194 protein-coding genes and 5 pseudogenes (1 of these 199 only partly in view) are annotated in these 230686 nt (G+C 62.7%); 95 read left to right on the top strand and 104 right to left on the bottom strand.

All coding sequences use genetic code 11. From position 1 onward, the window contains the following. Positions 1–1072, top strand: partial view of a monovalent cation:proton antiporter-2 (CPA2) family protein gene (locus tag QU606_RS15980; RefSeq protein WP_024074834.1) — the 3' portion only. Its footprint begins 737 nt before the window's first position; 1072 of the gene's 1809 nt are visible here — the last part of the coding sequence; the start codon falls outside the window, past its left edge; the stop codon is at positions 1070–1072. A gap of 75 nt (positions 1073–1147) precedes the next feature. Next, entirely contained in the window at positions 1148–1702 is a 555-nt protein-coding gene (locus QU606_RS15975; protein WP_024074833.1) for a hypothetical protein, read from the top strand. Positions 1703–1958: 256 nt separating this feature from the next. Here the strand turns inward: QU606_RS15975 and QU606_RS15970 are convergent, their stop codons facing one another. From QU606_RS15970 to QU606_RS15955, 4 genes are read right to left on the bottom strand one after another with little or no spacing between them, the layout of a single operon-like run. Further along, the gene (locus QU606_RS15970; protein WP_304998574.1) at positions 1959–2678 is read right to left on the bottom strand and encodes an alpha/beta hydrolase; all 720 of its coding nucleotides are present in this window, start codon (positions 2676–2678) and stop codon (positions 1959–1961) included. An 11-nt stretch (positions 2679–2689) separates the two neighbouring features. After that, positions 2690–3445, bottom strand: coding sequence for a precorrin-6A synthase (deacetylating) (cobF, locus tag QU606_RS15965; protein ID WP_024074831.1), 756 nt, complete (start codon positions 3443–3445; stop codon positions 2690–2692). Between the two features lie 9 nt (positions 3446–3454). Next, positions 3455–4045, bottom strand: coding sequence for a histidine phosphatase family protein (locus QU606_RS15960; RefSeq protein WP_069075765.1), 591 nt, complete (start codon positions 4043–4045; stop codon positions 3455–3457). Between the two features lie 47 nt (positions 4046–4092). Then, positions 4093–4656, bottom strand: a complete 564-nt coding sequence (locus QU606_RS15955; RefSeq protein ID WP_304998573.1) for a DUF4865 family protein — start codon at positions 4654–4656, stop codon at positions 4093–4095. A gap of 93 nt (positions 4657–4749) precedes the next feature. On the opposite strand from QU606_RS15955, the gene QU606_RS15950 reads away from it, so the two are divergent. Next, positions 4750–5616 (top strand): LysR family transcriptional regulator, encoded by an 867-nt coding sequence (locus tag QU606_RS15950; RefSeq protein WP_304998572.1) that lies wholly within the window; start codon positions 4750–4752, stop codon positions 5614–5616. Here the strand turns inward: QU606_RS15950 and QU606_RS15945 are convergent. The 20 genes from QU606_RS15945 to gspG form a co-directional block, all read right to left on the bottom strand. Further along, positions 5613–6590 (bottom strand): LysR family transcriptional regulator, encoded by a 978-nt coding sequence (locus tag QU606_RS15945; protein WP_304998571.1) that lies wholly within the window; start codon positions 6588–6590, stop codon positions 5613–5615. The genes QU606_RS15950 and QU606_RS15945 overlap by 4 nt on opposite strands. A 51-nt stretch (positions 6591–6641) precedes the next feature. Then, on the bottom strand, positions 6642–7583 hold the full coding sequence (locus tag QU606_RS15940) for a peptidylprolyl isomerase (protein WP_024074826.1): 942 nt from the start codon (positions 7581–7583) through the stop codon (positions 6642–6644). Beyond that, complete coding sequence (locus tag QU606_RS15935) at positions 7580–8050, bottom strand: YbjN domain-containing protein (RefSeq protein WP_304998570.1); 471 nt, start codon at positions 8048–8050, stop codon at positions 7580–7582. Before QU606_RS15935 ends, QU606_RS15940 begins: the two co-directional genes overlap by 4 nt. A 20-nt stretch (positions 8051–8070) precedes the next feature. Continuing rightward, a complete protein-coding gene (locus QU606_RS15930; RefSeq protein WP_304998569.1) occupies positions 8071–8697 on the bottom strand; it encodes a DNA repair protein in 627 nt (208 codons plus the stop codon). An 18-nt stretch (positions 8698–8715) separates the two neighbouring features. Next, positions 8716–10416 (bottom strand): putative porin, encoded by a 1701-nt coding sequence (locus QU606_RS15925; RefSeq protein ID WP_024074823.1) that lies wholly within the window; start codon positions 10414–10416, stop codon positions 8716–8718. A gap of 43 nt (positions 10417–10459) precedes the next feature. Then, positions 10460–11164 (bottom strand): energy transducer TonB, encoded by a 705-nt coding sequence (locus QU606_RS15920; RefSeq protein ID WP_304998567.1) that lies wholly within the window; start codon positions 11162–11164, stop codon positions 10460–10462. A gap of 3 nt (positions 11165–11167) precedes the next feature. Beyond that, positions 11168–11593 carry a biopolymer transporter ExbD gene (locus tag QU606_RS15915; protein WP_304998566.1) on the bottom strand — a complete coding sequence of 142 codons (426 nt, stop codon included), beginning with the start codon at positions 11591–11593 and terminating at the stop codon, positions 11168–11170. 11 nt (positions 11594–11604) lie between these two features. Next, complete coding sequence (locus QU606_RS15910; RefSeq protein ID WP_024074821.1) at positions 11605–13404, bottom strand: DUF2341 domain-containing protein; 1800 nt, start codon at positions 13402–13404, stop codon at positions 11605–11607. Positions 13405–13428: 24 nt separating this feature from the next. Continuing rightward, the gene (locus QU606_RS15905; protein WP_024074820.1) at positions 13429–15015 is read right to left on the bottom strand and encodes a ShlB/FhaC/HecB family hemolysin secretion/activation protein; all 1587 of its coding nucleotides are present in this window, start codon (positions 15013–15015) and stop codon (positions 13429–13431) included. A gap of 59 nt (positions 15016–15074) precedes the next feature. Beyond that, positions 15075–15668: a transposase gene (locus QU606_RS15900; protein ID WP_150053729.1), complete on the bottom strand. Its 594-nt coding sequence runs from the start codon at positions 15666–15668 to the stop codon at positions 15075–15077. 965 nt (positions 15669–16633) lie between these two features. Further along, positions 16634–28681 (bottom strand): filamentous haemagglutinin family protein, encoded by a 12048-nt coding sequence (locus QU606_RS15895; RefSeq protein ID WP_304998565.1) that lies wholly within the window; start codon positions 28679–28681, stop codon positions 16634–16636. Between the two features lie 325 nt (positions 28682–29006). Further along, positions 29007–30209 carry a substrate-binding domain-containing protein gene (locus QU606_RS15890; RefSeq protein ID WP_304998564.1) on the bottom strand — a complete coding sequence of 401 codons (1203 nt, stop codon included), beginning with the start codon at positions 30207–30209 and terminating at the stop codon, positions 29007–29009. 377 nt (positions 30210–30586) lie between these two features. Continuing rightward, positions 30587–31798: a type II secretion system inner membrane protein GspF gene (gspF, locus tag QU606_RS15885; RefSeq protein ID WP_304998562.1), complete on the bottom strand. Its 1212-nt coding sequence runs from the start codon at positions 31796–31798 to the stop codon at positions 30587–30589. Beyond that, positions 31798–33216, bottom strand: coding sequence for a type II secretion system ATPase GspE (gene gspE, locus QU606_RS15880; RefSeq protein WP_024074814.1), 1419 nt, complete (start codon positions 33214–33216; stop codon positions 31798–31800). The genes gspF and gspE overlap by 1 nt, the downstream gene beginning before the upstream one ends. 753 nt (positions 33217–33969) lie before the next feature. Beyond that, complete coding sequence (locus QU606_RS15875) at positions 33970–35094, bottom strand: IS481 family transposase (protein ID WP_304997557.1); 1125 nt, start codon at positions 35092–35094, stop codon at positions 33970–33972. A gap of 293 nt (positions 35095–35387) precedes the next feature. After that, positions 35388–37733 carry a type II secretion system secretin GspD gene (gene gspD, locus QU606_RS15870; protein ID WP_193690499.1) on the bottom strand — a complete coding sequence of 782 codons (2346 nt, stop codon included), beginning with the start codon at positions 37731–37733 and terminating at the stop codon, positions 35388–35390. Further along, on the bottom strand, positions 37730–38242 hold the full coding sequence (gene gspM, locus QU606_RS15865) for a type II secretion system protein GspM (protein WP_102625737.1): 513 nt from the start codon (positions 38240–38242) through the stop codon (positions 37730–37732). The genes gspD and gspM overlap by 4 nt, the downstream gene beginning before the upstream one ends. Then, positions 38235–39305, bottom strand: coding sequence for a type II secretion system protein GspL (gene gspL, locus QU606_RS15860; RefSeq protein ID WP_304998561.1), 1071 nt, complete (start codon positions 39303–39305; stop codon positions 38235–38237). Before gspL ends, gspM begins: the two co-directional genes overlap by 8 nt. Next, a complete protein-coding gene (gspK, locus tag QU606_RS15855) occupies positions 39302–40180 on the bottom strand; it encodes a type II secretion system minor pseudopilin GspK (protein WP_304998560.1) in 879 nt (292 codons plus the stop codon). The genes gspL and gspK overlap by 4 nt, the downstream gene beginning before the upstream one ends. 8 nt (positions 40181–40188) lie before the next feature. Next, positions 40189–40638: a type II secretion system major pseudopilin GspG gene (gene gspG, locus QU606_RS15850; RefSeq protein WP_024074809.1), complete on the bottom strand. Its 450-nt coding sequence runs from the start codon at positions 40636–40638 to the stop codon at positions 40189–40191. 148 nt (positions 40639–40786) lie between these two features. On the opposite strand from gspG, the gene gspI reads away from it, so the two are divergent. Beyond that, positions 40787–41173: a type II secretion system minor pseudopilin GspI gene (gene gspI, locus QU606_RS15845; RefSeq protein WP_024074808.1), complete on the top strand. Its 387-nt coding sequence runs from the start codon at positions 40787–40789 to the stop codon at positions 41171–41173. Here the strand turns inward: gspI and QU606_RS15840 are convergent. After that, positions 41160–41591, bottom strand: coding sequence for a type II secretion system protein N (locus tag QU606_RS15840; protein WP_102625741.1), 432 nt, complete (start codon positions 41589–41591; stop codon positions 41160–41162). The genes gspI and QU606_RS15840 overlap by 14 nt on opposite strands. 93 nt (positions 41592–41684) lie before the next feature. On the opposite strand from QU606_RS15840, the gene gspH reads away from it, so the two are divergent. The 3 genes from gspH (at position 41685) to QU606_RS15825 (ending at position 44795) form a co-directional block, all read left to right on the top strand. After that, positions 41685–42137: a type II secretion system minor pseudopilin GspH gene (gene gspH, locus QU606_RS15835; RefSeq protein ID WP_024074806.1), complete on the top strand. Its 453-nt coding sequence runs from the start codon at positions 41685–41687 to the stop codon at positions 42135–42137. After that, positions 42134–42736: a type II secretion system protein GspJ gene (locus QU606_RS15830; RefSeq protein WP_150056142.1), complete on the top strand. Its 603-nt coding sequence runs from the start codon at positions 42134–42136 to the stop codon at positions 42734–42736. The genes gspH and QU606_RS15830 overlap by 4 nt, the downstream gene beginning before the upstream one ends. 934 nt (positions 42737–43670) lie before the next feature. Beyond that, entirely contained in the window at positions 43671–44795 is a 1125-nt protein-coding gene (locus QU606_RS15825; protein WP_102672951.1) for an IS481 family transposase, read from the top strand. A 161-nt stretch (positions 44796–44956) separates the two neighbouring features. Here QU606_RS15825 and QU606_RS15820 read toward each other — a convergent pair whose 3' ends face one another. The 3 genes from QU606_RS15820 to QU606_RS15810 are packed head-to-tail and all read right to left on the bottom strand — an operon-like array spanning position 44957 to position 47107. Continuing rightward, the gene (locus tag QU606_RS15820) at positions 44957–45883 is read right to left on the bottom strand and encodes a DUF4880 domain-containing protein (protein WP_024074803.1); all 927 of its coding nucleotides are present in this window, start codon (positions 45881–45883) and stop codon (positions 44957–44959) included. A gap of 37 nt (positions 45884–45920) precedes the next feature. Next, positions 45921–46466 (bottom strand): RNA polymerase sigma factor, encoded by a 546-nt coding sequence (locus QU606_RS15815; protein WP_024074802.1) that lies wholly within the window; start codon positions 46464–46466, stop codon positions 45921–45923. Further along, entirely contained in the window at positions 46463–47107 is a 645-nt protein-coding gene (locus QU606_RS15810) for a secretin and TonB N-terminal domain-containing protein (RefSeq protein WP_041161160.1), read from the bottom strand. The genes QU606_RS15815 and QU606_RS15810 overlap by 4 nt, the downstream gene beginning before the upstream one ends. A 217-nt stretch (positions 47108–47324) precedes the next feature. On the opposite strand from QU606_RS15810, the gene QU606_RS15805 reads away from it, so the two are divergent. Beyond that, the gene (locus QU606_RS15805) at positions 47325–47636 is read left to right on the top strand and encodes a hypothetical protein (protein ID WP_150055923.1); all 312 of its coding nucleotides are present in this window, start codon (positions 47325–47327) and stop codon (positions 47634–47636) included. Positions 47637–48679: 1043 nt separating this feature from the next. Here the strand turns inward: QU606_RS15805 and QU606_RS15800 are convergent. After that, complete coding sequence (locus QU606_RS15800; protein ID WP_024074799.1) at positions 48680–49747, bottom strand: NAD(P)-dependent alcohol dehydrogenase; 1068 nt, start codon at positions 49745–49747, stop codon at positions 48680–48682. Between the two features lie 147 nt (positions 49748–49894). Here QU606_RS15800 and QU606_RS15795 point away from each other — a divergent pair, with 147 nt between their 5' ends. From QU606_RS15795 to QU606_RS15785, 3 genes are all read left to right on the top strand, one after another. After that, positions 49895–50791 carry a VOC family protein gene (locus QU606_RS15795; protein ID WP_102625713.1) on the top strand — a complete coding sequence of 299 codons (897 nt, stop codon included), beginning with the start codon at positions 49895–49897 and terminating at the stop codon, positions 50789–50791. Continuing rightward, positions 50788–52179, top strand: coding sequence for an alginate export family protein (locus tag QU606_RS15790; protein WP_069075755.1), 1392 nt, complete (start codon positions 50788–50790; stop codon positions 52177–52179). The genes QU606_RS15795 and QU606_RS15790 overlap by 4 nt, the downstream gene beginning before the upstream one ends. Positions 52180–52268: 89 nt before the next feature. After that, positions 52269–53087 (top strand): alpha/beta fold hydrolase, encoded by an 819-nt coding sequence (locus QU606_RS15785; protein WP_024074796.1) that lies wholly within the window; start codon positions 52269–52271, stop codon positions 53085–53087. Positions 53088–53232: 145 nt separating this feature from the next. On the opposite strand, the gene QU606_RS15780 is transcribed toward QU606_RS15785, so the two are convergent. Beyond that, entirely contained in the window at positions 53233–53619 is a 387-nt protein-coding gene (locus QU606_RS15780) for a DoxX family protein (RefSeq protein ID WP_024074795.1), read from the bottom strand. Between the two features lie 81 nt (positions 53620–53700). Continuing rightward, positions 53701–54576 (bottom strand): LysR family transcriptional regulator, encoded by an 876-nt coding sequence (locus QU606_RS15775; protein WP_102625710.1) that lies wholly within the window; start codon positions 54574–54576, stop codon positions 53701–53703. 111 nt (positions 54577–54687) lie between these two features. Here QU606_RS15775 and QU606_RS15770 point away from each other — a divergent pair, with 111 nt between their 5' ends. Together QU606_RS15770 and QU606_RS15765 are read left to right on the top strand one after the other, a co-directional pair. Then, positions 54688–55920 (top strand): YbfB/YjiJ family MFS transporter, encoded by a 1233-nt coding sequence (locus tag QU606_RS15770; RefSeq protein ID WP_304998558.1) that lies wholly within the window; start codon positions 54688–54690, stop codon positions 55918–55920. Beyond that, positions 55917–56915 carry an NAD(P)H-quinone oxidoreductase gene (locus tag QU606_RS15765; protein ID WP_193690493.1) on the top strand — a complete coding sequence of 333 codons (999 nt, stop codon included), beginning with the start codon at positions 55917–55919 and terminating at the stop codon, positions 56913–56915. Before QU606_RS15770 ends, QU606_RS15765 begins: the two co-directional genes overlap by 4 nt. A gap of 960 nt (positions 56916–57875) precedes the next feature. Here QU606_RS15765 and QU606_RS15760 read toward each other — a convergent pair. The 3 genes from QU606_RS15760 to QU606_RS15750 form a co-directional block, all read right to left on the bottom strand. Then, positions 57876–59000 carry an alkene reductase gene (locus QU606_RS15760; protein ID WP_069075742.1) on the bottom strand — a complete coding sequence of 375 codons (1125 nt, stop codon included), beginning with the start codon at positions 58998–59000 and terminating at the stop codon, positions 57876–57878. A gap of 79 nt (positions 59001–59079) precedes the next feature. Next, a complete protein-coding gene (locus tag QU606_RS15755) occupies positions 59080–59757 on the bottom strand; it encodes a type 1 glutamine amidotransferase domain-containing protein (RefSeq protein WP_024074790.1) in 678 nt (225 codons plus the stop codon). Further along, positions 59754–60383 (bottom strand): TetR/AcrR family transcriptional regulator, encoded by a 630-nt coding sequence (locus tag QU606_RS15750; RefSeq protein ID WP_304998557.1) that lies wholly within the window; start codon positions 60381–60383, stop codon positions 59754–59756. The genes QU606_RS15755 and QU606_RS15750 overlap by 4 nt, the downstream gene beginning before the upstream one ends. Positions 60384–60555: 172 nt before the next feature. Here QU606_RS15750 and QU606_RS15745 point away from each other — a divergent pair, with 172 nt between their 5' ends. Then, positions 60556–61497 (top strand): GlxA family transcriptional regulator, encoded by a 942-nt coding sequence (locus tag QU606_RS15745; protein WP_024074788.1) that lies wholly within the window; start codon positions 60556–60558, stop codon positions 61495–61497. Here QU606_RS15745 and QU606_RS15740 read toward each other — a convergent pair. Together QU606_RS15740 and QU606_RS15735 are read right to left on the bottom strand one after the other, a co-directional pair. Next, positions 61494–61760 (bottom strand): hypothetical protein, encoded by a 267-nt coding sequence (locus tag QU606_RS15740; RefSeq protein ID WP_150054790.1) that lies wholly within the window; start codon positions 61758–61760, stop codon positions 61494–61496. The genes QU606_RS15745 and QU606_RS15740 overlap by 4 nt on opposite strands. Positions 61761–61840: 80 nt before the next feature. Beyond that, positions 61841–62385: pseudogene (locus QU606_RS15735) on the bottom strand (GNAT family N-acetyltransferase). Between the two features lie 140 nt (positions 62386–62525). On the opposite strand from QU606_RS15735, the gene QU606_RS15730 reads away from it, so the two are divergent. Beyond that, positions 62526–63398 carry an undecaprenyl-diphosphate phosphatase gene (locus tag QU606_RS15730; protein WP_024074786.1) on the top strand — a complete coding sequence of 291 codons (873 nt, stop codon included), beginning with the start codon at positions 62526–62528 and terminating at the stop codon, positions 63396–63398. A 60-nt stretch (positions 63399–63458) separates the two neighbouring features. Beyond that, positions 63459–65441, top strand: a complete 1983-nt coding sequence (locus QU606_RS15725) for a hypothetical protein (RefSeq protein ID WP_024074785.1) — start codon at positions 63459–63461, stop codon at positions 65439–65441. On the opposite strand, the gene QU606_RS15720 is transcribed toward QU606_RS15725, so the two are convergent. From QU606_RS15720 to QU606_RS15700, 5 genes are read right to left on the bottom strand one after another with little or no spacing between them, the layout of a single operon-like run. Continuing rightward, positions 65436–66398, bottom strand: coding sequence for a Dyp-type peroxidase (locus QU606_RS15720; RefSeq protein ID WP_069075747.1), 963 nt, complete (start codon positions 66396–66398; stop codon positions 65436–65438). The two genes, QU606_RS15725 and QU606_RS15720, sit on opposite strands and share 6 nt — an antisense overlap. Before the next feature lie 50 nt (positions 66399–66448). Continuing rightward, positions 66449–67267 (bottom strand): sugar phosphate isomerase/epimerase, encoded by an 819-nt coding sequence (locus QU606_RS15715; protein ID WP_304998556.1) that lies wholly within the window; start codon positions 67265–67267, stop codon positions 66449–66451. Between the two features lies 1 nt (position 67268). After that, positions 67269–68468 carry an NAD(P)/FAD-dependent oxidoreductase gene (locus QU606_RS15710; protein ID WP_304998555.1) on the bottom strand — a complete coding sequence of 400 codons (1200 nt, stop codon included), beginning with the start codon at positions 68466–68468 and terminating at the stop codon, positions 67269–67271. A gap of 2 nt (positions 68469–68470) precedes the next feature. Beyond that, positions 68471–68791: a MocE family 2Fe-2S type ferredoxin gene (locus tag QU606_RS15705; RefSeq protein ID WP_024074781.1), complete on the bottom strand. Its 321-nt coding sequence runs from the start codon at positions 68789–68791 to the stop codon at positions 68471–68473. A gap of 27 nt (positions 68792–68818) precedes the next feature. Continuing rightward, entirely contained in the window at positions 68819–69913 is a 1095-nt protein-coding gene (locus tag QU606_RS15700; protein WP_102625597.1) for a fatty acid desaturase family protein, read from the bottom strand. A gap of 162 nt (positions 69914–70075) precedes the next feature. On the opposite strand from QU606_RS15700, the gene QU606_RS15695 reads away from it, so the two are divergent. Next, positions 70076–71119, top strand: a complete 1044-nt coding sequence (locus QU606_RS15695) for a LacI family DNA-binding transcriptional regulator (protein WP_024074779.1) — start codon at positions 70076–70078, stop codon at positions 71117–71119. Positions 71120–71341: 222 nt separating this feature from the next. Here the strand turns inward: QU606_RS15695 and QU606_RS15690 are convergent, their stop codons facing one another. Next, a complete protein-coding gene (locus QU606_RS15690) occupies positions 71342–73315 on the bottom strand; it encodes a sigma-54-dependent Fis family transcriptional regulator (protein ID WP_304998554.1) in 1974 nt (657 codons plus the stop codon). 185 nt (positions 73316–73500) lie between these two features. On the opposite strand from QU606_RS15690, the gene QU606_RS15685 reads away from it, so the two are divergent. Genes QU606_RS15685 through QU606_RS15675 form a run of 3 tightly spaced genes read left to right on the top strand, consistent with a single transcriptional unit; the run spans position 73501 to position 76242 of the window. Then, positions 73501–74517 carry a Gfo/Idh/MocA family oxidoreductase gene (locus QU606_RS15685; protein WP_024074777.1) on the top strand — a complete coding sequence of 339 codons (1017 nt, stop codon included), beginning with the start codon at positions 73501–73503 and terminating at the stop codon, positions 74515–74517. Continuing rightward, on the top strand, positions 74517–75296 hold the full coding sequence (locus QU606_RS15680; RefSeq protein ID WP_024074776.1) for a TIM barrel protein: 780 nt from the start codon (positions 74517–74519) through the stop codon (positions 75294–75296). The genes QU606_RS15685 and QU606_RS15680 overlap by 1 nt, the downstream gene beginning before the upstream one ends. A 19-nt stretch (positions 75297–75315) precedes the next feature. Further along, positions 75316–76242 (top strand): sugar ABC transporter substrate-binding protein, encoded by a 927-nt coding sequence (locus tag QU606_RS15675; protein WP_304998553.1) that lies wholly within the window; start codon positions 75316–75318, stop codon positions 76240–76242. A gap of 76 nt (positions 76243–76318) precedes the next feature. Here QU606_RS15675 and yghU read toward each other — a convergent pair whose 3' ends face one another. Together yghU and QU606_RS15665 are read right to left on the bottom strand one after the other, a co-directional pair. Continuing rightward, on the bottom strand, positions 76319–77152 hold the full coding sequence (gene yghU, locus QU606_RS15670) for a glutathione-dependent disulfide-bond oxidoreductase (protein WP_277378328.1): 834 nt from the start codon (positions 77150–77152) through the stop codon (positions 76319–76321). Between the two features lie 44 nt (positions 77153–77196). After that, positions 77197–78432, bottom strand: coding sequence for an MFS transporter (locus QU606_RS15665; RefSeq protein WP_024074773.1), 1236 nt, complete (start codon positions 78430–78432; stop codon positions 77197–77199). A gap of 100 nt (positions 78433–78532) precedes the next feature. Here QU606_RS15665 and QU606_RS15660 point away from each other — a divergent pair, with 100 nt between their 5' ends. The 3 genes from QU606_RS15660 to QU606_RS15650 are packed head-to-tail and all read left to right on the top strand — an operon-like array spanning position 78533 to position 80639. Continuing rightward, positions 78533–79495: an AraC family transcriptional regulator gene (locus tag QU606_RS15660; protein WP_041161158.1), complete on the top strand. Its 963-nt coding sequence runs from the start codon at positions 78533–78535 to the stop codon at positions 79493–79495. Beyond that, positions 79492–80004 (top strand): G/U mismatch-specific DNA glycosylase, encoded by a 513-nt coding sequence (mug, locus tag QU606_RS15655; RefSeq protein ID WP_069075736.1) that lies wholly within the window; start codon positions 79492–79494, stop codon positions 80002–80004. Before QU606_RS15660 ends, mug begins: the two co-directional genes overlap by 4 nt. A gap of 38 nt (positions 80005–80042) precedes the next feature. Next, positions 80043–80639 (top strand): glutathione S-transferase family protein, encoded by a 597-nt coding sequence (locus tag QU606_RS15650; RefSeq protein ID WP_150055668.1) that lies wholly within the window; start codon positions 80043–80045, stop codon positions 80637–80639. Between the two features lie 933 nt (positions 80640–81572). On the opposite strand, the gene QU606_RS15645 is transcribed toward QU606_RS15650, so the two are convergent. Next, positions 81573–82340 carry an SDR family NAD(P)-dependent oxidoreductase gene (locus QU606_RS15645; protein WP_024074769.1) on the bottom strand — a complete coding sequence of 256 codons (768 nt, stop codon included), beginning with the start codon at positions 82338–82340 and terminating at the stop codon, positions 81573–81575. Between the two features lie 137 nt (positions 82341–82477). Between QU606_RS15645 and QU606_RS15640 the strand changes: the two genes are divergently transcribed. Further along, on the top strand, positions 82478–83626 hold the full coding sequence (locus QU606_RS15640; RefSeq protein ID WP_024074768.1) for an aldose epimerase family protein: 1149 nt from the start codon (positions 82478–82480) through the stop codon (positions 83624–83626). A 115-nt stretch (positions 83627–83741) separates the two neighbouring features. Here the strand turns inward: QU606_RS15640 and QU606_RS15635 are convergent, their stop codons facing one another. The 5 genes from QU606_RS15635 to QU606_RS15615 form a co-directional block, all read right to left on the bottom strand. Next, complete coding sequence (locus tag QU606_RS15635; RefSeq protein WP_024074767.1) at positions 83742–84746, bottom strand: substrate-binding domain-containing protein; 1005 nt, start codon at positions 84744–84746, stop codon at positions 83742–83744. 141 nt (positions 84747–84887) lie between these two features. Next, positions 84888–85751, bottom strand: coding sequence for an SMP-30/gluconolactonase/LRE family protein (locus tag QU606_RS15630; RefSeq protein WP_024074766.1), 864 nt, complete (start codon positions 85749–85751; stop codon positions 84888–84890). A 19-nt stretch (positions 85752–85770) separates the two neighbouring features. Beyond that, entirely contained in the window at positions 85771–87351 is a 1581-nt protein-coding gene (locus QU606_RS15625; protein WP_193690485.1) for an aldehyde dehydrogenase (NADP(+)), read from the bottom strand. Positions 87352–87361: 10 nt separating this feature from the next. Beyond that, positions 87362–88351 carry an AraD1 family protein gene (araD1, locus tag QU606_RS15620; RefSeq protein ID WP_102625368.1) on the bottom strand — a complete coding sequence of 330 codons (990 nt, stop codon included), beginning with the start codon at positions 88349–88351 and terminating at the stop codon, positions 87362–87364. Between the two features lie 15 nt (positions 88352–88366). Further along, positions 88367–89689, bottom strand: a complete 1323-nt coding sequence (locus QU606_RS15615; RefSeq protein ID WP_102625367.1) for an MFS transporter — start codon at positions 89687–89689, stop codon at positions 88367–88369. Positions 89690–89882: 193 nt separating this feature from the next. On the opposite strand from QU606_RS15615, the gene QU606_RS15610 reads away from it, so the two are divergent. After that, positions 89883–91619: an IlvD/Edd family dehydratase gene (locus tag QU606_RS15610; RefSeq protein ID WP_024074762.1), complete on the top strand. Its 1737-nt coding sequence runs from the start codon at positions 89883–89885 to the stop codon at positions 91617–91619. Positions 91620–91667: 48 nt separating this feature from the next. After that, on the top strand, positions 91668–92390 hold the full coding sequence (locus QU606_RS15605; RefSeq protein ID WP_024074761.1) for a FadR/GntR family transcriptional regulator: 723 nt from the start codon (positions 91668–91670) through the stop codon (positions 92388–92390). A gap of 28 nt (positions 92391–92418) precedes the next feature. Here QU606_RS15605 and QU606_RS15600 read toward each other — a convergent pair whose 3' ends face one another. Both QU606_RS15600 and QU606_RS15595 read right to left on the bottom strand, forming a co-directional pair. Next, positions 92419–93867, bottom strand: coding sequence for a hypothetical protein (locus tag QU606_RS15600; RefSeq protein ID WP_304998552.1), 1449 nt, complete (start codon positions 93865–93867; stop codon positions 92419–92421). A gap of 477 nt (positions 93868–94344) precedes the next feature. Then, on the bottom strand, positions 94345–96471 hold the full coding sequence (locus QU606_RS15595) for a TonB-dependent siderophore receptor (RefSeq protein ID WP_304998551.1): 2127 nt from the start codon (positions 96469–96471) through the stop codon (positions 94345–94347). 308 nt (positions 96472–96779) lie between these two features. On the opposite strand from QU606_RS15595, the gene QU606_RS15590 reads away from it, so the two are divergent. From QU606_RS15590 to QU606_RS15570, 6 genes and pseudogenes are all read left to right on the top strand, one after another. Further along, the gene (locus tag QU606_RS15590; protein WP_069075729.1) at positions 96780–97670 is read left to right on the top strand and encodes a bestrophin family protein; all 891 of its coding nucleotides are present in this window, start codon (positions 96780–96782) and stop codon (positions 97668–97670) included. Positions 97671–97812: 142 nt separating this feature from the next. Then, positions 97813–98892: pseudogene (locus tag QU606_RS33015) on the top strand (cache domain-containing protein); the annotation flags it as partial. Between the two features lie 327 nt (positions 98893–99219). Continuing rightward, positions 99220–99756, top strand: a pseudogene (locus QU606_RS33010) (methyl-accepting chemotaxis protein); the annotation flags it as partial. A gap of 234 nt (positions 99757–99990) precedes the next feature. Continuing rightward, positions 99991–100749: an autoinducer binding domain-containing protein gene (locus QU606_RS15580; protein WP_024074756.1), complete on the top strand. Its 759-nt coding sequence runs from the start codon at positions 99991–99993 to the stop codon at positions 100747–100749. Between the two features lie 81 nt (positions 100750–100830). Further along, entirely contained in the window at positions 100831–101718 is an 888-nt protein-coding gene (locus QU606_RS15575; protein ID WP_150055789.1) for a proline iminopeptidase-family hydrolase, read from the top strand. A gap of 209 nt (positions 101719–101927) precedes the next feature. After that, positions 101928–104336 carry a glucose/quinate/shikimate family membrane-bound PQQ-dependent dehydrogenase gene (locus QU606_RS15570; RefSeq protein WP_024074754.1) on the top strand — a complete coding sequence of 803 codons (2409 nt, stop codon included), beginning with the start codon at positions 101928–101930 and terminating at the stop codon, positions 104334–104336. A 141-nt stretch (positions 104337–104477) separates the two neighbouring features. Here QU606_RS15570 and fabI read toward each other — a convergent pair whose 3' ends face one another. The 12 genes from fabI to QU606_RS15510 form a co-directional block, all read right to left on the bottom strand. Next, the gene (gene fabI, locus QU606_RS15565) at positions 104478–105263 is read right to left on the bottom strand and encodes an enoyl-ACP reductase FabI (protein WP_277378337.1); all 786 of its coding nucleotides are present in this window, start codon (positions 105261–105263) and stop codon (positions 104478–104480) included. 36 nt (positions 105264–105299) lie between these two features. Beyond that, positions 105300–106004 (bottom strand): 1-acyl-sn-glycerol-3-phosphate acyltransferase, encoded by a 705-nt coding sequence (locus tag QU606_RS15560; RefSeq protein WP_024074752.1) that lies wholly within the window; start codon positions 106002–106004, stop codon positions 105300–105302. Beyond that, the gene (locus QU606_RS15555; RefSeq protein ID WP_304998548.1) at positions 106001–107035 is read right to left on the bottom strand and encodes a hypothetical protein; all 1035 of its coding nucleotides are present in this window, start codon (positions 107033–107035) and stop codon (positions 106001–106003) included. The genes QU606_RS15560 and QU606_RS15555 overlap by 4 nt, the downstream gene beginning before the upstream one ends. Further along, on the bottom strand, positions 107032–108240 hold the full coding sequence (locus QU606_RS15550) for a beta-ketoacyl synthase (protein WP_304998546.1): 1209 nt from the start codon (positions 108238–108240) through the stop codon (positions 107032–107034). Before QU606_RS15550 ends, QU606_RS15555 begins: the two co-directional genes overlap by 4 nt. Next, on the bottom strand, positions 108240–108494 hold the full coding sequence (locus tag QU606_RS15545) for an acyl carrier protein (protein WP_024074749.1): 255 nt from the start codon (positions 108492–108494) through the stop codon (positions 108240–108242). Before QU606_RS15545 ends, QU606_RS15550 begins: the two co-directional genes overlap by 1 nt. A gap of 24 nt (positions 108495–108518) precedes the next feature. Beyond that, entirely contained in the window at positions 108519–109133 is a 615-nt protein-coding gene (locus QU606_RS15540) for an isoprenylcysteine carboxylmethyltransferase family protein (protein WP_155766390.1), read from the bottom strand. Next, a complete protein-coding gene (locus QU606_RS15535) occupies positions 109114–110019 on the bottom strand; it encodes an NAD(P)-dependent oxidoreductase (RefSeq protein ID WP_304998544.1) in 906 nt (301 codons plus the stop codon). Before QU606_RS15535 ends, QU606_RS15540 begins: the two co-directional genes overlap by 20 nt. A gap of 16 nt (positions 110020–110035) precedes the next feature. Then, positions 110036–110608: a histidine phosphatase family protein gene (locus tag QU606_RS15530; RefSeq protein WP_304998543.1), complete on the bottom strand. Its 573-nt coding sequence runs from the start codon at positions 110606–110608 to the stop codon at positions 110036–110038. Beyond that, positions 110605–111333 carry a hypothetical protein gene (locus QU606_RS15525; RefSeq protein ID WP_144113499.1) on the bottom strand — a complete coding sequence of 243 codons (729 nt, stop codon included), beginning with the start codon at positions 111331–111333 and terminating at the stop codon, positions 110605–110607. Before QU606_RS15525 ends, QU606_RS15530 begins: the two co-directional genes overlap by 4 nt. 82 nt (positions 111334–111415) lie before the next feature. Continuing rightward, positions 111416–112570: a pyridoxal phosphate-dependent aminotransferase family protein gene (locus tag QU606_RS15520; protein ID WP_024074744.1), complete on the bottom strand. Its 1155-nt coding sequence runs from the start codon at positions 112568–112570 to the stop codon at positions 111416–111418. Positions 112571–112577: 7 nt separating this feature from the next. Beyond that, a complete protein-coding gene (locus QU606_RS15515; protein WP_304998542.1) occupies positions 112578–113624 on the bottom strand; it encodes a GNAT family N-acetyltransferase in 1047 nt (348 codons plus the stop codon). Between the two features lie 34 nt (positions 113625–113658). Further along, positions 113659–114243, bottom strand: a complete 585-nt coding sequence (locus tag QU606_RS15510; protein ID WP_069075719.1) for an acyl-homoserine-lactone synthase — start codon at positions 114241–114243, stop codon at positions 113659–113661. A gap of 339 nt (positions 114244–114582) precedes the next feature. Here QU606_RS15510 and QU606_RS15505 point away from each other — a divergent pair, with 339 nt between their 5' ends. Continuing rightward, positions 114583–115296, top strand: coding sequence for an autoinducer binding domain-containing protein (locus tag QU606_RS15505; protein ID WP_168233299.1), 714 nt, complete (start codon positions 114583–114585; stop codon positions 115294–115296). Here the strand turns inward: QU606_RS15505 and QU606_RS15500 are convergent. Continuing rightward, complete coding sequence (locus tag QU606_RS15500; RefSeq protein ID WP_024074740.1) at positions 115293–116462, bottom strand: XylR family transcriptional regulator; 1170 nt, start codon at positions 116460–116462, stop codon at positions 115293–115295. The genes QU606_RS15505 and QU606_RS15500 overlap by 4 nt on opposite strands. Positions 116463–116602: 140 nt before the next feature. Between QU606_RS15500 and xylA the strand changes: the two genes are divergently transcribed. From xylA to QU606_RS15465, 7 genes are all read left to right on the top strand, one after another. Then, positions 116603–117919: a xylose isomerase gene (gene xylA / locus QU606_RS15495; RefSeq protein ID WP_304998541.1), complete on the top strand. Its 1317-nt coding sequence runs from the start codon at positions 116603–116605 to the stop codon at positions 117917–117919. 101 nt (positions 117920–118020) lie between these two features. Then, on the top strand, positions 118021–119019 hold the full coding sequence (gene xylF, locus QU606_RS15490) for a D-xylose ABC transporter substrate-binding protein (protein WP_024074738.1): 999 nt from the start codon (positions 118021–118023) through the stop codon (positions 119017–119019). A 135-nt stretch (positions 119020–119154) separates the two neighbouring features. After that, positions 119155–120702 carry a D-xylose ABC transporter ATP-binding protein gene (gene xylG, locus QU606_RS15485; RefSeq protein WP_041161155.1) on the top strand — a complete coding sequence of 516 codons (1548 nt, stop codon included), beginning with the start codon at positions 119155–119157 and terminating at the stop codon, positions 120700–120702. Next, complete coding sequence (locus QU606_RS15480) at positions 120703–121839, top strand: sugar ABC transporter permease (RefSeq protein WP_024074736.1); 1137 nt, start codon at positions 120703–120705, stop codon at positions 121837–121839. It abuts the gene before it with no gap. A 442-nt stretch (positions 121840–122281) separates the two neighbouring features. Next, positions 122282–123298, top strand: coding sequence for an iron ABC transporter substrate-binding protein (locus QU606_RS15475; RefSeq protein ID WP_069075718.1), 1017 nt, complete (start codon positions 122282–122284; stop codon positions 123296–123298). Next, on the top strand, positions 123299–124891 hold the full coding sequence (locus QU606_RS15470; RefSeq protein ID WP_370531100.1) for an ABC transporter permease: 1593 nt from the start codon (positions 123299–123301) through the stop codon (positions 124889–124891). Further along, positions 124888–125955, top strand: coding sequence for an ABC transporter ATP-binding protein (locus QU606_RS15465; RefSeq protein ID WP_304998540.1), 1068 nt, complete (start codon positions 124888–124890; stop codon positions 125953–125955). Before QU606_RS15470 ends, QU606_RS15465 begins: the two co-directional genes overlap by 4 nt. 297 nt (positions 125956–126252) lie before the next feature. On the opposite strand, the gene QU606_RS15460 is transcribed toward QU606_RS15465, so the two are convergent. The 6 genes and pseudogenes from QU606_RS15460 to QU606_RS15440 form a co-directional block, all read right to left on the bottom strand. Then, positions 126253–127173 (bottom strand): substrate-binding domain-containing protein, encoded by a 921-nt coding sequence (locus QU606_RS15460; protein WP_069075670.1) that lies wholly within the window; start codon positions 127171–127173, stop codon positions 126253–126255. Between the two features lie 17 nt (positions 127174–127190). Beyond that, positions 127191–127946: a methyl-accepting chemotaxis protein gene (locus tag QU606_RS33005; protein ID WP_370531119.1), complete on the bottom strand. Its 756-nt coding sequence runs from the start codon at positions 127944–127946 to the stop codon at positions 127191–127193. Between the two features lie 102 nt (positions 127947–128048). Further along, a pseudogene (locus tag QU606_RS33000) lies at positions 128049–128468 on the bottom strand (HAMP domain-containing protein); the annotation flags it as partial. 981 nt (positions 128469–129449) lie between these two features. Beyond that, positions 129450–130700: a glycoside hydrolase family 68 protein gene (locus QU606_RS15450; protein WP_304998539.1), complete on the bottom strand. Its 1251-nt coding sequence runs from the start codon at positions 130698–130700 to the stop codon at positions 129450–129452. 251 nt (positions 130701–130951) lie between these two features. Next, positions 130952–131257, bottom strand: coding sequence for a hypothetical protein (locus QU606_RS15445; RefSeq protein ID WP_304998538.1), 306 nt, complete (start codon positions 131255–131257; stop codon positions 130952–130954). Between the two features lie 301 nt (positions 131258–131558). Next, positions 131559–133058, bottom strand: a complete 1500-nt coding sequence (locus QU606_RS15440; RefSeq protein WP_024074728.1) for a CoA-acylating methylmalonate-semialdehyde dehydrogenase — start codon at positions 133056–133058, stop codon at positions 131559–131561. A gap of 109 nt (positions 133059–133167) precedes the next feature. Here QU606_RS15440 and QU606_RS15435 point away from each other — a divergent pair, with 109 nt between their 5' ends. From QU606_RS15435 to QU606_RS15365, 15 genes are all read left to right on the top strand, one after another. Further along, positions 133168–134106 carry a LysR family transcriptional regulator gene (locus QU606_RS15435; protein ID WP_024074727.1) on the top strand — a complete coding sequence of 313 codons (939 nt, stop codon included), beginning with the start codon at positions 133168–133170 and terminating at the stop codon, positions 134104–134106. A 576-nt stretch (positions 134107–134682) separates the two neighbouring features. Further along, a complete protein-coding gene (locus QU606_RS15430; RefSeq protein ID WP_304998537.1) occupies positions 134683–136554 on the top strand; it encodes a 3-dehydroquinate synthase in 1872 nt (623 codons plus the stop codon). 5 nt (positions 136555–136559) lie between these two features. Continuing rightward, on the top strand, positions 136560–137429 hold the full coding sequence (locus tag QU606_RS15425) for a UbiA family prenyltransferase (RefSeq protein ID WP_304998623.1): 870 nt from the start codon (positions 136560–136562) through the stop codon (positions 137427–137429). Further along, the gene (locus QU606_RS15420; RefSeq protein ID WP_193690471.1) at positions 137426–138109 is read left to right on the top strand and encodes an EboA domain-containing protein; all 684 of its coding nucleotides are present in this window, start codon (positions 137426–137428) and stop codon (positions 138107–138109) included. The genes QU606_RS15425 and QU606_RS15420 overlap by 4 nt, the downstream gene beginning before the upstream one ends. A 39-nt stretch (positions 138110–138148) precedes the next feature. Then, positions 138149–139033: a TatD family hydrolase gene (locus QU606_RS15415; protein ID WP_024074723.1), complete on the top strand. Its 885-nt coding sequence runs from the start codon at positions 138149–138151 to the stop codon at positions 139031–139033. Continuing rightward, the gene (gene eboE, locus QU606_RS15410) at positions 139030–140250 is read left to right on the top strand and encodes a metabolite traffic protein EboE (protein WP_304998536.1); all 1221 of its coding nucleotides are present in this window, start codon (positions 139030–139032) and stop codon (positions 140248–140250) included. Before QU606_RS15415 ends, eboE begins: the two co-directional genes overlap by 4 nt. Then, on the top strand, positions 140240–141676 hold the full coding sequence (locus QU606_RS15405) for an alkaline phosphatase family protein (RefSeq protein ID WP_069075664.1): 1437 nt from the start codon (positions 140240–140242) through the stop codon (positions 141674–141676). The genes eboE and QU606_RS15405 overlap by 11 nt, the downstream gene beginning before the upstream one ends. After that, a complete protein-coding gene (locus tag QU606_RS15400; protein ID WP_150095151.1) occupies positions 141655–142794 on the top strand; it encodes a hypothetical protein in 1140 nt (379 codons plus the stop codon). Before QU606_RS15405 ends, QU606_RS15400 begins: the two co-directional genes overlap by 22 nt. A gap of 10 nt (positions 142795–142804) precedes the next feature. Beyond that, entirely contained in the window at positions 142805–145162 is a 2358-nt protein-coding gene (locus QU606_RS15395; protein ID WP_304998535.1) for a hypothetical protein, read from the top strand. 213 nt (positions 145163–145375) lie between these two features. After that, positions 145376–146632 carry a hypothetical protein gene (locus QU606_RS15390; protein ID WP_150293822.1) on the top strand — a complete coding sequence of 419 codons (1257 nt, stop codon included), beginning with the start codon at positions 145376–145378 and terminating at the stop codon, positions 146630–146632. Between the two features lie 3 nt (positions 146633–146635). Further along, on the top strand, positions 146636–148444 hold the full coding sequence (locus QU606_RS15385) for a hypothetical protein (RefSeq protein ID WP_102624899.1): 1809 nt from the start codon (positions 146636–146638) through the stop codon (positions 148442–148444). A gap of 12 nt (positions 148445–148456) precedes the next feature. After that, positions 148457–149509 (top strand): hypothetical protein, encoded by a 1053-nt coding sequence (locus QU606_RS15380; protein WP_304998534.1) that lies wholly within the window; start codon positions 148457–148459, stop codon positions 149507–149509. 79 nt (positions 149510–149588) lie between these two features. Further along, the gene (locus QU606_RS15375; protein ID WP_069075659.1) at positions 149589–150536 is read left to right on the top strand and encodes an ornithine cyclodeaminase family protein; all 948 of its coding nucleotides are present in this window, start codon (positions 149589–149591) and stop codon (positions 150534–150536) included. Positions 150537–150558: 22 nt separating this feature from the next. Continuing rightward, positions 150559–151692 (top strand): FAD-binding oxidoreductase, encoded by a 1134-nt coding sequence (locus QU606_RS15370; RefSeq protein WP_024074713.1) that lies wholly within the window; start codon positions 150559–150561, stop codon positions 151690–151692. Then, complete coding sequence (locus tag QU606_RS15365; protein ID WP_024074712.1) at positions 151692–152318, top strand: transcriptional regulator; 627 nt, start codon at positions 151692–151694, stop codon at positions 152316–152318. The genes QU606_RS15370 and QU606_RS15365 overlap by 1 nt, the downstream gene beginning before the upstream one ends. Before the next feature lie 300 nt (positions 152319–152618). On the opposite strand, the gene QU606_RS15360 is transcribed toward QU606_RS15365, so the two are convergent. After that, complete coding sequence (locus QU606_RS15360) at positions 152619–153395, bottom strand: ABC transporter substrate-binding protein (RefSeq protein ID WP_069075658.1); 777 nt, start codon at positions 153393–153395, stop codon at positions 152619–152621. A 432-nt stretch (positions 153396–153827) separates the two neighbouring features. On the opposite strand from QU606_RS15360, the gene QU606_RS15355 reads away from it, so the two are divergent. Further along, positions 153828–154697 (top strand): oxaloacetate decarboxylase, encoded by an 870-nt coding sequence (locus tag QU606_RS15355; RefSeq protein WP_024074710.1) that lies wholly within the window; start codon positions 153828–153830, stop codon positions 154695–154697. Here the strand turns inward: QU606_RS15355 and QU606_RS15350 are convergent. Next, the gene (locus tag QU606_RS15350; RefSeq protein WP_024074709.1) at positions 154687–155385 is read right to left on the bottom strand and encodes a glycosyltransferase family 2 protein; all 699 of its coding nucleotides are present in this window, start codon (positions 155383–155385) and stop codon (positions 154687–154689) included. The two genes, QU606_RS15355 and QU606_RS15350, sit on opposite strands and share 11 nt — an antisense overlap. Positions 155386–155747: 362 nt before the next feature. On the opposite strand from QU606_RS15350, the gene QU606_RS15345 reads away from it, so the two are divergent. Continuing rightward, on the top strand, positions 155748–155987 hold the full coding sequence (locus QU606_RS15345; protein WP_102624626.1) for a hypothetical protein: 240 nt from the start codon (positions 155748–155750) through the stop codon (positions 155985–155987). Positions 155988–156138: 151 nt separating this feature from the next. Here QU606_RS15345 and QU606_RS15340 read toward each other — a convergent pair whose 3' ends face one another. The 12 genes from QU606_RS15340 to nac form a co-directional block, all read right to left on the bottom strand. Then, positions 156139–156972 (bottom strand): ABC transporter substrate-binding protein, encoded by an 834-nt coding sequence (locus QU606_RS15340; protein WP_102624625.1) that lies wholly within the window; start codon positions 156970–156972, stop codon positions 156139–156141. Positions 156973–157029: 57 nt separating this feature from the next. Continuing rightward, the gene (locus QU606_RS15335; RefSeq protein ID WP_172831380.1) at positions 157030–157758 is read right to left on the bottom strand and encodes an amino acid ABC transporter ATP-binding protein; all 729 of its coding nucleotides are present in this window, start codon (positions 157756–157758) and stop codon (positions 157030–157032) included. 23 nt (positions 157759–157781) lie between these two features. Beyond that, a complete protein-coding gene (locus tag QU606_RS15330) occupies positions 157782–158525 on the bottom strand; it encodes an amino acid ABC transporter permease (RefSeq protein WP_304998533.1) in 744 nt (247 codons plus the stop codon). Between the two features lie 6 nt (positions 158526–158531). Then, on the bottom strand, positions 158532–159233 hold the full coding sequence (locus QU606_RS15325; RefSeq protein WP_069075711.1) for an amino acid ABC transporter permease: 702 nt from the start codon (positions 159231–159233) through the stop codon (positions 158532–158534). Positions 159234–159343: 110 nt separating this feature from the next. Beyond that, the gene (locus tag QU606_RS15320) at positions 159344–160096 is read right to left on the bottom strand and encodes an SDR family oxidoreductase (protein ID WP_102624624.1); all 753 of its coding nucleotides are present in this window, start codon (positions 160094–160096) and stop codon (positions 159344–159346) included. A 114-nt stretch (positions 160097–160210) separates the two neighbouring features. Beyond that, the gene (locus QU606_RS15315) at positions 160211–160984 is read right to left on the bottom strand and encodes a LamB/YcsF family protein (protein WP_102624623.1); all 774 of its coding nucleotides are present in this window, start codon (positions 160982–160984) and stop codon (positions 160211–160213) included. Positions 160985–161000: 16 nt separating this feature from the next. After that, a complete protein-coding gene (locus QU606_RS15310; protein WP_069075708.1) occupies positions 161001–161399 on the bottom strand; it encodes a biotin/lipoyl-containing protein in 399 nt (132 codons plus the stop codon). An 11-nt stretch (positions 161400–161410) separates the two neighbouring features. Continuing rightward, entirely contained in the window at positions 161411–162382 is a 972-nt protein-coding gene (locus QU606_RS15305) for a biotin-dependent carboxyltransferase family protein (RefSeq protein ID WP_102624622.1), read from the bottom strand. Beyond that, positions 162379–163041 (bottom strand): 5-oxoprolinase subunit PxpB, encoded by a 663-nt coding sequence (gene pxpB, locus QU606_RS15300; RefSeq protein WP_304998532.1) that lies wholly within the window; start codon positions 163039–163041, stop codon positions 162379–162381. Before pxpB ends, QU606_RS15305 begins: the two co-directional genes overlap by 4 nt. Then, positions 163038–164390, bottom strand: coding sequence for an acetyl-CoA carboxylase biotin carboxylase subunit (gene accC / locus QU606_RS15295; protein ID WP_102624621.1), 1353 nt, complete (start codon positions 164388–164390; stop codon positions 163038–163040). The genes pxpB and accC overlap by 4 nt, the downstream gene beginning before the upstream one ends. Positions 164391–164420: 30 nt before the next feature. After that, positions 164421–164846, bottom strand: a complete 426-nt coding sequence (locus QU606_RS15290; RefSeq protein ID WP_102624620.1) for an acetyl-CoA carboxylase biotin carboxyl carrier protein subunit — start codon at positions 164844–164846, stop codon at positions 164421–164423. 114 nt (positions 164847–164960) lie between these two features. Then, a complete protein-coding gene (nac, locus tag QU606_RS15285; protein ID WP_069075703.1) occupies positions 164961–165866 on the bottom strand; it encodes a nitrogen assimilation transcriptional regulator NAC in 906 nt (301 codons plus the stop codon). Between the two features lie 310 nt (positions 165867–166176). Between nac and QU606_RS15280 the strand changes: the two genes are divergently transcribed. The 3 genes from QU606_RS15280 (at position 166177) to QU606_RS15270 (ending at position 170335) form a co-directional block, all read left to right on the top strand. Then, entirely contained in the window at positions 166177–167385 is a 1209-nt protein-coding gene (locus QU606_RS15280) for an aspartate transaminase (RefSeq protein WP_069075702.1), read from the top strand. 10 nt (positions 167386–167395) lie between these two features. Beyond that, on the top strand, positions 167396–168940 hold the full coding sequence (locus QU606_RS15275; protein WP_102624619.1) for an MFS transporter: 1545 nt from the start codon (positions 167396–167398) through the stop codon (positions 168938–168940). 63 nt (positions 168941–169003) lie between these two features. Beyond that, positions 169004–170335 carry an OprD family porin gene (locus QU606_RS15270; RefSeq protein ID WP_069075700.1) on the top strand — a complete coding sequence of 444 codons (1332 nt, stop codon included), beginning with the start codon at positions 169004–169006 and terminating at the stop codon, positions 170333–170335. A 74-nt stretch (positions 170336–170409) separates the two neighbouring features. On the opposite strand, the gene QU606_RS15265 is transcribed toward QU606_RS15270, so the two are convergent. Continuing rightward, entirely contained in the window at positions 170410–171381 is a 972-nt protein-coding gene (locus QU606_RS15265; RefSeq protein WP_370531099.1) for an ABC transporter substrate-binding protein, read from the bottom strand. 87 nt (positions 171382–171468) lie between these two features. Beyond that, entirely contained in the window at positions 171469–172281 is an 813-nt protein-coding gene (locus tag QU606_RS15260; RefSeq protein WP_069075699.1) for a phytanoyl-CoA dioxygenase family protein, read from the bottom strand. Between the two features lie 110 nt (positions 172282–172391). Between QU606_RS15260 and QU606_RS15255 the strand changes: the two genes are divergently transcribed. Continuing rightward, positions 172392–173306 carry a LysR family transcriptional regulator gene (locus tag QU606_RS15255; protein ID WP_150293799.1) on the top strand — a complete coding sequence of 305 codons (915 nt, stop codon included), beginning with the start codon at positions 172392–172394 and terminating at the stop codon, positions 173304–173306. 55 nt (positions 173307–173361) lie between these two features. Here the strand turns inward: QU606_RS15255 and QU606_RS15250 are convergent, their stop codons facing one another. The 3 genes from QU606_RS15250 to QU606_RS15240 are packed head-to-tail and all read right to left on the bottom strand — an operon-like array spanning position 173362 to position 176415. Continuing rightward, positions 173362–175308: an FUSC family protein gene (locus tag QU606_RS15250; RefSeq protein WP_304998531.1), complete on the bottom strand. Its 1947-nt coding sequence runs from the start codon at positions 175306–175308 to the stop codon at positions 173362–173364. Then, entirely contained in the window at positions 175308–176216 is a 909-nt protein-coding gene (locus tag QU606_RS15245) for an HlyD family secretion protein (protein ID WP_150293795.1), read from the bottom strand. Before QU606_RS15245 ends, QU606_RS15250 begins: the two co-directional genes overlap by 1 nt. Before the next feature lie 10 nt (positions 176217–176226). Continuing rightward, positions 176227–176415 (bottom strand): DUF1656 domain-containing protein, encoded by a 189-nt coding sequence (locus QU606_RS15240; protein ID WP_041160899.1) that lies wholly within the window; start codon positions 176413–176415, stop codon positions 176227–176229. Positions 176416–176542: 127 nt separating this feature from the next. Between QU606_RS15240 and QU606_RS15235 the strand changes: the two genes are divergently transcribed. The 8 genes from QU606_RS15235 to QU606_RS15200 all read left to right on the top strand — a co-directional run bounded on the left by QU606_RS15235 (position 176543) and on the right by QU606_RS15200 (position 182837). Next, positions 176543–177355: a helix-turn-helix domain-containing protein gene (locus tag QU606_RS15235; RefSeq protein ID WP_069075695.1), complete on the top strand. Its 813-nt coding sequence runs from the start codon at positions 176543–176545 to the stop codon at positions 177353–177355. Between the two features lie 237 nt (positions 177356–177592). Beyond that, on the top strand, positions 177593–178183 hold the full coding sequence (locus tag QU606_RS15230; protein ID WP_150054297.1) for an amino acid synthesis family protein: 591 nt from the start codon (positions 177593–177595) through the stop codon (positions 178181–178183). A gap of 45 nt (positions 178184–178228) precedes the next feature. Continuing rightward, the gene (locus tag QU606_RS15225; RefSeq protein ID WP_304998530.1) at positions 178229–179062 is read left to right on the top strand and encodes an alpha/beta fold hydrolase; all 834 of its coding nucleotides are present in this window, start codon (positions 178229–178231) and stop codon (positions 179060–179062) included. Next, positions 179059–180540, top strand: a complete 1482-nt coding sequence (locus QU606_RS15220) for an aldehyde dehydrogenase (RefSeq protein ID WP_304998529.1) — start codon at positions 179059–179061, stop codon at positions 180538–180540. The genes QU606_RS15225 and QU606_RS15220 overlap by 4 nt, the downstream gene beginning before the upstream one ends. A gap of 12 nt (positions 180541–180552) precedes the next feature. Further along, a complete protein-coding gene (locus QU606_RS15215) occupies positions 180553–181038 on the top strand; it encodes a flavin reductase family protein (protein WP_024074702.1) in 486 nt (161 codons plus the stop codon). 13 nt (positions 181039–181051) lie between these two features. Then, entirely contained in the window at positions 181052–181441 is a 390-nt protein-coding gene (locus QU606_RS15210) for a carboxymuconolactone decarboxylase family protein (RefSeq protein ID WP_024074701.1), read from the top strand. A 77-nt stretch (positions 181442–181518) separates the two neighbouring features. Further along, positions 181519–182271 carry a GntR family transcriptional regulator gene (locus tag QU606_RS15205; protein WP_024074700.1) on the top strand — a complete coding sequence of 251 codons (753 nt, stop codon included), beginning with the start codon at positions 181519–181521 and terminating at the stop codon, positions 182269–182271. A gap of 2 nt (positions 182272–182273) precedes the next feature. Then, positions 182274–182837, top strand: coding sequence for an NUDIX hydrolase (locus tag QU606_RS15200; protein ID WP_024074699.1), 564 nt, complete (start codon positions 182274–182276; stop codon positions 182835–182837). 320 nt (positions 182838–183157) lie between these two features. Here QU606_RS15200 and QU606_RS15195 read toward each other — a convergent pair whose 3' ends face one another. Continuing rightward, positions 183158–183451, bottom strand: coding sequence for a DUF1330 domain-containing protein (locus tag QU606_RS15195; RefSeq protein WP_102624616.1), 294 nt, complete (start codon positions 183449–183451; stop codon positions 183158–183160). A gap of 70 nt (positions 183452–183521) precedes the next feature. Here QU606_RS15195 and ribBA point away from each other — a divergent pair, with 70 nt between their 5' ends. The 5 genes from ribBA (at position 183522) to QU606_RS15170 (ending at position 188784) form a co-directional block, all read left to right on the top strand. Beyond that, the gene (ribBA, locus tag QU606_RS15190; protein ID WP_024074697.1) at positions 183522–184631 is read left to right on the top strand and encodes a bifunctional 3,4-dihydroxy-2-butanone-4-phosphate synthase/GTP cyclohydrolase II; all 1110 of its coding nucleotides are present in this window, start codon (positions 183522–183524) and stop codon (positions 184629–184631) included. Between the two features lie 225 nt (positions 184632–184856). After that, positions 184857–185882, top strand: coding sequence for an ABC transporter substrate-binding protein (locus QU606_RS15185; RefSeq protein ID WP_024074696.1), 1026 nt, complete (start codon positions 184857–184859; stop codon positions 185880–185882). After that, positions 185879–186796, top strand: a complete 918-nt coding sequence (locus QU606_RS15180) for an ABC transporter permease (RefSeq protein ID WP_024074695.1) — start codon at positions 185879–185881, stop codon at positions 186794–186796. The genes QU606_RS15185 and QU606_RS15180 overlap by 4 nt, the downstream gene beginning before the upstream one ends. Before the next feature lie 6 nt (positions 186797–186802). Continuing rightward, a complete protein-coding gene (locus QU606_RS15175; protein WP_010567348.1) occupies positions 186803–187612 on the top strand; it encodes an ABC transporter permease in 810 nt (269 codons plus the stop codon). Positions 187613–187629: 17 nt separating this feature from the next. Then, positions 187630–188784 (top strand): ABC transporter ATP-binding protein, encoded by a 1155-nt coding sequence (locus QU606_RS15170; protein WP_024074694.1) that lies wholly within the window; start codon positions 187630–187632, stop codon positions 188782–188784. 353 nt (positions 188785–189137) lie between these two features. Here the strand turns inward: QU606_RS15170 and QU606_RS15165 are convergent, their stop codons facing one another. From QU606_RS15165 to QU606_RS15155, 3 genes are read right to left on the bottom strand one after another with little or no spacing between them, the layout of a single operon-like run. Further along, a complete protein-coding gene (locus QU606_RS15165) occupies positions 189138–189878 on the bottom strand; it encodes a PAS domain-containing protein (protein WP_024074693.1) in 741 nt (246 codons plus the stop codon). Then, on the bottom strand, positions 189879–190538 hold the full coding sequence (locus QU606_RS15160; protein ID WP_024074692.1) for a response regulator: 660 nt from the start codon (positions 190536–190538) through the stop codon (positions 189879–189881). It abuts the gene before it with no gap. Next, complete coding sequence (locus QU606_RS15155; RefSeq protein ID WP_223820647.1) at positions 190507–191577, bottom strand: ATP-binding protein; 1071 nt, start codon at positions 191575–191577, stop codon at positions 190507–190509. The genes QU606_RS15160 and QU606_RS15155 overlap by 32 nt, the downstream gene beginning before the upstream one ends. A 225-nt stretch (positions 191578–191802) precedes the next feature. Between QU606_RS15155 and QU606_RS15150 the strand changes: the two genes are divergently transcribed. The 9 genes from QU606_RS15150 (at position 191803) to folD (QU606_RS15110) (ending at position 202693) form a co-directional block, all read left to right on the top strand. Further along, entirely contained in the window at positions 191803–192249 is a 447-nt protein-coding gene (locus QU606_RS15150) for a dimethylamine monooxygenase subunit DmmA family protein (RefSeq protein ID WP_304998528.1), read from the top strand. Beyond that, positions 192246–193175 (top strand): PDR/VanB family oxidoreductase, encoded by a 930-nt coding sequence (locus tag QU606_RS15145; RefSeq protein ID WP_150055665.1) that lies wholly within the window; start codon positions 192246–192248, stop codon positions 193173–193175. Before QU606_RS15150 ends, QU606_RS15145 begins: the two co-directional genes overlap by 4 nt. Positions 193176–193186: 11 nt before the next feature. Continuing rightward, positions 193187–194203 (top strand): DUF3445 domain-containing protein, encoded by a 1017-nt coding sequence (locus QU606_RS15140; RefSeq protein WP_041160898.1) that lies wholly within the window; start codon positions 193187–193189, stop codon positions 194201–194203. 27 nt (positions 194204–194230) lie between these two features. After that, positions 194231–195361, top strand: a complete 1131-nt coding sequence (locus QU606_RS15135) for an aminomethyltransferase family protein (protein WP_069075689.1) — start codon at positions 194231–194233, stop codon at positions 195359–195361. 30 nt (positions 195362–195391) lie between these two features. After that, complete coding sequence (gene purU, locus QU606_RS15130; RefSeq protein WP_024074686.1) at positions 195392–196258, top strand: formyltetrahydrofolate deformylase; 867 nt, start codon at positions 195392–195394, stop codon at positions 196256–196258. Positions 196259–196278: 20 nt separating this feature from the next. Next, positions 196279–197646: an NAD(P)-binding domain-containing protein gene (locus QU606_RS15125; protein ID WP_069075688.1), complete on the top strand. Its 1368-nt coding sequence runs from the start codon at positions 196279–196281 to the stop codon at positions 197644–197646. Positions 197647–197648: 2 nt separating this feature from the next. Next, on the top strand, positions 197649–199958 hold the full coding sequence (locus QU606_RS15120; protein ID WP_304998622.1) for a DUF1989 domain-containing protein: 2310 nt from the start codon (positions 197649–197651) through the stop codon (positions 199956–199958). A 74-nt stretch (positions 199959–200032) separates the two neighbouring features. Then, a complete protein-coding gene (locus QU606_RS15115) occupies positions 200033–201712 on the top strand; it encodes an APC family permease (RefSeq protein WP_024074683.1) in 1680 nt (559 codons plus the stop codon). Between the two features lie 60 nt (positions 201713–201772). Next, positions 201773–202693, top strand: coding sequence for a bifunctional methylenetetrahydrofolate dehydrogenase/methenyltetrahydrofolate cyclohydrolase FolD (gene folD / locus QU606_RS15110; RefSeq protein WP_304998527.1), 921 nt, complete (start codon positions 201773–201775; stop codon positions 202691–202693). Positions 202694–202794: 101 nt separating this feature from the next. On the opposite strand, the gene QU606_RS15105 is transcribed toward folD (QU606_RS15110), so the two are convergent. The 5 genes from QU606_RS15105 to glnT form a co-directional block, all read right to left on the bottom strand. Then, on the bottom strand, positions 202795–204120 hold the full coding sequence (locus QU606_RS15105) for an ammonium transporter (RefSeq protein WP_041160897.1): 1326 nt from the start codon (positions 204118–204120) through the stop codon (positions 202795–202797). Positions 204121–204257: 137 nt separating this feature from the next. Continuing rightward, positions 204258–205580 carry an FMN-binding glutamate synthase family protein gene (locus QU606_RS15095; RefSeq protein WP_024074680.1) on the bottom strand — a complete coding sequence of 441 codons (1323 nt, stop codon included), beginning with the start codon at positions 205578–205580 and terminating at the stop codon, positions 204258–204260. A gap of 14 nt (positions 205581–205594) precedes the next feature. Further along, entirely contained in the window at positions 205595–206269 is a 675-nt protein-coding gene (locus QU606_RS15090; protein WP_024074679.1) for a protein glxC, read from the bottom strand. Between the two features lie 11 nt (positions 206270–206280). Continuing rightward, positions 206281–207186 carry a glutamine amidotransferase family protein gene (locus QU606_RS15085; RefSeq protein WP_069075686.1) on the bottom strand — a complete coding sequence of 302 codons (906 nt, stop codon included), beginning with the start codon at positions 207184–207186 and terminating at the stop codon, positions 206281–206283. A gap of 22 nt (positions 207187–207208) precedes the next feature. Then, on the bottom strand, positions 207209–208543 hold the full coding sequence (gene glnT, locus QU606_RS15080) for a type III glutamate--ammonia ligase (RefSeq protein WP_024074677.1): 1335 nt from the start codon (positions 208541–208543) through the stop codon (positions 207209–207211). A gap of 282 nt (positions 208544–208825) precedes the next feature. On the opposite strand from glnT, the gene QU606_RS15075 reads away from it, so the two are divergent. The 7 genes from QU606_RS15075 (at position 208826) to QU606_RS15045 (ending at position 217163) form a co-directional block, all read left to right on the top strand. Next, the gene (locus QU606_RS15075; RefSeq protein WP_041161149.1) at positions 208826–209425 is read left to right on the top strand and encodes a helix-turn-helix domain-containing protein; all 600 of its coding nucleotides are present in this window, start codon (positions 208826–208828) and stop codon (positions 209423–209425) included. Between the two features lie 969 nt (positions 209426–210394). Further along, positions 210395–211261 carry a formyltetrahydrofolate deformylase gene (gene purU / locus QU606_RS15070; protein ID WP_024074674.1) on the top strand — a complete coding sequence of 289 codons (867 nt, stop codon included), beginning with the start codon at positions 210395–210397 and terminating at the stop codon, positions 211259–211261. After that, positions 211258–212163 carry a bifunctional methylenetetrahydrofolate dehydrogenase/methenyltetrahydrofolate cyclohydrolase FolD gene (gene folD / locus QU606_RS15065; RefSeq protein ID WP_304998526.1) on the top strand — a complete coding sequence of 302 codons (906 nt, stop codon included), beginning with the start codon at positions 211258–211260 and terminating at the stop codon, positions 212161–212163. Before purU (QU606_RS15070) ends, folD (QU606_RS15065) begins: the two co-directional genes overlap by 4 nt. After that, positions 212145–213386, top strand: a complete 1242-nt coding sequence (locus QU606_RS15060; RefSeq protein ID WP_024074672.1) for an FAD-dependent oxidoreductase — start codon at positions 212145–212147, stop codon at positions 213384–213386. The genes folD (QU606_RS15065) and QU606_RS15060 overlap by 19 nt, the downstream gene beginning before the upstream one ends. 13 nt (positions 213387–213399) lie before the next feature. Then, a complete protein-coding gene (locus QU606_RS15055) occupies positions 213400–213699 on the top strand; it encodes a sarcosine oxidase subunit delta (RefSeq protein ID WP_024074671.1) in 300 nt (99 codons plus the stop codon). After that, positions 213696–216593, top strand: a complete 2898-nt coding sequence (locus QU606_RS15050; RefSeq protein WP_304998525.1) for a 2Fe-2S iron-sulfur cluster-binding protein — start codon at positions 213696–213698, stop codon at positions 216591–216593. Before QU606_RS15055 ends, QU606_RS15050 begins: the two co-directional genes overlap by 4 nt. A 3-nt stretch (positions 216594–216596) precedes the next feature. Beyond that, complete coding sequence (locus tag QU606_RS15045; RefSeq protein ID WP_168233164.1) at positions 216597–217163, top strand: sarcosine oxidase subunit gamma; 567 nt, start codon at positions 216597–216599, stop codon at positions 217161–217163. Here QU606_RS15045 and QU606_RS15040 read toward each other — a convergent pair. The 3 genes from QU606_RS15040 to QU606_RS15030 all read right to left on the bottom strand — a co-directional run bounded on the left by QU606_RS15040 (position 217155) and on the right by QU606_RS15030 (position 222087). After that, positions 217155–218255, bottom strand: a complete 1101-nt coding sequence (locus QU606_RS15040; RefSeq protein WP_024074668.1) for an HNH endonuclease — start codon at positions 218253–218255, stop codon at positions 217155–217157. The genes QU606_RS15045 and QU606_RS15040 overlap by 9 nt on opposite strands. 2 nt (positions 218256–218257) lie before the next feature. Then, on the bottom strand, positions 218258–220603 hold the full coding sequence (locus tag QU606_RS15035) for an AAA family ATPase (RefSeq protein ID WP_150054871.1): 2346 nt from the start codon (positions 220601–220603) through the stop codon (positions 218258–218260). A 77-nt stretch (positions 220604–220680) separates the two neighbouring features. Further along, the gene (locus tag QU606_RS15030; protein ID WP_304998524.1) at positions 220681–222087 is read right to left on the bottom strand and encodes a cytosine permease; all 1407 of its coding nucleotides are present in this window, start codon (positions 222085–222087) and stop codon (positions 220681–220683) included. A gap of 322 nt (positions 222088–222409) precedes the next feature. On the opposite strand from QU606_RS15030, the gene QU606_RS15025 reads away from it, so the two are divergent. Then, positions 222410–222895 carry a flavin reductase family protein gene (locus QU606_RS15025; protein ID WP_024074665.1) on the top strand — a complete coding sequence of 162 codons (486 nt, stop codon included), beginning with the start codon at positions 222410–222412 and terminating at the stop codon, positions 222893–222895. A 217-nt stretch (positions 222896–223112) separates the two neighbouring features. Here QU606_RS15025 and QU606_RS32995 read toward each other — a convergent pair whose 3' ends face one another. Together QU606_RS32995 and QU606_RS32990 are read right to left on the bottom strand one after the other, a co-directional pair. After that, a complete protein-coding gene (locus tag QU606_RS32995; RefSeq protein WP_370531118.1) occupies positions 223113–223841 on the bottom strand; it encodes a methyl-accepting chemotaxis protein in 729 nt (242 codons plus the stop codon). Between the two features lie 129 nt (positions 223842–223970). Next, a pseudogene (locus tag QU606_RS32990) lies at positions 223971–224903 on the bottom strand (cache domain-containing protein); the annotation flags it as partial. A gap of 344 nt (positions 224904–225247) precedes the next feature. Here QU606_RS32990 and QU606_RS15015 point away from each other — a divergent pair. The 4 genes from QU606_RS15015 to QU606_RS15000 all read left to right on the top strand — a co-directional run bounded on the left by QU606_RS15015 (position 225248) and on the right by QU606_RS15000 (position 230633). Further along, positions 225248–226291 carry an LLM class flavin-dependent oxidoreductase gene (locus QU606_RS15015; RefSeq protein WP_069075680.1) on the top strand — a complete coding sequence of 348 codons (1044 nt, stop codon included), beginning with the start codon at positions 225248–225250 and terminating at the stop codon, positions 226289–226291. 298 nt (positions 226292–226589) lie between these two features. Next, a complete protein-coding gene (locus tag QU606_RS15010; RefSeq protein WP_024074662.1) occupies positions 226590–227045 on the top strand; it encodes a (2Fe-2S)-binding protein in 456 nt (151 codons plus the stop codon). Further along, on the top strand, positions 227045–229276 hold the full coding sequence (locus tag QU606_RS15005) for a xanthine dehydrogenase family protein molybdopterin-binding subunit (RefSeq protein WP_102624677.1): 2232 nt from the start codon (positions 227045–227047) through the stop codon (positions 229274–229276). Before QU606_RS15010 ends, QU606_RS15005 begins: the two co-directional genes overlap by 1 nt. Positions 229277–229292: 16 nt before the next feature. Beyond that, positions 229293–230633, top strand: a complete 1341-nt coding sequence (locus QU606_RS15000) for a cytochrome c (RefSeq protein WP_304998522.1) — start codon at positions 229293–229295, stop codon at positions 230631–230633. Positions 230634–230686 lie beyond the last annotated feature (53 nt).

The raw sequence follows: 230686 nt of genomic DNA, 5'->3' as shown, positions 1-230686 counted from the left end.
CGGCGCGTTCCTCGCCGGCCTGCTGCTGGCGGACTCGGAATACCGCCATGAGCTGGAGTCCCAGATCGAACCGTTCAAGGGCCTGCTGCTGGGTCTGTTTTTTATCAGCGTAGGCATGGGCGCCAACCTCAGCCTGTTGCTCAGTTCGCCACTGGTGGTGATCGGCCTGACCCTGTTGCTGATCGGTCTCAAGCTGCCGCTGCTGTATGCCGTGGGCCGCCTGGTGGGCGACCTCAATCGCGAAAGTGCCCTGCGCCTGGGCGTGGTGCTGGCGGCCGGCGGTGAATTTGCCTTTGTGGTGTTCAAGATCGGCCGCGACCAGGGCCTGTTCGAACCGCACCTGTACGACATCCTGGTGTTGACCATCACCCTGTCCATGGCCGTTACGCCGCTGCTGTTGCTGGTGTGCCCGAAGCTGTTCAAGCCCAGGGTCAAACCGGTGGAAGTGCCCGAGGAGTACCGCGCCATCGAAAGCGATGCACCTCGCGTGGTGATCGCCGGGATGGGCCGCATGGGCCAGATCGTCGCGCGGATCCTGCGCGCGCAGAACATCTCGTTCATCGCCCTCGACACCTCGGTGGAAACCATCGAGCTGACCCGCAGTTTCGGCGGTATGCCGGTGTTCTACGGCGACCCGCAGCGCCCGGAAATCCTGCACGCGGCCAAGGTCGACCAGGCCGAGTTCTTCGTGATCGCCATGGACGACCCGGAGATCAATATCAAGACCGCCGAACTGGTGCGCAGCCTCTTCCCGCACATGAAAATCATCGCCCGCGCCCGTAACCGCCAGCACGTTCACCGCCTGGTGGACCTGGACGCGTCACCGGTGCGCGAGACCTTCTATTCCAGCCTGGAAATGAGCCGCCGCACCTTGGTGGGCCTCGGTTTGAGCCAGGCCCAGGCCGATGCGCGCATCAACCGCTTCAAGAACCACGACCTGCAAGTCCTCGCCGCCCAGCATGCGGTGTATGACGACGCGGCCAAGGTGATGCAAACCGCCCAGGAAGCCCGTGCGGAACTGGCGCGACTGTTTGAAATGGACCGACTTGAGGAAGAGTCCGACAAGGTGTAAGGCAGTGGACGAACGATCTTGCGAAATTTCTGACAGAATACCGCGCAATTTCGTTCACCACTGGAGCGCTTCCCCATGGCCACTTTCACCAAGACCGCCGTCCTGCTGGCCCTTGCGCTCAGCGCCGGCAGCGCCTTCGCCGCGGCCAAGCCGGCCACGCAGACCATCTCCACCTTGGGCGGCAAGTTCACCTTCAGCCTGCCCAAGGCCTATGCGGCCGATACCTTGCCGGCCGGCAAGGCCGAGGATGGCACCGCCGATACCCAAGGCACGATGTACGCGAACCAGACCACGAAAAGTGTGGTGATCGTTGCCGAAACCGTGCGTAACGATGGGGTGACCATCCAGGATAACGACCCGCAGTTCCTCGACGGCGCGGTCGCCGGTTTCGTCAAGGACCAAAGCGCGGCCCTGCCCGATTTCAAGAAGCAAAACGAAAAGAAACTGACCTTCAAGGGCCTGGGTCTGCGCCAGGTGGACAGCACCGCCACCCAGGGCGGCGGCAAGACCTTGAACTCCACCTTCCTCGGTGGTTCGGGCAACCACCTGCTGGTGATCCAGGCCATTTCGCGGGCGGATGATGTGAAGGGGCATGCGGAGTTGGTGAAGCAGATTACCGGCGGTAAGTAAGCCGAGCAGGCTGTTGTGGCGAGCGGGCTTGCCCTAATGCCGTTCAGTTAAGGCTTTTTTGTAGGAGCGAGCTTGCTCGCGAAGAACTCACAGGCGCCGCGTTGATTCAGGAAACACGCGTGATCGTTGACGTTTTTCGCGAGCAAGCTCGCTCCTACAGAAGGCGATGTACGCTTAACTGAACGGCATTAGGGCTTGCCACAACAAGCCTGCTCGCCACATTAAGGGGCCTTCCCTCCCACCCTTTTGACCGCGTTTACTTCAAACTTTTTTCCAACCAGGCTTTCAGGTCCTGGATTTCCGCTGCGCTGACGGTGTGGTTCATGCCCGGATAGGTATGGAACTCCGGCTTCAGCCCGATCTTCTCCAATACCTCATTCGCCCGCGTTGCCGACTCATACGGCAGTGCCTGGTCCAGGGTGCCGTGGCCAATAAAGATCGCCAGTTTGTTCAAGCGCTCATCCGGCTTGAGCTCAGCCTTGAGCACCGGCAGCACGCTGCCACTGAGCGCCGCGATGCCGCGCACCAGCTCCGGATCACGCAATGCCACCTCGTAAGACATGATCGCGCCCTGGCTGAACCCCACCAGGAACACCCGGTCAGGCTGGGTGTGATACTTGGCGGTGGCCTTGGCGACAAAGTCCTTGATCAGCCTGGCACTGCTCTGCAGATCCTCAGTCACCCCATCGTAATCGCCCTCACCGGGCGTCTTGGTAAACCAGCGAAACCCGTGGGGGTCCACGGGCATGGGCGCGCGGGCTGACAGGTAGGTCCAGGTCGACGGCAGCGCATCCTTGATGCCAAACAAGTCTTCCTCGTTGCTGCCGAACCCGTGCAGGAAAATCACCAACGGCTGGTTACGCGCATCGCCCTGGGTCTGTTCCAGGTAGGACAACGGCAAGTCGGTGTGCAGGGTAGCATCGGCCTGGGCGGCGCCGGCCACCAGGGTCAGCGCCAGGGCAAACAGTTTGAGCATGGGAAATGACCTCAGGGTTTGCGCAATAAATAAGTGTCCATGATCCAGCCGTTGTCCAGGCGCGCGGCCTTGCGCACCCGTTCGATCTGTTCAGCCACGTCACTGACTTTGCCACTGATCAGGATTTCATCCGGCGTGCCCAGGTAGGCGCCCCAGTAGATATCCAGGTCCTGGTCGGCCACCGTACGGTAGGAATCTTCCGCGTCGAGCATCACCACCAGGGTATCGGCATCACTCGCCTGCCCCGCCGCCAAGCGGCGCCCGGTGGTGATCTCGATGGACTTGCCGATGCGGTTCAGCGGGACTTTGTGTTGCGCGGCCAGGGCCTGCACGCTGGTGATGCCGGGGATCACCTCGAACTCAAAGGCACAGCGGCCGCTGGCCAGGATCGCCTGCAAGATACGAATGGTGCTGTCGTACAACGCCGGGTCGCCCCACGCCAGGAAAGCCCCCACCTCACCGTCCGCCAGGTGCTCGTTGATCATGCGCTCGAACGTCTGCTGCTTGTCGCGATTGAGGTCCTGCACGGCGGTGGTGTAGTCGATGTCACCGCGCACCCGCTCGGGGCAATCGGCCTCGACGAAGCGATAGCCAGGCTCGGTGATATAGGTCTCGCAGATCTCGCGGCGCAGGTCGATCAGCTTGTCTTTGCTCTGGCCCTTGTCCATCAGGAAAAACACATCCGTGCGATTCAGTGCTTTCACGGCCTGCATCGTGATGTAGTCAGGGTTGCCGGCGCCAATGCCGATGATCAGGATGCGTTTCATGGGTTGCTCTCATTGCGGGGCGGCGATTTTGCCATGTTCGGGGGGCCAGGCGTGAGTTTCCAGGCGCAGGCGCCAGACACCGTTGAAGCGCAGCTCGGTGGCGGACAACGGCTCGACATCAATGCGGTGGAACAGCGCGATGGGATAGCGCATGACGTACAGCATCGCCGCGCGGATAACAAACGGATGGGTGACGGCCAACACATGGCCAGGCTGGCTTTCCAGGGATTCCATCCACAGCGCCACCCGCGTGCAGATCTGGTCCACCGACTCGCCGCCATGGGGAGCGCTGGCACTGTCGGTGAGCCAGGTCGTCAAGGCATCGCTGTCCAGTTGACCGATGTCCTGGCCTTTCCACTGGCCGAAATCGCCATCGCGCAGCGCCGGCTCGATCACCGCGTCGGTGCCGAACAGACGCGCGGTCTCGCGGGTCCGGGCCTCAGGCCCACACAGCAGGCGCCGGCCTTTCTTGAAACCACCGGCCAGGGACAGCGTTGCACCTGGCCCATTCAGCGCCAGCGATTCATCATCGGGGAAGCGCCCGCGCTTTTGCAGCGGGGTGAGGGCATGGCAAATCAATGTCAAACGGGTGGCATGCATTGCAAGTCGCTGCGACAGGAAAGATCAAGCCACCAAGACTGGCGCACTTAGCCCTGTGACGCAACGCCTTGCGCCAGATAGAGCACCTGGTAGCCCGTGCCGGGATGCTCCGCCGCCACCGGCTGGGCCGATAAGGTGATGCGTACCAGGCGCCAGGCCTGCACATCCAGGGCCAGGAGCACCGCGAACGTGTCACGGCGGTCCGCCACCTGCTGGTTGCGCAGTGTCTCCTCGGCCAGCCTCGCGGCCCGGTCTGCGCCCGGCTCCAGCGCCCATTCCTCTCGATACAGGCTCAAGGCGCCCTGCGCCGGCCCGCGCTGCACGTCCAGCGGCAGCCAGCTTTCAATGTGCGGTCGACCAAAGCTGTCGAGCACTTTTTGAAAGCGTTCGCCCAGCAGAAAATCGGCGGCCTGCAACGGGTCCGACCACAGGTACACCGAGGCATACAGGTTGCCCACGCCCGCTCCCTGCCCGTGCTCCTGAGCAATGAAGGCCTTGAAAATCAAACCCTCGGTGCCGTCCCATAACGGCCCCAATTGCGTCGCGCGCTGGCGAATCACGCTCATGTCGTAGTCGGCAGGCAAGCGATGTGAATACTGTTTGGCAAACATGGAAAAGCTCCCGTGCAAATTGAGGGTCCAGCTTGCGCAGCGGCGATGATTTCAACAAGATATCACCCAATATAAGTGCGATAAGGATTCGATATGACCGATGCGCCCAAACCCCTGGATATCGACACCGTGCAGGCGTTTGTGCTGGTCGCCGATTTCGCCAGTTTCACCCGCGCCGCCGAAGCCCTCGACACCTCCCAGGCCGCCATCAGCCTCAAGCTCAAGCGCCTTGAAGAGCGCCTGGGTTATCGCCTGCTGGAGCGCACCCCCCGCCATGTGCGGCTGTCGCCCCAGGGCGAACGCTTTATCGTCGCGGCCCGCGCCCTGCTCAATGCCCATGAACGCGCCCTGGCCGACCTCGGCAGTCACGCCTCCCGGCGCCTGGTGATCGGCATCAGCGACCACGTGGCGGGGCCGGACTTGCCCACCTGGCTAAGCCGTCTCGCCGCCTACGACCCGCTGGTGATCCTGGAAGTGCGCATCGCCTCCTCCCGCGACCTGGTCGGCGCGTTCGACCGCAACGAACTGGACGCCGTGATCGTGCGCAACGAAGGCGATCGCCAGGACGGCGAAGTCTTGGCGGTGGAACGTTTTGGCTGGTTTGCCGCGCCCGGCTGGCAACACAGCCCGGGCACGCCGTTGCGCATGGCGACCATGGCCGCGCCCTGCGGTGTTCGCCAGTTGGCGACACAGGCACTGGATGCCGCGCGCATCGACTGGGCCGAAGTGTTTGTCGGCGGCGGCGTGATGGCGGTGGGGGCAGCGGTCAGCGCCGGGTTGGGCGTGGCCGCCCTCGCCCACCGCGTGGCACCGGCCGGCGCCGTGGAGGTGAGTGGGCAATACGGTTTGCCCGCCTTGCCCGTGAGTGAAGTGGTGCTCTACAGCCGCATCAGTGACACGCGCTCCCGTGAAACATTGCGGGCGCTGAGCGCGACGTTTCGTGGGGTGTTGCAGCGTTAATCAAACCACTCGCGCCGCCCGTCGAACGTACTGACGATCAACTCGACAATCATCTGCACAGCCTCGGCGTGCTGCACCTGTGCGTTCACCGCCAGCCACACCTGGCGCTGCATGCTCTCGGCGAGCAAGCCCGGCAAGGCCACCAGCCCACGGTCGAAGCTGCTCATGTAATGCGGCAACAAGCCGATGCACGCGCCGCAGCGAATCATCTCCAGCATCAGCGAATAGGCCTGCACCTGCACCACTGCCGCCAGGCGTTGTTCCACCACGCGGTTCCAGGGCTGCAAGGCGTCGACCTGCACGTCGGGTTGCCACTGCACCAGCATGTAGTCGGCGAGGTCGTCGACACTGTCGGGGCGCGTCGTCAGTCGCGAGTAGCGCTTGGCGATATGCGGCAAGTAGTGCAAGCGCGCCAGGCGCCTCGGCGGCTCGGTGGGGAAACTCGGGCCCGGCGCGGGGCCGTCCGCGTCGGAGAGCCACAGCACCACATCCACGTCCACCGCCTGCAGTGACAGTTGGCTGTCGAGGGAGATGATCTCCAGGCGCACGCTGGCGTTACGGCGCAGCAAGGCGATCAGGTCGCGGCCAAGGATGTCGTGCAGGATCGGTTCGGCCACCGCCAGGCGGATCAACGGCTGCTCCAGCACCGGCAGGCGCCGCTCATGGGCCAGGGCGACCAATTGCGCTTGCAGTTGCTGGCCGTCGCGACTGAGGACCAGGCCATTGCCCTGGTAGCTGAACAGCGAATGGTGCAGCTGTTCCTCCAGCTGCGCCAGGCGTTTGCGCAGCAGGGTCGCCTTGATATTCAGGCTGCGCGCGGCCTGCATGAAACAGCCGCAACGCGCACTGACCAGGAAGTAGCGCACCACCTCCGGCTCGATCTCGCTGGCTAATGCCAGCCAAGCGCCGCGCACCGGGTTCGGCTCGCGATAGGGTGCAGGCCCCTGGGGGCCGGACGGTTCTAGAAATGCCATGGGAGACTCCCTGTCTTGTGGGTCTTGTGCATCCAATGCGGTCGACGCGTATCACTCCAGCACGGTGTTCAGCTGTGCTCCGTCGATGCTCAAGGTGGCGGTGTTGAGCATGCCTTCGAGGTACGCCTTGGCAATCTGCTCCTGACGTTGGGCACGCAGGGCCTGGGTCAGGCGCTCGCGCAGTTCGTCGAGGGTGGCGGTACGCGCCGGTTGCTGCGCGGTGAGCTTGAGCACATGAAAACCCGCCGCGCTCTGCACCGCGTCCGACACCGCGCCGACCTTGAGCCGCGAGACCACCTCGCGCACCTGCGGTACCAGTTGCTGCAACGGCTGCAAGCCCGAATCGCCGCCCTGTTGCGCAGTGCCAGGGTCCTGGGAATATTGCGCGGCCAGGGCGGCAAAATCCGCCGGCGCCGCCTGGGCCTTGCGGCTCAGTTCCTGGGCCTGGCGCCGCACCGCGTCGACGCTTTGCGGGCCATCCACCGCCAGGAAAATCTGGCTGACCCGATACATCGGCGGCGTCACCCACTGCGCCTTGCCGCTGTCGTAGGCTTGTTGCAACTCGGCGGCGCTGGGGTAATCGGCCGGCACCTGGCTGACCGAGAGCATGTAGTCGCGGAACACGATCTGCTCGGTGGCGGCGCGGGTCTGTTGCTCCACCTCCGGGCGCTGGCGCCAGCCCTGGGCGTCGGCCTGTTCGAGCACGGCCTTCTGCGCCAGGCGCGAACGCAGCCAGGTCTCCAGGGCGCCGCGGTTACCGCGCAGTTGCTCGCGGGTTTCGGCCGGCAGGCTCGCCAGCACGCTTTTCAGTTCAGTCAGGTCAATGTGCTGGTTGCCCAGGCGCGCCACGGCTGGCCCGCTCTGTTCGGGGCTGACGGCGGGCGCCGGCTGCTGCGCGGCGACCGGGTCGCTGCCCGGGCGCAGGCTCAGCCCCACCGCCACCACCAGCAACGTCAGCGCACCGGCGCCGACAAGCAAGGTTGGCTTTTTCACAGGATCGGCGCCTCTTCAGCCACGGGTTCAGTCGCCTGGGCCTGCAACTGCGCAGCCTGTTGGCTGTATTCACGCAGGTAGACGATAAATTCCTGCAACAGGCGGTCCCACAGCTCCAGCTGGCTGCGCAGGTGCGTGGCGCCAACGCCGGCCACCACCACGTCCATTTCCATCAACAGGAACTCGCCCTGCAACGACAACCGCGCAAAGCGGCGCGAGGCATTCCACACCTGGGCCAGGCCCTCGGGCAATGCGCCCTGTACCCGCAGCGCGCAGCTGTAGGTGAAGTCCACATAGCTGCCCGGCTCTGCCGACGGGTTGCCAAAGCGCACGGCATAGCCGATGCCCTGGCTGGCGCTGAGCAGTTGCACGATGCCGTTCTGTTCGCTCTGGTTGACCCGGTAGCCGGCCTCTTGCAGCAGCTCGGTCAAACTCTGGACGGTCACGCCGGTGATCAATTCGCTCATGGGGATCTCTTCCTTGTCTATCAGTGAGTGGCAGCTGCCTGGGGCGCGTCAAAACGGGTCTTGTACAAATCGTCGCCAAAGCCCTGGGCCAGTTCCTCGAACTTGACCCGCGCACCACTGGCGAAGGGCTGGCGAATACTCATCACCTCGGCCACGTCGATTTTTTCGTAGGCCGCAAGCAACTGCTGGGCCACGCCGTACATTTGTTGATTCTTGGCTGAACATTGCTGCACTTGTGTGTCACGTTCACTCAATTGTGCTTGCAGCCGCGCGCGCTCGGCCTCTTTGCCCTTGGCGAGGGCCAGCAGTTCTTCATAGGCCTTCTTGAACTTGCCGATCTGCTCGTTGCTCGCCGCCACCTGGGCCTGCGCCTGGCTGTGCAGGCTCTGTTGCTGGCCGGCCAGTTGCTCAGCGGTACCACGGGCTTTTTCCAGCTCGGCGGTCAGTTGCTTGATCTGCGCCTGGGCCTGCTTGGCCTGGTTTTCAGCGGCCAGGCGTGCAGCGCTGGCCTGGGCCTGTTCGCTTTGCAACGCCTGCAACTGCTGGGTGGTGCTGCGCAGTTGCGTGCGCAGGCGCTCTTCCATGCCTTCGGCCGAGGCCCCGGTGGCGACCAGCGCCAACAGCAGCGCGCATATTCGCGTGTTCATGTGGCATCTCCCTGCGCATCAAAAGCGCGTGTTGAGTTCCAGTTGCATCACATCGACTTCAAACGGCGCGCCATACACTTCGGATGCGCTCAACCAACGCGCACTGGCGTAGATGTTCTTGTCGATACCGTAGTTGCCGCCAATGAAATACCCCTTGGCGTTGGTGCCGCCCAGGTGAAACGAGGAGTCGTTGAAGCCGTCGGGCAAGGCGTCCGGCTGGATGTACTTGTAGCCGGCCAAGACGTTCCAGTCGCCGCGCTTGCGCATCTCCAGCGCGCTGCCGAGGGTGAAGGAGACCATCAAGGCATTGCCGCCACTTTCAAACTGGCCATTGCTGTTGATGTTGTTGACGATCTCGCCTTCGCTGCGCTTGAGCATTTCGCCCTTGTCGTAGGCCAGGTTGTGGATGAAGTTACCCTGGGTGCGCAGCTTGAAGTCGCTCGGCAGTTCGCTGTCCCAGACGAGGTTGAGGTCCAGCACATCGAACTTGGATGCCAGGCCCACGTATTGTGGGTCCGGGGTGGTGGTTGGGGTGGCCGGGTTGGTGGTGTTGTTGCGCAGGTTGAACACGCTATTGCCTTTTTGCATAAAGGCCACGCGGGTGCCGTCAGTGTCGCAACCGGGTGCGCCCTTCCACGTCGAGCAAGGGCTGGAGCGTTCACCCTCGATATCCTGGAACTGGTAGTACGCCGCGGCCAGCTTGAGGCGGTTGCTGCGGTTGATCTTCCAGTCCGCGCCGATCTGCCCACCGAACAGCCACTTGGTCTCACTGTCTTGCTTGTCGATGCCGTTGGTAGTGGCCGCATCCGAGGTGTATTCGACCGGGAACGCACCCAGGGTGCCGAACAGGCCCCATTCGTTGCTGAGCGTGTGATTGAAGATCGCGGCCACGCCGTCGAAATTGAGGTCGGTGGAGTACATCATGTCGGTGGAGTAGAACGGGTTGGCGATACGCCCCGCGGTCAGGGTCATGGCATCGTTGGCTTTCCAGCTCAGGTAACCCTGGTCGAGCCAGATGTCCTTCTTGCCAAAGCCACCGCCCAGGGTCTGGGTGGTGGACACCGGGTTATTGTCAGAGCCGGTGCCCAGGCGAATACCCGCGGTCCACTCCGGCGAGATCACCGCTTTCATGCCCAGGCGCGCGCGCAGGCGGAACAGGTTCTCGCGGTCCTGGGTGGTGTTGATCAACGGCGGGAACTTGGTGTTCGAGTTCTTGTTGACGTCATACGGGCCGGTGTCATTGAGCTTGGCGAAGTCGGTGATTTCCGGGCTGTTGTTGCCTGAGAAGTAGCGCGACTCGTCACGCAGGCGGATATCGCCATCGAAGCTGATGCGCGAGACCCAATCCGGGAAGGTATTGGGCTGGGCCCAGTTTTCCTGCTTGGCGGTGGCCATCACCTCGGCTTTGACCTGGTCGCGGATCTGGTCGCGCACCGCCTGCGGCACGTACTGCACGCGCACATCCCCAGGCGCCGCCGCCGGGCCGCTGGCGACCACCGGGGCGGCATTGGCCTGGCGTGCCTGCTGGGCTTCTTTTTCCGCCTGGGCAATCAGCCCATTGGCGGTGTCCTGGGTCAGTACGCCTTGTTGCACCAGCAGGCGGATCAGGTTGATCGTGACGTTTTCCGAAGGCGCGACCGGGGCTGCAGCCGCCTGGCCGACCAGGGTCGCGATGACCATGCCGACCGCCAGGGTCAGTCGATTCACGGGGGAAATCATGTGTACGCAACTCCTGTAAAAAACTGCGAATAAGTAGGTTTGTTCAATCCGGGCGCCGACCCTTGAGGGACAGGCGTACCGGCAGGGTCACGGACGCAGGAACGCGTTGCGTGGCATGGGGTGTGCGCAAGGCCGCCAGCACCTGGGCATCGGTCTCGGCGTCGCCGCTGGACTTGGCCAGTTCAACCCGCGTGACCTGGCCCTCGGTGCTCAACCACACGTCCGCCTGTACCGCGTAGGCCTTCTTGCGTAACTCCGGGTCTTCCCTCAGCAGGCGCTGAAACACACCGGCCAGGTACTGCTTGTAGGTACCGGCACCGAGGCCACCGCCGCCACTGCCCGCCATGCCGCCGCCCTTGCCCGCGCCGATGTTGAAAGCGTCATTGCCCGATTGCGCGTCGCCGTCGATCTGCATCGGGTTGGCCAGATCATCAACCGGCGAAGGCGGTGCTTCTTCTGCCGGCTTGACCTCCTCGGGTTCAGGGGTGGGCACCGGCTCAGGGACTTTTTCCTCGACCTTGGGCTCGGGTTCCTTGGGTTTTTCCGGCGGCGGTGGCGGCGGTGGCGGCAACGGGATAATCGTCGGCACCTTCGGCGCTTCGCGGCGTACGCCACTCATGTCATTGGCCCATTGCCAGAGGAACCAGGCCGCCACGGCGCCCAGCAGCAGGCCGGCGCCCCACTTCAGCGGGCGCAGCGGCGGCTTGTTCTTTACCGGCAACGGCGGCATCGGGATCTGTGCAGTCATGGCTCAGCCCTGGCTCGGCTTGCCGGTGACCAGCCCGACCTGGGACAGCTCCAGCCGCCGCAGCAAATCGAGCACCTCGATCACCTTCTGGTACTGCACCATGGCGTCGCCGCGCACGATCACCGGGAAGTCCGGGTTCAGCGCTTTCTCGATGCGCAGGCGTTCTTCCAGCTCGACGAGGGTGACCGGGTAGGCATCGAGGAACACCTGGCCGCCATCGTTCACCGAGATGGCCTTGGTCTTGGCCTCGGACAACGACACCGAGGCGCTGGCCTTGGGCAAGTGAATCTGGATGCCCGAGACCTGGGCGGTGGCGGTGAGGATAAACATCACCAGCACCACCATCAGCACGTCCACCAAGGGCGTGATGTTGATGCTGTCGACAGCCGCGTCGTCATCATCGTCGTGGGAGGCATTTACGGAAGCCATGGCGATTCTCCTCAGGCCGAAACCGGCGCGTGGTGCGGAGCACGGTGCCCCGCTTCACTGAACTGGCTCTCGCCGTGCATCTCCGCCAGGCGGGTGATGAACTCGTCGACAAACACACGCATGTCGGCGCTGACTTCCTTGTTGCGCGTGATCAGGCGGTTGTAGCCAAACAGTGCGGGAATCGCGACGAACAGCCCCATGGCCGTGGCCAGCAAGGCGGCCGCCATGCCTGGGGCGATGGCGTTGATGTTCACGTCGCCGGCCATGGCCGTGCCGAGGAACACCACCATGATCCCCAGCACCGTACCGAGCAGGCCGATATACGGGCCGCCGGCGATGGCGTTGGACAAGGTCGAGAGTTTGGAACTGAGCGCCTGGTTTTCACGGGTGCGCACGCCGTCCATGGAGCAGCGGATGGCTTCGATGGTCGCCGCCGACACCGACGACGTGTCGGCGCCCTGGGCGCGACGGGTGCGGATCTCCTTGATCGCCACACGGTACAGGCGCCACAGCGAGGAATGCGTCAGGCGTTCGGCGAGCACGGCGTCGTCATAGAACATTTCCAGGCGCGTGCCGATCTGCGCGAACTGCTCGCGAAACACCTCGTTGGCACTGCTCACGCGGCTGACCATGCGGTTCTTGCGGATCATGATGAACCACGACTGGAACATCATCGCCACCAGCACCAGGATGATCACCCAGGCGTCCGCCGGCACGGCTTTGAGCAAAAAGCCCAGGCTGCCGAAACCGAAGCCCGACTGCTCTTCATCCACCCCGTAGGCCACCAGTTTCGACTCGGCGCCCTGGGCGCTCGCGTCGGCCAGCAACAACGCAGCCGGGCGGGCCACCTTGGACAGGCGCAACTCATCGATGGCCCCGGCGAATGGCAGGTGCGTGCTGCCGGCTTCGGGCAGGTCGGCGCCAATCGCCCATTGTGAATTCAACGCTGGCATGGCCACTGCCAGGCTCGCGGTTTCGCGGCCATTGACATACAGCGCGACTTTTTCACCCTCGGCGGTGAACGCCAGGTGCTGCCATTGGCCAGGGTTGAGCGGCTGGGTCGACGCCGCGCGCTGGCCGTCGATCTCGACAAACGGCATGCCCTGGTTCACGCCCAGCAACAGGCTGTGGGGCCCCTCACGGCGGGCCACGACGATTTGCTCGCCGCTGGCCTGGTCCAGGCGCAGCCAGGCGCTGAAGGTGAAGGCGCCACCCGCGGCGTGTTGCAGCGATGGGCTGGCCGGCAACAGCAGCGGCTGGCCGCCGAACTGCAAGGCGCGGCCGATCACACCGTCGATGCTGGTGCCGGTGGCGTTGAGCGCGGTGTTGGCATAGGCCGTGGTGTCACGCGGCGGCGTCGCATTGGCGCCGTCAAAGTGGTAGATCGCGGTGTAGTTCGGGTCGAAGGTCAACTGGCCGTTCGCCGTGGCCGGGGCCTTCTGGTTGCCGTAGTACATCCACAGGTCCTGGCGTTGGCCGCCCTCGACCTTGGGCACATCGACCCAGATCAGCGCCATGCCCATCAGCGGGTCGAAGCTTTCAATCTGGTGGTTGAACACCGTCTTGTCATCGGCACTGACAAAGCGCAGGTCGCTGCCGTCATCCTTGACCCCGTCAAAGGTGAAGTTGCCGGTGTGCAGGCGCACCAACAGCGCGGTACGGCCCAGGGCCTGGCTGATCGCCGCGCCTTGGGCGGTGGTGTCCACGCTGATCTGTTTGCGGTAATGCCAGTCGTCTTGCCACCAGGCATGGGCAGTGGCCGGGAGCGCGAAGCCCAGGCAGATCAACAGGCTCAGGATTAGGCGTTGCATGGGAAGAGTCTCCGGGGAAAAGGGTCAGAAAGTCGCCTGCACACTGAAGTGCAGTCGCGAGTCCTGTTTCTGGGTGTTCGGTCCGTCGAGCAGCGGGTAGCCCCAATCCAGGCTGCCGGACAACCATTTGCTCAAACTGGCGCGGGTGCCCAGGCCGACACTGGCCAGGCTGTATTCGTCTTCCTGCTCGGGCAGCGGGTCATGCAGGCGCAGGCGCGCACCTTCGGCGAACGCATAGAAGCGCCACTCCTGTACGTAGCTGCCGAGGAACTTGGCCAGGGACGGTGTGCGCAACTCCTGGGAGAGCAGGAAACCTTCATCCCCGGTGCGCTCGGCCGCCAGGTAGCCGCGCACCGAGGTGGCGCCGCCGGCGGAATACTGCTCGTTGGACACCAGCGGCCCCGAGGCCAACTGGAAGCCGGCCTTGCTCGCCGACTGCCAATCGTTGGCGAAGGTGTAGGTGTAATTCAGGTCGCCCTTGAGCACGGCGAAGCTGGCACTGGCCTTGTAGCGCTTGTTGTCGAACGCTTTAGCGTCGCTGCCATAACCAAAAAATGCGCGGGTGCCGACGATCAGGTTCAAGCCCAGCCCCAACTGGGATTGCTCGGTGTAGCGATAACCGTTGTAGCCAAAGGTCAACGGCGCGTACTTGAGCGGTACCTGGTCGCTGCTGTTGCCGAACTTCAGCTCCTCGTCGAAATCCTTGAAGTCGATCCCGAACGAAAACGAATTGGCCCAGTTGCCTGCCGCCGGCAGGTTGTAGATGGCCGATACCCCGTAGGAGTGGCCCTTGCCCAACACGTTGCTGCCGCCGATGGTGGCGATGTTGCTGTCGGACTGGTAGCCGGAGAACTGCAAGGTCCAGCGCTCATCCAGCGGGGCGCTGTAGGAACCCGACCAGACCTTGGCATTCGAGCTGTCCTCGGGGGCGGTGAAGTAGGTCAGGGAAATGCTGTGGCCCAGTTGCCAGAGGTTGTCGTAGCCCAGGGTCGCGACCGAGCGCAGCTTCTCGGTGTCGGCGCTGTAGTCGTTGTTCAGGCCGAGACTGGCGTGCCAGGGGTTCTGGTCTTCCACCTGCAAATCCACGTCCATGGTGCCGGGGCGCTGGCCTTCGCGAACCAGCGGCGTAACCTGCCGACCGGCGCTGCGGTTGAGCCCGGCCAGCTGGCTTTGCACCGAGGTGAAATCCGGCACGGCGCCCTCTTTCAGGCCCGGCACTTCTTCGCGAATTTCCACGGGTGAGTAATGCTTGGCCCCAACGACGCGCACGCGGCCGACCTTGGTTTCGCTGACTTGCAGGAACACGATGCCGTCATCGACCTTCTGCTCGGGCAGTTCCACAAACACCGACTGGTAACCCCGTGCCTGGTAGATCTTCTGCAACGCATCGCGGGCGCCTTCGATATCGCCCAGGGTCTTTTGCGGGCCGAGAAACGGGTACACCGCCTCCTCGATCGTTGCGGCATCGAGCACGGTATTGCCGCGCACGAAGTACTCGTTGACGTCCACCCGGCGCGCCGGGGCTTCGCCCTCTTCGGCCAGCACCGGCTGCGCAAAGGCGCCCAGCGTCAGGCAGCACAGCGCCAACGTTGACTTGAACAGATGCTCCACACAGCCCCCTAAGTGTCTAAAATATTGCGCCGTCGCCGTGTGTATGGCGTTTGGCCTGCTCAATTGCGGATGGTCGAAAGCTGGCTGTGCCGGGCCAGCCAGGTGTGCAGCAGCGCGAAGTTCAGGGAGAACTCCTGCATGTGCAGCAAGGCGCCGCCAAACACGTCACCGATGATGGTCTGGATCAGCTGCACCGCCCGAGGGTTGTTCAGCAAGGTGGCAATGTCGCGTTGCAGGACGTGGAGGCCCCACACCTTCTGGTGCAGGTCGAGGCCGACGAACCAGCGGAACAGCAGGTTGTAGTTGAGCTGCTCGTGCAGTTGCTGTTCGCTGGGCACCGAGTACAGCAGTTGCAACAACAGGATCTGCAGCACGGTGCGCGGTGCGATCAGCATCCCCGGGGCGGGCTGCAGCAGGTCGGGGTGCCGGTCGAACACCTCGTCGATCTGCGGGCGCAGCAACACCAGCGAATGGCTCGCCGGGATGTAGCTGGAGACTTCCTTCAAGGCGCCCTGCCAATCGTCCTGGGAGACGATCCACACCCACGGTGCGCCGTAGCGGTACACCGAGACCGGTTTCTTGCGCGCGGCTTCGACGATCTTCGACAGGCGCTGGTCGAGCTCCTGCATGCCGACTTTCGAGTAACGTTCCATAGTTCCCATTTGCCCCACTCCTGGCGTCCTGCTGACGGCTGGGGAGGTGATTTGTGGTCGCCTCCAGCGCGTTACATAGGCAAGACGGGGATGGGGGGGAGCTACCGAACTTTTGTCATGAAAGCTTCATTTGGGATTGGGTGGGGGGCAATTTTTTTGGGGGGGGGTTGGGGGGCGGGGGTTCCGTGTACATATCCGTTTCTGCGGTAACGGCGGCTGGCGGTTCCGCCCTTACGGCGGGTCACTTTTGGAAAAGAGCCCCAAAAGTAACCAAAAGGGCTCTTGCCCCACCACTCGGCACCTCGCTTAGGCTCGGTGTGCCCTCACTCCGGCTTGAATCCGTGGGCCGCCGTCATGGGCCATCCCTGGCCCAGGACGGCTAACCCGGCGTCCTGCCGGGTTACCCACGGATTCAAGCCTGCGTTCGGCCAGCGTGGTTTAACGGGGCGCCTAAGATCAAGATCAAAAGCCAGAGCAAAAGCAGAGTGAGGTCTACCTGACTTGCAGAGATATCTGATCTATGAAGATCCAATTGTGGGAGGGGGCTTGCCCCCGATGGCGCCGGGTCAGTTAACAAATAAGTGACTGACACACCCTCATCGGGGGCAAGCCCCCTCCCACATTTTTACCGAGTACACCAGCCACAACACCGGTCGGCTCCAAGGCTACAAAACCCACAGCAAAACCAGGCCGAGGTCTACCTGACCTATGGAGATCTCTGCCCTGTGGAGATCCAATTGTGGGAGGGGCGGTGCGACGATTCGACTTGCCCCCGATGGCGCCGGGTCAGTTAACAAATAAGTGACTGACACTCCCTCATCGGGGGCAAGCCCCCTTCCACATTTTTAACCGAGTCACCAGGCACAAATCCGGTCGGCTATCAGGCCGCCGCGCCAACAACCCCAAAAAAACGGGGCGATCATTGATCGCCCCAAACGGTACATCGAGAGGTCCTTTCTAAGTCCTTACAGGGTGATCTGCTTGCGCTCTTCATCCGTCAAGCGCGCACGCGCCTGTTCACTCAACGGTCCGGCGCCCAGTACCTGCACCGGGCTGTTGGGGTTATAGCCGGAGGTTTTCTGCTGTTCCTGCGGCTCGCGCTGTAACGGCTCGGAGCCAAAGCTCAGTACCTCCACCGTCACGATCGACGCCCTGCCCTGCTTGGCCGCCGCCTGCTGGCTGCGTGCGGCACCCTCCGCTGCCTGGGACGCCGCCGCCCCCGCCGCGCTGGCCGAGCTCATGGCGCCGGTGTTGACGGTGGCCGTCACCGGCACCCCGGACGATTTGCCCTGGGTCTGGATGTTGGCCGCGTTGACCACGCGCAAGGCGGCGATGTTGACGTTGCCCGACACCCGAATGCCCGCCTCGCCCGCGTCGATGGTGCCCAGCGGTGCGATCAGATCGATGTCCCCCGCCGGCACTTCCGGGATCGGGTTCAACGTGGCGATCCCCGCCCCGGTGCTCGGTACCGATGGCGACAGGCCCACGTTGCCCCAGTTGTCATAGACGCGCTTGGGCGGTGTGTACACCACGGTGGTCTTGGAACCGCGCCCGGCGTTGATGTCGCCCTGGGCGGTCCAGGCCATGATCGAACCGCCGAAGGTGGTCATGATGCGGCTCTGGCCGAGCAGGATACTGCCCAAGGAATACAGCTGGATATTGCCCGAGCCCTGAGTGATCACACCCGCCGTCGACGGAGGCGCCGCGCCTTCGATGCCGAAGGTCTGGTTGCCGCCTGGGGTGAGCATCTGGATCGAGCCACCGAAGTTGGTGTGTACACCCGCGCCGCCGAACATCGTGATATTGCCTTTGTAGGTGATCGGGTTACCGGCCACGTCGGTCTCGGGGAACAACCTGGCAATCGCCGCACGCCCACGGACATAGCTGCCCTGGCGTACGCTGCCGTCCTGGTTGTACTCGCGGCCGGCGGCCTTGAGTTCGGCGAAGTACACGTCACGGGCGAAAACCCGCTGTTGTTCGACCGGCAGTGCGGCGTAGTAGGTCCGCGCCTGTTCGCTATTGCCGACGAAACCGAAGCGTGCGGCCAGCCAGGAGACCAGTTCGTTTTCGTAGGTCTTGGCGATTTTGCCGCCCTGGATCGACTCCCCTGGCTGGGCCAGGTTAGCGGGGTTCAGGTAGGCCTCGACAAAGCGGCGGTAATCCGGGCCGTTGGGGCCTGCGCCGGCTTGCATCACGATGCTCGCGCCGGGCCGGGTGTCGCCAGGAGCCACGGCCCCCAGGCTGGTGATCGCCACTTGGTCGTCCATCAGGATATTGCGCCCAGCGGTCACTTCCAGGGTGCCGGGGCCGGCGACATTGAAGCTGCTGTAGAGGATGTCGCGACCGGCGCTGGCGATGGAAATGTCGCTGGCGCCGTTATGCACGAACAGGTTGCCCGCAAAGGTGTACTGACCGGTCGTCGGGTCCCCGCCCGTGGCGCCGCTCAGGAGAGTGCCGCTGCGGACAATATCTCGCCCGGCCAGCATCCGTACCGCGCCAGCGCCCTCGTAATAGGTCTGCCCGAAACGCGCGTCATCCGAGCCGGTAATGGTGATCGCACGCCCACTGTTGACCGCGAGCAGATCGCCGCTCAGCGCATAGAAACGTGCAGGCTCCAGAGCATCACCCCATGACGTACTGGCGGTGTTGGGACCGAAGGCAAACAACGGGTAGGAGATGCCCAGGCGGGCAATATTGCCGTCGATAGAGACATTCCCGCTGCCCACGTCCGGGCGCCTGCTAATAAAGCCCTGGAAAGCCGGATGCAGGATGCTCGCCAAACTATTCGGCGCCGCGCTGGAACGGCTGATCGTCAGGTCACCGCCGTAGATCGAATCCCCCGCCAGCAGCTGCAACTGGCCGTTGGTCGACGGTGCCAACACCAGCGCCTTGAGCTCCGGCCAAGGTGCTGTGTTGAAGGATGAAGCGCGGCCGTAGTACAGGCTGCCATTGGCGGCGACTGCACGTAATGTCGCGGGATACACTGCTGCCATGTCCGACTCTGCGGTATCGGTCAACGGCGTGAGATTGCCACCGGCCGAGAACAAGTCGATGGCTGTGCGGTTGGTCCACAGGCTGAACCAGCTCTGCCCCAGACCGCTGACCCCATTATTCTCGTAAGCCAGGATATTCATCTGCGGTGCACGGCCAGGGTCGGCCACGTCCTGCAGCACCAGGTCACCACGGGTGGCCAGGCTGAAGGTCGCATCCCCCGGAAACAGGCTCCAACCACCGGTCGCGGCCGCAGAAGTCGAGCGGGTCGGATCGTAGGCGCGGATTTCGCTGGGGCTCTGATCCTTAGGCTGGCTGCCATAACGCAACGTCAGGCTACCCAGGGCGCCACCCGTCAGTTGTACATGCCCACGCAGATCCACCACCGCGCCATTGAGATGCTCCAGCGCCGTCTGGCTGCCGGGGTTCACCGCCCCACCCACCCGCACGTTCAGATCGCCGCCGCCGGTGAGTTGCAGGCTGCCATCGGCCGCGACCCGCCCAGTACTGCCTACCGCCAGGACCAGGCCCGTGCTGCGCGGGCTTATGTTGCCAGCCAGGTTCGCCACAGGCTTGAGCATCCCCGCATCGCCACCGACCTCGACATTCAGATTGCCGCCGCCCAGGGTGCCGAACCCGGTAAAGCCCACCATCCGATCCGCTAGCCCCGCTAACGGCACCTTGGAGCCAAAGTTGATCCACCAGGCGGTGGGTTGCGCCTGGCTGCCGCTCAAACCATTGCCTTGACGCCAGAGCCAATTGCCGACGTTGACCGAATCCACCTCACCATCGGTAGTCACCGGCCGCCCGCCAGTGGACCTCGCCTTGCTGGTAATGTTGCCGGTCAGGTTGCCACCGACCTTCAACAACACATTACCTCCCCCATCCGGGAACCAGGCACCTTGCGGGCTACCGGCGGTGGCAGCGGTGGGACTGCCGGCGGTGTAGACGCCGAAGAGCGATTCCATGCTTAAATCACCCGCGGCCAGCAATTCCAGGTCCGCCGTACCGGTGCGGATTACGCTGAAACGCGCGCTGCTGCCCACTATCTTGCTCGGGCCGAAGACACCGTAATGGCTGTCGGCCAGGCGCAGATCACCGGCACCGGCCTGTGGATGCGCCAGCAGCATCCGGCTGTTGGCCGCCTGGGTATCGGCCCCACCCACTAGGCGCATCGACCACGACTGGGAGCCCTCAGGCAGCATGGGCGCTGCGGCCCATAGACGGTTCGGATAGTTTGGGTCCGGCACTCGCAACTGTATCGACTTTGCGGCCCCCGGAAATTTAAAGTTGACGCCCTCCGGCAACCGCGCACCACGAGGCAGTTCCTTGGTGCCAAAGAGGGTCACGGAGGCTACGCTGGGCAGCGGCACGCCAGCAGGCCAGGTCATCTGCTTGACTTCGGTCAGACTGACCAACACGTTCCCGGCATCCAGGATACTGTCAGCCGGGAAGGTCACCGCTGTGCTTAACAGGGTGCCTGCCGGGTACAGCACACTCCCTGTCGCATCGCGCACGGCGCCCGCCAGCACCGTGCCGGCCGGAAGCACCAGTTCCTCAGCGAGGGTCACTGCGACCGGCAGCCGGGTGCCAGCCGGCAGGCTCCGCGCTTTGATCGGCAGGTCAAAGTTAAGCGTCGTGCCACCTGGGAACGTCGTACCGTCCGCCAGAATCACACCGTTGCGCGGTATTACCACCGCGCCGCCGGTGTAATCGAGACCCGCACGCAGTACCCAGCCGTTGTCATCCGCCGTCGCTGCAGGCACTGCAAAGCCGTCATTGATGCTGCCGTAGATATTCAGGTTACCACCGGCGCGCAGCGTCAGGCTGCCCGCCTCGGTCACCGCACGGGTAGGCGATTTCAGGCTGGCGTAGCGATAGCCGGACAGGTCCAGGTCGCCTTGTACCACCAGGTCGCCATCGGCGGTTTTGCTGATGATTTCTACGCCGGGACGCAGGTGGAACGTATCGCCGTAGGTCGCATTGTTCAGACCGGCCAGCTTGTTCTGTACCAGGTTGGTGTTACTCAACGCCGCATTGATGAACGTGGTGTTGAGACCGTGTATGTCATCCAGGTATTTCTGGGTGATGACCTGATACGGCCTGCCGCTGGCGGTCGTACCGGTCCCGAGCGGCGCATTATCATAGGTGGCCATGCCATTGAGGGCGATCGAGCGCGCGCCCTGGATCGTCAAGCGTCCACTGGCGTCGATCGCGATGTCATCGGCACCCAGGCGCGGCGCATTCAGTTCCAACGTGCCACGGTTGCGCCCGTCATTGGCGGTGGCGGCTTCGGTACCATGGCGCAGGTCAATTCGCGCCCCATCGGCCAGGGTCAGTTGGCCGGTGCCGGAACCCAGGACCACGATGGCGCGGTTCGGCGAATCAATGATCTTGCCGTAGCTGTCCACGCGCAATTGCGTGCCATGGGCGTCGAGCACCGCAGTGCCGTCCAGGGTCAGGCCGTTCTTGCCAGCCAGGTTGATGCTGCCGACGCGCTCGCCACTGGCGTCCACCCGGCCGGTCACGCGCAACGTGCCGCTGTCCACCGAGACATCCACGGTGTTGGCCTTGACTCCGTCGCCGATGATCAGGTCGCCCTGCTTGAGCTGGAAGCTGCGCGCGCCAAAGACCTGGCCCTGGTTGAGACGCTGGTTGAGGGCGGCGAACTGGTCACTCAAGGTGCCGCTGCCACCCAGGTGCTGGGCCTGGACCTCCACCGCGCCGGCCAGGTACGGCACCAGGGTGCCGCCGGCATCGTAATAACCGCTGCTACCCGCAAGGATCTTGCCCGCCAGGTCGACGGTGCCGGCCGTGCCGCCCAACGCCACGGCGCGTAGCTTGCCCGCCTGGTTGTACTGCGCCGACAAGTCGATGGTCGAGCCCGCGGCCTGCTGCACATTGCCTGCGCGACTCTCCAGCACCACGTCGCCCCCCGCGCTGTATTTGGTCAGGTCGTTGAAAACGATCGAGCGACCGGACACATCAACCGATGCGTTGTCGGTCAGCACCACGTCGCCACGGGCGCCCAGGGTGACCTTGCCGCTGGGCAGTACCACCGCGCTGGCCAGGCGAAGGCTGTCGCCCTGCAGCGACAGCTCGCCGCCCAGGCCTTCCACTTTACCCACCGGGCCTGCCGATGCGCTGATGTCGATGGCGCCACCCGCGGTGATCTTATTCACCGAGCCGGCTTCGCCGGTCATCAGTGGCGTGAGGATATTCAGGTTGCCGCCACTGTAGGCAAAGCCCTTGAGCGCGTCATAGGCACCTTGGCTCTGGTACACCGAAAGGCTGCCCTTGTGGTTGGCGGTGATGCGGTCGCTGGCATTCAGGTTGACATTGGCAAAGCCCAGGGCGAGGCGCTTCAACGTTGCAGTGGTGCTGGCTTGGGCAAACTCGCCATAACCGAACACGATGCGTTCGGCGTTGATATCCAGGCGCCCGCTGCCGGTGCCCGCACCACCCGCCACCACCATGCCAGGGGCTGCCTCGGCGCCCTGCCAGATCAGGTTGGCGGTATGGATGGTCGCCACATCATTCGCGCCCCCGGAACCGTAGATCGCCGGGGTGGAGAGCATCAGGTTGTTCAACAGGGACTTGCCGGTCACCGCATCGTAGGTGTCGAGGGTGGCGGAGCCGTAGAAATTGAAGCTGTCCCGCGCCGACAGTTGCAGGGTCTCCAGGGCCGGAGCGCCAAACTGAGTGTCGCCGCGCAGCAGGCGGTCGAGCACTTGCTGGGTGAGGGTCAGGCCCGCTGGCAAGCGATTCCCCGCCGCGGCGTCGGCCAGCGCTTGCGGGCTGCCAACGTTGATGCTGGTCAGCCCCAGGTTGAGGTGACGGGTGCCATAACGCACCTGATCGCCCATCTGCAGGGTGCTGTCGGTCAAGGCGACAATGCTGCCTTCGGAGTACAGGGCGGTCTGCCCAGTGCACGGCGCGTTGTTGCATACCCCCAACTGGATGCCGCGGCCGACATCCGGTTGCGCCGCTGCGACCACATTGAGCAAACCGTTGGAAACCGCCAGTGTGTTGGCCAGGTTGTAGATGAAACCGTCACGCGCGTCATAACTGGCCTTGCCACGCCCGATAGTATTGATGGACGCCCCCTGCTCCACCACGATGGAACCGGTGGAAGCCACCAGGAACACTTCCGGCGCCGCCAGGCTCGCGCCCTCTCGCAAGACGAGAGCGCCAGTGGTGCCGTTGGCAAGGGTTATGTAGTTGCCCGCCTGGCCGTAGTTGACCACTGTCGTCCCCCCGATCATCAGGCGCGCGGCACCCAGCGAATTCAAGCTGTCGGCATCCACGGTGATACCGTTGAAACCACTGGTGGCGCCCCGGCCGGCAGCCACGATTTCGAGGTCGTTGCCTAGACCGCTGTGGTCTACGTTCATCAGCGCAACGGTACCCCCGTACCCCCCTTCAGCGGCCTCGAAGCGACCATTGCCCTGGAACGAAAAAGCATCCGCCCCGGCCCCCAGGCGCAAGGCCAGTTGTAAGGTCTTCGCATCCACCGGCAGCAATGCCCGTGGGACACCGAGCCGCGCGGCATCGGCTATGGCAAATTGCGCGTAGCTGGTTTCGTTGTACTGGGAGTAACGGCGCAAGGTATCGGCGGAGGTCAGGATCACTTGGCTCGCGATGCTGTCGCTGATGCCGGTGTTGGCGATGGACAGCTGCCCGGCAGTGGACCATGAGCCGTTGCCCATCAGTTGGGCTGCCCCTTGGCTGCCAAGGCCGGCCAGGCCGTTGATTTCCACCCTGAACGCCCCCGGCATCAGGGCATAGGTGGACGGCATCAGCGTATAAGTGCCCGCCGCCAGCCCCGGCACACCAGCACCGATCGTGATCTGCTGGCCCACAAGCGGCTCGACGGCCCCACCCTCCGGTGCTACCGGGGCGTAGCCCGGTTGCGCGCCGGGCACAATCGCATAGACCGGGTTAGTGCCCAGCCCCGGCAACACAAAGCCACCATTTGCGCCGAACTGCACCAACGGGTTGTAGCGCGCATCCGTGGAGCCGCCGCGCCCGGAAATGAACCCGGCCCCGAGCAGCTCGCCACCGCCGGACAGATCAACGGTAGCACCAGGCCGCACCAACACCGACTCACCGCCCAACGTCATGCCGACATTAAGGGTGCCGTTGAGGGCTGAGCCTCCTTGGCCGATGAACGTCACCGTCTTGCCGTTGTACTTATAAACCTGCCCATCCACCGTGCCGCCATAGGGCAGCACCAACCCCTTGCCACTCACCGAGGTAAGGCTGCCGGGCAGCAATTCGACACGACTGGAGCCCAGGCTGCCAATTTCGATCAGCCCCAGGGGCGCGCGTATCACCCCGCCCTGCTTGATGGTAGGGCCGCCCAATTGCAGGCGACCGAACGCCGAATACGGCGTGGCGCTCTGGCTGTCACCGGTGCGTGCAATGGTCAAGGTACGCGTCGGGTCGTAGTTGAAGCCGGTGCCATTGTTGCTGAGACCGTCCAGGTAACCGGCGATCACCCGCGCCCCGACTTCGGTCGCGGGGTACAGCTGTGCGGCACTCAGGGTCATGTCCCCCCGGGTCATCAGTTGTGTGCTGATGCCCTGGGCAATCACGTTTGCATCGGCACCGGCCAAGAAGCGCAGGTCGCCCTGGCTCGTCAGTTGTACATCGTCGAAACCGCGACGGTCGACAGTCACCAGGCTGCCATCGGCCAGCGTCAGATCACTCTTGTTGCCCATCAGCACATTGCCGCGCACATCGATCAGGTTGCCACCGGCGTTGAATACCGCCTGACTGGCGCGTCGCGACATGCCTGAGGTCAACACCGGATGCAGGTATTGGTCCTTTGTGGGATCCAGCGGCGCAAGGATGCCCGCCAACAACAGGTAAGGCGCCGACAGGTTGATACGGGCATTAGCGGCAGCGTTTTCAGTCAGGCCCATGGCGCCGCTGTACAGGCGCAGGCTCTGGCCCATGTTCAACGCCACGTCGCCGTCAAAACTCAACAGGCCGTTGCTGAGCAAAGCCAGGTTGTCAAAACCACCAGCGCTGACCTGATCCACCCCAAGGCGGCCATGACCGTATTCCAGGCTCGCAGCCGCGGCATCGGCGGTACCCGGTAAGAGGCTGTCTTGATGGACTTGACTGATCACCAGCTCGCGCACATTGAGCACCCTGTCGGTGACCGTACTCTTGGCGTAATACGGGCTTTCCAGCGCCAGCGACAAACTACCGCCCGCCGCCCCCGCACCACCGGCCCGGGCGACAACGCTGCCGTCCAGGTACAGGCCATTGTTGGAGGCCAAGCTGATGCTGCCGCCCTTGCTCGCGACCAACACCCGGCCCTGGCCTGGAATGTCCAGCGCCGCCTGGGCACCCGAAGCATCCAGGCGCGCGCCCTTGCGCACCACCACAAACAGGTCGCTGGCCTTGGCAATGCCGGTCGCCAGGTCGATATCGCCGCCGATGCTGATCTTGCCGCCACTGCGCACCTGACCGTAGACCCCCCCACGGTTGTTCACCGCCGTAACCGCCCGCGACGCCACGTCGATCAGCGCGTTCTCGCCCACCCAGATCGAGCGGCCATGGCCAACGGCATTCGTCGCTTCGGAGCTGCCCACCGTCAGGCCGCCGAGGCTGACGCTCCCGCCCCAGGCATTGAGAGTACCGTTCATCGTCAGCTGGCCGACGCTGCGCAGGTTGATGCCCTGGCCGGGGTCGACATTGATCACCGCGCCTTGGCCTACGGTCAGGGTCGTGGTGGCCAGGTCGGCCGCAGTGGAGTCCTGATGACCCGCGGTCAAGCTCAAGCTGGCACCCAGGCGCTGGTTCAATACGCCTTGGGTCGGGTTTTCCTGGTACAGCGCTGGCGTCCAGCGCTCAAGGGCAGCGGCCGGGTCGCTGCCGCTCGAAACGCCGGATGTCTGTTCGCCCAAACGGTAGACCGGCGTGGTGACATCCACCTGGGTGCCATCGGTGACCAGCAGCCCTTCATTGCCGGTAATGTCATAGGCCGAGAAGCCCTTATTGAAGAAGTCGCCGGCCAGTTGCAAGGTGTCGGCGGCCGGCGCCGTGGCGCTGTCGCCTATCTGCACCTGGCGCGCCTGCAACGCCAGGGTGCCGCCGCCGCTGACGCCATAGCCACGAATCTCGCCGTCCAGCGCCAAAGTGCCAAGGGCCGCCAGGGTCACGTCACCGCCCTTGCCGCCAGTGAGGGTGCCATTCACACCCAGCGTGCCACCGGAAGCCACGTCCACCACACTGCCCGTCGCCAGGTTGACATTCGCGGTGCTACGCAGCGACACCTTGCCGCCGTTCACATAGGCCACACCGGCGGTATTGGCTGGGTCCAGCAGCAGGTTGTTCCAGCGCCCGGTGGTGTCCAGCCTGACCCCGCCGGCGACGTCGACAATACCGCCCCCCGCCAGGATCGTGTCACCCACAGCCCCGGCTTTAAGCGGGTCGACCTGGCTGAGAATGTTACCGGCATTGATGCTGCCACCATGGGCCGTGAGGTTGGCGTTGAGGTTGACCCCTGGCCCGAACAAGGTGATATCGCCGCCATCCGCCACCGTGAGCGCACCGTTGACGGTGATCTGCTGAGTGGCACCGACTTTGATCGCGCTCAGTGAGTAGCCATTGAGCTGATCGCTGTCGAGCACCAGCTTGCCTTGGCGATCCGCCGGCAGTGCGGTGCTGAGGTCCAGGCCCTCGGCGATCTTTTGGGTGTTGCTGTCAATCAGCACTTCGGCGGCAGTGCCGTTCAGGGCATAGCGCAGGGTGCCGGTGGTCTTGTTATAGACCGGTGTGTACCCGCCAATGATCAACTGCGCGCGCTGGGCCATGGCCTTCTGTGACTGCTGGTAACCGTCGAGGTTGAGGTTTGGCGCCTGGGTCTGGCGATCGCCCTGGAAGACGTCACTGATCAGTTGCCCTTCCAGCACCGCGCTGGTGGTTCCGACCACCAGCTTGCCGGCATCGCGGCCCACGGTGTAACCCGACTCGTAACGGCGTTGCTTGGCGATCATGGGGTTGTAGTAATACTCGGTCTGGCCCCAGCGTTTACTGGTGTCTTCAAACCCCTTGTAGAAACCGGAATAGAGAATGTCGCCCGGCGCCCTGGACACTTCATACAAGCGCCCATCGGGGCCCTTGAGCCAGGTCTGTTGGATATAACCGGCCTGCACATCCACGGTGCCACCCGACAGGTTGATCTGCGCGCCCTTTTGGGTCACCACGTCCTTGCCGGTAAAGGTCACGGTACCGCCCTGGGCCATCCACTCACCCACCGAGTGGCCCTGGGTGCCGAGGTAGCCGCCGACTTCCAGCAAGCCGCCGGCGGTGTACCAGCGATCCGTCGCATAGCCGTTGGTGCCGGCGGGCACAAACACCAGCTCGCGCAGGTCGACCCACACATCGTTGTTGATCAACTGCCCGCTGTCACGGTTGACCGGCGCATCGCGCTGCTCGTTGCCCTGCACGTTGATCTTGATGTTGTTGGCTTCCATCGACACCTTGACGCCCACCGCGCCGGACACGTCGATCATCGCCCCATCGCGCACCAGGCTGCGCCCGGTCGCGCTGACCGCGACCTGGCCACCGGTGGCCAGGGTGATCGAGCCTTTCTGGAAGTCCACGGTGCCGCCGCTGACGATCTCGATACGCGATTGGTCGGTGCGATCGGCCACGGCGCTGAGGTTGTTGAACAGACCGGTGATCAGGTTGGCGGGGGTGCCGTCGAGCTTGGTCAGGCCATTGCTTTGCTGGCTGTTCAGCGCAGTGCTGCCACTGCTGTCCAACAGGATCGCGGTGGTGCTGCCCTCGCCCAGGGTCACACTGCCGGTGGTGTCGGTGGCGGAATTGAGCAGGTGAATCGTGCCACGGGTGTCCACCGAGGTGCTGGCCAGGGCCACGCCGTTTTGCTGCACCTGGTGCCCGGTCAGGGTGATGTCACCAGTGGAGGCCATGATCAGGCCGTTGTTGCTGACCTTGCCGGCGTTGCTGCCGGCCTTGAGGCTGGTCGCCACTTCATTGCCGCGCGTGGTGGAGCGGTCGTTGCCTGCGGTGCCGACGCCTTTACGGATATAGAAGCTGTCGCCGGCCGCCAGGGTGGTCTGGCCCTTTGCGGTGTTGATCGTACCGGCGTTGTCCACTTCCGAACCGAGCAGCAAGGCATAGCCGCCCGCATCCGTCGAGGTGGACGGGGTGTGGGTCTGGATCAGCGCACCGCGCTGTACCTGGACCTTGCCCGCTGCGTCGGTGAAGGTCGGCTGGGTGCCGGTGCCATCCACGTAAATACCGCGCTGGGTGAACTGCTCATCAGTGATGGTCGCAGCGGCGGCCACGAGATTGCGCACGTTGACCTGGCTGGTACCATTGAAGACCACACCGTTGCGGTTCACGATCATCACCGTGCCGGCGCCATTGATCTGGCCCTGGATCTCGCTGGGCCGCGCATCGGGGTCGTTGACGCGGTTGAGCACGGCCCAACTGGCCTGCTGCTGGAAATCCACGGTGGTGTTGCGCCCGACGTTGAAGGTCTCCCAATTGAGGATCGCCTTGTCAGCCGTCTGTTCGATGCTCACCGTGGTTTTGCCGCCAGATTGGCTCTGGGTCGGGCCCTTGGCGTTGGTCCAGCCCTGGGTCAGGCTGTTGTCAACTTGCAGGCCGCCCTTGCCCAGGCCATCGGGAATCGTCGACACCTGGCCAAACGCCGCCTGGCGCCCTGCCGCTTGCGCCGCCTGCTGCGCGGCAATCGCCGCGACACTGGTATTCAAGTTGCTGATCGAGCGCGCCATCTGCTGGTTGACCCGCGCTTGCTGGTTCAGCGTTGGAACCCCCGGCACCTGCCCGGCACTGATCCGCGCCGCCGTCGCGGCCTGGGACGCGCCTTTGTCGGCAAACCAACCGGAACTGAACGCCGTGGCCGCCTGGGCATTGCCTGCCACCATCAACAAGGCAATGGCGTGGGCCAAGGGCTTGAGCCGCAGGACCGTCTCTTGGGCTTTCAGGTTAACCGGCGATTTGCAGCGGACCATCGGGAATCTTCCTTCTTTATTGGCGCCCAGGGGCAAGACAGGCTTGTGTATGAGGGTTAGGCGGTTGGCGGGGGGCGCGACTGAACTTCTGTCATGCAAAGTTCATAAAGGACTGGTAACGGCCCGATAAAGACGACGCACAGTTTCTGTAGGAGCGAGCTTGCTCGCGAAAAACGTGAGGACGCCGCAGGCATTCAGCAAGCCCGCGTCATCGTTGACGACCTTCGCGAGCAAGCTCGCTCCTACAGAAGAAATCGCAACGCAAAAAATCAGCAACGGCACAGGCCGTTGCTGATCAGGTGTTGCAGGTCGGTGAAAGCTTGGGTTACAGCGGACGACCGATGCCGTTGCAAACGTTGGTTTTGCCGATGCTCAACGCGCTGCTTGCCGTCACGAAGTTATCGGTGATGGCGGTTTTCCAGTTAGCTGGCAGCGGTACGAAACGGTTGGCCGTGATGGCGTCGTCGTTGTTGTTGGTGTCGCCAAAGTGCTTGGTGAAGAAGGCACGCACTTGGCTGGTCTGGGTAGCGTCGGCGTAGCACTGGCTGAAGATCAGGTTGGTGAAGCCGAGGATTGGGTAGCCCGAATCCGGGTACGGCTGGACACCGGCCACGCCTGTTTTACCGAACACTGGAACCCAGTTGTCCGGGTTGGTGACATCGAGCGGAGCGCTCGGGTCGTTAGGTGGCAGAACCTGAGCAATGGCGTCGGAAACGTTGCTCGGGGCCGGCGAAACACCTTGGATGCCGTTGGCTACGTCCTTGCCAACACGAGCGACTTTGGTGGCGTCGTCCAGATCGGCCAGCGTAGACGCAGCGAAGTCAGGGCTCATGTAGGTGATGCGGCCTTCAGCGACAGAAGTATCGTTCAAGGCATCCATCACGCCCTGGCTGCCAGTGGCGGCAACAGCGCCGGCAGGCAGGCCACCGGTGTAGCTGGTGCCGAAGGTGGTGGTGATGTTGAAAGTGCCGGTCTCGGCGCACTTGGCGTTAAGGAAACGCGTGAACAGCTCGGTGGTACCGCTGCTCTCGCTGCGATAGACAACCGTGATCGGGCCAGTACGGCCAGCGCCCGAAATCCCGCTCCAGTTAGTGATACGGCCGGAGAACACACCACACAGCTCTCTGACGCTCAGGTCCACCGCGTTGGCACCGCTCTTGCGGAAAGGAATGGCAACCGAAGTAGCCACCGAAGGCACCTGGATCAATTTGCCCCAGGTAGGTTGTTTGTTGGTGGCGTAGGTCGACAGTTCAGTCGCAGTCAGCTTCGAATCGCTACCGGCCCAGTGCACGTTCTTGTTGCTCACGCCGGCCACGAACTTGGTGTAATCGTTGGTCAAGAAGGCTGCCTTGCCATTCCCGCTGCCCACACCAATGTAAGGGGCGAAACCGGCAGTCAGCACACCGGAGGTCTGGTACAGCTTCTGTGGCAGGGTCGCACCACCGCCGTTGATGTCAGCCATTGCAGCCTGTGCCGAGCACAGTGCAGCGAGGGTCATGGATACCGCGAGAACGTTGCGCTTAAACATGAAGAATCTCCTTTCATCGTGTTTGTACGTTTGGGGTAGATGGCTCTTGCATGACGCCATGGCTTCGGTCCCAAGCCGTGTGTCGGGGGTGGCGAGGGGTGAGGCCATGGGTTAGGAATTTGGCAGCTTCCGATGACAGCAAAACGAAAAAACCTCGGGAGGAAGGGCTTGATTTTTAAAAAGATTCTCGGGTGTTTTGGTCATGCTTTTGAGCGGTTTGGCGGCAGGTGACAGCGAGGTTTCAGCGTGGGTTTCGTCAAGGCGGCGCGGGCTGTGGCGAGGGGGGTGGATGTGACGGAATGAGGAACCCGAGGTTGAGGGCCGGCGATATCGGCCCGCCCCAAAATCGACTGAACAGACAGGGTCCAATGTGGGAGTCAGGTCACCAGTTGGTTGATCTCGATGATCGGCAACAGCACCGCCATCACGATCACCAGTACCACCGCGCCCATTACTACGATCATCAACGGCTCCAGCAACGCGGTCATGCCCATGGCACGCCGTTCGATGTCCCGCGACAGGGTCTGCGCGGCGCGTTCGAGCATCGGCGGCAACGAGCCGGTTTTTTCGCCGCTGGCGATCAGGTGGATCAGTACCGGCGGGAAGACTTTCTCCACCGCCAGCGCCGGGGCCAGGTTGACGCCTTCGCGCACCTTGGCCGTGGCATCGTTGACGCACTGGCTCAGGCGCTCGTTGGACAGGGTTTGCCGCGCCGCTTCCAACGCACGCAGCAACGGCACGCCGGCACCGCCGAGGATCGCCAGGGTCGAGGCAAACCGCGCGGTGTTCAGGCCCAACACGAAGCGCCCGATCAGCGGCAAGCGCAGCACCCGGCTGTGCCAGTTCAACCGCGCCACCGGGTTGCGCAGGTACAGGCGCCAACCCCAGAAGCTGCCGACGATGCCGCCGAAACACAGCCAGCCCCAGGCGCGGATAAAGTCGCTGGCGTTGAGCATCGCCAGGGTCAGCCCCGGCAGGTCCTGGCGCGCCTGGGAAAACGCGCTGACCACCTGCGGCACCACGTAGCTGAGCAGGAAAATCACGATGCCGATCGACACCAGCCCCACCACACCGGGGTAGATGAACGCAGTGAGGATCTTGCCGCGCAGGTTGTTGCGCTCTTCGATGTAGTCGGCCAGGCGTTCCATCACCTGGGCCAGGTCACCGGACTCCTCCCCCGCCGCGATCAGTGCGCGGTAGATCGACGGGAAGTCCCGTGGCCGTGCCGCCAAGGCATCCGCCAACCGCATGCCGCCGCGCACATCGGCACGCACAGCGGCCAGGGTCTGGGCGATGTGTTTTTTCTCGGCCTGCTCCACCGTGGCGCTCAGCGCCGCCTCCAACGGCAGGCTGGCGCCGAGCAGACTCGCCAGTTGCCGCGTGGCCCAGGCCAGGTCGTTGTCCGACAGCTTGGCGCTGAACAGGCTGCTGCCGGCGGCGCTTTGCTGACTGCCTTCGACCTGCACCCGCAGCGCGGTCAGGCCACGGCTGCGCAGCACGGCAAACGCCCCGCTCTGGCTGTCGGCCTCCAGGTGCCCGGCCTCGACTTTGCCGCTGGCATCGGCGGCTTCATAACGATAGCGATTCATCAGGCGTCCCGTGTCACGCGCAGGATTTCTTCCGGTGCGGTGGCGCCGCTGCGCACCCAGCGCTCGCCGTCTTCACGCATGCTGAACATCCCCGCACGGCGTGCGGCCACGCGCAAATCCTGCTCGCCGGCGCCTTGGTGGATCAGGCTGCGGATATCGTCGTCGACGCAAAACAACTCATGAATGCCGGTACGCCCGCTGTAGCCGATCTGGTTGCACTGCGCGCAGCCCACCGGGCGCCAGGTGCCAGGCGCGGCAGGGTCTTCCTGCTTGCAATGCGGGCACAGGCGCCGCACCAGGCGCTGGGCCAATACGCCCAGCAGTGACGAGGCCAGCAAAAACGGTTCGACGCCCATGTCGATCAGGCGGTTGACCGCCGACACCGCGTCGTTGGTGTGCAAGGTGGCGAGCACCAGGTGGCCGGTGAGCGAGGCCTGCACGGCGATTTGGGCGGTCTCCAGGTCGCGGATTTCGCCGATCATGATGATGTCCGGGTCCTGACGCAGGATCGCCCGCAGCGCGAGGCCGAAGGTCATGTCGATCTTGGCGTTGACCTGGATCTGGCTGATACCCGGCAGGTCGTACTCCACCGGGTCTTCGACGGTGAGGATATTGCTGGTGCTCGCATCCAGCCGCGCCAGGGCTGCGTAGAGGCTGGTGGTCTTGCCGCTGCCGGTGGGCCCGGTGACCAGCACGATGCCATGGGGCTGGCGAATCAAGGTGTCGAGGCGCGCGAGCAACTGCGGCTCCATGCCCAGGGTCTCCAATTGCAGACGCCCGGCCTGCTTGTCCAGCAAGCGCATCACAACGCGTTCGCCATGCCCGGTGGGCACGGTCGACACACGAATATCAATCGGCCGCCCGGCCACGCGCAGGGCAATACGGCCATCCTGGGGCAAGCGTTTTTCGGCGATGTCGAGCTGCGCCATGATCTTGATGCGCGACACCAGCGCGCCATGCAAAGCCTTGCGCGGCGACACCACGTCACGCAGGGTGCCGTCGACGCGGTAGCGCACCACGGAATGGGTTTCATACGGCTCGATATGAATATCACTGGCCTCGTCCCGCGCGGCCTGGGTCAGCAAGGCGTTGATCATGCGGATCACCGGCGCACCGTCCTGGGTATCGAGCAGGTCGGTGATCTCGGGCATGTCCTGCATCAGGCGGTCGAGGTCGACTTCGTTTTCGGCGGCGCCGACCACAGCGGCGGCGCTGCCTGTATCGGCATAGGCGCTGGCGAGCAGGCCGTCGAGTTCGTCATCGCGCACTTGCTCGAGGCGGGCCTGGCCGAACTGGCGATGGACTTCGCTGATGGACCAGCCGGGGGTTGAGGGGCAGACGGTCAGCAGCATGCCCTGCTCGCTGGGGCGCAGGAGGATGCGTTGGGATTTGGCCCAGGCGTAGGGCAGAAGGCTCATGGGGTGGGCCCTTTTTGGGGGTGGGCGTGGGCATATCCGTTGCTGCGGTAATGGCGGCTGGCGGGTTGGGGTACATATCCGTTGCTGCGGTAACGGCCACTGGCGGTTCCGCTCTTACAGCGGGTCACTTTTGGAAAAGAGCCCCAAAAGTAACCAAAAGGGCTCTTGCCCCACCACTCGGCACCTCGCTTAGGCTCGGTGTGCCCGAACCCAGGCTTGAATCCGTGGGCCGCCGTCATGGGCCATCCCTGGCCCAGGACGGCTAACCCGGCGTCCTGCCGGGTTACCCACGGATTCAAGCCTGCGTTCGGCCAGCGTGGTTTAACGGGGCGCCTAAGATCAAGATCAAGATCAAAAGCCAGAGCAAAGCCAGAGCAAAAGCCAAAGCCAGAGCAGATCAAAAGATTGCTGACTTCGTCAGCGGTTAAGGAAATAGAAGCCACACCGCGTACGCTTCAATGATCAGGTCGGCTCGAAGGCCGCCGCGCTTTGGCTTTTGATCTTCGGCGCCCCGTAAAACCACGCTGGCCGAACGCAGGCTTTGGAGCGTGGGTAACCCGGCAGGACGCCGGGTTAGCCGTCCTGGGCCAGGGATGGCCCATGACGGCGGCCCACGCTCCAAAGCCGGAGTGAGGGCACACCGAGCCTAAGCGAGGTGCCGAGTGGTGGGGCGAGGACCTTTTGGTTACTTTTGGGTCCTTCTGTATGGACCGGACACATGGTGGACACATGTGCGGGGACATGGTTGACACATTATGGACCATAGTCAGGTTTGCTCACGTCGATCGTTCGTAGGAAGTGATGGCAGAAAAACACGTCAAACAGTCCATCACCTTCAGTGTTGGGCCGTATTGCGATGTGATGCCCAGCCAAACCTTTGGCGATGCTGAAGTAGCGTTTCTGAAAACGAAAACGGCTGTGATAAGTCTTGGCTAATACGTCGTCCGGTCCGTACTCAAAGGTTGGTAACTGTTGCGGATAAGCCCATGGGCTGGCTCTATACCGGTCCATAGGCACCTTGTAGTCCAGCGCCTGATGGGGCCGTTGCAGGTTATAAACATCACGCCACCGATCAAATGCTGCTTGAGCTTCCTTGAGCGTGGAAAACTGACGCCCTTCAAGTACTTCGGCCTTGAGTGAGCGATGGAAACGCTCAATCTTTCCATTGGTTTGTGGGTGGTAAGGGCGGCTGAAACTGATCCGAATACCCAGACGAATCAACCAGATACTCAGCTCTGTGATTTCACCAGGGTTACGTGGAGAGCCCCAAGGCGGTCCGTTATCAACGTTGATGCGAGCCGGTAATCCGAAGCGCTGGAATACCTCGGTCAACCTTTCTTTCACCGTGGCTCCACGCTCGTTATCACAAGCTTGAATAGCCAAACTGAAACGTGAATGGTCGTCCAGTAAAGTCAGGGGATGGCATCTGCCTTCTTGCGTCGGGAAATGCCCTTTGAAATCCATCTGCCAAAGATTGTTGGGCGCCTCGTGTTCAAACCTCAGCTTTGCCTCTTGCTCCTTCGTAGTCGGCTGAATCAGCCCGTGCCGGTGCAGGACATTGGTAACGGTGCTGGGAGCAATCTGCTTTTTCAAGAGGCTGCTGATCGTGCGCCCACCCCATGCTGGATGGTCTTGTCTGAGCGCTATGACCTGCGCTTCCAGGGCCGGCGTGGTCAGCTTGGGGCTGGTAGCCGGTTTTCGGGATTTATCTTGCAGCCCTGAATGGCCGAGCGTCGCGTAGCGGTTAAGCCACTTGTAAGCCGTCTGCGGACTGATACCGAACCGTCGGCATAGTTCTCGTTTGTTGCTGCCGGGTTGCCCTGCTAAGGCAACAAACTCTTCTTTCAGGCTCATGGCATCTCTCGTGTCCCAGGGCATGATGGCTTTCCGGCGAAATTGGCTCGCCGAAAAGTGTCCACCATGTCCCCGCACACCCGTCAACCATGTGTCCGGTCCATACAGGTCCTTCCAAAAGTGACCCGCTGTAAGAGCGGAACCATAGGTGGCCGTTACCGCAGAAATGGATATGTACACCCCCCCGCCAGCCGCCGTTACCGCAGCAATGGATATGTACCCCCCCCCGCCAGCCACCGTTACCGCAGCAACGGATATGCACCCCAACCCGCCAGCCACCGCTCCCGCAGCAACGGATATGTACACCATCAAAACACTCACGGCCTCCCCCCAGAACCAGAAACCGGCACCGCCCGAATCACCGCCCGCGGCCCCTGCTGCTGTTGCTGCGCCCCAGGAATCGCCTTCTCCACCGAAGGCAACTGCGGCGCCTGCACATCCGGCATCGCCCAACTACGCTCCGGCTGCAACCCACCCTGCGCCCGGCGCATAAACTCATACCGATTCAACGTAATACTGCGCCCCGCCCCACCGTCACGAATAATGTAAGGCCGCAAAAACACCATCAAATTGGTCTTGCTCACACTGCGCTTTTCATTGCGAAACAACGCCCCCAACCCCGGAATATCCGAGAGCCAAGGCACCGCGTCATTGCTCTGGCTATAGCCATCCTGCAACAACCCGCCAAGCACCATGATCTGCCCGTCGTCCAGCAAGATGCTGGTATCGATCGCGCGCTTGTTGGTCACCGTGCCCGCCGCCACCGAAGCCCGGGAATCCACGCTGCTGACCTCCTGGTAAATATCCAGCTTCACCGTGCCGCCCTCGGAGATCTGCGGGCGCACATTCAGCTTGAGCCCCACTTCTTCACGCTGCACGGTCTGGAACGGGTTATTGCTGGTGCCACCGCCCCCGGTCACATAACTGCCGGTGACGAACGGAATGGTCTGCCCGACAAAAATGCTCGCGGCTTCGTTGTCCAGGGTCAGCAGGTTCGGCGTCGACAGCACATTGGTACCGCCCTTGCTCTTCAACGCACGGGCCAGCACCTTGAGGTCGAGCACTTTGCCAATGCCGGGGATGTCCACGGTGCCATTGACCAGGCCGATATTCAGGCCCTTGGGCAATACGTCGATGCTGGTCTTGCTGGTGGGCGTGCCATTGACCCCGCTGCCGCCCAGGTTGACGCCGCCGAAGCCGCCCTTGCCCGCCAGGTTGCCAGCCTGCCATTGCACGCCAAATTCACTGGCGTCGTCTTCGCCGACTTCGACGATCAGGCTTTCGATCACCACCTGGGCGCGGCGCTGGTCGAGCATGTCGATCACTTCGCGCAGGTTGCGGTACAGCGGGTCGGGCGCGGAGATCAGCAACGTGTTGGTGGTGGCATCAGCCTGGATGGTCGCGCCGCCGGCGCTGAACGCGGTGTTCTGATCGCTGGCGGTGCTGCCGTTGGCGCTGGTGCCGGTGGTGCCGGTCTGGCCATACGCGGACGGTACGCCGTTGCCGGTGGGCGTGCCGCTGCTGTTCTGCGTGGTGGTGTTGCCCTGGGTCGTCTGGCCAGTGCCGCCCATGGCGCTGAGCTTGCCCCGCGCTTCCTCGCTGACACCCGACTCGCTCTCGCCGGTGAGCAAGCCGCGCAGCGACTGCGCCAGCTTGCCCGCCTGGGCGTTGCGCAGGTACACCACGTGCATATTGCTCGGGTTGCTCTGGGCGTTGTCGAGCTTGTAGATCAGGTTGCGCGCCAGCTCGGTGCGCTCGGGGCTGCCGGCGCGAATGATGATCGAGTTGGAGCGTGGGTCGCCGACCACGTTGATCTTCTGGGTCTGGTCGGCGCCCTGGGTATCCAGCAGTTCGCTGACCATGGTGGCGATGTCCACGGCAATGCCGTTCTGCACCTTCACCACGTCGGTGTCGATGGCGCCGGGGGTATCGATGCCGTCGATGATCTGCGCCACCCGCGCGAGGTTTTCCGCGTAGTCGGTGATGACGATGCTGTTGTTGCCGGGATAGGCGTTGATCGGGTTGTTCGGCGACACGATGGGGCGCAGCACTGGGATCAGGTTCACCGCGTTTTCATATTGCAGGCGAAAGGTCCGCGTCTGCATGCCGCTGCTGCCGGCGCTGTAGATCGGCCCGCCGAGCAACTTGGCATCGGCCTCGGGCACCACCTGGGCCACACCGCCGACGTCGACCACGCTGAACCCCTGCATGCGCAACGCCGCCAACAGCATGTCATAGGCTTGATGCGCCGGCACCTGGCCTTCGCTGACCAGGGTCAGGTTGCCTTTAACCCGTGGGTCGACCAGGAATTGCTGACCGGTGGCACGGGACAGCGCACGCACCACGGCCTGGATATCGGCGTCGACGAAATTCAGTTGCACCGGCTGATCGCCCAGCGGGTTGCGCGCCTTGACGGTGGTCGGGGCATGAGCACGGGCACTGTTGGTCAGCGGGTGCTGGACGCGTGGCGTGGGCGCCGGTTCGCGCTGGCGATCGAGCATGGTTTCGCCGCTGCGCCGGGTGTCGGCCAAGGGCTGGCCAAGCTCGCTGTCCACCAGCAACGGCGTGTCGGGCGGCGGGTTATGGCTGCACGCGCTCAAGGCCAGTAACAGCAGCGGCGCGACCTTTCGAAAAGGCGCGGGGTTGGGGACTGACCACTTCATGAAGCTTCCTTAGCGCCAAGCGCCTGATCCATGCGAACGGTCCCGGACACAGTGCCGGCCGAGTTGTCGACGGCGTCCGCGCTACGCTGCAAGCGCGCCTCGGACACCTCTAGGGAAAATGCACGGGGGTTGCCCAGCAACCAGTCCACCACGGCATCGGCCGGGGCGTTGTCGAAGGTCAGGCGCCAGCCACCGGTTTCCAGGGCCTGCAACTGATAGCGGCCTTGCAGGCCGGCGCTGTCCAGGGCCTGGCGCAGTGCGCTTTCGTCGGCGTGCCGAGGCGCCGCGACGCCCTGTAACAGCACCTGCAAGGCGGCGGCTTGGGCGCGCAATTTCGGGGTTTCGGCCTGCCAGTAGTCGATCTTCTTCAACGCAGGCTGCACCAGCACCAGCCAGGTCAGCATGCCCGCCAGGACGAGGCTGGCGCCGCTGAGCAGGCGTTGTTCACGCAGAGCCAGGCCGCGCCAGAAGCCCTGGGCCTGGCTACGCAGACGGCGCCACTTATTCATCGCTGGCTCCCGCTTGCTCTGCCGGTTGCGCCAGGCCAAGGGTCCAGCCGTGGTCATCGCGGGTCGCGGTAAAACCGGCCTGGGCCAACGCGGTCTGCGCCTCGCCTGGCAGCGTCGGGCTGTGAGTGTCGGCCAGCAACCCAAGGTGCAAGCGCCCTTGTTCGAAAACCAGGCTGTCGACGCTGCCCACCATGAACGGCAAGTTGCTGCCGCCGATCTGCAACAGGCTGGTAAAGCGCTGGCCGGGGTCGGCCGCCGCGCCGGTTTGCCGCGCGGCCAGCTGTTGGCGGGCCTGCTGCAAAGGGTTGAGCACCACCGGCAATTCGGGGAATGCCTGTCGTACCTGCTGGCTCATCAGCGCCTTGAGCCGTTGGCCTTCGTCCACTTGGCGCGCCGCATAGAGGTTCAGGCCGAGGGTCCAGATGGCGGTGGCCAGGGCGACACAGGCCAGCGCCCTGCCCCAACCACCGCTGGCCGTTTGATTGAGGTGGCCGTGCAGGCCCCAACCGGGCAGCGCGCCATTCCAGCGTTGGGTGGCGTCCACCAGCGGCAGATCGAGCGCCTGCAATCCCAACGGATGAACCGTCCCTTGTTGCAGGCTATCGCGGGTCAACAGATACCCGTCGTCCAACGCCGCAGCGCCTACCGGCAAGGCATAGGGCGCCGGGTACAGGCCACGCAGCTTGAGCTGGACCTGCGCCAGTATCTGGGCCAACTGTTCCAGGCCGGCCTTGGGCACCCAGCCCACCTGGACACGCCCCTGGCTGTCGCGCGGGCCGTGGGCCACGTGCATCTGGTCCAACGCGCCGAGGATCAACGCCTGCGCCGCACAGGCCACCGCCGCATGGGTTTTTGCAGCAGGTAATGGCGGCAGCTCAAGGCTGGTGAGCAGGCTGTCACGCGGGTGCAGAAAACAGTCCACGGCCTGCCGGCTCTTGCCCAATTGCGTCAGGCTTTCATGCCCTTCGGACACCACCACGCCGCGGTCGAGCCAAGCAAATTTCACCCGGCTTTCAGCGTTGACCTGGTCCAGCGGCGGCAAGCCAATGCGCAAGCGTTTCATACGCCCACCCGCGACCAGATCACCTTGGGTTCACGGTCTTCGGGGCGATGCAACAACGCGTCGATCGTCACTCGACGGCGCTCGCGCCGCGCCTGGCCCTGCAGGCGAAACCACTCGCTGGTAATGCCCACTTGCACCGAATCCACCGCCACCTGGGGCAAGTGCAGACGGTTGACGAAATCCCCACGGTTGATAAACCAATGGCCATTGTCGCGCTCGGCCACCAACCCATGGGCCTGGGACAGGCTGAGCTGCGGCACCACCGCGCTGAGCACTTCGGCGCTGGCGGTGTTGCCGTTGACCCAGGTATTGCCAGGCAGCACGCTGATGTAGGCCTGCAGGCGCTGCAACACCTCGGGGGTCAGGCCTTCGAGGCCACTCAGGTCGTCGAGGCTGCGCAGCATCGGGTATTTGGCGGGCAACCCCTTTTGTGCGTAGGAAGCGATCACCCGTTGGCTGATACGTCGGCTGACGGCAGGGTCCACGCCAAGGGTGCGGCACAGGCGCTCGAAGCTGTGCAATTGCTCGGCGTCGAGCTGTTCGCGGTTAACCAGGTTGCGCAGGTTGAACTTGCCCTGTTCATCGTCGATCCGCCCCTCGAACACGCCGGCCTGGATGCGCACCCAGGGCTGGTCAAGGCGCGTCAGCACGTCCTTCTGGCGCGCCGCCCAGAGCATCTGACGGCTGCGTTCCAGGCCACCCTGCAACAGCCATTGGCCCTGCACACGCAACTGTTCGGCTTCCAGGCCGCGGGTAAAGACGGTCTGGCGCGTGAGCATGCCGCCGGCGATCACCGCCACCACCGCGGCGATCAGCAAGGCGCTGATAATCGCCATGCCGCGCTGCTTCGCCGCTGCGGACGAATACCGTTTCATGGCGCGCCTTACAACTGCCAGGAGCCGATATCGGCATTGACGCCTTCGCCATCCGGTTGGCCGTCGGCGCCCAGGGAGAACACATCGACCTCACCGTTGGCGCCCGGGTTGAGGTAGTGATAAGGGTGGCCCCACGGGTCGTTGGGCAGGCGGTCGAGGTAGGCGCGCCAGTTGCTGTTCTTCGCATCGGCCGGGCGTTCCACCAGCACCTTGAGGCCCTGGTTCATGGTGGGGTAAGTGCCGTGGTCGAGGCGATAGAGCTTCAGCGCCTGCATCAACCCGGCGATGTCCTGTTTCGCGGCGGTAGCCCGCGCCTGGTCCGGGCGGTCGAGCACCTTGGGCACCACCATGGCCGCGAGGATCCCGAGGATGACCACCACCACCATGATCTCGATCAGGGTAAAGCCACGTTGCCCGCGAGGGCCTGGCGTGGGGGATGTTAGGCGCGCGATATCCATCTCGACATTCCTTGGCTTGAGTGCGTTTCGTGGCGCAGTGTTGCAAGAACACATGTCAGTCGTATTGAAAATCCTCGGGAGCTTCGGTCGCCAATCGGTCAACTCGCGGCGCTAGTCTGCGGGCCTGTTCCCCGGCTTTGAGAGCGCCATGTACGGCCGTCGCAACGCGCAAGGTTTTACCTTGATAGAAGTGCTGGTGGCGCTGGCGATCATCGCCGTGGCCATGGCCGCCGCCGTGCGCGTGGCCGGGCTGATGACCCAGAGCAACGGCCTGCTGCGCGACAAGTCCATGGCGTTGCTGGCGGCACACAGTCGCCTGGCGGAATTGCGCCTGGAGGGGCGTGCGAGCCCCGGCAAGAGGACGTTCACGTGTGATCAGGGGCGCTTGAAACTGCGCTGCGAACAAACCATCAGCATCGGCCCCGATAACCGGCTGTTGCAGGTCAATGTGCAAGTGCTGGACGCCAGCCGCGACGCACCACCCCTGGCCCGCCTGGAGACTTCGCTGGCCAGGCCGCAGGTCAAGGCCGAGTGAACCGTGGCAAGGCCGGCGCCTGCGGCAATGTGTCGAGGGGCACGCGCACCTTCTCGCCCGCGCGCTCGATCTCGACGCTGTCACCCGCGATGGCCGTCAAGCGCACGCCGGGGCTGAGGTGCTCGCCGAGTAAAAAGCTGCGCGGCGGGCCCTCGTTGAGGCTGAGGATCGCCACCGCACCACGCGCCCCGGCCAGCACCCCCGAAACCTTGACCTGCACCGCCGCCGGCACCGTGGAGAACCATTGCAGCGCGGGGTTATCACTGCGCGCCGCCAACGCCTGGGGCGCAACCTGGGGCGTATGGGATTCGGCCGAGGTGAGCAGCAGCGGCGTCCATACCGCAACGCCGGCCAACGCCGCCAGCACGCCCAGGGCCTGTACGCCATGGGCCGGTGAAAAACGAAGGGCAAATGCCATGGGAAGGACCTCCTGTTTGTCCATGGCACCAGCCTACAGGCCAATTCGCACGTTTTTATTTCATAACCTCGCCAGCTTTCCAGGTACGCCACCATGAAACAGCATGGCTTTACCCTGATCGAACTGATGGTGGTGCTGGTGATCATCGGCATCGCCAGCGCCGCCATCAGCCTGACCATCAAGCCCGACCCGCTGCAGCTGCTGCGCAAAGACGCCGAACGCCTGAGCCAACTGCTGCAAGTGGCCCAGGCCGAAGCCCGCGCCGACGGCCGCCCGATCACCTGGCGCGCCGACGCCAAGGGCTTTCGCTTCAACCGCCCCAGCGAGGACGGCCTGGGCGTGGAAGCCTTCCAGGGCGACGCCCAACTGCGCCCGCGCCTGTGGGAGAGCACCCCGATGCAAATCAACATCGAGCCGCGGCAAACCCTGGTGCTCAACGCCGAATGGATCAACCCGCCCGTGCGTGTGGTGCTGTCTGACGGGCAACACCGTCTCAGCCTGCAACGCGATGCTGCCGGCTTGATGCGCGTGGTGAGCCAGCCATGAGCCCATCGCAGAAGGGTTTTACGCTGATCGAGGTGATGGTGGCGATCATGCTCATGGCGCTGGTCAGCCTGATCGCCTGGCGGGGTCTCGACAGCGTTAACCGGGCCGATCAGCACTTGCAGGCGAGCACGGAACAGACCGAGGCGGTGTTGCGGGCGTTGAACCAGTTGCAGCGCGACGTCAGCCTGCGCGCCAGTGTGGAACTGAACCCGCCGAAAGACCGCGCGGCCCCATCGGACGGGTTGGCGGCGGTGACGGTGCGCAGTTCCGACAGCAAGGGGTTTCGGTTGGATGTGATCCGCAGTGCGCCGGTCGCGGGGGATGGGTTGCAGCGGGTGCGTTGGTGGCTCAAGGGCGACAACCTGTACCGCGCGGTCGCGCCGGCGCGGGATCGCTTTCCGTTGCCGGCGGCGAAGGATGGGGTGGTGGTGTTGACGGGGGTCAGTGATCTGCAGGTGCGGGTGTGGGAGGCGGATAAGGGGTGGCGGCAGTTGAGTGGGAATCGGCGGGAGGATCCGTTGGGGTTGGAGGTGAGTCTGGTGCGGCAGACGGCGCAGGGGGTGGAGCGGTATCGGCAGGTTTTGGGGTTGGTTTGGTAGGGGGATTGGGGTATGTATCCGTTGCAGCGTTAATGGCTACTTGCGGGTTGGGGGGCATATCCGTTGCTGCGGTAATGGCGGCTGGCGGTTCCGCTCTTACAGCGGGTCACTTTTGGAAAAGAGCCCCAAAAGTAACCAAAAGGGCTCTTGCCCCACCACTCGGCACCTCGCTTAGGCTCGGTGTGCCCGAACACAGGCTTGAATCCGTGGGCCGCCGTCATGGGCCGTCCCTGGCCCAGGACGGCTAACCCGGCGTCCTGCCGGGTTACCCACGGATTCAAGCCTGCGTTCGGCCAGCGTGGTTTAACGGGGCGCCTAAGATCAAGATCAAAAGCCAGAGCCAGAGCCAGAGCCAGAGCCAGAGCCAGAGCCAGAGCCAGAGCCAGAGCCAGAGCCAGAGCCAGAGCCAGAGCCAGAGCCAGAGCCAGAGCCAGAGCCAGAGCAGGATGAGGTCTACCTGACCTGTGGAGATATCTGACCTGTGGAGATCCAAATGTGGGAGGGGGCTTGCCCGCGATAGCGCCGGGTCAGTCAACAAATAAGTGACTGACACGCCCTCATCGGGGGCAAGCCCCCTCCCACATTTTTACCGAGTACACCAGCCAAAAATCCGGTCGGCTCTAAGGCCGCCGCGCTTTGGCTTTTGATCTTCGGCGCCCCGTTAAACCACGCTGGCCGAACGCAGGCTTTGGAGCGTGGGTAACCCGGCAGGACGCCGGGTTAGCCGTCCTGGGCCAGGGATGGCCCATGACGGCGGCCCACGCTCCAAAGCCGGAGTGAGGGCACACCGAGCCTAAGCGAGGTGCCGAGTGGTGGGGCACAGACCTTTTGGTTACTTTTGGGGCGTTTGCTGTATGGACCGGACACATGGTTGACGGGTGTGCGGGGACATGGTGGACACTTTTCGGCGAGCCAATTTCGCCGGAAAGCCATCATGCCCTGGGACACGAGAGATGCCATGAGCCTGAAAGAAGAGTTTGTTGCCTTAGCACGGCAACCCGGCAGCAACAAACGAGAACTATGCCGACGGTTCGGTATCAGTCCGCAGACGGCTTACAAGTGGCTTAACCGCTACGCGACGCTCGGCCATTCAGGGCTGCAAGATAAATCCCGAAAACCGGCTACCAGCCCCAAGCTGACCACGCCGGCCCTGGAAGCGCAGGTCATAGCGCTCAGACAAGACCATCCAGCATGGGGTGGGCGCACGATCAGCAGCCTCTTGAAAAAGCAGATTGCTCCCAGCACCGTTACCAATGTCCTGCACCGGCACGGGCTGATTCAGCCGACTACGAAGGAGCAAGAGGCAAAGCTGAGGTTTGAACACGAGGCGCCCAACAATCTTTGGCAGATGGATTTCAAAGGGCATTTCCCGACGCAAGAAGGCAGATGCCATCCCCTGACTTTACTGGACGACCATTCACGTTTCAGTTTGGCTATTCAAGCTTGTGATAACGAGCGTGGAGCCACGGTGAAAGAAAGGTTGACCGAGGTATTCCAGCGCTTCGGATTACCGGCTCGCATCAACGTTGATAACGGACCGCCTTGGGGCTCTCCACGTAACCCTGGTGAAATCACAGAGCTGAGTATCTGGTTGATTCGTCTGGGTATTCGGATCAGTTTCAGCCGCCCTTACCACCCACAAACCAATGGAAAGATTGAGCGTTTCCATCGCTCACTCAAGGCCGAAGTACTTGAAGGGCGTCAGTTTTCCACGCTCAAGGAAGCTCAAGCAGCATTTGATCGGTGGCGTGATGTTTATAACCTGCAACGGCCCCATCAGGCGCTGGACTACAAGGTGCCTATGGACCGGTATAGAGCCAGCCCATGGGCTTATCCGCAACAGTTACCAACCTTTGAGTACGGACCGGACGACGTATTAGCCAAGGCTTATCACAGCCGTTTTCGTTTTCAGAAACGCTACTTCAGCATCGCCAAAGGTTTGGCTGGGCATCACATCGCAATACGGCCCAACACTGAAGGTGATGGACTGTTTGACGTGTTTTTCTGCCATCACTTCCTACGAACGATCGACGTGAGCAAACCTGACTATGGTCCATAATGTGTCAACCATGTCCCCGCACATGTGTCCACCATGTGTCCGGTCCATACAGGGCGTTTGCCAAAAGTGACCCGCCGTAAGGGCGGAACCGCCAGCCGCCGTTACCGCAGGAATGGATATGTACACAATCAAATAACCGTTACCACATGAACGGACACAGACTAACTCAACAACACCACCCCCCCAGGCAACTCCGTACACCTGGCCCCATAAGCATCCCGAATCAACAGCGCCACCCCCGCCAACTGCTGCAAGCTGAACCGCGCCTGCACTCGCCGCTTGCCCAGTTCCTTGTTCAGCAACACCAACATCCCCGGTCGATATCGGTTGATCTCATCCACCACCGTCGCCAACGTTGCGTTGTTGAACACCAGTACCTGCTCACGCCAGGCCACTACCGCGTGGGCATCGACGCTCGTCACTTCACCCATGCCCGCCGCGCCGTAGGTCAGTTGCCGGCCACTCTCCAGGCGTACATTACGCCCGGCGACGTCCACCGACAGCCACCCCTCGATACAGGTCACGCAGACGTTGCGATCGGTATGCCGCACGTTGAACCGCGCCTGGGCCGCGCTCAGCCAGCCCTGGCCCGCCTGGACCTTGAGCGGCTGTGCCACGTCGGCGAGGACTTCGACTTCGCCTTCGAGCAGTTCGATCCCCTGCCCCACCCGGCTGATGCGCGTCTGTGTATTGAGCTCCAGGCTCACACCCTCGCTCAATAACACCTGGCGCTGTTCGCCGACCTCGGTTCGGTAGTCGGCGGTCAACCCGGCAAACCCGCCCGGCACACCGACGTTGACCATCACCACCGCCGCCGACGCTGCGATCGCGCCGCCGAGGAAGGCACGCCGACCAAAATGACGCGGGCGCTCGGCCTGTTCGGCCGCTGCGCCCAAACGCTGCCACAGCGTCTTGGCCTGTTCGAACGCCTGGGCATGTTCCGGGCTTTGGGCGCACCACGCTTTCAGGGCCTTGGCATCGGCCACGGTAGCGCGGCCCGAGGTCAACAGGACCAGCCAGTCGCGGGCTTCGTCGTGCAGTGGGCTGGCGGGTGTTTCCCGGGCGGTGGAGAAGCTAAAAATATTCAAGCGCGCAAATACTCACGGATTTATCAGGGACTCACTACTAAGACGGTTTCCCGGCCCCGGGACCGAACCGCTGAATCACTTTTCTTTCCAGGCGCTGAGCACAGTAGCCCAGGGCAGCCTTGATTTCTTTCTCGACCATGCGTGTGGAAATGCCGAAACGCTGGGAGATTTCCAGGTGCGGCGCCTCTTCCAGGCGCGCGGCGATGAGGATCTTGCGTCGGCGTGCCGGCAGTTCGTAGAGGGCCTTGACCAGCGATTGGATTTCTTTCTGGCCACCCACCACCCGCGACGGGTCCAGGACTTCGTCGGCGCTTTGCAGCAGCTCTTCCACCTCGCTGCCGGTCAGCAGGCGCGCGTCGGCCTGGCGGCGGTCGGCGGCGATGTTCAAGGCCATGCGGTACAGGTAGGCATTGGGCTGCTGAAGGTTTGGAGGCATGTCCATGCGGTCGACCCGCAGGTAGGTTTCGTGCAGCACGTCGTTGGCCAGGTCCTCCGAGCCCAGGCGCTTGCGCAACCGCACCTTGAAGTCCTCGTAGGACGCCAGGAACAAGCTGACCATTGTGCTCTGCCCGGTATTTTTCATCCGCCCCAGGCTCCGTTTGCTGCTGTGCATTCCATGCGCGTTCCTGTTGTGTCAGGCATCAAAAGTAAAGTCACCGGTTGGCGCAGGGAACTGGGTGCCGGGCGTTCGACCCGCGCGGTTGCCAGGCTGCGTACCAGTGCTTCATCGCGTTGTTCATCGCCGGTGGAACTGACCAACCGACTGTGTTCGATCAGCCCTTGCGGGTTGACCCACACCTGCACCAGTGCCCGAAAACTGCCGGGCCGGGTCAGCGGCGAGCGGCACAGGCTGGTCTCGATGGCCTGCTGCAAGGCCGTGGCGTAGCTGTTGTTGATGCGCGCGGCATTGCGTGCCGCCGTACCACGGGTTGCAGGCGGCTGGCTGACCTCGGGCAGTTGCAGGGTAAACGCATCGCTGCGTGCATAACGTGCCATCAGGCCACTCCCTGTCAGCAACATCGCCAGAGCCTCCTGTGCCGTGAAGCGCCCGCGCACACTGATGGAGCGCCGGCCCAGCGTCAGTTCGCGGTCGACCAGCACCGCCATGCCGGTGGCACGGCTGTACGCTTGCAGTGCGTGTTCCAGGTCTTGTGCCGGCAGGTCCAGGCTCAGCAACGGGGGCTCTGCCTTGGCGGGCGGCGTGCCCGTCAGCAGCAACAGCAAGACCAGGGCGCATACGGCGCGCCGCCAAGTCCCCTGTTCACCCCCCGCGTTGCATCGCTGCACGGCCGACGTGTCCTTGAAAACCGTCATCCTGAGGCCAGTTTATGAACCTGATGTTACGGTGATAGCAAAAAAAACATCACGGTGACGAGAGGCCCGCTGCACTACACTTTCACGCCATGCCGGCCCATTCTCTCGGGCCCATCAGGAGGCTCCGATGAAGCTGTTTCCAACCCTCGCCAGCCTGTTGCTGTGTATCGCAATGCCCCTGCTCGCCCACGCTGAAACCGCGGCCAATGGCTGCACGGAAGTCACGGTGGATGGGTATAAGGCGCCCAACTACGGCTGCCTGGGCCAGCAGATGGGGAATGCACCGAACGCGGCCAAGGCCGCACAAAAAAATCGCGAAGCGCAGAATATCCCGGTACAGAAGCGGCCACCGAACCAGGTGGGGCTGTCTACCCCTGCGGCGACCAGTGTGCGCATGGGCAATACCTTCGGGACCTCGGTGAAACCGCAGCGGCCTTGAGGGCTCTGGGCACAATCCATCAAGCATTCAATAGATTTTTCATCGCTTCCCGATGCTGGTGGGTCAGTTAACAAATAAGTGAGTGACACTCCCTCATCGGGGCATAAGTATCTACACAACTTTTTTCAGCGGTCTGTGGCGAGGGAGCTTGGTCCCGTGGCGGCCTTCGGGCCGACCGCTTTTTTGGAGTTTTAGCGAGTACATATCCGTTGCTGCGGTAACGGCCACTTAGGGTTCCGCTCTTACAGCGGGTCACTTTTGGAAAAGAGCCCCAAAAGTAACCAAAAGGGCTCTTGCCCCACCACTCGGCACCTCGCTTAGGCTCGGTGTGCCCGAACCCAGGCTTGAATCCGTGGGCCGCCGTCATGGGCCATCCCTGGCCCAGGACGGCTAACCCGGCGTCCTGCCGGGTTACCCACGGATTCAAGCCTGCGTTCGGCCAGCGTGGTTAACGGGGCGCCTGAGATCAAGATCAAGATCAAAAGCCAGAGCCAGAGCCAGAGCCAAAGCCAAAGCCAGAGCAGATCAAAAGATTGCTGACTTCGTCAGCGGTTAAGGAAATAGAAGCCACACCGCGTACGCTTCAATGATCAGGTCGGCTTTAAGGCCGCCTCGCTTTGGCTTTTGATCTCAAATCGCCCCGTCAAACACGCTGGCCGAACGCAGGCTTTGGAGCGTGGGTAACCCGGCAGGACGCCGGGTTAGCCGTCCTGGGCCAAGGATGGCCCATGACGGCGGCCCACGCTCCAAAGCCTGCGTTCGGGCACACCGAGCCTAGGCGAGGTGCCGAGTGTTGGGGCGTGCGTTTTTGGTTACTTTTGGCGCTCTTCCAAAAGTGACCCGCTGTAAGAGCGGAACCATAGGCAGCCGTTACCGCAGCAACGGATATGTACTCGGTCAAATCCAACCACATGGTCGGCCCGAAGGCCGCCACGGAAACAAGCTCCCTCGCCACAGACCACTGGAAATTGTGTAGATACCCATGCTCATCGGGGGCAAGCCCCCTCCCACAAAGGCTCTACAGTGGTTTGGAGATCGGGGTTTCAGGCCGCGTGGCTTTCCTTTTTCAAGCTGTCCATATCGATCACGAACCGATACTTCACATCGCCCTTGAGCATGCGCTCATACGCCTCGTTGATGCCCTGGATATCGATCATTTCGATGTCCGAGACAATCCCGTGCCTGGCGCAGAAATCCAGCATGTCCTGGGTTTCCTGGATGCCGCCGATCAACGAACCGGCCAGGCTGCGGCGCTTGAAGATCAGGTTGAACACCGTAGGCGACGGGTGCGGGCTGTCGGGGGCGCCGACCAGGGTCATGGTGCCGTCGCGCTTGAGCAGGTTGAGGAAGGCGTCGAGATTGTGCGGCGCGGCGACGGTGTTGAGGATGAAGTCCAGGCTGTTGGCGACCTTGGCCATTTCGTCCGGGTTCTTCGACACCACCACCTGATCGGCACCGAGGCGCAGGCCGTCTTCGCGCTTGTTCGGCGAGGTGGTGAACAAGGTGACATGGGCGCCCATGGCGTGGGCAATCTTCACCGCCATATGCCCCAGGCCCCCGAGGCCGACCACGCCGACTTTCTTGCCGGGACCGACCTTCCAGTGATGCAGCGGCGAATAGGTGGTGATGCCGGCGCACAGCAGCGGCGCCACGGCCGCCAGGTTAGTGTCATCGTGGGAGATACGCAGCACGAACTTCTCCTTGACCACGATATTGTCCGAGTAGCCCCCGAAGGTGTTCTCCCCGCCAAACACCGGGCCGTTGTAGGTGCCGGTAAAACCGTTCTCGCAATATTGCTCCTCGCCCTCGGCGCAAGAGGCGCAGTGCTGGCAGCTGTCGACCATGCAGCCGACACCGGCGAGGTCGCCGACCTTGAACTTGCTCACATTGCCACCCACCGCCGTCACGCGGCCGACGATTTCATGGCCGGGCACCGAAGGGTAAAGGGTGTTGTTCCACTCGTTGCGCACGGTGTGCAGGTCGGAGTGGCACACGCCGCAGTAGAGAATGTCGATCTGTACGTCATCCGCCCCCGGCGCGCGGCGCTCGAAGGTAAAGGGCTTGAGGGCATCCTTGGCGTTCTGGGCGGCGTAACTGTATGTCTTGGCCATTTCGTTCACCTGTGTGATCTGACGGTAGAGGTCAGTGGACCAGCATAGACGCTGAACCGTTCAACCGAGCACGTCTGTACAATTTCCATCGCGTCCCTGCGCCTAACCTCACGGCTTTCAATCGCGTAGAAGTGCTGGAGAATGGGCATGCGTAGCAAAGCAATCAAGGTATCTGTGGCATTGACGCTGCTGGCGGGCGCAATGATGGGCAATGCCTTCGCGGCAACCCCGAGCGTGGCCGTGGCGCCACAATACGACACCAGCCACGTCTACGTGGCCCCAGCGGATGTGGACCGTTTCACCCAGAGTTTCCTCGCCACCTTCGGCGGCAAAAGCACGCCCCAGGTAGTGGTGAATGTGCTGCCGGTGCCGAGCAGTACCACCTCGCAACTGCTGCAGACGCCGGCGGGCACGGTGTCGCTGTTCGGTTTCACCACGCCTATCCCGCACCCTTTTGGCCAGGAACGCAACGGCTACCTGGTCAAGGACATGGACGTTGCACTCAAAGCCGCGCGGGAAAACGGCGCCGCCGTTATCGTCAGCGACTTCCCGGACCCGATCGGGCGTGACGCCGTGGTGCAATGGCCGGGTGGCGTGAACATGCAGCTCTACTGGCACACCAAGACCCCGGCCTACGCAGCATTCCAGACCGTGCCGGAAAACCGCGTGTACCTGTCCACCGAGCGCGCCGATGCCTTTATCAAATCGTTCCTGGGCTTCTCCCACGGCAAGGTGCTGGCCGATGACAAGCATGCGCCCGGCGCCGATGTGGGCCAGGCCACTGGCACGTACCGCCGCGTCGATATCGAGTCACCGTTCGGACGCATGGCGGTGCTGGTCACCAACGGCCAACTGCCCTACCCCTTCGGCCATGAGACCACCGGTTATCAAGTGCCTGACCTGACGGCTACCCTGGGCAAGGCCACCGGTTCCGGCGCCAAGGTCCTGGTGCCGGCCTTTGACAGCAAGGGCCGCCGCAGCGCCGTGGTTGAATTCCCCGGCGGCTACGTCGCGGAAATTCACCAGCTCCTCGCTGCAAAATGATTGGCCGCACAGGCTGGGGCCTGGCCGTGCTGTGGCCGCTGCTGATCGGCAGCGCCCACGCCGACGATCAACCGACACGACCGGCCATCAAGACCAACCGCTGGCAGGAAGACTGGTCGGTGCTCCAAGACCCGGCGCTGCGCACCCAACCGCTGGACAGCTTGAAGTACATCCCGCTGTCCAGCGCCAACCCATTCACCTATTTGTCATTGGGGGCGACGTTGCGCGAGCGCTTCGAGATGAACGATGCCAATGGTTTTGGGGTGAAGGGCGTCAAGCGTGACAGCTACCTGATCCAGCGCTTCCAGGTGCACGCCGACCTGCACTTGAACGAAAACTGGCGGCTCTTCACCCAACTGGAAGATGCACGCGCCTACGACAAGACCACGGTCGGCGGCGCCGACCAGAACCGCGTCGATTTGCGCCTGGCCTTTGCCGAATACGTCAACGCCTTCAGCAGCGGCACGCTCAAGGCGCGTGTCGGGCGCCAGGACTTTGCCTTCGACTTGCAGCGTTTCATCTCATCGCGGGACGGCCCGAACGTGCGGCAATCCTTCGATGCATTGTGGGCCGATTGGGAAACGTCCAACTGGCGCTTTATCGGGATTGCCAGCCAGCCGGTGCAGTATCAGGACGAGCGGCACTTCGACGACAAATCCAACAGTGACGCGCGCTTCCACATGCTGCGGGTCGAGCGGCTGGTGGGCGGCAAGAATGAGCTGTCGGCCTACTACGGCGTGTACGAGCGCAGCGCTGCGCACTATCTGGATGCGGACGGCGATGAAACCCGCCACCTGCTGGATGCACGCCTGGGCGGCACGGCCCAGGGGTTCGACTGGGACATTGAAGCCATGCTGCAAAGCGGCTCGGTGGGCAACAAGGATATTCGCGCCTGGGCCGGCGGCAGCCGCACGGGATACACCTTCGACAGCGTGACGTGGAAACCGCGCATCGGCCTGCAACTGGACATCGCCTCGGGCGACCGTAAGACCGGTGACGGTACAGTCGGCACGTTCAACCCGCTGTTCCCCAACGGCTACTATTTTTCCCTGGCCGGCTATACGGGCTACAGCAACCTGATTCACGTCAAACCGTCGATCACCGTCAAGCCCATCGACAAGCTCAGCGTGCAGACCGCCGTCGGCCTGCTGTGGCGCCAGACCACCAGCGATGCGGTGTACACGCAACCGAACCTGCCAGTCGCCGGCACCGCAGGCCAGGGTGGACGCTGGACCGGTGCCTACGGTCAATTGCGCACCGACTACGTGTTTACGCCGAACCTCACCGGTGCGGTTGAAGCGGTGCATTACGCGGTCGGCCGCACGTTGCGCGACGCCGGCGGCGATGACAGCAACTACCTGGGGGTCGAGCTCAAGTTCAGTTGGTGACCCCAGGCAAGCACACCCGTACAAGCCCCTGGCCCGGTTTCGGGCAATAGTGAGGCTGATGTCCAGTCCCTCAACCAAGGAGTTTTTCCATGAGCACATTCGTAGCCAAAGACGGTACCCAGATCTATTTCAAGGACTGGGGCAGCGGTAAACCGGTGCTGTTCAGCCACGGCTGGCCGCTGGATGCCGACATGTGGGAATACCAGATGGAATACCTGAGCAGCCGTGGTTTTCGCACTATCGCATTTGACCGCCGTGGCTTCGGGCGCTCTGACCAGCCGTGGACCGGTAACGACTACAACACCTTCGCTGACGACATCGCGCAGTTGATCGAACACCTGGACCTCAAGGACGTGACCCTGGTGGGCTTCTCCATGGGCGGCGGTGACGTGGCCCGCTACATCGCCCGCCACGGCAGTGCACGGGTGGCCGGCCTGGTGCTGTTGGGCGCCGTGACGCCGATCTTCGGCCAGCAGGCGGATTACCCACAAGGCGTGCCGAGCGAAGTGTTCGACGGTATCAAGGCCGGGTTGCTCAAAGACCGTGCGCAGTTCATCGCGGACTTCAACACGCCGTTCTTCGGCATCAACAAGGGCCAGACCGTTTCCGAAGGTACGCTGGCCCAGACCCTGCAGATCGCCATGCTGGCGTCCCTCAAGTCGACCGTGGATTGCGTCAGTGCATTCTCCGAGACCGACTTCCGCCCGGACATGGCCAAGATCGACGTACCGACCCTGGTGATCCACGGTGACGGCGACCAGATCGTGCCGTTCGAGACCACCGGCAAGGTGGCGGCCGAGATGATCAAGGGTGCCAAGTTGAAGGTGTACAAGGATGCGCCACACGGGTTTGCCGTGACCCACACCCAAGCCTTGAACGAGGACCTGCTGGCGTTCCTCAATCGCTGAAACACCCCGCTCCTTTGGCCGGAACGCTAGTGCCCTGTAGGAGCAAGCTTGCTCGCGAAGATCGTCAACGATGACGCAGTCAATCAGATTTAACGCGTCGCTCTTGGGTTCTTCGCGAGCAAGCTCGCTCCTACAAGGGCAGGGTTTAACCGGCCTTTTTTTCCAGCGCCAGGCGACCTGGCCCGGCAATCAGGATGCTGGTGAAAATGATCAACAGCAGCCAGCCGAATTGCCCTTCCAGCAACGTCCACTCCGGATGCACCACCACCATCGCAATCAACAGCACCGCCAGGATCGGCAGGCACGCCAGGCGCACCAGCACCCCGGCGATAATCAGCAGCGGGCACAGCACTTCGGCGAATATCGCCAGCAGCAGGGTGACATGGGCGCCGAGGTGAAACGGGTCTTCGATCAGCTTCAACTGCTCGCTGTAGTTGAGCAATTTGGGCAGGCCATGCACCCACAGCAGGAACAGCGCCCCGCTGACCCGCAGAAATAACAGCCCGATGTCCTGGTGTCTTGATTCGTTCATATGCGCTCCGGTGGGTTGACACGTTATCGACGTCGATTGTGTCCGCAGAGCGCTACGCACGCTTGCAACCGTGTGCTGACCTTACTCCCCGGTGCCGGCAAACCCGGCGACGATCTCGTCGATCACCGCCCGTACCCGCGCGGTGTGGCGCAAGTCGGCATGGGTCACCAGCCACACATCATACGGCAAGGGCCGCGTACGCTCCGGCCACACACGCACCAGGCCGTCCATCTGGCCGGTCGGCACCGGGATTTCACCGATACCGATGCCGGCGGCAATTGAGCGGCGTACCAGCAGGCTGGAACTCAACGCGGCCACAATGCGCCCACGGCCCAAGGGTTCGGACACCAGGCTCATGTCCTTCTGGGTTTGCAGGTACGGCTGGTAGACCACCAGGTCATGGCCTTCGAACAGACTGCCCGGCTCCGGCACACCGTGGCGGTCGACATACGCCTGTGAAGCGAACAGGCCCACCGGCCAACGCGCGATACGCCGGGCGATCAGGTCGGGGCTGTCCGGGCGGATGTTGCGCACAGCGATGTCGGTTTCACGCTTGGCCAGGCTGAGGAACTGGGTGGAAGCGTCCAGTTGCACACGCACGTCGGGGTGTTGATGGTGCAGCCGGGCGATCGCCGGGATCAGGAAGTCGATGGCCAGGGAGTCGGTGCTGCTGACCCGCACAATGCCGGTCAGGCGGTCGTCCAGGCCTTGGATCTGGCGCTGGAGATCCAGGGCCGAGCGTTCCATTTTTTCCACCGAGAGCAAGGCGGCCTCGCCAACGGCGGTCAATGCATAGCCCTCGGAGGTGCGCAGGAACAACGTCGCGCCCAAGGCCTTTTCCAGGGCATTGACCCGCCGCCCGACCGTGGCCTGGTCGACCCCAAGCACCCGCGCGGCACCGCGTAATGTCGACTCGCGGCACACCGCCAGGAACACCCGTGCGTCATCCCAATTCATGCTGCCCCCTTGCGCTGCATATCTGCATCACTATGACGTGTAATCGCTGCATTATTGCATCGAAAAACCTGGATATGCTGGGCGCCATAGAAAATACCCAGGACCACCGTCATGCCCGACACTCATCCCCCCTCTCGCACGGCCTTGTGGCTGCCGATTTTCGCTGGCCTGTGTGCCAGCCTGGTCAGCATCGGCCTGGCGCGCTTTGCCTACACGCCGTTGATTCCATCGCTGATCCAGGCCCACTGGTTCAGCGCCAATGATGTGGTGTACCTCGGCGCCGCCAACCTGGTGGGTTACCTGATCGGCGCGCTGATCGGCCGGCCCATCGCCCAGCGCACCTCGAACAGGACCGCGCTGCGCATCATGATGCTGGCGGTGACCCTCGCGTTCTTTGCCTGTGGCTTCCCGCTGTCGGTGGTGTGGTTCTTCGCCTGGCGCCTGCTGTCGGGGATTGCCGGTGGCGCGATCATGGTGCTGGTGGCCGCGACCGTGTTGCCCCATGTACCGGCCGCACGTCGGGGCCTGGCCAGTGGGGCGATCTTCCTCGGCATTGGCCTGGGCATCGCCGGCTCCGGCACGATATTCCCCCCGCTGCTGAGCCTGGGCTTGCAGCAGACCTGGTTCGGCCTGGGCCTGTTGGCCGTGGTGCTGACCGCCGCCAGCTGGTTCGCCTGGCCTTCGGGCGCGCTGCATGAAGATGCGCGGCCCTCCGGCCCGGCCGTCGCGACGCCATCCGGGGTGTACCTGCTGTTCGCCCAGTACGCCTTTATGGCCGCAGGGCTGGTACCGGCGATGGTGTTCCTGGTGGATTACGTGGCCCGTGGCCTGGGGGCCGGGGCGCATATCGGCGCGATGATCTGGGTGATGTACGGCCTGGGTTCGATTGTGGGGCCGGTCACTTACGGATTCCTGGCAGACAAACTGGGCGCGCGCTTGAGCATTCGCGTGGTGCTGGTGGTGCAGGCGATAGCGGTCGGGTCGTTGCCGTTTGCCGGCTCGTTGACGGCCCTGGCGGTACTCGCGGTGCTCCTCGGTTCTTTCCCCCCGGGCATTGTGCCGTTGGCGCTGGCACGGGTGCATGAACTGATCCCCAGCCATCATCAGCAGCAGGTCGCGTGGAGCCGTGCCACGGTCTCCTTTGCCACTTTCCAGGCGCTCTCGGGGTTTGCCTATTCCGCCCTGTTCAACTTCAGCGGTGGCCAGCATGGGTGGTTGTTCATGATCGCCGCCGGGGCGATAGTGGTTGCCCTGGCACTCGAACTGGGCATGCGCCTGCTGAACCGCCGACCGTCCGCCGCGGTCCCACCCCATACGCTCATCGCTGCAGGTAATCTGAAATGACGCTCCCGAAAGAAATGACCCTGATCGAAATCACCACCCCCGGTGGCCCCGAGGTGCTGCAGCCGCGCCGCGCAGATGTACCGGTGGCGGGCCCCGGCGAGATCCTGATTCGCGTGCATGCGGCCGGGGTCAACCGCCCCGACGCCCTGCAACGCGCCGGCAAGTACCCGATGAAACCTGGCATGAACCCGCTGCCTGGCCTGGAAGTGGCAGGGGAAGTCGCCGCGCTGGGCGACGGCGTGACCGAATACGCCCTGGGCGATAAGGTCTGCGCCCTGACCAACGGCGGCGGCTATGCGCAGTTCTGCACGGTGCCCGCCAGCCAGGCGCTGCCGATCCCTGCCGGCGTGGACTGGATTCAAGCCGCTGCCATACCGGAAACCTTCTTCACCGTGTGGGCCAACCTGTTCGGCCTTGGCGGCGCGCACACCGGCCAGCGCGTGTTGATCCACGGCGGCACCAGCGGCATCGGCACCACCGCCTTGATGCTCTGCCGCGAGTTCGGTATCCAGGCCTTCGCCACCGCCGGCAGCGCCGACAAATGCGCGGCCATTGCCCAGCTTGGAGGCGAGCCGATCCATTATCGCGAGCAGGACTTTGCCGAGGTCATCGCGCAACAGACCGACGGCCAGGGCGTGGATGTGATCCTCGACATTATGGGCGGCTCGTACCTCAACAACAATCTCAAGGCCCTGGCCATGGACGGTCACCTGGTGATGCTGGGCTTCCTCGGCGGCGCCAAGGCCAATGATGTCGACCTGCTGAGCATCCTCGGCAAACGCGCGGTGATCACCGGCTCGCTGTTGCGCGCGCGCACCAAGGATGAGAAAGCCGCGATCGCCCAGCAACTGCGCGAATATGTGTGGCCGGTGCTGGAGGCCGGGCGGTGCCTGCCGATCATCGACAAGGTGTACGAATACACCGACGCCGCCCAGGCCCATGCACGGATGGAAGGTGGGGACCATATCGGCAAGATTGTGTTGCGGGTGGAGTAACCGGCAGGCAACACCTATTAGGCGGGCAACACCTATTAAATGTGGGAGGGGGCTTGCCCCCGATTGCAGTAGGTCAGTCAATGATGCTGTGACTGTCATACCGCTATCCGAGCATGGGTGTCTGCACAACTTTCAGGCTGAAAAATCTCTTGGGGGTGAGGGAGCTTGGTTCCGTGGCGGCCTTCGGGCCGACCGCTTTTTGGGGGTTGGGTGAGTACATATCCGTTGCTGCGGTAACGGCCACTTAGGGTTCCGCCCTTACGGCGGGTCACTTTTGGAAGAGCGCCAAAAGTAACCAAAAACGCTTCGCCCCAACACTCGGCACCTCGCCTAGGCTCGGTGTGCCCGAACGCAGGCTTTGGAGCGTGGGCCGCCGTCATGGGCCATCCCTGGCCCAGGACGGCTAACCCGGCGTCCTGCCGGGTTACCCACGCTCCAAAGCCTGCGTTCGGCCAGCGTGTTTGACGGGGCGATCCCAGATCAAAAACAAAAGCGAGGCGGCCTTAAAGCCGACCTGATCATTGAAGCGTACGCGGTGTGGCTTCTATTTCCTTAAACGCTGACGAAGTCAGCAATCTTTTGATCTGCTCTGGCTCTGGCTTTTGATCTTGATCTTGATCTCAGGCGCCCCGTTAACCACGCTGGCCGAACGCAGGCTTGAATCCGTGGGTAACCCGGCAGGACGCCGGGTTAGCCGTCCTGGGCCAGGGATGGCCCATGACGGCGGCCCACGGATTCAAGCCTGGGTTCGGGCACACCGAGCCTAAGCGAGGTGCCGAGTGGTGGGGCAAGAGCCCTTTTGGTTACTTTTGGGGCTCTTTTCCAAAAGTGACCCGCTGTAAGAGCGGAACCCTAAGCAGCCGTTACCGCAGCAACGGATATGTACTCGGTCAAATCCAACCACATGGTCGGCCCGAAGGCCGCCACGGAAACAAGCCCCCTCCCACATTGATTGCGTGACTATTCGGAATAGACGGGGTAGTCGATGTAACCCACCTCCCCCCCACCATACATCCCCTCTTCCCGCAGTGGATTCAACGGCCAGCCGTTGAATAGCCGCTGCGGCAGATCCGGGTTGGCAATAAACGGCCGTCCGAAGGCAATCAGGTCCGCCAGCCCGGCTTCCACCAGTTTCGCGCCGCGTTCAGCGGTGTAACGACCGGCATAGATAATGCGGCCGCTGAAGGTGCTGCGCACGGCTTCACGGAAGGTGTCGGGCAACACGGGGGCGTTGTCCCAGTCGGCTTCGGCGATGGAGACATAGGCGATGCCCGAGGCTTGCAGCACCTTGATCGCTTCGATGTAGGTGTGATGCGGGTCTTCTTCCACCAGGCCGATATACACACGGTCCTCATCGGTACCGCTGAACAGCGGCGAAAAACGCACGCCCAACCGTTCCGGCCCCACCACCTTGCACACCGCCTCGACGATCTCACGCAAAAAGCGCAGGCGATTATCCAGTGAGCCGCCGTATTCGTCGTCACGCTGGTTGGCGTGGGCCGAGATGAACTGGTTGACCAGGTAACCGTTGGCCGAATGAATCTCGACCCCGTCAAACCCTGCGTCCAGTGCATTGCGTGCCGCCTGGGCGTAGTGCTGGACCAGTGCCTTGACCTCTTGGGTGGTCAACGCACGGGGCACCGGCGGTTGCATCAGCTCGCCCACACCCGGTCCGGTTGCGATAAAGGCTTTGGCTTGCTCGGCTGCCAGTGCGGACGGCGCAACCGGTGCGGCGCCGTCGGGCTGCAAGGCGTTATGGGACACGCGGCCCACGTGCCACAACTGGGCGAAGATGACCCCGCCCTCGGCGTGCACGGCGTCGGTGACTTTGCGCCAGCCGTCAATCTGCGCGGGGGTGTAGATACCCGGCGTCCAGGCGTACCCCTGGCCACGCGGTTCAATCTGCGTGCCTTCGCTGACCATAAAGCCGGCCGTCGCGCGCTGGCGGTAATACTCGGCCATCAGGTCGGTGGCGATATCGCCGGGTTGCGCGCTGCGCTGGCGAGTCAGGGGCGGCAGCACCACACGGTTGTTCAGGGTGTGATGCCCCAGTGAAATCGGGGTACTTAAAACAGAGTGGGTCATTCGAGAACTTCCAAATTGAGGACAAGCGAAGGCATTGGCGACTCCAGGGAGTCGCCAAGCCATCCAGCGTGTCAGGGGTTTAAGCGGTGAGTTTCAGCAGGGCCTTGGCCACATCGCTGGAGCTGGCAGGGTTCTGCCCGGTGACCAGCAAACCATCTTCGAGGACAAAGGACTGCCAATCCGCGCCCTTTTCATACTTGCCGCCCAGGGCCTTGAAATCATCTTCAATCAGGAACGGCACCACATCGGTCAAGCCCACCGCCTGCTCTTCCGAATTGGAGAAGCCGGTGACGCGACGGCCCTTGACCAGCGGCTCGCCATTGACCGCCTTGACGTGACGCAAGGCACCCGGCGCGTGGCAGACAAAGCCGATAGGTTTGCCGGCCCGCTCGAAGGACTCGATCAGGGCGATGGAAACCGGCGACTCCGCCAGGTCCCACAGCGGGCCGTGGCCACCTGGGTAGAACACGGTGTCGAAGTCGTCAGCGTTGACCGTGTCCAATTTGACCGTATTGGCCAGGGCCTGCTGCGCAGCCGGGTCGGCGGCAAAGCGGCGGGTTTGTTCGGTTTGTGCATCGGGTGCGTCACTGACCGGGTCCAGGGGCGGCTGGCCGCCGGCCGGGGATGCCAGGACCACCTCGACCCCGGCGTCCTTGAACGCGTAGTACGGCGCGGCAAATTCTTCGAGCCAGAAGCCGGTCTTGCGGCCGGTGTCGCCCAGTTGGTCGTGAGAGGTCAGTACCATTAATACTTTCATGTTCCAGTGCCTCGATCGATGTGAATGTCAGTGTGTTCAGGGCAACCCAACATCTGTCGGGTCAGCCACAGCGCCTGATCAAAAGGCGCAGACGTACGGGTGATCTTGTTCATGACGCTGGTGCCCAGCCATAACGCATACAGCTGATGGGCGAGATCCCTTGGGCTGTGTGCAAGCACCAGGGAACCGTCTTCAACGCCGCGCCGCATGGCCTCGGCGAGCATTTGGATAGTGCGCGAGGTGCCACGATGCAGCGCCAATCGCATGGGCTCTGAAAGGTCTGACACCTCCGCACCGAGTTTGACGGCAAGGCATTTGCCTGCATCGGTGCAGCCGGTCTGGTTGTCGATCCAGGCTTGCCAATAGCGCATCAACTTGGCCTGCTGGGATAACCCCGGCTGGGCGAAGAGTTGCGCCATTCCCTGCACGTAGTGATCAAAGTAGGTGTCAAGCAAGACGACACCAAATGCATCCTTGGAATCGAAGTAGTGATAAAACGAACCTTTGGGCACATCGGCGGCTTGCAGTATTTCGTTCAACCCCACGGCGGAAAACCCTTTGCGGCCCACAATCGATTGCGCCGTCTCCAGAATGGTCTGCCGTGCACTTTTGGTTTCGCTGTTCATGCTTCACTCCGCCCGATTAGACCAGTCGTCTAGTGCGTGGAGTGAATGTTAGGAGCCGAGCCTTAGGCTCACAATGTCATATCCGCAAGGATTCCGGACACGCTGCAAAGGCGGTTGCCGTTTTCCCGGCAGCCACCGACAATCCCTTCTCCCACGCCCCAGGAGACATGCGATGCACAGCGTTGCGCTGATGGTTTACCCGAACTTCCAATCCTTGAGCCTCAGCCTGGGCTCGGTGTTCGAGTGCGCGAACCTGCTGCGTGGTGAGCCGGCCTATGAGTTTCACCTGGTGTCGGAAAGCGGCGGCGCGGTGATGACGTCCCAGGGGTTCTCGGTCAATACCACGCCGATTCGGCCCGAAGGCTATGACACCCTGATCGTCAGCGGTTACTTGGAATTTCGCCTGCCGGAAGCGAACCTGCTGGCGCTGGTCAAGGCTGCGTCGCTGCAATCGCGGCGGATTGCCTCGCTGTGCACGGGCATTTTCGTGCTGGCCGAGGCTGGGTTGCTGGAAGGCAAGCGCGCCACCACGCACTGGATTCATGCGCCGGCTTTTCGCAAGCGCTACCCGGCTATCCAGTTGGAAGACGACAAGCTGTTCATCGTCGACGGCCAGATCTGGACCGGTGCCGGCATGAGCGCCGGGGTCGACCTGGCGTTGGCGATGGTGGAAAACGACCTGGGCAGCGACCTCGCCCGGCGCATCGCGCGCAAGCTGGTGATTGCCCAGCGTCGCGGCAGTGAACAATCGCAGTTGTCCGCCTTGCTGGAACTGGACCCCAAGTCCGACCGCGTGCAACTGGCCCTGGCCTACGCGCGTGAGAACCTCACCCACGATCTGTCCGTGGATGCCTTGGCCGACGTCGCCCGTCTGAGCCCGCGCCAGTTCAGCCGGGTATTTCGCGAAGAAACCGGGCAGACGCCGGCCAAAGCCATCGAAGCCCTGCGTGTGGAAGCCGCGCGGGCGATGATGGAAACCAGCCGTCACCCCGTGGAAGTGGTGGCGCGCGAAACCGGCTTCGGTGATCGCGAACGCATGCGCCAGGCGTTTCTACGTGCTTTCGGGCAACCGCCCCAGGCGATGCAACAGGCGCTGTTCAATACGCGTGCCTAGCGGCAGTGGTAAGGGCTTTCGCTCTTGAGTTCTTCCCCGGTTTTGAGGTCACGGATGGTCACCGTGGCTTTCGGGAAGTTCTGGCAGAACATATTGCGCGAGGAATAGATAGCGCTGCCGTGGCTGGTCATCACCATGTTGATCGGAGCGCCCGAGGCGTCGACGGCCGTGACATCGTAGTCACCCGACATGGTTACGCAACCGCCCAAAGTCAGCAGCAGCGCAGCGCCAACGAGGTATTTGGAAAAAGACACTGTGTGCATTTCGCATCCTTGTGAAATTAAGGGCCAGAACGGCCAGCGAGATTAGGAACAGGCCGCCGCGTTTAAGTTCAACATTGTGTTCAATGCAACGCCGCCCGGGTAATCAGGTAACTGGTCAACTGCGGGTCATCGTCCAGCTCGATGGCCTGCACCGGGCGTGGCAGGTTATCCAGCACCGTACGCCAGAATGCCTGGGACACTTCATCCTGGTCATAGAAACGCACCAGCCAATCGGCCTCGCCGCTGCACAGCACCTGGGTGGCGATCGCGCTGCCGATGCCCTTGCGACGATAGCGCTTGAGAATAAACAGGTCGGCCAGTTCCAAGGCATGGATGCCCGGCACTTCGCTGCCCTCGATCAGCAGGAAGCCGGCGATATAACCGTCGACCAGCAACAGGTTGGCGCTCCATTGCGGGTCTTGCCAATAGCGGTTCAGGTGTTCGTCATGGATGTAGAAACGACCGTCCGCCTCGACATCTTCCTGCTCCCAGTCCGACGACTCGTAGGCGTAGTACTGATAAAGATTGCGGATCAACTCGGATGCTTCGGGGCCGGTCTGGATCAATTCAACGGTGGTTTCAGGCATGGGGCTCTCGGTGAAAAAAACAGGGCGCCATTGTTCACAAAACCCCGCCCCAGTCCAATAGCGGTCTCCACCTTTCTACTTGCTGAACCGATTGCAAATAGCGATTGCATTGGCCGAATTCTTGAAACATTTGGAATAAACTTCGCCGACTCGCCCGTTATTCTCAAGGACACCTATTTTGACCAACGTCTGTTCCGCCGGCCTGGATGTGGGCTTCGCCTCTCTGGATTACCTGCAAATCTTTATCCTGGGCGTGATCCAGGGCATTACCGAGTTGTTACCGGTGTCGTCCACCGCCCACATGCGCGTGATACCCGCCCTGCTCGGCTGGCAAGATCCGGGCTCGGCGTTTTCGGCGGCGATGCAGTTGGCGGCGCTGGCTGCGGTGGTCAGTTACTTCTGGCGCGATGTGCACCAAGTGACCACCGGCAGCATCGGCGCGGTACGCCGGGGTGACTACAACGACCGCTGGTTCAAGCTGGCTGTGGCGATTGTGCTGGCGACGATCCCCATCGGCATTGCCGGCCTGGCGCTGTCCTCGACCTTGAATGCCTGCAACTCGCCGTTGCGCGGGCTGATGGTGATCGGCATTTCCTGCGTGGTGATGGCGGTGTTGCTGGCGGCGGCCGAGCTGCGTGCCCGGCATACACGGGACGTCAGCCAGATGCGCCTGCGGGATGCGTTGATCGTCGGTGTCGCCCAGATCGGCGCGTTGATTCCAGGCGTATCGCGTTCCGGCTCGACCCTCACCGCAGCCCTGTTCCTCAACTTCAAACGCGAAGAAGCCGCGCGCTTTTCGTTCCTGCTGGGCCTGCCGGCCATCGCCCTCGCCGGCCTGAAGGAGCTGTGGGTGCTGCTGCACGCCGACATGCCCGCCCACGCCTGGCCGCATTTGCTGTTTGGGCTGGTGGTGGCCAGCGTGTCGGCGTTCTTTGCGATCTGGGGCCTGATGAAGTTCCTGGAGCGCTTCTCCACCTGGCCCTTTGTGATCTACCGCGCGCTGCTCGGGGTGTTCCTGATTGTGGCGGTCAGTACCGGCTTGCTGAGCTGACCCGAGGCGCAGCTATTCGTCTGGTAGAGTTCAGTGATCGCAACGGAGTGGTCGCTGAACATGTCTTTCTTGAAACGCGTACAACACCAGAAAATTTCACGTCCCAACCAACACAGCTTCAACCCTGACCGGTGGAACGCAGCGCTGGATCCCGACGCCGCTGACGCACAGGACAAGAGCCTGCATCAAGCCGGCCTGTGGTTTTACCGCGCGTTTGGTGAATTGCGCAAACAGCTGAGTTTTGCCGCTGACCGGCAGATCCCCAAGAAGAACAAACTGTTGGCGTTCATCACCCATGCCAACCTGAACGCCATGATGTATGAGCAGGCCGCGAAGGAGATTCGCGAAAACATCGGTGACCTCGATCCGGCCGAGATCACGCGCCAGCAACTGGTGCCCAAGTTTTCCGACAACCAGGGTACAGAGCACTCGATCGATGAGGTTGCCCAGGCCGATATCGACGGGCTGCAAATGCCCATCCAGATGGTGCTGGCGGAAAAAGGCGATGCATCAGAACCGGATATCAGCACCACGCATTTCGACCTCAAGCGTGTCGCCCACGACTATCAACTGGGTGCCTTTTACGGTGTGCTTGAAGAGCACTGGGAGGACTGCCTGTGGAACGACTACAGATTCGAGCACGGTGCCAGGATCTTGCTCACGCCAGGCAATCAGCACTTCGCCGCCTGGAAGGTCATCAGTCAATTTCGGCGCAATATTCTCGTTCATTCGAAGACAACCGCGCGGATCATGCACTTCAGCAGGCACTACACGCAAAATTCCCACACCGAACTGGGGATTGTGCGACCTGTCTGTGCGATCACCCACCGTGAGGGCGTCACTCACTACCACCTCGCCGATGACGCAGAGGTCCAGCGCTCAGCCCTGGCCACCTACCTGATCATCCATGAAGCCCTGGAACCGTACTACAACGGATATTCCGCCTTCCAGGCGCCCAAATTGGACGGGGCAACCCTCCATGACGTGGTCAGGTGCTGGGCCGTCCTGTGCAGCCTGGCAAGATGCCTGCTGGATACCCCCAAGGCGCCACCTGAAACACCGTTGGGCGACTCGTTGCTGGTGCATGTGGCTGCACCGATGGTCGATAGAACCGCGTTGCTCAACGCGGTATCCGAATCCCTGGGAGTGGACCTGGCACGTAGCCGGGCACTGATTGATTTCCTGACCTTCGATCACACCGACAAATCGGATACCGGTAAGAACGAGTTGTGGACGCAACCGTTAATCCCCTACAACGACGATAAACTGCTGGTGTTATTCACGCCGCTGCTGTGGGGCACCACCCAACGCAACGTGAATATCTGGTTGCGACAGATGGGCGCCGACCTGGCGGCGCGCGGCAACTCGTTCGAAACCCATGCGCGTCAGGTCCTGGAACGCTATGCCCAGGACTCGCGCCTGAAAAAACACATTCGAATCATGCCGCATGCCTTCACATTCAACTTACCGAAGGCCGCTACCCCCCCGTATGAGGACATCGACCTGCTGATGCTGATCGGCAGTACGCTGGTGGTCGGCGAAGTAAAATGCTTCCTGCAGCCCGCCGATACGCTGAGCACCTTCAAGCATCGAGACAAGGTCATCGACGCTTGCGCGCAACTGGCACGCAAAATCGAGGGTATCCGACAACATGAAAAGTCCTTTAGAAAGCAGTGTCTGAAAGCCAATTTCCCGCTGCCTGACAAGCTCTCGATCCAACCCGTGGTGCTGTTGAACGGACCGGCCCACTGTGGGATTCCCTATGACGGCATACCGATTGTCGACACGTTGATTCTGTCGACCTTCCTGAGCGGCGTTATCCGGCAAAACATCACCGAAACCGTCGAGGGCGTGATCGCCGAAGAGCAGATTCATCTCTACACGGACCTCCCGGGCGCTGAAGCCAACCTTGCCGACTACCTGTCAGCCCCACCGCAACTGGCCTACATAAAAGCCGGGCTCACCGTGCAGGAATCCAACCGCCAACACATAGCCCAACCGCTCGAGGCCATCAGCTATCGGTATTTCGAGGTGGTCCTATAGGCCGGGGCTGCGCTCCGCCAGTTCGTCGAGCAGATCGGCCGACGGCACGAAAAACAAGCCGCCGGTGACCGCCGTGCTGAAGTCGAGCAAGCGGTCGTAGTTGCCCGCCGGGCGGCCGACGAACATGTTTTCCAGCATCTGCTCCAGTGGCTGCGGCGAGCGTGCGTAGCCGATGAAGTAGGTGCCGAACTCCCCGGCGCCCGGACGGCCGAAGGGCATGTTGTCGCGCAGGATTTTCACTTCTTCGCCGTTCTCGTCGGTGATGACGGTCAGCGCGCTGTGGGAATTGCTCGGCTTGGCCGCATCGTCCAACTCGATATCCGACAACTTGGTGCGCCCGATCACCTTTTCCTGGGCTTCCACGGTCAGGCCGTTCCAGGCGGTCATGTTGTGCAGGTATTTCTGCACCAGCACGTAGCTGCCGCCTTCGAATTCGGGGTCTTCGTCGCCGACGATGGTGAAGCCCACGGCCTTGCGCCCCACCGGGTTCTCGGTGCCGTCGACAAAGCCGATGATGCTGCGCATGTCGAAGTAGCGGAAACCCTGGACTTCATCCACGACCTTGACGCTGTCACCGAGGGCCGTCATCAGTTGGGTGGCGAGTTCAAAGCACAGGTCCATCTGTTCGGCACGGATGTGCAGCAGGATGTCGCCGGGCGTCGACACTGCCATGCGCCCTGGCACCCCGAACTCGCGAAATGGATGCAGCGAGGCCGGGCGTGGCGCGCCGAACAGCCGGTCCCAAGCCTGCGAGCCGAAGCCACAGACGCACGTGAGGTTGCCCGCCGGCACGCGTTTACCCACCGAGCGCACCAGCCCGGCGATGTCCGCACACCAGGCGCGCACGCTGTCTTCAGTGCCAGGCGCGACGGTGGCAACCATGAAAATCGCGCTGCTGGTGATGGGGTGGCAGACGGACTGAGGCTCAAGAGGCGGCTGAACAGACGAAGTCGACATAGTGGAAGTCCAGGCTAAAGGGCGAGAGTGAACCCGCGCAGATTAGCAGATCATTTCCGACACTCCTGCCACACGTCGCGAATCAATGCCTTGAGCTTCAACGCCTCGGCCCAGCGATCACTGATTTCATGCCCATCGGCGCCGGTGATGGCATAGGGCGGCGGGCCCAGTTCGCAGGTGAAGGAAAGGCTTTGCGGGGTTTCGGGGCGGGCCAGCCAGTCTTCGATCCCGTAGCGCCACCACTCGGTAAAGCGTTGCACCCAGGCTTGGTGCTGGGGAAACGCCAGGGAGACTTGCACCTGTTCACTGCTGGCCACACGCCCATGAAAGCCCCAGCTGTGCTGCAGGATCGTGCGGATCTGTTCATCGTCTTCAACGGCGCCGGGCTCGGGCAATTCGCGCCCGACCACGTAGTGGGACAAGTCAGCGAGCAGTTTCAGGTCGGGCATCTGCGCCAGCAGGTCGAGGGTGAACAGCAGGTCGTTGGTGAGGCGATAGCGGTGGGTTTCCAACAGCACCGGAAAGTCCACCTGCTCGGCCAGGCGTTGCCAGCCTTCGATCAAACGCGCGGCCTCGGTTTGGGTACGTGGGCGCACATCGGCTTGCAGGGTGAGGTGGTGGCAGCCGTGGCGGCTGATCACATCCAGTGCGGTCGCCAGGTCGTCGACGCTTTGCGGGAACAACTGGCCTTCGATCTGCAGGCCCCGCGCCGTGGCGGCGGCGTGTAGGCGCGCCACATCGGCGGCTTGCCAATAGTGATCGGTAATGCCGTCGAAACCGGCGGCTTTGATACGGTCGAGTTGGGCCTCAAGGGGGCCGGGCTCGGTGTGCATCGCCCACAGGGATTGGAATACCAGGAATTGGCGCATATCAGCCTCGCAGCAGGTGTTTGAGGGACACGTGGGGGTCGGCCAGGCTGGCAGGGTTCAGGGCGATGCGCGCGCTGATCAGCCGTTCGCACAGCTTGACGTCCTTGGCCACGCTATTGCCGGGGCCCCAGCCGCAGGCGCCTTGCAGGCGATGGTCGGCGTCGAGGTAGAACAGCAACAGCCCCGCGTCCGGCAATGCACGGCTGACGGTCAGCGGCGTGATCACGCCCACGGTCTGCAACCCCCAGTCGTACTGGTCGGACCAGAAACCGGGGAGCGCTTCGAACGGCTCGTCGCGCCCCAGCATGTTGAGTGCGGCATGCCGCCCTTGCGCCTCGGCGTTGCGCCAGGTTTCCTGGCGTTGGTACTCGCCGCCGAGGCGAAACTCGCAAACGTCCCCTGCCGCGTAGATGTCCGGCACACCGGTGCGCAGGTGCGTGTCAACGCGAATGCCCTGCCCCACCTCCAGCCCCGCCGCCACGGCCAGCTCGATATTCGGTTGCATGCCGATGCCGACCACCACCAGGTCACAGGGCAGCCACTGCCCATCCACCAGTTGCACCGCCTCTGCATGGATCGACTCCAGCGCCACATTCAGGCGCACGTCGACGCCGTGTTGGCGATGCAGCTTCAGCAGTGCCTCGGAGATGACCGGCGCCAGCACCCTGCCCGCCAAGCGTGGCCCGGCTTCGAGCACCGTCACCTCGCAACCCAGGCCGCGCGCCGTCGCCGCCACTTCCAGGCCGATAAACCCGCCGCCGACAATCACCAGCCGCGCTCCGGGGCGCAACGCGGATTTCAGCGCCAGCGCTTCATCGTGGGTGCGCAGGTACAGCACGTTGGCCTGTTCCTGGGGCAAACGCCGCGCCCTGCCCCCGGTGGCCAGCAACAGGCCGGCGTAGGACAGCCACTGGCCGTCGGCGAGTTGCAGGCGGTGTTGCGGCGGGTCCAATTGGCGGACCGGGTTACCGGCGATATGTTCGATGCCCAACTCGGCCAGCCGCGCGCTGTCGCACAGGCTGCATCCGGCCAGGTCCACGCTGCCCTGCAACAGCCCTTTGGACAGGGGCGGCCGCTCGTAGGGCACGTGCGGCTCGTCGCCGATCAGGATCAGGCGCCCGCTGTAGCCTTCTTCACGCAGGGTCAATGCCGCGCGGCCACCGGCATGGCCGGCGCCGACGATGATCAGGGCGGCGGTCATCATCAGGCCGTGACGGCGAGCAAAACCCGCCCCGCTTCGACCCGCACCGGGTAGGTCTTGAGGTTGACGCACACCGGCGCGCCCAAGGCCTTGCCGGAGCGGTAATCGAAGCGCCCGTTGTGCTTGGGGCATTCGACCACATGGTCCATCACCAGGCCGTCGGCGAGGTGGATTTTCTCGTGGGTGCACAGGCCGGCGGTGGCGAAAAACTCATTGTCCGCCGAGCGGAACACCGCGTAGGTATGCGGCCCGTGATCGAAGCGCAGCACGTCTTCTGCGTCTATTTCGCCCACGGCGCAGACGTCGATCCATTGATCGTTCATGGCGTTTTCTCTTGTTATTGGAGGGTGTCAGCCGGCAGTGGCTTCTGCATGCATCGGGGCCCTGGCGGCCGGTTCAGCACTGGGGCCGATGGGACGTTGGACGAAGTAAGTCGAATCGCTGCGCTGCTTCCAGATCGTCGGGATGATTTCCTTGTACGCCTCGAACAGGTTGGCGTACGGCGGCGGGCAGTCGTTGCGGATCTCTTCGTGCAATTGCGCCAATGCGTGGTACGGCACCATTGGGTACATGTGGTGCTCAAGGTGGTAGTTCATGTTCATGTAGATAAAACGCAGCACGCGGTTCATGTAGATCGTGCGGCAGTTGCTGCGGTGGTCGAGCACGTCTTCGGCCAGGCCCACATGCTGGCTGAGGCCGAACACGTAACCGAGCCAGGCACCGTAGAGGCTCGGCAGGCCCACCAGCATCAGCGGCAGCCAACTGTGCAGGTACAACGCAGTGCCGATGACCAGCGCATAAATGCCGACCCAGATACGCGCGGCGCGGAACACCTTGGGCCACTCGGACTCCGGGATAAAGTCCTGCTCCTGGGCACTCATCTGGCCGATCGCATGGCGCGCCACACCGCTGAAGGTCTTCCAGGCCAGGGGCAGGTTGAACAGGCTGAGCACCATCATCGGCAGGCTCGGCGGGCGTGGCTCGACGATCTCCGGGTCGCGGCCGACGACGATGGTGTCGGTGTGGTGCCGGGCATGGCTCCAGCGCCACACGTGGGGCTCGAAGATGCACATGAAGCTCGCGACCTGGTACAGCACGTCGTTCATCCAGCGGGTCTTGAATGCGGTGCCGTGGCCGGTTTCGTGCCAGCGCGGGTTGGACGCGGTGCCGTACAGCACGCCATAGGCGAGGAAGAACGGCACGCAGGCCCACGTGCCCCAGAACCAGTAGCCGCCGAAGCCGGTGGCGAACAGCGCGGTCACCCAAATAGCGGTATCGAGCAAGGCCGGGGCGTCGCGGCGTTGCATCAGTTCTTTCATGCGTTTACGGGAAATCGGCGATTGGTACCAACTGGCCGAGACCAGGCCTTTTTCCGCCGCGCGGGCGGCTTCGGGACCGGTGAGGCTGTAGTCGCGCCGAGCGTGATGAGCGGTGTGTTCAGGCATTGTTATTGTTCTCCGCAAGCGAGAGGTTTCAGGTGCTTTGCGAAACCAACGATAGAGTGCGGCTAAATCACCCTCAAGGCCTTGAATCCATTCCCTATCAAGCTATCATCCAGGCCCAGCGGGGCTTGATAGTTTTCTATCAAGACGCTCAAGAGGGCTGTCATGAACAACAATAAGCGCCCAACCATCGCCACCGTCGCCGCCCATGCGGGCCTGAGTGTGGCCACTGTCGACCGCGTGCTGAATGCGCGCGCGCCAGTCAATCCGCAGACGGCCGAGCAGGTGTTCCAGGCCGCCGAAGCCGTGGGCTATTTTGCTGCGCGGCTGATCGGCCAACGCATCCGCGAACGCCGGCCGACCTATCGCTTCGGCATTCTGCTGCTGGGCACCGCCCAAGCGTTCTATGCCCACCTGGCGCAGTCGATCAGCGAGGCGGCGCAACAACACGCCACCACCAACCTCACCTGCCAGTTCGACTACATCAACGACCGCACACCCAGCGCCATTGTCGCGCAGATCGAACAACTGGCCGTGCAGTGCGACGCCCTCGCCGTGGTCAGCTTCGCCCACCCGCTGATCAACGCCTGCCTGGCGCAGATCCGCGCGGCCGGCGTGCCGGTGGTGGCCCTGCTCTCGGATATTCACGAGCAAGCCCTTGAACCCTACGTGGGCCAGGACAACCACGTGGTCGGCCGCACCATGGGCTGGCTGCTCGCCCGCACCTGTGGCGCACGCAAAGGCAGCGTGGGGATCCTGCTCGGCGGCCATCGCTTCCTCGGTCACCAGGCACGGGTCGAAGGCCTGCACAGCTACCTGGCCGAACACGCACCTGGGCTCAAACCGCTGGAGCCGCTGATCAACCTGGACAACTGCGACATCACCGAAGAAGCCACCCTCGACCTGCTCACCCGCCACAGCGACCTGCGCGGCCTGTGTGTGGTCGGCGGCGGCGGCGACGGCATCATCAGCGCCCTGGCGCAGCTGCCCAAACGCCCGGCGTTGTGCTGCATCTTGCAGGAGTCCACGGCGCTGTCACGCCAGGCACTGAGCCAGGGGTTGATCGATGTGGTAATGGATTCACAGCCCAGGCAGACGGCGAACGCGCTGGTGCAGTTGCTGGTGGAATTGCAGAGTGCCGAGGGGTTTGATCCGGTGCGGCATCGGGTGCATATCGCGCCGCAGATTGTCACCTCGGAGAACATGTGAGCCTGAGACAGGGGGATCAAATGTGGGAGGGGCAAGCCCTAATGCCGTTCAGTTAAGGGTACATCGCCTTCTGTAGGAGCGAGCTTGCTCGCGAAAAACTCACAGGCGCCGCGTTGATTCAGGAAACACGCGTTATCGTTGACGTTTTTCGCGAGCAAGCTCGCTCCTACAAAAAAGCCTTAACTGAACGGCATTAGGGCTTGCCCCTCCCACATTTTGAATTTACGCGCCGCGAAAATCGCCGGCATTCAGGCCGAATCGACTCATCTTGTTGTACAACCCACCCCGCGATACGTTCAGTTGCCGGGCGGCCAGGCGGATGTTGCCGCCGGTGCTTTTGAGCGCGGCGACGATGGCGTGCATTTCGTGGCTGCTCAGGTCCTGGGCGGGCTGAGGTTCGTGGTGGCGCAGCGTGGCGCGCGGTCTGGTTTCCTGAGGCAGATCGGCCGCCTGGATCAACTCGCCTGTCGCCAGGTTGGTGGCGCGCTCGATGCTGTTTTCCAGCTCGCGCACATTGCCCGGCCAGGCGTAGGCCGAGAGCAATTCCAGCGCATCCGGGGCAAAGCCCTGCACCGCTTTACGCAGCGAACGAGCACAGCGTGTAAGGAAGTGCCGCGCCAGCAACGGGATGTCTTCACGGCGCATGCGCAACGGCGGTACGGTCAGGTTCAGTACGTTGAGGCGGTAGTAGAGGTCTTCACGGAACGCGCCTTCGGCCACCGCCTGGCTAAGGTTGCGGTGGGTCGCGGCGATGATGCGCACGTCCACCTGCCGTGAGTTTTTCGCGCCGACGCGGGTGATCTCGCCTTCCTGCAACACTCGCAGCAGGCTGACCTGAGCGTCGAAGGACATATCGCCAATCTCATCCAGAAAGATCGTACCGCCATCCGCCAGTTCAAACTTGCCCGCCGACCCGCCACGGGCCGAGCCGGTGAATGCGCCTTCGACATGCCCGAACAGCTCGCTTTGCACCAGATCGCGTGGGATCGCGCCGCAGTTGACCGCCACGAACGGGCCGTTGGCGCGGTCGCTGGCGTTGTGGATGGCCTGGGCGAACAGTTCCTTGCCGGTGCCGCTTTCGCCGAGGATCAGGGTGGTAGATTCACTGCGACTGGCGATACGCCCCAGATGCAGCGCGTCCTGGATCGCCCGCGACGTGCCCTGGATGGTGTCGAAGGTATAGCGGGCCTGGGTGCTGATGATGCGCCGGGTGATTTCGCGGATGCGGCGGTTCTCGCGCAGTGACACGATCACCCCGCCCTGCTCCAGCGGGCACACCGAGACCAGGCAGGCGAGCTGGCTGCGGTCGCGCAGGTGGAAGGTGCAATCGAGGTCACGCACCGACTCACCGCCGCGTAGAAGAATGGCGTCACTCAACTCACTGCGGCCCAGGCGCTGGAACGGGCTGCCGATCAGTTCCAGCCCCACTCCGAACAGTTGCCGGGCATAACGGTTGAGCGCCTTGATGCAGCCACGCTCATCGAGCACCACCAGGCCCTCGTTGAGGACTTCGAGCACGGTTTGCTGCTCTTCCAACAGCGCTTGCAGGGCCATCTGACGAGAGACCGCTTCGGCGGCGGCTTGCACGGTGCCGAGGGTGTGAAAGTGAAACCAGCCGGGCTCGGCAGTGAGGGTCAGCATCGCCAGGGTCTGGCCCTGGGCATTCCTGATCGGCGCGGCGGCGCAGTGCATGCGGCGCTGGCGCAGGCCACTGCCGAAGTTCTCCTCGGCCAGCACGTACACCAGGCGGTCTTCGGCCAGGGCCAGGCCGGTGCAATTGGTGCCCTGGACTGATTCGAGCAGGCGACTGCCGACGGGGGTGATGTCCAGCCCGCAGAAATACAGGGTGATGCCGTCGGCGTCGGTGAGGTTGATATGGCCGCGAGGGTTGTAGGCCAACAAGCCGTGCATGACTTGCGCGGCGGCGGCGATCAGCACGCGGTGGCTGGCCAGGGTGGTCGCCAGCGTGTCGGCGGCGGCGAAGCGGTATTGGCTGTCCTGCGGGTCGATACCGGCATCGACACTGCGCCGCCACGAGTCCCAGATTACCTGGCGCACCTCGGCCGGGCGCTGCACCTGCCCGGCCAGGCACGCGCGCCACGCGTGTTCCAGCGCGGCAATGGGGCCGTCGTTCAGCGCCGCCGGCCCCAGGGCCGTCAGGTAGTCGAGGTCTTGCATGCTGAACGCCATGCTCATCGTGAGGTACCCATGTTCATGTTTTTGACATGTCAGTATAGGCATGTCATCAGAATGAACACATTTTGTTTATTGTATTTTATAAATTGTTAATTATCAGTCACTTATAAATTGGCATAACCTTTGCTCCTGCCCCTTTGCCAGTCAGGGCTGTCCTGCGGCCAACAATAAAAAGGGGTCATTTCATGAGTACACAGAACATCCGCCTGGGCTTGATCGGTGCTGGTCGCATGGGCAGCTTCCACGGCTTGACCGCTGCGCGACACATCCCCGGCGCGACCCTCGCCGCCATCGCCGACCCCACTCCCGGCCAAGCCGCACGCCTGGCAGCCGAACTGGGGGTGGACAAGGTCTACACCGACCCGCAGCAGCTGCTCGACGACCCGGACATCGACGGCGTCCTCATCGCCGCCCCCGCCCGCAGCCACGCCGAACTGGTGATCAGCGCCGCTCGCGCCGGCAAGGGGATCTTCTGCGAAAAACCCATGGCCATCACCCTCGACGAAGCCGACCGCGCCATTGCCGCCGCGGCCGATGCGCGCGTGCCGCTGCAGGTCGGTTTCAATCGGCGCTTCGCCAAGAGCTTCCGCACCGCCCACCTCGACGTGGCGGCCGGCCGCATCGGCACGCCGCAGCTGTTGCGCTCGCTGACCCGCGACCCGGCACTCAATAACCCGGCCAATTCGCCGCAGTGGGTGATCTTCCTGGAAACCCTGATCCACGACTTCGACACCCTGCGCTACCTCAACCCCGGTGCCGAAGCGGTGCAGGTGTATGTGATGGCCGACGCACTGATCGCGCCGGAGTACAAAAGCAAAGGCTTCCTCGACACCGCCGTGGTCGCGATCCGCTTCGACAACGGCGCCATCGCCACCGCCGAGGCCAACTTCCAGGCGGTGTACGGCTACGACGTGCGCGGCGAAGTGTTCGGCAGCGCCGGCATGCTGAGCATGGGCAGCCTCAACGACTCCGACCTGGTGCGCTACCTGGCCCAGGGCATCCAGGCCGACACCCAGCGTATGGACACCGACCTGCTGCGCGACGCCTACATCGCCGAACTCAACCACTTTGTCGACTGCTTGCGCAGCGGCGCCAAGCCCATGGCCAGTGGTGAAGACGCGCGCGCCGCCCTGGCGATCGCCCGCGCCTGCATCGAGTCGTTCGAAACCGGCAAGGCCGTTGCCGTGCAGGGGGCCCGCTGATGAGCCCGTTCAAACTGGCGATCAGTGCCGAGATGGTGTTTCTCGACCTGCCCTTCATCGAGCGCGTGAAGCGCATCCACGCACTGGGTTTCAGCGCCGAGATCTGGAATTGGACCCACAAGGACATCAGCGCCCTCGCCGCCACCGGCGCCGATTTCACCTCGATGACCGGCTATATCAGCGGCAGCCTTACCGACCCCGACGGCATCCGCCAACTGCTCGACAGCGCGCGCGAATCCATCGGCGTCGCCGAGCGCCTGAACTGCCCCAGCCTCAACCTGCACGGCACCGGCCTGGGTGACGGCGGCCTGCCGGTGCAGCCCGTGGGCCAGACCACCGGGCGCATGTGGCTGAGCGCGTGCAAGACACTGGAAAAAATCGCGCGCCTGGGCGAAGACGCCGGCCGAGTGTTCCTGCTGGAAAACCTCAACACTGAGGTCGACCACCCCGGCGTTCCGTTCGCCCGCGCCGACGACACCCTGGCGCTGATCGAAGCGGTGGGCAGCCCGCACCTGAAGATGAACCTGGACCTTTACCACGCGCAGATCGGCGAAGGAAACCTGATCGAACTGATCCAGCGCGCAGGCAGCGCCATCGGTGAAATCCAGGTGGCCGACGTGCCCGGGCGCAAGGAGCCTGGCACCGGCGAAATCCACTACCCGGCCATTGCCAGGGCCCTGCACGCCATGGGCTACAACGGCGTGGTCGGCCTCGAAGGCTGGGCCAGCGGCGACAGTGAGTTGGCCCTGGAGCGTTTCCGTCAAGCGTTCACCCTATAACAATAAAAGGAACACCCTCATGCATCGCTATTCATTGCTTGTTGCTGCGTTTTTACTGCTGTTCAGCCAATGGACCTTCGCCGCGTATCGCATCGGCGTGAGCATCGCGCGGGTCGACGATAATTTCATGACCTACGTGCGCACCGGCCTGGAAAATGCCGCTAAACAACAGGACGTGCAGATCCAGTTCGAAGACGCCCAGGGCGACGTGGTGCGCCAGCTCAACCAGGTCGAAGGCTTTCTCAACCAGAAAGTCGACGCCGTGATCGTGCTGCCGGTGGACACCGCCGCCACCGCCAACATGACCCGCGCGGCCGTGGCGGCCAAGACGCCGCTGGTGTACGTCAACCGCCATCCGGATGAGCGCACCTTGCCCAAGGGCGTCGTCACCGTGGCGTCCAACGATATCGAAGCCGGGCAATTGCAGATGCGCTACCTCGCGGACAAACTCGGCGGCAAAGGCCATGTGGCGATCATCATGGGCGACCTCGCGCAGAACGCCACCCATGACCGCACCGAAGGCGCCAAGCAGGTGCTCAAGGAATTTCCCGGCATCAAGGTGGTGGAGCAGCAAAGCGCTGAGTGGCAACGCAGCAAGGGCATGGACTTGACCAGCAACTGGTTGCTGGCGGGCACGCAGTTCGATGCCATCGTGGCCAACAACGATGAAATGGCGATTGGCGCGGCCATGGCCTTGCAACAGGCGGGCAAGGCCAAGGGTGAGATCGCGATTATCGGCATCGACGGCTTGCCCGACGGCTTGGCGGCGATCAAGCGAGGCATGCTCACCGCCTCGGTGTTCCAGGACCCCAAGGCCCAGGCCACTCAGGCAGTGCAGTCGGCGATCAAGATGATCAAGGGCGAGCCGATCGAGTCGGAGGTGTGGGTGCCGTTCGAGCTCATCAAGCCTGAACAGGTGGCGGTGTTCGAACAGCGCTACAAATAAATCGAAGATAAGGACATCCAACTGTGGGAGGGGCAAGTCGAACCCTCGCCCCGCCCCTCCCACACGTGGAACTCAATCAGTCCAGGTCACTTGCGTCATGCCGCTCGGCCAACTGCTCATGGGGCTCGCCCGACACCCGATTCACCCGCCGCCCACGCTGCACCGCCGGCCGCGCTTCAATCGCCTCCGCCCAGCGCTGTACATGTTTGTACTCATGCACCGACAGAAACTCCGCGGCCCCATACAAGCGGCCTTTGACCAGCCCGCCGTACCACGGCCAGATGGCAATGTCGGCGATGGTGTATTCATCCCCGGCGATGTATTCGCTCACCGCCAGGCGCTGGTCAAGCACGTCCAGTTGGCGCTTGGTCTCCATGGCAAAACGGTTGATCGGGTATTCCATCTTGCTCGGTGCATAGGCATAGAAATGCCCGAAGCCACCGCCCAGGTAAGGCGCGCTGCCCATCTGCCAGAACAGCCACGACAAGCACTCCGCGCGGGCCCCCGGCTCGGTGGGGAAGAACGCGCCGAACTTCTCGGCCAGGTACTGCAGGATCGCGCCGGACTCGAACACGCGAATCGGCTGGGCGCCGCTGTGGTCCATCAAGGCCGGGATCTTGGAGTTCGGGTTGACCGCGACAAAGCCGCTGCCGAACTGGTCGCCATCGCCGATCTTGATCAGCCAGGCGTCGTACTCCGCGCCGCGGTGCCCCAGGGCCAGCAATTCTTCGAGCAGGATGGTGACCTTCTGCCCGTTGGGCGTGGCCAGGGAATACAACTGCAACGGGTGCTTGCCGATTGGCAGTGTCTTTTCATGGGTGGCGCCGGCAATCGGGCGGTTGATGCTGGCGAAGGTGCCGCCGCTTTCGGTGTCCCAGGTCCAGACTTTCGGGGGTACATACTCGGTCATGCTTACGACTCCAGCAGCGTTTGCGATCAGCGAAGCGCTTGAGACTAAACCAAAGACGGGTGGTGCGTCACACTCCCCGCCTCAGCGTGCCGGGGCACCTGCACACGCAGGGCGATCAACAACGCTGCCAGCAGCATCAAGCAACCCGCGCCCAGAAACACCCCGTCGATACCGGTGGCACTGAACATCGCGCCCCCGCCAGCGGCACCCGCCGCGATTGCCGATTGCACCGAAGCGACCACCATGCCACCGGCACTTTCCGCCTGATCCGGCACCGCACGCGCCACCCAGTTCGACCACGCTACCGGCACGCCGCCGAAGGCCATGCCCCACAGCGCCAGGAGCAACGCCTGGCCCGGCAGCGATGCCGGCAGCAGCACCAGGGCCAACGCAGCGACGCCCACCAGGACCGGCATCAACACCAGGGTTCCACGGGGATTGCGCACCAGCAACCACCCGGCCAGCAGCGTGCCGACAAAATTCGCCGCGCCAAACCCCAGCAGCATCAGTGCCAGCCCTTGGGGGCCGACCCCGGTGGTGCTTTCCAGGAACGGGCGAATGTAGGTAAACAGCGCGAAGTGCCCGGTGTGCACCAGCACGCAGCCGAACATGCCCACGGCAATGCCGGGGCGCAGCAGTACATCAAGTACGGTGCGCAGGCGTGCGGTGCCACGGGGTGCCAGGCGTGGCAGTGTGAACAGCTGGAACGCCAGGGTCACCACGCCAACGGCGGCGGCAGCGACAAACGCGCTGCGCCAGCCGTACAGGCCGCCGAGGTAGCTGCCCAACGGCACTGCGACGACAGTACCCAGCGCAATGCCGCTGAAGATGATCGACAGGGCACGGGGCAGCAACGCCGCCGGTACCAGGCGCATCGCAACCGCGGCCGCCATGCTCCAGAAACCACCAAGGGCAATGCCCAGCAAGATGCGCATCAACAACAGCACCAACAGGCTGGACGAGAACGCCACCAGCAGGTTGGACGCAATCATCAGCGTGGAGAACCCCAACAGCACCAGGCGCCGGTCGATACCGCGCGTCAGGCCAGGCACCAGCAACCCGGCGAACAAGGCCACCACCGCCGTGACCGTGACCGCTTGCCCGGCCAACGCTTGGGACACGCCCAGGTCCAGGGCCATCGGCGTCAGCAGGCTGGCCGGCAGGTACTCCGCCGTGAGCAGGCCGAACACGCCCATCGCCAGGGAAAACACCGCCATCCACGCCGGCGTGGTCGGTTCTACCCTGCAATCGACAGGGGCATGGGACACACAATCATTCATCACAAGACATCCTCAGGCATTAGCGTGACGGCCAGTCTAGGTTCCGCTCCCTGGATGATCTATGATTCAAACCCTTGAGTTTTTGACCGAAACCCCGAATATGCCAACCGACAACGCGTTCGCCCTGTCCTCCGAACTGATCAATGAGCTGCTGCGCAGCATGCGCCTGCGCGGCGTGCAGTACCGGCGCATCCAGGCCGGGCCGGTGTTCGGTATCGGCTTTGCGGCCAAGCCGGGGCACGCGTATTTCCATTTTCTGGCCGCCGGCTGCGCGACCCTGCGCCTGCAGGACGGCAGCCTCTTTGAGTTGTCGGCCGGTAATGCGGTGTTCATCGCCCATGGTGGCGCCCACGCGTTGTTGTCCAAAGCGGATGACCCCGTGCAGGACATCGCCAGCTTCGACGCCGCACCGCTGGGCGATACCGTGTGTGCCGTGAATGCCTCGCCCGATGAGCCGCCCAGCACCCTGCTGTTCAGCGCCTGCATGGAGTTCGAGCTCGACAGCATCCAGGGCCTTGGCAACCTGATGCCGGCCTTGATGCTGATCGACGCCGGGGGCCAGCGTTACCCCGGCTTGATGCCGATCCTGGCGGTGATGGAACGCGAAGTCTCCAGCGCCCGCGTCGGTTATGCCGGCATCCTCGCGCGCCTGGCCGATGTGGTGGCGGCGATGATCGTGCGGGGCTGGGTCGAATGCGCCTGCGCCAATGCATCAGGCCTCGCGGCCGCCTTGCGCGACACCCGGTTGGCGGGCGCACTGCTCGCCCTGCACCAGCAACCGGGGCGCGACTGGAGCGTGGCCGAACTGGCGGCGCACTGTCATACCTCACGTTCGGTGTTCGCGGATCGTTTCCAGGCCACCCTGGGGGTACCACCGCTGCGTTACGTGACCGAACTGCGCATGCGCCTCGCCAGCCAGTGGCTGACCCTGGAGCGCGTGCCCATCGAAGAAGTGGCGTACCGACTCGGCTATACCTCCCAGGCGGCCTTCAGTCGCGCCTACAAACGCATCACCGGGCAACCGCCGGGCGCCAGCCGCCAAGGCTTCAGGAGCCCGGCATGAACGCCGGGCTGGAAGACATCCTCGCCGACCACCTGAACGTGGTGTTCTGCGGCATCAACCCCGGCAAGGGTTCCGCCGCCCTCGGCCTGCACTTCGCCAACCGCAGCAACCGCTTCTGGCGCACCCTGCACCTGGCCGGTTTCACCCCCCATGAAATCCGCCCCGAGCACGGCCGCACGCTGTTGCACTACCACTGCGGCCTGACCACGTTGGTGGAACGCCCCACGGCCAGCGCGGGTGAACTGGCGCGACATGAGTTCACGCAGGCGGCGGCGGGCTTCGAACAGAAGATCCGCCACTACGCGCCGCGCTTCGTGGCGTTTCTCGGCAAGCCCGGCTACAGCGCGTTAAGCGGCCAACGCGAGATCGGCTGGGGCTTGCAGCCAAAGGTGTTGGGCGGTGCGTCAGTGTGGGTACTGCCCAACCCCAGCGGGCGCAACCTGGCGTTCAGCCTGGAGCAGTTGGTGCAGGCGTATCAACAATTGCGCCGGGCGACCGAGTGCCCTTAATCTCTTGAGCTCGTCACCCTGATAGCAATGGAGGCTTCATGAAACTGATCGGCATGCTGGACTCGCCTTACGTACGCCGCGTGGCAATTTCCCTGGACTTGTACGGGGTGGATTTTGAGCATGAACCCTTGTCCGTGTTCCGCACCTTCAACGAATTTGCGCAGATCAACCCGGTGGTCAAGGCGCCTACCCTGGTGCTGGACGATGGCACGGTGTTGATGGACTCCAGCCTGATCCTGGACTACCTCGAAGCCTTGGCCCCGACTGACAGGAAGCTGCTGCCCCAACAACCGGCGGCACTTGCCAAGGACTTGCATGTTCTGGGACTGGCGCTGGCAGCCTGTGAGAAGAGCGTGCAGATCGTCTACGAACACAACCTGCGCCCGGCCGAGAAACTGCATGCACCCTGGCTTGAGCGCGTGACCGGCCAACTGCTCGCCGCCTATGCGTTGCTGGACAAGCAAGTGGGCAACAGCGAAGCACTGACCCAGGCCTCGATTACCGCGGCGGTTGCTTGGTCGTTCAGCCAGTTCACCGTGGCATCGGTGGTCAAGGCGGATGCGTTTCCTAATCTGCAACGGCATGCCGAGCGGCTGGAGCAGCATCCGGCGTTCAAACGTTACCCGATTGAATAAGCGATGCAGTTCAAATGAGAGAGGAGGCCTGCCCCCGATGGCGGTGGTCAGTGACGGACGAACTGACTGATACACCGCAATCGGGGGCAAGCCCCCTCCCACATTTTGATCTCCATACACCCCGTCAAACCGGCGCTGTTGCCCAAGGCGGTGGATGCCAAGGATCTGCAGACCTGCCGACATTGAAGGCTTGCACAGTCCAAATGTGGGAAGGGGCTTGCCCCCGATAGCCATGGGTATCAGGAGCAACTTTGTAGCAGCCCCGGTAACCACGATGCGAAGCGAGCCGCTCTTGATCTTGCCGTTGCTTTAGATCTTGCTTTTGATCTTGATCTCAGGCGCCCCGTTAAACCACGCTGGCCGGAATTCGATATTGATTTGGGGGGTAAACCGGCAGGGATGCCGGTTTAGCCGCCCCGCGCCATGGATGGCGCGTGGCGGCGACCCCCCAAATCAATGTCGGATTACGGGCACACCGAGCCTAGGCGAGGTGCCGAGTGGTGGGGCAAAGCGTTTTTGGTTACTTTTGGCGCTTTTCCAAAAGTGACCCGCTGTAAGAGCGGAACCCTAAGTAGCCGTTACCGCAGCAACGGATATGTACTCATTCCACTCCAGCATCCTGGTCGGCCCAGGCCGCCATCGGGGGCAAGCCCCCTCCCACATTTAAGTCGCGGAGCATCAGTTAGATAGTCGTCAGCTCCTGAGCCGTCACGGGGGCAAGCCCTAATGCCGTTCAGTTAAGGCTTTTTTGTAGGAGCGAGCTTGCTCGCGAAGAACTCACAGGCGCCGCGTTCACTCAGGAAACACGCGTTATCGTTGACGTTTTTCGCGAGCAAGCTCGCTCCTACAGAAGGCGATGTACGCTTAACTGAACGGCATTAGGGCAAGCCCCCTCCCACATTGGCCTCTGTTGTCTGGACAAGGGTTCCAGGCTCAGACCCAACCACCATCCACAATAAAATTCTGCGCCGAACACATCGCCGACGCATCGGAAGCAAGAAACAACGCCATATTGGCGATATGCTCCGGCAGCACACTGCCCGGCAGGCACTGACTGCGGCTGATCAGCTCCTTGGCAGCGTCATCCACCCACATGGCCAGCTGTTTTTCAGTCATCACCCAACCCGGCACCAGCGTGTTCACACGGATACGGTTCGGCCCCAACTCCCGTGCCAGCGCGCGGGTCATGCCGTGGGCGGCGGCCTTGCTGGCGGCGTACACCGGGTAGCCGGCCGAGGCCATCATCCAGCCGACGGAGCCGAGGTTGATGATCGAGCCGCTGCCGGCGCGCTTCATCATCGGCACCACGGCCTTGGCGGCAAAGAAGGCATGTTTCAGGTTGACGGAGATCAGCTTGTCGAAGGTTTCCGAATCGACTTCTTCCAGGGTGTGGCGCACGTCATTGGCGGCGTTGTTCACCAGCACGGTGATCGGCCCCAGGGAATGCTCGAAGCGCCCTATCGCCGCCTTGTAGGCGATTTCATCGGTGATGTCGCAGCACACGAATTCCACAGCATGCCCCCGCGAACTCAACAGGGCCGCCAGGCGTTCGCCCTGGCTTTGCGCGCGGTCCACAAACCCGACCCTGGCACCCTGCGCGGCGAAGGCCCGCACCATGAATTCGCCGATCCCCGAGGCGCCCCCGGAAATCAATACGGTCTTGCCGTTGAGGTCGGGATAAACGGCGTGTTCAGTACTCATAAAAGGATGCCTCGATCAATTAGTCTTATTTTATTTTACGAAATTGGCGTTTAAGGCTATAAATTCGCTGTCATATCGACAAAATATCGCACATTAGTAGAACTATTCCATCCAAAACAACAAAAGGAAGTTCGACCATGAAGCACCCTCGATACCTGCTGTCCGGCCTGGCGCTGTCCATGATGATCGCCAGCGGTGGCGCCCAGGCAGCCGGTTTGTCCAGCGAGCAAAAACCTTTCGGTAAAACCAACGACGGCACTGCCGTCGAGCAGTACATCTTGCGCAACAGCCATGGCATGCAAGCCACGGTGATCACTTACGGCGGTGTGCTGCAGTCGCTGAAGGTGCCGGACAAACACGGCAAGCTCGACGACGTGGTCCTGGGCTTTGACGACGTACAGGGCTACCAGGCCGGCACGGCGTTTTTCGGCGCGACCATCGGGCGCTTTGGCAATCGCCTGGCGGGCGGCGCCTTTGAGCTCGACGGCAAGCGCTACCAGGTGCCACTCAACGACGGCCCCAATTCGCTGCATGGCGGCGCCCAGGGTTTCGACAAGCAGGTGTGGAAAGCCGAGCCGGTCAAGGATAAGGATTCCGTCGGTGTGAAGCTGAGCTACCTGTCCAAGGACGGTGAAATGGGCTTCCCCGGCAACCTGAAAACCGAGGTCACCTATCGTCTCAATGACCAGAATGAACTGCATATCGACTACACCGCCACCACCGACAAACCCACGGTGCTTAACCTCACTAACCACAGCTATTTCAACCTGGCCGGCGCGGGGAATGGCGACATCCTCAAGCAGGTCGCGACCTTGCATGCCAGCCACTACACGCCAGTCAACGCCACCTTGATTCCCACGGGCGAACTGGCGCCGGTCAAAGGCACGCCGATGGATTTCCTGAAACCTACGCCTATCGGCCAGCACATCAAGGATGACCATCCGCAGCTCAAATTTGCCGAGCCCAAACAGGGCGGGTTTGATTTCAACTGGGCGCTGGATACCCAAGGCAATATCAAACAACTCGCCGCCGAGGTGCACGACCCCGCCTCCGGACGGCGCTTGCAGTTGTACACCACCGAACCTGGGGTGCAGTTCTATACCAGCAACTTCCTCGACGGTTCGGTAAAGGGCAAGGGCGGCAAGACCTACCTGCACTGGAGTGGCTTCACCCTGGAAACCCAGCATTTCCCGGATGCGCCGAACCAGCCCAAGTTTGCGTCAACCCGCCTGGACCCCGGGCAGACTTATCGGCAGAACACCGTCTTCAAGTTCTCCGCTGACTGACGCGGTTTATATAAGCGCTGTCGAGCTTTAGCGAGGCTGCCTCGCTAAAGCTCGACAGCGCCCACATTGGATCAGTGTTAAGTGTGGACGCAGTGCAACGGCGAGAGAAAACCCGTCAGTTCCACAAGCCGATTTTTTCCAGCTCCTGCTTGAAGTTGTCGCGGGTGATCAGGGTCACTTCGTCCATGGCGGTGTATTTCGGTGGTTCCTTGCCGGTGGTCACCCAGTCGAACATCATCTTCGCGGTGTTGTAGCCCTCGATATGCGGGCTGGGCAGCATCGAGCCGAAGAAGCCACTGTTGGGTTTCTTCAGTTCGCCGATGGCGTCGGTGCCATTGATGCCGATGCCGATGACATTGGCGGCGGCGAAGCCGGCGCTCTCAGTGGCACGCACGCCGCCGAGCACGGTGTTGTCGTTCATGCCGCCGATGATCAGGTTTTTCGCGCCGGCGGGCAGCTTGACCAGGGCCGAGTTGGTGGCGTCCATGCTGCCGGGGACGTCGAGGGTTTTCAGCGCAGCCGTCAGAATGTGGTCCTTGGGAATACCGGCCTCTTCCAGGGATTTGATCGAGCCATCGGTGCGTTTCTTGCCGGTGTCGAGTTCATTGAAGGTGTTGATCACCGCGTAGGTGTCCTTCCAGTCCCAACCGCGTTTTTTCGCTTCGGCCGCCATGGCCGCGCCTTGTTTCTGGCCCACTTCAAACGCAGCCATGCCCAGGTACGGCACGTCTTCCATGAAGTTGCCCTTGGCATCGACAAAGCGGTCATCCACGGCGATCACTTTCAAACCGTTGGCCTTGGCCTTGGCGACGATGGCCGGGCCCAGGGACACGTCCGGCGGGCAGATCACAAAGCCCTTGGCGCCGTTGGCGGCCAGGCTGTCGATGGCCGAGAGGGTTTTCTCGCCATCGGGCACGGCGATCTTGATCACCTTGAAGCCATGTTCCTTGCCGGCTTTTTCGGCAAAGGCCCATTCGGTCTGGAACCACGGCTCCTCGGCCTGCTTGACCAGAAAACCGATCTTCACTTCTTCAGCGGCCAGCAACAGCCCGCTCAAGCTCATGGCCGAGACCGCCACAGCGGCGCAGCACAGGGAACGCAAACCACGACGACGTTTCATACGGGTGACTCCTTGTTGTTGTTTTTTGTTTGCTGTTTTTTGTAGGAGCGAGCTTGCTCGCGAAAAACGTTAACGATGACGCGTACATCCTGAATGCACACGGCGCGCTCAAGCTTTTCGCGAGCACGCTCGCGCCTACAGCTAACCGGCAAAGCGATGGCAAGGCTTGCCGGGTACATCGACTTCGATGGCCAGCACCGCGCCGTCCAGAGGGTGATCCAATGGGCTGGCGGCGCTGGTGATATACAAGGTCGTGAGGTTGGGGCCACCGAATACGCAACTGGTGGGCCGGCTCACGGGCAACTCGATAATACGGTCCACCTCACCATCGGGCGTCAGGCGCAGCAGGCAACTGCCGTCCCAACGGGCGTTCCAGATGTAGCCTTCAGAGTCCATGGCCGAGCCATCCGGCCCGCCGCGTACGTGCGGGCCGAACCACAGCGTTGCGGGCTCGAGTTGACCGTCGGCCTGGATCGCATGCTGGTAGAGCGTGGCATCCAGGCTGTCGCCGAAATGCACCTGGCTGCCGTCCTCGCTCCACAGCAAGGTGTTGGGAATACCCAGGCCGTGCAGCAACGGCGTGACCTGCCCGTCTGCATCGATGCGAAACAGGCCACCGGAGCGCCGCGTGATCGGCAGGTCTTCGCCGTGTTCGCCGATGTTGTTCTGCATGGTGCCCAGCCACAGGCGGCCCTGGGCATCGCAGCGGGCTTCATTGCCACGGTTGCCCGGTTGCGGGTCGGCCACGCAGAGCAAGGTCAGGGCCTGGGTCGCCAGGTCCAGCCGATAGACGCCACTGCTCAAGGTCACCAGCGCATCACCGCTTTCACACGGGATAAACGCCGAAACGTGCTCGGGCAACTGCCAGATCTGCAAGTGCCCGCCCATCAGGCGCAGTGCCTGTTTGCCGGCGATATTGACCCAGTACAGTGCCTGGGTCGGCACGTCCCAGAACGGACCTTCCCCCAGTTGCGCACGGTGTTCAGTGACAGCGGTACACGACATGTCGCCTCCTGATTGTGGTTTACAGCGGGTCGCGCGATGGCGTGCCATCCACCAGACGCTGGATACGCAATGGGTTGGCGTTTTTCAACGCGTCGGGCAGCAGGCTATCAGGGTAGTTCTGGAAGCACACCGGGCGCAGGAAACGGTCGATGGCCAAGGTGCCGACCGAGGTGCCACGGGCGTCGGAGGTCGCCGGGTACGGCCCGCCGTGGACCATCGCATCGCAGACTTCCACGCCGGTCGGGTAGCCGTTGAGCAGGATGCGCCCGACTTTCTGTTCCAGCAGCGGCGTGAGCTCGGCGAACTGTTGAAAGTCCGCCGGTTCGCCAATGATCGTCGCCGTGAGCTGGCCGTGCAGGCCGTGCAAGGCGGCAGTGAGTTGGGCCTGGTCGGCGACTTCGACGAACACCGTGGTCGGGCCGAAGACTTCCTCCTGCAACACTTCGTCGCCGTCGATCAACAGGCGTACATCGGCCTTGAACACTTGCGGCTGCGCCTGGTTGCCGGCCTGGACGCTGCCCGCCAGGTGCTGGATGCCAGGGTGCGCCAGGAGTTTTTCCAGGCCCTTGGCATAGCTGCCCAGGGTGCCGGCATTGAGCATGGTTTGGGCGGGTTGATCGCCGATCAATTGCGCCACCTGCTGGGTGAACGCAGTGAACGCCGGCGACGCGATACCGATCACCAGGCCGGGGTTGGTGCAGAACTGGCCGCAGCCTTGCACCACCGAGGCGGTCAGGTCGCGGGCGACGGTTTCGGCCCTGGCCTGCAACGCCTGGGGCAACACAATCACCGGGTTGATGCTCGACATCTCGGCAAACACCGGGATCGGCTGCGGGCGCGCCGCCGCCATGTCGCACAAGGCGCGGCCACCCTTGAGCGAGCCGGTAAAGCCCACTGCCTGGATCGCCGGGTGCTTGACCAGCGCTTCACCAACGCCGCCGCCGAAAATCATATTGAACACACCCACCGGCATTTCGCTGGCCGCAGCCGCGCGCATGATCGCATCGGCCACCTGTTCCGCCGTGGCCATGTGCCCGCTGTGGGCCTTGAACACCACCGGGCAGCCGGCCGCCAGTGCGGCAGCGGTGTCGCCGCCCGCCGTGGAAAAGGCCAGGGGAAAGTTGCTCGCGCCAAACACGGCGACCGGGCCCAGGCCGATGCGGTATTGGCGCAGGTCCGGGCGTGGCAGCGGCTGGCGATCGGGTAACGCCTTGTCGATACGGGCACCATAGAAATCACCCCGGCGCAGCACCGTAGCGAACAGGCGCATCTGGCCGCTGGTGCGCCCACGCTCGCCTTTGATACGTGCGGCGGGCAGCGCGGTTTCGCGGCAGACCAACTCGATGAAATTATCGCTCAGGGCATCCAGCTCGTCGGCGATCGCGTCCAGGAACTGCGCGCGGCGCGCGGCACTCAAGGCGCGGTAGGCCGGGTAAGCCGCAGCGGCGGCCTGGGCGGCGGCGTCGACCTCCTCCGGCGTGGCCTGGTAGAACGCCTGCGGCAAGGCTTCGCCCGTGCTGGCATCGACGCTGTGCAGCTTGACGCTGCCGTTGGCGCTGCGATGGCCGCCGATATAGTTGTGGCCGAGGAACTGGGGCATGTTGATCTCCTTAAAGGGGGGTGACTTGGCCGGGCTCGAATGCCGCATCGCTGCTGCCGACACCGTTGATCAACGGCGCGCCGAACTCGGCCTGGCTGATCTCGAACACATCGCCCGGCAGGGTACGTATACCGTCGGCGAATGACAGGGTGGCGGTGCCGAAGAAGTGAACATGCACATCGCCGGGGGTCAGGAACTGGCTGTACTTGAAATGGTGGTATTCGAGGTTTTCCAGGCTGTGGCACATATTGGCCTCGCCACTGAGGAATTCGTTCCGCCAGATTTCCTCGCCGTGACGCAAGATGCGGCTGGTGCCCGCCAGGTGCTGCGGTAACTCGCCCACGCGCAGCTCCGGGCCAAAGCTGCAACTGCGCAGTTTGGAATGGGCCAGGTACAGGTAGTTCTTGCGCTCCATGACGTGGTCGGAGAACTCGTTGCCCACCGCAAACCCCAGGCGATAAGGCTTGCTGTCAGGGCCGATGACGTACAGGCCACCGATCTCGGGCTCTTCGCCCGCGTCTTCGGCGAACGGCGGCACCGGAAAAGCCGCACCCGGGCGCACGACGATGCGGCCATCGCCCTTGTAGAACCACTCGGGCTGCACGCCCGCCTGGCCGGCTGCTGGCTTGCCGCCCTCCAGGCCCCACTTGAAGATGCGCATGGTGTCGGTCAGTGCGGTTTCGTCAGCGCCCTGGTGCATCTTGTCGCGGGCCGAGGCGCTGCCCAGGTGGGTCAGGCCGGTGCCGCTGATCAGCATATGGGCCGGGTCCGGGTGGTCCAGCGGCGGCAGGACTTTCAGGTCGGCCAGCAACGCCGCGTAGTCATGGCTGGCGCCCAGGCCGAGACGCTCTACCTGCTGCTGCAAGTTGATGCCCGCCTCGATAGCGGCCAGTGCCAGTTCGCGCACGCTGCGCGCGGTTTGCACTTCGCGCAGTTGGTTGCCTTCCACCACGCCGACCCGACGCTCACCGTTGTTTGATTCGAACTGCACTAAACGCATGAAGCTTCTCCCTGATTAAGTACGTGTGGCGCCACGGGCACTGGCGGCGAATTGATCGACCGGCAGGACGTGCTTGCGCTCCAGCAGGCGGTAGACCACGCCGGTCAAGACCAGCCCGAACACCATGACCCCGGACAGGAAGTACAAGCCCGAGGCGAGGTTGCCGGTGTATTCCTTGAGTGCACCGATCACGAACGGACCGATATAGCCGCCAAGGTTGCCCACCGAGTTGATCAAGGCAATGCCCGCCGCCGCACTGGCGCCGGCAAAGAAGCGCCCCGGCAAGGTCCAGAACACCGCCGTGCAGGAAAACAGCGCGAAGGCCGCCAGGCACAGCGCGGCCATTTGCAGCACCGGCACACTCAGCCAGGCGCTGAAGAACAGGCCGATCGCGCCCAGTACATAAAGCACGGCCAGGTGGCCGTAGCGATCATTCAGGCGGTCGGAACTGCGCGGGATGATCAGCAGGCCGATGATCCCGAAAATGTACGGCACGGCGGAGATAAAACCGGTGACCAGGTCGGTGCCGCCGAACTGTTTGATCAAGGTCGGCAGCCACAGGCCCAGGCCATAGATGCTCAAAGTCACTGGCAGGTAGAACAGCGCCAGCAGCAACACACGCTGATCCTTCAGGGCGTGCAACGGGTTGCCGTGACGTGTCTGCCCATAGGTTTGCAGGTCTTTATTCAGCTCGCCGGTGAGCCAGGCTTTTTCATCGTCGCTCATCCATTTGACCTGCTTGGGGCCATCCGGCAGGTAGCGCAGCACCGGCCAGGTCAGCAGGATCGCCGGGGTGCCGATCACGATAAACAGCCACTGCCAGCCGTGCAGCCCGAGGATGCCGTCCATGCCCAGCAAGCCACCGGAGACCGGGCCGGTGATCATCATCGCGATGGGTTGGGACAGGATGAACAGCCCGAGGATCTTGCCGCGATGGCGAATCGGAAACCATTGGGTGATGTAGTACAGCACGCCGGGGAAGAACCCCGCTTCGGCCGCGCCCAGCAGGAAGCGCATCACATAGAAGCTGTGCGGCCCCTGCACAAACGCCATGCCAATGGTGATCGCGCCCCAGGTCAGCATGATGCGTGCGAACCAACGCCGCGCGCCGAAGCGGTCGAGCATCAGGTTGCTGGGGATCTCGAACAGGAAGTAGCCAATGAAGAACAGCCCCGCGCCCAAGCCGTAGGCTGCGTCACCGATGCCGACGTCGGCGCCCATGTGCAACTTGGCGAACCCGACCGCCGATCGGTCCACATAGGCGATCAGGTACAGCAGGATCAGGAAGGGAATCAGTTTCAGCGTAATGCGCCGGATAAGCCGCAGTTCCTGGCTCATGGGGGTCGATCTCCGATTGTTGTTCTTATAGAAGCTCGGGGGACGCCTCTCGCGAAAATCCGCCAGGGCCAACCCTCAGTTGAGATCGACTATATAGTAGTACTATTTACTAAACAACACTTCCAAAGCGTCGATTTTGCGCTTATGTTTAGCTTCAGATAGAACATATAGTCATACAATAAGAGAATCGATCATGTCTGATAAAAAGCCCGGCCTACGCTCCGCCCAGTGGTTTGGTACCGCCGACAAAAACGGCTTCATGTACCGCAGCTGGATGAAGAACCAGGGCATTGCCGACCATCAGTTCCATGGCAAGCCGATCATCGGTATCTGCAACACCTGGTCGGAGCTGACCCCGTGCAACGCGCATTTCCGCCAGATCGCCGAGCACGTCAAACGTGGCGTGATCGAGGCCGGCGGCTTCCCGGTGGAATTCCCGGTGTTCTCCAACGGCGAATCCAACCTGCGCCCCACCGCCATGCTCACCCGCAACCTGGCGAGCATGGACGTGGAGGAAGCCATTCGCGGCAACCCCATTGACGGTGTGGTGCTGCTGACCGGCTGTGACAAAACCACCCCGGCCCTGCTGATGGGCGCCGCCAGTTGCGACGTGCCGGCCATCGTGGTCACGGGTGGGCCGATGCTCAACGGTAAGCACAAGGGCCAGGACATCGGCTCGGGCACCGTGGTGTGGCAGCTCAGTGAACAGGTCAAGGCCGGCACCATTACCCTGGATGACTTCCTCGCGGCCGAAGGCGGCATGTCGCGCTCGGCGGGCACCTGCAACACCATGGGCACCGCGTCGACCATGGCCTGCATGGCCGAGGCGCTGGGCACGTCCCTGCCCCACAATGCGGCGATCCCCGCCGTGGATGCGCGGCGTTATGTATTGGCCCATATGTCGGGCATGCGTGCCGTCGAGATGGTGCGCGAAGACTTGAAGCTGTCGAAGATCCTCACCAAGGAGGCGTTCGAAAACGCGATCCGCGTGAACGCGGCCATCGGGGGTTCCACCAACGCCGTGATCCATTTGAAAGCCATCGCCGGGCGCATCGGCGTCGAACTCGACCTGGACGACTGGACCCGCATCGGCCGTGGCATGCCGACCATCGTCGACCTGCAACCGTCGGGGCGCTTCCTGATGGAAGAGTTCTACTACGCCGGTGGCCTGCCCGCCGTGCTGCGTCGCCTCGGTGAAGCCAACCTGATCCCGCACCCGAACGCCTTGACCGTCAACGGCAAGACCCTGGGCGAAAACACCCAGGACTCGCCGATCTACGGCCAGGACGAAGTGATCCGCACCCTCGACAACCCGATCCGCGCCGACGGCGGCATCTGCGTGCTGCGCGGCAACCTGGCGCCATTGGGCGCAGTGCTCAAGCCTTCGGCGGCCAGCGCCGAGCTGATGCAGCATCGCGGCCGTGCGGTGGTGTTCGAGAATTTCGACATGTACAAGGCCCGCATCAACGACCCGGAGCTGGACGTGGACGCCAACTCGATCCTGGTCATGAAGAACTGCGGGCCCAAGGGTTACCCAGGCATGGCCGAAGTCGGCAACATGGGCTTGCCGGCCAAGCTGCTGGCCCAGGGCGTGACCGACATGGTGCGGATTTCCGATGCCCGCATGAGCGGCACGGCGTATGGCACGGTGGTCTTGCATGTGGCGCCGGAAGCCGCGGCCGGCGGACCGTTGGCTGCCGTGCAAGAAGGCGACTGGATCGAACTTGACTGCGCCAACGGCCGCCTGCACCTGGACATCCCCGACGCCGAGCTGGCGGCGCGCATGGCCGACCTGAAACCGCCGCAGAACCTGATCGTCGGTGGCTATCGCCAGCTGTACATCGACCATGTGCTGCAGGCCGACCAGGGTTGCGACTTTGACTTCCTGGTCGGTTGCCGAGGGGCGGAAGTCCCTCGGCATTCCCACTAATTGGGATGCTATGATGCCGCGAATTTAAGCCAGAGCATCCCTGTCGTTATGGATCAGCCGCCGTCCAAGCCGCGCAAGAGCATGCATGCCCAGATCGTTCAGGACTTGGGCATGCACATCGTTTCCGGTCGCTTCAAGCCCGAAGAAAGACTGCCCATGGAGGCCACGCTCTGCGAGGAGTACAAGGTCAGCCGCTCGGTATTACGCGAAGCGACACGGGTGCTCAGCGCCAAGGGCCTGGTGTACTCCAAGCCCCGCGTGGGCGCCGTGGTGCGGCCTCGGGTGAAATGGCACCTGCTCGACCCGGACGTGCTGTCCTGGTTGATGCAGTCCACGCCCCATAGCGAGTTCTTCAATACGCTGGCGGGCGTGCGGCGCATTCTCGAACCGGAAATCGCCGCCATGGCCGCGACCACCGCCACTGATGAAGACATCGCCATCATCGAAAAAGCCTACCTGGGCATGGAAACCGCGCAGACCCACGAGCAGCTGTTGCAGGCCGACCTGGACTTCCACCGCGCGATTGCCGATGCCACCCGCAACGACCTGCTGGCCTATATGTGCAACATGTTGTCGCTGCCGCTGCGCGAGTCGATCAGCATCACCAACCGCCGCCCGGATATCCAGGGCCTGAGCCTGCCCCGGCACAAGGCAATCCTCACCGCGATCCAGAACCGCGACGCCCTCGGCGCGCGGCATGCGTCGCTGGTGCAACTGGATGACACGCGGGTGGCGTTGGATACGGTGATGAATGTGCTAACCCCGCTGTAACCTGCGGTGGGGAGCTTGAACCGCTGGGTTAGTGCAAGCTGTAGGAACCTATGCCGGTGTCATCGGCGCTCTTTTGTTGGCTCCAGAACACCCGGTCGCTGCCACCGTCGAAGCCGCGTACCCCCATGTAGCCATCCACCGCCAGGCGCTGCCATGACTGGCCCCAGTCTTTGGAGTAAAACACCGCCTCGGCGGAAATATTTGCGTCCCCCCACCAGTAGAGCCAGCGTGGCGGATGGTGTTCGCTGGACGTGTTGAGCAACAGGCTGTTGCGCCCCACCCAAAGCCCACGGGCCTGGATGTCGGCAGCCAACGGCGAGAACACACTGGGCAAGTCGCTCAAGGGCTGCCAGGCCAGGGTGGTGGTGTTCAGTTCGGCCACCACGGTATGCCCATATCCGCCCTGATCGATCAAGCCGATCACGCGGCCATCCCCGTTGTCCGCCAGCGCCGTGACAAACAGGCCATCTTCACGCTCAAGGCGCCCCACCTGCCAGCCCCCGGTCGTGCGGGTTAACGACGCACGGGTGGTGATATCGATCGCCAGGTTGTTGCTCTGGCCGTCGGGGTGGCTGCCCCAAAAGCGCTGGGACACCCAGATCATTGCGTGCTGGGCATCCTGTTGCAGGACATGGCTGCGCACGTCGCCGGACTCCCCTTCGGCCGTGCGCCATTCGACGATGTCCGGGCGCTTGCCTTGGGCGTACTCACGCGGTACCAGCAAGGATTGAGGTGCAACGACCGGCGCACTGTGGGCACCGCCGTCCCTGGAGTAATACACGCCCGTGGGAATTGCACCGGAAGAGTCGGCGCTGGCCTCGTCGTCCGCGGTGCCGGGTGAACCCCAGGCCCACACCTCGTCCTTGTTGTAGAAATACGGGGTCAGGTTGTCGGCCACCCGGTCCGCCTCCGGGAAAAAGCCTGCGGCCATCCATGTCCAGTGCTGGCCCTGGTCATCGCTGCGAAATACCACGGTCTGGGCGGCGGCGTCATCGGGACGGTTCGCGTCGCTCAACAGGTACAGGTGGGCGCCATCCGGGCTGGCCACCAAACACGCTGCGCCGCTGAGATGGGCCACAGGGGTGAATTGGCCGTTGGCATCCAGGCGCGAAATAAACGTGGTTTCACGCTCGCGGCTCGGGATCAGGCTGCCAAAGGCACCCGGCTCCTTTGGCGGTGCGGGCGCCTTGCCGTGCAGTACGGCATTCAGGTCGACCATGGCGGCAGACGGCTGGAACGGTTCGTAGGCATCCTCCAGCCGCCCCACCAGCCAGGTGCCCTGGGGCGTTACCAGCACGCCGGTGCAATATTGGCTGACCGCCCGCGTTTGCACGCCAGGCACCGTGCCCAGCCAGTGTTGCTCGGGGCTGCTGCCGCCCCACTCGAGCTTGGCACTGGCGATCATCCACATGTACCAAAGCGCCACGCCGACCAACAGTGCGACCAATAGCCGGGTGATAAGGCTTGAGCGAGGCATGTGACGTCCATATCCAGGAAGTTGGCAGAGCTTTTCTCATCTCCTTGGGCGCGAGTAAATAGTTATCGCCTGCCAACGTGGAGTTTTTCAGCAAGGTGTGACACCGATTGCAATCGCGTGAGGCCTGCAACGACCTGCTGGCCTACATGTGCAACATGTTGATGAATGTGCTGACGCCGCTCTGACTTCAATATGGGAGGGGGCAAGCCCTAATGCCAGTCGGTTCAGGGGGGGAACACTGTAGCTGTGGCGAGCGGGCTTGTTGTGGCGAGCGGGCTTGCCCTAATGCCGTTCAGTTAAGCGTACATCGCCTTTTGTAGGAGCGAGCTTGCTCGCGAAAAACTCACAGGCGCCGCGTTCATTCAGGAGACACGCGTTATCGTTGACGTTTTTCGCGAGCAAGCTCGCTCCTACAAAAAAGCCTTAACTGACAGGCATTAGGGCTTGCCCCCTCCCACATTGAAACGGTGCACGCCGTTAGAGCGTGTAGGCGATGCCCACCTGCACCGTGCGCGGTTCGCCTGGGTAGGCGTAGACGTTGCCAAACGCCCCCTCTTCATAGTCGCGGTTGAACAGGTTCTTCACGTCCAGGTTCAGCCGCACCTTGTCATTGACCTTGTAGTAGCCGAGCAGGTCGACCACGGTGTAGGCGTCCATCGAGAAGGCGCTGTTGGAGGTTTGCCCGGCCCGCTCATCCACATACTTGCCACCCGCGCCCAGGCCCAGGCCCTTGAGGGCGCCGTCCTGGAATTCGTAGACGTTGAGCAGGCTGAAGCTGTTGCGCGGGATGTTCAGCAAACGCGTACCGGTGCGCAGGGTGTTGTCCTTGGTCACTTCGGCGTCCACGTAGGCATAGCCACCGATCACACGCCACGCGGGGGTGATATTGCCCGCCACGTTCAGATCGAAACCACGGCTGCGCACCTGACCGGCGGCCACGCTGAAGGTTGAGTCGAAAGGGTCGGTGGTGAGCACGTTTTTCTTCTCGATCTGGTAGATCGCTGCGTCGACGCTGAGTTGACGGTCCAGGGCTTCCCACTTGATGCCCATCTCGTACGACTTGCCCTTCTCCGGCGCAAACCCACCGCCCTCGCGGCTGGCCCCCGTGTTGGGCTTGAACGAGCGAGCGGCGTCGGCGTAGACCGCGACGGTGTCGGTGAGGTCATAGATCACGCCCATGCGTGGGGTGACTGCATTGTCGTCGGCCTGCCAACTTTTACCGCCCGGCACATAGGTGGTGTAGTCATGCTCAAAACGCTCGAAACGTGCACCGGCCAGCACCTTCAAGCGTTCGGTCAGCGCCACTTGATCCTGCACAAACGTCGCGTAGGTCTTGAGGTTTTCCTTGTCGTGGGTCGGCGTGCGCGTGAGGGCCGGGCGCGCCTGGCCATAGACCGGGTTGAAGATGTCGATGGGGTAGCTACCCGCCGCGCCGCTGGAACGCTGGATAATCGACTTGTAGTCGTAGTCTTCGAACTCGACGCCGGTGAGCAAGGTGTGATCAAAACCGCCCGCGGAGAAATGGCCGGTGAGGTTGAGCTGGGTGTCTTTATCGGTCCACTCCAGTTTGCGGTAGTTGAAGTTGCGGCTCAGGGTGCGGCCGTCAGCGGCGAGGCTGTTGGCTTCAACAGCATTGCCTTGCAAGGTGCCGTCGAGCCACTGGAAACCACCGCCCAGGGTCCAGCTGTCGTTGAGCCGGTGCTCGAAACGCAACTGGGCCATGCTGTTGTCGTTGTGCAGTTTGCCGGCGTCTTTTTCACCCCAGAAGGTGTCGCGCGAGGCCGTGCCTTTTTGATTGGGGTAGCGCGTCAGGCCACGGTCCAGCGGGTGGTTGTTGCGCATGAAGTCGCCTTCGAAGATCACCTTGGTGTCATCGCTGGCCTGCCAGGTGATCACCGGCGTCACGCCATAGCGTTCGGTTTCGACATGATCACGGAAGGTATCCCCGCCCTCGCCCACCACGTTCAGGCGATAGGCCAGGCGCCCCTCCTCATCCAGCGGGCCCGAAGCATCCAGGGTGCCGCGCTGCATGCCGCGGTCATCCAACTGGCTGCCGAGGGTCACGGTGCGCTCGGCCAGCGGTTGCTTGGAAACCACGTTGAAGGTGCCGCCGGGATCGCCACGGCCATACAGCATGGTTGCCGGGCCGCGCAGCACTTCGAGGCGCTCGATGGTGTTGGCGTCCGGCATGTTCGGGTAGCCGCGGTTGATCGGGAAACCGTTGCGGTAGAACTCGCCGGTGGTAAAGCCGCGCACGGTGAACGTCGTGAGCCCCTGCCCGCCGAAGTTGTTGGCGCGGCCTACGCCGCCGGCGTAGTCCAGTGCGTCCTGCAACCGGGTGGCACCGATGTCTTCGACCACATCCTTGGACACCACGCTGATGGACTGCGGCGTTTCATGAATCGAGGTGTCGGTGCGCGTCGCACTCGCCGAACGTGTGGCGTGGTATCCCTTGACCGGCCCTTGAGCTGTCTCGTAATCCGCCTCCCCCGTGACATCGATGGCTTGCAGCTCAAGACTGGCCTTGTCGGCAGAGGCCACCTCTGCCCAGGTAAAAGGGGAAAACGCCTGAAGCACACAGAGGGAAATCAGGGTACGACGCATGGATGTTGAACCTAGTGAATGAGCCAGAAGGGGCGGCAAACCTGCCAAAAATTCGCACGAATGGTATACCAAGTCATTCGCGTTTGATATCTGTTCTCATTCACTATTTTTCAGGTAACCGTTTTGTATCGATACGTAGGAAGTTTGACGCGAGGCAAATGTGGGAGGGACGGTGTGCCAAAGCTCCAGGCCGAGAGGCCGAACCCCGCCGCCACGACTTAAACGTTTCACTTCCACAGGCGAACCTTCCCCACCCAGCGACGTCGGAGCTAAGGCACTGTTGCCTACCGCCGCCGCGAGGTCCTCGTTTGAAAGCCGCTATCGCCAAGAAATACCGCCTGGTCATCAAGACCATGGGCTACGTGGGCTGGTCATTGTTTTGGCTGTTGCTCTGGGACGTCGCCGTCACCGTGGATTTCATGCTGTTCCTGACCGCCAAGATCAACCTGCCGCTGATGCCCCTGACGCTGCTCGGCTCAGCCCTGGTGGTGCTGATCAGTTTTCGCAACAGCAGCGCCTACAACCGCTGGTGGGAAGCCCGCACGCTGTGGGGGGCGATGGTCAACAATTCGCGCAGCTTTGCGCGGCAGGTGTTGACCCTGCTGGATGACCCGGAGGGCGAGGTGAACCCGGTCAAGGCCACCCTGCTACGCCGCCATGTGGCCTATGTGAATTGCCTGGCTGCCCATCTCAAGGGCCTGCCGTGCCCGGACGAGGTGCGTGCGTTTATCCCGTCAGAGGAGTTCGCCCGCAATGGCGCCACCAACAACTTCGCCAACGACATCCTCACCGGCTCGGCCGCCCTGCTGGCCAAGGAATACAAGGCCGGGCACCTGGACAGCATTCGCTTGGCGCGGTTGGAGTCGACCCTGGTGGACTTGTCCAACGCCCAGGGCGGCATGGAGCGTATCGCCAACACGCCGCTGCCCTACCCTTACGTGTATTTCCCACGCCTGTTCATCTCGCTGTTCTGCCTGATCGTGCCGGTGGGCCTGGTGGAATCCCTGGGTTGGTTCACGCCGCTGGCGTCCACCGTGGTGGGTTTTATGCTGCTGGCCATCGAACGCATCGGCACCGACCTGCAAAGCCCGTTTCATTCCAGTGAGCATCAGATCCAGATGGAAACCATCTGCGAAACCATCGAGAGAAACCTGCAATCGATGCAGCGCGATGCCCTCGGTGGCGATCGCATCGGCTAAGCCTCCCCTACGCCCTAAAGTGCGTGCTCCCACGGCCGATAGAGAGGGAGTACGCATGGGCCGCACCCCTCATAACAACACATGCGACGTTCACCGCTACCGTTTTTCCTTGCCAAAACTATAAATACCCGCGGGAGAAGTCATGAATATCAAGCAGAAGCTGACCTGGGCGTTTGCGGCCATCGCGTGCCTGCCGGTTGTCCTGGTGGCCGTGCTGGTTGTACTGAATGTGCGCGAGGGGGCCCAGGCCAATTTCCTCGACAGCAGTGGCCGAGAAATCCGCCAGATCGACAATGGCATGAAGCAGTTTTTCGACGGCATCAGCCAGAACGTCGACTTTGTGGCCAAGGACCCGCGCGTTGTCGCGGCCAAGGACCTCAAGAGCTACGCGGGCGCCGACGCCGCGCAAATCCCGCTGACACCGACCAATAAAGAACTGCTGGCGATTTTCGACCAGTTCGCCAAGAGCCATCCCAGCACCGCCTACCTGTCCCTGGGCCTGAGCGACGGCGGCTACGCCAGCTGGCCTGACGACACCAAGCTGAACAACTACGACCCGCGCGTGCGCCCCTGGTACAAGGCCGCCATCGCCGCGCCAGGCACCACCGTGCGCACGGGCGCTTATTACTGGGCCCCGGACGACGTGGTGCTGATCGGCACCGTACATACCGTCGCCGACGCCACCGGTAACATCCTCGGTGTGGTCGGGTTGGACGTGTCGCTCAAGCAACTGACCGAGCTGGTGCGCAACATCAAGCTGGGCGACAGCGGCTACCTGATGCTGGTGGAAGCCAACGGCAACGTGCTGGTAGACCCCAGCGACGCCAAGCACAACTTCAAGCCCCTGGCCGACCTCGGCCCCAGCTACGCCGAACTGGCCAAGCGCGGCGACGGCGTAACCCAGGTCGAGATCGACGGCGTGCCCTACATGGCCAACGTGGTCAGCTCCAAAGACCTGGGCTGGCGCTTTATCGGCTTGATCAAGCGTGATGAAGTGATGGCCGGCGCCACGCGCCTGACCTGGCTGATCGTCGCCATTGCCGCGGCCTTGGCCGTGATCTTCGCGATTGTCGGCGCCAGCTTCGCCAGTGTGATCGTGCGCCCGATTCGCGGGGTCGCCGACGGCCTGCAAGAAATCGCCGAAGGTGAAGGCGACCTGACGCGCCAACTCAAGGTACAAGGCAAGGATGAAACCGCCAGCCTGGCCGGCTGGTTCAACCAGTTCCTGAGCATGATCGCGCAACTGGTGCAGCGCATCGGCAACGCCTCTTCCGACCTGCAAACCGCCGCCGCCGACACCAGCGAAGTCGCCAACAATATGAACCAGGCCGCCGGCCGCCAACGTGAAGCCGTAGAGCTGGTGAGCACCGCGTTCAACGAAATGGTGGCCACGTCCAACGAAGTCGCGCGCTCTTGCAGCGCCGCCGCCGCCAGTGCCGACGAAGGCTACCGTGACGTGCACGACGGCCAGCAACACATCGGCGAGGCCACCGGCAGCGTGCTCAAGCTCAGCGAAGACCTGCAAAAGTCGACCCAGACCATGCAGTTGCTGGAGCAGGACAGCCAGAACATCAACACCATCCTCGACACCATCCGTTCGATTGCCGAACAAACCAACCTGCTGGCCCTCAACGCCGCCATCGAAGCCGCGCGCGCCGGCGACCAGGGCCGTGGTTTCGCCGTGGTGGCCGACGAAGTACGCGCCCTGGCGCGACGCACCGCCGACTCCACCGGCGAGATCGACAGCCTGCTGGGCAACCTCGCCCGTCGCACCCAGGAAGTGACGGCGCAGATGCAAGGCAGCTTGCAGGTGTCGCACACCAGCGTGGAACGTATCCAGCAGGCCCGCGACAGTTTCGACAAGATCCTCGGCTCGGTGGACTCGATTCGCGACCAGAACACCCAGATCGCTACAGCGGCCGAGGAACAGCACCAGGTGGCCGAGGAGATCAACCGCCACATCGCGCAGATCCATGCCGATGCGCAACTGGTGGAAGGCTTTGCCCACTCGGCGCAGACCGGGTCCGGCCGGCTGACGGATATTTCGGGTCAGCTCAAGGGGTTGGTGGGGCGGTTCAAGTTCTAGCCTGCCGCAACGGCGCGCCCTTGCCGGGCGCGCCAGCCGGCCGCAGTCATATGAAGCGGCAGCAAGACGCCCCGCGCACCATCATCGCGCATGCACGCCTGCCATTGATCCCACCCTCCGACAATACCCACGCCTATGGCGCAAGCCAGCCACCCACAGCGTGAAAAGCGCCCCGCCTCGCCGTTGGCAGAGTGTTTGCTTGCAACAACAAGCATCCCACCGCCCGGAGGCGCCATGCATACCGACCTGATGACATTCAGCGAGCAACTCGCCCCCTTGAGCAGCCTTGACGCGTGCCTGGCCCATGTCCTGCAAGTCATCAACCCGCTGGGGTTCAAGACGCTGATCTATGATTACGCGCCAGTCCCCGTCAGCCATGAAGGCGCACTGATCACGCCGTCGGTATTCAAGGCGTTGAATGCCCCGGGCGATATGCATGCGCAGTGGTGCGAACGCGGCTATTACCAGATCGACCCGGTGCAGCAATGCGCAGCGCGACGGACTACGCCGTTCGCCTGGTCGTTCAGCACCGACACTCACTGGAACGGTGCCCTCACCGAAGCCCACCGTCCGGTGGCCCACTACATTTGTGACTATGGCCTGAGCACCGGCCTGACCGTGCCGCTGCACTTGCCCGATGGCGGCTTTGCCACGCTGACCGCCTTTGTCGACGGCGCCCCGGCGGAGGCCGAGCAACACGCCCAGCGCAACCTCGGCGAGATGCTGGTACTGGCCCATACGTTCCAGGCCCGCGCCAGTGAGTTGCTGGCGCCGGCGGAACGCTGCTGCACCCACATTCATCTCACGCGCCGCGAACGCGAGTGCCTGCAACACTCGGCCAAGGGGCTGTCGGCCAAAGGCATAGCCGCCACCCTCCACCGCTCCGAAGCCACGGTCAACCTGCACCTGGTTGCCGCCGCGCGCAAGCTGGGCGCGCGCAATCGCGTCGAAGCCGTGGCGCGCGGGCTGCATTACCGCCTGGTCGAAGTCTGAGAACCTATCATTTTTGCCAGTGCACCTGACCCACCGTTTTGACTAGCCTGTACCTCACTGAACCCCAAGGAGGTACACAGCATGCAAGTACGCGAAGGTTATGCCGATTTCCGTGAGCATCGGACGTGGTTCCGGGTCACGGGGGATTTGAACTCAGGGCGACTGCCCTTGATCATTGCCCACGGCGGCCCCGGCTGTACCCATGACTATGTCGACAGTTTCAAGGACCTGGCCGCCACCGGCCGCGCCGTGGTGCACTACGACCAATTGGGCAACGGCCGCTCGACCCACTTGCCCGAAGCGCCCAGCGATTTCTGGACGGTGGAACTGTTCCTGGCTGAACTAAACAACCTGATCGCCCACCTGGGCATTCGTGACTACGCCCTGCTGGGCCAATCCTGGGGCGGCATGCTCGGTGCCGAGCATGCGGTGCGCCAACCGGTTGGCCTCAAGGCGCTGATCATTGCCAACTCCCCGGCGTCCATGGCGCTGTGGTGCCAAGCGGCAAAGGAACTGCGCCAGGCCCTGCCCGCCGAGGTGCAAGCCACCCTGCAACGGCACGAAGACGCGGGCACCACCGACAGCGCCGAGTACCGCGCCGCCTCCGATGTGTTCTACGCGCGCCATGTGTGCCGCATCCAACCGATGCCCGCCGAGGTGGCGCGCACCTTCGCGGCCATCGATGCAGACCCCACCGTCTATCACGCCATGAACGGCCCCACCGAGTTTCACGTGATCGGCAGCCTGCGCACCTGGAGCATCATCGAACGCCTGGCGTCCATCCAGGTGCCCACGCTGCTGATATCCGGACGCTTCGATGAAGCGACACCCGCGACGGTGCAGCCATTTGCCGACGGGATCGCCAATGTGCAGTGGCAGATATTCGAGCAGTCCAGCCACATGCCCCATGTCGAAGAGCGTGAGGCATGCATGGCCTGTGTGGCTGGGTTTCTTGAGCAGCAGCGGTAGCGCGGCCAGGCGAGCACAGCGCTGATAACCCGCGAAGGCGGCGACCGCGTTATTGCGTGCGCCACCTATCGCGGTCGCGCGGAAAACCCGGCACCTGTCCCACAGGGTTCGCCTACATGTAAAAGTATATTGCAGCGCACAATGTACTAACCGGTTACTTATGTTGCTAAAATCACGCCTTTGCCCTCTCACCTTCGAGTCTTGTCGATATGAAACGAGCATCGCGCGCCGCTGGCGTCTCTAGAATCTTCCTGCTGGGCCTGGGCGTGATCATCGCCTTGCTCGGCGCGGCCCTGGCTGTCGGTGGCGTCAAACTGGTCAGCCTGGGCGGTTCCTGGTATTTCCTCAGCGGCGGCGTGGCCATGGCGATTGCCGGCCTGTTGATTGCCGCACGTAAACCGGCGGGTGCCTGGCTGTTTGCCGCCTTCCTGGTCGGCACCGCCATATGGGCGGTGGCGGATGTGGGGCTGGTGTACTGGCCACTGTTCTCGCGGCTGTTCATGTTTGCGGTGATCGGTGTGGTGGTGGCGCTGGTCTACCCGCTGCTGGCCGGCAAACCGGCACGCGGCGCGTATGGCGTCGCTGCGCTGTTGGCCGTGGGTGTGGCAGTGGCGGCAGGCAATATGTTTGTCGCGCACCCCAGCGTCGCGCCGACCGGTGCAGGCCCTGGCGTCACCCCGGTCAACCCGGCCGATGCACAGAAAGACTGGGCGCACTACGGCAACACCGAGGGCGGCAGCCGCTTCGCCGCGCTGGACCAGATCAATCGCGACAACATCGACAAACTCAAAGTGGCGTGGACCTACCACACCGGCGACATCGCCATCAGTGACGGCAACGGCGCCGAAGACCAACTGACGCCCCTGCAGATCGGCAACAAGGTGTTTATCTGCACCCCGCACAACAACCTGATCGCCCTGGATGCCGACACCGGCAAAGAACTGTGGAAAAACCAGATCAACGCCAAATCGGCGGTGTGGCAGCGTTGCCGTGGCATGGCGTACTTTGACGCCACTGCGCCCATCGCCCAACCGACCCAGCCGCACAGCTCGCCGATCCTGGCCGCCAGCGTGGCGGTGGGTGCGCAATGCCAGCGACGCTTGCTGACCAACACCATTGATGCGCGCCTGATTGCTGTCGATGCCGACACCGGCAAGTTCTGTGAAGACTTCGGCAACCACGGCCAGGTGGACTTGAAAGCCGGCCTGGGCAATGTGCCGGACAGCTACTACCAACTGTCCTCGGCGCCGTTGATCGCCGGCACCACCGTGGTGGTGGGCGGCCGCGTCGCCGATAACGTGCAGACCGACATGCCCGGCGGTGTGATCCGTGGTTTCGATGTGATCAGCGGGCACATGCGCTGGGCCTTCGACCCCGGCAACCCGCAGGACAAAAACGCCCCGGCAGCGGGCAGCACCTATGTGCGCAGCACGCCGAACAGCTGGGCACCAATGTCCTACGACCCATTGATGAATACCGTGTTCTTGCCGATGGGCAGTTCGTCCACCGACCTCTACGGCGTGGAACGCACCCCACTCAACCACAGATACGGTGCCTCCGTGCTGGCGCTGGACGCCTCCACCGGCGAGGAAAAGTGGGTCTACCAGACCGTCCACAACGACCTGTGGGACTTCGACCTGCCGATGCAACCGAGCCTGATCGACTTCACCCCGCCCGGCAGCGACAAGGCGGTACCGGCGGTGGTGATTGGCACCAAGGCCGGGCAGATCTATGTCCTCGACCGCGCCACCGGCCAACCGCTGACCGAGGTGAAAGAAGTACCGGTCAAGGCCGCCAATATCCCCAACGAACCGTACGCGCTGACCCAGCCCAAGTCGCTGGGCATGCCGCAGATCGGCGCGCAAACCCTGACCGAGTCGGACATGTGGGGGGCCACCCCGTTTGACCAACTGCTGTGCCGCATCGACTTCAAGGGCATGCGCTACGACGGCCTGTACACCGCGCCAGGCACGGATAAATCCCTGAGTTTTCCGGGCTCCCTGGGCGGCATGAACTGGGGCAGCCTTTCCACCGACCCGGTCCATGGCTTTATCTTCGTCAACGACATGCGCCTGGGCCTGTGGATCCAGATGGTGCCGTCACAGAACAAGGCCCAGGCCACCTCCGGTGGCGAAGCGCTGAACACCGGCATGGGCGCCGTGCCGCTCAAGGGCACGCCGTATGCGGTGAACAAAAACCGCTTCCTGTCGGTGGCCGGCATCCCATGCCAGGCGCCGCCGTTCGGCACCCTGACCGCCATCGACATGAAGACCCAGAAGATCGCCTGGCAAGTGCCGGTCGGCACCGTTGAAGACACCGGCCCCCTGGGCATTCGCATGCACATGCCGATCAAGATCGGCCTGCCGACCCTCGGCGGCACCTTGTCGACCCAGGGAGGCCTGATCTTTATCGCCGGTACCCAGGACTTCTACCTGCGCGCATTCAACAGCGGCAACGGTGATGAAATCTGGAAAGCCCGCCTCCCGGTCGGCAGCCAGGGCGGCCCGATGACCTATGTCTCGCCAAAAACCGGCAAGCAATACATCGTGATCACCGCCGGCGGCGCACGCCAGTCCACCGACCGTGGCGACTATGTGATCGCCTACGCCCTGCCCTAACCCGCCCCTGGCGCGGTGCCCAGGCACCGCGCTGTCCGCCGGCAAGCCTCCATGACCGCAGGCTGACCCGAGCCCCGGCTTGGGCGCCTGCTGCCGGGCCTGAGACTCGGGCCGCAGGTCAAGGCGACGTCCTGACTCGCTTCACCCGCCCATGGCGGTGGTGTTGAAGCCAGCGTCCACATACAGGATTTCACCGCTGATGCCGGACGCCAGGTCGGAGCACAGGAAGGCGCCAGCGTTGCCGACCTCGTCGATGGTGACATTGCGCCGCAACGGCGCCTGGGCTTCGCTGGTGCTCAGCATGGCACGGAAGTTCTTGATGCCCGACGCGGCCAGGGTACGGATCGGTCCCGCCGAGATGGCATTCACGCGGGTACCTTCGGCCCCCAGGCTGCTGGCCAGGTAGCGCACGCCAGCCTCCAGGCTGGCCTTGGCCATGCCCATGACGTTGTAGTTTGGCATCGTGCGCTCAGCCCCCAGATAAGACAGCGTCAGCACATTACCCTGGCGGCCGCGCATCATTGCACGCCCGGCTTTAGCCAATGCCACCAGGCTGTACGCACTGATATCGTGGGCACTGCGAAACCCTTCGCGGGTAGTGACCTCGGTGAAGTCACCGTCAAGTTGCTCAAGCGGCGCGAAGCCCACGCAATGCACGATGCAATCGAGCGCGTCCCAGTGTTGGCGCAAATGCTCGAACACCTGCGCAATTTCATCATCGCTCGCCACATCGCAGGGCACGCACAGGGCCGCGTCGGTGCCCCATTGCGCGGCGAGCGCCTGCACGCGCCCCTTGAACTTTTCATTCTGATACGTGAACGCCAGCTCGGCGCCCTCGCGATGCATCGCTTGGGCAATGCCTGACGCAATCGACAAGCGGCTGGCCACGCCAACGATCAGCACGCGCTTACCCGTGAGAAACCCCATTGTGTGCTCCTTGCTGTGCGATACGACCGCGGCTCGCTATGGCTGAACCACAGGCAGCGCGTTGTTGATAATCTCGCGGGCGTGATTGGCCAGCTGCTTGGCGCTCATCGCCGCCACCTCATCGGCTTCGATGGGTGGGTGGGCGACGATGCTCACGTGGGTACTGCGCAAGGCGTTGTAGGCAATATGGTTGACCGCCGGGCTGATCGTGACGGGAATGATCCCCACCCCCATATCCTTGGCAATCCGAAAGGCCCCGGTCTTGAACGGCAGCATCTGGCCGCCATGGTTTCGCGTGCCTTCGGGGAAGATCCACAGCGATGTATTGTCGGCCACAACCCGCTTGGCGATCTTGCGCAAACTCTGGATGGACGCCCGTGGGCTGTTGCGATCAATGAACAGGCTGCCGGTCAGCCAATACAACTGCCCTACCAGCGGCAACCACTTGAGGGATTTCTTACCCACGATCACGGTGCCGGGGTTGAGCGCCTGCGCCACGATCAACACGTCATAGTTGCATTGGTGGTTGGCCACGTAGATATACGGACGCGTCGTGGGGATGCTGTCAAAACCACGTACATCCACGCGCACCGAGAAGATCTTATTGATCACCGCGTAGGCCCGACAGGCCACGTAGAGGTTTCTATTCTTCGAGGGGTTGATCAACATGTAGAGGCACAGGAACGGAAAGCTCAACACGATCAACACCAACACCAACAGCCCCCTGGCTAACGCAATCATAAGCTACCCGCTTGACTCGAATGATTGGGCGCGGTTAACGCAGCCGCTTGAAAAGCGTTACGCTGAATCAGTGCAACGCCATAAAAACCTTCTTCATCCACACAGGCCATCACCCCACCGCCTTGCGCCGGAATGCTTTTGGCCAGGTGCGCCAATTGATAGGCGCCGACCAGGGACAAACTCAGCGCCTTGGCCCGGTCCAGCCTGTCGACCGGCATACCCAGGGCGTCGCTCAACGCCACGCAGGTCGCCGGCCAGGCATCCGGTGCGGCCAGGCTCACGCGCCACTCCGCCGGTTCAACGCCCTGCCCTGCCAGACACCCACGTATCAGCTCGCCCAGGCTGGCCGGGTCGGCGGCGAGCAGTCGCCCGGTGACACAAGCCCGCACGACGAGCCCGGGCGCCTGCGTGTCGGTACCGGCCTCGAAGCTGAACACCGCCGCGGTGTCCGGCCGTTCTTCGGCGGGCCGTTCAATCGCGCGCAGGTAGCGCTTGCCAAACTCACCGCTGAAGGTTTCCAGCGCCGTGGCGTAGAGACGCTGCGAGTCGCCGCGCCGGGCAATCCTCAAGGCTTGAACCAAGGCGCTGTAGAAACTCAGCTCCTTTGCGCACAACGAGACGTTCGCGCCCTTGATGCCGTATTTGATCGCCAATTGACCCAACGACGAATTGATCACGGTATTGGGGATCTGCGCCGGGTTGACCTGAAAGGCAAAGCGGTTGTCGTTGGATTCCTTGATCAACTGAATGACGCTGTCGATGGAGCCATTGGCCGTCGCACCGATAAGGGCCGAGCGCACCAGGGCGTCACCGTGGTTGTCATCGTTGACCAACGCCATCGCCGCCAGCAGCAACAAGGCTTGGCGGTCGAAGTTCTTCAGCTCACGCCCGCCTACCAGCTCGCCAGCGGCCAAGTCCCACGCAGGCCGGGTGCCCCGGTTCAATTCGACGCCGCCGTGCTCGAACTCACCGGGCATTTGCAACATGACCCAATCACACAGGATCAATCCAACGATAGCGTCGCCCGTCATTTCAAATTACCGAATACCAGAATTGAATTATTCCCGCCAAAAGCGAAAGCGTTGTTGACCACCACATCGACCTTGCCCGCCCGGAACCCCTGGGCAACCACATCAAGAGGGATGTGCGGGTCCTGCTCGGTGACATTGATCGTCGGCGGCAGCCCCTCGCTCAGCGCCAGCATGCAGGCAATCGCGCCAAAGCCGGCCGCGGCGCCCATGCTGTGGCCCATCATGGACTTGATCGAACTCACCGGCGGCGGCGACGCGCCGAAGACCGCTTCGATGGCCTGATATTCGTTGCTGTCATTGGCCACGGTGCCAGTGCCGTGGGCACAGATATACCCCACCTCAGCCGGCGCCACTGCCGCCTTGGCCAGCGCCGCCTGCAGACACTCGCCGACACGCTGGTGATTGAGCCTGACCATATGGTCGGCATCGCAGTTCATCGAAAACCCCAGCACTTCCCCATAGATCGGCGCGCCCCGACGCAGCGCCCGCTCGTAATCCTCAAGCACCAGGGCACTGCCACCTTCGGCGGTCAGCACGCCTTTACGCGCGGTATTGAACGGCGTGCAGTCTTTGTCGGTCATGCTGCCCAAGCGATGGAAGGTGGCGAAGGTGGCCTTGTAGACCGCGTCACTGCCACCGCACACGGCAATATCGCAGTCCCCGGCCTGGATAGCCTCGTAGCCAAAGATCAGCGCGGTGTTGCTGGCCGAGCAGGCGTTGCCGATGGTGAGTGACTCACCGGTCGAACCGATTGACCTGAGCACATCACGGCTGATTTCAGAGGCAAACACCGGGTCGACTGACGGCTGTGGGTCCGACTGGGGGTCGGCCATGGCCGTCACCATGCTGTCGATCCGATCAGACTCGCCATAGGTGGTGCCGAAATAACAATTGACGCGCTGGCCGCGAATTGCGGCGCGCTCGATACCCGCGTCGGCCAGCGCCAGTTCAGTGGCGGCAAGGGCAAAATGGCTGGCAGCCCCGGCGTGCGCGAAGGCGGCAAAATTCGGGATCAAGGGGCCGACCGGCGCTTTCACTTCACAGCCGTATTTGCGCTCGAACCGGTCGGTGTCGATTTTGCAAAGCGGCGCCGAGCCATTGACCCCGGCTTTCAACGCCTGGAAAAACGCGGCTTTGCCGATGCCGATCGGACTGACCGGCCCCAGCCCCGTGACCACCACCCTCCTGCCCTTGTCGGCGCTCATCATGCACACTCGGCCGCAGGCAAGGTCTCGTGGATAAACCCGAGAATGGAATCCACACTGATGATCTGCGGCAGATAGGCTTCATCGACGCGCACCTGGAAAGCCCCCTCGATCCCCGCCAGGATTTCTATGCCTGACATTGAATCGGCACCATACGCCTCGACAAAGTTTTCGTGGTTGCGAATCTCCTCGGCATTGACCCCCAATACCTTGGCGACGATCTGCTTGATTTTTGCTTCATGCACAGTGTTCATAAACGCTCCTTTTAAATAACCGAGTCAGATAACAAACGGGATAACTTTGAAACTATCGAACTGGTACTGCCTGTAGGCGGCACCGAAATACCCCAGCAGCATTTTCTCCTCTTGACTCACGCGCTTGAGAATCAACGCAAGTGCCAAAAAAAAGATGACCAGTGCCGCGTAGATACTCGTGTACAAGGCAAAGCCGGTCACGATCAGCAACGTGCCCAGATACGCCGGATGCCGGATGTATTTGAAGGCGCCGACCTTGACCAACTGATGATCGGCAAGTACCCGCAGCGAGTGGGAAAAGTGCCGCCCCAGGACGATCTTTCCATGGGCACGCAAACCGATCCCACCGGCGATCAGCAACGAGCCGACAAGGTGCAACAGCACATCGCTGCGCATCAGCAACTGCAACAACATGACGATCGATATGGCACAGGACACCATGAAGCCGCTCTTGATGCCTTTATCGAAGGTGCTGTCGCTGTCGGTTTCCTGGAGAAAATACAGCTCTGCCAGCAGCAGGACACTGGCCATGAAGATTGGCACCACGAATGTCAGGCCGGCGTAATACATGAGGACCGCCGATGCACATGCCAACGGCGTCAGCAGGCTTAACGCCACATCAACCCTGAGCGTTTTCAAAGTAGTCTCCTATCAACGCCGACACCCTGAGCGGGGTCTGGATCACGTCTACACCGCTTTCGATGTGCCAAGGGCAGACAAACAGATCATTGAAGCGCGCCCATGGAAACAGCTTGCGCCCGCGCCTGAACCGGTCCATGAACGTCAGCACTTTGTAGACCTTGGCCAACCCGTGCACGCTGACCGAACGTAACCGGGCACTGCGCGCCAGTGGTTGCAAGCGGGCATACACTTCGCCCACCAGATCGTTGTACGTCACCGTGCGGTCACTGAGCAGGTAATACGTGTGCAGTGCCGGGTCAGGCACGCGCGCCAACCATTGGATAATGCAGGTGGCAATACTCTCCACCCCAATCACATGCAGGGCCGGAAGTTGACCGGTGACCTTCGGCAGCAGCTTCAACCGGCACATCGAAATCATCGGCAGCAGGTTCTTGTCATGCCGCCCCAGTACCGTCGGCACGCGCAATATCACGCCCTGCACTTTGTCGCTATTGAGGTGAATCACCTGCTCGGCCGCGTACTTGTCATCGGCGTAGGCATCCACTCGTTGCTCTGGGTTGTGGGCTTTGACGCTGCTCAAATGAAAGAATGGTTTCTTGCCCGTGGCACCGGGTTTGATCGCGGCCAGTATCTGCTCGGTAAGGGCTTTGTTACTGGCGCCGGCCGTGCCCAGGCGGCTAAGCCCGATGCCGGTGCAATTGACAATACAATCACTCTCGTCGACCAGCTTATCGAATGCCGGCGAGCCGATTTCGCACGCCGTGTACCCCGCCCTGGGCGAACGCGAATGGCGGATAACGTCAATCCCCGGCAATGGGTCAAGGCGTTCGTAGACCCCTCGTCCGATAAACCCACTGGCGCCTAACAGCAGTATCTTCTTCACGTGCACGCAATCCCTTTCATGGGGTTAAGGTTTCGACCGTGAAACACCCTGAGCGATAAACCGTATGCGCCTGCATACCCTGCTTTTGCAGGCGCTGGCGCACCGATCGCAGGAACATGCCGTGGGACACGACGACCACGGTCTTGCCCGCCTCGGTGCTGGCGGCATAGAGCTCGTCGGCGACCGCGGCCGCTCGACGGTACTCGTCCTTGCGGGAGGCCGCGCCCAATGAAATGCCCAGCAGCCAGGCCACCCGATGCAGGGCGAACCATTGCCGCAAGCCCATCGTCACCCAGGGAATGGCGCTCAAGCGCAGGTCGTACTCGTGCAAGCGGCTGTCCCACTGGACACGCTGCGCATCGAACAACCGGCACGCCGTGGCATAGGCCCGGTTGACGGGTGAAGACAAGATGGTGGCCTCGGCGCTCAATAGCGGCTGCGACAACGGCGTACGGTTCAAGAAGCCGCTGATTTCGTCTTCTTCGATCAGGGCGGTGTGGTTGTATTCATCCAGGCGGACTTTGGCCAGTGCGGCACCGCAGCGCGAATAGTCGACCTTGGGTGAGGCATGGCGAATCAGATAAATCACAGCAGGTACACCCCCGTCACGATGGCGTTACCGACCAGGAACAGAAACGGCGTATCCCAGGTGTGCGGGGATTTGGCTTCCGTCAGCGTCAGTGCAAGTGGGAACACGGCGCAGAGCAGGAAAAACTGTCCCGCTGAAAAGTACTGCTCGAACGCCACGCAAAACACCATCGACATCACAAACACAGTGGCCGACCCTTCAAGGGTTCGCTTGAATTTCTTATCGACAAAAAAGCCTTTCGCAACGTACTCGTGCTTACCAAAACGGACACCCACCGGCTCTGCCAGCCCGTCACCGAAGGTGGTGGCCAGGATCGTGATGTATATCAACTCCACCGGTACCCCGAGCGCCAACCAGCAATACTGGGTCACCCACAGCACGAACAACCCCGCCACGGTCTGGCTCACCAACCAGGAAAGGGTGTGCGGCGAGTCTTCCGGGCGATCAATACTGGCAAACATATGTTGGGCGGTGAGGGACCGACGACGAGACCATCCACACATCGCCAGGAACAGGATGGCAGTCGACACCATCGACAGCAGCAAGCGCTCATGGGTGCTTTGAATATTGAACAAGGCGAAAAACAGGCTGGGCAGCAGGAACATCGCAAAGTGCCCGACTTTTCGTGTGTAGTTCACCCGCACGCCTCGGTTGAGCACCAACAGTCCCAGGCCTTTACACAACACAAAATAGAAAAGCACGATGCCCAACAGAGCCGAAGCCACCTGAACCATTTCATTACCACTTCGTTGACGGATTAAACAGCGGACGCAGGCGCCCGCTGGCATTGGGGAACCGACGGCGGTCTCAGATCACGCTGCGCAGGGCTGTAATGCAGTAATCCACATCGGCCACCGTGTGGTTGTACGTCAGGCACAGCCTGATCCGGGACTGATGGTTGGGTACGAAGGGCGGCACAAACAGCGACCCCATGATGCCTTGGTCAACCAGCTCGGCATTGACCCGCGCGGCCTCCATCGGGTCCTTGAACACCACGGGAATCACCGCCGTCCGCGAGCTGAGTTTGTCCACGCCCAGGGCGCTCAGTTGTTCGTGGGTGTAGCGTGTCAGTTCAGCCAGTGCCTGGCGGCGTTCGGCGCCCTGCGTGGCATTGATCTCGAGCGCGGTGCACGATGCCGAAGCGACACCCGGCGACACCGAGCGCGAAGCGTTATAGGTCGGGCAACGGAACCGCACCCGTTCGGCGAACGCCTCGTCCTTGAACACCACGAACCCACCGGAAGAGCCGAACGCCTTGCTCATGGTGCCGACAATGTAGTCAACCTGCGCGGCGACCCCCGCCGACTCACAGGCGCCCTGACCGGAGTCGCCCAACATCCCCACGCCGTGTGCATCGTCGATGTAGATTTCGAGTTGCGGATGCACCTGCTTCAACGCCACGATGGCGGCAAGATCGGCCACATCCCCGTCGGCGGAGAACACGCCGTCGCTGATGATCAGGATTTTCTTGTCCTGGTTGAGCTGCACCAACTGCCCGAGCATCTCCACGTCGCCGTGGCTGTAGGCCCTGAACGGGCAACCCGATAGCTTCACGCCGTCCCAGATCGAGACATGGGACAGCTTGTCCAGCAAAATCAGATCGGCACGCTCAGCGGCCAAGGGGATCACCCCGAAGTTCGCTTGGTACGACGTGGTAAACATCAGCGTGGTGCGACCACCGAACAAATCACGGTAACGGTTTTGCAAGCGCTCGTGGTACTCAGTAAAACCACTGAAAATCATCGGCCCGCCGATGTTCGAACCGTACTCGCGAATGGCCGCGATGGCCGACTCTTTCATACGTTCGTTATTGGACAAACCCAAGTAATCACACGACGCAAAGTTCAACAGCGTGCGCCCGTCGGCGAGGGTCATGTCGCGACCACAGGCCGAACGCACTTTAGGGAAGTAGGTGTAATAACCCAACTCTTTCGATTTGAAGGCGACGTCATCTATGCGCATAACACTCTCATTCAGCCGGCGTGGCATATCTATAAATTCGATAAGCGCGTTCATGGCAAACACCCTCTTGAGTCAGGTGGCGCATGGTGCGCAGTACCATGATGTTATCTTCGAGCATCCAGGACACACTGATGCGTCCGCGTCCGACCACACTTAATGCAATCGCGGATAACTTCAGCGTGAGCGCAACCGACAATCCCTTGCGTTGATAAGCCGGCGCGACACCGGTGAAAAACGCCCGGCCATATAACCCCTGTTGATTCAAGGCGGGTGCAAACATAGTGAAACCGACCACTTCACCGTGCCGCTCGGCGATCAACGCAGAAATATTATTGATATTGCGCGCCGCCACTTCAAACTGCCCTTTCGACGCCGGGCTATAACCCCAGTTGCGTTCCCAGGCGCGGTTATAACAGTCGGCCAATTGCTGACTCTTGGCGACCAGCTCATCCTGGCCACAATGAACAAACTGGATATCGGCCAATCGTTGCGTGAGTTTGTCTTCCAAGGCCTGGTATTGATAACCCTGGGCAGGCGGTTCAAAGACAATCTCGATCAGGTCTTTTTCTTTGTGGAAACCCGCCTCGGTCATTGCATCCGCGAGTGCCAGCGTATTGGCGGGCAATGAAAACACATTAAAGTCGGACTCGAACGTACGCAGCCCGCGCTCAATCAGGAATGAACTGTGGATGGGGCCGACCAACTCAGTCACCTGCCGGGGCAACAACCGCGAGCTGTTTATATAGTCGATTGAACTGTGCATCAGCGCCTGCAAGGCGCTTGCCTGGGGTAACGCGATCAGGGTTGAAAAATAGGCAGTGCCCACCCCATTGATCGTGGCGCGCCGATCGAAATGCACAATGCAAAAGGCAACGAGGTTACCGTGTTCGTCTTGCCACGCCACCGGGATGTTATGTTCGGTGGCCGAATGCTCGCAGGCTGCTATCACGCGCTGTTCAATCTGTTGCTGCGTGCGCCCCACCACCGACACCTGCTGGTCCAGATGCTGCAAGGCATACCAGTCGCACGCGGCCAAACCTATGACTCTGCTCATCGATATTCTCGTCCCACCTGCGTGGCATGGGTGTTCAGGCGGCCAGGCATAAGGCACGGGTGGTTTGGTCGTCGATCTCGATCCAGAAAGGCACAACGCTCTGGTTATCGATCAGGTGTGGCGGTGAAATCCGGCGGGTATTGACGCCCATCCGCTTGAGCAAACGTTCATTGCCTACCGCACTGAACGCGATCAATCGAAAAGCGCCCTTGGAGCGCGCAACATCAATGACTTCCCGGACCAGCGTCACGGTGTTTTTCCAAGCTTGCGCGGCGGTTAATACCTGGCCCTTGGGCTGGCTGATGGCAAACCGGGAAAGCTCCCAGATACCCGGCGAAAAAGGCAGGGAACTTGCACCCATCAAATGCGGAAAAACTTCCCCCAACAAATACGGCCCATTAGTGGGAAGCAGTCGGGCACAACCAAATATTTCGCGATCACGATCACAGGCCACTACATAGACAGTATCTGGACGATCAAACGCATCCAGTTCAATACCCTCCTCGCAATGTAACGGCCAACCCAATGTTTTAACGAATACTTCGTACCGATAGTTAGCCAACGCGCGTGCCATCCCTGGCAAAAGTTCGCCAACCGTCCCTGTTATTGCCGTAAGCATGCCAACTACCCAGCCAGCCAATATGATTAAGCAAGTACAACAAACCCATCACTGTGTGAGTAGCTGCCCAAATGGGCAGGTCGATCGAAGCCCTCGCCGGCCAGGCAGAACTTACGGGTCAAAAACCGACTTTCTAGTACTGCCGTACTAATAAATAATCAAGCTTAATGCGCCGACTACTGACTTCATTTCACCTGCGTCCCACGTCGAATGCGGTGTTGCCGACTTTTTCAGGCAACTCGATACCCCGCAACCGCACGCCCTTCATCACCCGCAGAGCCTGTATAATCCGCTCCCGCCTCCCAGCATCAGGGGCGTTGACCACGGAAGGTATTATTGGTGAAAGAATGGCGCGAAACATTAATAGAGGCCGTGTCCGACTGCGCGACCGAACATGAACTCTTCAATAAACTGCACACGATAACGTCCAACTTAGGCTTCGAGTTCTGCTCTTATGGATTAAAAGTTCCATTGCCGTCGAGCGCTTCGCAATATGTACTGATATCCAACTACCCCCGCTCGTGGGAACAGAAGTACGTCAGCGAAAACTACTTCTCCCAAGACCCCACAGTCGCCCATGGCCTGACCCGCTCCATCCCGCTGCACTGGTCCGCCGCCCAACAGCAGCAACACCTGACCTTCTGGGAGGAAGCGCGCCATTACCAGCTTAATCATGGTTGGTGCTTGTCGTCGCAACGCGGCCCTAACGCGATTGGATTGCTCTCGGTGTCGCGCTCCAGTGAATACATCTCGACCACGGAACTCGAGCACATCGAGAACAAGTTGATCTGGCTGACACAGTTGGCACACGAATCGATGACGCGCTTCTTTTCCGAAAAGTGCTTGCCAGACATCCACCGCGCCCTGACCGCACGGGAAAAAGAGACCTTGAGGTGGACGGCCCTGGGCAAAACCTATGTCGAGATCAGCATGATCCTCAACATCGACACACGGACCGTGAAGTTTCATCTGGTCAACGCCATGCGCAAACTCCAGGCCAGCAACAAAGCAGAAGCAGCCGTCAAAGCCTCCTTGCTGGGGTTACTTTTTTAGCCCTGCTGGTACTCGCGCGGCGTACAGCCGAACTCGCGGCGAAACACCGTGTGCAGGTACTGCGCCGACTTGAAGCCACACTTGGCGGCAATATCGGCAATCGCCAGTTCGTGGCTTTCCAGGCCCTTGGCAGCGGCCGCGAGTTTGAAGCGCAGGATCTCGTCATGCACGCTGCAACCACGCGCCTTGCGAAAATGCGCTTCCAGGGATGAGCGCGACACACCGACATAGGCCGCCACCTGCGCGGTCTTGATGCCTTGGCAGGCGTACTGCCGGATAAACAGCAGCGCCTGCATCACATACGGATTACCCAAGGGTTGATGCACGCTGGAAGCCTGCACATTGATCGCCTCCGGCGGTACCAGAATTTGCGTGCCCGCGCAGGGTTTGCCGTGCAGCATCTGATGCAACAGCGCGGCGGCCGTACGCCCCATGGTCTCGGTGCCCTGGATCACCGAACTGAGCGGCACCCGCGTCAGGGTGCGGGTCAGCGGATCGTTGTCGATGCCGATCAACGCCACCTCCTCCGGCACCGCGATCCCGGCCGTGAGGCAGGCCTGCAGCAACTGCCGTGCGCGGGCATCGGTGACGGCGATGATGCCAATCGGTTTGGGCAGGCTGTGCAGCCAGGCGATCTGCTGTTCCACCGCGCTGTCCCACAACGGCGCACTGGTCCCCAGGCCACGATAGACCTCGACGTGCAGGCCATCGCGTTGCAGCAGGCGGCGAAAGGCTTTTTCGCGCTCCTGGGCCCAGCGATTGGCCTGGGCTTCGGGCAGGCTGAAACAGGCAAAGCGGGTCAACCCGGCCTCGATCAAATGCTCATAGGCCAGCTTCATCAAGGCATGGTTATCGGTGGCGACGTAGGGAATGCCCTTGGGGTAGGCGCGCGCATCTTCATAAGAGCCGCCCACGGCCACCACCGGCAGTTTGCAATCGGCCAATGCCTCGCCGATCAGCGGGTCATCGAAATCGGCAATGATGCCGTCACCCTGCCAGCGCTCGATGCCGCGCAGGCGACAGAGGAAATCCTCTTCCAGGAACAAATCCCAGGACGCGCGCGTGCTGCTCAGGTAGTTGCCGATGCCGGCGATGATGCCACGGTCGTAGATTTTGCTGCCGTTGAACAACAGGGCGATGCGGTGGACGGGCGGTAGGGTTTTCATTGTTTTTATCCGGGGGCCAGTGGTAACAGACTAGCCCTCGCCACTCAAAATCGCACTACACCTTGGTGATTTTCATAATCAGCAGCCCAGGTGCCGTTGCTAGTATCCAGACATCGCCAAGAACAATAAGGAACACGCCCATGCCGTACTTCCCCGGTGTCGATCAGGTGCGCTTCGAAGGCCCTGCCAGCGACTCTCCCCTCGCCTTCCGCCATTACGACGCAAACAAGCTGATCCTCGGCAAACCGATGCGCGAGCACCTGCGCATGGCCGCCTGTTACTGGCACACCTTTGTGTGGCCGGGGGCGGATATGTTTGGCATGGGCACCTTCAAGCGCCCGTGGCAACGCAGCGGTGAGCCGATGGAAGTGGCCATCGGCAAGGCTGACGCGGCCTTTGAGTTTTTCTCCAAGCTGGGCATCGACTACTACAGCTTCCACGACACCGATGTGGCGCCGGAAGGCAGCTCGCTCAAGGAGTACCGCAACCACTTCGCGCAGATGGTCGACCACCTGGAGCGCCATCAGGAACAAACCGGTATCAAGCTGCTGTGGGGCACCGCCAATTGCTTCAGCAACCCGCGCTTTGCCGCTGGCGCAGCGAGCAACCCCGACCCTGAAGTGTTTGCCTACGCTGCCGCCCAGGTGTTCAGCGCGATGAACGCTACCCTGCGGCTCAAGGGTGCCAACTACGTACTCTGGGGCGGCCGTGAAGGGTATGAAACCCTGCTCAACACCGACCTCAAGCGCGAGCGCGAACAGCTCGGGCGCTTTATGCGCATGGTGGTGGAGCACAAGCACAAGATCGGCTTCAAGGGCGACCTGCTGATCGAGCCCAAGCCCCAGGAGCCGACCAAGCACCAATACGATTACGACAGCGCCACGGTGTTCGGCTTTTTGCATGAGTACGGGCTGGAACATGAGATCAAGGTGAATATCGAGGCCAACCACGCGACCCTGGCCGGGCACAGTTTTCATCATGAGATCGCCACCGCCGTGTCCCTGGGGATCTTCGGCAGCATCGACGCCAACCGCGGCGACCCGCAGAACGGTTGGGACACTGACCAGTTCCCCAATAGCGTCGAGGAAATGACCCTGGCCACGTATGAAATCCTCAAGGCTGGCGGGTTCAAGAATGGCGGCTATAACTTTGACTCCAAGGTGCGCCGCCAGAGCCTGGACGAGGTGGACTTGTTCCACGGGCATGTCGCCGCCATGGATGTACTCGCCCTGGCGCTGGAACGTGCGGCGGCCATGGTGCAGAACGACCAGTTGCAGCAGTTCAAGGACCAGCGTTATGCGGGCTGGCAGCAGCCACTGGGCCAAGCCGTGCTGGCCGGTGAGTTCAGCCTGGAGTCGCTGGCCAAACATGCGTTTGCCCATGAACTGAACCCACAGGCCGTGAGTGGTCGGCAAGAGATGCTGGAGGGAGTGGTCAACCGGTTTATTTATCGGTGACATTTGCGCGACAAATCTGTGCACGGAGCGTCGAAGGACGCTCTACAGTTCTACCCGCATCACGCTGTGTCTTTCCAACAACAATAAAAGGACGCACCACCATGAAGTCATTCAAACGTACCCTGCTCGCCACCGCCCTGGCCCTGCTCGCCCTGCCGGTGATGGCTGACTCTGCCCACCCGAAAATCGGTTTTTCCATCGACGACCTGCGCCTGGAGCGCTGGTCCCGTGACCGTGACTACTTCGTTGCCGCGGCGGAAAAACTCGATGCCAAGGTCTTCGTGCAGTCTGCCGATGCCAATGAGCAGAAGCAGATTTCCCAGATCGAAAACCTGATCTCCCGTGGCGTCGACGTGATCGTGATCGTGCCGTTCAACGCCACCGTGTTGACCAACGCCGTGGCCGAGGCCAAGAAAGCCGGGATCAAGGTGGTGTCCTATGACCGCCTGATCCTCAACGCCGACATCGACGCGTATATCTCCTTCGATAACGAAAAAGTCGGCGAGATGCAGGCCAGCGGCGTGCTGCAAGCGGCGCCCAAGGGCAATTACTTCCTGCTCGGCGGCGCGCCCACCGACAACAACGCCAAGGTGCTGCGCGAAGGCCAGATGAAAGTGCTGCAACCGGCCATCGACAAGGGCGACATCAAGATTGTCGGCCAGCAGTGGGTCAAGGAATGGAACCCTACCGAAGCCCTGAGCATCGTCGAAAACGCCCTGACCCGGAACAACAACAAGATCGACGCCATCGTCGCCTCCAACGACGCTACCGCCGGCGGTGCGATCCAGGCCCTGGCCGCGCAGAAGCTGGCGGGCAAGGTGCCGATCTCGGGCCAGGACGCCGACCTCGCGGCGGTCAAGCGCGTGATCGACGGCACCCAGACCATGACCGTGTACAAGCCGCTCAAGCTGATCGCCACCGAAGCCGCCAAGCTCTCGGTGCAGTTGGCGCGTAACGAGAAACCGACGTACAGCTCGCAGTACGACAATGGCAGCAAGAAAGTCGACACCATCCTGCTCACCCCGACCCCGCTGACCAAGGCGAATATCGACCTGTTGGAAAAGGACGGGTTCTATACCAAAGAGCAGATTGGCCAGTAGGAGCGGGCTTGCCCGCGAAAAACGTCAACGATAACGCGGGCATTGAGGATGAACGCGGTGTCCTCGGGTTCTTCGCGAGCAAGCTCGCTCCTACGGGAACCCGCGTTTCTTCGGCCTTTTGTGTGAGCCATGGTCATGTCCGACTACCTGCTGCAAATGAACGGCATCGTCAAAACCTTTGGCGGTGTCCACGCGCTGAACGGCATCGATATCAAGGTGCGGCCGGGGGAATGTGTCGGCCTGTGCGGTGAGAACGGTGCCGGCAAGTCGACCTTGATGAAGGTGCTGTCGGCCGTCTATCCGCACGGCACCTGGGAGGGTGAAATCCTCTGGGACGGGCAACCGCTCAAGGCCCAGTCCATCAGCGAAACCGAGGCCGCCGGTATCGTCATCATCCACCAGGAACTGACCCTGGTGCCCGACCTGTCGGTGGCCGAGAACATCTTCATGGGCCACGAGCTGACCTTGCCCGGCGGGCGCATGAACTACCCGGCGATGCTGCACCGCGCCGAAGCGTTGATGCGCGAACTCAAGGTGCCGGACATGAACGTCGCGCTGCCGGTGTCGCAGTACGGCGGCGGCTACCAGCAACTGGTGGAAATCGCCAAGGCCCTGAACAAAAAGGCGCGCTTGTTGATCCTCGACGAGCCCTCTTCGGCCCTGACCCGCTCTGAGATCGAGGTGCTGCTCGACATCATCCGCGACCTCAAGGCCAAGGGCGTGGCCTGCGTGTACATCTCCCACAAACTCGATGAAGTGGCGGCGGTGTGCGACACCATCTCAGTGATTCGCGACGGCAAACACATCGCGACCACCGCCATGGCCGATATGGATATCCCGCGCATCATCACGCAGATGGTCGGACGCGAGATGAGCAACCTCTACCCCACCGAGCCCCATGCCGTGGGCGAGGTGATCTTCGAGGCGCGCCACGTGACTTGCTACGACGTCGACAACCCCAAGCGCAAACGCGTCGACGATATTTCCTTCGTGCTCAAGCGCGGCGAAATCCTCGGCATCGCCGGCTTGGTGGGCGCCGGGCGCACGGAGCTGGTGTCGGCGCTGTTCGGCGCCTACCCCGGCCGCTACAGCGCCGAGGTGTGGCTGGACGGCCAACTGATCGACACGCGCACGCCGCTTAAATCGATCCGCGCCGGGCTGTGCATGGTGCCCGAGGACCGCAAGCGCCAAGGCATCATTCCCGACCTGGGCGTGGGCCAGAACATCACCCTGGCGGTGCTCGACACCTATGCGCACCTGACCCGTATCGACGCCGAGGCCGAACTGGGCAGCATCGACCAACAGATCGCGCGCATGCACCTCAAGACGGCCAGCCCGTTCTTGCCGATCACCAGCCTGTCCGGCGGCAACCAGCAAAAAGCCGTGCTGGCGAAAATGCTGATGGCCAAGCCCAAGGTGCTGATCCTCGACGAGCCCACACGCGGGGTGGATGTGGGGGCCAAGTATGAGATCTACAAACTGATGGGCGCGCTGGCGGCCGAAGGTGTATCGATCATCATGGTCTCGTCGGAGCTGGCCGAAGTGCTCGGCGTGTCCAACCGCGTGCTGGTGATCGGCGACGGCCAGTTGCGGGGCGACTTCATCAACGAGGGGCTCACCCAGGAACAGGTGCTCGCCGCCGCGCTCAGCCAAAACAATAATAACGATCGGAAAACCGCGTAGATGAATCAGGTCAAACAGCTGTTTACCCGCTACAAAATGCTCGCCCTGGTGATCGCCGTGGCGTTTATCTGGCTGTTTTTCAGCTGGCAGACCGAGGGCGGTTTCCTCACTCCGCGCAACCTGTCCAACCTGCTGCGGCAGATGTCGATCACCGGGATCCTGGCCTGCGGCATGGTGCTGGTGATCATCAGCGGGGAGATCGATTTGTCGGTGGGCTCATTGCTCGGCTTGCTCGGCGGGCTCGCGGCGATCCTGGATGTGGTCTATCACATGCCGTTGCTGGCCAACCTCAGCCTGGTGGCGCTGTGTGGCTTGATGATCGGTTTGGCCAACGGCTACATGACCGCCTACCTGCGCATCCCGTCGTTTATCGTTGGCCTGGGTGGCATGTTGGCGTTTCGCGGGATTCTGCTGGGGATTACCGGCGGCACCACCATTGCGCCGGTGTCGCCATCGCTGGTGTATGTGGGCCAGGGGTATTTGCCGCATTCGGTGGGGCTTGGCCTTGGGGTCCTGCTGTTTGCCCTGACCCTGTTCTTGACCTGGAAACAACGGCGCAACCGCGCACTGCACGGGTTGGCCGCGCACTCGCTGGTGCGGGACGTACTGCGCGTGGTGGTGATCGGCGCGGTGCTGGCTGGGTTCGTCACCACCCTCAACAGCTACGACGGCATTCCTGTGCCGGTGCTGCTGTTGCTGGTGCTGCTTGGCGTGTTCAGCTACGTCACCAGCCAGACCGTGTTCGGCCGCCGCGTGTATGCGGTGGGCAGCAACATGGAAGCCACGCGCCTGTCAGGTATCAATGTGCAGGCGGTGAAACTGTGGATCTTCGGGATCATGGGCGTGATGTGCGCCCTCGCCGGCCTGGTCAACACCGCGCGCCTCGCGGCGGGCTCACCGTCGGCGGGCAATATGGGCGAACTCGACGCCATCGCTGCGTGCTTCATCGGCGGTACATCCATGCGCGGCGGCTCGGGCACGGTGTATGGCGCGCTGCTCGGGGCGCTGGTGATCACCAGCCTGGATAACGGCATGTCGATGCTGGATGTGGACAGTTATTGGCAGATGATTGTGAAGGGCAGCATCCTGGTGCTGGCGGTGTGGGTGGATGTGAGTACCCGCACAGGTCGGCGGTAGGAATGCAGGATAAATGTGGGAGGAGGCTTGCCCCCGATAGCCGTGTGTCAGTCATACAGGTATCAACTGACCCTCCGTCATCGGGGGCAAGCCCCCTCCCACATTGACCGCCTCAAACTGTGGGAGGGGGCTTGCCCCCGATGGCGGTCGGTCAGTCGACGTCTACAGTGCCAGCAGCTTTCTTGAATGGGGTAACACCAAGATAAAAGAGGTAGGCAATCGCTCCCCACGTCAATAGCTGATGATTGGCCACCCAAAATGCTTCGACCACCTTCAACCCCGTGCGCTCGCGACCCGTTTATCACATTTTTTTGACGTTTTTTTCTCATTCCCGGCTCTACATTCGCCGCGCCTAAACATGCAAATGATTCCTATTGGTTTCGTCTCAATCGACCTCTAGCGGATTTCCCGTGTCGCCATACAAACCCGGAGCGCTCACCGCATGACCACCCGCCTTCCTTCGTTCGTCAAAAAAGCCCTGCTGGCCACCGCCCTGGTCAGCGCCGGGCATGTGTATGCCGCCAGCGAGCCGGTCGGCATCGTGGTCTACAACGCCCAGCATGAAAGCCTCACCAAGGCCTGGGTCGAAGGGTTCACCCAGGAAACCGGGATTCCGGTGACGATCCGCAATGGCGACGACACCGAGATGGGTAACCAGCTCGTGCAGGAAGGCGCGGCCTCTCCGGCGGATGTGTTCCTCACCGAAAACTCCCCGGCCATGGTGCTGGTGGACAACGCAGGCCTGTTCGCGCCGGTCGCGCCGACCACCCTGCAACAGGTGGACGCCGCCTACCGCCCGGCTCATGGCAAATGGGTGGGCATCGCTGCGCGCTCCACCGTGTTCGTGTACAACCCGAGCAAACTGAAAGAGGGCGACCTGCCTAAATCCCTGCTGGACCTGGCTTCGCCAAGCTGGAAAGGCCGCTGGGCCGCTTCACCGGCCGGTGCCGACTTCCAGGCCATCGTCGCCGCCGTGCTTGAACTCAAGGGCGAAGCTGCGACCCTCGACTGGCTCAAGGCAATGAAGGCCAACGCGAGCATCTACCGAGGCAACAGCGCCGTGCTCAAGGCCGTCAACGCCGGCCAGGTCGACAGCGGGGTGATCTATCACTATTACAGCTTCGTCGACCAATCCAAGACCGGTGAAAACAGCAAGAACACCCAGCTGCACTACTTCAAGCACCAGGACCCGGGCGCGTTTGTGAGCATCTCCGGTGCCGGTGTCCTGGCCTCCAGCAAGCATCAGGAACAGGCCCAGGCCTTCTTGAAGTGGATCACCGGCAAAGACGGCCAGGCGGTCCTCAAGGACGGCAATTCGTTCGAATACGCGGTCGGCCAGAACGCCCAATCCAACCCCAAACTGATGCCACTGGCGCAACTGGATGCACCTAAGGTCGACGCGTCGAAACTCAACAGCAAAAAGGCTGTCGAGCTGATGACCCAGGCCGGACTGCTCTGATTGTTGCCTGAATCGTCGATACCCGGCATCGCCCACGCGCCGCTACGCAAACGCCCCCACGGACTGTTCAAAAGCCGTGGGGGCACGTGGGTCACCAGTTTGTCGGTACTGGTTTCGTTGTTGGCGCTGCTGCCGATTGCGTTTGTGATCGGCGTGTCGTGGCAAATCGGCTGGGCGCAAATCGAAGCGCTGGTATGGCGCCCTCGCGTCGGCGAGTTGCTGACGAACACCGTGCTACTGGTGCTGTTCACCTTGCCGTTGTGCATCGTATTGGGCGTCGCGCTCGCGTGGTTGACCGAGCGCACCGACCTGCCCGGCCGCCGTGCCTGGTCGTTGCTGGCGGTCGCGCCGCTGGCAGTGCCGGCGTTTGTGCACAGTTACGCGTGGGTCAGCCTGGTGCCGTCGATCCATGGACTGCCGGCCGGTGTGCTGGTGTCGGTGATCGCCTATTTCCCGTTTCTGTACCTGCCGGTGGCGGCGACCCTGCGCCGGCTGGACCCTGCGATTGAAGACGTGGCCGAATCCCTGGGCCTCAAGCCCTGGGCGGTGTTCCGGCGGGTGGTGTTGCCGCAGTTGCGCCTGGCGATCTGCGGCGGTGCGCTGTTGGTCGGCCTGCATCTGTTGGCCGAATATGGCCTGTACGCGATGATCCGCTTCGACACCTTCACCACGGCGATTTTCGATCAGTTCAAGTCCACCTTCAACGGCCCGGCGGCCAATATGCTCGCGGCGGTGCTGGCCCTGTGTTGCCTGGCGATGCTCACCGTCGAATCCGCCTCGCGCGGCCATGCACGTTATGCCCGGGTCGGTTCCGGCAGTGCCCGTGAGCAACGCATCGTGCGGCTGAGCGCCGTCACCCGCATGCTCTCCCTCGGCTTGCAAGCCGCAACCTGTGCATTGGCCCTCGGCGTGCCGCTGGTCACCCTGGGCAAATGGCTGGTCGCCGGTGGGCGTGAGGTCTGGCAGTTCAGCGAGCTGCTGCCGGCGCTGGAGCAAACCGTGCTGCTGGGCATTGCCGGTGCGGTGTTGACCACCTGCGCGGCGGTACCGATTGCCTGGCTGTCGATTCGTGCGCCGGGGCGCCTGCAACGCATCCTGGAAAGCTGCAACTACATCACCAGTTCGTTGCCCGGCATTGTCGTGGCACTGGCGCTGGTCACGGTGACCATCCACTTCGCCCGGCCAATCTACCAGACGACGATCACCGTGCTGCTCGCCTACCTGCTGATGTTCCTGCCACGGGCGCTGGTGAGCCTGCGTGCGGGCATCGCCCAGGCGCCGGTGGAACTGGAAAACATGGCGCGCAGCCTTGGCCGCTCGCCGGGCCGCGCCCTGTGGCTGATCACGATGCGCCTGGCGGCCCCGGCCGCCGCTGCAGGAGCGGCGCTGGTGTTCCTGGCGATCACCAACGAGCTGACCGCCACCCTGTTGCTCGCGCCCAACGGCACGCGCACCCTGGCCACCGGTTTCTGGGCGATGACCAGCGAGATCGACTACGCCGCCGCCGCGCCTTACGCGTTGATCATGATCCTGCTCTCACTGCCGTTGACCGGCCTCCTCTACCACCAATCCAAACGCACGGCCGGCCGATGAACGCCCTCGAACTCACTGCTCTTTGCAAAACCTTCGGCACCCAAGCGGCCTTGGCCGACGTCAGCCTGGCGGTGCCCAACGGCTGCCGCACGGTGATCGTCGGGCCTTCCGGCTCCGGCAAGACCACCTTGCTGCGGATGATTGCCGGCTTTGAATTCCCCGACAGCGGCAGCCTGACCCTGAACGGCCAGGTGCTGGTCGACGACATCCACGCCGTGCCGGCCCACCAGCGCCAGATCGGTTATGTGCCGCAGGATGGTGCGTTGTTCCCGCACATGACTGTGGCCGACAACATTGGCTTCGGCCTCGCGGCCAAGCACGCTGCACGGCACGAACGCATCGCCGAACTGATGGACAGCGTGGCCCTCGACGCCAACATGGCCCGGCGCTGGCCCCACGAGCTGTCCGGCGGCCAACAGCAGCGCGTGGCGCTGGCGCGGGCCTTGGCGCAACAGCCCCGGCTGATGCTGCTGGATGAACCGTTTTCCGCACTGGACACCGGCCTGCGCTCGGCCATGCGCAAGATGGTGGCGCGGTTGCTGAGTGATGCGAACATCACCACGATCCTGGTCACCCATGATCAGAGTGAGGCGCTGTCGTTCGCCGACCAGTTGGCGGTGATGCGCCAGGGGCGCCTGGTGCAATCGGGTCATCCGATGAACCTTTATCAGTACCCCGTGGACGAACAAACCGCGTTATTTCTCGGCGAAGCCGTGGTCATGTCCGCGCGGATTGAGGCGGGCTGGGCTCACTGTGCGTTGGGCCGCGTGTCGGTCGACAGCCAGGCCAATCATGGTGCGGCACAGATCATGCTGCGCCCCGAGCAACTGCACCTGAGTACCACCGACGAATCCGGCTGCCGTGGCGTAGTCACCGAGCGCGAATTCGGCGGCAATACCTGCACCCTGACCGTGGCGTTGCAACCGGGCGAGGACGCGCCTGGCCAGGCCATCCTGGTGCGCAGCTCGGGCCTGCAAGCGCCAAACATGGGCAGCGTGGTGTATCTCAGCACGGTGGGCATGGCCCATGTGCTGAAAAAACCAGCGGCCCTCAGCCCCCGCTGAGTTTCGCGGTTTACCTTCTCGGGCATAGGCGTGGCCCTGAACCTGTGGGTTGGAGTGAGGACATATCCGTTGCTGCGGTAACGGCCCCTGACAGATCTCCCTGTGGCGAGCGGGCTTGTCCCGCGTTGGGCTGCGAAGCAGCCCCAGTCAAGAAGACCGCCGTGTATCAGACACTCTGTAGAGGCCGGTTGCGGGGCTGCTTCGCAGCCCAACGCGGGACAAGCCCGCTCGCCACAACAACCCTATCTGCCGGGCGTTCCATGGCTGGATCGAGGGGGGTCAGTCTAGGCCCCGCCCCTATTCAAACGCCTGGCGATTCTCCGGTGTGATCAACTTGAACGGCACCCAGACCACCGTCGACTCCAGCACCTCGCCGCGTACCAGGCGCAGTGCGGTGTCCACTGCACCGCCGGCCTGGCCTGCGGCGTCCTGAAACACGCTGACCGCCATCTTGCCCTCAGCCATCAATTTCAAACCGTCCGGGGTGCCGTCGATGCCGCCGACCCAGTAGTCCTTGGCCTGCTTGCCGGCCTTTTCCAATCCCATGATCGCGCCGATCGCCATTTCATCGTTATTGGCCGCGATGATCGAAAAATCGACACCCTGCTTGATCCAGTCAATGACAATCGTGGCAGCCTGGCTACGCTCCCAGTTACCGACTTTTTTCTGGACGACTTTCATATCCGGGTATTTGGCGACGACTTTTTCCACGTCTTCGGTGCGCATCAAGGAGGATGCGTTGGCCGGGTCGCCCACCAGAATCACCACATTGCCCTTGTAACCGGCGCGGCGCGCCAGCTCTTCCATCTGCAACGTCCCTGACTCCAACTCGTTGGAGCCGACAAACGCGGTCTGCGCCGGCCATTTTTCCGGGTTCGGATTGCGGTTGACGAATACCAGCGGGATCTTTGCGTCCGTGGCCAACTGCATCATTTGCGCCGCACTTTTGCCGTCAACCATCGCGACGATAATCGCGTCCACCTTGGCGTTGACCAGGTTGCGGAATTGGCGCATCTGCAAATCGATGCTGTCCTGCCCGTTCTCCATAAAGATGTCGGCGTTCATGACGCTGGCCTGTTGCTGCACCCCATTGCGCAGCAGGGTCTGGAAGTTGTCGTCGTATTTTGCCATGCCCACACCCAGCAAGGGCGTGGCGGCCTGGGTTGGGCCCGGAATGAACAGCGTCGCCCCCAAGGCGAGCATTAACCATGCTTTCATGTTCTGACTCCCGCGGCTCAAACGCTGAAATGATGGAGCAGCTCGCGCTGCACCTTGGCCATGTCCGACAGCTCGTGGCTGCTGATGGCGGACTGCTCGGCACCGTCTGCCGTCTGCTGGGCCGAATCGTTGATCTGGATGACCATCCGACTGGTTTCCTGCACCGTGGCGCTCTGCTGCTCGGTGGCGGCGGCAATCTGAATATTCATGTCGCGGATACTGTCGACCGAATCGCTCATCGACAGCAGCAAGTCACCGGCACCCGAGGCCAGGGACACGCACTGGCTGGACTGCGCCTGGCTTTCGTTCATCACGTGCACCACCGAGTGAATTTTTTCCTGCATGAGCCCGATCATGTCCTGGATTTCGCTGGTCGAGGTCTGGGTACGGCTGGCCAGGGAACGCACTTCATCGGCCACTACCGCAAAACCACGTCCCTGCTCGCCGGCACGGGCCGCTTCGATCGCCGCATTCAGGGCAAGCAGGTTGGTCTGTTCGGCAATGGTGCGAATGGCGACCACAATGCCCTCGATGTTCTGCCCGTACTTCTGCAACTCATCGGTCACCTGCGTGGCTTTGTTCACCTGGTCAGCCTGCTGGCGGATATTGACGATGGTCTCGGCCACGCGCGCCTGCACCTTGTGGGTGAGCTCACTCGTGTCGTCCACGGCCTGGCGGGTGTCCTGCGCGCGCCGGGCCACCTCTTCGACCGTGCTTTCCATCTGCGTCATGGCCGAGGCTGCCGATTGCAACCGGTCCTTCTGCTCATCCACCACACGGGTGGTCTGTTCGCTGTTCAAGGCGTTGCTGCCGGCGGTCACGGCCAGTGCATCGGCAGAGCTGATCAATTCACGGAAGGTTTTCTGCAGGGCCTTGGTCAGTTCGTTCAGGTAACCCCCCAACTCACCGAACTCATCTTTACGGCTGACATCGAAACTGACCCGCATGTCGCCCGCAGTGAGCGTCTTGAGGACTTCGCGAAACGCCGCCAGCGGACGCCGCAAGCTGAAGGCGACCCAGGTGCCAATCAACACCGCCGCCAGCACCGCAAGCACACACGCGATCAACAGCAAGCTGCGGCTGGTGCCGATGGTGGCATTGGCAGACTGACTGGCCTGGTTGGCCACCTCCAGGGACTGGCTGCCAAACTCGCCAATCCTGTCCAGGGTGGCTTTCAGCGCCGCCTCCACCGCATTGCGTTGCTGCTGCACCTGCGCGGCCAGTTTCGCCTCTACCTGATAGGCCTGGAACAAGCCGTCAGGGGCGGTCAGATCCGTCAGCAGGCGGTTGACCATGACCCCGGCAATCCGCCCGACCCGCGGGTCAATCGCCGTCAGGGCCTGGGCCCGGGTGCTGATCACTTCGTCTTGCAGATTGAGCACACGCTGTAATTTATCAATGGCGGGCGTGACAGCATGGGCCGCGAAGCCATCGTAGGATTTGTTGACTTCCAGCAGCAGCTTTTCCGCTGCGGCAACCTGTTGCGGCTCGCCAACACTGCGCGCATGCGCGATGTAATCACGCAAATAGCTGGTCAACTGCATGGCCTGCGCACTGCTGTAGCCTTGCAGTTTGCGCGTCAGCGCCAACTGCTGCACATGTTGCAAGTGGGACGTCATCAACGCCTGCGCCTGTTCGGCGTAGGCCGCTACCTCTTGGCGCTGCTGCGCCAGGTTCGCCCGCAGCGCTTCATGCTCGCCTGTGTAGGCAACGGTGCTGTCGAGTAACTGATTGAACTGGGCGATGCTCTCGGTAAACGGTCGCTTGCCGTCCTCGATCTGCTTGGGGTCGGTGCTGATCTGAATGGCCAGCAACGCCTGGTTGGCGCGCAGGATATGCACATACAGCTCACTGGCGGCCCGGCTCAAGGGCGCCGACTGGCCGGTAATAATGGTCAAGCGACTGCTGATGGACTGCGTGTTCTGATAGCTGATCCCTGCCATGATCAGCAGTAACAGCACCAACACCGCAAACCCGCCGATCACACGCTGCAATATGGTCATGGCCACCCCTTTTGATTTTTATTCGTTGACCTGAGCGACGACCAGGCGTGCCCCTACGAGTTCGGGATCACTCGTGGTGCTAGTGCCTGTATCGGCCGGGTGGGCTGGGACTTGAGCGGTGAAGACAGGCTGTAACGCGCTCAAAAAAATGTGGGAGGGGGCTTGCCCCCGATGGCGGTGTATCAGGCACCTATACAGTGACTGTCACTCCGCTATCGGGGGCAAGCCCCCTCCCACCTACCTGATGAAATCAGGCTGGCTTTTGCACTGGGGTTACTGGCTCAACACCACGTCACGCATCGCCGGAATGTAGCCGTAGTCGTAAGACTCCTGCACAAACGAGCGAGCGCCCTTCAACACGATCCTGACCGTCGGCGCTTCGGTCCCGCCGATGCGGTAGTCATCGCCGGTGGTGGGTACGCTGTCGATGAACGACGTCACCAGGCCGTTGGGCATCACGCAGTGAGAGTACGTCTGGAACGGCTGCGAAGGCGGGTTGCCGAGTACCAGCCCCGACGCATTCATCGGTGCATAGGGGCCGAACAGATGATCGCTGACAAAGCCATAGACGCCATCCGGACCCGTCACGCCATCCGCGTAGGTGAACTTGTGGCTGATGGTGAACAGGTAGTACTTGTTGTCCTGGAACACATAGTGCGGCCGCTCGGTCTGGTCATTCACCCCGACGGCAGTCACCAGCGGCGGCAGGATTTCCCACTCGTCACCGTTGAGGTCCTTGGCCACGGCGATGCCGATGCAACCCACCTGGTAGCGGGCGCCGCCCACGTCCTCATGCCCCGGTGGCACCAGTCCCAGCTCGTTCGGGCCCACTTCGTGAGTCCCGCGCTCGCCGGCCACATTGCCTTCGAACACCATGTACAACTTGCCATCGACGGGGTCGATAAAGGGGCTGGGATCGCGAAAGTTCCAGGTCGCGTTCTGTGCTTCGGTTTGGTAGTAGGTGCCATCGGCGTCGAACAACGACTTGACCTGATCAAAGCCCTGGAGGGTGACACCGGTGTCCGAGGTGACAACCTGGCCCCTGACTTTGGCAATCGTGGCACCCGGCGTGACGCAGGTGTAGTACAGGTCGATATCACCGTTGTTATTCAACAGGATCGGCGTGCCTGCCCATTCACGGGTGGTCGGCGAAACCCCTTCGGCCATGACACGGCCGCCGAAGATCCAGTCCTTACCGGTACGCGAATACCAGTAGCAGATACGCGCATGACCATGGCGGTCTTCCCAATCGCGCTTGATGTCGTAGCGGCCATCGGCGTTGATGAATTGTGGATCATGGGGGCGACGGTCGGCGGTCAGGGTGAAGATCACTGACCAGCCATCCACCGATACCACCGTGCCATCGAGTTCACGCAATGGCATGGTGTCCCAGATAAAGACCGTGTCACTCATGACAGGAAAGTCAGGACTCACTAACGGCTGTGTCGTCGTCGGGTCATTTTCATTAACTTTCAGCGCATCGGCCCGTGTCCAGCGAGTGGGTGTGTGATTCGCATGTTTCATGATGATGTCCTTTTGCTGACGCTTAAGTGACAAGCGAAGATTAAATAGCACCTGACAGCCCGCAACTTAATGGCGACTGAAAGAGCATATGATAGTTGCATCTGCAAGTGCGAAAACAGGTTTAACATGGAAGCCTGAATATCACAACATGAGGGATTATTTAGATTACAAAGGCCATCACTGTGTTTATATCCTTGATATAAATACAGTGGCACTTGCAATAAATGACAGCTCAGTAGAAAGCGAGCCAATCAATTACCGAACACCCGCGCCGCGGCCTTGGCCCCGGCGTTCTTCTGGGTAAAGCCCTTGGCTTGCGCCGCCGTCTTCAAGGTTTGGGCGTCGTTGGAAGTTGCCGTCCATTGTGTTTTAGGCGACTTCTGATGGGTGATCGGCGGCACACTGTTTGTATCAGTGAACATCCCGCTGCCCTTGCCATCCAACATGCCTTTGTTTTGGCTGCGCTCGCCAAAACAATTACGTTCAGAAAGGATATTGGCATTCTGCGCCAGGGTGAAACCGGTCAAGCCGATGAGTTTGCGTTCTGGATAGGACATGAGTTCCCTCTCTCGATATAAAACGGCTCGGTATAACGAGCCTGTGCATCAAGTTAATCCGTTAACTTGCACACAGTGTTTGGCATGGCTGAAGTTGCCGAGTGTTGGTCGATCAGCGCTTAAACACTGTGTTTATGTACAGTATTCTTGAATCACTGAATCGTCAACCCTTACGCGGTCAAAAAAAATGGGAGGGGGCTTGGTCCCGATGGCGGTGGGTCAGTCGACATCTCTACGACTGATCCACCGCCATCGGGGGCAAGCCCCCTCCCACATTTGCCCTGCGGTGTTCTTCCAAGCGTTATTTGGACACAGGCATCGCAAACTCCGCGCCCTGCTCGATGCTTTCCGACCAGCGCTGCATGATCGACTTCTGCTTGGTGTAGAAGCGCACGCCTTCGGTGCCGTAGGCATGCATGTCGCCAAACAGGCTCTTCTTCCAGCCACCAAACCCGTGCCAGGCCATCGGCACCGGGATCGGTACGTTGATGCCGACCATGCCCACTTCGATACGCCGCGCAAACTCGCGGGCAATGTTGCCGTCGCGGGTAAAGCAGCTGACGCCGTTGCCGAACTCGTGGTCGTTGACCAGCTTCACCGCCTCGGCAAAGTCATTCACGCGCACACAGGCCAGCACCGGGCCGAAGATTTCTTCGCGGTAGATGCTCATCTCTTTGGTCACGTGGTCGAACAAGGTCGCGCCGAGCCAGAAGCCGTTTTCCAGGCCCGCTTCGGTAGGCACATAGTCACGCCCGTCGAGCAGCAGTTGCGCGCCGGCCTGCACGCCTTGTTCGATGTAGCCGCTGATGCGCTCCAGGGCGGCGCGCGAGACGATCGGGCCCATTTCGGCCTTGAGGTCGCGGCCGTCGGTGATGCGCAGTTGCTTGGCTCGTTCGGTCAGGGCGGCGATGACTTTGTCGCCCACATCGCCCACCAGCACCGCGACGGAGATGGCCATGCAGCGTTCGCCAGCACTGCCGTAGGCGGCGCCCATCAGCGCGTCGACGGTTTTCTCGATATCCGCGTCGGGCATTACCACCATGTGGTTCTTCGCGCCGCCCAGGCCCTGGACGCGCTTGCCGTTGCGCGCGCCGGTTTCGTAGATGTATTGGGCGATCGGCGTGGAGCCGACAAAGCTCACGGCCTTGACGTCCGGGTGTGCGATCAGCGCGTCCACCGCTTCCTTGTCGCCCTGCACCACGTTGAATACACCTTTGGGCAGGCCGGCTTCATGCAGCAGCTCGGCCATGAACAGCGAGGCGCTCGGGTCGGTCGGGCTTGGCTTGAGGATGAAGGTGTTGCCCGCCGCGATGGCGATCGGGTACATCCACATCGGCACCATCACCGGGAAGTTGAACGGTGTGACGCCGGCGACCACGCCCAGGGGCTGGCGCATCGTCCAATTGTCCATGCCACGGGAAACCTGGTCGGAGTGTTCGCCCTTGAGCAGGTTGGGAATGCCACAGGCGAATTCGAGGATGTCGATACCACGGTCGACTTCGCCCTGGGCATCGGTGAAGACCTTGCCGTGTTCAGCAACGATGATGCGCGCCAGGTCGTCCTTGCGCTCACGCAGCAGGTGCAGGTATTCGAACAATACGCGGGCGCGGCGGATCGGTGGGGTGTCAGCCCAACGGGTGAACGCGGCTTGCGCGGCGGCGACGGCCTCATCGACCGTCTGCCGGCTGGCCAGGGCGACGCGGCCGGTCACTTCGCCGGTGGCCGGGTTGTAGACGTCCTGATAGCGATCATCGCGGCTGACGCGCTGGTCGTTGATGTAGTGCTCGATTGTTGTAGTCATGGCAGTAGATCCCAGGTGGGTTGCGTTGGGACACACGATAGGCTTTCGGTTTGTTCCAAACCAGAGCAGAATCCAGAACTGATTGTCCTCATAGGCGAACAATAACCCCATGGAAAAATCCGAGATCGAAGGGCTGTGGACCCACATTCACTGGCTCTCAGTGCTGGAGGAACACGGCACCTACACCGCTGCGGCCGCGCGCCTGGGGGTGAGTAAATCCGCGGTCAGCCAGCGTATTTCCGACCTGGAGAAAGCCACCGGCACACGCCTGGTGACGCGCACCACGCGCAGCGTGCGGTTGACCGATGCCGGGTTGTCGTTGACCCGTGAAGTGCGCGGTGCCTATGAGCAAATCGCCCGCAGCTTCTCGTCCGTGCGCGATTCCGCCGGCGAGATTCGTGGCCTGGTGCGCTTGACCGCCCCCGTGGCATTCGCCCGGCAACAGCTGGTGCCGCACCTGTCGGAGTTCCTCCAGCACTACCCGCAGGTGCGTATCCAGCTGGACGTGTCGGACGCCTTGAGCTCGCTGGCCGCCGAAGGCTACGACCTGGCGGTGCGCCACGGTTTCCAGGTACCGGAAACCCATGTGGCCTGGAAGCTGTGCGACACCACCTCAGTGCTGGTTGCCAGCCGTGACTACCTGCAACGCCACGGTGAACCGCGCGCGCCCGCCGACCTCAGCGCACACAACTGCCTCTATTACCCGCGCGGCACCGACCAACCGGCCTGGACCTTCGAGCGCGGCAGCAGGAAAGTCGAACGGGTCACCGTGCCCATCGCCGGCAGCTTCTCCACCAACAACAGCGAAGCCTTGCGCGACGCGGCGCTCAACCACCTGGGCATCGCCCTGCTCCCGGACTTCAGCGCCCACGCCGCCCTGGCCGGCGGCAAACTGGTGCAGGTGCTCAAGGACTGGACGCTCAAGGGCGCGTTTGCCGATGAGATCTACCTGATTCGGCCCTACTCGCCCCATGTACCCAAGTCGGTGAGTGCGCTGGTGGGTTACCTCAAGGAAAAACTCTCTAGCGGCTTTCGTTTCCTCGGTTAGCGCACGCCGGCTCAGTGGCCTCTTGATCGCATCCGTGCGCACCCCGCAGCATTGCGGGCAACGCTGCACACAACGGGTTTAAAGGCCAATAACGCAGGTCCCTTTAGTTGCTGGACGCTCCCGAAACAATTCCACGGCGTGAGCACACCCACATTAAACGGAATCATTCTCGACAAATACAACGTGGAACAACGCTATATAGCGAACGGCAATAATTCATCCCCGAAAACAACACGCTTCGCGCACTTGAACATCAATGACTCATTCAAGACAAACACGTTTGACGGGTTATTGGCGTCATTCAAAACACTATGCAACTCGTTGTATTCAATCAATAAATACCATCACATAAAACCCGTCTCGACCTGCTTTCAGTCGCGCTTTAAAACGCTGTCGCCCGACAAACTTGCAAAAAAACCACAACCGACTAAGTTCATCCATACCATGAAGGCAATCAGCCATTGCCCGTATAAACAGCCATCCAGGCGAGGAATTTTATTGCTCTGAAAACCGACCAGACGCAGCGTTAACACAAGACACGGAATTTAAGTCTTAACACTCAAAAGGGATGCTTTGATGAAGCGCAGCCGGTGGTATCGTGCGTTCTCGAAAAAGGGGCCAGTTGAACATTTCTGGCTGTCATTGCTGTGCTTTTCGGGGCTGGTCATCGCCAGCTTCCTGTTGTTCGAGCAACAGATCCAAGACGTCCTGATACACCTCAACCTCTATCAGCCGACGACCCCCACGCAAACATTCAACCTGGCGCTGCTGCTGATTGCCCTGCTCGCGCTGGACGTGGTGCTGCCCGTACCGTCGAGCCTGGTGGCGCTGCTGGCGGTGGCGATGCTGGGCAGCCTGGGCGGTTACCTGGTGATTTTCATTGGCCTGTGCCTCGGTGCCGGGTTGGGGTACGCCCTGGGGGCCGGGTATTTTCGCCTGCTGTCAGGCCGCCTGGGCCTGCATCAGCGCCAACCGGGGCAGTTGGCGTATCGCTTGGGCACACTCTCGCTGATTTGCCTGCGTGGCGTACCGGTACTGGCGGAAACCTCGGTGGTGGCCGCCGGCATGCAGCGCTATCCGCTGCGGGCATTTACAGTCATCACCACCCTGGCCAACGCGGGCCTGGCCCTGGCCTACACGGCTATCGGTACATTCCTGATCGAGCAAAACGCGCTGCTGGTGACGATCCTCGCCAGCATGGTGCTGCCGGTGGTGTTTGTGGCGGGCTACAGCCTGTTCAAGGCCACGCGCAAGCCGCACGTCGAGCAAGCGCTGCACGGGCGCTTCGAAGTCCGTTATGACTACCCGGTGGTGTTCACCGACCACCTGTTCGCCCCGCTCAACCCTTGCCTGCATCGCCAACTCACCGCCCAGCACAGCGGCCCGGTGACGGTACTGGTGTTCGCCGATGAACAACTGTTGCTCAGCACACCGCACCTGCTGGAAGAGATCGACAGCTACTTTGCCGCGTATCCCGACTTGCATCTGCAGGCGGCACCGATTGCGCTGCCGGCCGGTGAACTGAGCAAGCACGCGCAGGTACTGGAACGGCTGTACAGCGACATGCTGCAACACGGCCTGGACCGGCATTGCTACGTGCTGGCCCTGGGCGGCGGTGCGGTGCTGGATGCAGTGGGCTACGCCTGCGCCACCTTCCATCGTGGCATTCGCCTGATCCGTATCCCGAGCACCGTGCTGGCGCAGAACGATGCCGGTATCGGCGTGAAGAACGGCATCAATGCCTTCGGCCAGAAGAACCTGTTGGGCGCCTTCTACCCCGCCACGGCGGTGCTCAATGACTTTCAACTGCTGACCAGCCTCACCCGCCGCGACCAGATCGCCGGGCTGGCCGAGGCGGTGAAGGTGGCGTTGATCAAGGACCGGGCTTTTTTCGAATGGATGGAACAGCACGCCGACGCCCTCGCCCATTTCGATCACGCTGCCAGCCGCTACGCCATTCGCCGCTGCGCCGAACTGCACCTGCACCACATCACCGGGGCCGGCGACCCCTTCGAACGCGGTAACGGCCGGCCCCTGGATTACGGGCACTGGGCCGCGCACAAACTGGAAAACCTTAGCCATCACCGCCTGCGCCATGGCGAGGCGGTGGCGGTGGGCATGGCCCTGGATGGGGTGTACGCCAATGCCCTGGGGCTGCTGGGCGATGCCGACATCGAACGGATCATGCAGTTGTTGCTCACGCTCGGTTTCAACCTGTGCCCACCGGAGCTGGCCTTGCGGGACGCGCAAGGTCGCTCGCCGGTATTGCTCGGGCTGGAGGAATTCCGTCAGCACCTGGGCGGGCAACTGTCGATCCCGATGCTCTGCCGCATCGGTGAGTCGGTGGACCTGCACGAAATCGACAACGCGAAGATGGAAGCTGCCCTGCAACGCCTGCTGAGTCGCAGCGATGCCGCGCTGCCGCTGGGTGAGGGCTACGCACAATGAGCCCGATGAAAACCTGGATGACCCTTGGCCGCGTCTCCAACCTGCCCACGGTGTGGACCAACACCCTGGCCGCCGCCCTGCTCGCCAGCAGTGCCGGCGCCCTGGCGCCGCCGTCATGGCTGGTGTGGGGGCTGCTGTTGATCACCCTGTCGCTGCTGTACCTGGTGGGCATGCTGCTCAATGACCTGCTCGATGCCGACTGGGACCGGCAACACCACAACCCGCGCCCGATCACCCTGGGCCTGGCCAGCCGCCAGCAAGTCGGCGTGGCAACCGCACTGTTGCTGAGCCTGGCCGCTGCCGCGGTGCTGGGCCTGAGCCGCTTGATCGATGAGCCGCATTGGTTGCTCGGCGGCGTACTGCTACTGGTGGGCTGCATCTTCGGCTACAACCTGCTGCACAAGAAGTACGCCCACAGCGTGTGGCTGATGGGGGCCTGTCGCTCGGCGCTGTACCTCACCGCCGCCGCCAGCCTGGCGGTGCCACCGGAACCGATCTGGCTCTGCGCGATCCTGCTCGGCGTGTACATCAGCGGCCTCACCTACCTGGCACGCCAGGAACACCGCAACCAGCTGATCAGCCGCCTGCCGTTGCTGCTGATGCTCAGCCCGCTGGCCCTGGCGATCTACTCCAACAACCTGTGGTTCTGGCCGGTGCTGCTGTTGTGGCTAGGTTGGTTGGGCTGGCACTACCACCAGCACCTGGCCAACCCGCGACAGCGCCAGGTTCGCGCGTTTATCGGTGCCGGCCTGGCCGCCCTGCCGTTGTTCGATGCACTGGTACTGGCCGTGGCCGACCAGCCGGTTGGCAGCCTGTTATGTGTGCTGGTGTTTTTCCTGCTGCCCCACTTTCAACGCTGGATCAAGCCGACATGAACATGCGCCAGGATTGCCTCACCGAACATCGCCAAAACTTGAGCCAGCAGCTGGATAACACCGAGCAACAGTGGTGGCAGCAGGCGCAGCAACGGCTTGTGCAACAGCCGGACGCCGACACGGCCGCACTGTTGAGCGGCCAGTGCAAGCGCCAGTTGAAAGCCCCCGTGGTCGCGCTGGCGCGGGCCTTGCTGTTGGCCCAGGTGCTGGAGACCTGCCCGGCTGCCGAGCGATTGGCACTGCTGCGCCAGCTGTTCCTGTGGGGCGACGACCTGGAAAAAATCGCCTTGCTCAACGCTCTCGACTGGCTCGACAGCGACGGGCAGTGCCTGGCGCTGGCACTGCAGGCCGGGCGCACCAGCAACCCCCAGGTGTTTGCCGCCCTCGCCCTCGACTCCGCCTACCCGTCGCGTCACTACCCGGAGCACGCCTTTCACCAACTGGTGCTCAAAGCCCTCGGCATGGGCCTGGACATCACGCGCCTGGTCGGCCTGGCGCAGCGCCACAGCGTCAGCCTCAACCAGCTGGCCCTCGACCTGCTGGACGAACAGCTCGCCGCCGGGCGCAGCGTGTCCCCCGGCCTGCCCCGGGTGATCGCCTTCAACCTGCTCAGCCCGGCACAACTGCAACGCCTGCGCGGCCTGTGCCTGCCGCCGGAATGGCACACGTACCTGAATTGACGCCCAGTGCCGCCCCTTTTCCCTTGACGAGGATCCACCATGCTCAAGTATTTCGACCCGCACATTCATATGGTCAGCCGCACCACCGACGACTACCAGAACATGGCCGCCGCCGGGATCACCGGGGTGATCGAGCCGGCCTTCTGGCAGGGCCAGGCGCGCACCAGTGTCGGCAGTTTCGTCGACTACTTCGACACCCTGCTGGGCTGGGAGCGCTTTCGCGCGAGCATGTTCGGCATCCACCATTTCTGCACCATCGGCCTGAACCCCAAGGAGGCCAATGACCTATCGATCGCCAATGAAGTGCTGGGGATTTTGCCGCGCTACCTGGTCAAGGACGGCGTAGTGGCCGTCGGCGAAATCGGCTATGACGACATCACCCCCGAAGAGGATCGCTTTCTCGCCGCGCAACTGGAACTGGCCAAGCAATTCAACCTGCCGGTACTGGTGCATACGCCGCACCGCGACAAGATCGGCGGCACTAAACGCACCCTGGCGGTGATCCGTGAGGTGGGGATTGCCGAGCACCTGGTCATCATTGACCACCTCAACGAGCTGACCTTGCCGCTGGTACTGGACAGCGACTGTTGGCGCGGGCACTCCATCTACCCCAACACCAAGATGTCCGAGCAGCGCATGGTCGCCCTGCTCCAGGAATACGGCACCGAAAAAATGGTGGTCAACAGCGCTGCCGACTGGGGCATCAGCGACCCGCTGAAAGTGCCCAAGACCGGCGAAGCGATGCTGGCGGCCGGGTTCACCCAGGCCCAGGTCGAACAGGTGCTGTTCCATAACCCGGTGGACTTCTTTGCCCAAAGCGGGCAACTGGACAAGGCCCTCGTCAGCACCCCGCTGCCCATCGACCAGCGCAAGCAATGGCAGGAAAACTCGGCCCTGCGCGGCCAGGACCCGGTGATCAAATGAACGCCGTCAGCGGCTGGACAGCCCCCCAGGTCGGCTACTGCAGCAACGTCCACCCCACCCGTGACCTCGCCGGGCTGCGGGCCTCGATCGCGCGGCACTTCCAGGGCGTGCGGCGCTTGCGCGGGCTCGACGAACAGGACAGCGGCTTGTGGATTTGCGCGCGCGCGGCGGCCGAACTGCAACAGGCGTCGGCGCGTGAGTCGTTCCTGCAATTGCTGCAACACAGCGGCCTGCGCCTGACCTCGCTGAACGGCTTCCCCTATGGCGAATTCCATCAGGGCGCGGTGAAAGCCGAGGTGTACCTGCCCGACTGGGCCGACCCACAACGCCTGGCGTACAGCCTGGACCTGGCGCGAATCCTCGCCCAGGCCTTGCCAGCCGATTGCGCGCAGGGGGTGATTTCCACGGTGCCCCTGGGCTACGCCGCCACTTGGACCCCAGCACGGCAGGCACGCGCCGATGCGCACCTCAGCCAACTCACCCGCGCACTCGCCGCGCTGCATCGGCAAACCGGCAAGAAAATCCTGTTCTGCCTGGAAATGGAACCGGACTGCGTGCTGGAAAACACCGCGCAGGCCATCGCCTTCTTCCAGCAACGGCAAACCTTCGACCCACACCATGAGTACCTGGCGCTGTGTTTTGATGTATGCCACCAGGCCGTGATGTTCGAAGACTGTTATGAGTCGTTGACGCGGCTGCACCAGGCGCGGGTGCCGGTGGGCAAGATCCAGCTGTCCAACGCGATGATTTGCCGCTTGCCGCCTCAAGGCGATCAGCGCCGCGACCACGTGCTCAAGACCCTGGGGCATTTTGCCGAGGCGACCTACCTGCATCAGGTCAAGGCACTCGATGCGCAAGGTCGCCTGGTTGCCTGGGCCGACTTGCCCGCGGCCCTCAGTGACTGCGCGCAGTTCACGGAGCTGCGCATTCATTTCCACATCCCGCTGTTCAGTGAACACCTGCTGTTGCCGGAGCTGACGGGCAGCCAGGTCGCCCTGGCGCAGACCTTCGACTACCTGGCGGGCCATGTGGACTGTCGGCCGGTGCTGGAAGTCGAGACCTACAGCTGGGGCGTGTTGCCCGCCCAACTGCGCCCGGCCACCGAGCCGGCGCAACTGGAGGGCATCGCCGCTGAACTGCGCTGGGTCGAAGACCAACTGCGCCAGCGCAACCTGTTGCACGCTGCGGTCCGGGAGGCCTACGCCCATGCCCTCTGAGCAACCGTTGCTGTTGATCAATGTGGTGGGCTTGACGCCCTCGTTGTTGGGCGAAGCCACGCCGCAGATCAATGCCCTGCTCAAGACTGCCAAGCTGGCCCACCTGCAACCGGTGTTCCCGGCGGTGACGTCGACGGTACAGGCGTCGATCCTGACCGGGGCACCGCCGTCGCAACACGGTATCGTCGGCAATGGCTGGTACTTTCGCGACCAGGCCGAAGTGCGCTTCTGGCTGCAACCCAATGCGCTGGTCCAGGGCGAAAAGGTCTGGCACACGCTCAAGCGCGAGTTCCCGGCTTTTCGCTGCAGCCAATTGTTCTGGTGGTACAACATGTACGCCGACGTGGACGCCGCCATCACCCCGCGCCCGCATTACCCGGCGGACGGGCGTAAACAGTTCGGCCTGTACTCGTCACCGCCCGGGCTGCATGAACAGATCGAACAGCAGATTGGCGAGTTCCCGTTTCCCGGGTTCTGGGGCCCGGCGGCCGGCATCGCGTCGAGCCGCTGGATCGTCGATTGCGCCATTGCCGAGTTCCAGATCAACCGTCCCCACCTGCAATTGGTCTACCTGCCCCATCTCGACTACAGCTTGCAGCGCCTGGGCCCGGATCACCCGTCGATCGTCGACGAAGTGCGGGCCATCGACCGTGAAGTCGGCCGGCTGCTGGCCTTCGCCAAGGTGCAGGGCGCCGCGGTGATGCTGCTGTCGGAATATGGCATCGAGGCCGTCGAGCAATCGGTGTCGATCAACCGTGTATTGCGCACCGAAGGCTGGTTGCAGGTGCGCCAATCCCTGAGCTGGGAGCTGCTCGACCCCGGCGCCAGCGCGGCCTTCGCGGTGGCTGATCATCAGGTTGCGCATGTCTACGTCAAGCAGGCACAGGACATCCCTCGGGTCAAAGCCCTGTTGCAGCGCCAGCCCGGCATCGAGCAGGTGCTGGACAAAGCCGAGCAACGCGCCTGGCAACTGGATCACCCGCGCAGCGGCGAGCTGGTGGCCGTGGCCGCCGCCGGCAGCTGGTTTGATTACTACTACTGGTTCGACGACCGCAAGGCCCCCGACTTTGCCCGCACCGTGGACATCCATCGCAAGCCTGGCTACGACCCGGTCGAGCTGTTTATCGACCCGGCGATTCGGTTCCCCATGCTGAAAGTGGCGCGCCGCCTGCTGCAAAAAAAGCTCGGATTTCGCTACTACATGGACCTGATCCCGCTGGACACCTCCCTGGTCCGCGGCAGCCACGGGCGCCTGCCGACCAGCGTGCAGACCGGCCCCCTGCTGATCACCAATTGTGATCTGCCGATACCGCAGCAGCTTGCGGCGACGGCAGTGAAGCAACTGCTCCTGGAACACTTCCTGGGGCGCCCACACACCGAACTGGCCATTGCCAAGGAGCTTTCATGCGGCGAGCCTTCTCTATAACGGTCCTCAGTGCATTGGCCGGGTTGGCCCAGGCACAGGACACCAACCCCTTCGATTGCAGCAACTTCCTGCAATTTGGAGGCAACCTCGACAAGACCCGGGCGGCCTTTGTGCAAAGCCCGGACACCCTGGCCTGGAACTGGTTTGCCTGCCTGAACCAGCCCGCCAGCGCGCAGAGCCCCGACCGGGTCTGGGAAACCCTGAAACCCTCGGACCAGGTGTACCTGGCCAACGGCGCCCCGCCCCAGCCGTACAACCAAAATACGCCGCCGCCAGACGCCGTGCTGCAACAGGCCAAGGCGCTGGGCATGAACCTCAGTCGCACCTTTCACAACCTCAATGCCACGCAGCAGGTGGACGGGCTGATCCTGGAAATGGGCGGCCAGGTCCCCAAGGACCAGCAAGGCCAGGCGGTGCGCTTCCAGCTGTTGATGGGCGCGGACACGTTCGACTACATCGTGCAGCAGAAGGTCTACAACGTGAACGGCCAAGCCGCCTTGACCAGCGATCTCAACTTCCCCGCCACCGCCTGGGAACTGAAAGCCGCGTGGCTGTGGATCGGCAACAACCCCAGCTACCAGCAGCAACTGGCCAACGATGGCTACTACATCGCCCAGGCCTACTACCAGCAAGGTGAACAGTACCAGGTGGGCTATGCCGCCTTGAGCGGCTTGCATGTGATCAACAAGCTGAACCCCGACTGGGTCTGGACCACCTTCGAAAACCGCCACAACAGCCAGTACACCGTGACCAATGCGGTGCCGCCCACGCCGATGACCAACAGCACCGGGCCGACACCGGCGGCACAGCCGGTCAACACGCTCTTCCAGGCCCAGTACGCCGAACTGGCGCAGTACGAGTTGATTGGCGTGCAGTCCAACACCACGCCCACCCTGCTCGCCAATTCCCAGCTGGAGTCGGCCTTCCAGAGCCAATCGTCGTGTTTCGCCTGCCACGCTACAGCCGCGTACTCGGCGAAACAGGGCTACTTCAATTTCGCCCTCAAGGAACAGGGCGGCATCGTGTACCCCACCGCCCTACTGCCGGCCACCGACTTTGTCGGTTACCACAAACTGGACTTTGTCTGGTCGCTCAAACGCGCCCAGTGGCAACGCTAAGGAGCCTGACATGAGCGTATTGAATTTCCCGCGTATCTACCTGGGCGGCCATCTGTTCTGGAACCCGCCGACCGCTAACAACAACGACATGTACCCGCTCTACGATGCGGTGAAGATGCAGATGAACTGGCGGTTCCTGGACAGCTTCAACGTCACCCCGCAGAACGCCGCCAGCACCTTGCTGCCGTGGACGATCGCGCCACTGCCACACAGCCAGATCCCCGGCTATGTCCTGCAAGTACCGGGCAACGCCTCGCAGTTGACCACGCCGATGATCCCCGGCGAATGGAACCTATTCGGGGACAACGCCTGCGGCACCGTGAGCTACAACCAGATCCAGTCCGTGGTCACCGGCGGCGAGTTGCCCACCGGGGGGTATGTGAGCCAGGACCCGCTGATCAACCAGAGCTTCCAATTGCTCGGCAACCCGTTTGGCAGCAACGCGCCCACACCGGCGCGCTTTGTCGACGTGAGCCCCTGGCAGAACACCTTCACTGCGCTGTACTTCGACAAACTGGTGCTGGGCACCGGCCAATGTGGCCTGACGCTCAAGCGCGAGCACCGCATGCTCGACCGCTTCCTGAACTTCAACTGGGCCAACCTTGGCGGGCTGAGCTACGTCACCACCACCTGGCAGACCTGTTTCCCGAAAGAGAACCTGGCCTGGGTCATCGGCAACTCGGCCTTGCTGCAAAACCTGCAGGCGCAGATGGAACAACAAAAAGCCAAAGGTTTGATGTTTCGCTTTTCCACCTACCTGACGTGCTACGACAGGAACGGTATTTTCAATAACTACCCGCCCATCGACACCCACTCCTCCAGCCCCGAAGCCCTGGCCAAGGTGACGGCGATGTATCAACAAGGGCTGGATAACGTCGGCGATATTTTCTTCAACCCGGCCTACAGCCGCACGGTCGGCACCCTGGGCCTGTGGCTGGACGGTGAATTCCCCACCGCCCCGGCCGGTCGGCGCCTGATCCCGGCCAACCCGGTGCCGATCACCTCGCCCACGCAAACCACCTCGGCCAAACTCGGCGTGATCTCGGCGCAGGCCCATGGCGATACGTTGTCGCTGGACCTGGGCAACGCCTTTCCGTTCTACCCGGTCGACAAGACCGCGCCCATCCCGGTGGCGGCCAAGTTCCAGGCCGGCAACTACCAGATCGGTATCCGGCAGGGCGAGCAATTCAGCCCGTTGGCCAGCTTCGGCTATGACGATTACCAGCAGGCGGCGTTCGACCAACGTGCGGGTATCCTCGACCTGCCCCTCACCGCCCAGGCCCAGGCGCAGCTGCAAACCGGCACGCTGGAACTGCAACTGCAAGGCGCCACCACGCCCCCCGCCGCCACCCAGCAAATGTGGACAGCCGAAGTGGTGCAGAGCGCCAGCTTCATCGACGTGGGCGACACCAAGACATTGCAGATCATGGTGCAATACGATGGCCTGCCAGCGCCGGCCGGGACCGTGTTGTGGGTGGCGGAGTACAGCAATGCCTACATGCTGTGCACCACCGATTACTACCTGGCGTTCAGCAACGCGGCCGACTTCACGCTGTTCAACAACGACCCGCAAAACCCGATCAAGAACAGCGCCAACCTCCCGCAATTCAACGGCACGTCGACACTGCTCGCCGAAGTCACCGAGGGCACCGGTCGCCAGCTCATGGCCACGCGGATCGTCGAATCAGACGATCAAACGGTGCCGGTGACCTACCAGCAATTCCTGCCGACACCCGCCTCGGTCGCCCTCAGCCCGTGCCTGTCGTTCGCCAACCCGATCCCCCGGCAAGGCACGTTGCAAGACCCGCTCAGCAACACGGTGCAGTACAGCGTGACCCAGATCCAGACCGACGCCAACGGCATTGCCAACCTGACGGTCACCGCCCAGGCCCCTGGCTTTCCGACCCTGCGTTTCTTTGTGCAGGAAGGCCAGCAGGCGCCGGTGATCCCGTTCAGTTTCCCGCTCAACCAGGCCTTCACCGACTTCCTCGCGCCACTGCGCGTGTTGCCGCTGGAGCCGCAGATGCAGCAGGACTTTGTCGACGCATGGAACCAGGTCTACCAGCGTGAAGACGCCGGCCAACTGATCTGGGAGAGCTTTATCTACCCCTTCATCCTGCAACCGTTCTATTACCTGTACCCGATCATGAGCAAGTACATGCCGCTCAATTCCCTGACGCGCATCGAAGGTGCCGTCGACCAGCTGATTGTGTTGATCAGCAAGGAGTACCAGGAGGAAAGCACCCTGGCGATGCCCATCACCCGCGACATGCCGCAAAGCCGGCGCGCCGTGCTGGAGCTGTGGGCGCAGGCCCTGGTGAAGCGCAATTACCCACCCGTCCCGCTCAGTATGAGCGACTACTCGTAAGCCTCGGACAGGACCACCGGGTGACGCACCTGTCACCCGGACTTCAAAGGAGTGTCATATGAACACCAGCCTCTTGAGTCGACTGTTTCTGCTCCTGCTGCTGCTCAGCCCCGCGGCGTTTGGCGGGCAAGACAGCGGCGCAGAGTAACGGGCATAAGGCGCAGTGGAACCAGCTGATGCAGCGCAAACCCTGACCCCCAAGGAAGGATCACCATGAAAAGCCTCGTTTGTTGTGCCGTGATAGTCATCGGCCTGGCCAGCCCGCCGGCGCTGGCCAGGGAAACGCCTGCGGCGTCGGCGCTGGCCACCCCACTCAACTGCCAGCCGCCCAGCAGTGCACCGGTCGCCACCGCCAGCCAGGACCAGTTCGATCAATACAGCTGGCAGATGTTCATCGCGTTGAACTGGCCGGCCCAGGACGGCCAACGCGGCACGCCCAATTGCAGTCAACAGCCCGGCGATGCGGGCTATACCGTGTGGCAGACCTACAAGACCGTCGAGGAAATTTTCTTGCCGAATGCGGCCGACCCTGGCCCATGGAACACCCCGCTGGCGGCCAGAACCCTGGGCATCATCAACATTGCCGCGTTGAAAAACACGCGACAGGAGACCTTCATTGACCAGGCCGTCGGCGGCTGGCTGATCGACCAGGCCGGCAACCCGACCTACTACGACATCGCGGCCAACGAGACCTCCTACAACTACATCGTCGCCAACCGCTTCTACAACGCCGATGTGGTGTCCAAGGCCAACAACATCCAGTTCCCCAACGGGGTCATCGAGATCAAATCCAGCTGGCGCATCCTGACGCCCAGTGACAATGCCAGCCGCTACCTGACCCAACTGGCGCAGGTTGCCACGTTCAACGAGCAGGGCCAGCGCATCGGTACCCAGCAGGCGTACCTGGGGCTGGTGGGCCTGCACATCATCACCAAGCCGGCCGGCTACCCGCAGTGGGTCTGGTCGACCTTCGAGCAGATCGACAACGTGCCGTCCAATGCGACCACCAGCCCGCCCTACAGCTACTTCAACCCCAGCGCCGCCCACGTCAACCAGTCGCCCTGCACCTGGCAGCCCCAGGGCGCCCAACTGGTCTGCGTACCGCTACCGGGCACCACGTTCCAGACACCCGACCCGCTGAGCCGGTTCACCCCGATTGCCGCGCTGACCGACGACGTCAACAAACGCTACCGCGCCGAGCCGGGCCTGCAAAACAGCGTGCTCAAGTACTACCAACTGATCACCACCCAGCGCCCGCTGCGGCCGAACGACCCGAGCAACCCCTTGGGCACGCCAACGCCCGCGCTGTCGGCCAACGTGACCATGGAAAGCTACATCCAGCCCAACAGCAGTTGCATGACGTGCCACTCCATGGCCACACCGGCCAAGAGCCTGTTCACCTCCGATTTCTCTTACCTGTTCAAATTCGCCAATGCCCCGGGTACCCGCCCGTCCAAGGAAAAGGAATAGACCATGAGTATTCTGAATGGACCTCGCCTGAATTTCTGGGGCGGCATCAGCACGGATGTCAGCGTGTCGAACAACACCCCATGCCTGCCCCAAGGCACGGAACACAGCTGGCCGGTGTTTGACCTGGCCACCTCGACCCTGGCGCCGCAAGCCGAGGCTTTCAGCGACGACCAGTTGAACGACATGCTCAATACCCCCGGCGGAACACGCTACACCCTCGGCGGCTGGAACCACTACGGGCAGCACCTGGTGGAAACCCAGGACGCCTTGATCAGCTCCCAAGGCAGCCCGGGCAGCATCAGCACCACCGGCGACCTGGTGGGCCAGGCGGTCTACCTGCTCGGTTCGGTAGACCCGGTGACCGGCCAGGGCCCCCACTCCGGGCCGATGATGGTGGACCTGGACCCGACGGCGTCCACCACCACCCAGATCTTCGTCGGTGGCCTGCAGATCGGCGCCAGCGACAACGTCCAATTGCTGATCCACTGCGATACCGTGTGCAGCAGTTTCGACGTGCAGGGCCGCGTGCTGCTGCCGGGCACCATGGACGCACCGGGCTCGTTCCACGCCAGTGGCACGTTCCAGCTGACCTTCCCGCTGAGCAGTATCGTCAGCTGGAACACCAGCAGCCCTGGCCTGCAATCGATCATCCAGGCACCGGGCGCGACGGGCATCGTGCTGCGTTTCGTGATGTTCGAGATGTGCCCCTTGATGACCACCGAACAACTGAACGCCGATTACGCCTTGGGCCAATACACGCCCAACCCCAGTATTGGCCGGGTCATCGGCACCCTGGCCCCGGCATTCGCCGACGAGCCGCTGACCTGCCAGCCGGGGCGGCAGTTGGTCAACCAGTGCACGTCCAATGCAGCCTATGCCGAGTTGGCCAGCAATGGCCTGCTGAGCCTGGACATGGTGAACGTCATCCCCAAGGAAACCTTCCGGGCGGTCAGGGACGACATCACCAGCGCGATCGGGCCGAACGCCAATTACGGCACCGTCAGTATCAGCGCCGGCACCACCCTGCTGACCACCCTCGACCCCACCAGCAGCCCGTTGGTCGACTACTACGTGTATGGCGGTATCGTCGACGTGCCCCTGAGCCCCAGCCAACAACAGGCGACCCAGGTCTCGCCCTTGTCCATCACCGCACCGGGCACGGTGGCCGGGACCACGCTGAACGCGATCGAATCGACCTACCGGGTGTACGGTGATCAGCGCAATGTCTACCTGGAGGACTATCCCGATGGCCTGTCGATCACCTTGCAGGTCCGCTATCTGGGCGGCCCGGTGCCCGACACCACCGATATCGGCCTGACGGTCACGCCTCCGGCGCTCTACACCGACCCGCAAAACTACGACTTCCTCGATGTCCCCACCACGCTGACGGTGAAGGCCGGGCAACTGGCTGTCAGCGTACCGGTCAGCGTCAAGCCCGGCACCGCGGCCCAGGCGGGTTTCGCCGCCTTGACCTGCACCGCCAATGGCCTTGACAGCAGCGGCTACTTCACCAATTTCCGCAAGTACGCCCAGACCGACTTCGGCATTCCCAAGGGCACAACCATTACCTGGGAACTCATGTACCCAAATGTCCTGCGCTTTCACTACCTGGCCTTCCCGGCCATGTCGCGCTATGTGGCATTGAACCAACCGGATGCGGTGATGGGCGCCAAGAACGCGATCCTCGCCCGCACCGCCGACACCTACAAAGGCACCACGTTGTTCATGCCGGTGGTGCGCTCGATGTCGCCCTGCCAACGCGCCCTGTTGCGCGCCTATCTCACCGGCGAACCGTGGCAGCCACCCCAATAGGAGAGCGATCCCATGACCTGGCATATCCCCGCCCACCCCGACGAAACCCTGCGCCCCAGCACACTGATCGCCGAGGGGCTGCTCAACCCGCGCGGCGTCTGCCTGCGGGCCGATGGCAGCCTGTTACTGGCCGAGGCCGGTTCGGGCCTGGCGGACCAACCCTTCAGCGGGCGTATCAGCCTGCTGCAACCAGACCCGCAACGACCCGGCGCCTACCTGCCCGGTGAATGCCTTGCCCAAGGGTTTCGCGCGATGAACATGCAGGCACGCATGCTGCGCGATGAAATCATGGGCCTGTCAGACATCGCCTGCGGTGACGGGCACTGCATGGCCAGCCAGACCGACTATGTCAGTGGCTCCAAGTTGCTGGACCTGCAATACAGCCCGCCCGAACCGGTGTTCCACAGCCGTGGCAACCTGAATGCGCTGTGCTGGCACCCAACCCGACGCAGTTGGCTGGCGGTCAAGCCCGATACCAACCAACTGGTGGAGTTCAGCGACGGCCAGGACGAGCAGGTGCGGGTGCAACTGCCCGAACTGGAACAAGGCCAGGAGGCCGTACCGGTGACCCTGGTCTACGAACCGCAGACCGACGCGGTGCTGATCAGCCTGTTCTCCGGTGAATTGCGGGGCGACCCGGCGCGCCAGGGCATCGACTTTGCCGACAAGGCCGGCCAGGTGATTCGGGTACACCCGGCCAGCGGTCGGATCGAGGTGCTGATTGACGGGCTGCAACTGCCCACCGGGTTGGCGTGGTGCCCGGACGGCAACCTGCTGGTGCTGGAATTGTGCAGCCACCTGCAACAACCCTTGCCGCCGGACTGGAACGGTGCCGTCCTGCACGGCGGCTTTACCCGCTTCAGCGGGCGGCTGTTGAGCTGCAACCTGGACACCGGGCAAGTCGCCGTACTGGCACGCGGGCTGGATACGCCGTCCAACCTGTGCCGGGTCCAGGATGCGGTGGTGATCAGTGAAGGCATGGGGCTGACGGGGCGGCCGATACCGGCGCCGGATAACAGCGTAGTGGCACTGAGCGGCCGGCTGCGGCGAGTGCAACTGGCCTGACAGCTTTTTTTCACCGGGATATTGCTCCGCATAACTAAAAGTCCATAATGGACAAAATAGTTTAATGCGGAGCAAACCCATGTCCAGCACGCCTTATGTGATCAACCCGGCACAGGCCCGCGAGTTACTCGCTCAAGTCGATGTACCGCAGATCCTGCGCAAGTTGTTTCACGACCTCGCCGCCGGGCAGGCGGTGCAGCCCGCACAGCAACAGGTGGAGTTTCCCCAGGGCGCCGGCGACTTTATCAACTACCTGGGCGTGCTGGCCGAAGACGGGGTGTACGGGGTCAAGACCTCGCCCTACATCGTGCGCGAGCAAGGGCCGCTGGTGACCGCATGGACGCTGTTGATGTCGATGCACACCGGCCAACCGTTGCTGCTGTGTGATGCCGGTGAGTTGACCACCGCTCGCACCGCCGCCACCACGGCCCTGGCGGTGGAGGCACTGGCGCCATTGGCGGTACGGCGCCTGGCGATCATCGGCAGCGGCAAGGTCGCCCAGGCGCACCTGCGCTACGTGCAGAACCTGCGCGACTGGCAGCACATCAGCCTGTTTTCGCCAAGCCTGGCCAACGCCTCCCCCACGACCCTCGCGCAGCTCGGCAGCCTCGATCCGCGCCTGGTCATCGCCAGCAGTTGCGCAGCCGCGGTGGAGGATGCCGACGTGATCCTGCTCTGCACCTCATCGGCCGGCCCGGTGCTCGACCCGGCGCGCTTGAGCAAACCGGCACTGATCACCTCGATCAGCACCAACGCCCCTCGCGCCCATGAAGTACCGCCCCACGCCCTTAACGACATGCAGGTATTCTGCGACTACCGCCAGACCACACCCGGCGCGGCGGGCGACATGCTGATCGCCAGCGAACAGCACGGCTGGGACGCCAGCGCCGTCATGGGCGACCTGCCCGAGCTGCTGACGGAAATGGCGCAGCGCCCGAACAATGACCGCCACGTATTCTTCCGCTCTATCGGGTTGGGCCTGGAAGACATCGCCCTGGCCAATGCGCTCTATCAGTTGCAGCGCTGACCCCACCTATCAGGAGACGAGCATGAGTCACGCAGACTTCATCATCATCGGTGGCGGCATCGCCGGCGCTTCCACGGGTTTCTGGCTGGCGCCCCACGGCAAAGTGCTGGTGCTGGAACGTGAATCGCACCCCGCCTATCACTCCACCGGGCGTTCGGCGGCGCTCTACACCGCCGCCTACGGCACCCCGCAAGTGCGGGCGCTGACCCTGGCCAGCCGTGAGTTTTTCGACAATCCGCCCGCCGGGTTCTGCGAGCACCCGCTGCTGACGCCACGGGGCGAGATGACGGTGGACTTCATCGGCGACCCGACCGAGTTGAACCGCCAATACCTCAGCGCCAAGGCCACCGTGCCGCAGGTCGAACAGCTGAGTGCCGACCAAGCCTGCGCGCGGCTGCCGATCCTGCGTCGCGAGAAAGTCCACGGGGCGATCTATGACCCGACCGCCAGCGATATCGACACCGACGCCCTGCACCAGGGCTACCTGCGCGGTATCCGCCGCCACCAGGGCGAGGTGCGAACCGACCACCACGTGCTGGGCCTGAGCCGTGACGCCGACGGCCTGTGGCACGTACAAACCCAACAGGAAACCTTCACCGCGCCAATTATCATCAACGCCGCCGGGGCCTGGGCCGACCATATCGGCGGGTTGGCCGGTGCGGCTTCCATCGGCCTGCAACCCAAGCGCCGTTCAGCGTTTATCTTCGCCGGCCCCGAGGGCGTGGACAGCCACGCCTGGCCGATGCTGGTTGCGCTCGACGAAGCCTTCTACATGAAACCCGACGCCGGCATGTTCCTCGGCTCACCGGCCAACGCCGACCCGGTGGAACCCCAGGACATCCAGCCCGAAGAGCTGGACATCGCCATGGGGATCTACCAGATCGAAGAGGCCACCACCCTGACCATCCGACGCCCGACCCGCACCTGGGCCGGCCTGCGCAGTTTTGTGCACGACGGTGACTTGCTGTCCGGCTTCGATCCTCGGGTGCCCGGCCTGTTCTGGGTCGCGGCGCAAGGCGGTTATGGCATCCAGACCTCGCCCGCCATGGGCCAGGCCAGCGCGGCCCTGGTGCGCGGCGCGGCGTTGCCGGAGCCACTGGCGCGGTTCGGCCTGGACGCTGGTATGCTCTCCCCCGAGCGCCTGGAGCCCCATTGATGAACACCGCTGAACAAGACAAGGTCCTGCAGAACTTCCGTGCGATCGCCGATGCGATCGCCACGCTGTTCTTTCCCCATGCCGAGGCCGTGCTGCACGACTTGCGCACGCAAAAGGTCGACTACATCGCCAACAACCTGTCGAAACGCGCCATCGGCGACGACTCGGCGCTGGAAGACATGCTGTCCGACGATGTGCGCGAAGTGAATATCGGTCCCTACGAAAAGCTCAACTGGGACGGCCAGAAAATTCGCAGCCTGAGCACCGTGCTGCACGACCACAAAGGTCGCCCGCTGGCGGTGCTGTGCATCAACCTGAATATCTCGCTGTTCGAAAATGCCAAGGCCGCGCTCGACCTGTTCCTGTCACCGAGCAAGCTGATCCCGCAACCGGATTCGCTGTTTCGCGATGACTGGCAGGAACGCATCAACACCTTCCTGCATGCGTGGATGCGCGAACGCCAATTGAGCCTGAACCTGCTGACCCGAGATCATAAGCGCGAGCTGGTACTGGCGCTGCATGCCGAAGGCGCCTTCAAGGGCAAGAGCGCCTCGAACTATGTGGCCAATGTATTGGGGATGGGGCGGGCGACGGTCTACAAGCACTTGAAGGAACTCAAGGGCTGAACGCCCGGAAAATAGCGCTGGTGTGGTGATCGGGCTGGCTTGCTGTGGAGCGGGCTTACTGTGGCGAGCGGGCTTGTCCCGCGTTGGGCTGCGTAGCAGCCCTAAAATCAGCCTCTACAGGGTGTCTGATATACCGCGTTTTTCTTGTCTGGGGCTGCTTCGCAGCCCAACGCGGGACAAGCCCGCTCGCCACAGTAAGCTCGCTGGCCACAGGGAGATTGGTCAGGGGCTGAGAAGTTGTGTAGATGCCTATGGTTATCGGGAGCAAGCTTGCTCCCGCATTTTACCCGCCTATGACGCTCAATCGCCGTAGATATCCGACTTGAAATAGTGCTGGGAAATCTTCTGGTACTCGCCACTGGCACGAATGCCATCGATGGCCGCATTCAACTCGCTGACCAACGCAGTATTGCCCTTGCGCACTGCGATCCCGGCACCCTCGCCCACGTATTTCGGGTCCTTGAGCTCCGGGCCGACAAAGGCGTAGCCCTGGCCGCGCGGCATGGACAGAAAGTCGCTCAGGGGGATGGTGTCGGCAAAGATCGCGTCCAGGCGCCCTGCCGCCAGGTCCATGTAGATTTCTTCATTATTGCCGTAGCGCTTGACGTTGATGCCCTGCGGTTCAAACACCTCGGTGGCATAACGATCGGTGGTGGTGGCGCGTTGCACGCCGACCGTCTTGCCCTTGAGGCTGGCGTACTGGTCATCCACCACCGCGCCCTGCTTCATCACCAGGCGCGATGAGGTGAAGTAATACTTGTGGCTGAAATCCACCGACTTCTTACGGTCCTCGTTGATGGTCATGGACGACAAGGCCATGTCGATCTTCTTCACTTTCAGCGACGGAATCAGCCCGTCGAACTCGCCTTCAACCCACACGCACTTGGCTTTCATCTGCGCGCACAGCGCATTGCCGATGTCGTAGTCGAACCCGACGATCTTGCCGTCCTCGGTCTTCGAGGCAAACGGCGGGTAAGCCGCCTCGATGCCAATGCGCAGGGTTTTCTCGGCGCCCAGCACATGGCTGGAAGCGAGCAGGCTCAGGGCCAGGGCGGTGATAAGGGAGCGCTTCTTCATGATCGTGTTCTCGCAAGTTGTTGTTGGTTTGGCAAGAGTGAAGAAAAGGTGACGCCGGCGAGCATTTTTTGTACTTATAATTCCATAATGGACTTTTGTGTATTTCGCGTCAATCCACACGCGAACACTTCATCGCCATCCATTTCCAGGCATCACACGACCGCCCTCGCGCCCATGACAAGGTCGCGAAGCATCGCAGGGGCAGGCAAAAAATCATCAGTGAAAAAAGCGCGGTGCGCTCTTTCGGGGCGCAGTGCAGGGGCCTGACAGGCATCAGGAAAACAGGCGTGCTTTATAACGGTGCATCAGTATGTGCGTGGCGCATACCCTATTCTCAAACGTCATGACTCTGTATTTTGGCGCGTGGTAGTCTCGCTGGTTTATGAATAGGCATTGATCGTACTTCGACGATGACCAGCACCAGGATAGATCATGCCAAAAATGTCCCACTCCGCTCTTCGTCGTAATTTCCGTGAACTGCTTGGCGCACAAAAATGCGTGGAGACAGCATCTGTTTTCGATCCGATGTCCGCGCGAATCGCGGCGGACCTGGGTTTCGAAGTCGGTATCCTCGGCGGCTCCGTCGCCTCGTTGCAGGTACTCGCAGCGCCCGACTTTGCGTTGATCACCCTGAGCGAATTCGTCGAACAGGCCACCCGCATCGGCCGTGTCGCCCAGTTACCGTTCATCGCAGACGCCGACCACGGCTACGGCAACGCCTTGAACGTGATGCGCACCGTCGAAGAATTGGAACGTGCCGGCGTCGCGGCGTTGACCATTGAAGACACCCTGCTGCCGGCGCAATTCGGGCGCAAATCGACCGACCTGATTTCCGTCGAGGAAGGTATCGGCAAGGTCAAGGCCGCCCTCGAAGCCCGGGTCGACCCCGAGCTGTCGATCATCGCGCGAACCAACGCCGGCGTGCTACCCACCGAAGCCGTGATTGAACGTACCAAGGCCTACGAAAAAGCCGGTGCCGACGGCATCTGCATGGTGGGTATCAGCGACTTCGAGCACCTGGAGAAAATCGCGGAAAACCTCACGGTACCGTTGATGCTGGTGACCTATGGCAACCCCAAGCTCAATGATGCCGAGCGCCTGGCCCGCTTGGGTGTGCGCGTGATCGTGGCCGGCCATGGCGCCTACTTTGCGTCGATCAAGGCGACCTACGACAGCCTGCGGGCCCAGCGTCAGCTGACCCACAGCACCTCGAACCTGAGCGCCACGGAGCTGACGCATACCTACACCCTGCCGGAAAGCTATGTGGCATGGGCCAAGGAATTCATGGACGTCAAAGAGTAACCAGCGGCGGGCCGCCGGCAGGCAACTCCGGGCCGTGGGGCGCAAGCATGGACATCAGGTATTCGCCAAAGCCGCCACGGCACTTGTAGTCGCGGCGCGCGCTGGTGATCACCGGGTTGGTGGCGGTCCAGGCGATTCGCGCGCCGGTCCGCTCAAGGTCGGCCACAAGCCGCACGTCTTCATGAGTGACCAGGTGTTGAAAGCCACCGGCGTTGCGGTAGGCATCGGCACTCAGGCCCAGGTTTGCACCGTGGATGTGGCGATGGTTTTCGATGAATTGGTACAGCTCCAGGTAGCGCGAGCGCACGCTCTCATCATGCTCGCTCCAACTGTCCACTTCGACGGTGCCACACACCGCGTCAGCGCCACATTCGATCTGGCGCACCAGCCAATCACAGGGCACCCGTGTGTCCGCATCCGTGAAGGCAAGCCATTGCACACCCGCCTCCAGCAAGTGCTCAGCGCCCACGGCCCTGGCCTTGCCGACGTTCTGAAAGCACACCTCGAGCATGCTCGCCCCGCGCGCCGCCACCTGCTCGACCGTGCCGTCCGAGCAGGCGTCCAGCACCACCAGTATCTCAACCCGCTGGCCCCGCAACGCCGGATGCTCACTGGCAAGTCGCACAGAAGCAAGGCACTCGCTGATATGCCGTTCTTCGTTATGGGCAGGTATCACAACCCCTATCATTGACGTTCCCTCACCTGGCGAAGTATCTCCAGCTATCGACCTGTCGCTCAGTGAGAAGGTTTAAATAATCTTGCGCGCAGGGCGTGCCCTAATGCCGTTCAGTTAAGCGTACATCGCCTTCTGTAGGAGCGAGCTTGCTCGCGAAAAACGTCAACGATAACGCGTGTTTCCTGAGTGAACGCGGCGCCTGTGAGTTCTTCGCGAGCAAGCTCGCTCCTACAAAAAAGCCTTAACGAACGGCATTAGGGCGTGCCCGCTCGTTCATCGAATGGTCAGGGATTTTTTTTGAATCTTCTTGAGCACTCAAACTCATTGAGTTCAGGGGCCTCAGGAGGCATCCAATAAACGCAAGGAGTCACACAATGAATGGACATGCGCTTAGCGACACGGCAACACAGACCAGGGATGACACCATCGCCGAGAACACCGCAATGTTCTTCGAAGCCGATCGCCTGGAGGCCAAGGCTTACGCACTTATCGAGTCCTACAGCGGCGACTCGACGACCTGGGCGTACTTTGTCCAAGCCAAGCAAATCGCTGATGCCCAGCGTACCGCCGCCTATCGAGAGTGGATGCGAATCAGGCGCGCGATGCGCACTTGATCGACGCGCCGGCCCAGGGATTGATCAAACACTACCGGCGCCCCGTGGGAGCCGGCGGACGTCAGCGAAGCGGCGGTAATGCACGGGCAGGCGATGAAACCTCCAGCAGCAGCGGGCCCACTGCTGCGGCGTTCGATCGCCGGAGTTGCGCCTACGGCAGCGGGTCGAATTTCAGTGCGCTCAGGCTTTGCACCTTGTCTTCACGCACCATCTTGTACTCCGTGTTCGGCCCGATCCAGCGATCCCAGATCGCGTCGATCTCTCCAGCTTTCTCCATTGCCATCAGCGATGCGTTGACCTTGGCCAGGAAGGCCGGTTCGTCGCGGCGCATGCCGGCGCCAATCGGCTCGAGGGCCATCGGCTCCTTGGCCAACGCCAACTCGACACCACTGGCCTTGGCCTGGTTGACCAGTTTGAGCGCGGTCATGGTGTTGGTCACCAGCCCCACTACCTTGTTCTGTTGCAGGGCCATGTAGGCCGAACCGGTGTCCTGGAACGTGACCGGCGTGGCGCCGGCGATGCGGATCGACTGCTCGGACGTGGACCCCTTGGTGGAGCTGATGCGCTTGTCCTTGAAGAAGCTTTTCGGCTGGTCGGCGTTGGCCGCGCGCACCACCAGGGTTTCCTTGGCGATGTAGTACGGGTCGCTGAACTGGATCTGTTCGGCGCGGGTCTTGGTGTAGGCCAGGTTGGCGAAAATCACGTCGACACGCCCCATCTTCACTTCCGGGATCCGCGCTTCCACGGACAGCGGCTTGAGCTCCAGCGCCACGCCCATGGTCTTGGCCAATGCCTTGCACAGATCGACGTCCATGCCCACCAGTTCGCGGGTTGTCGGGTCGGGTGCGGAGAACGGTGGCACGTCGGCGTACACACCGCAGCTCAACGACTTCTTGGCCATGATGTCGCTCAATTGGTCGGCCTGCGCCACCGCGACGGCCAAAGGGGCCAAGGCCAGTGCAATAAACAGATGCTTCATACCCATGGAAAAACTCCTGAACGTGGTCAATCGAAATGGCAGAGGACGCAAAGCCGCCGCGGCTCAGTGGGCCCGCAGGTCGGCGATAAAACGTTGGGCTCGCGGGTGCGAGGGCTGCACGAAAAACGCTTCGGGCTTGCTCTTTTCCAGAATCTGACCGGCGTCCATGAACCAGATGGTGTCGGCGACTTCACGGGCGAAGTTCATCTCGTGGGTCACGCACATCATGGTCATGCCGTCCTTGGCCAGGCCCTTCATCACGTTCAACACTTCACCGACCATTTCCGGGTCGAGGGCGCTGGTGGGCTCGTCGAACAGCATCACCGGTGGTTCCATGGCCAGCGCGCGAGCAATCGCCACGCGTTGCTGCTGGCCGCCGGAGAGCTGTGCCGGATACGCCCCAGCCTTGTGGGCCAGGCCAACACGGTCGAGCAACTCCATGGCTTTTTGCTTGGCCGCCGCGCCCTTGAGGTTGCGCAGCTTGTTCGGTGCGAGGGTGATGTTTTCCAGCACCGAGAGGTGGGGGAACAAGTTGAAGCTCTGGAACACAAAGCCGACCCGGCTGCGCAGGCGGTTGATCTGCGCGTCGGTGCCATGCACGTCCTGGCCATCGAACAGGATCTGGCCGTTCTGGATGTCTTCCAGGCGATTGACCGTGCGAATCAAGGTCGACTTGCCCGAACCCGAGGGGCCACACAGCACCACCACTTCCCCAGGCTGAACCTCGGCGGTGATGTCGGTGAGCGCCTGGTACTCGCCGTACCATTTATTGATTTTCGAAAACATGATCATTGGATGCATGGACGCAGCCCTCTTCAATTATCAGTGGCCAGCAACGGCCCGCTCGACACGGTTTGCCCGCCATTGCCCAGGCGCTTGCGCGCGATGCGGCGCTCGACCCAACCGGCCAGGTGGGTCAGGCCGAAACAGAGCAGGTAGTAGATGATCGCCAGGATGAAAAACACCTGGAACGGCTTGGTCAGCAGTTGGTTGTTGACCTGGTTGGCGGCGAAGGTCACTTCCTGGACGTTGATCACATAGCCCAGGGAGGTTTCCTTGATGATCGAGATAAACTGGCTGATCAGGCTGGGCAGCGCGTTGTACAGCGCCTGCGGCAGGATCACCCACACCGTGGTGCGCACATAGCCCAGGCCCAGGGCGCGGGAGGCTTCGTACTGCCCGGCCGGCAGCGCCTGGATGCCGCCACGAATGATTTCGCACAGGTAGGCGCTCTGGTAGATCACCAGGGTGCACAGCATGGTCATGAACCCGGTGATGTTATGCCCGATCAACAAGGGCACCAGGAAGTAAGTCCAGAAGATCACCATCAGCAGTGGAATGCCGCGCAACACGTAGACCCACACCGTGGCGACCAGGCGCAGGCCTTTCCATGGCGAGACCCGCGCCAGCGCCAGCAACAGGCCGAACGGGAACGTCAGCAACAGCGCCAGTGCCGCCAGGATCAGGGTGCTCGCCAGCCCGCCCAAGGGGCCGTGGGGGTACTGGCCGATGAGGAACAGCGTCCAGTTTTGCTGCACGATCGAGAAGATATCGAACATCGCCGTCTACCTCGCCAGGGCTTTGCTGAAGTGCCGGGCAAGCAATGCTCCGGCGCCCATCAGCAGCAGGGAAAACACCAGGTAAAACAGCGTGGCCACCAGGTACGACTCGAAGGTACGGAACGTGTAGTTCTCCACTTCGCGGGTGGCGTAGGTCAGTTCCATCACGCCGATGGCCATGGCCAGGCTGGTGTTCTTGAACAGCAGCACCGTGTGGTTGATCAACGACGGCAGGCAGTTGCGCACGCCTTGGGGCAGGATGACGTAGCGCATCGAGCGCACGTAGCCCAGGCCCAGGGCCCTGGAAGCTTCTGTCTGCCCGGCGGGAATCGCACGCAGGCCACTGCGGATGTCTTCACAGAAATACGCGGCCTGGCACAGCCCCAGGGCGATCACCGAGAACAGGTATTCGGTGTTGTGGTTGGCCAGCCACAGTTGCGTGGACTCATTGAGCAAGGTCGGCACGCCGAAGTACCACAACATCAGTTGCACCAGGGTCGGCACATTGCGGTGATACGACACGTAACCCGCCACCAGGCGGTCGGCCAGCGCGTGGCCAGTCAGGCGCACGGTCACCAGCAACAGCGCCAGGACCATCGCCAGCAGCCAGGCGAACACCGCCAGCTGCAAGGTCATTTCGATGCCCTTGACGATCAGCTCGGCGTACTCGCCTTGCAGAATCGCGGCCAAATCGAAGTCATGCTTCATGGTCAATCCCTATCGGCATTGGGCTAGGGCAGAACTGAAAAACACCCGGCGTGGCCGTGGTGGAGTGACGCGACGACGGATAGGTCCGTTCTGTTTTTAACGGGCGGGTTTCAGCCCAGGTAGTCTTGGGGCCGTGCGGTGGAGAGCCCGCCCGGCACTTGCAAGGTCGGGGTGATTTCCATGTGGCCGATGTTCACCGCGATCGGCGCAGCGATCGCAAAGGCAATGGCGTCGGCAATATCCTTGGCCAGCGGCAATTCGAAGCCCTCGACAAAGCGTTTGTAGGTCTCTTCGGAATCGCCGTGCACATGGGCAAAGATGTCGGTGGCAACGCGGCCGGGGCAGATCTCGGTGACCCGCACGCGCTTGCCGAACGCATCGATGCGCAACTGGCGCGAGAGCATGCTCACCGCCGCTTTGGTCGCGTGGTATGTCGAGTTGCCGCCAAAGTTGTAGGCTGCGGCAATCGAGCTGATGTTGATGATGTGCCCGCAATCGCGCTCGACCATCCCCGGCAACGCCAGGCGCGCCAGGTGCAGCACCGCGCGCAGGTTGACGTCGATCAGCAGGTCGATGCCGTCGGCGTCGGCCTTGAGGATTGAGCCTGGTTTATCGACACCGGCATTGTTGACCAGGATGTCGAAGCGTTGGGTGGCGAACAAACGGGTCAGCCCGGCCAGGTCAGTGACGTCGATGGCGTGGGCGATGCAGCCGGTCCTGGCGGCGAGAGCTTCGAGCTTGTCGGCACTGCGGGCCAGGGCATGTACCTGCACGCCTTCCTGGCACAGGCGTTCGACCACAGCGGCGCCAATCCCGGAAGAAGCGCCGGTGACCAACGCGGTTTGGTAGTCTGAAAATGGCATGTCGGTGTCCTCATGTACGTGTGCTGATCACTCCCGTGATCGCGATGTCTTTGACTCTATCCAGCCTGGGCGTCGGCGACCAAGACGGAATGGCTGTGTGGCAATAAGCCCTGCTTATGACGTCGCCAGCAGCTGCGAAATCGGCGTGATGCAACCACCCGCCTGTTCGATTTCGCGCCGTATGGTGCGCGCCAGTTCCACTGCGCCGGGGGTATCGCCGTGCAGCAGGATCGAATGGGCCGGCACCGCGATCCGCTTGCCATTGAGGCTGGTCACGGTGCCCTCCTCCAGCAATTGGCGAACCCGTTGCAAGACCGCCGCCGGCTCCTTGATCACGGACCCGGCCACAGCGCGCGGCACCAGCAGGCAGTCATCGTCATAGGCCCGGTCGGCCAGGAAGGTCGTGGCCACGCGCAGCCCGCAGTGTTCGGCGGCGTCTTCGATGGCGCGGCTGCTGGATGAACTGATGATCAGCGTCGGGTCGAACGCCGCCACGGCCCGTACCAACGGCCCGGCCAGCGCCGCATCGGCCGCAACCCGGTTGCCGAGCGCGCCGTGAAAGCTCATGTGCGTCATGCGGTGGCCATTGACCGCCGCCATACCGGCCAGCGCACCAAGTTGGTAGATCACGTAGGTGGTCAGTTCCTTGAGCTCGATGTTCATCTGCCGCCGACCGAAGCCCATCAGGTCGGGGAAACCCACATGCGCACCGAGGTCGATGCCGCCAGCCTTGGCCTGGCGCACCGTGGTGTCCATGATCAGCGGGTCACCGGCATGGAAACCGCAGGCCACGTTGGCCGAGGAAATCAGGCTGAGCAATGCCTCATCCTCGCCCATGCGCCAAGGCCCGAAGCCCTCTCCCAGGTCCGCATTCAAATCGATCTTCATCACCAGCCCTCTTCCTTTATGCCGTGGCCAGGCGCATGAACGCCTCGCCATAACCGACGGTGCTGCCACACGGGGTCAACACTGCCGCCAGCCGACCGGCCAGTTGGCTACGCACCGGCAACAGCAACTCGCCCACTTGCAGGAAGGCCACCAGTTGACCTTGTTCCACGGGGCTGCCGACGGCGACCAGCACGTCTTGTTGATCGGGATGGGTCAGCAGCAGGCGGCCCAGTCCCGGCGTCTTGAGCAACCGCTCATCCACTGCCTTCACCGGCTCCGGGGCGGCAACAACCGCGACCGCGGCATCGTCGCCGCGCTTGAGCACCAGGTGCATGCCCGGCCGGCGCAGTTCCGCCCCCGCCAGATGGGTCTCCTTGAGCCACGCCGCCAACTGGCGGATGTCTTGATTGGTCATGGTCGATGTCCTTAACGCGAAGCCAGCCCGTGCAGGTCGACCAGACGGCGGACCTCCACGAGATAGCGCTGATTGTCTGCCAGGGCCGCAATGGCCTCGGCGTAGCTGCACTCGATAAACCGCACGTTGCTGCCGATGGGCGCCTGGCCGAGTCGCCACAGGTCGGCCTCGATCACCGTGCCGAATTTGGGGTAGCCGCCGCTGGGTTGCGCATCACGCATCTGGATAATCGGCTGGCCGCCATGGGGCACCTGGATCACGCCGGGGACGATGCCGTGGGAGCGGATTTCCATCGGCACCTTGGGCAGGATCGGTGCGCCCTCGAGGCGGTAGCCGTAGCGGTTGCTCTGGGGGGTGACCTTCCACTCGCCGGCCCAAAACGCCGCGCGAGACTCATCCGTAAAGCCCGCATACTCCGCCGCCGGCAGCACGCGCATGGCCGGCAAGCCGTCGCACTGCAAGGGCAGCGCCTGGCTCGGTGAAACAACACCGAAATCCGTTGGCTGCGTGCTCACCCCAGGGCGCAACACAGCCAGGCGGTCGCCCTGTTGCAAGGCCCGGCCGTGCAAACCACCAAATTCGCCGCGCAATTGGGTGCTGCGCGAGCCGAGCACCGAGGGCACGTCGACGCCTCCGGGCAGGCACAGGTAGGCGCGACTGCCGGAACTCGGGTAACCCAGGCTCAACACTTGGCCTTCCCGCGCCTGCGCCACCCAGTTCGGCGGCAAGGGCTGGCCGTCGAGACTGGCTTCGCAGGCGGCGCCGGTCACGGCGAAGGCACAGTCCTGGATAAACCGCACGTCGAACGCGAACATCGGAATCTCGATGGCCGCGGCGTCCTCGGGATTACCCAGCAACAGGTTGCCCAGCGCCAGCGCCAAAGGGTCCATGGCACCGGAAGTGCCCACGCCGTAACCCAGGCTGCCGAAGCGCCCGAAGTCCTGCACGGTGGCCAGGGCGGTAGTCGATACAATTTCGATCATCGAATGATCCTCTCGATACGCAAGCGCAACATGTCACCCGGCCGCAGCATCGCCGACGGGTTTTGGGTCGGGTCGAAAAAGACCATCTCGGTGCGGCCGATGGTGTTCCAACCGCTGGGGCCGGCCGAGGCGGATACCCCGGTCTGCACCCCACCAATCGACACGGAGCCAGCAGCGATGCTGATCACCGGCACCTGGCGCCGTGGTGTAGCGAGGCGCGCATCCATGCCGCCCAGGTAGCAATAACCCGGGTGGCTGCCCAAGGCGTACACCGGGTACAGCGGTTCGCAATGCAGGTTGGCGATGGTTTCGATGTCCAGCCCTGTGTGCGCCACCACGTCCGCCATGTGCGGGCCGAACTCGCCGCCGTACACCACCGGCAACTCGACGATGCGCCCTTCGAGGGGCAATGGCGGACAGTTGTCCCAGGCGTGCAGCAAACGTTCGCACACTCGCTCAAGGTTGCGCGGCGGCTGGAGGAACGTAAGCATCAGGTTGTTCATGCCGGGCACCGCCTCCTGGATCTCGGGCCATGTACCGGCCTGCAAGGCCAGGCTCCAGATGCGTTGCTGCGGTGCCAGGTCGAGCTCGCCCGGCGCTTCGAACAACAGCGCCGTGGAGCCGAGCAGGCTGATACGGGGTTCAGAAGCAGTACTCATGTCGGGCTCCGTTGCTGCAACCAGCGCTCCAGGTGATGAATGTCCACGCCCCCGGCACAAAAGGCCGGGTCGTCAAGAATCTCGCGGTGCAACGGGATATTGGTGCTGATGCCTTCCACGCACAGTTCGCTCAAGGCCAGGCGCATGCGCGCCATGGCTTCATCGCGCGTCGCGCCATGGGTGATGACCTTGGCCACCATCGAGTCGTAATACGGCGGTACCCGGTAGCCCGTGGTGACATGGGAGTCGACCCGTACGCCAAAACCACCTGGAACGTCCCAACGATGGATCAACCCCGGTGTCGGCATAAAGGTGATCGGGTCTTCGGCGTTGATCCGGCACTCCAGTGAATGGCCGTTGAGCTGCACGTCTTGCTGGCGCAGCTCCAGCACTTCGCCGCGCGCCATGCGCACTTGCTGCTGGACAATATCGATGCCGGTCGTCATCTCCGTGACCGGGTGTTCGACTTGCAGCCGGGTGTTCATCTCGATGAAGAAGAACTCACCGTCCTCATACAGAAACTCGAAGGTGCCGACGCCGCGATAGCCCATCTGCCGGCAAGCAGCGGCGCAACGTTCGCCGACCTGGGCGATCAGCGCCGGATCGATCCCCGGCGCCGGCGCTTCTTCCAACACCTTCTGGTGGCGGCGTTGCAGGGAGCAATCGCGGCAACCGAGCCAGATCGCATGGCCGTGGGCATCGCACAGCACCTGGATTTCCACATGGCGTGGATGGCCGAGGAATTTCTCGATGTAGAGTTCCGGATTGCCAAAGGCCAAGCGCGCTTCTTCACGGGTCAGGGCGATGGCGTCGAGCAACGCGCCGGCTTCGTTCACCACGCGCATGCCACGGCCACCGCCACCGCCGGCGGCCTTGACGATCACCGGGTAGCCGATGTCGTGGGCAATTGCCTGGATGCTGGCGTCGTCGCTCGGCATCACGCTATCCGGCCCCGGTACGCACGGTACCCCGGCCTCACGCATGGCCCGCTTGGCCGCGACTTTGTCGCCCATGGTGCGGATGCACGCGGCGCTCGGCCCGATAAAGGTCAGGCCAGCCGCTTCGATGCGCTCGGCAAACCCCGCGTTCTCCGACAAAAAGCCATAACCCGGATGGATCGCCTGGGCACCGCTGACCTTGGCCGCAAACAAGAGCGCCGACTGGTTCAGGTAACTGTGAGTGGGCGAGGCCGGCCCGATGCACAACGCCTGGTCGGCCTGTTGCACATACTGCGCATGCCGGTCCGCCTCGGAGTGCACGACCACGGTCTTGAGCCCCAGGCCGTGGCAGGCACGCTGAATGCGCAGGGCGATTTCGCCACGGTTGGCGATCAGCACTTTGTCGAACATTGAATTCACCTTAAAAAAAGCGGCTGGGGATCAACCGAGACGAAACAGCGCCTGGCCGGCTTCGACTTCGGTGCCACTCTGGGCAAGGATCGCGGTGACGTGGCCTGCGGCCTTGGCCTTGACTGGGTGGAACATTTTCATCGCTTCGAGGACCGCCAGGGTTTGCCCGGCTTCGACCGCATCGCCCACCGCCACGAACGGTGCTTCACCGGCTGCGGGCGTCAAGTGCAGCACGCCATACAGGCTGGCCTTGACTTCCACCCCGGTGACGGCCTGGGCGGGTGCCACGACCACCCTCGGCGCAGGCTCGGCAGACTCGCCAGGTAACTCGCGCACCACGGCTTGCCCGGCCTGCTTGAAAAGGCGAATCGTGCTATCGCCTTCGGTAAAACTCAGTTCGAGCAGATCGGATTCGGCGAGCAAATCGATCAGCCCCTTGATGCGTTCGGAATCCATGCTTGGCCCCCTGCCTGCCCTGCGTGTCTGAGTGGATGAAGCCAATGTAGCGAGCCGGTTCGCCAACGACCAAGACGCTTTGGCTTTGGGGTGATAAGCCGTGCTTATGACCCCTCAGAGCAGGCTGCCGCGCATCTCCGCGACCAGCTCCAGCAGGATCGCCTTGACCGCCTGGGCCGGCACGGAGAGCGGCAGGTGACCGGACAGGCACAAGGCCAGGGGCGCATCCACCTCGGGCTCGACAATGCGGCACATATGCACCGAGGTCGCCGCCACCATCACCCGCGCCGATGACTCGGGCAGGATGGTGGAACCGAAGTGCTCGGCCACGGCGGCGGTCAGGGTGATCGATGATTCGATCTCCGCCACCACCCGCGCGCTCAGGCCGATACGCTGGAACGCCTCGTCCACCAAGCGACGCATGACGTTGTAGGGACGCGGCAGCAGCATGTCCATGTCGGCCAGGTCAGCCAGCGCAATCTGCTCCAGCGCGCTGATGGCGGGGTCGGCGCTCACCAGGTAGAGGTGCTCGTGCAGCAGCGACACAAAGCTCAGGCCGTGCACTTCACGGCCGCCATACAGCACGGCCATGTCCATGCGGCCGTTCATGATCAATTCACTCAAGGTGGTGCCGAAGTTTTCATTGAGGTACAGCAGGATGCCCGGGTGCCGCTCGCGCACCCGGCGCAATAACGGCAACGACAGCGTTGACGCCGCCGTGCCCGGTGCCAGGCCGACGGATACCTGGCCGGACAACGCGTGCCCGGTGGCATTGATGTCGCTCTGGGCCTGCTCGCACTGGCGCAAGATGATTTGCGCATGCCCGTACAACACCTTGCCCGCCTCCGTCGGCGTGACACCGCGCTTGGTGCGGATCAACAACTGTTGCTGCAATTCGGCCTCCAGGGTCGCCAGTTGCTGGCTCAGGGCCGGTTGTGCCACATGCAGCACATCGGCAGCCTGGGTCATGCTGCCGATATCGACGAGTTTCACGAAGTACTTCAGACGGCGCAGGTTCACGGTGGCGGTGCTCTTGCTCGAAAAAGGGAGACGACCCCCTGGGGTTAGCAAGAGCCAGGCCAGCCTTACGCCTGCCGATGCGCCAGGTGCGCAGGGGCCTACCCATAAGCCTTTGCTATGGCTCGATCATGCCGAGCGTGACCGACACCGGTTCCACGCATGCGGGCCTGGACGCACCAACAGGGTGCGGGGCGTGTTCAGTTCCAGCCATAAGCGATTCCTATCCGACCAGAACGATATCGTCTTATGGCGGCTGCGCGAGCGACTCGTACTGTAGGGCCTCGTCAATGTCATTACCGAGGAACGACACGTGACCGCCTCCCGCATCGCCGCCCGTGTGCACCGTATCAAGCCGTCCCCCAGCAGCGCCGCTTCCGACCGTGCGAACGAGCTTCGCCGGCAAGGCCAGTCGATCATCAACCTGGTGGTGGGCGAGCCGGACTTCGATACCCCGGCGCATATCCGGCACGCCGCCAATGCGGCCATCGAGCGTGGCGAAACGCGCTACACGCAAAACGCCGGCACGCCCCAATTGCGCCAGGCGATCGTCGACAAGCTGGCACGGGAAAACGGCCTGGCTTACACCGCGAACCAGGTACTGGTCACCAGCGGCGCCAAAAGCGCGATCTTCAATGCCTTCGCCGCGACGCTGGGCGCGGGTGATGAAGTGCTGATCCCGGCGCCGTACTGGGTGTCGTACCCCGACATGGTGCTGGCCTGCGAAGGCGAACCCGTGGTCCTCGCCTGCCTGGAGGAACACGCCTTCAAACTGACCCCGGATCAGTTGCGCGCCGCGATCACCGAACGCACCCGCTGGTTACTGCTCAATTCGCCGAGCAACCCGACCGGCGCCAGCTACAACGCCGCCGAACTGCGCGCCCTGGCCGATGTGCTGCTCGACTTTCCCCATGTGTTGCTGATGACCGACGACATCTACGAACACATCCGTTACGAGGGCCTGGAAAACCCGCACATCCTCGCCATCGAACCGGCCCTGGGCGAGCGCAGCGTGGTGGTCAACGGTGTGTCCAAAACCTACGCCATGACCGGCTGGCGCATCGGCTACGCCGCCGGCCCGGCCGACTTGATCGGCGCCATGGCGACCCTGCAATCGCAATCGACCAGCAACGCCTGCTCCATCAGCCAGGCCGCCGCCGTTGAAGCACTCAATGGCGACCAGTCCTTCGTCCAGGCCAGTGTGGAGGTCTACCAACAACGCCGCGACCGCTGCCTGGGGCTGCTCAATGCGATCGACGGCCTCAGTTGCCGTAAGCCCGACGGGGCGTTCTACCTGTATGTGAACTGCTCCGGGTTGCTGGGCCGCTCAACGCCTGAAGGCAAGCGCCTGGACAGCGATTACGACGTGGTCATGTACCTGCTCGAAAGCCAAGGCGTGGCGGTGGTGGCGGGCACGGCGTATGGCCTGGCGCCGTTCTTTCGCATGTCGATCGCCACAGATATCACCACCCTCGATGAAGGCTGCTCGCGCATCGCCGCCGCCGTTGCCGCGTTGCGCTGAGGACTCGATGATGACCGTGGCCACCCACCCTGCCCTGGGCTTCCGCCAAGCCTTGCTGGCGATGCTTGGCATCTCGCTGGTGCTGATGCTCTCGGCCCTCGACCAGACCGTGATCGGTAATGCGTTGCCGAGCATCGTCGCCGAGTTGAACGGGTTCGAGTTGTATGCGTGGGTGGCTACGGGCTACTTGCTGGCCTCGATCGTCACCATCCCGATTTTCGGCCGGTTGGGTGATTACTACGGGCGCAAGCCCTTTGTGCTGGCGGCAACGCTGATCTTCACCCTGGCCTCCCTGGCCTGCGCGCTGGCCACGGACATGCTGTGGCTGGTACTTGGCCGAGCGTTGCAGGGTGTCGGCGGCGGCATGTTGATCGGCACCGCCTTCGCCTGCATCCCCGAGCTGTTCCCCGATACACGCCAACGCCTGCGCTGGCAGATGCTGCTCAGTGCGCTGTTCAGCGTGGTCAACGCCATCGGGCCGGGACTGGGCGGGTATCTGACCGGAGCCTACGGTTGGCGCTCGGTGTTCTACATCAATTTGCCGCTGGGTTGCCTGGCGCTGTTCTTCGCCTGGCGCTACTTGCCGTATTACCGCCCGCTGCAACAAACGAAGATCAGCCTCGACTGGCCCGGCGCCCTGCTGATCGCGCTGGCCCTGGGCAGCCTGCAACTGTTTGTCGAATGGCTGGGGCATGCCAGCCTGATGCTCAGTGCAGCCCTCGGCGTGGGTTGCGGGCTGGCGACACTGGCGCTGTGGCGCTGGGAACGCCGCTGCCGGCATGCGCTGCTGCCCGCGGCGTTGCTCGGGTTGCCGAGCATGCGCCTGCTGTTCGTGCTGTCGATGGCGGCCGGGGCGATCATGTTTTCGTTGTTGTTCTACCTGCCGCTGCTGCTGCAAGGCAGTTATGGCTACTCGCCCCAGGACGCCGGGCTGCTGATTACCCCGCTGGCGTTGAGCATCACCCTGGGCGCCATCGTCAACAGCCGCATCGTCACCCGCTTGCGCAACCCCAACCTGTTGCCACTGGGTGGTTTCGTCGCGCTGCTGCTGGCATGTCTCGGGCTGGCCCTCGCCGGGCGCGCTGCCTCGTTCAACACCCTGCTCGGCTTGATCCTGCTCGCCGGCCTGGGCTTGGGGTTTATCCTGCTCAACCTGACCGTGTTCACCCAGACACTCGCTGAACGGCAGTTCCTCGGGATCGCCACCGCGTTGACCCAATCCCTGCGCCTGGTCGGCGGCCTGCTCGGCACCGCTTCAATGGGCGCGCTGGTCAACCTGCTGTACAGCGCCAACCTGCAACGGGTGTTTGTCGCCCAGGGCCACGCGGACGGCCTGGCGTTATACGCCGACCCGCAAGTGCTGTTGCACCCCGCCGCCGTGCTGCTCGAACACCCGCAATGGCTGAACCTGGCCCGCGATGCCCTGGCCCAATCGGTGGGCGTCGGGCTGCTGCTGTGCGCCGCACTCGGCGTATTCGCGCTGCTCATCCTGTACCGCTTGCCGCCGGTAAAGCTGAACGCCTTACCGGCCACCGTTGCTCCTGAAAAACAATAAAAACCTTAACTGCCGCTTTTGACTGCCTCTTACAACACTTCACAACTCATGGGGATGACTCCGATGGAGCTTTTCAATCGCGCACCTAAAGTAATGGCCGGCATTTGCGGCCTGCTCATCGCTCAACAGGGTTACGCCGCAGGTCTGGTGGAAGACAGCAAGCTCAATGTGCTGGCGCGCAACTTTTTCAGTAACGCCGACAACCGTAGCGGCGCCGCCGACCCCAACTACACCCAGGAATGGGGCCAGGGCTTCATCGCCAACTTTCAGTCCGGCTATACCCAGGGCACGGTCGGCTTTGGGGTGGATGCGATTGGCATGTTCGGTGTCCGATTGGACTCAGGCAAGGGCCGGCACTACAACCCTCAGCACACGGCGTTCAACGGCAACATCTTCCCCACCGACAGTGATGGTCGCGCCGTGGATGAGTTCGGCAGCCTGGGCCTCACGGCCAAGGCGAAATTCTCGAACACCGAGTTGAAATACGGCACGCTGGTGCCGATGTTGCCGGTGGTGATGTCGACCGATCGCATGTTGCAGCAGACGTTCAACGGTGGGCAGATCCAGTCCAAGGACCTCGACAACTTCACCTTCACCCTCGGCCAGTTGGAACACGTCAAGGGCCGCGGCTCGAGCAACCAGATGGGCATGTCGATCCCCGGCGCGAACAACGCGCAGACTGGCGAGTTCGTGAACAAGTTCTACTATGGCGGCGTCGACTACAAAGCCAGCAAAGACCTGACATTGCAGTACTACTACGGCAACCTGCAGGACTTCTACAAACAGAACTTCCTCGGCCTCAAATACGACTGGAAAGTCGGCCCCGGCATCCTGCGCACCGACCTGCGCCACTTCGACAACCGCTCTGACGGCGCCAATGGCAATGACCCGGCGTTCTACACCTTCGGCTATTACGGTAACGGCGTCACCAAGGGCAAAGTCGACAGCCGCCTGAGCAGCGCGCAATTCACCTACCTGGTCAACGGCCATACGATCGCCGCCGGCCTGCAACAAGTCAGCGGCGACAGTGACGCCGTATGGTTGAACCAGGGCGACGGCTCCACGGCCTACTTCATGACCGAATCGATGATCGGCAAGTTCCAGCGCGCCGGCGAAACCACCTGGCAAGTGCGTTACGGTTATGACTTTGCAAACCTGGGCGTGCCTGGCCTGAGTTTCCTGGGCATGTACGAAAGCGGCTCGAATATCCGCACCCCGACAGGCGATAAAACCGAGTGGGAGCGCAATTTGACCGTGAGCTATGTGGTGCAGCAGGGGCCGTTCAAGGATTTGAGCATCGCCCTGCGCCATGCGTCGTTGCGTACCGAAGTTTCCACCCAGCGTGACAGCGATGAGCATCGGGTGATTGTGAGTTACCCGTTGAATATTCTGTAGACGCTGCCGGCGAAAAAAGAGGGCAACGCGCATCGTTGCCCCCTGATACAACCACCGCCCTGATTCAGGCGGTCCTAGAGCGTGGCGTCGATCTTTTTCGCCGCTGCCTCACTGACCCAGGTGTGCCAGATTTCTGGATGTTCCTTGAAGAACATCCGGGCCAGTTTGGGCGAGTCAATGTGTTCCTTGCTCATACGGGCCAGGTTCTGGTTCAACAGATCAATCGGCAGATTGACCTTCTCCAGCACACCGACCAACTCGGGTGCCTGCTCATGGAACACGCTGGAGAGCCCCACCTTGATGCTGATCTTCTTGTCGACGCCCGGTTTCTCTTCCAACTTGACCAGGTCGACCTGGCCCATTAACGGGGTCGGTGACCAGTAGTAGAACAGTATCGGCTCGCCGCGCTTGTAGCTCGACAGGACGGCCGCATCCAGGGCAGGACCGGTCCCCGGGCGGAAGTTGGTGTAGTTGGCCTCCAGGCCGTAGCTTTTGAGCATCTCGCTGTTTTCCAGCTCGCAGGTCCAACCAGCCGGGCAATTGTAAAAACGCCCTTTGCTCGGTTCTTCCGGGTCCTTGAACAGCGCGGCGTACTGGGGCAGATCCGTGATCTTTTTCAAGTCGGGTGCCTTGGCCTTGAGATTACGCCTGGCATCGCCCTCGACCACATAACGCGGCACGTACCAGCCTTCCGTCGCACCGATGATCGGTGCGCCCACGCCCACGACCTTCCGACTCTGCTCGGCCTTGTTCCAGACTTCACTGCGTCCCACCCACTCTTCCGCCAGCACCTGGATATCGTTGCTGCCCAGGGCGCTCTCCATGGTGATGGAGTTACCCGGCAACGTATCGATCTGACAGCCATAGCCGTCCTTGAGCACAATCTCCAATACCTCGGTGAGCAACATACCGCTTTCCCAATTGAGCCCGGCGAACTTCACCGGTTTGCCGGACTCGCACCAACCGGCCGCCTGGCTCGCGCCACTGGCGGCCAACAGGCCAAGGGAAATCAGGGTGGCGGCCAGGCTATTTTTTTGGATGTTCACAATCGCACGCTCCAACACAGTCAACAGGGTTATGGCAGTGCAAGTCGTTGCCACAACTGTGGCAAACAGTGGTTATCAAGATGAAGCTCAAGCGCCTTGATGTATCGTCGGGAACCAATCTTCGCGCAGTCTCTGACCGGTCTGCATCGCATGCCCTGGATACGGTGGAGAGGTCCTTCCTGGACGCTCGATGTAACGTATATCGTCGCCAAGCCAACGCAGCGACAATACGCGTCGCCGCTGCGCCGACGCATTGCCCCGGGCGCCATGGACCGTGCGGAAATCGAACAGTACCGCGTCACCCGGCTGCATCTGCCACTCGAGCACTTGCATGCCTTGCTCCGAGTCCGGATCGGGGGCGTCGCGGTAGCCATCGGCGTCGCGGTAGAAATCGCTTTGATCGGCCCAATGCACCGGCTTTATGCCTTTCTCCCAACGGTGTGAACCAGCAAGCAGGCGCAGCGTCGACTCGCGTACCGGGTCGACGGGTATCCAGAAGCTGACGTGCTGGTTGCCTTCGACAAAGTAGTAGGGAATATCCTGGTGCCAGGGGGTGGCCTTCTGCGCGCCCGGCTCCTTGACGAGAACATGGTCATGGAAGAACTGTGCCGACTGCGAGCGCATGACAGCCGCAGCAACAGAGGCCGCAGGCGACTCTTCGACCATCGCGCGAAACTCGGGAATGCGTTGCCAGTTGCAATAGTCATCGAAGAAACCGCCCGGTTTGTCATCCTTGTCGATGTAGCGGCTGGCGTAGGTACCCGGCTCGGCAAGGTTGCGCTCGATGCCGGCGGCAATGGTCTCGACCCACTCACTGAAGATGCCCCGCAGGCAAACCGCTCCATCGCGCTGAAAGGCCTCGATGTCTTGTTCAGTGATGGTGAATGAACCGTGTGTCATGACCTGAAACTCCCTCAAGCAAGAAATAAAGGTGGGGCGCAGGGCAAATATTCCATGACATCCAACCAAGATAAAATAATATGTATTGATTTATCACCCAAGAAAATCTTATGAAGTTCAGCCTGCGCCAATTACGTTATGCACTCGCCGCGGCCAAACACGGCAACCTCACGCTGGCGGCCGAGGAGTTGCACGTGTCCCAGCCCTCGGTTTCTACGGCGATTACCGAACTGGAGCAGTTGTTCGACCAGCCCCTGTTCGTTCGCCAACGCGGGCTCGGCGTCGCTCTGACCCCTTTCGGGCGCACGGTCATGGCCCAGGCCAGGCGAGTGCTGGCCGAGGCCAGGGCGTTTTCCGCCATCGGGACGGATGACAGCGACTTTTCCGGAGAGTTGGTGCTGGGGTGCTATGAGGACCTGGCGCCCTATTGCTTGCCGCAGATACTCAGGCGCCTGCAAATGGAACATCCTCAGGTCACGGTGGATATGCGCGAAGGCGGGTTCGAGTACCTCGGCAAGCGCCTCGCCGAAGGCAGCCTGGAATTGGCATTGACCTACGACTTGGGCCTGCCGGCACACATGGGTTGCATCGAGCTGCGCCAATTGAAGGCCCACGCCCTGTTGGCCGCTGATCACCCGCTGGCAAACGAGGCCGATGTGAGCCTCAAGGCGCTCAGCGAATGCAACCTGGTGGTGACCGATCAGATCCACAGCTGGCAGCACGTGCTGGACCTGTTCAACTTCTATGGGCTCACCCCCGCCAGCGTCCAGCGTACCCACAGCTTCGAGTTCCAGCGCAGCCTGGTTGCAAATGGTTTCGGCGTGGCGCTGACCTATACCCGCCCCTTCGGTGACCACAGCTACGACGGCCAACCGCTGGTCTGCCGCCCCGTCCGTGAAGAACTGCCTGCCCAACGCATCGTATTAGCCTACGACCAGCGCTACCCGTTGACGCCACCGGCCGAGGCGTTCAAGCACCAGGCCGTCACCTGGTTCAAAGAACGGCTATCGTTTGCCGCAAGTTGACTGTCAGCAGGTAGGGCATGTCATCAGCGCGTTATGACGCGGCGGTCGACATTGATCAGGGCCTCCCTCGTTTCAAGCGCCCGTATTGTTCCAACAACCCAGCCAGTTCCTCGTAGCACGCAGCGAGATGCGCGGCACCCAGCCTGTGCATCGATTTCGCCGTTCGCCGGGCCTGGGCCGCGTTCACTGCGGTGTTCAAGGCATGCCTGGACAGTCGCCGAGCGCCCCTTTGCGCGCATTCGGCAATCGCCGACCCCGGCGCCAATTGGCCGGTCTTGCGTTGCAGCCGCCCCAGGCTCCGGCTCAATTGCAACGACACATAGCCGGCTGGGTCAGCCTGTGGCTGATCTGCGCCCAATAAGGCCAGCAACGACACCACTCGATGTTGTTGCTTCGCCTGCCATCCGAGCCTATCCAATCGGCTGCCATGACGCAGCAAGCGTCGTGTGTCCCTCTCCAGCGCCTGCCTGAGTGCCCGTATGGGGCTGGCGGATTTCTTCGGAAACAGTTGGAAAGCCAGCAGGCAAACGGCAAGCGCCACCATCCAGGCCAGTGCTTGATTGGCGAACTCGACAAAGTCGTAGTGCGCCGTCTCCCCGGTGCTGACCAGGGTATTGAACGCGATCAGGTAGGCAATGCCTTGCAGCGCATGGCGCGGTCGGGTCGTGGCATGCATGCCGAATATCCAGAACGCGGCGAGCACTACGCTGAGCAGCGCAAACCCACTGATGTGAGGCAGCAGTAGAAACTTGCAGGCCGCAGCCGCCAGGATGCCGTAGAGCGTGCCCTTGATAAAACCGCGCATGCCCTGGGTGGGTGCGGCGCTGGTGGCCAGCAATGTGCAACATGGCCCCACGACCGCCAACAGCGTTGGCCCTTGGTCCCAGCCGGTCAGGTACCAGATGGCCGCCGTCGCCAAAATCGCCAGCAACGCTCGCAGGCCGTTGCGCAGCGCGTCCCCATAGTGTCGGTGAAAGCCCACTGCACGGGCAGGCACTTGGGTATTGCGTTGCAGGCTGGCAAAACTCAACAAGGCGCTGCACAGGTCTGCCAAGGATTCATCCAGGTACTCTGCATCGCTCGCGTGCCGCTCAAGATCGCCCGCCAGCCAATGTTGCATGGCCCTGACGCGCTCGGCTGCCGTGGAAAAATCCTGCGTGGCGTCGGCCAGCCCGTCGCCCAGCGGTTGCAGCTCCCTGCCAATGCGGGCAATGGCGGGTAATGCAGACCGATGGGACGTACTCTCGGCCAGGACCACGCCCTGCAGGTACGCAAGCCCCGCCTGCAGCGTCGGCAGCCGGGAGCGGATCAGCGCGGACTCGCCCCGGCCGATGCCGAGCAGATCATCTACCTGGCTGATCTCAAGCGAGAGTGGCCGAGCGGCAAGGCTCGGGTGCGCGTCCTGCTCGCCACTCAACCGAATCGCCAGCCAGCGTATCGTGCGGGACGTCACGCTGATGAGCAGCCGATTGAGCTTCTGCTCGACGGTCTTGCGGCTGAACAGCGTCGCCACCAAGCTCAGGCTGAAGACCCCGAGTGCCACCGCCGTACCGCGTGTCACGATATGCTCGAAGCTTTGCTCGGGAGCGACAATCGCCGGGCCCAGGGCAAGGCATACGGTGTAACCGGCGACCACGGCCGCGGTAGCGTGATAGTGCCGCAGCACCGTCATGGCACCGACGCAGAGACCGAGCCACACACCGACCCCAAGGATAAACAGCAGCATTTTCTGGGCGAACAGGGCGGTCAGCACGAAGGCCGCGACGATCCCCACCAGCGTGCCCAGCACACGATGGAAACCCTTGCCGACCACGGCGCCCTGGATCGGGTGAATCAGCAGCAACACCGTCGACGCCGCCGAGAACGGCGCATCCAAGTGCAGTTGCAAGCCCAGCCACAGGGCCAGGGTGGCCGCCGCGACACTGCGCGACACGTAGCCCAGCGTCTGCGGTGTACATGGCAGCGGCAGCCCACTCAACACGCTCAACAGGCGGCCCTTCATCACATAAATGCCTGAAGCCAGCGTGACAGCCGCCAATGTCGCTCGGCGCCGGCCTCACTCACTTCGACACTGGCCGTCATCCCCGCCGCCAACTCCACGCCTGGGGGCACGCTGTCCAATTCAATCCGTACGGGCACCCGCTGGGCGAGTCGTATCCAACTGAACGTCGGGGCCACCTGGGGTAAACCGCCCTCGCTGCGCAGCTCGTTACCATCGGCGATGCCCCGCCCGATACTGGCGACATGGCCTTCAAGCAAAGGCGCAAACCCCATGAGTTTGATCGACGTGGCGGCCCCCAGTCGCACACCGGGGAGCTTGGTTTCTTCAAAGTAAGCAGTGACCCAGAAGCTGTGCGCATCGACCACAAACACATTGGTCGTGCCGGCGACGGCGTAGTCACCTGGCTGCAGGCGCAGTTGAGTCACGTAACCATCGACCGGCGAACGAATGGTCGTACGCTCGAGGTCCAGCCGGGCTTGGGCCAACTGGCTCTGGGCCGCCTCCAGGCGGGCCTTGGCCACCGCCAAGTCCCGCGCCGCGTTATCGGTTTCTTCCCGTGCAATCGCATCGCCGAGTTGGCTGCGGCGCTGGAGCTGTGCCGTACGTTGCGCGAACACGCTACGTGCCTCTGCCAGCTCTGCGGCGCGCTGTTGCTGGGCCAGCAGATAGGCGCGCTGATCGATCCGATACAGCAACGCGCCCTTGGCGACCCACTGGTTATCCCCCACGAGGACGTGTTCGACCTGGCCGGACACCTCCGGGGCCATCCGGATGACATGCGCACTGACACGTCCGTCGCGCGTCCAGGGCGCCAATACGTAGGCTCGCCACAACTGCGTACAGAACAGCAGCGCAACCAGCCCCAGTACCAGCGTGGCGAGCGTCTTGAAGAGGTTATTGATAGACATGGCGCCTCGCTTAGACCATCAGGACTAACGTCGAAAGGATGATGAGCGAGACAAAAAAACGCGCCAGGCTCGGGTGCCAGGCCCACTCCAGCCAGCGGCGGATGGTGCGTTCCAGCAGCCCGTAGACCAGGGCTGAAACACCCAGGTAAACCAGCAAAGGCGGGATATAGAGGTTGGCAATCGTGATTTCGCTGAGCATCGGTGGGTCTCGCCGTCGACCATCAACGCGATGGCCTTGCTGACGATGTTAGGTAATACGCACCCTTGCCGATATTGAGTATGCTGCCAGAATATAATCAAATTCAGCCAAATTGCGGTGATGGGGCATGCACGAGACAAATCACGCCACGATTGAACAGTTCGAACTCGATCGCCTCGACCAACCTGCCGTGGCATTGATGCTGGGCGCCCAGCGCAACGACACCGAGTTTCCCGTACACACCCACCGCAAAGGCCAGCTGGTAGTGGCTTATCACGGCGGCATCGTGTGCACGGTGGAGGATGGGGTGTGGATGGTGCCGTCAGGGTTCGGCGTGTGGATTCCGGGTGGCGTGGCCCACAGCAACCGGGTCACGGCCAACGGTAAAGTCGGCTTTGTTTTTGTGGAGCCCGGCGCGGCGGCGCTACCGCAACAGTGCTGTACGTTGGTGCTGTCACCGCTGATCCTGGAGCTGATCCTGCACCTCAGCGCCCAGGCCCAGGACTACCCGCCAGCGTGTGCCAACGCGCGATTGGCCAGTGTGCTGCTCGAACAGCTGGAACTTGCCCCGACGGAACAGTTGTACCTGCCGCTGCCCGCGACGGCCCAGTTGCGCGTGATCGCGCGCGGGTTGGCCCAGGACCCGTCCAACCGCTGCACCATGGCCCAGTGGGCACGCCAAGTGGCCATGAGCGAGCGCTCCCTGGCCCGCCTGGTCAAACGTGAAACCGGGCTGACCTTCGGTCAGTGGCGCAAGCAATGGCAAATTATCGTAGCGCTGCAAAGCCTGGCCGAAGGCGAGTCGGTACAGCGCACCGCTGAAGCGCTTGGCTATGAGTCGGTCAGCTCATTCATCAGCATGTTCCGCAAGACCCTGGGCACGTCGCCGGCACGTTATATCCGCGCCACGGCCATGCCGGCCTCGCGCGCGCAGCCCTGACGCACGCCTCCAGCCCACCCGCAAGCCCAGTGATCATCGCTGGGCGGTCCGCGCTCATTGGCGCTCCCTCGCCCTGCTGAGCCAGGCGTCCCGAGCACACGCCTCGCCCCCCCTGAAAAGGTGCACCACCTGACCTTTTGTCGCGGTATTTATCGACGGCCCATCGCTGGCTCTTGCACTTAAGGTATTATGGTATACCATCATACACGGACCCACTCACACCCGACGGAGCAGCTCATGAGTTTCGAAATCCGCAAGATCGTCAGCTACGTAGAAGAAACCTTTATTGAAGGCGGCAAGGCCTCTGACACTCCCGTCACCATGGTTGGCCTGGCGGTCGTGTTGAAAAACCCCTGGCTGGGTCGCGGGTTTGTCGAAGACCTGAAACCGGAGATCCGTGCCAACTGCTCGGACCTCGGTGCACTGATGGTAGAGCGCCTGGTGGGCATCATTGGTGGCGCGCAGAAGATCGAAGCCTACGGCAAGGCCGCCGTGGTCGGGGCTGACGGCGAGATCGAACACGCGTCGGCGATCATCCATACCCTGCGCTTCGGCAACCACTATCGCGAAGCGGTCAAGGCCAAGAGCTACCTGAGCTTCACCAACAAACGCGGTGGCCCGGGCACGTCGATCCAGATCCCGATGATGCACAAGGACGACGAAGGCCTGCGCTCGCACTACATCACCCTGGAAATGCAGATCGAAGACGCGCCGCGCGCCGATGAAATCGTGGTGGTGCTGGGCTGCGCAGACGGTGGCCGCCTGCACCCGCGCATCGGCAACCGTTACATCGACCTCGAAGAGCTGGCGGCGGAAAAAGCCCAGTAAGCCAAGACAGTCACTCCAACAAAAAAAGGCATGCAGGAGCGCTCCATGATTCGGCTCACCGCTGAACGTACCCCGGCTGGCACCAGTTACCTGGCGACCGGCCAAGGCCAGCCTGTGGTTTTGATCCACGGCGTGGGCCTGAATAAAGAGATGTGGGGCGGCCAGGTGGTTGGCCTGGCCACCCATTACCGCGTGATCACCTATGACATGCTCGGCCATGGCGCCAGCCCGCGCCCGGACAGCGGCACATCGCTGCTAGGTTATGCCGACCAACTGCTGGAGCTGCTCGATCACCTGCAATTGCCCCTGGCGACGGTGATCGGTTTCTCCATGGGCGGCCTGGTGGCGCGCGCCTTTGCCCTGCACTACCCGGAACGCCTCAACAGCCTGGTGGTGCTCAACAGCGTGTTCAACCGCAGCCCCGAGCAGCGCGCCGGGGTGATTGCGCGCACCGCCCAGGCCGCCGAGCACGGGCCGGATGCCAATGCCGAAGCGGCCCTCTCGCGCTGGTTCAGCCGTGAATACCAGGCGGCCAACCCGGCGCAGATCGCCGCGCTGCGCCAGACCCTGGCCGGTAACGACCCCCAGGGCTACCTGACCACCTACGAGCTGTTCGCGACCCAGGACATGTACCGCGCCGACGACCTGGGCAGCATCCAGGTGCCGACCCTGGTGGCCACCGGCGAGCTGGACCCCGGCTCGACACCGCAGATGGCCCGCCAACTGGCGGAGCGTATTCCTGGCGCAACCGTGGCGGTATTGCCCGAGCAACGGCATATGATGCCGGTTGAATCGCCGCGCCTGGTCAACCAGCTGCTGCTGGACTTCCTCCAGACGGCGCACTCCCAACAACACCCGATAAAGGGGATCGTGGCATGACGCTTGAACGCTTCCAGATGTGCATCGGCGCAGAATGGGTCGATGCCTTGTCCGGCAAGACCTTTGACAGCCTCAACCCGGCCCTGGCCGAACCTTGGGCACAGTTGCCCGATGCCGATGAAGCCGACGTGGAACGCGCGGTGCAGGCTGCGCAACAGGCCTTCGACAGCCCGGCCTGGCGCGGCCTCACCGCCACCGCGCGGGGCAAACTGCTGCGCCGCCTGGGTGACCTGATCGCCGACAACAAGGAACGCCTGGCGCAGCTGGAAAGCCGCGACAACGGCAAGCTGATCCGCGAGACCCGTGGCCAGGTCAGTTACCTGCCGGAGTTCTTCCATTACACCGCAGGCCTGGCCGACAAACTCGAAGGCGGCACCCTGCCCCTGGACAAGCCCGACCTGTTTGCCTACACCGTGCATGAACCGATGGGCGTGGTCGCCGCGATCATTCCCTGGAACAGCCCGCTGTACCTCACGGCGATCAAGCTGGCGCCGGCCCTGGCGGCGGGCAACACCATCGTGATCAAGCCGTCGGAACATGCCTCGGCGACCATCCTCGAACTCGCGCGCCTGGCCCTTGAAGCCGGGATTCCGCCGGGCGTGGTCAACGTGGTGACCGGCTACGGCCCAAGCACCGGGGCCGCCCTCACCCGCCATCCGCTGGTGCGCAAGATCGCCTTTACCGGCGGTGCAGCCACGGCGCGCCATGTGGTGCGCAGCAGTGCCGAGAACTTCGCCAAGTTATCGCTGGAGCTGGGCGGTAAATCACCGAATATCATCTTTGCCGACGCCGACCTCGACAGCGCCATCAACGGCGCGATTGCCGGGATCTACGCCGCCTCCGGGCAGAGCTGCGTCTCCGGTTCGCGCCTGCTGGTACAGGACGAGATCTACGACGAATTCGTCGAGCGCCTGGTGGAGCGCGCCCAGCGCATTCGCATCGGCAACCCCCAGGAAGATGCCAGCGAGATGGGCCCCATGGCCACTGCGCAGCAACTGGCCGTGGTCGAGGGCCTGGTGGCCGACGCCATCGCCGAAGGCGCGCGCCTGCGCACCGGCGGCAAGCGCCCGCAGAACCTGGGGGGCGGCTGGTTCTACGAGCCGACCCTGTTCGAGTGCGACCGCAACTCGATGAAGATCATGCAGGAAGAAGTCTTCGGCCCGGTGGCCTCGGTGATCCGCTTCAAGGACGAAGCCGAAGCCCTGGCGATCGCCAACGACTCGCAGTTCGGCCTCGCCGCCGGCATCTGGACCCGCGACCTGGGCCGCGCCCACCGCCTGGCCCGGGACGTGCGCTCGGGGATCATCTGGGTCAACACCTACCGCGCCGTCTCGGCCATGGCGCCCATCGGCGGCTTCAAGAACAGCGGCTACGGACGCGAAAGCGGCATCGATTCGGTGCTGGCCTACACCGAGCTGAAGACGGTGTGGATCAACCTCTCCCAGGCGCCCATGCCTGATCCTTTTGTGATGCGTTAAGAGACCCCGACCATGATCGAACCCGGCATTTACAAAGACGTCATGAGCTCGTTCCCCTCCGGCGTCACGGTGGTCACCACCCTGGACCCGGACGGCGGCATCGTGGGCATTACCGCCAGTGCGTTCAGTGCGCTGTCGATCGACCCGGCCCTGGTGCTGTTCTGCCCCAACTACGCTTCGGACACCTACCCGGTGCTGCGCGACAGCAAGCGCTTTGCGATTCACTTGCTGTCGGCCGACCAAACCGCCGAAGCCTATGCCTTCGCCAGCAAGGGCAAGGAAAAGGCCAAGGGCATCGAGTGGCACCTCAGCGACCTGGGCAACCCGTTGCTGGCCAAGGCCACGGCGATCATCGAGTGTGAGTTGTGGCGCGAATACGATGGCGGTGATCACGCGATCATCGTCGGCGCAGTGAAGAACCTGATCCTGCCCGCGCAACCGGTCACGCCGATGATCTACCACAAAGGCAAGCTGGGCCCGCTGCCCACCCTGGCCTGAGGAGCACAGTACGATGAGCAACGACAAATATGAGCAGGGCCTGAAAATCCGCACCCAGGTGCTGGGCGAAGCCTATGTGCAGCGCTCCCTCGAGAATGCCGACGATTTCACCCGGCCCTTGCAGGAGATGGTCACCGAGTACTGCTGGGGCCATGTGTGGGGCCGTGAGGGTTTGTCGCTTAAAGAACGCAGCATGATAAACTTGGCAATGATTTCGGCCCTCAATCGACCTCACGAGCTCAAGCTGCATGTACGTGGCGCCTTGCGTAACGGGCTGAGTCGTGAACAAATACGCGAAATTCTGCTTCAGGTCGGCATTTATTGCGGGGTTCCCGCCGCCGTGGACAGCTTCCGGCTGGCCCGGGAAGCCTTCGCCGAAGCCGATGCAGAGGCCACCCGTTAACCCTTGGCTGTTTTGATCGATCGAGCACCGCTGCCGGTGCTCGTTTTGCAGGGACAGCCACCTTCAGAGCAGACCCCATGAAACGCCTGCCACTCGACGACAGCTTCAAGGTCAATCACAACCCGGTCACCCTGCGCGAAATCGTGCTGGAGAAACTGCGCAGCGCCATCATGAACTTCCAGCTCCTGCCGGGCGACCGCCTGGTAGAACGCGACCTGTGTGATCGCCTGGGCGTCAGCCGCACGTCGGTGCGCGAAGCCCTGCGTCACCTGGAGTCCGAGGGCCTGGTGGAGTTTGCCGATGCCAAAGGCCCGCAGGTCGCGATCATCACCCTGGCCGACGCGGTCGACATCTATGAACTGCGCTGCGTGCTCGAAGGCTTGATCGTGCAGTTGTTCACCCTGCGCGCCAAGGCCAAGGACATCAAGGCCTTGGAAAAAGCCCTGGAGGAGAACCGCAAGGCCCTCAAGGACGGCGAACTGCAACAGGTGATCGACTCGGTGCAAGGCTTCTACGACGTCTTGCTCGAAGGCTCCGGCAACCACGTGGCGGCCACGCAACTGCGCCAGTTGCAGGCGCGTATCAGCTACCTGCGCGCCACCTCGGTGTCCCAGGAAAACCGCCGCGGCGCCAGTAACCAGGAAATGGAACGCATGGTCCAGGCAATCAAGAGCGGCGACCCGCTCGCGGCGCACCAGGCCTGTGTCGATCACGTGCGCGCAGCCGCTGCCGTGGCCCTGGATTACCTCAAGCGCAAGCAGGAAGAGACCGGCAAGATTCCAGAGATCACCCTGCCCATCGCGCTCAAAGAACCGCGCATAGGCCACTGACCATGTTCAGCCCAAGCTATTGCCCGAAATGCGGCGGCAGTGACCTCGGTCGCCAGTTGCCACCGGGCGATACGCATGAGCGCCTGATGTGCCGGGGTTGCGGCTATATCCACTACATCAACCCCAAGATCATCGCCGGCTGCATCATCGAGCAGGACGGCAAATACCTGCTGTGCCAACGGGCGATCCCGCCCCGTCCCGGCACCTGGACCCTACCGGCCGGCTTCATGGAAGGCGGCGAGACCACTGAACAAGCCGCGTTGCGCGAAGTCTGGGAAGAAAGCGGCGTGCGCGCGGAAATCGTCTCGCCCTACTCGATCTTCAGCGTGCCGACGATCAGCGAGGTGTACATCATCTTCCGCGCCATCGCGCTGGAGATCACCGGCCAGTTCGGCCCGGAAACCCTCGACTACCGGTTCTTCGCGCCCGAGGACATTCCCTGGGACAGCATCTACTACCCGGCGATCCGGCAGATCCTCGAACGGTATATCGAGGAACGCCAGGCCGGGGTGTATGGCATCTACATCGGCAATGACGACAGCGGCAAGATCCACTTTATCCGCTGATCTCACAGCCAAACACCGGACCAAATGTGGGAGGGGCGGTGCGACGATTCGACTTGCCCCCGATAGCAGTGTGTCAGCCGCTGAATAAGGTGACTGACCCACCGCCATCGGGGGCAAGCCCCCTCCCACACTGGCCCGCTGTTGGCAGGTAGAAAGCAGCCCGGCGGTAGATCGCATGGATACCACCAATCCCCTGTGGGAGATGTCGAGCTTTAGCGAGGCTTCGAAGGCGGCGGCACGGTTGGCAGAGAGGTTGGCTGACCCACCGCCATCGGGGGCAAGCCCCCTCCCACATTTGGTCCTATGTTTGGCCTGATGACCTAAGGCGCCAGCCCTTCCACGATGACGATCTGCGCCATCCCCGCCCCTTCACGGTACCCCTTCGCCTCCTGATATTCAGCAGACTCGTAGCACGCCACCGCCTGCTCGTAGCTATCGAACTCGATCACCACATTGCGCTGCCGTGCCGGCCCGCCTTCCATCGCCTCGCTGCGCCCGCCCCTGGCCAGGAACCGCCCGCCAAACTTGGCAAACGCTGCCGGTGCGCGTTGGGTGTACTGCGTGTACTGCTCTGCGTCGGACACATCCACATGGGCAATCCAGTAAGCCTTCATCGTGACATCCTCTTGTTGCGTTTTTGTGGTATACCATAATACATACAACCAACAAAACGAGCACACTGACATGCCCTTCAACAGCATCGCAGACATCATCGAAGACTATCGCCAGGGCAAGATGGTGCTCCTGGTGGACGACGAAGACCGGGAAAACGAAGGCGACCTGTTGCTGCCCGCTGCCTGCTGCACCGCCGAGACTATCAGTTTCATGGCTCGCGAAGCCCGTGGCTTGATTTGCCTGACCCTGACCGACGAACACTGCCAGCGCCTGGGCCTCGAGCAGATGGTGCCGAGCAATGGCAGCGTGTTCAGTACGGCGTTCACCGTGTCCATCGAAGCCGCCAGCGGCGTGACCACCGGCATCTCTGCCGCCGACCGCGCGCGCACCGTGGCGGCGGCCGTTGACGTCAATGCCGGGCCCGCCGACATCGTGCAACCGGGGCATATCTTCCCGTTGCGCGCCAAGGACGGCGGCGTATTGACCCGCGCCGGCCACACCGAAGCCGGCTGCGACCTGGCGCGCCTGGCCGGGCACACACCGGCCTCGGTGATCGTCGAAGTGATGAACGACGACGGCACCATGGCGCGCCGCGCCGACCTGGAAATCTTCGCGCGCAAACATGGGATCAAGATCGGCACCATCGCCGACCTGATCCACTACCGCCTCAGCACCGAGCGTACCGTGGTGCGCATTGGCGAACGGGATTTGCCCACGGTGCATGGCACGTTCCGCCTGATCACCTTCGAAGACCGCATCGACGGCGGCGTGCACATGGCAATGGTCATGGGCCAGTTGCGCCGCGATACCCCTGCGCTGGTGCGCGTGCATGTGATCGACCCGCTGCGCGACCTGGTCGGCGCCGACTACAGCGGCCCGTCCAACTGGACCCTGTGGGCCGCGTTGCAACGCGTCGCCGCCGAAGGCTGCGGCGTGGTGGTGGTGCTGGCCAACCATGAGTCGTCCCAGGCGCTGTTGGAACGTGTGCCGCAACTGACCCAGGCGCCACGCCAGTTCAACCGTTCGCAGTCGCGCATCTATTCGGAAGTGGGTACCGGGGCGCAGATCTTGCAGGACCTCGGCGTCGGCAAGCTGCGTCACCTCGGCCCGCCCCTCAAATACGCCGGGCTGACCGGCTACGACCTGGAGGTGGTCGAGAGCATTCCCTTCACCGAATGACGGATAACCGGTAAGGCAAAATGCTTGCACAAAGTTTGGAATACCATAATATGATATTCCATAGACCGAACGCTTTCGCCAAGTGCGCCCGCCAGGGATAGCACCAATAACAGCCCTTGGCACGGTCGCCTTTTGGGGCCCCGACTGAGGCCCTGATTGACCTACTGCTCCCGATAGGCGGGCATTACCAGCCCGCTCAATAACAAAACAAATGAGGGCGTGAACATGGTGTTGAACAAACGTACAACCGCGGTGCTGTTTGCCGGTTTACTGGCGACGGCCACCCACGCGGCCCTGGCGGCCGAAAGCATCAATTTCGTGAGCTGGGGCGGTAGCACCCAGGATGCGCAGAAGCAGGCCTGGGCCGACCCGTTCAGCAAGGCCAGCGGCATTACCGTGGTCCAGGATGGGCCCACCGACTACGGCAAACTCAAGGCCATGGTCGAAAGCGGCAACGTGCAGTGGGACGTGGTGGATGTCGAGGCCGACTTCGCCTTGCGCGCCGCCGCCGAAGGCCTGCTCGAACCCCTGGATTTCTCGGTGATCCAGCGCGACAAGATCGACCCGCGCTTCGTCTCCGACCATGGCGTGGGCTCGTTCTTCTTCTCCTTCGTGCTCGGCTACAACGAAGGCAAGCTCGGCGCCAGCAAGCCCCAGGACTGGACCGCGCTGTTCGACACCAAGACCTACCCCGGCAAACGCGCCCTCTACAAATGGCCGAGCCCTGGCGTGCTCGAACTGGCCCTGCTCGCCGACGGCGTACCGGCCGACAAGCTCTACCCGCTGGACCTGGACCGCGCCTTCAAGAAACTCGACACCATCAAGAAAGACATCGTCTGGTGGGGCGGCGGTGCACAGTCTCAGCAACTGCTGGCCTCCGGCGAAGTCAGCATGGGCCAGTTCTGGAACGGTCGCATCCACGCCCTGCAGGAAGACGGCGCGCCAGTGGGCGTGAGCTGGAAGCAGAACCTGGTGATGGCCGACATCCTCGTCGTGCCTAAAGGCACGAAGAACAAAGCCGCCGCGATGAAGTTCCTGGCCAGTGCCAGCAGCGCCAAAGGCCAGGCCGACTTTTCCAACCTGACCGCCTATGCTCCAGTGAACATCGACAGTGTGCAGCGCCTCGACTCGGTGCTGGCGCCGAACCTGCCGACCGCCTACGTCAAGGATCAGATCACCCTCGATTTCGCCTACTGGGCCAAGAACGGTCCGGCCATTGCGACACGGTGGAATGAATGGCTAGTCAAATGAAAATGACGGCAACCACACCGACCGGGAGCGCCCTCGGCGCTGCCGGCGCGGTTTCCTCCAAGGCCGGTGCGCCGTCCCTGGCGCAGCGCTGGCGGGGGTCGAGCAACCTGATCCCGGCCCTGCTGTTCCTCGGCCTGTTCTTCCTGGCGCCGCTGATCGGCCTGCTGCTGCGTGGCGTGCTGGAGCCGGTGCCGGGCCTGGGCAACTATGAACAACTGTTTGCCAACTCGGCCTATGCACGGGTGCTGCTCAACACCTTTTCGGTGGCGGGCCTGGTGACCCTGTTCAGCCTGCTGCTGGGCTTCCCGCTGGCCTGGGCGATTACCCTGGTGCCGCGCGGCTGGGGGCGCTGGATCCTGAACATCGTGCTGCTATCGATGTGGACCAGCCTGCTCGCCCGCACCTATTCCTGGCTGGTCTTGCTGCAAGCCTCCGGGGTGATCAACAAGGCGCTGATGGCGATGGGCATCATCGATCAGCCGCTGGAGATGGTGCACAACCTCACCGGCGTGGTGATCGGCATGAGCTACATCATGATCCCATTCATCGTGCTGCCGTTGCAGGCGACCATGCAGGCCATCGACCCGATGATCCTGCAGGCCGGCTCGATCTGCGGCGCGAGCCCGTGGACCAACTTCTTTCGGGTGTTTCTGCCGCTGTGCCGGCCGGGGTTGTTTTCCGGCGGCCTGATGGTGTTCGTGATGTCCCTCGGTTACTACGTCACCCCGGCGCTGCTCGGCGGTGCGCAGAACATGATGCTGCCCGAGTTCATCATCCAGCAGGTGCAATCGTTCCTCAATTGGGGCCTGGCCAGTGCCGGCGCCGCGTTGCTGATCTTCATCACCCTGGTGCTGTTCTACTTCTACCTGAAGCTTCAGCCGGAATCCCCGGTTGGCGCCAGCAACGCGAGGTAAGCCGTCATGCTCCTGACTCCCAATGCCATGAGCCGCAGGATGCGCTTGGGCCTCTACACCACCACCGGCTTGATCGGCCTGTTCCTGCTGCTGCCGATCGTGTTCATCGTGCTGCTCTCGTTCGGCTCGTCGCAATGGCTGGTGTTCCCGCCACCGGGCTGGACGCTGAAATGGTATGGCCAGTTCTTCTCCAACGCCGACTGGATGAATGCCGCGATGGCCAGCCTCAAGGTGGCGGTGCTGACCACCGTGTTCGCCGTCGCCCTGGGCCTGCCCACCGCGTTTGCCCTGGTGCGCGGGCGTTTCCCCGGCCGTGAGCTGCTCTACGGCCTGTTCACGCTGCCGATGATCGTGCCGCTGGTGATCATCGCCGTGGCGGTGTACGCGCTGTTCCTCAAGCTCGGCTACACCGGCACGATGTTCGCCTTTGTGGTCAGCCATGTGATCGTCGCGCTGCCGTTCACGATCATCTCGATCATCAACTCGCTGAAGCTGTTCGACCAGTCGATCGAAGACGCGGCGGTGATCTGCGGCGCCTCGCGTTTGCAGGCGGTGTTCAAGGTGACCTTTCCGGCGATTCGCCCAGGAATGGTGGCCGGTGCGCTGTTTGCCTTTCTGGTCTCGTGGGACGAGGTGGTGCTCAGCGTGATGATGGCCAGCCCGACCCTGCAAACCCTTCCCGTGAAAATGTGGACCACCCTGCGCCAGGACCTGACGCCTGTGATCGCCGTCGCTTCGACGCTGCTGATCGGCCTCTCGGTACTGGTCATGGTGATTGCCGCCGCCGTTCGCCGGCGTACCGAAACCCGCGCCTGAGCGCCGAGGAGAAGAACATGAGTGCAGTGATCAACGATGTCGCGCGAAGCCATGGCCAACCCCTGGTCAGCCTGCGCAACCTGAACAAGCACTACGGCGAATTTGCCGCCGTCGACAACATTTCGCTGGATATCAAGGACGGCGAATTCCTCACCTTCCTCGGCTCCAGCGGCTCGGGCAAAAGCACCACGCTGTCGATGCTCGCCGGTTTTGAAACACCGAGCAGCGGCGAGATCCTGGTGAGCGGCCAATCGCTGGTCAACGTACCGCCGCACAAGCGCGACATCGGCATGGTGTTCCAGCGTTACTCGCTGTTCCCGCACCTATCGGTACGCGACAACATCGCCTTCCCCCTGGCGATTCGCAAACTGGCCAGTGCCGAACGCGAGAAGCGCGTCGACGCCATGCTCAAGCTGGTGCAGCTTGAGCAATTTGCGCATCGCCGCCCTTCGCAACTGTCCGGCGGCCAGCAGCAACGGGTCGCCATCGCCCGCGCGCTGGTGTACGAGCCGCGCATCCTGCTGATGGACGAACCCCTCGGCGCCCTCGACAAGAAGCTGCGTGAAGACCTGCAGGACGAACTGCGCCAACTGCACCGGCGCCTGGGCATCACCATCGTCTACGTGACCCACGACCAGGAAGAAGCCATGCGCCTGTCCCAGCGCATCGCGATTTTCAGCCACGGCAAGATCGTCGGCCTGGGCAGCGGCTTCGACCTCTATCAGAACCCGCCGAACGCCTTCGTCGCGTCGTTCCTCGGCAACTCCAACTTCCTCAAGCTCAAGGCCCAGGGCAATGCGGCGGCGTCGTTCGAAGGCCAATCCCTGTCGATCCGCTTGACCAGCGGCCTGCACACCGAGCAGGAGGTACTGCTGATGGTGCGCCCGGAAAAAGCCCTGGCGCTGAGCGTCGAACAGGCCACCGCACAGCCCTTGGCCGCCGGTTGGAATGAAGTGTCGGCCATCGTCGGTGAAGTGCTGTTCCTCGGCGAAAGCCAGACCTGCACGGTGAAAACCCTCGGCGGCACGTCGATGACGGTCAAGGCGCTGTCTGCCGCGGGCATGCCCCTCAAGGCCGGCGACCCGGTGCGCGTGCGCTGGGCCACGGCGGATGCGTGTGTGTATACCGAATGGGCTGAAAGCGACCTGAACAAGGCCGCCGGCGCGCACTGAGTCACCCTTGTGGGAGGGGGCTTGCCCCCGATGGCTGTGGGGGGCTTGCCCCCGATGGCTGTGGTTCAGTTACAGATGCATCTACTGACACTCCCTCATCGGGGGCAAGCCCCCTCCCACATTTGGATCTGTGTAGGTATTTGGATCTGTGTAGGTGTTTGGTTCTGCGGCAGCCATTTCCATCAAAAGCTGCATGGATAGCTCCGTTATTTGAAATCACAGTAGATCCCTGTGGGAGGGGGCTTGCCCCCGATGGCTGTGTGTCAGCCAAAGATGCATTCACTGACACTCCCTCATCGGGGGCAAGTCGAATCGTCGCACCGCCCCTCCCACATTTGAACGGCGTTTACCCGTTAAAGCTTGCGCTCGAAAATCGCCCCCTCGATCCCCAGCACCTCGCGGGTATCGGCATAAATCCCCACGCCCTTCTCCCACACGTGCTTGATCGAGCGGTCGGCGCAGCGGATCTGGTAATTGAGCTCGAACGGCTCATGCCGTGACAGCGCATATTGCACCTCGCGCCATACGTAGTCGGCATCCTGCGCCAGGATCAGGCTGTTGTAGGTGAACTCATGGTTGTCCACCAGGCGCTCGGCGGGGTAGCCGGTCAACTCCAGGCAGCCGGCGCTGACGAATTCCATGGTCCAGTCGCGGTTGTTGCGCCCGCGGTAGATCAGCCCCGGCATGCTGTCGAGCAGGCTCATGCTGCTGCGCTGGCTGGCCTGCAAGGCAATTTCACGGCGTTTATGCGCGGTGATGTCGCTGGCCACCAGATAGAACCCCTGGGGGCCGCGCTTGAGGCTGATCTCGAACCAGCGCAGCTCGCCGCTGGGGTGCACGAAGCGCAGGCGCTGGTTGAACGAGGTCTCGGGGCGGCGGCGCAGTTCATTCAGGGCCTGGCGCCACAGCGGGCGGTCTTCCTGGTGCACATAGTCCATCAGGTTGCGCTCGGCACCCGGCGGCCCCATCAGCTCGGCCCAGGCCAGGTTGAAGTGGGCGATCTGGCCGTTGTCGCGCAGTTGCAATAAGGCGGCGGGAAAGCAATCCATCAGGTCAATCGGCAGGGGCGCAAACGCTTCAGGGCTATCCCTCATTTAATGGCGCTCCTCGTGTTTCATCAAGGCGCCGCTGTGCACCCAGGCCGCCAGCTCCAGCCGTGAATGCAGGCCAAGCTTCTGCAACAGGCTGCGCACGTAGATTTTCACCGTGCCGTCGCTGATCCCCAATTCCCGGCCGATCTGTTTATTGCTCATGCCGGCGGCGATCAGCGCCAGGGTCTGGCCTTCGCGTTCGGTGAGGTTTTCGCTGCCCGCGGCCTCACACGCCGGCGCAGGCTCGGCCTGGTCGGCGAGCAAGGCAATCAGGGTCGAGTCCAGCACGATCGCGCCCTTGTGACAGTTGCGCATATACGCCAGCAACGCCTCGGGCTCGGTTTCCTTGAGCACATAGCCGCTGGCGCCCAGGCGCAAGGCGGTGAGCAGCTCGGCGCGGTCCATCGAGGCGGTGAGCACCACCACCTGACACTCCAGGCGCAACTGGCGCAGTTCATCCAGCACCTGCAAACCGCTGAGGCCGGGCATGTGCAGATCGAGCAGGACCTGTTGCGGCGTCAGGCTCACGGCCAGGTTGATGCCTTCACGGCCACTGGCTGCCTGCCCCACCACTTCGAAGTCGTCGCTGGCGTCGAACAACTGCGCCAGGCCCTTGCGAAACAATGGGTGATCATCGATCAGTAATAAGGTCGTGCAGTCCATCGAGACTCCCCTGTGGCAGGTCGTGGTGGCGGCGCAGGCCAAGGTGCACGCGCACCCCGTGCGGGCGGATCGTTTCAATGCTCAGGCGCGCGCCGAGGCTGGCGGCGCGCTCGCGGATAATCGCCAGGCCGAAATGATTATGTTCGTCGGATGCCGGGCTCAGGCCGATGCCATCGTCTTCCACCGACACTGAAGCGTCGCCGTCCTGGGTCTGGCGCAGCTCAATGCGCACGTGCCGCGCGTGGGAATGGCGCACGGCATTGGCCAGGGCCTCGCGAATGATCTGCAAGACCTGCAATTCGGTTTCCGGGCCCAGGGCATCGTCCGGCAGGCGGTTGTCCAGTTCGAACACGATGATGCAACGCCGCGAGAACTCCGCCACCGAATCGGCCAGGGCCTGGCGCAGCGAGCGCCCGTCCATGGTCAGGCGCGCACTGGTGATCAGCTCGCGCACCTGGCGTTGCAACTGGCTCAGGCCGGCACACAGGTCGTGCAGGGCTGGCGCGCCCAACTGCGACTGCAACCCATGGGCCTGGAACGACAGGTAACCCAACTGCTGCGCCACCGAATCGTGCAGCTCACGGGCCAGGGCACCGTGGCGGGAGGTCGCCTGTTTGCGCTGCTGCTCACGGGCGTGGCCGCGCAGGCGCACAGTTACGCCGACGGCCTGCGCCGCCTCTTCCAACAACTGGCGCCAGCTGGCACCGGCTCGCCTGGGCGTGTCGAGCAGCAACACGCCCTTCTGGCCCTCGGGCAAGGCGCACACCAGGCGATGCACACCGCGTTGCCGGCATGGGCCGCAGGCCTGAGGCGTTTGCGCCACGGCTGCATTGCGCCAGGGGCAGGTCGCGGCGTCCTGGCAGCCTTCGATCAAGCCGCGGCGTGTCGGGCTGAGGTCTTCGCCGCCGAGGATCAGGTTGAGCCTGGCGCGGGGTAGCAGTGCGTCGAAACGGTCCAGGAAATCCGACAAGGCACCGTCAGCGTGCAGGGGCAACCCGGCCAACAGCCGGCGCACGCTGCGCGCCTGTTCGCGGCGCACAGGCCCCAACCAGAGCGGCCACCATTGCGGTCGTATTCGCACTCTTCGATAACTCCCCGTCCCGTTGCTCGGCGTGACCTCAAGCCCAGCAACTTCCATGCCCCGAACGCCCTTGGGGTAAGGCTTATCTCCAAAGGCATAGCCCTTTTTCCAGATTGAGAAGATTTTCCCCATAGGAAAGTATCTCTCCCAACAGGAAACAAAACGCACCTTGGAGGAGCCCGCATGACGCACACCCTCAGCCGCCCCATCGTGGTGATGCAATCGGCGACCGCCTGCACGGAGGTGGTCGCCACGCTGGACCAGCCGGTACTGCTGAACGGCGAACAACCCGACTTCGCGCGCCGCCTGCAACAGGCATTGAGCAGCGCCACCGTGGGGTGCCGGCTTTACCTGCTGGGAGATGAAGCCTTTGTCTGGCGTATCCATGCGCAAGCCCGCGCCGCTGGCCTGGAAGACGACGAGATCAGCATGACCTGCGCCACGCCCGGCCTACGCCAGGTGTATTGCGCCCACTGTGGCCTGACCCAGGCTGCCGGGCCAGCGCCCTCATTGAACTGCATCGGTTGCCACGTCGAGCTTGAAGTGCGTACGCATTTCTCTCGGCGCCTGGGGGCTTACCTCGGCGTGTGCCACAACCCCGACCAGCCCTATGCAGGGTTCCAGCCATGAGCGCGGCCCTCAAGGTTCAGGTCAGCGCCGCAAGAATGCTCACGCCGGTGGTGCGCGAACTCACCCTGACCGCCTGCGACGGTACCCTGCCCGGCTTCTCGCCCGGCAGCCATGTGCAAGTGCATCTGCCGCTGGCCGACGGCACGGTGCGCAACGCCTATTCGCTGACCAGCGACCCGGCGCACCTGCACCACTACCGCATCGCCGTGCGCCTGCAAGACGCTTCGCGTGGCGGCTCGCAGTACCTGCATCGGCAGGTGCAGGTCGGCGACACCTTGCAGCTCTCGCCGCCGGCCAATCTGTTCGCGCCCCACGGCACCGCGCGCCGGCATATCCTCATCGCTGCCGGTATCGGTATCACGCCGTTCATGGCCTATATCGCCGCGCTGGAACAGCAGCAGGCCGACTTCGAACTGCATTACCTGTTCCGCCCGGGCCTCAGCGACGCCTATCTCGACGAGTTGCAACAACGCCTCGGCCCGCGCCTGCACAGCTACGAACGGCGCCCGGACCTGAACCGGATCCTCGCCAACCGGCCACTGGGCAGCCACGTCTACAGCTGTGGCCCGCAGTCTCTGCTCGACGCGGTCGAGCTTGAGGCCACCCGCCTCGGTTGGCCGCCCAAGCGCGTGCATTCCGAAGCCTTCAAGGGTGCCCAGCCGGGCCAGCCGTTCGACCTGCACCTGCTGCGCAGCGGCCGGCGCCTGCGGGTCGAGGCCGAGCAAAGCCTGCTCGAAGCCCTGGAGCACGCAGGACTACAGGTGCCCAACCTGTGCCGTGGCGGGGTCTGCGGCCAGTGCATTACCCGGCACAACGGCGGCGCCATCGAACACCGTGACAGTTTCCTCAGCCCGGCCGAGCAGGCCGAATTTCTGATGCCCTGCGTCTCGCGCGGCCACGGCCCCTGCGTTTCGCTGGACCTCTAGGAGTGAGTGATATGCCCCTGCAATCGAGCCCCGTGTTGAGCTATCGCGACGATTTCAGCTTTCGCAACAGCCCGGCAGCGATCCGGCGCTTCCCCTTTCCCTTCATCGAGGACAGCTACCTGTACTCGGTGAATATCGAACCGGCGACCTCCCGCGACCCCGGCTCAATCTATGAGCACGCTTTCGACATCGATGAGCACTACCGCTCGGAAATGGCCGAGCGCGCCCTGGTGCTGGACCAGGACCCGCGCCGCTACCTGGTGATGCCGCACATGCAAGTGGCGGCCTGGGATGCGTTGCAGATGCTCATGCAGCACCTGGCCGCCGACTACCCGCAGTGGTTCAGCCTGACGCAAGACGGCGAGCACTGGCATTGGCGCAACCACCTGCTGGACATCGACCAGCCCTTCATCTTCGGCGACGCCACCAGCCTGCCCTGCGCACCGCTGGAGTACATCGGCCGTCAGGTGCAGGGGGATTTCGCCCTGCTCGACCAGCGCGACGGCGACCTGTACATGGACGCCGGCCTGGTCACCAGCCCGGCCGACTGGTCGCTGGCGTTCGATGCCGGCATGAGTTTCAAGCAATGGCACGCACCGGTGCCCATGGCCCATCAGATGGGCGTGTTCGACCGCGCGCTGAAGTACCTGCTCAACCTGCAGGTCGGCCAGCCCGTGCGGCGCTTGAACTGGACCCTGACCATCAACCCGCGCCTGGATTCATCCCCCGAGACGTTCCATCAATGGGGCGCCGATCGCGGCCAGATCACCGCGCAGAACGTCGGGCAGCAGGTGCACCTGCGGGTCGAGCTGCAAGTGATGGCGCGCCTGCCGCGCAGCCACGCGGTGATGTTCAGCATCCGTACCTACCTGATCAGCCTGGACGAGCTGGTCACGCAACCCGGCTGGGGCTGTCGCCTGCACCGCGTGCTGCGCGACCTGCCCGACCCCATCGCCGACTACAAGGGCATGACCCGCTACCGCCGCACGCTGGTCGAGTGGCTGAGCCAGTTTGACCCACTCGCGTGACCTCATTTTCCCGACAAGGAGCATCACATGACCCACTCCTGGCGTATCTCTGCATTGGCCGAACGGCACCGCGCCCTTGGCTCGAACCTTGAAGACTGGAACGGCATGGGCACCGCCTGGACCTACAGCAGTGCACTGGCCGACCACCACGAAGCGATCCGCACCCGCGCCGGCCTGATGGACGTGTCGGGGCTGAAAAAAGTCCATTACGTGGGGCCCCACGCCGAGAGCCTGTTGCAGTGGGCGACCACCCGCGACATCGCCAAGCTCTACCCCGGCAAATCGGTGTACGCCTCGATGCTCGACGAGGACGGCAAATTCGTCGATGACTGCATCGTCTACCGCACCGGGCCCAATGCGTTCATGGTGGTGCATGGCGCCGGCAGCGGGCATGAAATGCTGGTGCGCTCGGCCCTGGGCCGGCAAGTGGCGGTGCTGTTCGATGACGACCTGCACGACCTGTCGCTGCAAGGCCCGCTGGCGGTGGACTTCCTCGCCGAACACGTGCCCGGCATCCGCCAACTGGCGTACTTCCACCACCTGCAAACCCGCCTGTTCGAGCGCCCGGTGATGATCTCCCGCACCGGCTACACCGGTGAGCGCGGCTACGAGATTTTCTGCAAGGCCGCCGACGCGCCGTTCCTGTGGGACAGCATCCTCGAACAGGGCGCCGGCCTGGGGATCATCCCCTGCGCCTTCACCGCCCTGGACTGGCTGCGGGTGGAAAGCTCGCTGATGTTCTTCCCCTACGACAACTCGCAGATGTACCCCTTCGCCGACCAGAAGGCCGGCGACACCCTCTGGGAAATGGGCCTGGACTTCACCGTTTCGCCGGGCAAAAGCGCGTTCCGGGGCGCCGAAGAACACCAGCGCCTGCGCGGCCAGGAGCGTTTCAAGATCACCGGCGTGCTGCTTGAGGGCGTGCGTGCCGCCGAGGCCGGCGACACCTTGTGGCAGGGCAACCGGCAAGTCGGCGTGATCACCTGCGGCATGTATTCGCGCCTGAGCAAACGCTCGATGGCCATCGCGCGCATGAGCGTCGCCTGTTCCGAACCCGGTATTGCCGTGCAGGTGCGCGGCAGCCTTGAGGCCAGCGCCAGCACCCACGCCCTGCCCTTCGATGACCCGCAAAAAACCAAGCGCACGGCCAAGGGCTGAGCCTTCCTTCACTGTATTCAGGAGCCTTCGATGGACGCCTCCCGCGAACATTACATCCTCAAGATCACCTGCCCGGCGGCGTCCGGGATCGTCGCCGCGATCAGCGCCTGCCTGGCCCGGCAGCAGTGCTACATCAGCGAGCTGGCGCAGTTCGACGACGAGTTCACCGGGCAGTTCTTCATGCGCGCGGTGTTCCGCTTCAACACCGGCGTCAGCGGCGATATCGGCGCCCTGCGCGAAGGCCTGGGCGACCTGGCCGGCGGGTTCGATATGCACTGGCAGTTGTTCAGCTCACGCCAACCGACCCGCGTACTGCTGATGGTCAGCAAATTCGACCACTGCCTCACCGACCTGCTCTACCGCCACCGCAAGGGCGAGATGGACATGCACATCACCGCCGTGGTCTCCAACCACCTGGACCTGCGGGCGATGGCCGAGCGCGAAGGCATCCGCTTCATCTACCTGCCGATCACCCAGGACACCAAGGCCAGCCAGGAAGCCGAGCTGATGCGCATCATCGAAGACACCCAGACCGACCTGGTGGTGCTCGCGCGCTACATGCAGATCCTGTCTGACGGCCTGTGCCAGCACCTGTCGGGGCGGGCGATCAATATCCATCACTCGTTCCTCCCAGGGTTCAAGGGCGCCAAGCCCTACCACCAGGCCTATGACCGTGGCGTCAAGCTGATCGGCGCCACCGCCCACTACGTCACCAGCGACCTGGATGAGGGCCCGATCATCGAGCAGGAAATCCAGCGCGTCGACCATACCCACTTGCCCGACTCGCTGGTCGCCATCGGCCGCGACACCGAAACCGTGGCCCTTTCCAAGGCCCTGAAATACCACCTGGAACACCGGGTGTTCATCAACCAGGACAAGACAGTGATCTTTCGCTGAACCCTTCAGGAGGCACGCTCATGACCCTACGTGTTGCAATCATCGGCGCCGGCCCGTGTGGCCTGGCGCAACTTCGCGCGTTCCAGTCGGCCCGCGACAAAGGTGCCGCCATCCCCGAATTGGTGTGCTTCGAGAAACAGCAGGACTGGGGCGGCATGTGGAACTACACCTGGCGCACCGGCCTCGACGAGAACGGCGAGCCGGTGCACGGCAGCATGTACCGCTACCTGTGGTCCAACGGCCCCAAGGAATGCCTGGAATTTGCCGACTACACCTTTGAAGAACATTTCGGCCGGCCCATCGCGTCCTACCCGCCGCGCGAGGTGCTGTGGGACTACATCAAGGGCCGGGTGGAGAAAGCCGGGGTACGCGACTACATCCGCTTCAACCATGTGGTGCGCCAAGTCACCTTCGACGAACAGACCCAGCGCTTCAGCCTGTATGCCCACGACTACAACACCGACACCTTGACCTGCGAAGCATTCGACTACGTGATCAACGCCTGCGGCCACTTCTCCACGCCCAAGGTGCCGTACTTCGAAGGCTTTGAGCAATTCGCCGGGCGCATCCTGCATGCCCATGATTTTCGCGAGGCCCTGGAGTTCAAGGACAAGGACCTGCTGATTGTCGGCAGCAGCTATTCGGCCGAGGATATCGGCTCGCAATGCTACAAATACGGCGCGCGCAGCATCACCAGTTGCTACCGCACCGCCCCCATGGGCTATGCCTGGCCGGACAACTGGGAAGAAAAACCACTGCTCCAGCGCCTGGAAAACAACCGCGCGTACTTTGCCGACGGCAGCAGCAAGCACATCGACGCGGTGATCCTGTGCACCGGCTACAAGCACCACTTCCCATTCCTGCCGGATGAACTGAGCCTCAAGACCGACAACCGCCTGTGGCCGATGAACCTCTACAAGGGCGTGTTCTGGGAACCCAACCCCCGCCTGATCTACCTCGGCATGCAGGACCAGTGGTACTCCTTCAACATGTTCGATGCCCAGGCCTGGTATGCCCGCGATGTGATCCTCGGGCGCATCCCACTGCCCAGCCAGGCCGAGATGGTCGCCGACAGCCAGCAATGGCACGCGCGGGAACAGACCCTGGAAACCAACCAGCAGATGTTCGAATACCAGGGCGCCTATATCCAGCACCTGGTGGACGCCACCGACTACCCGGATTTCGACATCGCCGGGGTCAACGAAACCTTTCTGCACTGGAAGCACGACAAGGCGGAAAACATCATGGGTTATCGCGACAAGTCCTACCGCTCGCTGATGACCGGCACCCAGTCGCCGCCCCACCACACGCCGTGGTTGCAGGCCCTGGATGATTCGATGGCGGCGTACCTGGGCGCGCCCGCGACGCCCATCAAGTCGGTCGGCTGATGATGAATGCACCGCGTGTTTCCCATCCCCGAGAACCCGGGCTGTTTGCCCGCGCGCCGAACCTGGAGCGCTACCGCGTGGCCGCCGGCGGTGTGACCCTGGTGGACTTGCAGCCTGGCGACGGTCTGCACGTGATCGACGTCGAAGGCCGGCAACCCTGCGCACTGCTGGCCCTCGACGCCGGCGGTCGCAGCGCCCTGGCGAGCTGGGGCCTGCGCGGGTCAACGGCGTGCAGTGTGCCAGGGCGTATCGGCCTGGCGCTCCAGCGGCGCGGCATCGACGCCCAGGCATTGCCGCTGGCCGCCTCGCTGTGGGACGCCGACAGCCCGCCCGGCCACAGCCGGCAGTTTGTCGCCCAGGACGCGCTGCTGGTGATCGTCGCCGCGCCCGCCGAGGCCACCGCCGTCGACCGGCAATACCGGCCCAGCGAGCTGCGCCTGCGGGTGACGCGGGCCAACCCATCGCCGCTGCTGGTACCGGCCCTGCCCGAGCCGTTGGGCGACGTGCTGGACGAATTCACCCTGCGCGCGGGCACGGCCCGCAGCTACACCGTCGCCAAGGGGCAGTACGTGCAGGTGCTGGATGTGGCCGGCCGCCAGTGTTCGGACTTCGTCGCCCTCGACCGGCGTGCCCTGGATCGCGGCGTGGAGCTGGAGCTGGACCAGACCGTCACGCGCACCCTGAACGGCAGCGCCTACCCGGCACCGGGGCTGTTCTCGAAGTTTTTCGACCGCCACATGCAACCGATGCTGGAGGTGGTGCAAGACACCGTCGGGCGCCACGATTCATTCGCCCTGGCCTGCGCGGCGCGCTACTACGAAACCCATGGGTATTTCGGGCACGACAACTGCAGCGACAACCTCAGCCAGGTCCTTGCGCCCTATGGCGTGCAGGCCCGCAACGGTTGGCCGGCGATCAACTTTTTCTTCAATACGGGGATTGATGCGCACCAGCAGATGACCCTGGATGAGCCCTGGTCGCGGCCCGGTGACTACGTGCTGCTGCGGGCCATGACCGACCTGCTGTGTGGCAGTACCTCGTGCCCGGATGACATCGACCCGGCCAATGGCTGGAACCCGACCGATATCCATGTCCGCATCTACAGCGAGAAGGAGCGTTTTTCCATCGCCATGAGCACTCGAACCACGGCGGATGCCGACCCGATTCTCACCCGTGAGTCCGCGTTTCACTCACGCACCAGCGCCCTCACCGGCAGCTTCATCGACTACCGCAACTGGTGGCTGCCGCTGCGCTACGACGGTTACGGCGCCACCGAGGAATACCTCGGGTGCCGCGAACGGGTGGCGGTGATGGACCTGACCGCCCTGCGCAAATTCGAAATCATCGGCCCCGACGCCGAAGCCCTGTTGCAGTACTGCCTGACCCGCGATGTGCGGCGCCTGGCGGTGGGCCAGGTGGTGTATTCGGCGATGTGCCACGCCCACGGCGGCATGCTCGACGACGGCACCCTGCTGCGCCTGGGCCCGGACAACTTCCGTTGGATCTGCGGCGAAGACTATGCCGGCGTGTGGTTGCGCGAGCAGGCACAGAAACTGGGCATGAAGGTGTGGGTCAAGTCCGCCAGCGAGCAGATCCACAACCTGGCGGTGCAAGGGCCCCTGAGTCGCGAGCTGCTCAAGCAGATGGTCTGGACCCCGCCCACCCAGCCGAGCCTGGAAACCCTCGGCTGGTTCCGCTTCCTGGTCGGCCGGCTGGACGGTTTCGACGGCTGCCCGTTGATGATTTCGCGCACCGGCTACACCGGCGAGCTGGGCTTTGAGGTGTGGTGCCAGCCCGAAGACGCCGAACGGGTGTGGGACCGCATCTGGCAACTCGGCCAACCCTTGGGCCTGGTCCCGCTGGGCCTGGAGGCCCTGGACCTGCTGCGCATCGAAGCCGGGCTGATCTTTGCCGGCTACGAGTTCAGCGACCAGACCGACCCGTTCGAGGCGGGCATCGGTTTCAGCGTACCGCTCAAGAGCAAGACCGATGACTTCATCGGTCGCGATGCCCTGTTGCGGCGCAGCGCCCACCCCAGCCACAAGCTGGTCGGCCTGCACCTGAGCGGCAACGAGACGGCCCGGCATGGCGACCCGGTGTACCAGGGCCGGGCCCAGGTCGGGGTAATCACCAGTGCCTGCCGCTCACCGCTGCTGGCCAGCAATATCGCGCTGTGCCGGGTCGACGTGAGCTGCGCCGAGCCCGGCACTGAACTGGAGATTGGCAAAGTCGATGGCCTGCAGAAGCGCATCAGCGCCAGGGTCAGCGCAGCGATTTTCTACGACCCGGACAAAAGCCGGGTGCGTAGCTGATCGTCCCGAAACGTGTGTGCCACCCCATTTTGACTGCCCCAACCTAACCGCTATTCAGACATGGGAATACGAAGATGGAAGCGACGACGTTCGAGGCTGTACCGCAGGCTGCCGGCTCGGTGGGCAGCCTGCACCGCAAGATCGATTGGCGCGGGGCCTTCTGGGTCGCCAGTGGCGTGCCCGCGCTGGTGCTGTTCTCCATCGGTGCGATTGCCGCCACGGTGGGCAAGCCGGCGTGGATCGTGTGGATCGTGTCGATCCTGTTCGGGTTTATCCAGGCCTTCACTTACGCCGAGATCGCCGGGTTGTTCCCGCACAAATCCGGCGGCGCCTCGGTGTACGGCGCGGTGGCCTGGGTGCGCTACAGCAAGCTGATCGCGCCGGTGTCGGTGTGGTGCAACTGGCTGGCCTGGTCACCGGTGCTGTCCATCGGCTCGGGGCTGGCGGCGGGGTATATCCTCACGGCGCTGTTTCCCGCCGATGCGTTGATCAACACCTGGCAACTGACCCTGCTGGACCTGGGCTGGGTCAAGAGCGGTCTGTCGCTGCGCATCAACGCGACGTTCGCCATTGGTTTGTTGATTTTGCTCACGGTGTTTGCCGTGCAGCACGGCGGCATCCTGCGTTCGGCGCGCCTGACCCTGGTGCTCGGCGTCACCTCGTTGATTCCGCTGCTGCTGGTGGGCGTGGTGCCCTTGTTCACCGGGGATGCGGCCCAGGCCAACTTCCTGCCGCTGTACCCCCTGGCCCATGACGCGGCCGGGCAAGTCATCGATGGGCCCTGGGATATTTCCGGCTGGTCGCTGATGGCCGGTGGGCTGTTCATGGCAGCGTGGTCCACCTACGGTTTTGAAACGGCGGTGTGCTACACCCGCGAATTCAAGGACCCCAAGCGCGACACGTTCAAGGCGATCTTCTACGCCGGCCTGCTGTGCATCCTGGTGTTCACCCTGGTACCGCTGGCGTTCCAGGGCAGCCTGGGGCTGGGCCAACTCGTGACCCCGGCGGTGCTCGACGCCAGTGGCGCAGTCGTGACGCCGGCGGTGTACAGCGGCCTGCTCTCGCCCGCGATCTACAGCGGCATGGGGGTTGGCCAGGTGATGGCCGACAGCATCGGTGGCGGCAAGGTGGTCGCCAATATCGTGTTGATCATGCTGGTGCTGGCGACGTTGCTGGCGATCATGACCTCGATGTCCGGTTCGTCGCGCACCCTGTATCAGGCCTCGGTGGATGGCTGGTTGCCCAAGTACCTGGGGCGCACCAACGAGCACGGCGCGCCGACGGCGGCAATGTGGACCGACCTGTCATTCAACCTGCTGCTGTTGCTGATGTCGGACTACGTGTTCGTGCTGGCGGCATCCAACGTCAGCTACATCATCTTCAACTTCCTCAACCTCAATGCCGGCTGGATCCACCGCCTGGACCGCCCCGACTGGGTACGCCCGTACAAAGCCCCCACCGTGCTGCTGGCGGCCGGCGGCGTGCTGAGTTTCGTCAACCTGGCCTGCATGGGCCTGGGCGCGGATATCTGGGGCGCGGGCACGCTGGTCACCGGCTTGCTGTTGGCGCTGCTGATCCTGCCGGTGTTCTGCTACCGCCACTATGTGCAGGACAAGGGCCACTTCCCCGCCGCCATGCTCACCGACCTGTATATCCAGGCCGACGACGGCCAACGCCGCGCCGGCTGGCTGCCCTATGCCACGCTGGTGGCCGGTGTGCTGGTGGTGTATGCCTGCCATCAACTGGTAGCCTGAGCCTTCTGGCCTGCCTATGGCTGAGGGATTGTTATCCCTCAGCTCCTTATTTCCCAGACAATGGTGACGCTTTTGACCAGCTCTCTCCCCACGCTTGCCCGCGATATCGACGGCAAGGCCATCGCCGCCCAGGTGCTCGACGAGGTTCGCGAAGAGGTCCTGCTGCTTGCCTCGCAGCAGATCTACCCGGCCCTGGCGGTATTGCTGGTGGGCGATGACCCGGCCAGCCACGTCTACGTGCGCAATAAACTGCTGCGGGCCAAGGAAGCCGGGATTCGCTCCCTGGAATACCGGCTGCCGGAAGATGCCAGCCAGGCGCAGGTGCTGGACCTGCTTGCCCAGTTGAATACCGATGCGTCGGTCAACGGCATCCTGGTGCAATTACCACTGCCGGCGCATATCGACGAGGCAGCGGTGATCCACGCGATTGACCCGATCAAGGACGTGGATGGCTTCCACCGCGAAAACGTCGGCGGCCTGGTGCAAGGCATCGAGGTGCTCACGCCCTGCACACCCAGCGGCTGCATGCGCCTGCTGCACGAAACCTGCGGCGACTTGAGCGGCTTGCACGCGGTGGTCATCGGCCGCTCGAACATCGTCGGCAAACCCATGGCGACCCTGCTATTGCAGGCCCACTGCTCGGTCAGCGTGGTGCACTCACGCAGCGTCGATGCCCCAGCGTTGTGCCGTTTGGCCGACATCGTCGTCGCCGCCGTCGGCCGGCCGCAATTGATCGATGCCAGCTGGCTCAAGCCTGGCGCAGTGGTCATTGATGTCGGGATCAACCGCATCGCCACCGAGACCGGCACACGGCTGGTGGGGGATGTGGACTATGCCAGCGCCCGCACCGTCGCCAGCGCGATTACGCCGGTGCCGGGCGGTGTGGGACCGATGACGATTGCCTACCTGCTGAAAAACACCCTGGTGGCGAGCCAGTTGCAGCGCAAAGCCCTGCCCCGAGCGCCGGCGCTGCACCTGTAGGAGCGAGCTTGCTCGCGAAAAACGTCCAGGCAACGCGGTCATCCAGGATGCCCGCGTTATCGTTAACGATCTTCGCGAGCAAGCTCGCTCCTACAGGGTTCTCAGTGGTTGTAGGCGCGCTCGTTGTGCTCGGCCAGGTCCAGGCCCATCTCTTCCACCGACTCATGGGCCCGCAAGCCGACCAGGGCATTGACCACTTTGAGAATGATCCAACTGACCACAAAGCAATACACCGTGGTCAACAACACCCCCTTGAGCTGGGCAACCACCTGCCCTCCCATGGTCACACCTTCCACCAGCCCCCCCATGGACGGTACACAGAACACGCCAGTCAACACCGCGCCGATCATGCCGCCGATGCCATGCAGGCCGAACACATCGAGACTGTCGTCGTAGCCGAAGCGGCGCTTCAACACCGTCACGCTCAAGTAGCAGAACACCCCGCACAGCAGACCGATGGCCAACGCCCCTCCCACCCCCACATAGGCGCACGCCGGGGTAATCCCCACCAGGCCGGCCAACGCGCCGCTGGCCAGGCCGAGGGCACTGGGTTTGCCGACCTTGAACCACTCTGTGAACATCCAGCCGAGAATCCCGGCGCACGCGCCCAGTTGGGTATTGAGCATGACGATGCCCGAGGTGCCGCTGAGGCCACCGCCGGAGCCGATATTGAAGCCGAACCAGCCAACCCAGAGCATCGCCGCGCCGGCCATGGTCAGGCTCAGGTTATGCGCAGGCATCGGCGTGTTCTGGTAGCCCTTGCGCTTGCCGAGGATCAGGCACGCGGCCAGCGCAGCCACACCGGCATTGATGTGCACGGCGGTGCCGCCGGCAAAATCGAGCACACCCCAGTTATGCATCAAGGCCCCCGAACCGCCCCAGACCATATGCGCCACTGGGGCATAGACCAGGGTGAACCAGATGGCCATGAACAGCAGCGCCGCCGAGAATTTCATGCGTTCGGCAAAGGCTCCCGCGATAAGGGCCGGGGTGATGATGGCGAAGGTCATCTGGAAGGTCACGAAGACCCCTTCCGGAATATCCCCCACCAGGCTCTCCGGGGTCATGCCGGCCAGGAAGGCACGGCTCAGGCCGCCGACAAAACTGTTGAAGGTCACCTGCCCTTCGACCATGCCGGTGGTGTCGACCACCATGCTGTAGCCGTAGATCACCCACAGCACGCCCACCAACCCGGCGATGCCAAAGCATTGGGTGAACAGCGAAAGCATGTTTTTCGCGCGGACCAGGCCGCCATAGAACAACGCGAGCCCCGGCAAGCACATGAACAACACCAGCACGGCGGCGGTGACCATCCAGGCGGTGCTGCCGGTGTTCAAGGTGGGTGCATCAGCAGCGTACGCCAAGGGTGCAAAGGCACCGGCCGCGAATAAACCGAAGAGGGATTTGCCGAGAAGACGATTGACCATGTTCAAAGCTCCTGCAACAGAAGTGTGTAGGAGCGAGCTTGCTCGCGAAAAACGTCCAGGCAACGCGTTCATCCAGGGTGCCAGCGTTATCGTTGACGATCTTCGCGAGCAAGCTCGCTCCCACAGGGGGGGGTAATTCAGTAACTCGAACCCGGCACCCAACTGGTCCCGGCCAGCGGCACGCGGGCCATGGCGGCCGATTCCACGGTCAGCGCCACCAGGTCCTCGGGGTCGAGGTTGTGCAGGTGCGACTTGCCGCACGCACGCGCCATGGTCTGCGCCTCCAGCACCATCACCCGCAGGTAGTTGGCCAACCGCCGCCCACCTTCTACCGGGTCGAGGCGCTTGGACAGCTCCGGGTCCTGGGTGGTGATACCGGCCGGGTCGCGGCCGTTCTGCCAGTCGTCGTAGAAGCCGGCGGCCGAGCCGATCTTTTTCAGTTCCGCGTCCAGCCTCGGGTGGTTATCGCCCAGGGCAATCAGCGCCGCCGTACCAATGGCGACCGCATCCGCGCCCATCGCCATGGCCTTGGCCACGTCGGCACCGTTGCGAATCCCGCCCGACACGATCAACTGGACCTTGCGGTGCATGCCCATCTCTTGCAAAGCCTGTACCGCTTGCGGGATGGCCGACAAAATCGGGATGCCCACATGCTCGATAAACACTTCCTGGGTCGCGGCGGTACCGCCTTGCATGCCGTCGAGCACGATCACATCGGCACCGGCCTTGACCGCCAGCTTCACGTCGTAATACGGCCGGCTCGCGCCGATCTTCACGTAGATCGGTTTTTCCCAATCGGTGATTTCGCGCAGCTCGGCAATCTTGATCGCCAGGTCATCCGGCCCGGTCCAGTCCGGGTGGCGGCAGGCGCTGCGCTGGTCCACACCGATGGGCAAGGTGCGCATGCCGGCCACGCGTTCGGTGACCTTCATGCCCAGCAACATGCCGCCACCGCCGGGCTTGGCGCCCTGGCCGAGGACGATCTCGATGGCGTCGGCCTTGCGCAAATCATCCGGGTTCATGCCGTAGCGCGATGGCAAATATTGATAGACCAAATGCTGCGACTGGCCGCGCTCTTCCGGGGTCATGCCACCGTCACCGGTGGTGGTGCTGGTGCCCGCGATGGTCGCGCCACGGCCCAGGGCTTCCTTGGCATTGGCCGACAGCGCACCGAAACTCATGCCGGCGATGGTCACTGGGATCTTCAGGTGGATCGGCTTCTTGGCGAAGCGGTTGCCGAGGATCACGTCGGTGCCACACTTCTCGCGATAGCCTTCCAGCGGGTAGCGCGACACGCTGGCGCCAAGCAGCAGCAAGTCATCGAAGTGCGGCAGCTTGCGCTTGGTGCCGCCGCCGCGAATGTCGTAGATGCCGGTTTCGGCGGCGCGCTGGATTTCCTGGATGGTCAGGCGGTCGAAGGTGGCCGACTCGCGCAGGACCGGAGGGGTTTGTTCAGTCATGGTGGAGCTCCTGATCAGTACGCGGAGGCGTTATCGACTTTGAAGTTGTAGAGTTGACGGGCCGAGCCGTAGCGCTTGAAGTCCGCCGCCTGGTGGGCGAAACCCGCACGGTCGAGCAGCTCTTGCAGCTCCTTGAGGTGCTCGCTGCGCATCTCTTTTTCGACGCAGTCCGAGCCCAGGGACTCCACCGTGCCTTTGACGTAGATGTGGGTTTCGTACAGCGAATCGCCCAGCGCATCGCCGGCATCGCCGCACACCACCAGACGCCCGGCCTGGCCCATGAAGCAACTCATGTGGCCGATGCTGCCGCCGACGACGATGTCGATACCCTTCATGGAAATCCCGCAACGCGCGCCCGCATCGCCCTCGATCACCAGCAAGCCGCCATGGGCCGTGGCCCCGGCCGCCTGAGAGGCGCTGCCCTTGACCCGTACCGAGCCGGACATCATGTTCTCGGCGCAGCCCACGCCGACATTGCCGTGCACGGTGATCGAAGCCTGCTGGTTCATGCCCGCGCAGTAGTAGCCGGCGTGGCCCTCGATATCGATGGACACGGCTTGGTTCACGCCCACCGCGAGGTTGTGCTTGCCGTTGGAATGGATCACGCGCCATTCGTTGTCGATGGCCTGGGCGTGCAGCGCCTGGTTGAGGTCACGCACGGTGGCGGTGGAAAGATCGATGGTTTTCATGTGTGCGCTCCTTAAGCCGACTGGCGTTCCCAGATGTACAACGTGGCCGGTGCCGGCTCCCAGATCCGCGCGTTCTCGATGCCCGGCAGGCTCGACAGCGCCTGGTATTCGGAGGCCATGGCGACGTAGTCGTCGGTCTCGGCGAGGATCGCCGGCTTGCACGCAATCGGGTCGCGGATCACCGCAAAACCGTTGCGCGTGCCGATGGCGAAGGTGAAGAAACCGTCGAGGTCTTCCAGGGAATGGTCCAGCGCCTCTTTGAGCGAGTCGCCCTGTTGCAGGCGCCAGGTCAGGTAGCCGGCGGCGACTTCGGTGTCGTTGTCGGTTTCGAAGTGGATGCCTTCGCGCTTGAGTTCCTGGCGCAGGCGGAAGTGGTTGGACAGCGAGCCGTTGTGCACCAGGCACAGGTCGGCGCCGGTGGAAAACGGGTGGCTGCCTTCCATGGTCACCGCACTTTCGGTGGCCATGCGCGTGTGGCCGATGATGTGGCTGCCCTGCATGCTCGCCAGGCCGAAGCGCTGGGAAATCTCCTCGGGCAGGCCCATGCCCTTGAGGATCTCGATGCTCTGCCCGGCGCTCATGATGCGTACGCTCGGCGCCAGTTCGGCCAGGGCCTGGCGCACCGGGGCTTCGTCGGCGTGGATCTTCAACACGGCGGCGCTGGCGTTCTGGAACCAGTCCAGGGAACAGCCGAGGCGCCCTTCCAGCTCGCCCATCAAGCCTTTCCAATCGAAGGCTTCGGTGGTGGCTTGCAGGGTCAGCTTGACCCAGCCATCGGCGACTTCATCGCCGTAGATGGCAAAACCGGCGCTGTCCGGGCCACGGTCGGTCATGGCTTGCAGCATGGGTTCAAACAGCTGGCCGAGCTGGGGTTCCAGCCGCGGATTCTTCAGGTACAGGCCTACGATTCCACACATAACAAGTCTCCGTCACACGGTGTCAGAAAAATTCGGTATAGCGCTGGATTTCCCAGTCGCTCACATGGCGGCTGTACTCCACCCACTCCATGCGCTTGAGCTTGATGAACTCGCCCACGATCTGCGGGCCAAGTACTTCGGCGAACAGCGCGTCGGCTTCCAGCGCGTCACAGGCTTCCTTGAGGGATTGCGGCAGGGTCTTGATGCCGCGTTCAGCGATCTGCTCAAGGCTCAGGCTGTAGAGGTTTTCGTTGCAGACGTGGTCGATTTCCAACTGGCGATCGATACCGTCCAGGCCCGCGGCGATGATCGCGGCGCTGACCAGGTAAGGGTTGCAACCGGCATCCGGCAGGCGGAACTCCAGGCGGCCATACGGCACGCGCACCATGGCCGAGCGGTTGTTGGCGCCAAACGCAATAAAGGCCGGGGCCCAGGTGGCGCCGGACAACGAGTTGCCGACCACCAGGCGCTTGTACGAGTTGACCGTGGGCGCGGCGAACGCACACAGCGCCGGGCCATGGGCGAGCAAACCGGCGGCGAAGTGATAGGCGAGCTTCGACAGGCCCATGCCGCTCGGATCGCTGGCGTCATGGAACAGGTTTTTGTTCTCGGCGCTGCTGATCGACAGGTGAAAATGCATGCCGTTGCCGGCGCGTTTCGGGTCGGGCTTGGGCATGAAGGAACAGATCATGCCCAGGTCATTGGCGATCTCGCCGGCGGCCATGCGGAAGAAGGTGAAACGGTCGGCCGAGGTCAGGGCGTCGCTGTAGGTGTAGTTGATCTCGAACTGGCCGTTGGCGTCTTCGTGGTCGATTTGATAGACCTCGAAATCCACCGCCTGCAAGGCTTCGGTCAGGCGCTCGAGGAACACCCGCGAACGGGACAGGCCCTTGTAGTCGTAGCAAGGCTTGTCGAGGTTGTCGCTGGGGTCCACCAGTTGCAACTTGCCCTGCTCGTCGCGGCGCATCAGGTTGAATTCGGGTTCCAGGCCGGTGTTCAGCGTCCAGCCCTTGTCCTGCAGGCGCTGCACCTGCTGTTGCAACACGTAGCGGCTGTCGTAGGGATGGGGCTGGCCGTCGACATGACCGACGCACACCACGCGCCCATAACCTGGCTGCCAGGGCACCGGGGTCAATGTCGAGAGATCGCCGCGCGCCATGAAGTCCGGGCCATGAGGCTCCATGCCCATGCCGCTGATGGCAAACCCGGCGAACCCCGCGCCCTCTTCGGCCACGGTCTTGAGCCCACAGATCGGCACCGACTTGGTCTTGGCCGCCCCGTGTATATCCACAAACTGCGCAAGCACGTACTTGATCCCGTGCTTGTCGATGATGCGCTGGGTTTCTGCTGGCAACATTGCGTGTCACTCCTCGCGAAAGGCAAAACCGTGTGGGTGGGCCTAGGCTGTCTTTTTATTCCTAAAAAGAAAGTTAGTTTCCCAACAGGAATGCAATACCCTTGCCAGATTCGCGAGCGGCGGATTGATGTGCCGGTGAAAGCGCTTTTGTGCTGTATATATGGGAAAATTCTTTTCCCCGCAGGAATACGTACAGCGGGGTGGCCTTCAAGCGCCAGACCTTGCACTTTCCCAGTGCGAAAATAATATTACTGAACGGAAACCGTGCAGGAGCCGATGATCATGTCCACCGAAACCGCCCCGCGCCTCAAGCTCGAGCAATACCTGGGGCTGCAGATCAAACGCCAGCGCCAGGCCCAGGACCTGAAGCTGTCCGACGTGGCGAAGATTGCCGATATCAGCCAGGGCATGTTGAGCAAGATTGAGAACGCCCAGGTGTCCACCAGCCTCGATACCTTGAGCCGCCTGTGCGATGTGCTCGGGCTGCCGTTATCGAAGTTGTTCAGCGAATACGACCAGCAGGATGGCAGCGCCTTGCTGGTCAAGGCTGACCAGGGCATGGAAGTGGTGCGCCGGGGGACCGAGAAGGGGCATACCTATCACCTGCTCAACCATACGCGCGGGCCGAAGAAGAGTTTCGAGGCGTACATGGTGAGCATGGATGACGCCAGTGAGGAGTTTCCGACCTTTGCTCATCCGGGGACGGAGTTTTTGCATTTGCTGGAGGGGGAGTTGATTTATCGGCATGGCAATCAGCTGTATCGGATGGAGGCTGGGGACAGCTTGACGTTTGAGGGGGAAATTCCTCATGGGCCGGAGGAGTTGGTGCGGGTGCCGATTCGGTTGTTGTCGATTATGAATTATGGGGGGGATAAGGAGTGATCGTGGGCATATCCGTTGTTTAGGTATCGGCGGGTTGGGGGTCCGTGTGCATATCCGTTGCTGCGGTAATGGCGGCTGGCGGGGTTGGGTACATATCCGTTTCTGCGGTAACGGCGGCGGCGGTTCCGCCCTTACGGCGGGTCACTTTTGGAAAAGAGCCCCAAAAGTAACCAAAAAGGCTCTTGCCCCACCACTCGGCACCTCGCCTAGGCTCGGTGTGCCCTCACTCCGGCTTGAATCCGTGGGCCGCCGTCATGGGCCATCCCTGGCCCAGGACGGCTAACCCGGCGTCCTGCCGGGTTACCCACGGATTCAAGCCTGCGTTCGGCCAGCGTGGTTTAACGGGGCGCCTAAGATCAAAAGCCAGAGCAAAAGCAGAGCAAAGCCAGAGCAAAGCCAGAGCAAAGCCAGAGCAAAAGCAGAATGAGGTCTACCTGACCTATGGAGATCTCTGACCTGTGGGGATCCAAATGTGGGAGGGGGCTTGCCCCCGATGGCGCTGGGTCAGTTAACAACTAAGTGGCTGACACTCCCTCATCGGGGGCAAGCCCCCTCCCACATTTTTGACCGAGTACACCAGGCACAAATCCGGTCGGCTCTAAGGCCGCCGCGCTTTGGCTTTTGATCTTCGGCGCCCCGTTAAACCACGCTGGCCGAACCTAAGCGAGGTGCCGAGTGGTGGGGCAAGGTACTTTTGGGTCCCTACAAAAGTGACCCGCTGTAAGAGCGGAACCGCCAGCCGCCGTTACCTAAATAACGGATATGTACTCAACCCAACCCAACCAAAAAATTTCCCCTCAGTTAAAAATCTTTCCCAAAACCCCTAGACGCCCCGCCCCCATTCCCCTATAAAGCCACTTCAGGAATATTTTATTCCCCACAAGAAAACGCGCTCAAGGAATGAGCCTGCTGTCCTCAGACATTTTTTCGCTATGCGATGAGCTGCCGCCATCATCCCGAGGACGTGTCATGCAACACGAAAAAAACCATTTCATCATCAAAGTCACTTGTCCCGCGGTGTCCGGCATTGTCGCTGCCGTCACCACCTACCTGGCAGACAAGGCGTGCTACATCGGGGAGATGGCGCAGTTCGACGATGACTTCAGCGGCCGCTTCTTCATGCGCGCGGTGTTCCGTTTCAACGATGGCCATGCGGGCAACCTGCAAGAGATCAGGGACGGTTTCGCCGAGGTCGCCCAGGCCTTCGATATGCAGTGGGAACTGTACGACACCCGCGAGCCGATGCGCGTGATGCTGATGGTGAGCAAGTTCGACCACTGCCTCACCGACCTGCTCTACCGCTACCACAAGGGCGAGATGGACATGACCATCACCGCCATCGTCTCCAACCACCTCGACCTGCGGCCCATGGCCGAGCGTGAGGGTATTCGCTTTATTTACCTGCCGGTGTCCAAGGACAACAAGGCCGCGCAGGAAGCCGAGCTGATGAAGATCGTCGACGACACCCGCACCGAACTGGTGGTGTTGGCGCGCTACATGCAGATCCTCTCCGACGACCTGTGCCGGCAACTGTCGGGGCGGGCGATCAATATCCACCATTCGTTCCTGCCCGGTTTCAAGGGCGCCAAGCCCTATCACCAGGCTTATCAACGCGGCGTGAAGCTGATCGGCGCCACCGCGCACTACGTGACCAGCGACCTGGATGAGGGCCCGATCATCGAGCAGGAAGTACAGCGCGTCGACCACGTGTACAAGCCCGACGACCTCGTCGCCATCGGCCGCGACACCGAAACCGTGGCCCTGTCCAAGGCGGTCAAGTACCACCTGGAGCACCGCGTCTTCCTCAACCAGGACAGAACGGTGGTGTTCCGGTGAGCGCGCCCACACTGATCGACGGCAAAGCCGCCGCCGCGCAGGTGCTGCTGCAAGTGCGCGAGGACGTGGCGCACCTGCATGCGCAAGACATTCAACCGGCCCTGGCGGTGATCCTGGTGGGCAACGACCCGGCCAGCCAGGTCTATGTGCGCAACAAGATCCTGCGCGCCGAGGAGGTGGGCATCCGCTCCGTGGAGAATCGCCTGCCCGATGACACCAGCACCGAACAACTGTTGATCCTGATCGGCCAATTGAATGCCGACCCGGCGATCCACGGCATCCTCCTGCAATTGCCGTTGCCGGCGCAGATGGACGAACTGCGTGCCTTGGAGGCCATCTCACCGGACAAGGACGTCGATGGTTTTCACAGCCAGAACGTCGGCGGCCTCAGCCAGGGGCGCGCGGTACTCACGCCGTGCACGCCGAGCGGCTGCCTGTACCTGTTGGAGCAAACCTGCGGCGACCTGCGCGGCAAACACGCGGTGGTGATCGGCCGCTCGAACATCGTCGGCAAACCCATGGCCGCGCTGCTGCTCAAGGCGGACTGCTCGGTAACCGTGCTGCATTCGCGCAGCCAAAATGCCCAGGCCCTGTGCAAACAGGCCGATATCGTGATCGCCGCCGTAGGCCGCGCACGCTTGATCGACGCCAGCTGGCTCAAGCCTGGCGCGGTGGTGATCGATGTCGGCATCAACCGCATCGACGACGACGGCCGCAGCCGCCTGGTGGGCGATGTCGACTTCGACAGCGCCATGCCCCATGTCGCCGCCATCACCCCGGTGCCCGGCGGTGTCGGGCCGATGACCATTGCCTTCCTGATGAAAAACACCGTGGCCGCCGCCCTCGCGCAACACCACACCTTACGCAGCCAATCGGAGGCCGTATGCCATTCAATCTATTGAAATACGGACTGAGTTCGGAGTACCCGGTGGAGGTGGACCTGCCACCGCCCAAGGAACTCAAGGCCAGCTATGACGTCGTGATCATCGGCGCCGGCGGCCATGGCCTCGCGACCGCCTACTACCTGGCCAAGTACCACGGCATCACGAATATCGCAGTGCTGGAAAAGTCTTACCTGGGCGGCGGCAATACGGCGCGCAATACGGCGGTGATCCGCTCCAACTACCTCACCAGCGAGGGCGTTCGTTTCTATGCCGAGTCGGTGAAGATGTTCCAGTCGCTGTCCAACGAGTTCGACTTCAACATCATGTATTCCGAGCGCGGCCAACTGACCCTGGCCCACACCGACGCCACCGTGCGTTCGTTCCGCCAGCGCGCTGAGGTCAACAAGCACTTCGGCGGGCGTACCGAGATGATCGACCGCCAGCAGATCCGCGAGCTGGTGCCCAGCCTCAACCTCGACCCCGGCCACTTGCCGGTGATCGCCGGGCTCTGGCATATCGACGGCGCCACCGCGCGCCACGACGCCGTGGCCTGGGGCTACGCCAAGCAGGCGGCCAAGCGCGGCGTGGAAATCCATCAGCTCACCGAAGTGCAGGACCTGGTGATCGAGAACGGCGCCATCACGGCGGTGAAGACCAATCGCGGCACCATCCGGTGCGGCTGCGCGGTGCAGGCGATTGCCGGGCACAGCTCGCTGCTGATGGCCAAGGCCGGCATTCGCTCGCCGATCCAGACCTTCCCGCTGCAAGCCATGGTCACCCAGCCGTTCAAGCCGTTCCTCGATCCGCTGGTCAGTTCCTCGGCGCTGCACTGTTACGTGCAGCAAACCAGCCGCGGCGAAGTGGTGTTCGGCGGTGGCTCCGACCCTTACCCGCTGTTCAACACGCGCTCGACCCTGGACCTCAAGGAAAGCCTGCTGGCCCATGCCATCGAGATGTTCCCCTTCCTCGCCAATGCCAAGTTGATGCGCCAGTGGGCCGGGATCACCGACATGACCCCCGACTACAGCCCGATCATGGGCCTGTCGCCGGTAAAAAATTACTACCTCGACGCCGGCTGGGGCACCTGGGGCTTCAAGGCCACGCCGATCTGCGGCAAGACCATGGCCGAGCTGGTCGCCAGCGGCGGCAAGGTGCCGGAGCTGATCAAGCCGTTTGGTCTCGAACGTTTCTCGACCTTCCAGCAAGTCAACGAGATGGGCGCCACGGCGGCCAGTCACTGACGGAGAGCGGACTATGAAAATCATGATGTGCCCGCTCAACGGGCCACGCAATATCAGCGAGTTCACCTATGGCGGTGAATTCAAACCGATGCCCGACCCAGTGACGTGCAGCGATGCCGAATGGGCCGACTACGTGTTCAACACCGACAACCTCGCCGGTGTGGTGCGCGAATGGTGGATGCACACGCCCTCCAGCTATTGGTTCCTCGCCGAACGCCACACGGTCACCGATGAAATCCTGCGCACCTTCGATCCCCGCGAGTTATTCACCACCCGCGTCGACTTCACCACCGCCAAGGAGATCGCCGGATGAACCGCCTCCCCGCCCCCATGGGCCTGCTGATCCAGCGTGACCAGCCACTCGATTTCAGTTTCGACGGCCTGCCCTACCAAGGTTTGCAGGGCGACAGCATCGCCAGTGCCCTGCTCGCCAACGGGCGCTTCCTGATGTCGCGTTCGTTCAAATACCACCGCCCACGCGGCCCCTTGACCATGGCCGGCCAGGACGCCAACAGCCTGGTGCAACTGCCCCGCGAACCCAACGTGCTGGCCGATGCCCACGCGCTGTCCGCCGGCTTGGCCGTGACGGCGCAGAACGTCAACGGTTCGCTGGACAACGACAAGGACGCCTACCTGGGCAAGTTCTCCAGGTTCATGCCGGTGGGTTTCTACTATCGCTCGTTCTACAAGCCCAAGGGCATGTGGAAAGTCTGGGAGCCGATCATCCGTAAAAAGGCCGGCCTGGGCGTGCTCGACCTGAGGTTCCAACCCGAGTACTACGACAAGGCCTACCTGTTTACCGACCTCGCGGTGATCGGTGCCGGCCCCGCCGGCTTGCAGGCCGCGCTGACCGCCGCGAATGCCGGAGCCAAGGTGTTGCTGATCGAACAGCAGCCGATCCTCGGTGGGTCGCTGACCTATGCGCGCTTCGATATCGCCGGCACCCGCGCCGACACCTTGCGCCGCGAGTTGCTGGACGTGGTGCAGCAGCACGCGAATATCCGAGTGCTCACCGATGCCACCTGCAATGCCTGGTTTACCGACAACTACCTGCCGGTGATCCAGGGCAAGCGCCTGTATAAGGTGCGCGCGCAACAGTGCCTGGTGTGCAGCGGTTCGTTCGACCAACCGGTGGTCTTCCGCAACAACGATCTACCGGGGGTGATGCTCACCAGTGCCGCGCAACGCCTGATGAAGCTCTATGCGGTCAAGCCCGGCAAGCGCGCCGTGGTGCTCACCGGCAACGATGACGGCTACCTCGCCGCCCTCGACCTGCATGACCAGGGCGTCGACGTGGCCGCCGTGATCGACCTGCGTCACGCTCCGGCAGACAACGCCCTGCCCGCGGCCCTGGCCCAGCGTAAGATCCCGTGCCTGACCAACAGCACGGTGTTCGAGGCCCTGCATGAAAAAGGCCTGCGCCATGTGAAGGGCGTCGACGTGCGTCAGATCACCGGCCAGGGCCAGGTCAGCGCCAGCGGGCAAGTGATCGACTGCGACCTGCTGTGCATGTCCGCCGGTTATATGCCGGTCTATCAGTTGCTGTGCCAGGCCGGTGGCAAGCTGGCCTATGACGACTCGCGTGCGGAGTTCAGCCTCAGCGGTTTACCGCAGAACCTGAATGTGGCCGGCTCCGTGCACGGTCGGCACCAGTTGGACAACGTGCTGGCAGACGCCACCAATGCCGCCGCCGACAGTGTGCTCGCCCTCGGCTTGAAGACTGCCAGCCCACGCGTGCCGCTGCGCAGCGAAGCCCAGGTCAACTTCCACTGGCCAATCTTCCCGCACCCCAAGGGCAAGGACTTCGTGGATTTTGACGAAGACCTGCAAGTGGCGGACATCGTCAACGCCACCCGCATCGGCTACCGCGATGTGCAGTTGGTCAAGCGTTACTCCACGGTCGGCATGGGCCCGTCCCAGGGGCGCCACTCGGCGCTGCCGACCGCGCGGCTGGTGGCCTGGGCGACCCAGCGCAATATCAGTGAAACCGGAGTGACCACCGCACGGCCGCCATTCGTGGCGGAAAAACTCGCGCATGTCGCCGGGCGTGCCTTCGACCCCTACCGCCAAACGCCGATGCACGCGCGCCATGTGCAAGCCGGGGCGAAGATGATGCCTGCCGGTATCTGGCAACGCCCGGCCTACTATGGCAAGCCCGAGGACCGCGAAGCCTGCATGCAGGCCGAAGCGCTGCACGTGCGCAACAAGGTTGGCCTGATCGATGTGTCGACCCTGGGCGGCCTGGATGTACGCGGCCCGGACGCCGCCGAACTGCTCAACCGCATGTACACCTTTGCGTTCCTCAAGCAGCCGGTGGGCCGTTCGCGTTATGCGCTGATGACCAACGAACACGGCGTGGTGATCGACGACGGCGTGTGCGCGCGGCTGGCCGACAAGCATTTCTACGTCACCGCCACCACCAGCGGCGTCGACCGCATCTACCAGCAGATGCTCAAGTGGAACGCGCAGTGGCGCCTGGACGTGGATGTGGCCAACGTCACCGCCGCGATCTGTGCGGTCAACGTGGCCGGGCCGGATTCGCGCAAGGTGCTGGAACAGGTGTGCAGCGACCTCGACCTCAGTGCCGAAGGCTTCCCCTACCTGGGCGTGCGCCAGGGCACGGTGGCCGGGATCAAGGCCCGCCTGCTGCGGGTGGGTTTCGTCGGCGAACTGGGCTATGAAATCCACGTACCGGCGCGCCACGGCCTGGCGTTGTGGGACGCGTTGATGACGGCCGGCAAGGCCTTTGACATTCGCCCCTTCGGCGTCGAGACCCAACGCCTGCTGCGCCTGGAAAAAGGCCACGTGATCATCAGCCAGGACACCGATGGCATGACCCACCCGGCGGAAATCGACATGGGCTGGGCAGTGAGCCGCACCAAGGCGTTTTTCGTCGGCCGCCGCTCGGTGGACATCCTCGAAGCCCAGCCGCTGAAACGCAAACTGGTGGGCTTCAGCCTGCCCAAGGGCAGCGTACAACCGCTGGAAGGCCACCTGGTGCTCAACGGCGCGGACATCAGCGGCAACGTCACCTCCTGCGAATACTCCAGCAGCCTGGGCCGTATCATCGGCCTGGCCTATGCCGGGATCGACCAGAGCACACCGGGGCAGCGCATTCCGATTCGCGTCGAGGGCGGCATCGTCGTCCAGGCCGAGGTGGTGCAACTGCCGTTCTTCGACCCCACCAACCAACGCCAGGAGGGTTAAGCCATGACCAGTCTGAAAGCCCACGAATTGTTCACGCCTGCCTGCCAGTTGCAAGATCAGACCGACCTGCCCCGGGTTGGCTTTCGCGGTACGCAAAGCGCCGAGTACCTCAGCGCACGCGGCTTCACCCTGCCCGATGCGCCCAACCGCGCACTCGCGCAGGCCGACGGCGGTTGGGTGGCGCGCCTGTCGCAGAACGAATACCTGTTGTTGGGCAGCCCCCAGGATGAGGGCCAGCGCATCGCCGATGAAGAAGCGCGCTGGGAACTCGACCACCGCGCCAACTACCTGCTGCCGCGCCAGGACAGCCATGCCTGTGTGCGGCTCAGCGGCGGTGTGATTGCCCAGGTCATGGCCAAGCTGTGCGGCGTCGACCTCAGCCACCCGGCATTCAAACCGGGCATGGTGGCGCAGACGTCGGTGGCGCGGGTGAATGGGATTGTCATCCACACAGGGAGTGTGGAGGTGCCGGCGTTTCATATCCTGTGGGATCGCGCCTCGAAGGAATACTTCGAGGGCGCGTTGCGGGATGCGTTGGAGGAGTTTGGCGGCGTGGGTCAGTCAGTTTAGGCGTGCCGTAAAGCATTCAAGATAGGCCCGAACCATCATGGAGTAAGGTGCCTGGGGTTTGGCCATGGATTTCATTTGTTGTACGGTACGGTCGCGCAGGTGCTTCAATCCCTGCTCGATAAGCTTGTCCTCGTCGGCGTAATCGTATGCGGGCTTGGACGCCCGCAACTTCAATTTTTTGATAAAGGTGGTAATTTCCACCACCTGACTTTCCATGAACATCAGCTGACGTAGCACGCGAGTTCTATCCTGCACCAACCCCAGGCGGTTAAGGCCGTAGATCAGAATCGAGACCGAACCTCGCAGATCGAGGTTGTGCCTGAGGGTCAAAGCCAACTCATCACGAAACTCTTCCCGGGTTTTCGGGTCGAGTCCGATGCTCGAAGGGATTGCGCCCACATTCGGCCTAGCCAACATCAGCCCGATGATATTCTTGAAATCTATGTAGTAATCCAGGTGATCTTTCGGCTGATCCAGGCATGGGTTCAGCAACAAGGGGAGCTCCTTGGAGCTATCACCCGTCCGGTCGGTTACACGTGCTCCCAAGACCGGAAAATGCGTACCTTTGCCCGTGAATGCGGAACGTGGATCCTCGAACTGCCCTTTATGTTCCAGCAGCACCACAGGTTTGCCTGATGCCCTAGGTAAGCTTTGGCTGCGACGTTGGTTGCAGTAGATGCAACTGGGCAACAAGTTGTCCCAAGCAGCACCTAGCCACCAATAACCCTCGTGATCCGCTTCGCCTTGCACGCTTTCTTTGGGTCGGTAATGCTCAACTTCCATCGCCGACGTTGCGTAATAGAGACTCTCGCAGTAGGCACACTTGCGGTGGAACATCTCATTGAGTCGCGCACGGACGCTATCGTGCCCGTATAACTGAAAGGGCGATGGCGGTTTAGCGACGGTCGCGGGAGGCTTTAGTCCTGCCAGTTTTGCCTGCGCTTTGTTCTGCTCGTTCAGCGCGCGGATTCGCGCTTTTTCCTTGATGTATGCCTCCACCTTCACCAACTCAAGCTCCGCCTCCGAACGGTGGCCAAGAACGGCGACCATCACCTTTGGCGTGGAGTATTGACTTCGGTCCACATAACGCATGCTCAGAAGCCCTCCAGGAGGTCTAGGATTTCACGTTTGGCCGCTTCATCTAATGCCTTTAATTGCTCGCTGGAAGCAGTGGTCCGGGCCTGAAGAAATCTAGCGACCGCCTCTTGCACCACCTGTTGTCCACGAGTTGTACCCACCGGCAAAACGTCGTTGATCTCCTGCTTGAAACGCGCAACTAGTTGCTGATCTTCAGGGTCGGAAAGTTCGCCCCTATAGCTTGCGCTCAACAAGTCGGCAAGCTTGGCCATTTTCAGATTCATCACTGGCTGGTCGGTTGAGGCAACATTGAAAAAATCTGAGGTCAACAGTTGCTCAATAGTTAATTGGCTAATGTCGGGCAGATGTTGCAATTGCTCTACAAGCGCCCTTTGCTCCGTGTCGCCCCCCTCCCCGTCTGAAGTCGTTGTAGTGCGATGAACCACTATAACTTCTCCGTTACGCATGCCGCGCACACACAGTGGGTCATGGCTTGTCGCGATGAAGGTGACCTTTGGCAACGCCATGCGCAAAGCCCCCATGATTTGGATTTTCCAACGTGGGTGCAGATGGGCTTCCACCTCGTCGATCAGCACAATGGCACGGGCGTTTTCCAGACTTTGATAGTGCGGGTTAGTGCTGCGGTCCATCAGCCTGCGCATGATGTCGCAGACCATTGCTAGCACGGAACGGTATCCCGAGGACACCTGCGTGAGGGGTGTCTTGACCTTCACACCGCCTTGCACTGTGACAATAAAGCAACGTAGTTCGTCCTCAGATTTCTCAATGACCTGGATATTTTCCTCGACAGTCATAATAAAGCGTAAGGCACGCGTCACCTCATTGAGGTCATCATCTTTTAACGCCAACAGCCAAGGCTCGGGGTCTGGTAATAGGCGGTTGGAATTGAACAGGTTGAACACCGAATGTCCAAGCTTGAATTTATCGCTATTTTTTTGGTACTGGCGAAATGCGCCATAGGCAAACACTGGGGGACGCAAAAACGATGTCTGCGGTTTCCAACCCGCTTTATTGATCTCCAACACAGTATCGGGACCCTCGTCAAAGCCGAGGCGAATCTGAGCTGAAAGCATCCCATCCTGGTTTTTCGCACCTAGCTGAGTCGAATCTAGCACTAGGTCGCTAGCTTTCAGCCCTAGAGCCTTTCGAGTTTTCCGGTCAGACAATGCAAGAGCGGTAGCCTCAAGAATCGAGCTTTTTCCAGTGGCATTTTCTCCTAGGATCAACATGGCCGAATGCATTGGTTCACTGCTTAATACCGAATCCGCGCTTGGAAGAGTCAGTTGCAACTTGAGATAATCGATGGCTTTAAAATGGGTCAGCTCAATTGAAAGCAAAGAAGGGTATACCGAGGGAGTAACGGGCAGTTGCTCGTCCGACATACTCGTTGGTTCGACACGCTCCGGCTGAGTTATTGCGATCGACGGGTAACGGCCAAAATCACCCGTTTCAATCCAGCTCTGCAATATTTCCCGATATTCATCAAAACCTTTATGCAGGGACAGGGCACGAAATGAATGACCCACTTTGGTACGCGAAACATCTACTTTTTTCTTAAGTGCACGTGATAAATGCTGAACTATCATTCGGCACTGTAAATACCACAAACCACCAAACTCCAGATTGGAGAAGTCGAAAATCGGAAAATTTCCCTCAACAACTACCAGGCGTTCAGTGGTGTCGGGAGTCAGAAGCAACCTTCGATACTCCCCCAACCTGATACGGCGTTTTTCCACCAAATCTTCACGATTAAGCTTGAAGTGCTCAATTGTTAGGGCGCCCCTTGCCCCCTGCTTTTGCAACATGCCTGTAATTGATATAAAGAAATAATCGTAAAAGCGCTCGTTACGACAGGGGTCGATTAAAAGCTGTCTTTCGGCAATAGGGTAGCCCCGCCACGATCCCAAATCCTCATCAACGTACCACTGAATATCGTCAATATCAGGCAGACGTACACGGTTGCCTGTTACTGGGAAAAATTCTGATTGGCGTGGTACACAGCGATGGCAAATCGGGTAAATATTCTCCCAGGCATTAGCAAGCCAGCTGTAATACAGATGACTATTTTTAGCTTCCGGCGTTGCAGAAGCTGACGGTCGAAACCGATAGGGAAATGTCTCACCCCGAGTTTCACAAAATGCGCACTTACCCCGAAATAAACGCCCGAGCCCATCGAACACGGTACCGTCCTTGAGGTCGAGCGCATGATCTGAAAAACGCGTCTGCGCACGTTCTACCGGATCCAATTCAAAAAATTGCAGCAACCGGTGCCGGGCCCCACTCGCTACGCTTCCACGGAAAAATTTCGGCGGCGGCTCGGCACTGCGCTCAAAAAACTGCATCGCTCTCTTCCCTAAGACCTTCAAAAGAGAGCAAGGTTAATAGCATTACGCCACCAAGGAAACTCCAACGCGCAGTTTTACTCTACGTACTTCAACCGCGCCGCTACCTGCTTGGCTGCTTGATTCCGTGTCGCCAGGCAGTAATACAACGGACACGTCACCACCAACCCCACCAGCCACGACAAATCCGCGCCTTCCACCAGGTTGGCCCACGGCCCCACATACAGCGAGGTATTGGCAAACGGCAGTTGCACAAGGATGCCAAGGAAATACGCCACGATCGCATGCAGGTTGAAACGCCCGTACACCCCGCCATCCGCCTGGAAGATCGAGGCAATGTAATAGACCCCGCGCTTGATGACGTAGAAGTCGATCAGGTTGATCGAGGCCCACGGCACCAGTACCAGCAACAGCGCGAGGATCAGGCCGATAAATTGCGAGATGAAGTCCGCTGACGCACCCAACGCGACGACACAGCAACCGGCGAGGATCACGCCTGAGAGCAGCACGCGCACCTTGATGCTGGGGGTCCAGTGGCTGGCGAAGGTCTGGACCGAGGTGATGATCGACAGCACCGCGCCATACAGATTCAGGGCGTTGTGGCTGATGATGTTGAGCAGGAACAGCACCATCAGGATCGGCCCCAGCCAGCCGGTGGCTTGCTTGACGGCGAGCATGGCTTCGGTGCCTTCGGGGGTGGCCAATGCCGCGACCAGGCCAAAGGCGAAGGACAGGATGGTGCCAAGGGTCGCGCCCAGGTAAGTCGCGATAAATGGCCGAGTGATGCCGATATCCGCCGGCAGGTAGCGTGAGTAGTCGCTGGTGTAGGGCGAAAAGCTGATCTGCCAGATCACCCCCAGCGATACGGTGGCCAGCCAGCCGGCCGCGTTGAAGCCGCCACGGGTGAGGAAGTCCGCCGGCAGGTCATGGGCGAAGATGTAGACGAACCCCGCCAGCAACGCGCTGCCCATCACCCACGTGCCGATACGGTTGAGGCTATGGATAAAGCGGTAGCCGATCACGCCGATAGCCGTGGCGGCGAGCGCGCCGATCAGGATGCTTGCCGGCACCGGGACCGACGGCACGATGCCGACGATGGACTTGCCCGCCAGTACGATATTGGAAATGAAGAAACCGATGTAGATCAGCGCGGCGAAGAACACGATCAGCAGCGCACCGTAACGGCCGAACTGGCCCCGGCTCTGCACCATCTGCGGGATGCCCATGCGCGGGCCCTGCGCCGATGCGAGGGCAATCACGATGCCGCCGAGCAGGTGCCCAAGGGCAATCGCCAGCAGCCCCCACACCAGGTTGAGATGGAACACCTGGGCCACCATGGCGCCGGTGACGATGGGCAGCGGTGCAATGTTGGTGCTGAACCATAAGGTGAACAGGTCGCGGGCCTTTCCATGGCGCTCTGCGAGGGGGACGTAATCGACCGTGTGATGCTCGATCAGGGGGTCTTGCCGGGACATCTGGGGCATGGAAATGAACTCGCGTTTGTCTGATCTTATAGTTGTTTGACGCCAAACCGGGGGAGCTCTGCGGCCGCCCCTCAGATGAACACCATATTATGGTATTCCAACATTTTCACAAGACTGATCCGTAGTCTCAGCGCGCATCTGATCCGCAAGTGTGCCACAGGGCACGCGGTTATTTCCTGGCATAGTCCCCGTATTTATTGGCTGTAAGAGCCAGGATCGACGTTCATCGGGCGATTGAAAAAGCGGTTGCACGGATTGTATTACGGTATACCATCATACCTACAAACCTATAAAAGCCGCTCAACCCGCAGAGGACCGTCCCATGATCGATGCCGCCATCTACAAACAAGTGATGGGTTCGTTTCCGTCCGGGGTCACCGTGATCACCACGCTGGATGACGACGGGCAAATCGTCGGGCTGACGGCCAGCGCCTTCAGCTCGTTATCCATGGACCCGGCCCTGGTGTTGTTTTGCCCCAACTACAGTTCCGACTCGTACCCGGTGCTGATCAAGAACAAGCGCTTTGCCATCCACGTCCTTTCCGCAGGCCAGCAAAGCGAAGCCTACGCGTTCGCGCGCAAGGGCAAGGACAAGGCGCAAGGCATCGAATGGACCTTGAGCGCACTGGGCAACCCGATCCTGGCCAATGCCACGGCGGTGATCGAGTGCGAGTTGTGGCGCGAATACGAAGGCGGCGACCACGCGATCATGGTCGGCTCGGTGAAGAACCTGATCGTGCCCCAGCAGAACGCCGGGCCACTGGTGTACTGCCACGGCAAGATGGGCGCCCTGCCGCTGCCGGCCTGAGCCACACAATCATCAGGCAGCCCTCGGTCTGGTTTTGCTCTGGCTTCTGTGTGCCTTAGAGCCAACCGGAGTCGTGTCTGGTGTACTCGGTTAGACATGTGGGAGGGGGCTTGCCCCCGATCGCGGTGGGACAGCCCGCTTATTTGTCGCTGACCCACCGCCATCGGGGGCAAGCCCCCTCCCACAGTTTGATTGCGGGATGACGGCCAGATACAGGTCAGGTTCGAAACCGGCTGACCAGTTGATTCAACGTCTGCGACAACGCCGTCAATTGCTGTGCATCCTGGCGTGTGGCGTCGGCCAGGCTTGCAACCAATTGCGCATCCCCGTGAATCTGGCTGATATGTCGATTGATGTCTTCGGCCACCTGGTGCTGCTCTTCTGCGGCGGTGGCGATTTGCGTATTCATGTCGTGGATCACGTCCACCGACTCACGGATCAACCCGAAACTTTCGCGAGCGTCGTTGATCGACACCACCGTTTCCTGGGACACCTCAAGGCTGGCATGCATCTGCTTGCCCATCTGGTGTGTGCGCCGCGCCAGGTTACCCAGCAGCCCGTCGATTTCGCCGGTGGAGTCCGACGTGCGTTTGGCCAACGCGCGCACCTCGTCCGCCACCACCGCAAAACCACGGCCCTGCTCACCCGCCCGCGCGGCTTCGATGGCGGCGTTCAGCGCCAACAGGTTGGTCTGTTCGGCGATGGAGCGGATGGTGCCGAGGATCGACTGGATGTCGTTGCTGTCTTTTTCCAGTTGCTCCATGGCCTGGGCGGAGTGGCCGATTTCTTCGCTCAGGCGCCCCACGCTGTTCACCGCCGCGTCGATCTGTTGCTGCCCGGTATGGGCCTGGCGCTGGCCGTTGTCGGCCGAGTCGGCGGCCTGGCTGCAGGAACGCGCGACTTCGTTGGAAGTGGCGACCATTTCATGAAACGCGGTGGAGACCATATCCACCGCTTCGCGCTGGCGCGAGGCGACTTCGGCCATTTCCACCGAGACTTCAGTGGCACTGCCAGAGCTGCTGTGGATCTGCCCGGCGGCCTGGCCGATGCGTTGAATCAGCGTGCGGATCGCTTCGAGGAACTGGTTGAACCAGCCGGCCAGTTGCGCCGTCTCGTCGCGGCCCTTGATCGCCAGGCGCGCGGTCAGGTCACCTTCGCCTTGGGCGATACCTTCCAGGCCACTGGCCACGCCGCGAATCGGCTTGACGATCAGCCCGGCAAACCAGGCCCCGACCCCGGCAAACAGCACCGCGCACACCAGCGCGATGGCTGCGATCAGCCAGGTCAGGCGCGCCGCGCCGGCCATCACTTCACTTTCGCGCATCACCCCGACAAATCGCCAACCCAGCGCCTTGGATGGCCAGACAAGCGCCATGTAGCGCTCCCCCGCCAGCTCGACCTGGACCAAACCCTGGCCGGCCTCGCTCAACTGCCGGTAGCCCTCGCCCAACTCGCCCAGCGCCTTGAAGTTGTGGGACGGGTCATTCGGGTCGACCAGTACGGTATTGTCGGCCTCCATCAGCATCAGGTAGCCGCTCTCGCCCAACTTGATCTGCTTGACCAGGTCGGTCAGTTGCTTGAGCGATACGTCGATATTCACCACCCCACCCGGCTTGCCCTGGCGGCTGTTGAAACTTTGCACGGTGCTGACCAGCACCACATCGTCGGCGGCCCAGTAGTAGGCCTGGGTGCGCAGGGTCTTGCCCGGCTGCGCCATCGCGGTTTTGTACCAGGGACGCGTGCGCGGGTCGTAGCTGGCGAGCTGGGGGTCGCCGGGCCAGAACACATAACCACCGTCTTCGGTGCCCAAGGACAGATAGGTATAGGCCGAATGACTCTTGGCCAAGCCTTCGAACAGTTTGAACACCTGCTCGTCACGCACGCCGGGGGCGACGCGCGCAGCATCGGCGGCCAGGTAGCGTTTCACATCGCCATCAATGCCCTGCAACTGCGGGTGCGCTGCCAGGTAGGCGACGTTCTGGCTGATGCCCTCGAAAAACAGCTGCATGGCGTTGTCGACCTGGCGGATCTCGCGCTCGCTGCCGTCGATAAAGCCATCCCGTGCTTCATGACGCACGTTGAGGATGATCATCACAGCCACCAGAATCACCGGCAGGCTGGCGATCACCGTAAAGGCCAGGATCAATTTTTGTTTTATGTTCATCTAGCTCGCCTTCCTTGTGAGGTGAGAGTGCGACCGTTGGAGAGAAAAGTTTTGCGGATATTCCGTATTATGGTATACCAACAATCAATCCGCCGAACAGCCGTCATCACTGGCAGGCTTCACAAGGGCGTGAGCATTCAAGGGCCCGCAGTCGACAGGCCGATCACAATAGATCCGAGGTAAGCGTCATGAAGTTTTCCCTGTTCGTACACATGGAGCGCTGGGATGAAAGCATCAGCCACCGCCAGCTGTTCGAAGACTTGACCGAACTGACCCTGATGGCCGAAGCCGGTGGTTTCAGCACCGTATGGATTGGCGAGCACCACGCCATGGAATACACCATCTCGCCCAGCCCGATGCCGTTGCTGGCTTACCTCGCGGCCAAGACCACCACCATTCACCTGGGCGCCGGCACCATCATCGCGCCGTTCTGGCACCCGCTGCGGGTGGCGGGTGAATGCGCCTTGCTCGACGTGATCAGCAACGGCCGCATGGAAGTCGGCCTGGCCCGTGGCGCTTACCAGGTGGAATTCGACCGCATGGCCGGTGGCATGCCCGCCTCCAGCGGTGGCCAGGCCCTGCGCGAAATGGTGCCGGTGGTGCGCGCGCTGTGGCAGGGCGACTACGCCCATGATGGCGACCTCTGGAAGTTCCCCACCTCCACCAGCGTGCCCAAACCGATCCAAAAGCCCAACCCGCCGATGTGGATCGCCGCCCGCGACCCGGACTCACACAACTTCGCAGTGGCCAACGGCTGCAACGTGATGGTCACGCCGCTGATGAAAGGCGATGAAGAGGTGCTCGACCTGAAGAACAAATTCCAGGCCGCCCTGGACAACAACCCGGCGGTGCCGCGCCCGCAATTGATGGTGCTGCGCCACACCCACGTACACGCCGCCGACGATCCAGAGGGCTGGAAAGTCGGGGCCAAGGCGATCTCCAAGTTCTATCGCACCTTCGATGCCTGGTTCGGCAACAAAGAGGTGCCGGTCAACGGCTTCCTGGCGCCAAGCCCGGAGGAAAAATTCGCCGCCCGCCCCGAGTTCGAACTGGACAGCCTGCACAAGACCGCGATGATCGGCACCGCCGAAGAGATCATCCCGCGCATCAAGTACTACCAGGAATTGGGCGTGGATGAGTTCAGCTTCTGGTGCGACAACAGCTTGCCCCACGCCGAGAAGAAGAAATCCCTGGCGCTGTTTATCGAGCAGGTCGTGCCAGCGTTTCGTTGATTGATATGAGCCGTAGGCCGGTGGGGATGTTCCGCCACGCCTACGGCTGCTTTGCCAACTGATACACCGCCCCCAACCAGACGCCCCCCGAAAGCCGAACAGGTCCGCACCGGGAGCGGCCTGCCGCGCCGCGATCGCCCAATCCTCTTGAATACTTGCCTGATCCTCCGACTTATCGGCGCTTTGATAGATAGCCCTTGCCCCCTGGTCTAGAGTTCGACAATGAGCGCCTGTCGCTCGCATAAGAAAAAAGCCCCACCGACCGAAGATCAGCCGATGAGCCACGGAGCCATGCATCATGGAGCTACGAATCAACCAAAAGTCCTATCAGGTCGATGCCGACGCCGACACGCCATTGCTGTGGGTCATCCGTGATGACCTTGGGCTGACCGGTACCAAGTACGGCTGCGGCCTGGCGCAATGCGGCGCCTGCTCGGTGCTGGTGGACGGCAACGTGGTGCGTTCCTGCGTCACGCCGGTGGCGGGTGTGGTCGGTCGCGAGATCACCACCATCGAGGCCATCGAGGCCGATGCGGTGGGCCAGCGGGTGGTCGCCGCCTGGGTCGAGCATCAAGTGGCGCAATGCGGTTACTGCCAGTCCGGGCAGGTGATGGCCGCCACCGCGCTGCTCAAGCACACCCCCGCGCCGAGTGATGCGCAGATCGAAGCGGCGATGGTCAACCTGTGCCGCTGTGGCACCTATAACGCCATTCGTACCGCAGTGCATGACCTGGCCAAGCAGGAGAATGCCTGATGAACACGCGCTACGAGCTACCCGACCTGTCGCTGAGCGAGCCCATCAACCTGTCGCGCCGGCGCTTTCTGGCCAGCACGGCCGTGGGCGCGCTGGTCATCGGATTCGGCTTGCCGCTGGGCTCGGCCCGGGTGCAGGCCGCCGCCACGGCGGAACGCGGCACCCAGGTGCCGGCGTTCCTGGAGATCCGCCCGGACGGCAGCGTGCGCCTGCTCAGCCCCTTCATGGAAGGAGGCCAAGGCACCCATACCGCGATGGCGCAGATTGTCGGCGAAGAGCTGGACGCCGACCCCGCCACGTTCATCGTCGAAGCCGCGCCGCCCGGTGAAGCGTATGTGGTGATGGAAAACGGCATGCGCATTACCGGCGGCAGCATGTCGGTGCGCATGAGTTACCCGACCATGCGCCGCCTCGGCGCCCTGGCCCGCGCCATGCTGTTGCAGGCCGGCGCCGAGCAGTTGGGCGTACCGCTGGCCGAGCTGACCACCCAGCCGGGCCGTGTGGTTCATGCCGCGTCTGGCCGCTCACTGGGCTACGGCGAGCTGGCCAGTCGCGCGCTGGACATGCCGGTGCCCGACCCGGCCAGCATCACCCTGCGCGACCCGAGCCAGTTCCGCTGGATCGGCAAGCCGGTCAAGCGCCTGGATGCCTATGACAAATCCACCGGCAAGGCGCAATACAGCATCGACATGAAGGTCGACGGCATGCTCCACGCCGCCGTGCAGCACGCGCCGCGCCTGGGCATGAGCGTGGGCGGCCTGCGCAACCAGGCCCAGGTCGAAGCCATGAAAGGCGTGCACTCGGTGCATCAACTGCCTGGGGCGGTCGCCGTCGTGGCCGAACGCTGGTGGCACGCCAAGCGCGCCGTCGAGGCGATCCAGGTCGACTGGCAGGAAGCTGCCGCCGATGCCAGCGTGCGCGTGATGCCGGCGAATTTTTCCAGCGACACGTACCGTGATTTTCTTGCGGCCCAACAAGGCCCGGCCCGCGACGACGAAAACCAAGGCGACGTCGCCGCCGCCCTGGCAAGCGCCAAGACCCAGGTCGAAGCCACCTACCACAATCAATACGTCAACCACGCTCAGTTGGAGCCGCCGTCGGCCTTGGCACGCTTCAACCCCGACGGCACGCTGGACATCTGGCTGCCCAACCAGGCGCCCGACCTGTTCCGCGCCGACATCGCCAAGCGCGCCGGTCTCGACCCGTCCAAAATCAACCTGCACTCGCCCCTGCTGGGCGGCTTTTTCGGCCGCCATTTCCTGTATGACTCGGCCAGCCCGTACCCGCAGGCCATCGCCCTGGCCAAGGCGGTGGGCCGTCCGATCAAGTTGATCTGGAGCCGCGAGGAAGAGTTTCTGCGCGATGTGCTGCGCCCGGTGGCGGTGGTCAAGTTCCGCGCCGCGCTGGACGCCGAAGGCTTGCCCGTGGCAATCGAGGCAGTCAGCGCCACCGAAGGCCCCACCGAAGCCATCGCCGGCAAACAGGGCGAAAAGCTCGACCCCACGGCCCTTGAAGGGCTGTCGGGCAAGAGCTACGCCATCCCCAACAAACGCATCGCGCAGATCTATGTCAAGGGCCCGGCCATGCTCGGCTATTGGCGCTCGGTGGGCAATTCGCTCAACGACTTCTTCTACGAAGCGTTCCTTGATGAACTGGCGGACAAAGGCGGCCGCGATCCCTTTGAGCTGCGCCTGCACCTGCTGCGCGACAACCCACGGCTGACCACCTTGCTCAACGCGGTGGGCGAGCTGTCCGGTGGCTGGAAGCGTGGCCCCTACACCGCCGAAGACGGCACTCGACGCGCGCGCGGCGTGGCCATGGCTTCGCCGTTCGGCTCCCACGCCGCAGTGATCGCTGAAGTGTCGATCGACAAGGGCCAGGTCAAGGTGCACCAGATCTGGGAAGCCATCGATCCGGGCAGCATCGTCAACCCGGCGATCATTGAGGCCCAGGTCAATGGCGCCGTGGCGTTGGGCCTGTCGCAAACCTTGCTGGAGGAAGCGGTGTACGTGGACGGCAAGCCACGTGCGCGCAACTACGACCTGTACCCGATCCTGCCGCCTTCGCGCATGGCCCAGGTGCACGTCAAGATCGTCGAAAGTGGCGAAAAGATGGGCGGTATCGGCGAACCACCGCTGCCTGCCGTGGCGCCGGCGGTGGCCAATGCGGTCGCGCAGCTGACTGGCCAGCGCATCCGCAGCCTGCCATTGAGCCGATACACCTTCAGCTAACCGACAAGGAACGCCCATGAACAACCGCCGATTCGCAAGAACCGTAGGCTGGCTCGCGCTGGCCGGCCTGGTCGCCGCCGCGCTGCTGGCCTGGTATGTCAACCGCCAGCCCGCTTCACCCTTCGCACAGGAAGCGGCCGCCAGTAGCGAGCCGGCCCTGATCAGCCGTGGCGAGTACGTCGCCCGCCTCAGCGACTGCGTGGCCTGCCACAGCCTGCCGGGCAAGGCGCCGTTTGCCGGCGGCCTGGAGATGGCCACGCCGCTGGGAGCTATCCACGCCACCAACATCACCCCCGACCAGGGCACCGGCATCGGCGCCTACAGCCTGGCCGACTTCGACCGCGCGGTGCGCCACGGCGTAGCGCCAGGTGGTCGACGCCTCTACCCGGCCATGCCCTACCCGTCCTATGCCAAGCTCAGCGACGATGACGTGCATGCGCTGTACGCGTTTTTCATGCATGGCGTGCAACCGGCCAAGCAGCCGAATATCCCCAGCGATATTCCCTGGCCGCTGAATATGCGCTGGCCCATCGCGCTGTGGAATGGCCTGTTCGCGCCGACCGCCACCTACGCGGCCAAGCCCAGCCAGGACGCGCTGTGGAACCGCGGCGCCTACATCGTCCAGGGGCCGGGCCACTGCGGCAGCTGCCACACGCCGCGCGGCCTGGCTTTCAACGAGAAGGCCCTCGACGAATCCGGCGCGCCGTTCCTCGCCGGCGCCCTGCTCGACGGTTGGTACGCCCCCAGCCTGCGCCAGGACCCCAACACCGGGCTGGGGCGCTGGAGCGAACCGGAGATCCTGCAGTTCCTTAAGAGCGGGCGTAATCAACACGCGGTGGTCTACGGTTCGATGACCGAAGCCTTCAACAACTCCACCCAGTTCATGGCTGACGACGACCTGGCGGCCATCGCGCGCTACCTCAAGTCACTACCCGGCGACCCGCAGCGCGACGGCACACCCTGGCACTACGTGACCGCCGAAGCGCGCCCGGACTCCCCCGGCGCGCACACCTACGCGACCCGCTGCGCCTCCTGCCACGGCCTTGACGGCAAGGGCCAACCCGAGTGGATGCCACCGCTGGCCGGCGCCACCTCGGCACTGGCCAAGGAAGACGCCTCGGCGATCAACATCACCCTCAACGGCTCGCAACGCGTCGTCGCCGCCGGCGTGCCGGACGCGTACCGCATGCCGGCCTTCCGCGAGCAACTGACCGACGCGCAAATCGCCGAGGTTCTGAGTTTCGTGCGCAGCAGTTGGGGCAACAGCGGTGGCGCGGTCGACGCGAAGGCGGTGGCCAAGCTGCGCGGGCATACAGACCCGGCCAGCAGCAGCCCGATTATTCTGCATATGCGCTGAAAGGCGTATTCCGGCGATCGCCCCGGCAGACAGACCTGTTGTGGCGAGCGGGC

This window comes from Pseudomonas sp. OVF7 (assembly GCF_030644265.1).
GTDB classification, from domain to species: Bacteria; Pseudomonadota; Gammaproteobacteria; order Pseudomonadales; family Pseudomonadaceae; genus Aquipseudomonas; species Aquipseudomonas gorinensis.
This window is presented reverse-complemented; position numbering and strand designations above follow the sequence as displayed.

Excerpts from the sequence above, each read along its gene's own strand:
- QU606_RS15150 (WP_304998528.1), top strand. The coding sequence starts at position 191,803 with ATGACGCACACCCTCAGCCGCCCCATCGTGGTGATGCAATCGGCGACC.
- QU606_RS15580 (WP_024074756.1), top strand. The coding sequence starts at position 99,991 with ATGCATACCGACCTGATGACATTCAGCGAGCAACTCGCCCCCTTGAGC.
- QU606_RS15765 (WP_193690493.1), top strand. The coding sequence starts at position 55,917 with ATGACGCTCCCGAAAGAAATGACCCTGATCGAAATCACCACCCCCGGT.
- QU606_RS15185 (WP_024074696.1), top strand. The coding sequence starts at position 184,857 with ATGGTGTTGAACAAACGTACAACCGCGGTGCTGTTTGCCGGTTTACTG.
- QU606_RS15075 (WP_041161149.1), top strand. The coding sequence starts at position 208,826 with ATGTCCACCGAAACCGCCCCGCGCCTCAAGCTCGAGCAATACCTGGGG.
- QU606_RS15695 (WP_024074779.1), top strand. The coding sequence starts at position 70,076 with ATGAACAACAATAAGCGCCCAACCATCGCCACCGTCGCCGCCCATGCG.
- QU606_RS15895 (WP_304998565.1), bottom strand. The coding sequence starts at position 28,681 with ATGGTCCGCTGCAAATCGCCGGTTAACCTGAAAGCCCAAGAGACGGTC.
- QU606_RS15745 (WP_024074788.1), top strand. The coding sequence starts at position 60,556 with ATGCACAGCGTTGCGCTGATGGTTTACCCGAACTTCCAATCCTTGAGC.
- QU606_RS15945 (WP_304998571.1), bottom strand. The coding sequence starts at position 6,590 with ATGGCATTTCTAGAACCGTCCGGCCCCCAGGGGCCTGCACCCTATCGC.
- QU606_RS15975 (WP_024074833.1), top strand. The coding sequence starts at position 1,148 with ATGGCCACTTTCACCAAGACCGCCGTCCTGCTGGCCCTTGCGCTCAGC.
- QU606_RS15650 (WP_150055668.1), top strand. The coding sequence starts at position 80,043 with ATGAAACTGATCGGCATGCTGGACTCGCCTTACGTACGCCGCGTGGCA.
- ribBA (WP_024074697.1), top strand. The coding sequence starts at position 183,522 with ATGCCCTTCAACAGCATCGCAGACATCATCGAAGACTATCGCCAGGGC.
- QU606_RS15430 (WP_304998537.1), top strand. The coding sequence starts at position 134,683 with ATGAAGCGCAGCCGGTGGTATCGTGCGTTCTCGAAAAAGGGGCCAGTT.
- QU606_RS15205 (WP_024074700.1), top strand. The coding sequence starts at position 181,519 with ATGAAACGCCTGCCACTCGACGACAGCTTCAAGGTCAATCACAACCCG.
- QU606_RS15395 (WP_304998535.1), top strand. The coding sequence starts at position 142,805 with ATGAGCGTATTGAATTTCCCGCGTATCTACCTGGGCGGCCATCTGTTC.
- QU606_RS15210 (WP_024074701.1), top strand. The coding sequence starts at position 181,052 with ATGAGCAACGACAAATATGAGCAGGGCCTGAAAATCCGCACCCAGGTG.
- QU606_RS15345 (WP_102624626.1), top strand. The coding sequence starts at position 155,748 with ATGAATGGACATGCGCTTAGCGACACGGCAACACAGACCAGGGATGAC.
- QU606_RS15800 (WP_024074799.1), bottom strand. The coding sequence starts at position 49,747 with ATGGCCAAGACATACAGTTACGCCGCCCAGAACGCCAAGGATGCCCTC.
- QU606_RS15270 (WP_069075700.1), top strand. The coding sequence starts at position 169,004 with ATGGAGCTTTTCAATCGCGCACCTAAAGTAATGGCCGGCATTTGCGGC.
- gspF (WP_304998562.1), bottom strand. The coding sequence starts at position 31,798 with ATGAATCGCTATCGTTATGAAGCCGCCGATGCCAGCGGCAAAGTCGAG.
- gspH (WP_024074806.1), top strand. The coding sequence starts at position 41,685 with ATGAAACAGCATGGCTTTACCCTGATCGAACTGATGGTGGTGCTGGTG.
- QU606_RS15715 (WP_304998556.1), bottom strand. The coding sequence starts at position 67,267 with ATGCGCCAATTCCTGGTATTCCAATCCCTGTGGGCGATGCACACCGAG.
- gspI (WP_024074808.1), top strand. The coding sequence starts at position 40,787 with ATGTACGGCCGTCGCAACGCGCAAGGTTTTACCTTGATAGAAGTGCTG.
- QU606_RS15685 (WP_024074777.1), top strand. The coding sequence starts at position 73,501 with ATGAGTACACAGAACATCCGCCTGGGCTTGATCGGTGCTGGTCGCATG.
- QU606_RS15315 (WP_102624623.1), bottom strand. The coding sequence starts at position 160,984 with ATGAAGATCGATTTGAATGCGGACCTGGGAGAGGGCTTCGGGCCTTGG.
- QU606_RS15400 (WP_150095151.1), top strand. The coding sequence starts at position 141,655 with ATGCGGCGAGCCTTCTCTATAACGGTCCTCAGTGCATTGGCCGGGTTG.
- QU606_RS15415 (WP_024074723.1), top strand. The coding sequence starts at position 138,149 with ATGCTCAAGTATTTCGACCCGCACATTCATATGGTCAGCCGCACCACC.
- QU606_RS15645 (WP_024074769.1), bottom strand. The coding sequence starts at position 82,340 with ATGAGTACTGAACACGCCGTTTATCCCGACCTCAACGGCAAGACCGTA.
- cobF (WP_024074831.1), bottom strand. The coding sequence starts at position 3,445 with ATGAAACGCATCCTGATCATCGGCATTGGCGCCGGCAACCCTGACTAC.
- glnT (WP_024074677.1), bottom strand. The coding sequence starts at position 208,543 with ATGTTGCCAGCAGAAACCCAGCGCATCATCGACAAGCACGGGATCAAG.
- gspK (WP_304998560.1), bottom strand. The coding sequence starts at position 40,180 with ATGAAACGGTATTCGTCCGCAGCGGCGAAGCAGCGCGGCATGGCGATT.
- QU606_RS15170 (WP_024074694.1), top strand. The coding sequence starts at position 187,630 with ATGAGTGCAGTGATCAACGATGTCGCGCGAAGCCATGGCCAACCCCTG.
- QU606_RS15015 (WP_069075680.1), top strand. The coding sequence starts at position 225,248 with ATGAAGTTTTCCCTGTTCGTACACATGGAGCGCTGGGATGAAAGCATC.
- QU606_RS15375 (WP_069075659.1), top strand. The coding sequence starts at position 149,589 with ATGTCCAGCACGCCTTATGTGATCAACCCGGCACAGGCCCGCGAGTTA.
- QU606_RS15175 (WP_010567348.1), top strand. The coding sequence starts at position 186,803 with ATGCTCCTGACTCCCAATGCCATGAGCCGCAGGATGCGCTTGGGCCTC.
- QU606_RS15215 (WP_024074702.1), top strand. The coding sequence starts at position 180,553 with ATGATCGAACCCGGCATTTACAAAGACGTCATGAGCTCGTTCCCCTCC.
- QU606_RS15405 (WP_069075664.1), top strand. The coding sequence starts at position 140,240 with ATGCCCTCTGAGCAACCGTTGCTGTTGATCAATGTGGTGGGCTTGACG.
- accC (WP_102624621.1), bottom strand. The coding sequence starts at position 164,390 with ATGTTCGACAAAGTGCTGATCGCCAACCGTGGCGAAATCGCCCTGCGC.
- QU606_RS15550 (WP_304998546.1), bottom strand. The coding sequence starts at position 108,240 with ATGAGCGCCGACAAGGGCAGGAGGGTGGTGGTCACGGGGCTGGGGCCG.
- QU606_RS15815 (WP_024074802.1), bottom strand. The coding sequence starts at position 46,466 with ATGAAAAATACCGGGCAGAGCACAATGGTCAGCTTGTTCCTGGCGTCC.
- QU606_RS15005 (WP_102624677.1), top strand. The coding sequence starts at position 227,045 with ATGAACACGCGCTACGAGCTACCCGACCTGTCGCTGAGCGAGCCCATC.
- QU606_RS15675 (WP_304998553.1), top strand. The coding sequence starts at position 75,316 with ATGCATCGCTATTCATTGCTTGTTGCTGCGTTTTTACTGCTGTTCAGC.
- QU606_RS15755 (WP_024074790.1), bottom strand. The coding sequence starts at position 59,757 with ATGAAAGTATTAATGGTACTGACCTCTCACGACCAACTGGGCGACACC.
- QU606_RS15025 (WP_024074665.1), top strand. The coding sequence starts at position 222,410 with ATGATCGATGCCGCCATCTACAAACAAGTGATGGGTTCGTTTCCGTCC.
- QU606_RS15055 (WP_024074671.1), top strand. The coding sequence starts at position 213,400 with ATGAAAATCATGATGTGCCCGCTCAACGGGCCACGCAATATCAGCGAG.
- QU606_RS15795 (WP_102625713.1), top strand. The coding sequence starts at position 49,895 with ATGCGTAGCAAAGCAATCAAGGTATCTGTGGCATTGACGCTGCTGGCG.
- QU606_RS15040 (WP_024074668.1), bottom strand. The coding sequence starts at position 218,255 with ATGCGTTATGTGGACCGAAGTCAATACTCCACGCCAAAGGTGATGGTC.
- QU606_RS15440 (WP_024074728.1), bottom strand. The coding sequence starts at position 133,058 with ATGACTACAACAATCGAGCACTACATCAACGACCAGCGCGTCAGCCGC.
- QU606_RS15140 (WP_041160898.1), top strand. The coding sequence starts at position 193,187 with ATGCCCCTGCAATCGAGCCCCGTGTTGAGCTATCGCGACGATTTCAGC.
- QU606_RS15500 (WP_024074740.1), bottom strand. The coding sequence starts at position 116,462 with ATGAAAACCCTACCGCCCGTCCACCGCATCGCCCTGTTGTTCAACGGC.
- gspD (WP_193690499.1), bottom strand. The coding sequence starts at position 37,733 with ATGAAGTGGTCAGTCCCCAACCCCGCGCCTTTTCGAAAGGTCGCGCCG.
- QU606_RS15625 (WP_193690485.1), bottom strand. The coding sequence starts at position 87,351 with ATGCCCCAGTTCCTCGGCCACAACTATATCGGCGGCCATCGCAGCGCC.
- QU606_RS15960 (WP_069075765.1), bottom strand. The coding sequence starts at position 4,045 with ATGCATGCCACCCGTTTGACATTGATTTGCCATGCCCTCACCCCGCTG.
- QU606_RS15785 (WP_024074796.1), top strand. The coding sequence starts at position 52,269 with ATGAGCACATTCGTAGCCAAAGACGGTACCCAGATCTATTTCAAGGAC.
- QU606_RS15595 (WP_304998551.1), bottom strand. The coding sequence starts at position 96,471 with ATGCGTCGTACCCTGATTTCCCTCTGTGTGCTTCAGGCGTTTTCCCCT.
- QU606_RS15690 (WP_304998554.1), bottom strand. The coding sequence starts at position 73,315 with ATGAGCATGGCGTTCAGCATGCAAGACCTCGACTACCTGACGGCCCTG.
- QU606_RS15570 (WP_024074754.1), top strand. The coding sequence starts at position 101,928 with ATGAAACGAGCATCGCGCGCCGCTGGCGTCTCTAGAATCTTCCTGCTG.
- QU606_RS15725 (WP_024074785.1), top strand. The coding sequence starts at position 63,459 with ATGTCTTTCTTGAAACGCGTACAACACCAGAAAATTTCACGTCCCAAC.
- QU606_RS15890 (WP_304998564.1), bottom strand. The coding sequence starts at position 30,209 with ATGTTTAAGCGCAACGTTCTCGCGGTATCCATGACCCTCGCTGCACTG.
- QU606_RS15355 (WP_024074710.1), top strand. The coding sequence starts at position 153,828 with ATGCCAAAAATGTCCCACTCCGCTCTTCGTCGTAATTTCCGTGAACTG.
- xylG (WP_041161155.1), top strand. The coding sequence starts at position 119,155 with ATGTCCGACTACCTGCTGCAAATGAACGGCATCGTCAAAACCTTTGGC.
- QU606_RS15825 (WP_102672951.1), top strand. The coding sequence starts at position 43,671 with ATGCCCTGGGACACGAGAGATGCCATGAGCCTGAAAGAAGAGTTTGTT.
- QU606_RS15970 (WP_304998574.1), bottom strand. The coding sequence starts at position 2,678 with ATGCTCAAACTGTTTGCCCTGGCGCTGACCCTGGTGGCCGGCGCCGCC.
- QU606_RS15930 (WP_304998569.1), bottom strand. The coding sequence starts at position 8,697 with ATGAACACGCGAATATGCGCGCTGCTGTTGGCGCTGGTCGCCACCGGG.
- QU606_RS15390 (WP_150293822.1), top strand. The coding sequence starts at position 145,376 with ATGAAAAGCCTCGTTTGTTGTGCCGTGATAGTCATCGGCCTGGCCAGC.
- QU606_RS15915 (WP_304998566.1), bottom strand. The coding sequence starts at position 11,593 with ATGGCTTCCGTAAATGCCTCCCACGACGATGATGACGACGCGGCTGTC.
- QU606_RS15275 (WP_102624619.1), top strand. The coding sequence starts at position 167,396 with ATGACCGTGGCCACCCACCCTGCCCTGGGCTTCCGCCAAGCCTTGCTG.
- QU606_RS15365 (WP_024074712.1), top strand. The coding sequence starts at position 151,692 with ATGAACACCGCTGAACAAGACAAGGTCCTGCAGAACTTCCGTGCGATC.
- QU606_RS15180 (WP_024074695.1), top strand. The coding sequence starts at position 185,879 with ATGAAAATGACGGCAACCACACCGACCGGGAGCGCCCTCGGCGCTGCC.
- QU606_RS15840 (WP_102625741.1), bottom strand. The coding sequence starts at position 41,591 with ATGGCATTTGCCCTTCGTTTTTCACCGGCCCATGGCGTACAGGCCCTG.
- QU606_RS15950 (WP_304998572.1), top strand. The coding sequence starts at position 4,750 with ATGACCGATGCGCCCAAACCCCTGGATATCGACACCGTGCAGGCGTTT.
- QU606_RS15600 (WP_304998552.1), bottom strand. The coding sequence starts at position 93,867 with ATGCCTCGCTCAAGCCTTATCACCCGGCTATTGGTCGCACTGTTGGTC.
- QU606_RS15260 (WP_069075699.1), bottom strand. The coding sequence starts at position 172,281 with ATGACACACGGTTCATTCACCATCACTGAACAAGACATCGAGGCCTTT.
- QU606_RS15380 (WP_304998534.1), top strand. The coding sequence starts at position 148,457 with ATGACCTGGCATATCCCCGCCCACCCCGACGAAACCCTGCGCCCCAGC.
- QU606_RS15045 (WP_168233164.1), top strand. The coding sequence starts at position 216,597 with ATGACCAGTCTGAAAGCCCACGAATTGTTCACGCCTGCCTGCCAGTTG.
- QU606_RS15920 (WP_304998567.1), bottom strand. The coding sequence starts at position 11,164 with ATGACTGCACAGATCCCGATGCCGCCGTTGCCGGTAAAGAACAAGCCG.
- eboE (WP_304998536.1), top strand. The coding sequence starts at position 139,030 with ATGAACGCCGTCAGCGGCTGGACAGCCCCCCAGGTCGGCTACTGCAGC.
- QU606_RS15160 (WP_024074692.1), bottom strand. The coding sequence starts at position 190,538 with ATGGACTGCACGACCTTATTACTGATCGATGATCACCCATTGTTTCGC.
- QU606_RS15705 (WP_024074781.1), bottom strand. The coding sequence starts at position 68,791 with ATGAACGATCAATGGATCGACGTCTGCGCCGTGGGCGAAATAGACGCA.
- folD (WP_304998527.1), top strand. The coding sequence starts at position 201,773 with ATGGTGACGCTTTTGACCAGCTCTCTCCCCACGCTTGCCCGCGATATC.
- QU606_RS15615 (WP_102625367.1), bottom strand. The coding sequence starts at position 89,689 with ATGAGCCAGGAACTGCGGCTTATCCGGCGCATTACGCTGAAACTGATT.
- QU606_RS15710 (WP_304998555.1), bottom strand. The coding sequence starts at position 68,468 with ATGACCGCCGCCCTGATCATCGTCGGCGCCGGCCATGCCGGTGGCCGC.
- QU606_RS15720 (WP_069075747.1), bottom strand. The coding sequence starts at position 66,398 with ATGTCGACTTCGTCTGTTCAGCCGCCTCTTGAGCCTCAGTCCGTCTGC.
- QU606_RS15610 (WP_024074762.1), top strand. The coding sequence starts at position 89,883 with ATGTCTGATAAAAAGCCCGGCCTACGCTCCGCCCAGTGGTTTGGTACC.
- gspG (WP_024074809.1), bottom strand. The coding sequence starts at position 40,638 with ATGGATATCGCGCGCCTAACATCCCCCACGCCAGGCCCTCGCGGGCAA.
- QU606_RS15220 (WP_304998529.1), top strand. The coding sequence starts at position 179,059 with ATGACGCTTGAACGCTTCCAGATGTGCATCGGCGCAGAATGGGTCGAT.
- QU606_RS15955 (WP_304998573.1), bottom strand. The coding sequence starts at position 4,656 with ATGTTTGCCAAACAGTATTCACATCGCTTGCCTGCCGACTACGACATG.
- QU606_RS15875 (WP_304997557.1), bottom strand. The coding sequence starts at position 35,094 with ATGCCCTGGGACACGAGAGATGCCATGAGCCTGAAAGAAGAGTTTGTT.
- QU606_RS15465 (WP_304998540.1), top strand. The coding sequence starts at position 124,888 with ATGAACGCCCTCGAACTCACTGCTCTTTGCAAAACCTTCGGCACCCAA.
- QU606_RS15780 (WP_024074795.1), bottom strand. The coding sequence starts at position 53,619 with ATGAACGAATCAAGACACCAGGACATCGGGCTGTTATTTCTGCGGGTC.
- QU606_RS15900 (WP_150053729.1), bottom strand. The coding sequence starts at position 15,668 with ATGGAACGTTACTCGAAAGTCGGCATGCAGGAGCTCGACCAGCGCCTG.
- QU606_RS15035 (WP_150054871.1), bottom strand. The coding sequence starts at position 220,603 with ATGCAGTTTTTTGAGCGCAGTGCCGAGCCGCCGCCGAAATTTTTCCGT.
- QU606_RS15310 (WP_069075708.1), bottom strand. The coding sequence starts at position 161,399 with ATGACCAATCAAGACATCCGCCAGTTGGCGGCGTGGCTCAAGGAGACC.
- QU606_RS15700 (WP_102625597.1), bottom strand. The coding sequence starts at position 69,913 with ATGCCTGAACACACCGCTCATCACGCTCGGCGCGACTACAGCCTCACC.
- QU606_RS15030 (WP_304998524.1), bottom strand. The coding sequence starts at position 222,087 with ATGCCCCAGATGTCCCGGCAAGACCCCCTGATCGAGCATCACACGGTC.
- QU606_RS32995 (WP_370531118.1), bottom strand. The coding sequence starts at position 223,841 with ATGGTCTCCACCGCGTTTCATGAAATGGTCGCCACTTCCAACGAAGTC.
- QU606_RS15120 (WP_304998622.1), top strand. The coding sequence starts at position 197,649 with ATGAATGCACCGCGTGTTTCCCATCCCCGAGAACCCGGGCTGTTTGCC.
- QU606_RS15560 (WP_024074752.1), bottom strand. The coding sequence starts at position 106,004 with ATGATTGCGTTAGCCAGGGGGCTGTTGGTGTTGGTGTTGATCGTGTTG.
- QU606_RS15635 (WP_024074767.1), bottom strand. The coding sequence starts at position 84,746 with ATGAAACGTCGTCGTGGTTTGCGTTCCCTGTGCTGCGCCGCTGTGGCG.
- fabI (WP_277378337.1), bottom strand. The coding sequence starts at position 105,263 with ATGGGGTTTCTCACGGGTAAGCGCGTGCTGATCGTTGGCGTGGCCAGC.
- QU606_RS15660 (WP_041161158.1), top strand. The coding sequence starts at position 78,533 with ATGCCAACCGACAACGCGTTCGCCCTGTCCTCCGAACTGATCAATGAG.
- QU606_RS15370 (WP_024074713.1), top strand. The coding sequence starts at position 150,559 with ATGAGTCACGCAGACTTCATCATCATCGGTGGCGGCATCGCCGGCGCT.
- QU606_RS15050 (WP_304998525.1), top strand. The coding sequence starts at position 213,696 with ATGAACCGCCTCCCCGCCCCCATGGGCCTGCTGATCCAGCGTGACCAG.
- QU606_RS15125 (WP_069075688.1), top strand. The coding sequence starts at position 196,279 with ATGACCCTACGTGTTGCAATCATCGGCGCCGGCCCGTGTGGCCTGGCG.
- QU606_RS15435 (WP_024074727.1), top strand. The coding sequence starts at position 133,168 with ATGGAAAAATCCGAGATCGAAGGGCTGTGGACCCACATTCACTGGCTC.
- QU606_RS15605 (WP_024074761.1), top strand. The coding sequence starts at position 91,668 with ATGGATCAGCCGCCGTCCAAGCCGCGCAAGAGCATGCATGCCCAGATC.
- QU606_RS15790 (WP_069075755.1), top strand. The coding sequence starts at position 50,788 with ATGATTGGCCGCACAGGCTGGGGCCTGGCCGTGCTGTGGCCGCTGCTG.
- QU606_RS15750 (WP_304998557.1), bottom strand. The coding sequence starts at position 60,383 with ATGAACAGCGAAACCAAAAGTGCACGGCAGACCATTCTGGAGACGGCG.
- QU606_RS15135 (WP_069075689.1), top strand. The coding sequence starts at position 194,231 with ATGACCCACTCCTGGCGTATCTCTGCATTGGCCGAACGGCACCGCGCC.
- QU606_RS15145 (WP_150055665.1), top strand. The coding sequence starts at position 192,246 with ATGAGCGCGGCCCTCAAGGTTCAGGTCAGCGCCGCAAGAATGCTCACG.
- QU606_RS15805 (WP_150055923.1), top strand. The coding sequence starts at position 47,325 with ATGAAGCTGTTTCCAACCCTCGCCAGCCTGTTGCTGTGTATCGCAATG.
- gspM (WP_102625737.1), bottom strand. The coding sequence starts at position 38,242 with ATGAATAAGTGGCGCCGTCTGCGTAGCCAGGCCCAGGGCTTCTGGCGC.
- QU606_RS15245 (WP_150293795.1), bottom strand. The coding sequence starts at position 176,216 with ATGTCTATCAATAACCTCTTCAAGACGCTCGCCACGCTGGTACTGGGG.
- QU606_RS15515 (WP_304998542.1), bottom strand. The coding sequence starts at position 113,624 with ATGAGCAGAGTCATAGGTTTGGCCGCGTGCGACTGGTATGCCTTGCAG.
- QU606_RS15830 (WP_150056142.1), top strand. The coding sequence starts at position 42,134 with ATGAGCCCATCGCAGAAGGGTTTTACGCTGATCGAGGTGATGGTGGCG.
- QU606_RS15305 (WP_102624622.1), bottom strand. The coding sequence starts at position 162,382 with ATGATCGAAATTGTATCGACTACCGCCCTGGCCACCGTGCAGGACTTC.
- QU606_RS15105 (WP_041160897.1), bottom strand. The coding sequence starts at position 204,120 with ATGGTCAATCGTCTTCTCGGCAAATCCCTCTTCGGTTTATTCGCGGCC.
- QU606_RS15575 (WP_150055789.1), top strand. The coding sequence starts at position 100,831 with ATGCAAGTACGCGAAGGTTATGCCGATTTCCGTGAGCATCGGACGTGG.
- purU (WP_024074686.1), top strand. The coding sequence starts at position 195,392 with ATGGACGCCTCCCGCGAACATTACATCCTCAAGATCACCTGCCCGGCG.
- QU606_RS15195 (WP_102624616.1), bottom strand. The coding sequence starts at position 183,451 with ATGAAGGCTTACTGGATTGCCCATGTGGATGTGTCCGACGCAGAGCAG.
- QU606_RS15360 (WP_069075658.1), bottom strand. The coding sequence starts at position 153,395 with ATGAAGAAGCGCTCCCTTATCACCGCCCTGGCCCTGAGCCTGCTCGCT.
- QU606_RS15935 (WP_304998570.1), bottom strand. The coding sequence starts at position 8,050 with ATGAGCGAATTGATCACCGGCGTGACCGTCCAGAGTTTGACCGAGCTG.
- QU606_RS15545 (WP_024074749.1), bottom strand. The coding sequence starts at position 108,494 with ATGAACACTGTGCATGAAGCAAAAATCAAGCAGATCGTCGCCAAGGTA.
- xylF (WP_024074738.1), top strand. The coding sequence starts at position 118,021 with ATGAAGTCATTCAAACGTACCCTGCTCGCCACCGCCCTGGCCCTGCTC.
- QU606_RS15200 (WP_024074699.1), top strand. The coding sequence starts at position 182,274 with ATGTTCAGCCCAAGCTATTGCCCGAAATGCGGCGGCAGTGACCTCGGT.
- QU606_RS15425 (WP_304998623.1), top strand. The coding sequence starts at position 136,560 with ATGAAAACCTGGATGACCCTTGGCCGCGTCTCCAACCTGCCCACGGTG.
- mug (WP_069075736.1), top strand. The coding sequence starts at position 79,492 with ATGAACGCCGGGCTGGAAGACATCCTCGCCGACCACCTGAACGTGGTG.
- QU606_RS15095 (WP_024074680.1), bottom strand. The coding sequence starts at position 205,580 with ATGACTGAACAAACCCCTCCGGTCCTGCGCGAGTCGGCCACCTTCGAC.
- QU606_RS15290 (WP_102624620.1), bottom strand. The coding sequence starts at position 164,846 with ATGGATTCCGAACGCATCAAGGGGCTGATCGATTTGCTCGCCGAATCC.
- QU606_RS15555 (WP_304998548.1), bottom strand. The coding sequence starts at position 107,035 with ATGACGGGCGACGCTATCGTTGGATTGATCCTGTGTGATTGGGTCATG.
- QU606_RS15665 (WP_024074773.1), bottom strand. The coding sequence starts at position 78,432 with ATGAATGATTGTGTGTCCCATGCCCCTGTCGATTGCAGGGTAGAACCG.
- QU606_RS15225 (WP_304998530.1), top strand. The coding sequence starts at position 178,229 with ATGATTCGGCTCACCGCTGAACGTACCCCGGCTGGCACCAGTTACCTG.
- QU606_RS15010 (WP_024074662.1), top strand. The coding sequence starts at position 226,590 with ATGGAGCTACGAATCAACCAAAAGTCCTATCAGGTCGATGCCGACGCC.
- QU606_RS15325 (WP_069075711.1), bottom strand. The coding sequence starts at position 159,233 with ATGAAGCATGACTTCGATTTGGCCGCGATTCTGCAAGGCGAGTACGCC.
- QU606_RS15165 (WP_024074693.1), bottom strand. The coding sequence starts at position 189,878 with ATGAGGGATAGCCCTGAAGCGTTTGCGCCCCTGCCGATTGACCTGATG.
- QU606_RS15450 (WP_304998539.1), bottom strand. The coding sequence starts at position 130,700 with ATGAAACATGCGAATCACACACCCACTCGCTGGACACGGGCCGATGCG.
- QU606_RS15060 (WP_024074672.1), top strand. The coding sequence starts at position 212,145 with ATGCCATTCAATCTATTGAAATACGGACTGAGTTCGGAGTACCCGGTG.
- QU606_RS15510 (WP_069075719.1), bottom strand. The coding sequence starts at position 114,243 with ATGCTTACGGCAATAACAGGGACGGTTGGCGAACTTTTGCCAGGGATG.
- QU606_RS15630 (WP_024074766.1), bottom strand. The coding sequence starts at position 85,751 with ATGTCGTGTACCGCTGTCACTGAACACCGTGCGCAACTGGGGGAAGGT.
- QU606_RS15320 (WP_102624624.1), bottom strand. The coding sequence starts at position 160,096 with ATGCCATTTTCAGACTACCAAACCGCGTTGGTCACCGGCGCTTCTTCC.
- QU606_RS15090 (WP_024074679.1), bottom strand. The coding sequence starts at position 206,269 with ATGAAAACCATCGATCTTTCCACCGCCACCGTGCGTGACCTCAACCAG.
- araD1 (WP_102625368.1), bottom strand. The coding sequence starts at position 88,351 with ATGCGTTTAGTGCAGTTCGAATCAAACAACGGTGAGCGTCGGGTCGGC.
- purU (WP_024074674.1), top strand. The coding sequence starts at position 210,395 with ATGCAACACGAAAAAAACCATTTCATCATCAAAGTCACTTGTCCCGCG.
- QU606_RS15770 (WP_304998558.1), top strand. The coding sequence starts at position 54,688 with ATGCCCGACACTCATCCCCCCTCTCGCACGGCCTTGTGGCTGCCGATT.
- QU606_RS15475 (WP_069075718.1), top strand. The coding sequence starts at position 122,282 with ATGACCACCCGCCTTCCTTCGTTCGTCAAAAAAGCCCTGCTGGCCACC.
- QU606_RS15340 (WP_102624625.1), bottom strand. The coding sequence starts at position 156,972 with ATGGGTATGAAGCATCTGTTTATTGCACTGGCCTTGGCCCCTTTGGCC.
- QU606_RS15000 (WP_304998522.1), top strand. The coding sequence starts at position 229,293 with ATGAACAACCGCCGATTCGCAAGAACCGTAGGCTGGCTCGCGCTGGCC.
- QU606_RS15925 (WP_024074823.1), bottom strand. The coding sequence starts at position 10,416 with ATGATTTCCCCCGTGAATCGACTGACCCTGGCGGTCGGCATGGTCATC.
- QU606_RS15480 (WP_024074736.1), top strand. The coding sequence starts at position 120,703 with ATGAATCAGGTCAAACAGCTGTTTACCCGCTACAAAATGCTCGCCCTG.
- QU606_RS15250 (WP_304998531.1), bottom strand. The coding sequence starts at position 175,308 with ATGAAGGGCCGCCTGTTGAGCGTGTTGAGTGGGCTGCCGCTGCCATGT.
- QU606_RS15640 (WP_024074768.1), top strand. The coding sequence starts at position 82,478 with ATGAAGCACCCTCGATACCTGCTGTCCGGCCTGGCGCTGTCCATGATG.
- QU606_RS15240 (WP_041160899.1), bottom strand. The coding sequence starts at position 176,415 with ATGCTCAGCGAAATCACGATTGCCAACCTCTATATCCCGCCTTTGCTG.
- QU606_RS15235 (WP_069075695.1), top strand. The coding sequence starts at position 176,543 with ATGCACGAGACAAATCACGCCACGATTGAACAGTTCGAACTCGATCGC.
- QU606_RS15520 (WP_024074744.1), bottom strand. The coding sequence starts at position 112,570 with ATGCGCATAGATGACGTCGCCTTCAAATCGAAAGAGTTGGGTTATTAC.
- QU606_RS15350 (WP_024074709.1), bottom strand. The coding sequence starts at position 155,385 with ATGATAGGGGTTGTGATACCTGCCCATAACGAAGAACGGCATATCAGC.
- QU606_RS15330 (WP_304998533.1), bottom strand. The coding sequence starts at position 158,525 with ATGTTCGATATCTTCTCGATCGTGCAGCAAAACTGGACGCTGTTCCTC.
- QU606_RS15085 (WP_069075686.1), bottom strand. The coding sequence starts at position 207,186 with ATGTGTGGAATCGTAGGCCTGTACCTGAAGAATCCGCGGCTGGAACCC.
- gspL (WP_304998561.1), bottom strand. The coding sequence starts at position 39,305 with ATGAAACGCTTGCGCATTGGCTTGCCGCCGCTGGACCAGGTCAACGCT.
- QU606_RS15680 (WP_024074776.1), top strand. The coding sequence starts at position 74,517 with ATGAGCCCGTTCAAACTGGCGATCAGTGCCGAGATGGTGTTTCTCGAC.
- QU606_RS15445 (WP_304998538.1), bottom strand. The coding sequence starts at position 131,257 with ATGTCCTATCCAGAACGCAAACTCATCGGCTTGACCGGTTTCACCCTG.
- QU606_RS15775 (WP_102625710.1), bottom strand. The coding sequence starts at position 54,576 with ATGAATTGGGATGACGCACGGGTGTTCCTGGCGGTGTGCCGCGAGTCG.
- QU606_RS15335 (WP_172831380.1), bottom strand. The coding sequence starts at position 157,758 with ATGATCATGTTTTCGAAAATCAATAAATGGTACGGCGAGTACCAGGCG.
- xylA (WP_304998541.1), top strand. The coding sequence starts at position 116,603 with ATGCCGTACTTCCCCGGTGTCGATCAGGTGCGCTTCGAAGGCCCTGCC.
- QU606_RS15760 (WP_069075742.1), bottom strand. The coding sequence starts at position 59,000 with ATGACCCACTCTGTTTTAAGTACCCCGATTTCACTGGGGCATCACACC.
- pxpB (WP_304998532.1), bottom strand. The coding sequence starts at position 163,041 with ATGAGTACTGCTTCTGAACCCCGTATCAGCCTGCTCGGCTCCACGGCG.
- QU606_RS15740 (WP_150054790.1), bottom strand. The coding sequence starts at position 61,760 with ATGCACACAGTGTCTTTTTCCAAATACCTCGTTGGCGCTGCGCTGCTG.
- gspE (WP_024074814.1), bottom strand. The coding sequence starts at position 33,216 with ATGAGCCTTCTGCCCTACGCCTGGGCCAAATCCCAACGCATCCTCCTG.
- QU606_RS15230 (WP_150054297.1), top strand. The coding sequence starts at position 177,593 with ATGAGTTTCGAAATCCGCAAGATCGTCAGCTACGTAGAAGAAACCTTT.
- QU606_RS15115 (WP_024074683.1), top strand. The coding sequence starts at position 200,033 with ATGGAAGCGACGACGTTCGAGGCTGTACCGCAGGCTGCCGGCTCGGTG.
- QU606_RS15385 (WP_102624899.1), top strand. The coding sequence starts at position 146,636 with ATGAGTATTCTGAATGGACCTCGCCTGAATTTCTGGGGCGGCATCAGC.
- QU606_RS15420 (WP_193690471.1), top strand. The coding sequence starts at position 137,426 with ATGAACATGCGCCAGGATTGCCTCACCGAACATCGCCAAAACTTGAGC.
- QU606_RS15910 (WP_024074821.1), bottom strand. The coding sequence starts at position 13,404 with ATGCAACGCCTAATCCTGAGCCTGTTGATCTGCCTGGGCTTCGCGCTC.
- yghU (WP_277378328.1), bottom strand. The coding sequence starts at position 77,152 with ATGACCGAGTATGTACCCCCGAAAGTCTGGACCTGGGACACCGAAAGC.
- QU606_RS15460 (WP_069075670.1), bottom strand. The coding sequence starts at position 127,173 with ATGAAAGCATGGTTAATGCTCGCCTTGGGGGCGACGCTGTTCATTCCG.
- QU606_RS15255 (WP_150293799.1), top strand. The coding sequence starts at position 172,392 with ATGAAGTTCAGCCTGCGCCAATTACGTTATGCACTCGCCGCGGCCAAA.